Annotated in this window: 157 protein-coding genes; 91 read left to right on the forward strand and 66 right to left on the reverse strand. The window is 47.1% G+C overall.

Annotated features, from left to right (window positions below; genetic code table 11):
• Positions 1–100 precede the first annotated feature (100 nt).
• The gene (locus ACM64D_RS10815; RefSeq protein ID WP_415063230.1) at positions 101–1,405 is read left to right on the forward strand and encodes a class I SAM-dependent rRNA methyltransferase; all 1,305 of its coding nucleotides are present in this window, start codon (positions 101–103) and stop codon (positions 1,403–1,405) included.
• 8 nt (positions 1,406–1,413) lie between these two features.
• On the opposite strand, the gene ACM64D_RS10820 is transcribed toward ACM64D_RS10815, so the two are convergent.
• On the reverse strand, positions 1,414–2,703 hold the full coding sequence (locus ACM64D_RS10820) for an Hsp70 family protein (RefSeq protein ID WP_415063231.1): 1,290 nt from the start codon (positions 2,701–2,703) through the stop codon (positions 1,414–1,416).
• A gap of 169 nt (positions 2,704–2,872) precedes the next feature.
• Here ACM64D_RS10820 and ACM64D_RS10825 point away from each other — a divergent pair, with 169 nt between their 5' ends.
• The gene (locus ACM64D_RS10825; RefSeq protein ID WP_415063232.1) at positions 2,873–3,781 is read left to right on the forward strand and encodes a hypothetical protein; all 909 of its coding nucleotides are present in this window, start codon (positions 2,873–2,875) and stop codon (positions 3,779–3,781) included.
• A 55-nt stretch (positions 3,782–3,836) separates the two neighbouring features.
• Here the strand turns inward: ACM64D_RS10825 and ACM64D_RS10830 are convergent, their stop codons facing one another.
• Positions 3,837–4,841, reverse strand: coding sequence for a hypothetical protein (locus tag ACM64D_RS10830; protein WP_415063233.1), 1,005 nt, complete (start codon positions 4,839–4,841; stop codon positions 3,837–3,839).
• 110 nt (positions 4,842–4,951) lie between these two features.
• On the opposite strand from ACM64D_RS10830, the gene ACM64D_RS10835 reads away from it, so the two are divergent.
• The 7 genes from ACM64D_RS10835 (at position 4,952) to ACM64D_RS10865 (ending at position 12,011) form a co-directional block, all read left to right on the forward strand.
• On the forward strand, positions 4,952–5,503 hold the full coding sequence (locus ACM64D_RS10835) for an SLBB domain-containing protein (protein WP_415063234.1): 552 nt from the start codon (positions 4,952–4,954) through the stop codon (positions 5,501–5,503).
• Positions 5,503–6,783: an O-antigen ligase family protein gene (locus ACM64D_RS10840; protein ID WP_415063235.1), complete on the forward strand. Its 1,281-nt coding sequence runs from the start codon at positions 5,503–5,505 to the stop codon at positions 6,781–6,783. The genes ACM64D_RS10835 and ACM64D_RS10840 overlap by 1 nt, the downstream gene beginning before the upstream one ends.
• Before the next feature lie 271 nt (positions 6,784–7,054).
• Positions 7,055–8,473, forward strand: coding sequence for a hypothetical protein (locus ACM64D_RS10845; RefSeq protein WP_415063236.1), 1,419 nt, complete (start codon positions 7,055–7,057; stop codon positions 8,471–8,473).
• Between the two features lie 6 nt (positions 8,474–8,479).
• Positions 8,480–9,616 carry a polysaccharide deacetylase family protein gene (locus ACM64D_RS10850; protein WP_415063237.1) on the forward strand — a complete coding sequence of 379 codons (1,137 nt, stop codon included), beginning with the start codon at positions 8,480–8,482 and terminating at the stop codon, positions 9,614–9,616.
• Positions 9,617–9,628: 12 nt separating this feature from the next.
• Positions 9,629–10,006, forward strand: coding sequence for a YkgJ family cysteine cluster protein (locus ACM64D_RS10855; protein ID WP_415063238.1), 378 nt, complete (start codon positions 9,629–9,631; stop codon positions 10,004–10,006).
• A gap of 145 nt (positions 10,007–10,151) precedes the next feature.
• Positions 10,152–11,207, forward strand: coding sequence for a hypothetical protein (locus tag ACM64D_RS10860; RefSeq protein ID WP_415063239.1), 1,056 nt, complete (start codon positions 10,152–10,154; stop codon positions 11,205–11,207).
• Positions 11,208–11,276: 69 nt separating this feature from the next.
• Positions 11,277–12,011, forward strand: coding sequence for a hypothetical protein (locus ACM64D_RS10865; protein WP_415063240.1), 735 nt, complete (start codon positions 11,277–11,279; stop codon positions 12,009–12,011).
• Here ACM64D_RS10865 and rfaE2 read toward each other — a convergent pair whose 3' ends face one another.
• From rfaE2 to ACM64D_RS10900, 7 genes are all read right to left on the reverse strand, one after another.
• The gene (gene rfaE2 / locus ACM64D_RS10870; protein ID WP_415063241.1) at positions 12,012–12,479 is read right to left on the reverse strand and encodes a D-glycero-beta-D-manno-heptose 1-phosphate adenylyltransferase; all 468 of its coding nucleotides are present in this window, start codon (positions 12,477–12,479) and stop codon (positions 12,012–12,014) included.
• 5 nt (positions 12,480–12,484) lie between these two features.
• Positions 12,485–13,261 (reverse strand): RDD family protein, encoded by a 777-nt coding sequence (locus ACM64D_RS10875; protein WP_415063242.1) that lies wholly within the window; start codon positions 13,259–13,261, stop codon positions 12,485–12,487.
• An 11-nt stretch (positions 13,262–13,272) separates the two neighbouring features.
• Positions 13,273–14,034 carry an RsmE family RNA methyltransferase gene (locus tag ACM64D_RS10880; RefSeq protein WP_415063243.1) on the reverse strand — a complete coding sequence of 254 codons (762 nt, stop codon included), beginning with the start codon at positions 14,032–14,034 and terminating at the stop codon, positions 13,273–13,275.
• Positions 14,031–14,927 (reverse strand): 50S ribosomal protein L11 methyltransferase, encoded by an 897-nt coding sequence (locus ACM64D_RS10885; RefSeq protein ID WP_415063244.1) that lies wholly within the window; start codon positions 14,925–14,927, stop codon positions 14,031–14,033. The genes ACM64D_RS10880 and ACM64D_RS10885 overlap by 4 nt, the downstream gene beginning before the upstream one ends.
• Positions 14,920–15,624: a hypothetical protein gene (locus tag ACM64D_RS10890; RefSeq protein WP_415063245.1), complete on the reverse strand. Its 705-nt coding sequence runs from the start codon at positions 15,622–15,624 to the stop codon at positions 14,920–14,922. The genes ACM64D_RS10885 and ACM64D_RS10890 overlap by 8 nt, the downstream gene beginning before the upstream one ends.
• A 109-nt stretch (positions 15,625–15,733) precedes the next feature.
• A complete protein-coding gene (locus ACM64D_RS10895) occupies positions 15,734–16,021 on the reverse strand; it encodes a hypothetical protein (protein ID WP_415063246.1) in 288 nt (95 codons plus the stop codon).
• Positions 16,022–16,073: 52 nt separating this feature from the next.
• Entirely contained in the window at positions 16,074–20,297 is a 4,224-nt protein-coding gene (locus ACM64D_RS10900; protein ID WP_415063247.1) for a CHASE domain-containing protein, read from the reverse strand.
• 221 nt (positions 20,298–20,518) lie between these two features.
• On the opposite strand from ACM64D_RS10900, the gene ACM64D_RS10905 reads away from it, so the two are divergent.
• The 4 genes from ACM64D_RS10905 to ACM64D_RS10920 all read left to right on the forward strand — a co-directional run bounded on the left by ACM64D_RS10905 (position 20,519) and on the right by ACM64D_RS10920 (position 25,787).
• Entirely contained in the window at positions 20,519–21,331 is an 813-nt protein-coding gene (locus ACM64D_RS10905) for a motility protein A (protein WP_415063248.1), read from the forward strand.
• Positions 21,321–22,328 (forward strand): flagellar motor protein MotB, encoded by a 1,008-nt coding sequence (locus tag ACM64D_RS10910; protein ID WP_415063249.1) that lies wholly within the window; start codon positions 21,321–21,323, stop codon positions 22,326–22,328. The genes ACM64D_RS10905 and ACM64D_RS10910 overlap by 11 nt, the downstream gene beginning before the upstream one ends.
• A 1-nt stretch (position 22,329) precedes the next feature.
• Positions 22,330–23,586 carry a hypothetical protein gene (locus ACM64D_RS10915; RefSeq protein ID WP_415063250.1) on the forward strand — a complete coding sequence of 419 codons (1,257 nt, stop codon included), beginning with the start codon at positions 22,330–22,332 and terminating at the stop codon, positions 23,584–23,586.
• Positions 23,587–23,690: 104 nt separating this feature from the next.
• Complete coding sequence (locus ACM64D_RS10920; protein ID WP_415063251.1) at positions 23,691–25,787, forward strand: hypothetical protein; 2,097 nt, start codon at positions 23,691–23,693, stop codon at positions 25,785–25,787.
• A 2-nt stretch (positions 25,788–25,789) separates the two neighbouring features.
• Here the strand turns inward: ACM64D_RS10920 and ACM64D_RS10925 are convergent, their stop codons facing one another.
• The 5 genes from ACM64D_RS10925 to ACM64D_RS10945 form a co-directional block, all read right to left on the reverse strand.
• Positions 25,790–25,936 carry a hypothetical protein gene (locus ACM64D_RS10925; RefSeq protein WP_415063252.1) on the reverse strand — a complete coding sequence of 49 codons (147 nt, stop codon included), beginning with the start codon at positions 25,934–25,936 and terminating at the stop codon, positions 25,790–25,792.
• A 166-nt stretch (positions 25,937–26,102) separates the two neighbouring features.
• Positions 26,103–28,619, reverse strand: a complete 2,517-nt coding sequence (locus ACM64D_RS10930; protein WP_415063253.1) for a hypothetical protein — start codon at positions 28,617–28,619, stop codon at positions 26,103–26,105.
• Positions 28,616–28,867: a hypothetical protein gene (locus tag ACM64D_RS10935; RefSeq protein WP_415063254.1), complete on the reverse strand. Its 252-nt coding sequence runs from the start codon at positions 28,865–28,867 to the stop codon at positions 28,616–28,618. Before ACM64D_RS10935 ends, ACM64D_RS10930 begins: the two co-directional genes overlap by 4 nt.
• A gap of 235 nt (positions 28,868–29,102) precedes the next feature.
• Positions 29,103–31,136 carry an SUMF1/EgtB/PvdO family nonheme iron enzyme gene (locus ACM64D_RS10940; RefSeq protein ID WP_415063255.1) on the reverse strand — a complete coding sequence of 678 codons (2,034 nt, stop codon included), beginning with the start codon at positions 31,134–31,136 and terminating at the stop codon, positions 29,103–29,105.
• A 245-nt stretch (positions 31,137–31,381) separates the two neighbouring features.
• On the reverse strand, positions 31,382–32,623 hold the full coding sequence (locus tag ACM64D_RS10945) for a type IV pilus modification PilV family protein (RefSeq protein ID WP_415063256.1): 1,242 nt from the start codon (positions 32,621–32,623) through the stop codon (positions 31,382–31,384).
• 378 nt (positions 32,624–33,001) lie between these two features.
• Here ACM64D_RS10945 and ACM64D_RS10950 point away from each other — a divergent pair, with 378 nt between their 5' ends.
• Together ACM64D_RS10950 and ACM64D_RS10955 are read left to right on the forward strand one after the other, a co-directional pair.
• The gene (locus ACM64D_RS10950; protein ID WP_415063257.1) at positions 33,002–33,814 is read left to right on the forward strand and encodes a TIGR02147 family protein; all 813 of its coding nucleotides are present in this window, start codon (positions 33,002–33,004) and stop codon (positions 33,812–33,814) included.
• The gene (locus tag ACM64D_RS10955; protein ID WP_415063258.1) at positions 33,814–34,512 is read left to right on the forward strand and encodes a hypothetical protein; all 699 of its coding nucleotides are present in this window, start codon (positions 33,814–33,816) and stop codon (positions 34,510–34,512) included. Before ACM64D_RS10950 ends, ACM64D_RS10955 begins: the two co-directional genes overlap by 1 nt.
• An 8-nt stretch (positions 34,513–34,520) precedes the next feature.
• Here ACM64D_RS10955 and ACM64D_RS10960 read toward each other — a convergent pair whose 3' ends face one another.
• Positions 34,521–36,764, reverse strand: a complete 2,244-nt coding sequence (locus ACM64D_RS10960) for a tail fiber domain-containing protein (protein ID WP_415063259.1) — start codon at positions 36,762–36,764, stop codon at positions 34,521–34,523.
• A gap of 220 nt (positions 36,765–36,984) precedes the next feature.
• Between ACM64D_RS10960 and ACM64D_RS10965 the strand changes: the two genes are divergently transcribed.
• Both ACM64D_RS10965 and ACM64D_RS10970 read left to right on the forward strand, forming a co-directional pair.
• Positions 36,985–37,356 (forward strand): KH domain-containing protein, encoded by a 372-nt coding sequence (locus ACM64D_RS10965; protein ID WP_415063260.1) that lies wholly within the window; start codon positions 36,985–36,987, stop codon positions 37,354–37,356.
• A gap of 168 nt (positions 37,357–37,524) precedes the next feature.
• Positions 37,525–38,109 carry a hypothetical protein gene (locus ACM64D_RS10970; protein WP_415063261.1) on the forward strand — a complete coding sequence of 195 codons (585 nt, stop codon included), beginning with the start codon at positions 37,525–37,527 and terminating at the stop codon, positions 38,107–38,109.
• A gap of 10 nt (positions 38,110–38,119) precedes the next feature.
• Here ACM64D_RS10970 and ACM64D_RS10975 read toward each other — a convergent pair whose 3' ends face one another.
• From ACM64D_RS10975 to ACM64D_RS10985, 3 genes are read right to left on the reverse strand one after another with little or no spacing between them, the layout of a single operon-like run.
• Positions 38,120–39,001, reverse strand: coding sequence for an EamA family transporter (locus ACM64D_RS10975; RefSeq protein ID WP_415063262.1), 882 nt, complete (start codon positions 38,999–39,001; stop codon positions 38,120–38,122).
• 6 nt (positions 39,002–39,007) lie between these two features.
• On the reverse strand, positions 39,008–39,868 hold the full coding sequence (locus tag ACM64D_RS10980) for a pseudouridine synthase (protein WP_415063263.1): 861 nt from the start codon (positions 39,866–39,868) through the stop codon (positions 39,008–39,010).
• On the reverse strand, positions 39,823–40,872 hold the full coding sequence (locus tag ACM64D_RS10985; RefSeq protein WP_415063264.1) for a hypothetical protein: 1,050 nt from the start codon (positions 40,870–40,872) through the stop codon (positions 39,823–39,825). The genes ACM64D_RS10980 and ACM64D_RS10985 overlap by 46 nt, the downstream gene beginning before the upstream one ends.
• Positions 40,873–41,072: 200 nt before the next feature.
• On the opposite strand from ACM64D_RS10985, the gene ACM64D_RS10990 reads away from it, so the two are divergent.
• Positions 41,073–41,576 (forward strand): hypothetical protein, encoded by a 504-nt coding sequence (locus tag ACM64D_RS10990; protein WP_415063265.1) that lies wholly within the window; start codon positions 41,073–41,075, stop codon positions 41,574–41,576.
• A 59-nt stretch (positions 41,577–41,635) separates the two neighbouring features.
• Here ACM64D_RS10990 and ACM64D_RS10995 read toward each other — a convergent pair whose 3' ends face one another.
• Both ACM64D_RS10995 and ACM64D_RS11000 read right to left on the reverse strand, forming a co-directional pair.
• Complete coding sequence (locus tag ACM64D_RS10995) at positions 41,636–41,848, reverse strand: DUF2892 domain-containing protein (protein ID WP_415063266.1); 213 nt, start codon at positions 41,846–41,848, stop codon at positions 41,636–41,638.
• 98 nt (positions 41,849–41,946) lie between these two features.
• Positions 41,947–43,752 (reverse strand): protein-disulfide reductase DsbD family protein, encoded by a 1,806-nt coding sequence (locus tag ACM64D_RS11000; protein ID WP_415063267.1) that lies wholly within the window; start codon positions 43,750–43,752, stop codon positions 41,947–41,949.
• Positions 43,753–43,855: 103 nt separating this feature from the next.
• On the opposite strand from ACM64D_RS11000, the gene motA reads away from it, so the two are divergent.
• Together motA and ACM64D_RS11010 are read left to right on the forward strand one after the other, a co-directional pair.
• A complete protein-coding gene (gene motA / locus ACM64D_RS11005; RefSeq protein ID WP_415063268.1) occupies positions 43,856–44,722 on the forward strand; it encodes a flagellar motor stator protein MotA in 867 nt (288 codons plus the stop codon).
• Positions 44,723–44,748: 26 nt separating this feature from the next.
• Entirely contained in the window at positions 44,749–45,723 is a 975-nt protein-coding gene (locus ACM64D_RS11010) for a flagellar motor protein MotB (protein ID WP_415063269.1), read from the forward strand.
• Here the strand turns inward: ACM64D_RS11010 and ACM64D_RS11015 are convergent.
• Complete coding sequence (locus ACM64D_RS11015) at positions 45,695–46,378, reverse strand: TorF family putative porin (protein WP_415063270.1); 684 nt, start codon at positions 46,376–46,378, stop codon at positions 45,695–45,697. The genes ACM64D_RS11010 and ACM64D_RS11015 overlap by 29 nt on opposite strands.
• A 107-nt stretch (positions 46,379–46,485) precedes the next feature.
• Here ACM64D_RS11015 and ACM64D_RS11020 point away from each other — a divergent pair, with 107 nt between their 5' ends.
• The 3 genes from ACM64D_RS11020 (at position 46,486) to ACM64D_RS11030 (ending at position 49,834) form a co-directional block, all read left to right on the forward strand.
• Positions 46,486–47,313, forward strand: coding sequence for an exonuclease domain-containing protein (locus ACM64D_RS11020; protein ID WP_415063271.1), 828 nt, complete (start codon positions 46,486–46,488; stop codon positions 47,311–47,313).
• A gap of 150 nt (positions 47,314–47,463) precedes the next feature.
• A complete protein-coding gene (locus ACM64D_RS11025) occupies positions 47,464–49,032 on the forward strand; it encodes a hypothetical protein (RefSeq protein WP_415063272.1) in 1,569 nt (522 codons plus the stop codon).
• Positions 49,022–49,834, forward strand: coding sequence for a S1 family peptidase (locus ACM64D_RS11030; protein ID WP_415063273.1), 813 nt, complete (start codon positions 49,022–49,024; stop codon positions 49,832–49,834). Before ACM64D_RS11025 ends, ACM64D_RS11030 begins: the two co-directional genes overlap by 11 nt.
• Here the strand turns inward: ACM64D_RS11030 and ACM64D_RS11035 are convergent.
• The gene (locus tag ACM64D_RS11035; protein WP_415063274.1) at positions 49,800–50,732 is read right to left on the reverse strand and encodes a signal peptidase II; all 933 of its coding nucleotides are present in this window, start codon (positions 50,730–50,732) and stop codon (positions 49,800–49,802) included. The genes ACM64D_RS11030 and ACM64D_RS11035 overlap by 35 nt on opposite strands.
• Positions 50,733–50,849: 117 nt before the next feature.
• Here ACM64D_RS11035 and dacB point away from each other — a divergent pair, with 117 nt between their 5' ends.
• Together dacB and ACM64D_RS11045 are read left to right on the forward strand one after the other, a co-directional pair.
• Complete coding sequence (gene dacB, locus ACM64D_RS11040) at positions 50,850–52,268, forward strand: D-alanyl-D-alanine carboxypeptidase/D-alanyl-D-alanine-endopeptidase (RefSeq protein WP_415063275.1); 1,419 nt, start codon at positions 50,850–50,852, stop codon at positions 52,266–52,268.
• 31 nt (positions 52,269–52,299) lie between these two features.
• Positions 52,300–53,493 carry a lytic transglycosylase domain-containing protein gene (locus ACM64D_RS11045; RefSeq protein WP_415063276.1) on the forward strand — a complete coding sequence of 398 codons (1,194 nt, stop codon included), beginning with the start codon at positions 52,300–52,302 and terminating at the stop codon, positions 53,491–53,493.
• Between the two features lie 51 nt (positions 53,494–53,544).
• Here ACM64D_RS11045 and ACM64D_RS11050 read toward each other — a convergent pair whose 3' ends face one another.
• The 9 genes from ACM64D_RS11050 to ACM64D_RS11090 form a co-directional block, all read right to left on the reverse strand.
• Positions 53,545–54,225 carry a TetR/AcrR family transcriptional regulator gene (locus ACM64D_RS11050; protein ID WP_415063277.1) on the reverse strand — a complete coding sequence of 227 codons (681 nt, stop codon included), beginning with the start codon at positions 54,223–54,225 and terminating at the stop codon, positions 53,545–53,547.
• Positions 54,226–54,364: 139 nt separating this feature from the next.
• Positions 54,365–54,829 carry a hypothetical protein gene (locus ACM64D_RS11055; protein ID WP_415063278.1) on the reverse strand — a complete coding sequence of 155 codons (465 nt, stop codon included), beginning with the start codon at positions 54,827–54,829 and terminating at the stop codon, positions 54,365–54,367.
• Positions 54,830–54,932: 103 nt separating this feature from the next.
• Positions 54,933–56,894 carry a hypothetical protein gene (locus tag ACM64D_RS11060; RefSeq protein ID WP_415063279.1) on the reverse strand — a complete coding sequence of 654 codons (1,962 nt, stop codon included), beginning with the start codon at positions 56,892–56,894 and terminating at the stop codon, positions 54,933–54,935.
• Positions 56,895–57,102: 208 nt separating this feature from the next.
• Complete coding sequence (locus ACM64D_RS11065) at positions 57,103–58,341, reverse strand: M14 family metallopeptidase (RefSeq protein WP_415063280.1); 1,239 nt, start codon at positions 58,339–58,341, stop codon at positions 57,103–57,105.
• Positions 58,342–58,447: 106 nt separating this feature from the next.
• Positions 58,448–59,461: a UDP-N-acetylmuramate dehydrogenase gene (murB, locus tag ACM64D_RS11070; RefSeq protein ID WP_415063281.1), complete on the reverse strand. Its 1,014-nt coding sequence runs from the start codon at positions 59,459–59,461 to the stop codon at positions 58,448–58,450.
• Between the two features lie 16 nt (positions 59,462–59,477).
• Complete coding sequence (locus ACM64D_RS11075) at positions 59,478–59,786, reverse strand: PilZ domain-containing protein (protein WP_415063282.1); 309 nt, start codon at positions 59,784–59,786, stop codon at positions 59,478–59,480.
• Between the two features lie 100 nt (positions 59,787–59,886).
• A complete protein-coding gene (locus ACM64D_RS11080) occupies positions 59,887–60,396 on the reverse strand; it encodes a dihydrofolate reductase (RefSeq protein ID WP_415063283.1) in 510 nt (169 codons plus the stop codon).
• The gene (locus ACM64D_RS11085; RefSeq protein ID WP_415063284.1) at positions 60,393–61,187 is read right to left on the reverse strand and encodes a thymidylate synthase; all 795 of its coding nucleotides are present in this window, start codon (positions 61,185–61,187) and stop codon (positions 60,393–60,395) included. The genes ACM64D_RS11080 and ACM64D_RS11085 overlap by 4 nt, the downstream gene beginning before the upstream one ends.
• A 71-nt stretch (positions 61,188–61,258) precedes the next feature.
• Entirely contained in the window at positions 61,259–62,134 is an 876-nt protein-coding gene (locus ACM64D_RS11090) for a LysR family transcriptional regulator (RefSeq protein WP_415063285.1), read from the reverse strand.
• 114 nt (positions 62,135–62,248) lie between these two features.
• Here ACM64D_RS11090 and ACM64D_RS11095 point away from each other — a divergent pair, with 114 nt between their 5' ends.
• Positions 62,249–62,629, forward strand: coding sequence for a DoxX family membrane protein (locus tag ACM64D_RS11095; RefSeq protein ID WP_415063286.1), 381 nt, complete (start codon positions 62,249–62,251; stop codon positions 62,627–62,629).
• A gap of 17 nt (positions 62,630–62,646) precedes the next feature.
• Complete coding sequence (locus ACM64D_RS11100; RefSeq protein WP_415063287.1) at positions 62,647–63,348, forward strand: pirin family protein; 702 nt, start codon at positions 62,647–62,649, stop codon at positions 63,346–63,348.
• Between the two features lie 51 nt (positions 63,349–63,399).
• Here ACM64D_RS11100 and hpt read toward each other — a convergent pair whose 3' ends face one another.
• The 3 genes from hpt to ACM64D_RS11115 are packed head-to-tail and all read right to left on the reverse strand — an operon-like array spanning position 63,400 to position 65,803.
• Positions 63,400–63,930 (reverse strand): hypoxanthine phosphoribosyltransferase, encoded by a 531-nt coding sequence (gene hpt / locus ACM64D_RS11105; protein WP_415063288.1) that lies wholly within the window; start codon positions 63,928–63,930, stop codon positions 63,400–63,402.
• A 19-nt stretch (positions 63,931–63,949) separates the two neighbouring features.
• Complete coding sequence (locus ACM64D_RS11110) at positions 63,950–64,738, reverse strand: uracil phosphoribosyltransferase (protein WP_415063289.1); 789 nt, start codon at positions 64,736–64,738, stop codon at positions 63,950–63,952.
• Between the two features lie 21 nt (positions 64,739–64,759).
• Complete coding sequence (locus ACM64D_RS11115; RefSeq protein ID WP_415063290.1) at positions 64,760–65,803, reverse strand: hypothetical protein; 1,044 nt, start codon at positions 65,801–65,803, stop codon at positions 64,760–64,762.
• Between the two features lie 162 nt (positions 65,804–65,965).
• Between ACM64D_RS11115 and rsmH the strand changes: the two genes are divergently transcribed.
• The 6 genes from rsmH to ACM64D_RS11145 all read left to right on the forward strand — a co-directional run bounded on the left by rsmH (position 65,966) and on the right by ACM64D_RS11145 (position 72,642).
• Positions 65,966–66,952 (forward strand): 16S rRNA (cytosine(1402)-N(4))-methyltransferase RsmH, encoded by a 987-nt coding sequence (rsmH, locus tag ACM64D_RS11120; RefSeq protein WP_415063291.1) that lies wholly within the window; start codon positions 65,966–65,968, stop codon positions 66,950–66,952.
• The gene (locus tag ACM64D_RS11125; protein WP_415063292.1) at positions 66,933–67,268 is read left to right on the forward strand and encodes a histidine kinase; all 336 of its coding nucleotides are present in this window, start codon (positions 66,933–66,935) and stop codon (positions 67,266–67,268) included. The genes rsmH and ACM64D_RS11125 overlap by 20 nt, the downstream gene beginning before the upstream one ends.
• A complete protein-coding gene (locus ACM64D_RS11130; protein ID WP_415063293.1) occupies positions 67,269–69,251 on the forward strand; it encodes a penicillin-binding protein in 1,983 nt (660 codons plus the stop codon). It abuts the gene before it with no gap.
• 105 nt (positions 69,252–69,356) lie between these two features.
• The gene (locus ACM64D_RS11135) at positions 69,357–70,934 is read left to right on the forward strand and encodes a RecQ family ATP-dependent DNA helicase (RefSeq protein ID WP_415063294.1); all 1,578 of its coding nucleotides are present in this window, start codon (positions 69,357–69,359) and stop codon (positions 70,932–70,934) included.
• 74 nt (positions 70,935–71,008) lie between these two features.
• The gene (locus tag ACM64D_RS11140; RefSeq protein ID WP_415063295.1) at positions 71,009–71,773 is read left to right on the forward strand and encodes a nucleotidyltransferase domain-containing protein; all 765 of its coding nucleotides are present in this window, start codon (positions 71,009–71,011) and stop codon (positions 71,771–71,773) included.
• Entirely contained in the window at positions 71,770–72,642 is an 873-nt protein-coding gene (locus tag ACM64D_RS11145; protein ID WP_415063296.1) for an NAD-dependent epimerase/dehydratase family protein, read from the forward strand. Before ACM64D_RS11140 ends, ACM64D_RS11145 begins: the two co-directional genes overlap by 4 nt.
• On the opposite strand, the gene ACM64D_RS11150 is transcribed toward ACM64D_RS11145, so the two are convergent.
• Positions 72,628–73,305 carry an alpha/beta hydrolase gene (locus ACM64D_RS11150; RefSeq protein WP_415063297.1) on the reverse strand — a complete coding sequence of 226 codons (678 nt, stop codon included), beginning with the start codon at positions 73,303–73,305 and terminating at the stop codon, positions 72,628–72,630. The genes ACM64D_RS11145 and ACM64D_RS11150 overlap by 15 nt on opposite strands.
• Before the next feature lie 69 nt (positions 73,306–73,374).
• Here ACM64D_RS11150 and ACM64D_RS11155 point away from each other — a divergent pair, with 69 nt between their 5' ends.
• Together ACM64D_RS11155 and ACM64D_RS11160 are read left to right on the forward strand one after the other, a co-directional pair.
• Positions 73,375–74,868 carry a UDP-N-acetylmuramoyl-L-alanyl-D-glutamate--2,6-diaminopimelate ligase gene (locus ACM64D_RS11155; RefSeq protein WP_415063298.1) on the forward strand — a complete coding sequence of 498 codons (1,494 nt, stop codon included), beginning with the start codon at positions 73,375–73,377 and terminating at the stop codon, positions 74,866–74,868.
• A 4-nt stretch (positions 74,869–74,872) separates the two neighbouring features.
• On the forward strand, positions 74,873–76,282 hold the full coding sequence (locus tag ACM64D_RS11160; RefSeq protein WP_415063299.1) for a UDP-N-acetylmuramoyl-tripeptide--D-alanyl-D-alanine ligase: 1,410 nt from the start codon (positions 74,873–74,875) through the stop codon (positions 76,280–76,282).
• On the opposite strand, the gene ACM64D_RS11165 is transcribed toward ACM64D_RS11160, so the two are convergent.
• On the reverse strand, positions 76,279–76,743 hold the full coding sequence (locus ACM64D_RS11165) for an HPP family protein (RefSeq protein WP_415063300.1): 465 nt from the start codon (positions 76,741–76,743) through the stop codon (positions 76,279–76,281). The two genes, ACM64D_RS11160 and ACM64D_RS11165, sit on opposite strands and share 4 nt — an antisense overlap.
• 204 nt (positions 76,744–76,947) lie before the next feature.
• Between ACM64D_RS11165 and mraY the strand changes: the two genes are divergently transcribed.
• From mraY to murC, 6 genes are all read left to right on the forward strand, one after another.
• Positions 76,948–78,024, forward strand: coding sequence for a phospho-N-acetylmuramoyl-pentapeptide-transferase (gene mraY, locus ACM64D_RS11170; protein ID WP_415063301.1), 1,077 nt, complete (start codon positions 76,948–76,950; stop codon positions 78,022–78,024).
• A 4-nt stretch (positions 78,025–78,028) separates the two neighbouring features.
• Positions 78,029–79,417, forward strand: coding sequence for a UDP-N-acetylmuramoyl-L-alanine--D-glutamate ligase (gene murD / locus ACM64D_RS11175; RefSeq protein WP_415063302.1), 1,389 nt, complete (start codon positions 78,029–78,031; stop codon positions 79,415–79,417).
• A 93-nt stretch (positions 79,418–79,510) separates the two neighbouring features.
• The gene (locus ACM64D_RS11180) at positions 79,511–79,894 is read left to right on the forward strand and encodes a hypothetical protein (RefSeq protein ID WP_415063303.1); all 384 of its coding nucleotides are present in this window, start codon (positions 79,511–79,513) and stop codon (positions 79,892–79,894) included.
• An 86-nt stretch (positions 79,895–79,980) separates the two neighbouring features.
• Complete coding sequence (ftsW, locus tag ACM64D_RS11185; protein WP_415063304.1) at positions 79,981–81,126, forward strand: putative lipid II flippase FtsW; 1,146 nt, start codon at positions 79,981–79,983, stop codon at positions 81,124–81,126.
• A complete protein-coding gene (gene murG / locus ACM64D_RS11190; RefSeq protein WP_415063305.1) occupies positions 81,123–82,193 on the forward strand; it encodes an undecaprenyldiphospho-muramoylpentapeptide beta-N-acetylglucosaminyltransferase in 1,071 nt (356 codons plus the stop codon). Before ftsW ends, murG begins: the two co-directional genes overlap by 4 nt.
• Entirely contained in the window at positions 82,190–83,551 is a 1,362-nt protein-coding gene (gene murC / locus ACM64D_RS11195; protein ID WP_415063306.1) for a UDP-N-acetylmuramate--L-alanine ligase, read from the forward strand. Before murG ends, murC begins: the two co-directional genes overlap by 4 nt.
• A gap of 33 nt (positions 83,552–83,584) precedes the next feature.
• Here the strand turns inward: murC and ACM64D_RS11200 are convergent, their stop codons facing one another.
• Positions 83,585–85,120, reverse strand: a complete 1,536-nt coding sequence (locus tag ACM64D_RS11200; protein ID WP_415063307.1) for a methyl-accepting chemotaxis protein — start codon at positions 85,118–85,120, stop codon at positions 83,585–83,587.
• A 202-nt stretch (positions 85,121–85,322) separates the two neighbouring features.
• Between ACM64D_RS11200 and ACM64D_RS11205 the strand changes: the two genes are divergently transcribed.
• The 4 genes from ACM64D_RS11205 to ACM64D_RS11220 all read left to right on the forward strand — a co-directional run bounded on the left by ACM64D_RS11205 (position 85,323) and on the right by ACM64D_RS11220 (position 89,864).
• Positions 85,323–86,069 carry a cell division protein FtsQ/DivIB gene (locus ACM64D_RS11205; RefSeq protein ID WP_415063308.1) on the forward strand — a complete coding sequence of 249 codons (747 nt, stop codon included), beginning with the start codon at positions 85,323–85,325 and terminating at the stop codon, positions 86,067–86,069.
• Positions 86,070–86,182: 113 nt separating this feature from the next.
• Positions 86,183–87,433, forward strand: a complete 1,251-nt coding sequence (ftsA, locus tag ACM64D_RS11210) for a cell division protein FtsA (protein ID WP_415063309.1) — start codon at positions 86,183–86,185, stop codon at positions 87,431–87,433.
• Between the two features lie 35 nt (positions 87,434–87,468).
• Positions 87,469–89,115, forward strand: a complete 1,647-nt coding sequence (gene ftsZ / locus ACM64D_RS11215) for a cell division protein FtsZ (protein WP_415063310.1) — start codon at positions 87,469–87,471, stop codon at positions 89,113–89,115.
• Complete coding sequence (locus ACM64D_RS11220) at positions 89,115–89,864, forward strand: UDP-2,3-diacylglucosamine diphosphatase (protein WP_415063311.1); 750 nt, start codon at positions 89,115–89,117, stop codon at positions 89,862–89,864. Before ftsZ ends, ACM64D_RS11220 begins: the two co-directional genes overlap by 1 nt.
• A 54-nt stretch (positions 89,865–89,918) precedes the next feature.
• Here the strand turns inward: ACM64D_RS11220 and ACM64D_RS11225 are convergent, their stop codons facing one another.
• On the reverse strand, positions 89,919–90,668 hold the full coding sequence (locus ACM64D_RS11225) for a hypothetical protein (RefSeq protein ID WP_415063312.1): 750 nt from the start codon (positions 90,666–90,668) through the stop codon (positions 89,919–89,921).
• Positions 90,669–90,831: 163 nt separating this feature from the next.
• On the opposite strand from ACM64D_RS11225, the gene ACM64D_RS11230 reads away from it, so the two are divergent.
• The 3 genes from ACM64D_RS11230 to ACM64D_RS11240 all read left to right on the forward strand — a co-directional run bounded on the left by ACM64D_RS11230 (position 90,832) and on the right by ACM64D_RS11240 (position 95,054).
• The gene (locus ACM64D_RS11230) at positions 90,832–91,380 is read left to right on the forward strand and encodes an NUDIX domain-containing protein (protein WP_415063313.1); all 549 of its coding nucleotides are present in this window, start codon (positions 90,832–90,834) and stop codon (positions 91,378–91,380) included.
• A 16-nt stretch (positions 91,381–91,396) separates the two neighbouring features.
• Positions 91,397–94,084, forward strand: coding sequence for an aconitate hydratase AcnA (gene acnA / locus ACM64D_RS11235; protein WP_415063314.1), 2,688 nt, complete (start codon positions 91,397–91,399; stop codon positions 94,082–94,084).
• Between the two features lie 172 nt (positions 94,085–94,256).
• The gene (locus ACM64D_RS11240) at positions 94,257–95,054 is read left to right on the forward strand and encodes a L,D-transpeptidase (RefSeq protein ID WP_415063315.1); all 798 of its coding nucleotides are present in this window, start codon (positions 94,257–94,259) and stop codon (positions 95,052–95,054) included.
• Between the two features lie 56 nt (positions 95,055–95,110).
• Here ACM64D_RS11240 and ACM64D_RS11245 read toward each other — a convergent pair whose 3' ends face one another.
• The 6 genes from ACM64D_RS11245 to ACM64D_RS11270 all read right to left on the reverse strand — a co-directional run bounded on the left by ACM64D_RS11245 (position 95,111) and on the right by ACM64D_RS11270 (position 103,693).
• On the reverse strand, positions 95,111–97,198 hold the full coding sequence (locus ACM64D_RS11245) for a S9 family peptidase (RefSeq protein WP_415063316.1): 2,088 nt from the start codon (positions 97,196–97,198) through the stop codon (positions 95,111–95,113).
• Between the two features lie 87 nt (positions 97,199–97,285).
• A complete protein-coding gene (locus ACM64D_RS11250) occupies positions 97,286–98,230 on the reverse strand; it encodes an NmrA family NAD(P)-binding protein (RefSeq protein ID WP_415063317.1) in 945 nt (314 codons plus the stop codon).
• A gap of 74 nt (positions 98,231–98,304) precedes the next feature.
• Positions 98,305–100,002, reverse strand: coding sequence for a DNA repair protein RecN (recN, locus tag ACM64D_RS11255; protein ID WP_415063318.1), 1,698 nt, complete (start codon positions 100,000–100,002; stop codon positions 98,305–98,307).
• 26 nt (positions 100,003–100,028) lie between these two features.
• A complete protein-coding gene (locus ACM64D_RS11260) occupies positions 100,029–100,931 on the reverse strand; it encodes an NAD(+)/NADH kinase (RefSeq protein WP_415063319.1) in 903 nt (300 codons plus the stop codon).
• Positions 100,931–102,970, reverse strand: coding sequence for a M3 family metallopeptidase (locus tag ACM64D_RS11265; protein ID WP_415063320.1), 2,040 nt, complete (start codon positions 102,968–102,970; stop codon positions 100,931–100,933). The genes ACM64D_RS11260 and ACM64D_RS11265 overlap by 1 nt, the downstream gene beginning before the upstream one ends.
• Before the next feature lie 174 nt (positions 102,971–103,144).
• Positions 103,145–103,693 carry a hypothetical protein gene (locus ACM64D_RS11270; RefSeq protein ID WP_415063321.1) on the reverse strand — a complete coding sequence of 183 codons (549 nt, stop codon included), beginning with the start codon at positions 103,691–103,693 and terminating at the stop codon, positions 103,145–103,147.
• A gap of 245 nt (positions 103,694–103,938) precedes the next feature.
• Here ACM64D_RS11270 and ACM64D_RS11275 point away from each other — a divergent pair, with 245 nt between their 5' ends.
• The 15 genes from ACM64D_RS11275 to ACM64D_RS11345 all read left to right on the forward strand — a co-directional run bounded on the left by ACM64D_RS11275 (position 103,939) and on the right by ACM64D_RS11345 (position 121,493).
• Positions 103,939–104,451 carry a hypothetical protein gene (locus ACM64D_RS11275; protein WP_415063322.1) on the forward strand — a complete coding sequence of 171 codons (513 nt, stop codon included), beginning with the start codon at positions 103,939–103,941 and terminating at the stop codon, positions 104,449–104,451.
• A gap of 5 nt (positions 104,452–104,456) precedes the next feature.
• On the forward strand, positions 104,457–105,203 hold the full coding sequence (locus tag ACM64D_RS11280) for a hypothetical protein (RefSeq protein WP_415063323.1): 747 nt from the start codon (positions 104,457–104,459) through the stop codon (positions 105,201–105,203).
• 12 nt (positions 105,204–105,215) lie between these two features.
• Positions 105,216–105,896 carry an ABC transporter ATP-binding protein gene (locus tag ACM64D_RS11285; RefSeq protein WP_415063324.1) on the forward strand — a complete coding sequence of 227 codons (681 nt, stop codon included), beginning with the start codon at positions 105,216–105,218 and terminating at the stop codon, positions 105,894–105,896.
• Between the two features lie 2 nt (positions 105,897–105,898).
• Positions 105,899–107,107, forward strand: coding sequence for an ABC transporter permease (locus ACM64D_RS11290; RefSeq protein ID WP_415063325.1), 1,209 nt, complete (start codon positions 105,899–105,901; stop codon positions 107,105–107,107).
• A 181-nt stretch (positions 107,108–107,288) separates the two neighbouring features.
• Positions 107,289–108,287, forward strand: coding sequence for a diacylglycerol/lipid kinase family protein (locus ACM64D_RS11295; protein ID WP_415063326.1), 999 nt, complete (start codon positions 107,289–107,291; stop codon positions 108,285–108,287).
• A gap of 20 nt (positions 108,288–108,307) precedes the next feature.
• Positions 108,308–109,327: an SDR family oxidoreductase gene (locus tag ACM64D_RS11300; RefSeq protein WP_415063327.1), complete on the forward strand. Its 1,020-nt coding sequence runs from the start codon at positions 108,308–108,310 to the stop codon at positions 109,325–109,327.
• The gene (locus ACM64D_RS11305) at positions 109,302–111,431 is read left to right on the forward strand and encodes a dehydrogenase (protein ID WP_415063328.1); all 2,130 of its coding nucleotides are present in this window, start codon (positions 109,302–109,304) and stop codon (positions 111,429–111,431) included. Before ACM64D_RS11300 ends, ACM64D_RS11305 begins: the two co-directional genes overlap by 26 nt.
• A gap of 8 nt (positions 111,432–111,439) precedes the next feature.
• The gene (locus ACM64D_RS11310) at positions 111,440–112,138 is read left to right on the forward strand and encodes an outer membrane lipoprotein-sorting protein (protein ID WP_415063329.1); all 699 of its coding nucleotides are present in this window, start codon (positions 111,440–111,442) and stop codon (positions 112,136–112,138) included.
• A gap of 31 nt (positions 112,139–112,169) precedes the next feature.
• Positions 112,170–113,204 (forward strand): hypothetical protein, encoded by a 1,035-nt coding sequence (locus tag ACM64D_RS11315; RefSeq protein ID WP_415063330.1) that lies wholly within the window; start codon positions 112,170–112,172, stop codon positions 113,202–113,204.
• A 9-nt stretch (positions 113,205–113,213) separates the two neighbouring features.
• Positions 113,214–114,311, forward strand: coding sequence for a DUF3419 family protein (locus ACM64D_RS11320; RefSeq protein WP_415063331.1), 1,098 nt, complete (start codon positions 113,214–113,216; stop codon positions 114,309–114,311).
• A 92-nt stretch (positions 114,312–114,403) separates the two neighbouring features.
• A complete protein-coding gene (locus ACM64D_RS11325; RefSeq protein WP_415063332.1) occupies positions 114,404–114,832 on the forward strand; it encodes a hypothetical protein in 429 nt (142 codons plus the stop codon).
• A 106-nt stretch (positions 114,833–114,938) separates the two neighbouring features.
• Entirely contained in the window at positions 114,939–116,927 is a 1,989-nt protein-coding gene (locus tag ACM64D_RS11330; RefSeq protein ID WP_415063333.1) for a hypothetical protein, read from the forward strand.
• Positions 116,928–117,007: 80 nt separating this feature from the next.
• Positions 117,008–117,574: a hypothetical protein gene (locus ACM64D_RS11335; protein ID WP_415063334.1), complete on the forward strand. Its 567-nt coding sequence runs from the start codon at positions 117,008–117,010 to the stop codon at positions 117,572–117,574.
• Entirely contained in the window at positions 117,571–120,180 is a 2,610-nt protein-coding gene (locus tag ACM64D_RS11340) for a tail fiber domain-containing protein (protein WP_415063335.1), read from the forward strand. The genes ACM64D_RS11335 and ACM64D_RS11340 overlap by 4 nt, the downstream gene beginning before the upstream one ends.
• A gap of 116 nt (positions 120,181–120,296) precedes the next feature.
• Positions 120,297–121,493, forward strand: coding sequence for a PA14 domain-containing protein (locus ACM64D_RS11345; protein WP_415063336.1), 1,197 nt, complete (start codon positions 120,297–120,299; stop codon positions 121,491–121,493).
• A gap of 84 nt (positions 121,494–121,577) precedes the next feature.
• Here the strand turns inward: ACM64D_RS11345 and ACM64D_RS11350 are convergent, their stop codons facing one another.
• The 6 genes from ACM64D_RS11350 to ACM64D_RS11375 are packed head-to-tail and all read right to left on the reverse strand — an operon-like array spanning position 121,578 to position 132,041.
• A complete protein-coding gene (locus ACM64D_RS11350; protein ID WP_415063337.1) occupies positions 121,578–124,259 on the reverse strand; it encodes a phosphoenolpyruvate synthase in 2,682 nt (893 codons plus the stop codon).
• Positions 124,260–124,262: 3 nt separating this feature from the next.
• Positions 124,263–125,126, reverse strand: coding sequence for a UbiA family prenyltransferase (locus ACM64D_RS11355; RefSeq protein WP_415063338.1), 864 nt, complete (start codon positions 125,124–125,126; stop codon positions 124,263–124,265).
• Complete coding sequence (locus ACM64D_RS11360) at positions 125,119–127,527, reverse strand: alpha/beta fold hydrolase (RefSeq protein ID WP_415063339.1); 2,409 nt, start codon at positions 127,525–127,527, stop codon at positions 125,119–125,121. Before ACM64D_RS11360 ends, ACM64D_RS11355 begins: the two co-directional genes overlap by 8 nt.
• Complete coding sequence (locus tag ACM64D_RS11365; RefSeq protein ID WP_415063340.1) at positions 127,524–128,264, reverse strand: formyltransferase family protein; 741 nt, start codon at positions 128,262–128,264, stop codon at positions 127,524–127,526. The genes ACM64D_RS11360 and ACM64D_RS11365 overlap by 4 nt, the downstream gene beginning before the upstream one ends.
• On the reverse strand, positions 128,261–130,042 hold the full coding sequence (locus ACM64D_RS11370) for an AMP-dependent synthetase/ligase (RefSeq protein WP_415063341.1): 1,782 nt from the start codon (positions 130,040–130,042) through the stop codon (positions 128,261–128,263). The genes ACM64D_RS11365 and ACM64D_RS11370 overlap by 4 nt, the downstream gene beginning before the upstream one ends.
• A gap of 40 nt (positions 130,043–130,082) precedes the next feature.
• Positions 130,083–132,041, reverse strand: a complete 1,959-nt coding sequence (locus tag ACM64D_RS11375; RefSeq protein ID WP_415063342.1) for a protein kinase domain-containing protein — start codon at positions 132,039–132,041, stop codon at positions 130,083–130,085.
• 65 nt (positions 132,042–132,106) lie between these two features.
• Between ACM64D_RS11375 and coaE the strand changes: the two genes are divergently transcribed.
• Positions 132,107–132,712: a dephospho-CoA kinase gene (gene coaE / locus ACM64D_RS11380; protein ID WP_415063343.1), complete on the forward strand. Its 606-nt coding sequence runs from the start codon at positions 132,107–132,109 to the stop codon at positions 132,710–132,712.
• Here coaE and ACM64D_RS11385 read toward each other — a convergent pair.
• On the reverse strand, positions 132,709–133,275 hold the full coding sequence (locus tag ACM64D_RS11385; RefSeq protein ID WP_415063344.1) for a hypothetical protein: 567 nt from the start codon (positions 133,273–133,275) through the stop codon (positions 132,709–132,711). The genes coaE and ACM64D_RS11385 overlap by 4 nt on opposite strands.
• A gap of 89 nt (positions 133,276–133,364) precedes the next feature.
• Here ACM64D_RS11385 and ACM64D_RS11390 point away from each other — a divergent pair, with 89 nt between their 5' ends.
• Complete coding sequence (locus ACM64D_RS11390; protein WP_415063345.1) at positions 133,365–134,546, forward strand: hypothetical protein; 1,182 nt, start codon at positions 133,365–133,367, stop codon at positions 134,544–134,546.
• Between the two features lie 66 nt (positions 134,547–134,612).
• On the opposite strand, the gene ACM64D_RS11395 is transcribed toward ACM64D_RS11390, so the two are convergent.
• Complete coding sequence (locus ACM64D_RS11395) at positions 134,613–135,359, reverse strand: hypothetical protein (RefSeq protein ID WP_415063346.1); 747 nt, start codon at positions 135,357–135,359, stop codon at positions 134,613–134,615.
• A gap of 113 nt (positions 135,360–135,472) precedes the next feature.
• Entirely contained in the window at positions 135,473–136,657 is a 1,185-nt protein-coding gene (locus ACM64D_RS11400; RefSeq protein WP_415063347.1) for a DUF2252 family protein, read from the reverse strand.
• A gap of 166 nt (positions 136,658–136,823) precedes the next feature.
• On the opposite strand from ACM64D_RS11400, the gene ACM64D_RS11405 reads away from it, so the two are divergent.
• The 6 genes from ACM64D_RS11405 to ACM64D_RS11430 are packed head-to-tail and all read left to right on the forward strand — an operon-like array spanning position 136,824 to position 146,704.
• Complete coding sequence (locus ACM64D_RS11405; RefSeq protein ID WP_415063348.1) at positions 136,824–137,909, forward strand: hypothetical protein; 1,086 nt, start codon at positions 136,824–136,826, stop codon at positions 137,907–137,909.
• 9 nt (positions 137,910–137,918) lie between these two features.
• Positions 137,919–138,983 (forward strand): hypothetical protein, encoded by a 1,065-nt coding sequence (locus tag ACM64D_RS11410; RefSeq protein WP_415063349.1) that lies wholly within the window; start codon positions 137,919–137,921, stop codon positions 138,981–138,983.
• Positions 138,980–140,098 (forward strand): hypothetical protein, encoded by a 1,119-nt coding sequence (locus ACM64D_RS11415; RefSeq protein ID WP_415063350.1) that lies wholly within the window; start codon positions 138,980–138,982, stop codon positions 140,096–140,098. The genes ACM64D_RS11410 and ACM64D_RS11415 overlap by 4 nt, the downstream gene beginning before the upstream one ends.
• Before the next feature lie 7 nt (positions 140,099–140,105).
• Positions 140,106–142,829: a PD-(D/E)XK nuclease family protein gene (locus tag ACM64D_RS11420; protein WP_415063351.1), complete on the forward strand. Its 2,724-nt coding sequence runs from the start codon at positions 140,106–140,108 to the stop codon at positions 142,827–142,829.
• Positions 142,805–145,882, forward strand: a complete 3,078-nt coding sequence (locus ACM64D_RS11425; protein ID WP_415063352.1) for a UvrD-helicase domain-containing protein — start codon at positions 142,805–142,807, stop codon at positions 145,880–145,882. The genes ACM64D_RS11420 and ACM64D_RS11425 overlap by 25 nt, the downstream gene beginning before the upstream one ends.
• Positions 145,883–145,909: 27 nt before the next feature.
• Positions 145,910–146,704 (forward strand): PilZ domain-containing protein, encoded by a 795-nt coding sequence (locus tag ACM64D_RS11430; protein WP_415063353.1) that lies wholly within the window; start codon positions 145,910–145,912, stop codon positions 146,702–146,704.
• Between the two features lie 30 nt (positions 146,705–146,734).
• On the opposite strand, the gene ACM64D_RS11435 is transcribed toward ACM64D_RS11430, so the two are convergent.
• Positions 146,735–147,262 carry a YceI family protein gene (locus ACM64D_RS11435; protein ID WP_415063354.1) on the reverse strand — a complete coding sequence of 176 codons (528 nt, stop codon included), beginning with the start codon at positions 147,260–147,262 and terminating at the stop codon, positions 146,735–146,737.
• Positions 147,263–147,421: 159 nt separating this feature from the next.
• Positions 147,422–152,329 (reverse strand): hypothetical protein, encoded by a 4,908-nt coding sequence (locus ACM64D_RS11440; protein ID WP_415063355.1) that lies wholly within the window; start codon positions 152,327–152,329, stop codon positions 147,422–147,424.
• Positions 152,330–152,660: 331 nt separating this feature from the next.
• Here ACM64D_RS11440 and ACM64D_RS11445 point away from each other — a divergent pair, with 331 nt between their 5' ends.
• Positions 152,661–153,392 carry a DUF5602 domain-containing protein gene (locus ACM64D_RS11445; RefSeq protein ID WP_415063356.1) on the forward strand — a complete coding sequence of 244 codons (732 nt, stop codon included), beginning with the start codon at positions 152,661–152,663 and terminating at the stop codon, positions 153,390–153,392.
• Here the strand turns inward: ACM64D_RS11445 and ACM64D_RS11450 are convergent.
• Together ACM64D_RS11450 and ACM64D_RS11455 are read right to left on the reverse strand one after the other, a co-directional pair.
• Positions 153,389–154,126, reverse strand: a complete 738-nt coding sequence (locus tag ACM64D_RS11450) for a hypothetical protein (protein WP_415063357.1) — start codon at positions 154,124–154,126, stop codon at positions 153,389–153,391. The two genes, ACM64D_RS11445 and ACM64D_RS11450, sit on opposite strands and share 4 nt — an antisense overlap.
• Positions 154,127–154,134: 8 nt before the next feature.
• Positions 154,135–154,989, reverse strand: coding sequence for a hypothetical protein (locus tag ACM64D_RS11455; protein WP_415063358.1), 855 nt, complete (start codon positions 154,987–154,989; stop codon positions 154,135–154,137).
• 159 nt (positions 154,990–155,148) lie between these two features.
• Between ACM64D_RS11455 and rnhA the strand changes: the two genes are divergently transcribed.
• The 3 genes from rnhA (at position 155,149) to ACM64D_RS11470 (ending at position 157,593) form a co-directional block, all read left to right on the forward strand.
• Positions 155,149–155,901, forward strand: a complete 753-nt coding sequence (gene rnhA / locus ACM64D_RS11460; RefSeq protein ID WP_415063359.1) for a ribonuclease HI — start codon at positions 155,149–155,151, stop codon at positions 155,899–155,901.
• Positions 155,902–155,907: 6 nt separating this feature from the next.
• The gene (locus tag ACM64D_RS11465) at positions 155,908–156,684 is read left to right on the forward strand and encodes an SDR family NAD(P)-dependent oxidoreductase (protein ID WP_415063360.1); all 777 of its coding nucleotides are present in this window, start codon (positions 155,908–155,910) and stop codon (positions 156,682–156,684) included.
• A gap of 93 nt (positions 156,685–156,777) precedes the next feature.
• Positions 156,778–157,593 carry a substrate-binding periplasmic protein gene (locus ACM64D_RS11470; RefSeq protein WP_415063361.1) on the forward strand — a complete coding sequence of 272 codons (816 nt, stop codon included), beginning with the start codon at positions 156,778–156,780 and terminating at the stop codon, positions 157,591–157,593.
• On the opposite strand, the gene ACM64D_RS11475 is transcribed toward ACM64D_RS11470, so the two are convergent.
• From ACM64D_RS11475 to nadB, 3 genes are read right to left on the reverse strand one after another with little or no spacing between them, the layout of a single operon-like run.
• A complete protein-coding gene (locus ACM64D_RS11475; RefSeq protein ID WP_415063362.1) occupies positions 157,590–158,171 on the reverse strand; it encodes a hypothetical protein in 582 nt (193 codons plus the stop codon). The two genes, ACM64D_RS11470 and ACM64D_RS11475, sit on opposite strands and share 4 nt — an antisense overlap.
• Positions 158,171–159,022 carry a lysophospholipase gene (locus ACM64D_RS11480; RefSeq protein WP_415063363.1) on the reverse strand — a complete coding sequence of 284 codons (852 nt, stop codon included), beginning with the start codon at positions 159,020–159,022 and terminating at the stop codon, positions 158,171–158,173. Before ACM64D_RS11480 ends, ACM64D_RS11475 begins: the two co-directional genes overlap by 1 nt.
• A 38-nt stretch (positions 159,023–159,060) precedes the next feature.
• On the reverse strand, positions 159,061–160,674 hold the full coding sequence (gene nadB, locus ACM64D_RS11485; RefSeq protein ID WP_415063364.1) for an L-aspartate oxidase: 1,614 nt from the start codon (positions 160,672–160,674) through the stop codon (positions 159,061–159,063).
• Positions 160,675–160,847: 173 nt separating this feature from the next.
• Between nadB and ACM64D_RS11490 the strand changes: the two genes are divergently transcribed.
• From ACM64D_RS11490 to ACM64D_RS11545, 12 genes are all read left to right on the forward strand, one after another.
• Complete coding sequence (locus ACM64D_RS11490; RefSeq protein WP_415063365.1) at positions 160,848–162,956, forward strand: sensor histidine kinase; 2,109 nt, start codon at positions 160,848–160,850, stop codon at positions 162,954–162,956.
• Positions 162,957–164,447 carry a GGDEF domain-containing protein gene (locus ACM64D_RS11495; RefSeq protein WP_415063366.1) on the forward strand — a complete coding sequence of 497 codons (1,491 nt, stop codon included), beginning with the start codon at positions 162,957–162,959 and terminating at the stop codon, positions 164,445–164,447. It abuts the gene before it with no gap.
• 15 nt (positions 164,448–164,462) lie between these two features.
• The gene (alr, locus tag ACM64D_RS11500; protein WP_415063386.1) at positions 164,463–165,665 is read left to right on the forward strand and encodes an alanine racemase; all 1,203 of its coding nucleotides are present in this window, start codon (positions 164,463–164,465) and stop codon (positions 165,663–165,665) included.
• Positions 165,665–166,492: an MlaE family ABC transporter permease gene (locus ACM64D_RS11505; RefSeq protein WP_415063367.1), complete on the forward strand. Its 828-nt coding sequence runs from the start codon at positions 165,665–165,667 to the stop codon at positions 166,490–166,492. The genes alr and ACM64D_RS11505 overlap by 1 nt, the downstream gene beginning before the upstream one ends.
• Positions 166,492–167,256 (forward strand): ABC transporter ATP-binding protein, encoded by a 765-nt coding sequence (locus tag ACM64D_RS11510; RefSeq protein WP_415063368.1) that lies wholly within the window; start codon positions 166,492–166,494, stop codon positions 167,254–167,256. Before ACM64D_RS11505 ends, ACM64D_RS11510 begins: the two co-directional genes overlap by 1 nt.
• Positions 167,253–168,623, forward strand: coding sequence for an MlaD family protein (locus tag ACM64D_RS11515; protein ID WP_415063369.1), 1,371 nt, complete (start codon positions 167,253–167,255; stop codon positions 168,621–168,623). The genes ACM64D_RS11510 and ACM64D_RS11515 overlap by 4 nt, the downstream gene beginning before the upstream one ends.
• 93 nt (positions 168,624–168,716) lie before the next feature.
• Positions 168,717–170,405: a hypothetical protein gene (locus ACM64D_RS11520; RefSeq protein ID WP_415063370.1), complete on the forward strand. Its 1,689-nt coding sequence runs from the start codon at positions 168,717–168,719 to the stop codon at positions 170,403–170,405.
• Positions 170,405–171,058, forward strand: a complete 654-nt coding sequence (locus ACM64D_RS11525; protein WP_415063371.1) for a hypothetical protein — start codon at positions 170,405–170,407, stop codon at positions 171,056–171,058. The genes ACM64D_RS11520 and ACM64D_RS11525 overlap by 1 nt, the downstream gene beginning before the upstream one ends.
• Complete coding sequence (locus ACM64D_RS11530) at positions 171,058–172,020, forward strand: 3'-5' exoribonuclease YhaM family protein (RefSeq protein WP_415063372.1); 963 nt, start codon at positions 171,058–171,060, stop codon at positions 172,018–172,020. Before ACM64D_RS11525 ends, ACM64D_RS11530 begins: the two co-directional genes overlap by 1 nt.
• Positions 172,020–172,526: a serine O-acetyltransferase gene (gene cysE, locus ACM64D_RS11535; RefSeq protein ID WP_415063373.1), complete on the forward strand. Its 507-nt coding sequence runs from the start codon at positions 172,020–172,022 to the stop codon at positions 172,524–172,526. The genes ACM64D_RS11530 and cysE overlap by 1 nt, the downstream gene beginning before the upstream one ends.
• Positions 172,527–172,989: 463 nt before the next feature.
• Entirely contained in the window at positions 172,990–173,616 is a 627-nt protein-coding gene (gene rpsD, locus ACM64D_RS11540) for a 30S ribosomal protein S4 (RefSeq protein WP_415063374.1), read from the forward strand.
• Positions 173,616–173,816, forward strand: coding sequence for a hypothetical protein (locus ACM64D_RS11545; protein WP_415063375.1), 201 nt, complete (start codon positions 173,616–173,618; stop codon positions 173,814–173,816). Before rpsD ends, ACM64D_RS11545 begins: the two co-directional genes overlap by 1 nt.
• Here the strand turns inward: ACM64D_RS11545 and hrpB are convergent.
• The 3 genes from hrpB to ACM64D_RS11560 are packed head-to-tail and all read right to left on the reverse strand — an operon-like array spanning position 173,813 to position 177,752.
• A complete protein-coding gene (gene hrpB / locus ACM64D_RS11550; protein ID WP_415063376.1) occupies positions 173,813–176,347 on the reverse strand; it encodes an ATP-dependent helicase HrpB in 2,535 nt (844 codons plus the stop codon). The genes ACM64D_RS11545 and hrpB overlap by 4 nt on opposite strands.
• Before the next feature lie 2 nt (positions 176,348–176,349).
• A complete protein-coding gene (locus ACM64D_RS11555) occupies positions 176,350–177,006 on the reverse strand; it encodes an SAM-dependent methyltransferase (RefSeq protein WP_415063377.1) in 657 nt (218 codons plus the stop codon).
• Positions 177,006–177,752, reverse strand: a complete 747-nt coding sequence (locus ACM64D_RS11560; RefSeq protein ID WP_415063378.1) for an HAD family hydrolase — start codon at positions 177,750–177,752, stop codon at positions 177,006–177,008. The genes ACM64D_RS11555 and ACM64D_RS11560 overlap by 1 nt, the downstream gene beginning before the upstream one ends.
• 77 nt (positions 177,753–177,829) lie before the next feature.
• Here ACM64D_RS11560 and ACM64D_RS11565 point away from each other — a divergent pair, with 77 nt between their 5' ends.
• Both ACM64D_RS11565 and ACM64D_RS11570 read left to right on the forward strand, forming a co-directional pair.
• Positions 177,830–178,717 carry a phosphate/phosphite/phosphonate ABC transporter substrate-binding protein gene (locus ACM64D_RS11565; RefSeq protein ID WP_415063379.1) on the forward strand — a complete coding sequence of 296 codons (888 nt, stop codon included), beginning with the start codon at positions 177,830–177,832 and terminating at the stop codon, positions 178,715–178,717.
• Between the two features lie 8 nt (positions 178,718–178,725).
• Positions 178,726–179,130 carry an acyl-CoA thioesterase gene (locus ACM64D_RS11570; protein WP_415063380.1) on the forward strand — a complete coding sequence of 135 codons (405 nt, stop codon included), beginning with the start codon at positions 178,726–178,728 and terminating at the stop codon, positions 179,128–179,130.
• A gap of 5 nt (positions 179,131–179,135) precedes the next feature.
• Here the strand turns inward: ACM64D_RS11570 and ACM64D_RS11575 are convergent, their stop codons facing one another.
• The gene (locus ACM64D_RS11575) at positions 179,136–180,047 is read right to left on the reverse strand and encodes a chemotaxis protein CheX (RefSeq protein WP_415063381.1); all 912 of its coding nucleotides are present in this window, start codon (positions 180,045–180,047) and stop codon (positions 179,136–179,138) included.
• Between the two features lie 214 nt (positions 180,048–180,261).
• Between ACM64D_RS11575 and ACM64D_RS11580 the strand changes: the two genes are divergently transcribed.
• Positions 180,262–181,053 (forward strand): GYF domain-containing protein, encoded by a 792-nt coding sequence (locus tag ACM64D_RS11580; RefSeq protein ID WP_415063382.1) that lies wholly within the window; start codon positions 180,262–180,264, stop codon positions 181,051–181,053.
• Positions 181,054–181,088: 35 nt separating this feature from the next.
• A complete protein-coding gene (locus tag ACM64D_RS11585; RefSeq protein WP_415063383.1) occupies positions 181,089–182,069 on the forward strand; it encodes a hypothetical protein in 981 nt (326 codons plus the stop codon).
• On the opposite strand, the gene ACM64D_RS11590 is transcribed toward ACM64D_RS11585, so the two are convergent.
• Positions 182,000–183,811, reverse strand: coding sequence for an ABC transporter ATP-binding protein (locus tag ACM64D_RS11590; protein ID WP_415063384.1), 1,812 nt, complete (start codon positions 183,809–183,811; stop codon positions 182,000–182,002). The genes ACM64D_RS11585 and ACM64D_RS11590 overlap by 70 nt on opposite strands.
• Positions 183,804–184,513 (reverse strand): ATP-binding cassette domain-containing protein (locus tag ACM64D_RS11595; RefSeq protein ID WP_415063385.1); only part of this gene is annotated, 710 nt, incomplete at its 5' end. The genes ACM64D_RS11590 and ACM64D_RS11595, both read right to left, overlap by 8 nt.

Below are 184,513 nucleotides of genomic sequence, written 5' to 3' on the forward strand. Positions count from 1 at the left end.
TGGCGGATGGACGTCGCAGTCTTCTTGTCATGGGCGATAATAATTTTTCTAAGAATGAAATTACTGAACTGATTGTGTTTGCTGTTGAAGGTGAATAGGTATGATGACTGTATGGAGACTCCGTCCTGGAGCTGATAAACGAATTCGCAGTGGACACCCGTGGGTTTTTTCCAATGAACTTTCTGTCAGTCCCAAAGGGCATGTGCCGGGAGCTCCCGTGGAGCTGCAGGATGCAAAAGGGCAATTTCTGGCGCGTGGTTATGGTAATCCTCACTCGTTGATCGCCTTTAGGGCTTTGAGTTTCAATAATCAAGATGAAGCGCCAACGGGTTTTGATTTTCTACAGAACAAAGTTTTGAACTCTTGGCAGGTGCGCAAAGCCGCCGGATTTCGAGGGAGCTTCCGTCTGGCTTTTGGCGAATCCGATTATATTCCGGGCTTGGTTTTGGATTATTATCTAGTGGAGCAAAATGGCAAAAGAGCCCAAGTATTTGCCGCCCAGCTTGTCACCGCAGGTATGAACGAAGCCCTTAAAAATGCAGAAGATTTTTTTAAAGGTTTGGTGGATCAGGCTCAAGAGCGGGGATTGTCTTTGTTTTCTTGGGAACAGACGGCCGTGGTTCTTCGTAACGACGTGAACATTCGTAAACTTGAGGGACTTCAGGTTGAGGCTCCAAAAGTGATAAAAGATCTTCCCGGATTTAATCTGACGGATGTTGAGATCCTTTTGAATGGGGCCGGTGACGAAGGATTGGTTTCCATGAGTTGCGATTTGGCGGAAGGACAAAAAACAGGTTTCTTCCTGGATCAAACTCATAACATCTATCTTGCCGTGAATCTTTTTAAGAATTGGGCGAAGACCCAAGAGAAGCGGAAGATTCGAGTTTTAGATCTTTGCTGTTATGTGGGGCATTGGTCGACACAAATTACTCGGGCCTTGAAATCCCTGGGATTTGAAGTGGAGATCTCTTTGGTGGACATCTCAAAGAGTGCGTTAGCTTACGCTAAAAAGAATGCCGAACGGGAAGGGGCTGAGGTCCTTGTTCATGAGTTGGACGTTTCTGAGGGGTTAACGCAGTTGCCAAGTGCACATTACGACATTGTGATTGCGGATCCTCCGGCCTTTATCAAATCAAAAAAAGATATTCCGATTGGCAAACACGCTTATCTTAAAATGAATACCCATGCTTTTCGTATGGTGAAGAAGAATGGCTTTGTCGCCTCTTGTTCCTGTTCTGGTCTTTTGGAAGAAGAAGAGTTTCGAGATGCGATTCGCAAGGCTTCTCTTAGAAACTTCTCTGAAGTGCGCAGTGTTTTGCGCGGAGGGCATGCGGCGGATCACCCGACGTTGATGCAGTTTCCAGAGGGATTCTATCTTAAGATGTATGTTCATTACATTTTATAGCCGAGAACTTATACAACCGTCTGCCCTTGAGACCAAAAGCCTGCGGATTCCGTGAGTCCTGAGAGGACAGAGTGGAAATGGGACTGTGTTTGGAGACGTTCTTGTCCGAAACGTTTTTCGAACTCTTTCTGAATGAAGGGCACTTTGGCTGTTCCTCCGGTGAGGCAAACGAGGTCTACTTCCTCGGGTGTAATACCCGCACTCTTCAAACACGCGTCTAAGGCGGCAAATATTTTTTGGCGGTTTTCTTCGGCCCATTCGATGAATTGTAATGTTGAGAAAGTTTCTGAAATCTCCAATCCTGGATAATCGAAAATGAACTGCGTCTCATCCACGTTAGACAGGGCTCTTTTTGTTTTTTCAATATTTTCAAAGAACGGGAAGATCTGTTGGTCTTCAATGAGAATAAAAAGCTTTTCGACGGCGTCAGCGTCCTTTTTGGTCAGAGAACATTTTTTTACTTCACGGATGAACTCATAGGTTTCTTTTTCTTTAAGGTGAACAATGTGCGCGGGATGGTTCAGTCGTTGAGTGACTCCTACTGGCATGGTGAGGACATTGCTTCCCATTGGCAATCGATAGCGCGATTTGGCTCCGAAGTATTCATTCAGGCGATGGCTCATAAACACGCTATCTAGAGAGTCTCCGGCCAGGGGGCAACCATCAATGGCCAGAACATCTTTTTTGGAAAAACTTTCGGGGCGAAGTTTGATCAGCGTGAAGTCGGAAGTTCCTCCGCCGAAGTCGCCAATGAGAACTATTTTTTCCGAGGTGAGTTGGCGACGGTAATCAAACGCCGCCGCTAAGGGTTCGGGAACAAACTGCACGTCTTTAAAACCTGCAAACTTCGCCGCCTTTTGCATGCGATGAAGAGCAAAGCCGTCACTGACTTCATCCATCGAGTAACGAGCAGGTCGTCCAATAACGGCTCGTTCGACGGACGTGTTCAATGTTTTCTCTGCTCTTTTTTTAAGTTCAAGAAGAAACACGCCAATCAGATTTTCCAAAGTTAAAATGCGATTATCTAAGATCGTTCCGAGATAGTTTTGATTCGGAAGATGTGACTTGAAAGAGCGAAACAGGCGTCCTTCCATGTCTTGTTCGATGTATTGCTCAATCGCCTCTGATCCGTAATAACAAAGGTCGGGATTGGGGAAATATAGAAGAGTTCGCATCAGAGTGGGATCAGAAGCCCGAGCATCAATGGCCAGAGCTTCGTGTCTTTGTCCATTGTGGAAAGCGCCTACCAGCGAATTACTTGTGCCGAAATCAATCGAGAGAATAGTGTCTGAACTCATTTAGAAAAAGTACCAAAATTCAGACATTTCCACAATATGGTCGACTTGTCAGGTCTGGGAGAGCCGTTCTTTGTCACAGCGATTTTCTTCTTTTCAGAGAGTTTAAATAAAGCCCAACAATAAAAGTGAACTTGGTATGCTGCCCAAGATTTCTACAGAAGGGATTTGTATGAATCTAAAGAATGTACATGTTCAAATTCTTGTTCTTCTGGGCTGCTTGGTCGGAGTTGTTTCCTGTGGGAAATTGCACTCGAATATTCGGCAGCCCGCGAGTTCTCTAGAGGAAGCCTCTTTGGAATTGCCAACGACCTATGAACCTCAACCGTTTGCAGAAGTTGAGGCGGTTGAGTCCGCGGAGGTTGTTGTTGGTTCAGAGACACCATCAGAGTCAGAAGTCGTTCCGAAACCTGAAGTTACAAATCCTGAGGTAGATTCGAAAAATGATATGGTGGGGCCCGGGACCCTCAAACCCACAGTCTACTATTTCGTTATTATCGATGAAGATAAAAATACTTGCCCCTCAGAAAGCAAACAAACTCTTCATGGCGCCGGGGGAAAGTCTCTTCTGAGTGTATGCCCTAAGACAGCTCAGGCCTGTGGGCTTCAGGGATCTTGTGGGGTGATTCAAAAAGGTGTGACTCATACTTTCAACATCATTGGACGTTTTGAAGGGCAAGATCGCTACTTTGAAATTGAAGAGGACGGCTGCCGATTTGGATATGGAGTTCGTAGTTCCTGCCTTGATCCATTTTATACGTTGGCTGCGGATCTAGAGATCTACAAGCCGGGAGAGGTGATTTTCGTACCTGCCGTCGTTGGATTGCAGTTGCCCGATGGCTCAAAACACAATGGATACTTTGTCATTCGCGATAAAGGCCGTGGAGTGAAGGGCCTAGGGCGGTTCGACTTTTTCTCGGGCTTCTATAGTTGGTACGATCCAAAGAATCCGTTTAAAAAATTGGGTTTGGGAGACATCAAGACGAACATTCCTTATTTCCGTGTCGGCGGAGAGACGGCCAAGAAAGTCCTTCTCAATCGGGCCTTCCCTCAGCTTCCGCCCTCTCTGAGTTCTAAATAAAAAAAGGTCGGCAAGGATGCCGACCTTTTTTCTAGAAACGAACATTTTAAATTCACTATGAAACGGTATTCTTTGGCGCTGGTGTTGCTTGAACTTGCGCCGCCGCCACCTGAGCCATTTGTGCCACAGCCATCTGCGCGTGTTGCGCTTGTTGGTGGTAGTAGTTTAATTTGGCCACATATTCTTTGAGCGCCGCATTTTCTTGCTTCAGAACGCCAAGTTGTGTGAGAGCCTGTTGAAGATGACTGTAGTAGTCCTGAGCTTCCAAAGCCTTCTTATCCAAAGCTAGCTTCATTTCGATGATTTTGGATTCTGCAACGGACATCAAATTCTTAAGAACGTCATTTTGTTTTTGTGCTGACATTTCAACATCGTTAAAAGAAGCAGAGATCTTTTCGATTTCGTCATTCAAAGAAGAAACTGTTTCGTCTCTTTCCGCGACGGTCGCTTTTAGCTCCTCAACAGTTTGTTCCAATTCGTACTTTTCGGTTTTGAGGCCTTGAATCTGCCCTTCCAACTGCTCCCGTTGCTCCTCCCACAGATTTTGTTCTTTGGAGAACGCATTTTTGGCTTTCGCCAACTCCATCGCTGTTTCTTCTTTGAGAGCCTGATTAAGGTCTAAGTCCCTTTGCAGGATTTTATTCTTCTCAAAAAGAGCCTGACTGTACTTCTTTTCCTCGCTCTGCATTTGCAGCGCGCGGGCTTTAAGGCCTTGGATCTCGAGCTGAAGATGAAGGCTCAGTTCCAGAGATTTTGCGAGGTCGGAGCTGAGCTTTGTATTGTTGGCTCTTTCGGCAGAAAGCTGGTCAGCCAGTTGTTTAAGCTGGGCGTCCAACGTTTCAGGTCCGTAAGAAACATTCTCAAGGCTCTTGATCTTTTCAAGAAGAACCTCTTGAGAGCCTTGAAGCTCTGAATGGAATTTTTTCATCTGAACTTGCATCTGCTCGTACTTTGGTTGGGGAGGCAAAGGCTCTCCTTCCTGGTTCTGAGTGCTTAACTCATTCAGTTTGTTACAGATTTCATCAAAAAGTTTTTCGTGATCAGGAGAAGAACTCGTCATAGACTTCATTGTGAGGCACAGACTGAAGTCAAGTCATCGAAATTTATTGACAAGAGTCGAGGCTCTCGATTTAGGTCCAGGGACAGGGTCCCGTTGTAGGAGGAGAAATCATGGTCGCGTTTAAACCCCTTCGTCTTTTCATGGCGGTTGTTTTTTGGGTAACTTGTTCCAGTACAGTCCACGCTCAGGAGGTGGGGTTGTTAAGTGACATTAAGCCTCCACAACAGTCCTCCGAGTATATCTTCCGCTCTTCGCCCAAGGAGTCGCTGATCACTGTTCAGCTTTTAGGGGCTGTGAACAAACCGGGGATTTATTATGTCCCGGCGAACACCGATCTTTTGAAGTTGATCACTTTGGCGGGGGGGACCACCAATGGGGGAGATCTTTCCGAGATCTTAGTGCGAAAAATGGAACCCAAGACATGGGCAGAGATCAAATCCAAGGCGATCAATGAATATCAAGGAGCCTATGAGGTGGATGCCGAAAAGTTGATAAAATATGGGGGCGCAAAAAACCTGAAGCTGCAACAAGATGACTTTGTCTATGTTCCTCCTCGCACCCCGTGGGTCAGCAACGAAGCGGCCCGCGGTATTACCGTTGTTTCAGTAATTTTGGGTATTGCTCTTACGGCGATTCTCATTGATAAAAACTCAGGGAAATAATGATACAGGCTCGCGACGGACGCATTTTATTTCTGATAAAAGCCCTTGTGGCGATGCTTTTCATTTCTAAAATCTCTTTCGGCAGTGTTCTGCCTGTGCCACAAAGTTTCTCGTTCCTGATATATCAGCAAGGCCTTCATCCCTTCTTGAACGTGTTCTTGTGCGCCCTTTTTGGAGTGCCTTTGGCATTCCTTTCATTGAAGGTGCGCTCCCGGAATCATCTCAGCGGATTTTATAAGCTCTTTGTTTTTCTCTTGATGCTGACATTGACAGTTCAAACCTTGTTGCAGGCACATTACGTGAATCCCGATGAGTCGGCGGTGATGCAAGTGGGGGCTTTGGGTGTCGCTCTGTTTATGATCGCTGTCTATGGTCTTTTGATTCCCAGTTTGTGGAATGTCGAAGAGTTTCTAAGCTATATTCAGCGTTGGGCGGGAGCTTTGGTGCTGCTCTCGTTGATTCTTCTGGTTGTTGCCGGGGGAGGTGTTTTTAAAGGGGGGCGTTTTGTGGGCGTCTTTAAGCACATCCCCCATATGGTGACCTGTGCGACGGTGGCGTTTATTTTTTCTCTAGGCACGTTTCTTAAAGAGGAAAAATTGAAACATAAGATTTGGAGTGGGCTCGTTCTTGCGGCAAGTTTTTTTGCAATCATTTTAACAGGAACCCGTTCGTCAGCGGCGGCGGCTTTGATGGCCTTTGTTGTGACCTTGATCTTGCATAAGACTGAAACAAATCAGGGACGTGTTTTTAAATTTGCCTTTGTTTCTTTTGTGCTGACCTTTTCACTTTTCTTCGGTGTGCAGGTGTATGATTTTGCACGGGGGATCGCGACCGGAGAGGCCTCTTTGGGGACTCGAGAAGCTCAAGATGGAGTGGCCTCGCGTTGGGAAGAGGTTGAGCGGGGCAGTCAGATCTTTTTGCAGGAGCCGTGGCTGGGACATGGACTTCTTTCCAAGTTTGCGGCTGGCAACGAGGTGGATGTTTCAAACTACAATGCGATGAAAGATCCCCATAATATTTTTGTTTCGGCCGGAGTTGTGGGAGGTTGGCCCTTGTTGGTCTTAAGTGGAATCGCGTTGATTCTGATGCTGATCGGTTCTTTAAAGTCTTTGACGACGGTGGACTTCGCGAAGAGACAGGTCGCTATTTATTTGCTTTCGCATATTCCTATTCTTGTCATTTACCATATCCATTTATCGATCGGTGGCATGGCGGATCGTTTGTATTGGATGGTTTTTGGTTTTGTGGCGGCCTCCATGGCAAAAACAGGGAAATCATAGAGCCAGAGCTGGCTGCTACAGGGCAGGTTTTGGCGTGGGCCCATGTCAGTTTCCCATTGGGTCCAATTTCCGTTTAAGTCTCGCATTTGACCCTCGGATAGAGGGCTTCTTTATTCTGGTGGTTGTGATCCTATGGATGCTGTCAAATGAGCGCTCACACCTGAACTAATTTCAAAGTCTTAATCCTCATTGCAGATTAAACACAGGCCAAGCACCAAAAACAGTGGCACAACCAATGCTTGCAGGGGTGTGTCACCAAAGGTGGATAGTTATGAGTGATCAACATATTGAGCCTGAATTAACCGTAGGCGAAATCATTAAGCTGTATATGTCACATTGGCGTATGTTTGCGATTTTTGCCGCAGGTCTTTTTGCGGTCAGTATTTTAGTTTATGTCGTGAAAATCCCCTTTGTGGCATCGTCGACGATCGTCATTAATGACTCTCAAAACTCGTCGTTGCAAGCTTTCTCAAACCAGTTCTTTGGACTTTCGAAATCGGTTCAAGAGTCCAAAAAAGGCAGCAGCTTGCTGTCCAAGCATATTGAGTATCTTAAAACACGAGAGTTTTACGAGACCCTTCTTCAGCGTATCGAAGAAAAGGGCCAGAGTCCTTTGATCACGATGGAAGAACGTGAAGGGTATGAGCTCCTGAAGAAAAGCTACCTCAAAGACCTCGATAAGGATGAAAACAAGATCGCTTTCTTGCAGCGTCTGGATAAGTGGACGCGCATTCAGCTAGATTCAGATTTTGAAATCAAGGTGTCTGCGGTGACTCCCGTCAAATCGATGTCTTTGTTTATTTCCAATGCGGCGTCGGAGCTGGCGGCGGAGACTTTGAAGAAGCGGGAGCTTGATGAGATCGCCCGTGTTGAAGACTTCATGGAAAAACAAAAAAATGAGGCTGATCAAAAGCTGGTTCTTTTAGGGAAACAGTTGGCAGATATGCAGAACAAAGATGAAAACATTCTGCCTTTGGCTTCAAAAGAAAAAATGGGCGATTACGTCTCGGATCTTCTAGTTCGTTCCAATGAGATCAAGTTGAAGATGGCCGAAAATAAAAAGATGATTCAGTACCTCGAAAGAGGTCGCACCGGACAAAGAGAAAGTGCTTTGTACGGAGTCGGTGGTAAAATTGAATCTTTGAAAATCGAAAACAGTCTTTTGGCCGAAAAGCTGGGGCAAGTGCAGGCGTCTATTGATCGTCTGAAAAAAGAATCGAAGTCTCTTCCTTTTGCAGCCCAAATGGTCGAGGACTTGAAGAAGAAGTCCGAGCTGGAGTTCAATCGCTACAAAGAATTGAGCACCGCTTTGGCGAAGATTGAAGCACAAAAAATTTCTATCGATACGCGATTTGAAGTCTTAGAGAAGGCTCGTTGGGAAACGACGCTTCCTCAAATTGGACTTTTCAGTTTGGGGCTTCTATCTTTGCTGCTGAGCCAGTTTGCGGGCTCTTTGGTAATTTACTTTAAATACTTGTGGAATCCTCATGTGGTGACGGCTCAAGCCTCTCGCAACCTTGTGATTTTCGACAATCACTCGGTGGATCCACGAGTGATCATCGAGAATTCTAAAATTAAATTTAGCTTAAAGAAGCCAGAGCAAAAAAAGGAAACCGAACAGGGGGACGAGCAAAAAAATATTGCTTGGAATGTTCTTAACGTTGGGCAGGGAACAGACGTATCTCAGTAGGTGAAAATGAAAAACTTGTTAGTCAGTGGAATTGTCGTATTGGTCGCGGGATCTCTTGTCGGGTGCGGAAACTCGATTGCCCGAAGTGTCCAACAAGCAGTGAGTGATAACCAAAATGCACAGTCCCTACTTGAATGGGAAAAATCTGAATCCAATCCTGAAGTCTTGTTCTCAAAGTGGCAACAAGATTTTATGGAGGATTCGTCGCAAAGAGAAAATCTAAAAAAAGATCTCTGTGGCGAGTTAACCGTCTTGGATGGTCAATCCTTGACGATTTTTGAAAATGAGATCCGTCACGAAAACAATCGGGCTCTTTTGAGTTCGTGTAAAGAAGAGTTGTTAGGTAAAATTGAGACTCATTATGCACTTGAACGCAAACAACTGTCCGTTCCTGTCGATGCCCTTAAGGCCTCGGCATCAGGGAATAACTTCCAATTTCAACCGAATGTTCAAAAGAGAGACACCTCCAATGGATACTTCGCCGTGTTCGGAGATGTGGCTCGCAAAGAAGTCATACTTACTTTTGACGATGGGCCTAGTGGCGAATACACCGCTTCGATCTTGCGCTCTCTAAAGGAAGTGAATGCAAAAGCCATCTTCTTTCATATGGCAAAAAATGTTCGATTGAATCCCGACGCGGTCAAACAGGTCGCCGCCGACGGTCACGCGATTGGAAGTCATTCGATAAGTCATGCCTGCCTGGGAACAAGCAATGCTTGTCGTCGGAATAATGGACGCGTTCTGACTTTTGATGAAGCGGTTGCGGAAATCAAGGGAGGACATCAGGCGATTCATGATATTCTTGGTTGGGTGGACCCCTTCTTCCGGTTCCCATATGGGGAAGCTTCTGTTGAGCTCAAGAACTATCTAAAAATGAATTCGACTGGCGAGTTCTTTTGGTCCATCGATAGTGAAGACTGGAAGGCTCAGCCGAATGAGACTTTGCTTCGTAATACATTGGCGCGTTTAGATGAAAAAGGCCGAGGCATTGTTCTTTTTCATGATATCCAAAGAAGAACGGCGGAAATCATGCCGCAGTTTCTTCGTGAGCTTTACACACGAGGTTATAGTGTTGTATTACTTCAATCCGCGGACCCAATGGCAAGATATAACAGCAAACTTGTGAAGAAAAGAATTCCTTAAGACTTGTATTCTATGAAACGACCTGACGTTGATCGTCCCTCTACTTGGAAAACCTATCGAACAGACATGTGCAAAGGCTGCTGGGGCGGCTGCTGCACTATGCCTGTGGAGGTTAAACTTTCTGATCTTATTCGCCTGGAGCTAGTGACTGAAGATGAGGCTGTGGGCTCTATTAAGAAAATGGCAAAGCGTTTAATCAAAGAGGGCTACGTCGTATCTTACCGTCAGGGGACGGAGTTCTTTATGCTGACTCAAAAAGCCAATCGTGACTGTCTGTTTTTAGATTCCAAAACACGTTTATGTACGGTCTATGAGAAGCGACCGGATACATGTCGCCAGTTTCCCTCCATAGGGCCTCGCCCTGGGTTTTGTCCAGGGGCCTCTCAATAGAATCTCATTTTGAGATTGTTTGTTTTTTTGACAGCCGGGAACGCAAGTTTGTCTCTGTCTCAGAGTGAATAAGACCAAATCCAATAGGACCCTTCTGGAGTGGCACAAGCCCTGCTCTTACATAAGTTAAGAACAGGAGGCTACAATGAGCTTCACAGATAGAAAACTCGAAACTGCGATTCTTGGATTTGCCATCGTCATGGTGGGCGGTATGGGTTATTTGCTTAAAGCACCTGTTCAGGCGGCTCTTGGTGGGCAGGATGTGGTTTACGAAATGCCCCGCCCTAAAACATCTTTTTTAGCATCGCTTTTTGATTTGGGCGGACGTGAAGTGTCCCGTAATTACGTCAATCCGTTTTCTAAAAAGAAGGAAGATGGCAAAAAAGCCGTTCAGGCCACTAAACCCGCGCAAGCCCCTGCTAAACCTGCGGTCGCTCAAAAGAAGAAAGAGGCGCCAAAGAAATCAGAAGATCCTCGTAAAGGAAAAGTCGACGTACAAGTTGTCGCAGCCGAGAGCGCGAAAGGTCTTGGTGACGATGGTTTTATGGCTGATTCAGGTTCTGCTCCTCAACGCGTTGAAAATTCGGGAAAAAACCAAAACGTAGCTGAACAACAACAGACTAAGAATACGTTAAGTGGCGACCAATGGAGAGCCCTTATGATGGCTCAGCCAAGCAAAGAGAATATGGCGAAACTTCTTGAGGCATATTCAAAAAAAGAAGTTGATGACCAGACTTTCTATACGATTGTGACGGATCTTTTCCGTAGTAATAAGGTTGAAACTCAAGCCTTGGCTTTGATGGCTGTGAAATCAAATTATTCTTTGAAGAGCTTCTCCGTTACGTCACAGTATTACGATCAGTTGACTCCGGAGCTTCAACAGCAAGCCCATGCTTATCTTTTGAATTACGCCGTTAGCGCCCGCCTTGCGATCCTAATGACGGCTTTGCAAAGTTCTGATGTGGAAGTGGTCGGTACGGCGGCTCAAGTTGTTTTGGCCGGTTATCAAAATGCCAAAGGTGGTGTGGTTTCTTCAGGAGATCCTCGTAACTCTCGGGGAGATATCACCATCAACTCGATTTCTGGATATTCTAAGTTTATCCCTATCTTCCAACAGCTTGCACAAAGTCATGATTCGGCGATCGTCACCTTGGCCAATACAGCTTTGAGTCAGATTCAGAGCGCCGTGGCTTCTCTTTAGAACTAGACAGTCGGACCTCTTGTCGAACACAATAGTCCTTGGAATCGAATATTTGATTCTAAGGATTATATGATTTTTGTTCGCGCCCTTTTTTTTATTGTTGCCAGTCTGATGATGTCCTGGACATGGGCAGAAACTCGTTTGCCCAAAAATTTGAACGAACAAGATCGGATTCGGGCGCTTCAGGTTTTGGGGTTCGGTTCGGCGTCAAAAGTTTTGGACAATCCCTATCCTTTGGGGGGATACACCGGTGTTGAGATAGGGGTGACCTCTGAATTTATTCCTATCGAAGATCTTGCCAGTCTCGGCAATAAGACCACCAAAAAAGGTGAGTTTAATATTTACACTCTGACTTTTGGAAAAGGCCTTTTTTATAACATTGATACTCATGTCTATTTTACGCCTTTTATGCAAGGTGAGGAAATTCAAAGTTATGGGGGGCAAGTTCGCTGGGGATTTTACGAAGCGGGATTTTTTCCTCTGACTTTGACAGCTCTTCTTCATGGTGGCGGTGCTAATTTTTCTAATCTGATCAATGTTTCGACTTTGGGTTTGGACCTCGTTGCAACGGTGGCTATGGACAATGTTGCGATTTATTTTGGTGGCGGGCGTGTGCGGGCCATAGGTAAGTTTATCGGAGGACCTAACGGAATCACGGATACCCAAGAAACGATCGAGCAGGATCTGGTAGAAAATCACACCATTTTTGGGATCAATGTGGATATCGCCAAGATGTTCATTGCTTTGGAAATCGATCGCTATGTGGATTCAACTTATAGCGGAAAAATCGGTTTTCGATTCTGATTATTTTTGAGCTTTTTCGATCAGCTTGGTTGTAGATTTGCCGTCCACAAACTGTAATGACATCACCTGTCCCCCGTAAGACATGACAAACGGAGCTCCGACGATTTGGTCTATTTTCCAATCGCCGCCCTTAACAAGGATATCGGGACGAACTTTTTGAATCAGATTTTCTGGGGTGTCTTCAGTGAAAATCACAGTAAAGTCCACGGCTCCAAGGGCAGCCAGGATTTCCGCGCGATCAGCTTCAACTTGTACGGGACGACTTGGACCTTTGAGGCTCTTGACGCTGGTGTCGGAGTTTACTCCCACGACCAGAAGATCTCCAAGGGCGCGGGCCTCTTGCAAATAGCGAACATGGCCAACATGCAGAAGATCAAAGCAGCCATTGGTGAAAACAATCTTTTTCCCTTGCTTGCGGAACGGGGCCAAACTCGCTTCGATAGTCTCAAAATTTCGAACTTGGCCCATGAAAGTTATGCCTTTTTATAGAGATTCGCGCCGCTCAGGGAGCCCGCGAGGTCTTTTCCAGTCAGAAGGGAAAGAAGAGGAAGAACGACAAATCCTGTCGCGATTACCAGTAAAGAGCGAGCCACGACTTTCAAAGAATAAGTCGCTTTGTTCAGTTCTTCTGGTTTTCCGATTCTTTGGTCGAAAGCCCATTCACCGGGAGTGCATCCTAGATAGATACGATTGAGTGTCAGGTAGATAAAGGAAACGCCCGCAAACAAAGATAGCGTCGCAAGATAGATCATGCCTTGCGCATCGGGGTTGGTCAGATTTCCAATCAAATCTACCTTGGTGATGACCAAAAGGATGATCATGCAAAGAAGACTGGAAGCAACGACAAGCATCCCATCCAAGAAAGCGGCTGAGAAACTCCAGGTTGCTTTCTTGTATTCTTGCTTGGTATTTGTCTGAGTCATCTTCTGTTTTGAGTTTTCAAAATCAAGACGACGATTTTTTTGAAGAGTTTTAAGAATCTCATCCACAGCCGCAGAGCCATCTCCGCCCACTTCAGTCAATGAGCCTGGGGCCTGAGGGATTGGAGCTGAACGACTCTTGCGAGGAAGGGGAGGACGCAATGGATCTGTCGAAGTTTCTTCGATCAATTCAAGTCCCTGGTCTTTCAAGAGATTCTTAGAGAAAGTATCCGCCTTCGTGTTTTCTTTTGCAGGTGCTGCCGATTTCTTTTTATGGAAACCTAGACCATCCGTGAGCGGCTTAAATTCAAATTCCTCAAAGGGATCCATTCCCTCTCCTTTCAACACATCAGATCAAAGTCATACTTTAGGACTGATACCAGGGCCATGCAAGCCGTTTCAACTCGCAAAACCTGGGGTCCGAGGGTCACTGGATGAAGGCCTAGTTTTTGGAATTCTTCGACCTCGCGATGGGAAAAACCACCTTCACTGCCAACGATAATCCAGATCTCTTTGATCCCTTGAGGGTGCTCTGATTTTACTTTAGAGACATAATCCTTGATGCTAAGAGTCGACGGACCCTCATAAGCAAATAGACCCACGGAGCCGGCACTGGGGTTAATCAAATTCGATATTTTCTCGCAGGGGATTGGGGGAAGAACCTTCATAAGGTCGCCCCGGCCTGACTGCTGAGTGGCAGATTTTATGATTTTGTCCCAACGCTCAATCTTATTGTCAGAAAGTTTTTCTCCCTTACGAAGAAAGCTGAATTCTGAAAAAAAAGGTTGAATGCTAGCGACCCCCATCTCAACGGCCTTTTCCATGATGGCGTCCATGACGGGGAAGCGAGAAATCGAAAGGGCGAGATGGACATGGGGCTCCTTAAGAGGAGGAATGCTTCGCTCTTCCAGAATGCGAGCCAACGCGGTCTTCTTGGTCACCTGAAGAACTTCGACGAAATAGGCCTTCGAGTCCTCAGTGAGAACTTCGAACTTAGAGCCGACTTCTTGGCGGCAGACATCGAAAATATGATGAAAGACATCCCCAGAAAAATTCACCTGATCTTGGAAGAGGTCCTTTTTTTCGATCCAGTAACGTCTCATGATTGAACCCAGTAACCAACCCACTCGTCTTTTTCAAGGCGACGGATCACGGTGAGGCCTGATTTTTCCATGAATTTTTCGAAGAAGTGATTGTCACGCTCTTCAAGAATTCCAGTGAGCAGCATATGCCCGCCGGGTTTGAGTACGCGCAATAAGTCTTTTTTGATATTGATGAGAACTCCGTCGATGATGTTGGCGACCACGACATCGTATTGTTCGCGAATGTCTTCAATCTGAGTTTCGGGAATATCGATTTGTTCAAGCTTATTGAGTTTGATGTTTTCTCGGGCCACACGACGGGCCTCGGGATCGATTTCAATACCAGTGACAAGGCCCATTCCGCTCATCTGAGCCAGCATGGCAAGAATCGCTGTTCCGGTGCCCACGTCTAACATGGCCCAATCGGCGATTTCAGATTTGTATTTTTCAGCCAATTTATGGATGAAGAAGGCCATCATTTGAGTTGTCGCATGAGTCCCAGTGCCAAAAGCCATTCCAGGATCAATATAAATCGCATGTTTACATTCTGGAGGTGGTTGCAGCCACGAGGGGACTACCCAGAAATCGCCGACAAGTTTGAAAGGTTTAAAGCCTTTTTTCCATTCCTCTAGCCAGTCTTTGGTTTCTTCTTCGAAGATGTGCCACTTGATGTTTTGACTGTGTTCGAGGAGTCCATCAAAGAAATTGCAGCCCGGTCTTTCTTGAAAGAACACATCCATTTCGTGAGCACGAACGTGAAGAACCTGAGGGTCGTAAGTAAGATCCGGCTGAGTAAAAGCCAAAGCCTCTGTGACTCCAGAGGCTCCGCATTCAAAACAGTGGGTGGTGATGATGTCTTCAAGTTCCGCAGGAACTTGGCTTAAACGAATACGAAAATAAGAATTGTCACTCATGAAGAGTGTTGTTACCAGAATCCGCCGTTTTTTCAAGGGTTTCCACTTTAGCCGCTGTTGGGGAAACCGGGTTATTTCCTGTATTCGATTTAATTGCAGTTACCACGTTGGTGCCCCCGTTAGGTGGGGCTGTGGGTGCTGCACTAATGAGCTTTTCGGCCACGGCGTTTGCAGAAACTACAGGGTTTGCCCCGGGGGGGGCAGTTGGTGCGGGGGCCGCGGGGACCGCTGTCGTAATGGCCACCATGGCTGTTGTATTTGTGGCCTGGTCTTCCTCAGCTACTTTGCGTTTAGGTTTTGGTTTTGAATTGTCAATGAAGGAGCCTTGAAGATCAATACGGTCGCCACTCATGATACCGGTTTGTTCCAGCATGGGCAGTTCGTCACGGGAAAGCAACGTGTACTCGCGGGCCACGGCCACTTTGTCAAATATAGCGATCACTTTGAGCTGACCCACAGGAACTAAAATTTCCCCCACTGCGTTGGCGCCACTGGCATCACGAACATTGATTTTTCTAACAGCGGTGATCACGAGATTCTTTTTAAGTCCCGATCCGGGGCCAGCATTGATGTAGAAATCTTTGTAGACGGGATCGTCTTCAGAAAGAGTGATGTTACGTCGAACATCGACGACCGAAATCTCACCGGCTTTGGATTCCTGCGTGAATCCGAAAAGAAGCATAAAGATAAACATCATAAGAAAACCTTTCCATGGTTTGTCTTTTCCTTTATCGGCTGTCTTATTTTGAAACTTGAGGACCTAGAAGAAGCCCCTCGGGCTTACGGGATCTAGGTCCAGTGAGGGATTAGTTGGAGACGATAGCGCCTTGAACAGAGCTGTAGACTTTATAGGTGTTGTCGGTGGTGGTTTGTTCAATTCCCGACATGTAGTTTCCGACGGTGCTTTGGACGTGATAGGTGACTCCGCCACCGGAGGCTGTTCCCGTTTGAGTGGAACCGGAAACGAGTCCCGTTGCCTTGGCAGGATCTTGAAATTTAGTCGCCACGGCCGAACTAAGTTGCTGCAGAGAAGCTTCCATGGAACAACCTGTTGCAAGAAGAAGCGTGATTGAAAGAATCATAAGCTTTTTCACAGAGAACCTCCGAGACTTCTTATCGGTGGAAAACGAAATTTTTTTAAATGTCTCAAAGTGGAGCGTTTTGTGACCCTGTGTTGGAGTCCAGAGCGAGCCAAAGCTTGAGCTTATCTGCGAGAACACTTTTACGAACAGGTTTCGACAAATAATCATTCATTCCTGCGGCCAGGCACTTCGCTTCGTCGCCAGGCATGGCATAGGCCGTGAGGGCGATGATAGGAACCCGGTGGAGAGCCTGATTGTCCATGGCGCGTATTCGTCGAGTGACTTCATATCCATCCATCACCGGCATTTGTACGTCCATCAGAATTAAATCAAAAGGCATGATCTCCACAGCCTGAAGAGCCTCTTCCCCTGTGGAGACCGCAAAGCTGAGATAGCCGATTTTCTCCAAGAGCTGTACGATCACCAAGCGATTTGTCGACGAGTCATCAACGACCAGAATTCTTTTTTTTGAAATTTTTTGCGAGAGCGCGTTTTCGAACTGAGTAAGTGATGTCGACGTCCTGGGCTCCAACGCCGTTAGGACTGGAGCCTCCGAAGAGACGATTTTGAGGAGCTCACCTTGCTTAAGGGGTTTTCTTAGGGCGGCCGCGAAACCATGACTTCGTGCTTGCTCCAATGACAAGGGGCTCTCAAAGTCCGTCATTACGATCATGGGGATCTCAAGACCCAGCACTGTCTGGAGCTCCACTTTAAAGGTTTTCAAACGATCGTATTGTGAGTCGCAAGCCGCGAGGATCATCGACCACGGAGGGACTCCTTTGGTAGAGTCTTTCGCTGCGATGATACACTCATCAAAGGAGGCGCGGCTTTCATACGGGAATCCCCAGGAGGAAAGATAAGCCGTTGTCACCTCCCGCGAAAATGCTTCGTGGTCGATAAGCAGAATAGGCTTCCAATGTTTATTAAAAAGAAAAGGAGATCTGCGTTGCGCAGAGGGAGAAACCTTGAAAGGAATATCAAAGTAGAATTTGGAACCGACGCCTTTTTGGCTTTCAACGCCAATTCTGCCGCCCATCATCTCTACAAGATTTTTTGAGATAGAAAGACCCAACCCTGTTCCGCCAAATTGCCGCGAGGTGGATTCGTCAATTTGTGTAAAAGACTGAAAAAGTTTGGAGAGACCTTCTGGCGCTATTCCAACGCCGGTGTCAGTGACCTCGAAATGAAGCCAAAGAAGTTCTTCGGAGGCGCGGCGGTCGGCAGGAGCATTCACGACGATCTTCACTCCGCCTAGTTGGGTGAATTTGATGGCGTTGGAAATAAGATTTCCTATTATTTGCCCTAAACGAGAGGGGTCTCCAATAAATTCCGTCGGAAGAAGAGGATCTATGTAGCAGGCCAGAGCAAGCTTTCGGCTGCGAGCCTTCGCCATCATCAAATCAGCTTGCAACTCGACCAGATCGACGAGATTGAAAGAAATATTCTCGAGTTGCAGTTTGCCGGCTTCGATTTTTGAGAAGTCCAAAATGTCATTAATGATTCTAAGAAGATTATTGCCTGAATTAAGAATGATCTCGGCATAGCGGCGCTGCTCGGAAGTGAGATTGGTTTCGAACATCAGATCTGCGACGCCGAGAATTCCGTTCAAAGGAGTGCGAATCTCATGACTCATGTTTGCGAGGAAAGCGGCTTTGATCTTCACCCCCTCCAGGGCCTCTTCCTTTGCACGGATAAGATCTTGCTCTGACTTCTTTCTTTCGGAGATATCGCGAAGGATGGCGCTGTAGTATTTTTCTCCTTCAATCTGCCAGGAACTCATGGTGAGTTCGATGGGGATTCTTTTATTGCTTTTTGTTTTAGCCTGCACTTCGATGGATTTTCCTAGCAGGGGAGAGATATTAATCGCATGATCTTTGCCGGCGAATTCGATGAGATTGAATATCGAAGTGTTAAAAACTTCTTCCTTGGTGAAGTCAAAAATCTTTCGTGCGCCGTCGTTCCATGATGTAATAGAGCCTTGTTCGTTGAAGATCACAATGCCGTCCACGGCAGATTTCGTTACGGATCTGAATTTAAGTTCTGAGTTCATCAAATCACGCTGAGTTTTCTTCATCTCAGTCAGATCGATGACGTACGTGATGGTGCTAAAGCCTGGACCTAGGAGCGGAGCTGATCCCACGAGAACTGGAAGAGTGGTTCCGTCTCTTCTTGTTAGAGAGAGCTCTCCATAGAAGTGTCGCTCGCCAGAGAGGCCCGTTCTTTTAAATGAGTCTAAGAATGTTTGATTGTCGGTGAGTTCGGACCACTTAAGCGTGTCTGAGGGGCTAGCTTTTTCATATTTTAGCATTCTTGAGAAAGGCATGTTGCTATCAATGATGTCGGCTTCTTGATTGCTAATCACGGTTCCAATCATCGAAGATTCGACGATGGCACGAAATCTTTGTTCGGACTCACTGAGTTTAAATGTTTTTTCGTCGGCAATAGACTGGGCGCGAAGTCCGATGGACTGGAGCGTGGAAACTATCAAGGTCAACAAAAGAGAAATCAAAGAACAAATTAGAATTACCCAGCCGATCAGTGTGCTGCGCACGGACCGGAATTCGACGGTACGGTTCCAGCCGAGAGTGATTTGCAGGCCAGCAAGATTGACGGTGTTAATCCTTTCAAAGTTGAGACTCTGAAGGGGGATCGATGAGAAAAGAAGATTTTCCATTTTCGGCTGTGTTCCTTCGAAAACATGCATAGATATTTCTTTGAGTTCGGGAGGAGAAATGCCTTCAAAAAAGACTTCTGTGACAAAGGGGGCGTAAATCCAGCCGCGGTGATTTTCTCTTCTTTTTTCTGGAGTGCTGAGGTCTGCTTTAAATTTGTAAAAGGGCACGAAAAGTAGGAAGCCGGGACGGGGCTTGAGATCTTGAACAAGGGCGATCTTGGGCGTGATGTAGGGATTTCCGGTATCTCGTGATGATTCTGCGGCAAAACGACGATGAGGCTCGGTGCCGACATCAAGTCCCAGGGCGCGAAAGTTCCTCTCTAGAGGCTCAATATATGTGATGATATAGTGATTGCCATGTTCTTTTCCGCTTTGACGGTAGTCGTAGTCAGCGACGGACTTGATCTTAAGTTGGGGATTCCGTGTTTTTTGTTTTTCGAGGAAGCTCGCAAGTTGCTTTTCTTGTATCGGCCAGATTACTCCAATTCCATTTATTCCGGGATACTTCTGATCGACTTTCGAGCTGATATAGAATGTTTTCCACATGTCGGGACTGACATCCTTCACGCTGGCAAATAGGCTTGCGCCGCCATTCAGTGCATCAATGTATGAATTCATGCGTACCTGAATGGACTTTTGTAAATTCATCGTGAGAACTTCGAAGTGTGAGCGATCTTTTTTAAGCTCCGCATTTTGAAAGTAAGCAAATAGAAATCCGGCCACAATCCAAGATGAGAGCAGCACCAAGACGGGTAAGCGGCTCCATACCTTGCTTAGACTATCCAGCACTAAAGATGTGAGGGCGAGGGAGCACAGAAATAGCTGGAGGTTTAGAAGATTGTCATTTGTCGTTCCCCCCAGAAATGGCCCATAGCCTTGGGTTGTTAAAAGAACGGCAAAGACGCTGACGGCAAGACTACCGAGGTACAGACCCACACGGCCCAGGGACGCCTGGAGTAAAAGGAGCACGGGGAAAATGATGAAGATTCCACCCAAGGCGATGGGATATCTGAACGAGAGCCATAATGCGATTGTTAGAAGGAGAAAGAGTGCGAGACTTTTTAAAAGAAATAAGGGACGGTGCAAGTGAGGAGACCACTTGATATGAGGGATGACAAGGATCAGGGGAGTCAAGGTTAAGCTTCCAATGAAGTCCCCCGTCCACCAGGTTATCCACACGTTGGTAAGTTCTATCGGAGCACCACGATTTTGCATGGCGACTCCGAGCGCGCCAAAAGAGGCGCTGAGAAATGGTGAAGAAATGGAAGCCGCCACCATCGCAATCAGTTCATTTAAGTATTCAAATTCTGACTTTCGAGCAAGGATGCTGCGTAGAATGAAGGCTCCGAAGAGAGCCTCCAGCGAATTTCCGGTGGCCATTAGAACACAGGGAAGAAGTCCGGTCCCGACTGAAATATTAACGGCAAAAGCGCCGACGAACACCGCGATGACATAGCGAGACCCTAGAAGATATACGCACGCAATAGCCAATCCTGTTGCGGGCCAAAAAGGGGACGTGTTGTTGTTGAGTGTCGCGATGCTAAGTCCAAGCTTCGCGATGAAGAAGTAAATCAGGGTAAGAGCAAGCGCCGTCAATGTGGCTTTCTTGAACACAGCATCGTCTCCTTTCCGCCGCTGCAGTTTAAAACCAGATGCATTGGGCATCCAGGAGTGAAGCCGGGAACTGAGAAAAAGCAGAGTATGTTGACTAAAACGGGACCGAGGTGATGTTCCCGAATTTTTTGGGGACATTATTGTTTTAGATCAATTAAGTCCTTCTTCTGCGCTTCCGATCTTGAGACTGGAGTCAATTTAAAGTGAGTGAGGTGGCTTTTATGAAGTCGACATGGACTGGCATTTTCGCATGTATGATCGTCATATATTATGGAATTGTTCATTCGGCCAGCAATCCTTGGATATTGCTTAATCCTCATGCTGTAATTTTGGTAGTGGGCGGAACTTTAGCCATCGGTCTTCTCACTTATCCTGTGTCCCGCCTTAAGGGAACATTGAACTTTATCATCTTTGGTTTCATGTTTCGGGTGAAAAAAGAAGAAGAAAAGATGGCCCGAGATATTATTTCCTATATCGACTATTACTACCACAAAACAGATGGTTTTATGGCGGATGGCAGAGCTCACCCGTTTCTAGCGGAAGCTTACAATATGGTTTTAAATCCTCGCTTGAGTCTCCAGCAGATGGAGGCGGCTTTGCAGGACCGTCGAAATGCTATTAAAAGACACTATATGGATGACGCAAAGATTCTGAACAATCTTGCGAAGTATCCACCGCATTTGGGCCTGTTGGGAGCAGCTTCTGGAATGATAGAGATGATGTCGGCACTGGGAAAAGCGGGTGTGGATACCATTGGCGGTTCGATGGCGGTGGCACTCAGTGCGACGCTATGGGGGGTGGGGATGAATAACTTCGTATTTCTTCCCCTTGCGGATAATTCAATGAAGGCCGCCGAAGATGAAATTTATCTCCGAGACATCATTATTGAATGTTGCTTGCTGATGAAGAGTAACAGATCGCACGGGGAAGTTCTTAATACCTGTCTGAATCGTCTTTCTTTGGTAGATCGCAATAAGCTCGCTTGGGAATACAGAAAGATTGAAGATAAGCGGAGTAATACAGATGCAGCCTAAAGGTGAGGGCGAAAACACTCAATTTCAAGCTCGTCGGGAGCCTCTGCATGAGGAGTCCCACGGGGCCGCCCACGGGGGAACGGAGATGGGCTGGCTGGTAAGCTATGCGGATATGATGACACTGTTGTTCGGTCTGTTCGTTATCTTATTCAGTCTGACAACCGATCCTGCCAAGTCCGATAATGTCGATGACATCATGAAGGAAGTGTCCAAAAAATACTTTAGCGATCAGGCGGGAAATCAGCCGACACCATCCGCGCAGAATCCCGATTCATCCACACCGCCACCTCCAAATGTCGAGACCGTCATGGAACAAATGGCAGAGATGCAGGCGCTTTATGAATCAGAAAAGCAGCAGTTCGTCGCGAAGATCGACGAACTTAAAGCAGAAGTGGCGCAGTTAGAGCAAGAGAAAACAGAAGAGCAGAACAAGACCAAAGCCACTCAAAGAAAAGTTTCTTCAATCCAGGATCCGACGACGGATTTGAAAAAGGAAATTCAGTCCCTTCAGGATAAAATGCAGGAGAAAAAGAAGGATTTTGAAAAGCTTCACGAAGAGCTGGAAAAGAAAAAGGCGGAAAACGAATTTCTTCATAAAGAATTGAATAAGCAGCCGTCACAGAACTACATGATGGTCCTTTTAACCTGGGAAACGGAAAAGCACGATCTGGATTTACAGGTTACAACGCCTAAAAAAGCGAATTTTAACTTCAAGAAAAGGAAGTGGGACGGTCAGGCCGGAGCTTTCGAGTTGGACAGCCGCTTTGGACCGGGCATCGAGATGTGGAAAGCAGAAAACTTTGAGCCGGGGGAATATAAGGTGAAATCTTTGCTCTATAATAAAAATGGAAATGAGGCATCGGCCAAAGCCCAAGTGACGGTTGTCACGAATCTTCGCACCTACAAATCAGAGCTTTTTGAAATGGCTTCGCGCAACTCAGAATTCGACCTTTCATTTGTCATTGATGCGCAAGGTGCCGTGAGATTTGGAAAGTAATATGCGCGCCATCGGATTTTTCTTAATATTGTTTTTGCTTTCATGGAAGGTTCACGCACAAGCTCAAAGAGAGTGGATTGTGAACTGGAAAAGTTCACAGGGGGAATCGGGAAGTGTCCCGGTGCGGATGATCACAAATCAAGACGGGGCTCGTTCCTTGATGGTTTTGGCAATGCCTTCGCCGATTTCAAACCTATCGACCGCAGTTGAAGAAGAGTCTGGCGAAAGGACTCCTGTTGCCGTAAGAAGCAAAGAAGGAACTTCCTATCTGCTTTTAACGCGAGCACATGGCGTGTTGACGATGACGGATTCCCAAGAAAAAAGTGTGCAGATCCAATATGAACTTACCGCCGCTCCGGAGGTTTTGCGAGTGACGTCGAGTTGCCAGCGTTGGGGTGTTCGTATTGACGAACTTCAGAAAAAGAATCCTCTTTTTCCCGCGCTTGTAACCTGTCAGGGAAACGGCTCAGAGTTAACAGAAGTGGTGTTTTCCACGCTGACGGATGCGGAGTGGTTTGGATCGGATCTGTTTGAGACTGAAGGTAAGGGCGAACGTTGGAAGGTTTTTGCCGCCAAAGAGGCTTTATCGGCAGGTAGCTGGGAAATGATTTGGGGGGATGCCACTGCGAAGAATGTTGTGCGTCTGGCAATTGCAAAACCAGTCAAGAACAATCCCACGAAACCCCAGCCCTCGCTACGGACTCAGGTGGGACTTCAATATGTTAATGGCACTGTTAAAAAAAGAGAAGCCGAAGCACCTGTTGGAGGATTGCAGATACCAGTTTCCGTTCTGTATCAATCGGAGGGAAGTTGGTGGTCGGTGGGGGGGCAATACAACTTCTTTCTTCACTCCCTAGAAAAAGGGAATGACGATAAAGATAACACGACATCAGATCTCAGGTTGTGGGGGGGGGCGGATTATAATGGAGGTTCCTGGTTGGCTCGCCTGACCTTAGGTTATCTCAGTCGAAGAATTGATGCTCCATCTATTGGCATCCGGTCGACTTTTGAAGCTCCTCAGGCAGGTGCCGAAATTCACTATGGAATCCAGGACATTTATGGATTTTTTTTCAATCAGGCTCAGATTGATTCAGAAGGGGAGTTTACAGAAAAGGCGCTGGGGCTCTTCTACCAAGGAAAGCTGCTGATGGGGCGTGAGGCGCGATTGTGGGTCATGGCCACCCAGGTGCAAGCCGTGCAGCAGCACGTGGAGTTGCAGGGGAATTGGTTGCACTTGGGACTTAGTATTCAGTTTTAGTATCTCGAAATAGGATGTTACCAAATCTGCTGGGAACACTTTGGTCTTGAGGTTCTTGTAGATCACCTATTGAACTGCCGATAGGTTTGAGTGAGGGGGAGTCTATGGGCGTTCGTCGTATTCTATACGTTACGGGCTGTGTCTTTTTTCTTAATGTGATTTTATTCTTCACCCAGAATTGCGGTCGAGTCGACTTGCATGATTCCAGTATGACATTGCCCCCCTCGTTGGTTTTTCAGGTTCCCGCATATCAAAGCAAAACCTTTTCTGTCATTGAAAACGTTCGGAATGTTACTTTTGAGAAAATGTCTTTTCTGCCCAACTCAGAGCTTTTGCGCACTGAAACCGACATGGGAAATAGCGTGGAAATCGCAGAAGGTTCAATAAAATTTGAACCGCAACCGGGATTTCAAGGGGCGGATCACGTCATAGCCTATATCTCGATCAAGGAGGATTCTGAACCTTCTGTGATAGATATAACCTTTCTGGTTGAAGAGTCGCGTTTGCAGACGACTCCTGTCATTGAAGTCGAAGTTGCGGCCAGGGGAAGTAAAGTTGTTCAAATAAATGACTACATCGACAATCTTACGGTGGAAAGCCTGTTGTTACCGCAGGTGAAGGGCGCTGTTCAGACAAAAACTGTAAATGGAAATAAAATCACCATCCAGGACGGTCCCGCCATTTTTTTTAAAGCAGAGGGGGACTTCCAAGGGGTAGATCATGCGAAGGTCATAGCCTACACCTCAAAAGAGGCCTTGCCACAGGAAGTTGAGCTGATCTTTGTTGTGAAAGAATTTAAGGTGAATTTGCCGCCGAACCTGACCGTTTATGTTGATAGACCTAAGGACACTACTAAAACATTTGAAGTGAAAGGACTTGAGGGATCTCTTCCTATCAGTGGCTTGTCGTTTTCGGCATCAAGCTCGCTATTGACCAAGAAGACACAAAAGCAAAATGATGTGTCTATTAGTGGAAAAAATGTCTCATTCACGGTGGTGAATAACTTTATCGGAACGGATACGATTGAGGTGTATGCCTTTGGCGAGGCCGGCATTGCCAACAAAGTACAAATCACCTTTATCGTCAGAAATCCATCGGCCATCTTGCCGGATACCAGTGCTCTTGTTTACGATTCCTCAAAGCTGGAGGATAGAACTTCGATGATGTCGAAGGTCACCAAGAATGCCTTTCAAGTCCCGGCGTTAGCAGACCTGAGTGCTTCGGGATGGAAGAATCTCTATTTTAAACCCGAAGAAGCCAATAGTTGGACCGTTGTGGGGGATAAAATAAAAAGCAACGTAAACTCGGCGGAGCTTATCGGCTATCATTCTCCGGTGGCATTTTCCTCTTATGTCCATGAGGCGATTTTGGCTTCAGAATCTAATGATGATGATTCTATATATTTAATTGCCTCAGCGGTTATAGAGAATGATTTAAAGAACAAGAAGCTCTTCTATTTGCACCTTTTATTGGTATCGCGGACGGTGGGAGGAAACAATCCCCGACTGGGATTCGGTTTTGCTTATCATAGATATACCTTTGAAGGAAACCCAGCCAGTGGAGGAGTTTATAATGGGTCGAAAAAAGTCATTCTCTTAGCTCAAGCGGACGTGGGGGGGTACACTCCGGCATCCAACACAAAAGGGCATGGATGGAATACTTACGGTCTTAGCCGGGTGCGAGTTCAGCGCGAGGGCAAAGTTTTTGAGGCGAAGGCCAGCAAGTGGTCTAATCGCCCTGGCGGTAGTGTTCTTACTCCCTTAGAAGATGAAAGTTTGATTCGTTTGGACCTGAATATCGGAAAGATTTATGTAAACAATGTCGAAGTGGCGCTGAACTCTGGTTTTCCCGTCGATATTTTCAAGTTAGATGGAGCTGTCGGTTATGCAGCCCTTAGCCAGGCCGATGCGACTTTCTCGGGTATCAACTTCAGCCCCAACCTGGGACTGAATGCTGATTTTCTGTATGATATTTATACCAACAATGTTTATGAAAGGATCAACCCGGAAAGTTCCGATATTAGCGTCAAGTTTGATTCCGCAGGAGTTTTGATCCATTCAAATTATAAACTACGAACTGATGTCGATGTTTATACCCATCTGGGAGTGACTGGAACCAAGAAAATCAAGAATCCAGATACAGGAAGAACCTTTCAACTTAATGAGAGCACCCGAAGCTTCAGTTGTGTCTCTGGATGTTAAGATTAAAGAACAGGACGAGTTGTTGAAGTGAGAAGCCTTTGGAGTTTAGCCATTTTCTCTTGAACCTCTTCGAACTTCAGTTCACACAAATAGACGGCTTCTGAGGAGGCTCGATTTTTTCGTTTATCAATACGTCTGAGTTCGTTCAACTCAGTCCCTCGTCTCCCAAAGAAGAACCCGGTATAAGAAATCCTTTACGTGTCGATTTTGAGGGGAATCGCTTATGGTTTTATTTAAGTGCGTGTTTTTTTCTGAACTTAATGTTGATGGCGAAAGAACTAGGTCTTTGCCATCAACATTAAATGGGGACTATTTCTAATTCTTTACGCAGGTGAGCTGCCAGACGATCATGTCTGAGCCTAAGACGGTGATCGGGAGTCTTTTGCCCGAATATCCTGTGGGGCAGGTGGGCAGTGTTGCATTCGTTGTACTACATGTTGTTGTAAGAGTTATTCCATTACAGGGTGCGGAGTCAGATACCACATATGCACTTAAATTCCAGGAGCCTTCATAGTAGACCCTGTCGTAATACCTGTTGTTATACCCGCAACTAACCATTCGTGTTCCACAGAGCGTTCCTGGTGGCACGGCAGACGGAGGCTCTTGCCAGCTAGCCACACCCGAAGAATTCGAGGTAAGGACCTTCCCTGCTCCGGGAGTGCCCCCTATTATCGTGACTTGACCGTTCACAACCAGATTACCGGTGATTGTCCCTCCGGCTGCAGGCAGTTTGCTATTCAACTGAGTTTGCACAGAGGAAGTGACTCCATCCAAATATCCAAGCTCGGTCGATGTCACTGATGAGTGAGTAGGAATTCCGCTGGCGTTGGAAATCAAAGCGCGTGATGCCGCAATAGCGGGGGCCTCTACGATGGCGCCGCCACTGGAGGCCATGATGCGATTGTTAACCAAGGCAGTGGAAGAGTTCGTTCCTCCACGTGCGATCGGAAGAGTTCCCGTCGTGATCTTGCTCGCATCCTGATTGGGAATATCCGCAGCGCTGAGTGCGGAATTGACCCAGGCCGTCCCGTTGTATTTTAAAAATTGTCCTGAAGTCGATGAAGTCAGAGTGACAGCTTGGCCTTTAATCTTATTGACGGTGACGGCATTGTAAGTACCGCTGACATCACCTCCCAACGCGGTCGTTGTTCCCAATTTACCAGTGAAAGTATCATATTGGCTTTTACTGATTAGCCCCGCCGTAACTCCCGTAGCACTGGCCATAGGAATATTCAAAGTATGAACTCCCGAACTTGAACTCCATGCGGGAGTGGTGCCGGCTGTTCCAATTCCAAAACTTTGAGATGAGACGGTGCTTCCATTGAGACTGCTAATTCCGCCTCCAGATGCGCCGACTTGGTCCGGAACGCAGATAAATTCTGTTCCGTCGAAAGTGAGTACATTTCCCGGATCACAAGCTACTGGAGGGGCCGATGCAAGAGTGGTCCATGACAAGTTTCCGGCACCATCGTTTTTCAAGGTTTGATTTGCGGCTCCAGGAACTTCTGGAAAAGTGAGAGTGTAGGTATTGCTGATGTTAGAAGACTGAAGAGTGACTTCCCCGCTGCTATTTCCCGTGAGTGTAAGACCCTGGACAGAGCTAACTCCGCCGCTACCGCCCGATGAGGGAGCGCAGACGAGTTTGTCACCGTCAAAAGTCACGGTTTCAGTGGGGAGACAGGCTGAAGCAGGCGCTAGAGCCGCCGTCGCCCAGGTTAAACTACCAAATCCATCATTAACCAAAGTTTGGTTGGGAGCGCCTTGACCGGGAGGTAAGGTCAGAGCATAGGTGTCACTTATTGCTGAAGCTCGCAGAGTCAGGTTGCCGCCAATGGAGTCACTAAGGCCAACTCCATAAAAAGAACTGACACCGCTGCCGTCTCTTTGTACCAGCGAATCGCTGCCAGCAAAAGGCGATGCGTTGGTTGTGGAGTAGCTGCCCTCTGAATTTCTGCGAATATAGCCATTGGTGCCCAAGGCGCTAAGTCCTAAAAGTTCATCATTGAGACTTCCCCCTGATGTTATGGGGCCCCAAGTTCCGTCACCTTTGAGCATGACGGAACTATTCAAAGGGTCGGGGAGATTCACTGTGGCTAATGTGCCGATGCCTAGATTGTCTCTGGCCTCAACAGCGGAATTGGCGCCGGTTCCTCCGTTAGTAATAGCAACAACACCACTGACATTGTTGGCATTGCCGGTCACATTTGAAGCGATCGAGCCACCGGCAAAAGAGTTTAAGAGCGCGTCGAGTTGTGTGTAGCGATTCAGAAGAGATTCCAGATTGCTTTGAGTTGTGTTTTCGGCGTCATTCACCTGTAGAAACTGACTGTCCGTTTTTCCGTTGAGAGTTTCAGAGTTGATGGCAAATGGTACGGCCAGTAAAGGGAAGTCGGCGACGATATTCTCTGTGCCGATCCAAGTGGAGATACGTAGAACTCGCGTGTCTCCAGGGTTGGGTGTATATGAAGTCAGAGCTTTGTCAGAAGTTCCATCCGTTTTAAAGCAGGTAAGTCCTGAAAGAGAGACCGGACTGCTGTTAAATATTTCTTGCACACTGAGGCCAGGGTCAACCCCACCAGGAGCTCCTTTTGTAATGGGCAGTGCGAGATACCCATTTTCGATCTTAATTTTTTCAAAAATTTCCTCGCGTAGAACACATCCGTTGGGACTGAAGATTTTGGCATTGATTGTTAAATCCGTCGCATTGACGGGAGCTCCCGCAGGGTTTTTGATATTTGCCTGAAACGAGAAGCCTTTATTCTGCGCGAGGGATAGATCGATGCTCAGAAAAGAAGCGACAAAATATAATGAGATGATTGATGTGAGCTTCATTGGAATACTCCTTCAATTGCATAGCCATTTGATTTTTGCTGACTTCCGGATTCAAAGAAGACCCCTTGAATTTGATAACCAGGGGTGCCGTAACTTGTAGTTACTTTCTTTCCGTAGGACATTGCTTGCGGTGGATGAAAATCGATGGAAGATCTTTCGCTGAAAATACTTGCGTCGAGTTGACAACCGCAGAGAGCAAAGGCCCACAAAATAACGAGATATTTCAGTGATTGCGATTTGACATTCATAGAAAAGACCTCGTTTAAATAGTTTTTACCACTCAATAAGAACGACGCCGTCTTCCTGTGCCTGAACAAGGCGCATGTCGGACTGAGACGGAATGGTAATTGAATACTTCTGCATAACTTTTTGTCGGTTCGAAAAGCGAATGTCGAGAGAGTGAAAGTGGACAAATCGTTCCAAACCTCAAAATGGAACGCTTTTGAACACCATACGAACGATAGCCGAACACCTGGGGTGGCATCATGGAACAAACACACAACGGAATCCGATGGTGATGAGCGAGCTCGACGGCGCAGAACCGAGACTGACTGCAAACACGCCCGCCTGGGCGCCGCGGTTCCAGTTCCCACCACGAAGGACGCCCCCGGCTGACGATCCATAGGCCTGACCTAAACCTTGTGTGGAGCTCCATGTATCTGTTGCTGACGAGAATAACGCTATATTTGTTGCCGAAAGCGTATTCAGCTCCTGCGAGGCTGCGCTGATCTCCGGATCCACACCAAGATCCTCGTAATTGTCGCGAGTCCACTCCCACACGTTACCACTGAAGTCCCAAAGGACTTTGCCGTTTGTAAGAGTGTGCGTTCTGCGATACAGATGTGATCCCGTCGAAGCGCAGGTACCAGCACCTGTGTTATAAAGACAGTTTGCATCCGTAGACGGGGCGACGTTAGGGTTTGTCCAAGTATCGCCATAAAGTGTATTTGCCGCCCACCCGCGAGCAAGAGTGCCTGTTCCGACGATGCCACTAGACCAGTTGGAAGGGACAGTTTCGATGTTTCTTGCAATCGTCTGCCATTGGGCGTTTGAGATAAGATCATACGTACCACCAAGATTTGTACACTGTGTTCTTGATGTATCCCGGTTAATACTGACCCATGGATTTCCCGTGGCTTGAGAAGTTGCTACACCGCCGACGTTTTTCATTTCATATCTCGCCACACAAAAGTCTTGAGTGGTATAGCCCGCCAAAGCCGGAACCAAGATATAGTTTGTGGGACAAGGATCCGTGGTCCATGCTGCTATAGCAGATTCTCCACTCAGGTTCCCCGCATTATCAGAAGCTCTGACTTTAAAATAGTAACTGGTATTTCGAGATAGAGATAACCCGGTCAACGTTCCGCCATTGGCAAGAACTGTCCAGCCTTTGATCAACGCATCGTCAGCGGATCTCTGCACCTTCACTTCATAATAGGTCACGCCAGATCCACCAACATCAGTGGAGGCTGTCCAAGAAAGAGGCGGACTGTCAGTGAAATTATTAGGAACAGATCCGGTGGCCAATCCCGTGGGATTTGTCGGTGGTGTCGTATCGGCAAGCCAGCCGTCACTTGCTGTGACCAAGGATTCTTGGTTAAGGTTGTCGAGGGTCTTTACTTCAACTTTATAGTAAGTATTCGTTGCTAGAGTAAGTCCTGTGACTTCACTTTCATTTGAAAAATCATGCCAGTCTTTTATAACAAAATTATCAGCGACCCTGAGGACGCGCAGTTGATGTTTTTGCACACCACTATGTGCATCTGTACCATCGGTAAAAGTAATTGAGGGACTTTGGGTAAGAGAATTAATTGTTATCGTATCGTTTAAATCGGTCGGTGCTGTCGGTTTCGTATTATCCAAAAGAGCTGACACATGCGTGATTGACGTATTACCAGCCTGATCCTGTGCTTGAACATGCAGATAATAGGTTCCAGACTCTGAGGTTTGCGAAGATGTCGTTGAAGATCCATACTCACCACTTGGGGCTGTTCCCGCATTTGTATCTACCACAGAACGATAGGTGCAGATTTCACTACAGCCCCAATTCCAAGTCTTAGACGTTTTCCAGGTGGGATCATCACTTAGTCCTGTGATCGTGGGCGGTGTGATGTCTTTCTCCACAACCCAAGTTTCAGGTTCTCCCACATCGGGTCTTAAAATAAAGCTATACTTGCCCTCCGGCAATGCAGATAGATCCAAGCTACTGCTAAACTGTCCATTTACGCAGGAAAGTGTCGTGGTCACTTGAGCTTCAAGAACGACTTCTTTAGCTTCTTGAGGGCAGTGGCCAGCAATAGGAAAATGGCTCTGATTGGAATTATTGATATAGGTGGGTGTCGTCTCAGAATCTATACTGGTTGCGTATTTGGAGTTAACACTTAGAAGCGAGGCCGAGAAATCACAGGCTGACAGAATTAAGGCTAGGCCTGCGACCATGCCAAGTTGAAGCCATTTCGATATTTCAACGAGATTCAATTGAGATTTAGATTGAATGTGAGTTAGCCATTTTTTCATAATTTACTTGTCGGCGAGAGGCATGTACATTGCGAGACTGGATGAGGGGAAAGTGTTCCAATCAAAGAAGGGGACATGTTCAGCGAGAAGCTCGATCGCGAGCTAGAGCTTCTTTTCAACGGACTCGATCGCAGAAGCTCCCTGGATGAGGCGGGCATCACAAAGTGCCAAGACCCACAGAACAAGGAGATATTTTTGAGATGATGATTTGGTATTCATAAAAAAAAATCTCTACAAAGATATTTTTACCACTCGATAAGAACGACGCCATCCTGAGCAAAGAGCTCCTTTGCTTTCACAATCCGAGTGGGATTCAAACCTATCAGGATATTCCCGTCACCATAGGCAGAAGGGGTGGTATAATTGCCTCCACGTCCTACCACGATTTTTATTTGTGAGCCTGGTGTGACCTCACAGACGCCGACAGCGGCGCCTCCTCCACCTCCCGAGAGCCACATGGAACCCCTTACTGATCCCCCTGCGCCATAGGACCCTCCTACATAAGGAAAATTATGACCTCCGCTAGCGCCGCCGGGAATTATGACACAAGAATTATTTGCGCTTTCATTCTGATCATCGCAATTACCACCGTAGCTTCCTGAACCACCCGAGCTGTGTATCATCCCACCGCTACCTTTGCCCCCTTTGACACCGTTAGGACCCACGTGATTTATGTAGCCACCTTTATCGCCACCATGACCGCGAACATCACACCCCTCTATATAGGAGTCTTCTCCCTCTTGGAAAAGCGCTTGGTGCGATCCTATACTATAGTTAACCCCGCCGCCGCCGCCAACGACGGTAACCCTGATTTGAGTGACGCCTTCGGGAACTTTCCAAGAACCGGAAGAAGTGAATCTCTTCATTTGCCCCTGAAGTCCGTCCATGCTGGCAGGCTCTCGGGTGGAATTCCCGCACCCGACAATTTGTTTCAGATGGGATTTTGGAACATCTTCCGTGGTTAATAACAACGTCGTTTTTGCGGATTTGATTGGACGAATAAGACGGGAGTTTTGAAATTGAACCTCCAGGGTGGCTTTGTATAAATCATTCCCAGCGGGTTCTAAGTCGTCAATATGAATGCTTTGAACCACCAGGCTTGGAATATCCGGCGAGGGAGCTGCCCCCACTTTGAAAAGAGCGGCTGTGCTTGACGAACTCGCGACCAGTTTATTACCGGGAAGTTTAATAACGGGAGGTTTTTCTGTATCGATCAATTTTGGATCAAAAGTTTGCGGGTTGGTAGAGGAGTAGTCTTTATCGACGAGCATGCGATGACAAAGAGAACTGCTGGTCATCGTTTGAATTAACAGTTTCTCCGCATCCAGAGCCGCAATTTTTTCTGAGAGGGATCGCGTCTCTCGTTGTTGATTGGCGTTTATGGTAATCATTCCCGCCATAACGATGGATAAGATGCTCAATGCCACGAGTGTCTCAACGAGACTCATTCCGGATTTGGACTGAATTTGATTTAGACATTTTTTCATAATTTACTTTTCGGAGAGAGATATGTACATCGCGAGAGTGGATAAGAGGAAAGCGTTCCACACCAAAAAGGGAACACTTTCAACGAAAGGCTCGATCGCGAGTAAGACCTCTTGGGAGCCCATCATGTTGAGGGGGCATCCTTATAGAGCACCCACTTTCTGGGGAGTGGGCCTAAAAATTCGGACGGCGGTACAAGGTCATGCCGAGAGACCGAAAAGGAGAACAAGCTTCTTAAACCCTAGGTGCAGGGGATATTTCATTGCAATTCGTAGATACATTGCCTCCTATATAATTGCGCGATTCTCGCTGTAAAATCTGTCTAAAGATCCAGGAAAAGGGCGAAAAACGTTCCAAAAATCGATGGGGACAATCTAACTATGCGACAGATCAAATATAAAAAAATAGAATTAGATGTGGTGCAAAATGAATCTTCAATTTCAGTATTTTTATTGGACGTTTTAGAACAACGTCGTGAACGGAATCCTCGCTATTCTATGAGGGCCTTTGCACGAGATTTGGGATTGTCTCCTGGGCGTTTGTCAGATTTTCTTTCAGGGCGTAGGGTGCCGGGAAAACAGCTGACATTAAGAATTATTTCTTCATTGGATTTGAAGCACGAAGAAGCGCAAAAATTGATGCACTTGATTGAAAGGCATAAGATGCTGCACGCTGAGAGTGGCGGTGCCTATCAATTGAATGAAGACCAGTTTTCGATGATCGCTGACCGGGAGCACTTTGCAATTTTGAATTTGATGAAAACGGACAACTATGTTCCGAAAATATCCTGGATCGCAAAGCGCTTGGGTTTTTCGGAAGTGATGGTTGCCGGGGCCTTGCATCGTCTTGAGCGTTTGGGGCTTGTCGCTAAAGAGCAGGGACTTTATCAGCCCGTCCATAAAGCGGTGACCACAACGCATGATATTCCCTCTGCGGGAATTCGTGAACATCATCGACAAATCTTAACTCACACAATGAACTCTCTTTTCCATGACGATACCAAATTGCGAGACATTACTTCCATGGGGATCCCGGTTAATCCGGAAAAGCTGGAGGAAGCAAAAAAAATTATCCGAGATTTCAGAAGAAAAATCGCAAACCTTCTTGAAGATGGAAAGAAGACGGAAGTATATTATTTGAATGTTCAGCTTGTGCCAGCGACGCGTGAGGCGAAGGATAAGGACGGGAAGTAGTGCAGAAACGGTTTTTAAGTACGTTTGTTGTTCTTTTGACGCTTATTGGGTCAGTGAGTCGTGGCAGTGATTGGACTGAAGTCGGTAATGGAGGCGATGTCATCGTCTGTCGCCGAGGTCCTCAGACGTATACCATGTATGATGCCTATGAATCGGAACATAGATATAGCCTAAGTCCAAAATATCCTCCCTATCAGGATATTGATCGAACTGAGCATCCTCATAACAGCAAAGAGTACTTTTATGTCGCCGCTCAGATCGCGCAATCTATGGTTGAGCGATTGAGACATTTGGATCCTGTACGCTATAGAAAGTATTCCGACTGGATTTCGCAGTATGAGTCCGAGGCGCAGTTCCTGGATAACGCAACACTCACTGACATTCCCGATACTGGAATTGGGACGTTGCCAGCGGGGTGTTATTTGGAGCAATTGATAATCCAACGACCTCCACTTTTTCCTGGTCAGCCTCGGTACATGATTGCCCATGATTTTTGGCGTTACATGTCTTTCGAGGATCAGGTGGTGGCGATTCTTCATGAAGTGATTTATCGAGATGCCAGGGACTCAGATCCCAAGGTGCGATCCTCGGAAAGAGTTCGCTATTTTAATGCGTTGATTATTTCAGACAAAATTAGCCGGATGTCTTTGGAAGAGTACCGCAAGAGTGTCGACGTTGTCTTCCGCCCCACTCCTTGATGAAGTATCTACTCAGAAGATGGAAGTCGTAGATTCGTAAGGCAGAAATCCGCTGTGGGGTCCTTTTCACAAATCCATTTTTTCAGGGCATTGTTTTCTGCCTTGATGATTTTCAGTTCCTCATCTTGGCTAGACCACTTCAAGTAAAGCTCCCTGACGGCATTGATCAGCGGAGCCACCAGAGAGGAATAGTTCACAGATTTATAGCCGTCAGGACCTGTCAGAACGGCTTCAGGGAATTGTTTTTCGACCTCCTGGGCAATGACTCCCATTTGGTGTCTGTCGTTGAACTGACGCTCTGGGAATTCCTCGCGCCGCCAATCATAAGTGACCCCTTGCAAAGACAAGATTTTATCCAAGGAGTTTGTGACGGATGTGATATTTTTTTTGAAACGAATATCTGAAGTTAAAGTCGTGCTTCCAGCGATCACATTACCTGAAGCATGAATATCCCCCACGACATCAAGCTTGTAAGAAGGGGATGTAGTCCCTATGCCCACTCTGCCCGCAGAAGTGATTCGCATTCTTTCCGTAGGAGGTGAAATTGATGTTCGGGTGTGTAAGATTAAAGAGCCGGCATGGTCGTTGTCGGTAGCATTCTCTTTCACCGAGCTGATTCCAGCCCAGTAGGTCATAGTGCCGTCAGATCTGTAAGTCCCTCCGAATGTGATTCCTCCGCCAATACCTGCAGCCAAGGGGGATCGGTCTCGCACAGTCAAGTTACTGCGAGCATCTCCGTATGTTACGGGAAGGCCTCTTATACCTACTTGGTTATCTGTGCCACCAGCGACTACAAATACTGGATCTCCATTATTATTAACGCTAACAAGAGTTCCACTGCTGCCCGCACCATTGATATTCAAAACAGGCGACGCAGAAATGTCGCTGGACTGGATGTCAAGAGTCCCGCCCGGAGTGGTGGCCCCAATCCCCACTTTTCCGCCAGCATAGTTGATCCCGCCCGTTGCGGTTTCCCAGTATTTTGCTGAAGCTGGAAGTCTGTCGTTGTGAATCACCCCGCTTGTGATTCTTGAAGCATCCAACGTGATATTGGCGCAGGAAAATCCATCCACAACTGAAATATAGGTCAGTGTTTGATTGGCCGAACAAGATAGCAAGGCGCTGTAAGGAACTTTGCCGCTAAGATTCGTAGTCAGTCCTGTGATATCACTGGCGCTTAATTGTTTGTTAATCCACTGGCTGCCGTCATAAGACAGCACATCTTTGTCCGCCAAAGAGGACAGAGTGACATTTTTCCCTTGTAACTTCGCGATAGAAGGATTTGGCAAAGTTCCGCTTAAATCCCCACCAGCCGTGGAAAGACCCAGATTGGTTCTTGCTGTTGCGGCATTAGTCAACTCACTTAAGTTGTTGGCGGGACTCAATGGTGTAAATCCTAAAGAGTTCTGCTTGCCGGAAAAGGCGACATAATCAGAGTTGCTGAGAAGTCCCGCGCTGACTCCGCCCGTGGATGCCAAAGGAATTTTCAATGTATGAATATTACTCGCGCTGGACCATTCCAGAAGGGATCCCGTGGCGCTGACGGCCAGTCCTTGGGTGGACCCCTCTTCGCCATTGAAATTCATGATGCCGCCGCCGGAGGCTCCCAGTTGGTCTAATACACAACTAAAAGCGCCGTTAACAAAAGTTAGCACCTCATTAGAAGAACAGTTGGTGTTGGGAAGATCACTTTTCTTGGCGACATTCGCGGCAGGGATGTTCCCGATCTTTTCGGCATTCGTTGCCTGAGACGCATAAGGCACGGCACGTATTTCAATGTCAGGTGAGATCGTTTGCCATCCGCTTCCGTCCCAAAAACTTACCCGCAACTTTCGGCCTTCACCCACGCTTGCGCCATAAGTGGAACCGGTATCCGCATTGGCAGTATCCCCACAGTTATAAGTTTTGGTGTTGTCAAAATAGTCTGTGACTTGAGAACTGCCGCTGGAAGGATACTGACGAACGCCGCTGCCGATCGCGACGTCGAAAACACCACCACTATTTGTCATGTTGTAACTATTTTTTTCTTCACGATAAATAACACAATTTCCGTTGGGAGATGTGATTTCGAATATAAAAGAAACATTGTTGAACTCTAAAGGTCTACCGTCGGACTTCAGGATTCGTCCCTGATAGTTGAGGCTATTGGTGGAAGGAAGGGTCGAGTTCGCCCAGGCCCCAGGAGCTAACATAGCTGTGAGGTAAAACATTGTTCTGCACGTGCCTAATAGGGGAGCGAAGATGTTTTTCATAGAATTTTTATCGGTAACAGAAGTTTGTTTCATAAATTATCTGGCATTTAACTGTTCCCAATTTAAGTTGGAACATTATTTGGTCATGGCATTTTTAATTCTCCTAAAGCCCGGTTCCCGTCTTGTAATGGAACATTTTTTCGAGAAGAACTCTGCTTTAGGGTGTAATGGGTGTCCTGAAAAATTAGGATGAAGGGAGTGATATAGTTGTGGAGGAATAATGAGTAAAGCGGATGTTCAAGTTGTTCTTGTAAGATCTCAGGGACGGAATGAAGACGGGGTGTATTCTCAGGATGACAAAAATGATGGCGTGCGTGAGCAGATTGCTGAAGTGATCAGAGAAATTCTAAGTATTGCCTGCGGAAGTGATGTCAATCTGTTGGTTGATTGGATGAAGGGGGATCGCACCACCGTTTATAAGATCACAATTGAACAGAAAGCGTTAGGACGACTTTTAGGAGCTAAGGGAAGTCATATCAATGGGCTGCGATCCATTATAAATGCCATGTCGGGTAATCATGGGTTTCGTGCGATCATCGAATCGCCCCACACATTTGAATATGGAGCGCTGACACCAAAGAGTCGCGATTAAAAAGCCATGTGTTCCCGTTTGTCGCTGGGAACAGCCGGAATATGTCATCCTCAAAAACAATAGACAAACCCTCTCTCTTTTTAAGCGAGTGAAGCTGAGTTCAGCGATTTTTTTGTGGGCAGAGATCTTGCTTAATTCAGTTCTAACTTTTGAATTGAGGTGAAAGCGATGAGCCGTCTAAAAAAAATATCGGTAATCTTTGTGCTTATTTCTGTTCCCATTTTGGGATGGGGACAAGTGCAAACATTGAGTATTAGTGTTTTCTCTCCAGAAGTTCGGGCAATCATCGATGAAGAAGCTCGACGCATGGAAAGTGAAGAACGGCAGCGGGAAGAAAAAACGGGAAAGAAGTATTTAGTTATCGCACCCAAGACGTCAGAGTTCTCGTCACCTCTATCGGTCTTTGGATTTACCGAGCAGCAGGTTTTAGAAATGGACGGGGATCCAAACGGTAGAGCCTGTTCGGGAAGGCATATTCAGGGTGATATGTCCAATCGTTGGTGTCATGCCCAAGTTGTTAAATTTGCAGATAACTATTTTAAGTACCTTGGCTTTAGCCAGCCATTAGCATCTATGATGGCGGCCTTCATTTTTGTACCCAAAGAGTACTTAATTGATCTAAAACCTTCGAAGTCTGATCTGGTTATTTCAGAGTACGAGCTATATCGCACAGAGGATCAGAAACGCGTTCGCATCACGGCAACAGTTTTTGGCGACAAGGCAATATTTTTTACTTTTGAAAAGAAATTCTAAGTTCTGGCTCTTAAGTTTGTTTATTTGCCGCTGTCTTAGTATTCATGACCAGTGCTCCGGCGATAACCAGAGCTCCGAAAATTTGTCGAAGGCTCAGGCTTTCGTGAAAGATCAAAGCCCCCATAAGAGCAGCGGTCAGGGGCTCAATCATCATCAGCAGAGCCACCTCTGTGCTTTTTAATTTTTGCAAAGCTGCAAGCTCAAAGGTCAAAGGCATGATTGTACAAATGACTGCGATGCCAAAAATGCAGGAGGCCTGGAAGCTTGTCAGGCTTTGCACGGCCTCAAAATGCGGACGATGGAATAAAGATAAGGCGATGGCTCCAAAAGTGATAACGTACAAAGAAGAAGAAATGGGGCGCACGTTCTTTTGCAGCCGCCCAGAGAGCAGAACATAGATTGCGTAACTGATGGCGGAACCCAGACCCGCGGCGACGGCCCAAATGTTTTTAACCTCAATATGCCCCCAGAGCAGCAGGACCAGCCCCGCAGAGGCGGCGATCAAACAGAGAGCTTCTTTTTTTGAAATCTTATCGTGAGTAAAAAAGTGCGAAAAAACATTCACCCAAAAAGGATAAGTATAAAGCAGAAGAGCCGCGAGAGTGACACTCAGCCCTTCGATCGCTTTGAAATAGAGAGTTGAAAAAAAAGCGTAACCGAAAATTCCCAGCAAAGCGGCGATAATGGTTTGCCGGGCCGACAGTCGAACCCATTGAGGTTTAAAAAGCAGAAGAAAGATCCAAAGAAGTAATGCGGCTAGGGTGAATCGGTAAGAAAGAAATTCCCCGACGGAAAGGCCCGAGCTGAAGGCCCATTTTCCAAAGATTCCTAAAAAGCCAAAACCCGCGCTGGCGATGGAAATTTCGATGGTTCCTCGAAGGCGCGGGTTCATGGGGGATTACTCTTTGGTCTTCTTGACGCGAAGACGGGAGGCGGGTTTCGCCGTTTTCTTCACGGACTTGGTGCGTCCCTTGTAGGTGCGTTTGGTTTTGATTTCTTCAGGATTGTCCGGCAAGAAGACGCGCTCAATAGCCGCTTCGTTTAAGAAAATAAGTTCTCCGGTTTTTAAGGCCCCTAAGCGCAAACGGCCGATGGCCACACGTTGCAGTTTCAAAACATCAAAACCGACCTTCGCAAACATCTGGCGAATCTGACGATTTTTACCTTCGGTGATGATGATTTTGTACCACTCGTATTTATCGGATTTATTATCACCAGCTTTTTTAATTCTTTCGATGTGGCGCGCGGACACTTTGCCGCCGACGATAGATACGCCCCTTTTAAGCTTTTCAATGTGATGAGGTTGTGGTTGTCCATCCAACTTCACCAAATAGGTTTTCGTCACCTCTGCTTTAGGGTGCATGACCTTGTTGGCGAAATCACCATCGTTGGTCAAAAGAAGCATCCCTTCAGAATCCCAGTCCAGACGACCCACAGGGAAAACGCGGGAAGGAACGCCGCTGAGGTACTCTGCAATCGTCGGACGCTCATGGGGATCATCCATAGTCGTGAGAACGCCTTTGGGTTTGTTCATCACAAGGTAAAGCTTTTGAGTGAGGGGCTTGCGAAGAGGTTTGCCATCAACCATGATACGATCACTTTGCGGGTCTACTTTGACACCCAATTCGTAAACACGTTTGCCGTTAACGGTAACTTGGCCTTCTTCGATCATGCGATCAGCATGACGGCGCGAAGCCAACCCACTATCCGCGATTAATTTGTTAAGTCGAACCCTTTGAGTGGAGTTATTTTCAGACATTCTTCATCAGCCTCAGGTAATTGTTGAGTGGTCAATATATCACCAGTGAGAGAAGAAGAGGAGAGATTCTTACGGCTGTACTCACCAATGGCGTGGCGAAGGTCTCGCACCAGCAAAGTCATGAGCTTGTCTCCCAAAAAGACATTGTCGACGGCAGTTTCCGCCTTGCTAAGAACCACCGAGGACCATTTCAAAGCCTCAGAGTCTCCTTGCTGGATAAGAGCACAGGTTCTTTCAAGTTGGCTGACTAGATCCTGGTAATAGGGATCGGAGCGGCGATCGACAAAGAACTGCTCTAAACGCTTGATCGGGAAGAGAAGGCGAGTCTGTTCTTGAAGTGGCTCGTTTTTCATCTCTTGCAGTTTTTGGAAGACATAACCTCTCAAAAGGGTGCCCGTCACTTTGTCTCCCAGGACACGGAACTGGGCCGTGATATAGGGGGCCACTTCAATTTTATGAGTGTGTTGAGAGCTAAGTTCCAACTCTGGAGAATAGTAAAGAACTAGATCGTTGCGAAGAGGCTCCAAAAGACCTTCGCGAATTGTGAACTTGCGATCAAAGCTGCGCACCTCTAAGGATTTATCGGCCCGCAGAACGATGGCAATGGCTCGCTTGTTTTGATCGGGAAGAACACGAAACTTGTCATTTTCGCCGCAAAGAGTCTTAACATAAGAACTCACTGCGTCAATCAGATCAGAAAAATGCTCAATTTCGATCAGCTGCATTTTTTGTGGAAAGCGAATGGGACTGAGATCGAACTTCTGCTGGTAGAAGCTATTGAAATTCTCCAACAAAAACTGAACTTCGTGACCCAATTGCTGTTTGTTGGACGCCCAATGAGGGTAATCCATACAGTAATTAAAGAACATTTCGATCAATTCGGGGGTCAAAACGTCCTCGGGATGAGGGAATCCCCTCAGAAAATTGAAAAAAGACAGGCGTGTCGGCGTATTTTGCGGATTTAAATCAGAAACAAATTTTAAAAGCTGTCCAACCTTAAGCACCGTTTTTTTCTCCCTCGGGCATAAAGTATGAACATTTGAAATTTTAGTCCAGAGAAAATATGATTGAATTAACGAGGCAAGGTTCGAAGGTACGGCCTTACTTTGGGTAGCAGCAGCGCATCCAGGCTGTGAAGCGCTGCTGCTACCCAAAGTAAGGCTCTTTCGCCTCAGCCTTTTGGGCACCATGGGAGGGGCTTGATATGCATAAAGAATTGAATCCGGAATTGTTTGGGGAAAAGAAGGTTGTAAAGAACCCTGTTATGGACGCCCCCGTAAATCTGGGCCCAGCGGGAAATAGCTATTTAAATACGGATCGTCAGATCTTTGAGCTCAAGGCGCAAAACCAGGCTTTGGCGGATCAGCTGAACAAGGTGGTGGGGACAGTTAACGAGTTGATAAAAACCTCGAATGTGAAGTTTGAAAAGCAAAGCCATCTTTTAAGTCGGTTAGAGCAAAGTCACAACGGTCTTGCCACCGAGGCGGGGCAGAAGATCACCCAGCTTGCACAAAAAGTGAACGAACGTAAAAGCCTTGATCTGAAGGTGCAAGAGATGGTCGATCGTCACAACAACGTGATTAAAAGTTTTGAAGTTCGTATGAATCATCTGCAAAAACTTTTGGCGGAAAAAGAAGCTCAGATGATTTCGGCACAGGCGGCTTTGAATGAAGCAAAGATGGAAATCGCACGCCTGAAACGCCTTTAAACGCTCATGTTGCTGGCAAAAGAGCAAAGTCTTTGCCAGCAACACGTATGGGGACCGGTTTACATTTTCATAATCTGTTTGTGTTTGCGGGTGCTGAAACCAAAAAGCTGGTACAGTGGACACCACGAGACAAGCCCTGTCATCACGGGGATGAGTCCCAAAAAGAACCATGGATTTGCAGGTCCCCAAAAAGCCAAGCTTGTGATCAGCAAACCACCCACTATACGAATAATTCTTTCGGTAGTGCCGATGTTATTTGAAAAGATTTGCATAAAAGCCTCCTGAATTACAAAAACAGTATATCACTTTCAGGAGCGAAAAAATTATGTCCTTCATCATAGTGAAGGACATAACTCAAGTTTACTCAGTTTTATTGGACGCCCTTTTCCATTCTCTTTAAGAAGGCCTCTGGCTTTTCGAATTGTGTGAGCGTCAAGGCATCAATCCAAACACCGTGCAGATTAATAAAGACCACCGTCGGCAGACCTTGGATGTTGTACTTCTTTTTAAGGGCACGAAGTTGTTCAGAGTCCTTTGTCGCATCAAACTTGAGCAGGACATAGTTCCCCGCCATGGCGCGAATGCGGGCGTCGGAAAACGTATGCTCTTCAAGCTCATGACAAGCAGCGCACCAATCGGCCCAGAAGTCGATGATCACCGGTTTTTGATCTTTGGTGGCTTGAGCTAAAAGCTCTTCCGAGTAAGGTTGCCAGTTGAGCTTTTGAATTTTATTGAGGCTGTCCGAGGCGGAAATGCGCCCACGAATATAAGGGCGAAGATCAAACGCCGCAAGTGCGACATGGCCAATCCCCACGATCAGCAAAGCCTGCATCAACCCTTTACGGATATGATTGAGAGTCGATCCCTTCGAGGAAAGGAAGGCTCCGTAGACGCTGGCGATGGTGATTAAACCAATGCCGAGGGCCAAGTCATACCAACGATCGGGTAATAAAAGATCCAAGTAATAGTAGAAAGCACTCAACATCAAACTTCCCAGGATGAATTTAAATCCATTCATCCAAGATCCTGAGCGGGGGAGGCTTTTCACTAGTTGATTGGAAAGTCCCAGAGCAATAAAGATAAGTCCCAAGCCCAGGGCATACGTGAACAGATACAAAAAGCCCATCATCTTATTTTGCGTTGAGGCGACATAAGTGAGAATGGCGACCAGCACAGGGCCCACGCAAGGACTGGCGACGATTCCGGCAAACAGCCCTGTTAAGTAGGCTCCTCCAAGGCTCTGCTTTTGTTTTCCTCGGCCCAGGCGATTGCGAAGAAACGCAGGGACCTGAATTTCAAACAAACCATACATGCTGAGAGCCATGGTTAAGAAAATCAAACAGATGACAGACAATACATAGGGATTCCCCAAAGTCGCCCCGAAGACGCCTCCCGTGGAGGCGGCCAGAAGTCCCAAGATAGAGTAGGTGGTGGCAATTCCCAACACATAGACGCAACTGGTGACAAAGTTCTGCAGACGGGTTCTTTCATTGGAGTGATTTCCCAAAACCGCCAACGTGATGGGAATCATAGGAAAGATGCAAGGAGTGAAGCTTGTGAAGATGCCCGCCAGAAAAACGAAAAGAAGACCAGCGATCATGCTTGTGCCTAAATACTTCTGAAAGTTTCCGGTGTCGAAGAATGCGGTCGGAGCAACTGAAGGGGTGATGGCGCCCTCTTCCATGATTTGTGGCTCACCTTCAACCATGGTGACGGTAATGGGGACTTCAATCAGCTTGGTTGTGGGGAAAAGACAGAATTGATCTGAACAAGCTTGATAGGTTAGTTCTAACTTCATTTTATTGAAGCGTTTTAAAAAACGGACGGGGGCCTCGATGTGCGCGGTGAGAGTGGCTTCTTTCTCTACTCCAGTGCGCTCTTTTTTGGAAAACTTGTCATACCATTTTTTGATCGGTTCAATTTTGAACGGGGCGACTTGGAATCCATCGGGTTCAAGAATGACTACGTTAAATTTGTCTTCGTAGGCGTGATACCCTTCAGGCAACTTCATTTTGATTTCGATGTTGCCGCCCTGACCGGGATTCCATTCATAGGGGAACACTTTGGTTTCGGCCAAAAGGGGATCCGTGTCATCCATTGTGGATTGAGCCCAAGACCTTGGGCTGGTGCAAACAAAGAAGGCGAGTATTAAAACGTACTTCAAGCTGAGTCTCATGCTTTTCCTCTTAGTCCTCCTCAGGACCATGGGCAAGTTTATTCGGCGATGACTCAATGTTAACACAACTTGATCCGATAGAGAAACTGAGAGGTCATACCATATGGGATTTGTAGGTATCATAGTAGTATTCGTGATGGTGTTCGGCGGCTTCCTTTTAGCCGGTGGTCACATGTCCGTAATTCTCAAAGCAGCTCCACTGGAGTTGATGATTATCGGGGGCGCGGCACTCGGAGCTTATATTATTGCCAATCCCATGAAGATCATCAAAGCGGGTTTTAAACTCAGCATCAAAGCGATGACGGCCAAAGGCCCTCAGAAGCAAGACTATGTCGAGCTTTTGCAGATGATGTTTCAGCTTTTCCAAGCGTTCCGAAAAGAAGGACCGCAGGGAATCGAGAAACACATCGAGGAGCCAGACAAGAGTGACATCTTTAAGGCGTATCCCAGCTTTATGCATAATCATCATGCGGTTCACTTCCTTTGTGACACGATGAAGATCACGCTTTCGGCAGAGATGTCACCTTATGATGTCGACGATCTGTTGGATGCCGACATTAAAGCGATTCACTCGGAAGAACACATGGCAGCGCATGCCGTGCAAACTGTTGCGGATGGTTTCCCAGGTCTGGGGATCGTTGCCGCGGTTTTGGGTATCGTAAAAACGATGGGACACTTGACCGAAGGGGTTGAAAAGATCGGTGCGTTGGTTGCCGGCGCCCTTGTAGGAACGATGTTAGGGGTATTTGGCGCCTACGGTTTGATTGGTCCGACAGCCACGAAAATGGGTGCGGATATCGAGGCGGAAGGTCGTTATTTAGCTTGTATTAAAGCAGCGATGATCGCGCTGCAAAGAGGAGCTCCTCCGATTGTGTGTGTAGAGTACGCTCGTCGTACGATCATGCCTGAAGAGCGTCCTTCATTTGAAGAAATCGATAAGGCTACTAAGGAAATCAAGAAGGCGGCCTAAGCGGTCGCCAGAATTGGTAAAGAGAAATGGCAGAGAAGAAACAGACAATCGTCATCAAGAAAATCATCGTTTCTGGCGGTGGACACCACGGGGGTTCCTGGAAGGTGGCGTTGGCGGACTTTATGACTGCCTTGATGGCTTTCTTCCTTGTGATGTGGCTGGTGGGTCAGTCTGAAGAGACGAAAAAAGCCGTGTCTGACTATTTCTCGACGCCCTCGGTGATCGAATACAACTTCCAAAACTTCGGTGCGGAACTGACGTTGGAAAAATTGTTTTTGGATATTTTGAACGAACCGTTAAAGGCTTTCCAAAGTTTTATGGAGCCGACGGATAAGTCTCCAAATCTGTTGGAGATGGGCTCTGCCAAAGTGGTTGCGGCTTATTTGGCGGATCAAATGCGTGATGTGGCTAAGAATGTCGTCGTGACTCCTGAAGGATATGATTTCGATATTCCAGACTATGTTCTTTTTGAAAGAGGATCGGCTCAACCCAATGCCAGCTTTGTAAAAGTCATGGATAAGATCAAAGGTGTCACATCTGGTCTTAAAGATGCGGATATCAAGATTACGTCGGGTCTTTTTGTTCAAGCAGTTCCTGATGCCAGCGTGATGTCGGCCAATAAAGTGGCGTCCGAGCGATTCGATATTATCCGTAATAAGATTTTGGCTTCTTTGGACAGCAATACGGTGACGGTTGCTGGAGGTATTAACGTCAAAGAAAAGCGCGGTGAAATTGATCCTGCAAAATTGGTGGGTTTCATCCGTGTGAAAATCACACAAAAAGAACTGACTTCCGATGGACGTAAGCCACGCAAGCTCGAAACATTGTTCGGCCCTTCACGTGTGGATATGTCGGTGTATGATAACTTTGTAAATCAAATCAGCAACGGTAAAAAGGCGTCGGCTCCAGCAAAGGATCTGAAGCAGCAAGTGGATCAGGATTTACAAGAAGAAGTCCAGAAGGACACCGAAGTTACAGTTCCGTCTTCGCAGACAGAATAAAGAAGTAATCACCTGCACCGTTAAATTGAGAGCTTTCGCTGGTCCCGGTGAGAGCTCCTTCAAAAAAGATCACTCCCCATTTTGTTCCAAGTCCCGTTCGTGCGTCGAAGTAAGGATTGATGTTACTGACATCGGGGGTGTTATAGCCCAATTCATTATCCCATTTCCAAGAACCGAAAACGTTAAAGACTTTTCCAAATGCAAAACGTGTGGATCGTTGTTCGGTTCCTTCCCAATTGCTAAAGCCGTCATATAAAATGCGGTAGTCCCAAAAGTGAAGATGAAGATTGAGGATGTTGCCGTTGCGATCGCCCCCGTTGTAGTACTGGCTTTGACTGTAGGCAATCACCAGTTTGGCGTTCGGGGAAAAGTCCACTTTCACGTCCGCGTTCAGGCGCATATTGAAGTGATCGTCGCTATTTTCAAAATTAGTATTTGATCCCCAGACTCCCAGTCGGAATTGAGGGCCGAAGTTAAACCAAAAAGACCCCTGTAAGGCGGGAGACTTGTCCGATTGAGACAACCCATTTTCGACATAGTGGGAAAGAAGACTCACGTCCCCGGAAAGTTGAAAGGTGGGGGATGTGTTGCCCTCGGCGGCAAAAGCCACTTTGGCGCTCATAAAAATAATGATAAAAGCAATGTATCTTCGCATAGATAGTTCGACTCATTGTGAACTATTCGCTTTAGAAAAACAAAGAATTCGCAGTTGGCCGGTGCTCTGAACTAGACCAACAGCGAAGATCAGGATAAGAGCATACTATGAATTTAGATCTTCCTCTTCATGAATATACCTTTGTGGCATTTGATACCGAAACCAGTGGGGCCTACCCGGTGGGATATGATGTGGTCGAGTTCGGGGCCGTGAAATGGTATCAGGGGCAAGAGGTCGATCGTCTGCAGTTTTTATTGAAACCCCGCGAAGCGATGAGCGACTTTATTATCGGCATTCATGGCATCACCAACGAAATGGTCAAGGATGCGCCGTTGATGTCTGAGCGAATTCAGCAAATCCATGACTTTTTTAAAGGAGCGGTCGTGATGGCGCATCATGCTCCGTTTGATATGGGCTTTTTGGCGGCGGACTTTGAAAAAGCCCAGTTGCCGCTGCCGACTGAGCCTGCGTTATGCACAAGTCTTCTTTCTCGAAAATGGATTCATGGTGTCGATAACCACAAATTGCAGACCCTGGTGAAACATCTGAAGATTGATGGGGGCCAAGCTCATCGTGCTTATGATGATGCCAATGCCTGTTTGCAAGTAGGTTTAGCCTGTTTTCAAAAAATGGGCGAACAAGCGACTCTGGCTCAGGCGATTAAGAGCCAAGGCAAGAATCTTTGGTGGAAAGATTATTCCCTGCAGGCGCTTCGCGATGAAAAGGTCAGAACTTTGATTGAGGCGATTAAGTCAAAAAAAGATGTTGATATGATCTATCAGGGCGGATCTGCCAAAGGGGAAACCCGTCGCCTGACTCCGATCGGAATCGTGCGCAATCCTGATGGAGACTATTTGCAGGCGTTTTGTCATAAAGATCAAAATGCGAAAAGATATTATCTAAATCGTGTCGGCGATGTGGCGTTGGTTTTCTAGATTCCAACGGAAGCTCACATAGTCTCACTCTGAGACAGGTGCTCTGGCATAGATCCTGATTAGTAGAAAAGTGAAAGACGACATACTCCCGCTCCTTCGAGAAGAGATGTCTAATTTTTTTACAGTGACGACGATAGTCAGGAGATCGCTATGAAGAAACTTGTGCACCCCATTTTATCCGGTACCCTAGCATTTTCGATGGCTCTAAGTTCCACCGCATTTGCTCAGGCTCAAAAGGTAGAGCGTCCTCCTCAGTTTGTCTTACTGGCCTTTGACGGTTCTTACGAAAATAGTTTCTGGGAAGAATCCCGTGAATTTGCGAAAACCATGAAATCCCAAGGTAAGAACGTGAAGTTCACGTACTTTGTTTCGGGTGTTTATTGGGTGCATGAAGGAAACTATGCTCTTTATATGCCTCCTCACAAAGAAGCTCAGTTTTCTTCAGCTCGTGAAAAACAGGCTGAAGTAGATCGTCGCCTTCGTGAGGCGACGGATGCCTCAATCTCCAAAGCACAAAAAAAACGCATTCGTGGGCAATATTCAGATATCGGCTTTGGTGATAGTCCCCAGGATATCGAAGAGCGCGTAAATCAGGTGAATCTGGCTTATGAAGAAGGACATGAAATTGCGTCCCATGGGAATGGTCATTATAAAGGTGGAAACCGGGATGGTGAAAGCCGCAACTGGAATTTGAAACAGTGGCGCTCTGAATTCCAGCAGTTTATTGATCTGATCTTTAACGTCTTTGAGAACAACAATATCCAGAATAGAACCAAGTATGCTTCAGGATATGCTTTTGCCCCTGAAGAGATCACAGGCTACCGAGCTCCAACGTTGGACACGAATCCCGAGATGTTCCAAGCATTGTCGGATTTTCGCTTTAAATATGATACGTCAGGCGCTAGATCGGGTCCTGAAGAAGCTATTTGGCCGAAGAAAAATAAACACGGTACTTGGATGTTCCCTCTGGGTTACATCAATATCGCAGGAACCAATAAAAAAACGGCGTCCATGGACTATAACTTCTTTGCGAATCAGTCCCGCGGGATTGACGATAAGGCCAATAAGGAAGTTTATCGCGATCAGATGACGAAGTCTTATATGAAGTACTTTAATGACAATTACTATGGAAATCGTGCGCCGGTTCACATTGGGCATCACTTTTCTAAATGGAATGGTGGCGCTTACTGGGAATCCATGAAAGAAGTGACTTCCGAAATTTGTGGCAAACCCGAAGTCCGCTGTGTGACTTATATTGATTACGTGAAGTGGTTGGAATCCCAAGGCGAAAGCAAATTGGCTTCGTTCAAGACGGGATCCTTTTCAAGGGTTTCTCGACCTGCAGATTTGAAATCTGAAGTTGTTGTGGGTAAGACAGAGTCTCGTTTGCAGCGTGACGGAGATCTTCTTAAAGGCTCCTTTAAGATGGATCGTTTAGCGAAGATGTTAAATTATAAGTCCGCGATCAAGATCAATAACGAGGTTCAAGCAGGGGAAGAAGTGGATCTGATGAAGCTTCGTGAGTCTGCATTGAAAGGATCTGATGTGGTGGTGAGTGCCGTTGTTCTTAATAAGCAGGGCATGGAAGTGGATTCCTATTCTTTGAAAATTGAAAATTTAGGCACAGCTTCTGAGTCAATTGCCAATAAGTCGATTGAAGAAAGAGCGCTTCTTGGAGATCTGCCTGAGGCGCATGAACACCATGAGCATGAGGAATAGATTTCTTCTAATTCTTTTATTTTCACTTCTGAGCAGTCTGGTCGGCTGCTCAGAAAATTCATTTTCGGGAGCCCCCGAAGATATTTCCCGTTCTTACGGTATTTTGGGTGGACAGGACGTGGCCGAGTCTGATCCGGTGGCTCGTTCGACAGTCATGCTTTTAAATCTTGAATCCAATGAAATTTGCACAGGCACGGCGGTGTCAGAGCAAGCCCTGGTGACGGCGGCGCACTGTGTTCCTCAAGAAAAAGAAAACCTTCAAGTGTTTTTCGCTGTGAATCCGCTGGATGAGAACGCAGATCCAAAGGCGGCCTCTGTTGCAAAAATCATTGTGCATCCAGATTATAATTCGATAGAAACGATGAAGTCTGTGGATCTCGCTATGGTGCTTTTGCAGGAAAAATTGCCCGTCAGTTATCAGTCAGTCTCGGTGGCAAGGGGCGATCGCCTTAAGGTGGGACAAGGGGTTCTTCTTGCAGGATTTGGCAACAGCTCTGCCAAAGAAGCGGAAGGATTTGGAAAGCTTCGTCAGGTTCTGGTGTCGGTTTCGGAGATTACCGGGACTTTCTTTGAGGTGGAGCAAAACCTTGGAAAAGGGATCTGCGATGGTGACTCCGGTGGCCCTGTTTTCGTTGTTGAGGGAAAGACTTTGGCCTTGTTGGGGGTCTCAAAGCTTGTCTATGATAAAAAGCACACCGGGGCGGACAACTGCCTGACCACTGCTCAGTTTGTTTCTGTAGCTCAAAAGCCAATCCAGGAGTGGATTCTTAAGTCTCTTCTTCAGAGTACTCCACAACATTAACCGTGCGTTCTTTTTTAATCTGCTGAAGACGTTCGTGGACTTGTTCCGCCAGTTCTTCCAGATGTTTGAACTCATCTCCCGAGCGCAGCTTCAAAGGAGACGGATTTCCGTCCAGGGATTCTTTGAGGAAGCGTTCAAAGGCATAAAGGGGGCCGGCAATACGGTGAGAAATCACTCTGCCCACGGCAAAAAGAATGGCGCAAAAGGCGACACAGATAATGACAAACGTGATCACATAGGGAACTAAGAATTTGTTAAGAAGAAAAGCGTTATTTCCCACCAGTTCCTGAATTGTGACCCGCATGTAGGTGTAGGAAAATACCAGACAGATCAAAGTGAGGCTCAGTCCCACTCCCATCAGAACGAAACAGTACTTAAGCTGAAAAGGCATGTTGACCCAGTACTGCTTACGGACGTTGTTTTCGGGCCAAAGAAGTTCGCCTTCACGAATGATGGCATAGACAATCAGGGCATAACCCAGCCATTGAAGGGCATCCGCTAAATTGAACGCGGGGCTCGAAAGAGACGGCGTCCCGAGGACGATAAAGTCCACGACGTAACCCCACACGATTCGATCCGTCACATTGCCGATGATGCCACCGATGAGAATCGAAAGGCCTGAACGCAAAGTGAGGGATTTGATTGGTAAAAGATACTGGATAAGAGCGTAGGTACAAAGAAGAAACGCGCCTCCTGTCGATAGAGAGACGATACGAAGAACGGAAGGGAGGTCAGAAAAAAGACCCAGCATGGCGCCATGATTATGGTGCAGGACGAAGTGCAGCGGACCGAAAGATTGTAGTTCAGTGATTCCCGTCGCCCAGATCTTGGTGATGCGGTCGATGGACCAAGTTGCTAAAAGAGGAAGAATCACGATGAGCCATTCACGTTTTTTCATGCACTTCAGTCTAACAATTCACTCTGCTTCTTGCGAAGGAAAACGACACCCATTACCATAGCCTAGTCGTCTGAAGTTTGGACCAGTCTTTGGATTTAGTTACTAGGAGTACAACCCGTGAAGCTATTAGCTGTTTTTTTATTGTTTTTCTCATTGTCGACGCAGGCTCAAGAGCGTTTCAAAGCTCTTGATAAAGAGTTCCAGGCCTTAGCCAAAAAGTACGGCGTACAAACCAAGGATCTTGGAATTTATGCAACTGTCGGGGAAGGCCACGACATGCAGGTCTTGTTAGACGTGAATGGGAATAAGGTGATGATCCCAGCCTCGATCACTAAAATTGCCACGGCATCCGCTGTTTTATCCCAGTTTCCTCCCGGTTATAAATTCAAGACACAGCTTCTTGCGGAGGCGTCTGCAAAGAATGAAGTTTTGAAAGGACATCTTTATCTCAAAGGTGGCGGAGACCCTTCTTTTGTCTCTGAAAATCTATGGTTTTTAGTGAATGCTTTCACGCGCAATAAAATTAAGAAAATCGAAGGTGATATTATCGTCGACGACTCGTTGTTCGATAAGGTTCGCTATGACATGAGTCGCCAGAAAGAGCGAGTGGATCGCGCCTATGATGCTCCTGTGGGTGCGATGAGCTTTAACTGGAACTCGGTGAATATCTTTGTGCGCCCCAATGGTGTGGGAAATGGTGCAGAAGTCTTTATCGATCCTGAAAACGAATACATCCGCCTGAACAACAAGGCAAAAACAGTTTCAGGGTCTGGCAATGGTCTTTTGGCGGATCGCCAAGAAGACAATAAGTTTGCGGGGGATGTAATTCATGTCGGTGGATCCATCGGGCAGGGCCTGAAAGAGGTTGTTGTTTTTAAGAACATCACGCAGCCGGACCTTTGGGCAGGTTACAATTTGAAGGCTTTTTTGGCGCAAAGAGGAATTCAACTCACCGGCTCGGTCAAAAACGGTGTCACACCTGAGAAGGCGGAGGTGTTGGCCGAGTCGGAAAGCAAAGCCATTGAACAAGTGGTTGCGGATATGAATAAGTTCTCCAACAACTATGTGGCCGAGATGCTGACGAAAAATTTAGGACTCGCGAAGAAACCCAAGGGCGCCAGCTTGAGTGATGGCGTGAAAGTCATCAATGAACACATGCAAAGTTTAGGTGTGCCTGAGGATCAGTATCGATTGGAATCTCCCTCAGGTTTGACGCGCGAAAATAAGATGTCTTCTTTTGCGATGTGGAAGGTCCTGCAGCATTTAAGAAACGATTTCCGAGTCCAGCCCGAGTTTCTCACGTCCTTGCCGATTGCAGGTGTTGATGGCACTCTGAAAAAGCGCATGAAGAACTCCTCTGCGGAGCGCTGGGTGCGTGCAAAAACGGGATTTTTAACCAATGTTGTTTCATTGGCTGGATATGCCGGAGTGGAAGATGGACACGTGATCACATTTTCATTTGTTTACAACGGGTCTACAGATGAAACGAAGATTCGCGCGTTTTTTGATAATTTGCTTATCTATCTTGTAAAATAAGCCGAATGAGAACCAGGAAGGTGGACGTTCGATGAAGAAGCTGAGTGTCTCAATATTATACACAGTCCTCTTAGGAGTTCCGACGGTCGGGTTGGCGCAAGACGATATTGCCGCTAAGGTCGTTCCTCAAATTTTGGGGCGCAGTCCTGAAGAAGTCCGTCCGTGGAGAGCGCCTGCTTTTTCGGAACAGTCTTCCGCCTTGGGATATTCCTCTGGAAGTGCTTTTTCTATTCCTAAGGGAATGGAAAAACAGGTTCAATTTTGGGTGGATATCTATACAAAATACAGCTCTGAAGAAGGTGTCATTCACGATTCTGAAAAAGTGGAAGTGGTCTATGAGGTCGTTGATCTCAAAGGTCTAAAAACAGAGCGTGAAAAACAGAAGAAAATTGATGAGGTCAAAAAGACGATAGCCGAAAAGCTTTCGACCCCCGAAGAAAAAGAACGTCTGCGTTTTCAGTTAGGTCAAAAAGACAAGATGCAAGACGCGATTTTCTATTCGGGTCGTTATCTTGAGGATATGGAGAAGATTTTCCGCGAGGCGAATCTTCCGATTGAGTTGACTCGCTTGGCGTTTGTGGAAAGTTCATTCAACATCATGGCTCGCTCAAAAGTAGGGGCGAGTGGAATTTGGCAAATCATGCCTTATACGGCTCGTCCTTATAAGATGATTTCGCCTGTCGTAGATAAACGGAACCATCCTATCGAGGCGACCAAGTTAGCCGCTCGTCTTTTGCGTAACAACTATTCAATGTTGGAATCCTGGCCTTTGGCGGTCACAGGATACAATCATGGTCCCACGGGAGTTTTGAAAATGACCCGTGACTATGAAACTCGGGAGCTGGGTGAATTGATCCAAAATGTTCGCTCTCGCAAAAGTTTTGGTTTTGCTTCGAGAAACTTTTATGCCAGTTTCTTAGCGGCCATCGAGGTTGAAAAGAATGCCGGTAAATATTTTGAATCTGTGGTGTGGTCAAAACCTTTGAACTCTCAAGATTTGAAATTGCCGGTCGCAATCAAATACAAAGATATCGTAAGCTGGTTTGATGGAGATGACCGTAAAGCTCAGATTTTTAACCCACATCTGACTCTAAAAGCCCGTCAAGGCCATTTGATTCCGGCAAAAACGATTATTGCCGTGCCTAAGGACAAATACAATGTGGCGTTGATATCGCTGGCCCGGAAAGATCGAACGGTGGCCATGGAAGATAAAAAAGGAAGATAAAAAAAGGGAGCTGAAGATGAAGCTCCCTTTTTTTATTCTATTTTTTTAGGTTTAGATGAAGTCACCTTTATTACGGGAGGGGGCGGTTGTGCCTTCCACCGTGGAGCTGTCGAGATCTAAGAACTTGAAGAACAGTTGGTGCATTTCACGGACAATCGCAGGGTCATGGATTGCATCGGGTTTATCGATCAGCATGGTGTTTACCAAGCCGATAAATGTATTGACCACCATATAAGAAACCTTGTCCATATCGCGTCCCGGGATTTGTGGAAGATTGTAACGGACGACGTCTTGGAAGAAGCGAAGAGATTCTGAAATGTAAGAAGCTTCCGCCACGTAATACTGAATGGTCGTAAGCTTTGAACGCAAAGCTGAATTTCGACGGACAGTTTCGATGGCCAGTTCAATCATGGATTTCATTCTTTGCTCAGGGGGAAGAGGAGAAATGGGGCGCATTTTTTCGCTGAGTATGCGCTTATCTTCCTCAATGAGATTTTTAACCACGGCTTGAACAACGGATTCTTTATTCCCGAAGAACTGATAAAGAGAACCGATACTCACGCCCGCTTCTTTAGCAATTTTATCGGTGGTGATGGCGTAGAATCCTTCAGAGATCAGCAAGCGAGAGCAAGCGTCTAAGATGGTCGCCACAGTTTGACGAGAGCGTTCCTGTGTTGGGGCTTTAACGATAATCTTTGTTTTTTTGGCTTTTTCTTCCATAGACTGTGTCATGATTGGGTATTTAAGACCTTTCTTCGGATTACAAGTCGTGCGGACAGAATATGCGTCCTTGGCCTCAGGAGCAAGTCTGGTTTTTTGCAAAGTTGTAATGTTTCGTAATGTTCAGGACGCGAGGTCTTCCTCGAATGTGTTATTGGAGTTCTTGGGCGCAGTAGATCTCAGCCCGCTGGGTGTTGGCAGGATAGCTCATGTCTTTAGTGATCCGTTCACATTGTTTGAGTGTGATCGACTTATTAAACCGACGTAAGCACTCCCAACGAACTTCGTCGCCGGAGTCAGCGTATTCCATGCTCTTGGAAATGGCAAAGCACTCTTTCAAGGTGGGCTGCTGACCGAGCTCATATAAGCACAGAAGACGCGCGTCCTCTGCGTTAGTTGAATACTCCATAGATTTTGCGATTTTAAGGCACTGCGGAACAGAGATTAGTGCCTTCTTTTGTTTGAGGCAATTCATTCTGGCTTCGTCTCTTTGGTCTCTCGCCAAACGCGAAGACTTATTGGAGACCTGGCAAAGCTCCTGAGGGGCCCCCGCCAAAGCGTTCATCGAAAAGAGAACTACGAAAATAAACATGAACTTGTGCATACGTGTCTTCATCCTCACCTGCTTGATGCAAAAGGAAGGCTGTCTGAAAGTCAAATTAACAGGTTTTTAGAAAAGCCTCCCTGTTGAACTTCCAGACAGAGCCCGCAAAGGGGCTCTACTTCACTTTGAATTCACCTTTTTCATCTGTGTAAAGACGCAAATCGAAAGAGCGGTTGTTGATCACGTTTTGGATGTACATCAAAGAGTTATAGAGCTCTTCTTGCGCGAAGTTTCCAAATTTCAATGAGATCGTATCGACTCCTTTGGCCGAGAACGTCATTTCGTAAGACATCAACTCGCCCAGTTGTTCTGGAGGCAGAAGATAGATCAGAAATCCCGCCGCAGTTTCTTGCCACAAGGTGAAGTCTTTGAGCAGTTTAAAGGCCTCATAGCGCTGAGAAGCTGTGTAGTTCGGGTTAAAGGCCACAGACAAATTGGTGGCGATATAGTTCAAGTCGGACTCATACTGATCTATCCAGTGACGGTAATTTTGTCCTTCTGGATCATAACCGCTCTGTTGCGGTGGGGTTTGCGGACGTCCCATCTTGAGGATAAAGGCAGAGTAAAGATCATACGCTTTTTGTTTGCTTAAGAACGGCATCAGGTTGATGGCTTTGGGATGAAAGAAGAGCTGGTTTCGGAAGGCGCCATTCACGCGACTGCCTTTTGAGAAATCCCACTTCTTCCAATCAATTTTTGCGTATTCTTTGGCCGGGATGATCTTGCGAACATGCTCTTGCACCTTGCGATAGTCGCGAGCCGAGACGTCTTTCATCTTAATATCTCGGGCCAAACTAAGGGCAATAAACCTTTCAGGTCTCCATTGATCGTCTGCTGAAAAAAGCATGTTGGTGCTGATCGTCGTCGTATCCCCGAAGAGTCCGAAAATAAGTTTCACATTTTTCGAAGTGGAGAACGTATCGAGAAGATATTTTTTGTCGTTTTCCTCGCGATCCACGTGGGCAATCTTGTTTTGCGCATAGGCCGAGCCGGTTTCCAGGCGGAGTAGATTCAGGCCGATCTTGAAAGATCCAGATTTTCCATGAGAGGAGTTTGAACCTTTGAAGACGCGGTCAATACGGCGCTCCTGAGGAGTTAAGCCTCGATCCTCGTAAGAGATCTTTTCAACCTCGGAGATGTCGGTGAGCAATTTGTCTCTCATTTCGTCGCGAGACTCGAAGGGGCTGATCATGTTGAGATCTTTAAAGCGAGTCTTCTTAACAAGGAGCTGATCGTAGGCGGCGATCGCTTGAGCGTTATTCAGGTCAAACACATAGTCCAGCATAAAGAGATCGCTGTTGCTTTCATTAAGACTCAAAGCCAACGGCGTGAGGTTCACAAAGTTCTTAATTTTATTATCAACAAAACTAAAGCCGATCACTTTAAAATCTTGGCCGAAACTCACTTGAGCGCCCGCTCCTTGTCCTCGGCCTCTGATGCCAATCAACTTCACGCGCATTCTATTGTCAGGCATACGGAAGAGGTGAATCATGAACTCACCCGAAATATAGGCGTGGGTAGATCCGCTTACGCTGGCGAGAGGCGAAAGGGGGGAGCTGGCTCCTAAGGAGACGGCCAAGTTCAGACGGCCCTGCATGGCGACGAAGTCACCAACATTCAAACGGGTCAGGGCCCTGTGAGCGGTGAGAGGTAGATTCTGAACAGAGTAGGGAATTGCCGTAAGGGACTCTGTTTGAGATTTGAACTGACGAGCAAAGACGATCTCAACCCCTTTGTTGATGCTAAAGCCAATGGGAGTGTCGAGGTCCTCAATAAGATCGCCAGGATTGATATTGACCCCAAGAGTATAACGATCCAGTCGAGTGTAGTAACCATCGACATAAGAGGGTTCAGATTGAATTCGATATTTGAGTGAAGCTGAAATCCCTTCGAAGATCTCGGCATTAACCAAGTTGAGGTTGGCCCCGATGGATTGTTTTGCGACCTCTTTTTTGACCCTTTCGGCGATGGCAGCGGGTTCAAGGAAATCAAAGTCTGCATGGGCTGTAGAGGTGACGAAGCCAACGGCAACCCCTGTGATCAGGGTGAGTTTAAGGAATGTCTTTGTGAACGCCATAGGATTGCCTCCATTTGTCTTCTCCATTTTGAGCAAAACAGATGCCCAATCCGAGAGGGATTCAGTTAAAATATAGGCAATATACAGGCCCCCAAAGGAAGTCGCCTGTCGAGAGTTTCGACGGGGGTGACTTTAATTGTCTAAAAAAGAAAAAGGCGATCTCGGGGGAGATCGCCTTTTTCTGGGAAAATCATATTGGAGAAATCAACTAAGGTTTGAAGATCGGGCCGTTATTTTGCTCAAGGACACGGTAAGGATTGTCGGCGTGATCAATCAAATATAGGACGGGTTCTAAGTTCTTTCTTTGAACTTCGGGAATAACCTGGGCCCCAGGATAGAAGCCGCCGGAACCCCAACCGCTGTTGCCGGGATCAAGTTCAAAGGTGAAAGAGATGATTTTGTGCTCGCCGTAGGACCAATCTGTGGTGTCTCCGCTGGCGATGTAAAGTTCAGAGGACTGCTGAGGTTTGTAGCCATTCCATTCGGCCATCTTTTTTGCCATGACTTCGTGAACTTGTTTGTCGCGGGTATTGGCGATGCTTTCATAGACGTGACCCCAAGGATAAAGAATCAATTGAGAGTACGTGTGGAACGAAAGCAGAATTGTAATATTTTGATGGGCTTCGACGAAACTTTTAATTGCGACAGACTCTGGCTCGCTGAAAGCTTTGGGGCCGCGATAAGTTTCACTGTTAGGACTGGTGCTGGCACCGCCGCCGCCCCAGCCAAAACCGTAGTTTCTATTTAAGTCGACGCCATAAGTTCCGTTGTTATTTGAGGCTCTGTTTTTTCTCCAGGATTTGTAGCTTCCTGTTGAGATGTCATATTCAGCGCCATCGGGATTTACCATGGGGATGATATGGATATCGCGGCTATTGACCAATCGTTGAACGCGAGGATTGCCTTTCCCGTACTCGGTCAGAAGATATTCGATGTAATAAATTGGTAATTCGATGGAAAGATGTTCGCGGGCGTGGTGTCCCCCCATGAAAACCGCTGCCGCCAAAGAATCAGCTTGTTGAAGATTTCCCGAGATACGAACCGCCCAAATGTCACGACCTTCAACAGATTTTCCAATCGAAGACAGTTGCGAGATGTTGGGGTATTGAGATGTGAGACTGCGAAGCTTATCGGTCATCTCTGTGTAGTTATGAAAAGCGGCGTCCTTCGTGGGGAAATCCATCTCTTCCGTGAGAGGAAAGCTCACTTCAAGAAGGCCCAATTTTTCCATGGATTTTTTTTCTTCCAGGCTTCCGATACCCACGACAAAATCTTCGCGCGTGGTTTCAATAGAAACGCCCGAGTTGGCGATCAGCGTTCTTTCGTATTTGTCCTTGGCGCGGATCTTCATCCAATACTGAGTCGTATCCACTGTGTGAGCATTCTCGATAGGCAGAAATGTCAGAGCCATAAAGCCCGCAACCGCCAAGATCTTGGTGATTCTCATAAACCCCTCCTTGGGTTCTGACTAATGTCAGAAGACACTCCATTTTGGGTTTATTTATTGTTGCGGTACAGTCTTTCGTCGGTACGTTAGGTCTAAGGTCTAGTGATTACCAGCGAATGGGTTCAGGTTCTATTTCGACGCCGAAATTGTTTTTTACATCCAAAGAGACTTGGTGGGCCAACTTCCAGACATCGTCAGAGGAGGCACCTCCATGATTCACCAGAACGAGAGCTTGTTTTTCATACATGCCCACGGGCCCCAATTTTTTGCCTTTCCAACCTGCGCGATCAATCAACCAGCCGGCCGCCAATTTGAATTGATTGTTTTGATAGGGAAAGCTCACAAGATCGGGATGTTTTAATTGCAGCGAATCGCGAAGCTCTTTTGAGACAATCGGATTTTTAAAGAAGCTTCCGGCGTTGCCAATGACTTGGGGATCGGGAAGTTTGGTCTGGCGAATATGAATCACCGCGCGCGAGATGGTGCGGGGGTCGGCTTCCACTTGTTGGCGATCCAGCTCTTTGCGGATGTCTCCGTACTCGAGGTGCAGCGAGTTTTTCTTGGGCAAACGGAAGGTCACGTCCCACACCAAGTACCGTCCAGCTCCCTCTTGTTTGAAGAAGCTATCTCGGTATGAAAAGCGACATTCTTTGTTAGAAAATGTTTTGAGATTTCCCGTCTGCAAATCAAAGCACGTGACTTCCCATAGGAAGTCTTTGACCTCAACGCCATAGGCACCGATGTTTTGAATCGGAGCGGCTCCCACCGTGCCTGGAATCAGGGAGAGATTTTCAAGCCCCCAGTAACCTTGTTGTAAGGTCCACTGGACAAACTCGTTCCAGATTTCTCCGGCTTGGGCTTTGACGAACCAATATTCATGATCTTCCTGAATCAACTCGCGGCCCTGATTGGCGACTTTAAGAACCAAACCTCTGACGATGGAGGGAAGAACCAGATTGCTTCCTCCTCCAAGAATGTGCCATGAAACTTTTGAGAGTTGAGAGTCGCCAAGAACGGCCAAGAGATCGTGAGGGGAATGCAGTTCGACGAAGTGCTCTGCCTGAGAGCGCAACTGAAGAGTGTTCAAGGTGCTAAGGTCTTTATGTGTGTGAATCTGCATTCAAGCAAAGATTTTATTAGAAGGAGCTGCCTTTGGCCATCATTCTTTCAAGAACTTCGTCTTTGTTAATAAAGCAAATGCCAAGTCCCAAGCCTTTGCTCCAGATGACTTCGGCGGTCACGTTGTGGGTGCGTTGAAGAGAGCCCAATTGAACTGTCATATTCAAAAGATCCCCTTTTTGGGGAACGTAATCTCCTAAAGAGACTTCCAAAAAGGCGCCGGTTTGGGAAAGATTTTTGAGACTGGCGACAAGAATGCCAATATGGCCGTAGACTTCGATCTGAGCTGTTTCTTTGGTTTTAAATCTCTTGGCAGTGCCGCCCATAAGAACTCCGAGAATCTGGTCTTAACTTATTCTCGGAGGAAAAGATCGGCTCGTAGAGTCTATTTTTCAGTGTTCTCAAAATGAGACTGAATTCTAGACCCTATTTTCGTAAGTAAGTAAGAAATGAAAAAGGAATGGGCGACTCGACATCACGACGATCTGTCAGTGTGAAAATGTTTTTGTCAATTTCAGGGTAATAGGTGTCCCCCGGAAACTCGCGGTGGATCAGCGTTAGATAGATCTTGTTGGTGACTTCCATGGCTTGTTTGTAGATCTCGCCGCCACCGATAATAAACACCTCTTCACCCCATTTTGCAGTGAGTGGTTCGGCGTGTTTGATGGCCTCTTCGAGAGAAGACACGAAAACCACGGGGCTGCTTTCCGTTGAAGGGAACGAATGTTTTGAGGGGTCTCTGGTGATGACAATGTGATAGCGATTGGGGAGGGCACGGCCATTGAAAGACTCAAAAGTTTTGCGCCCCATGATCATGATATGGCCTTTGGTGGTTTCGCGGAAAAACTTCATGTCTTCAGGAAGGTTCCATGGGAGTCCGCCTTGAACACCAATGACGTGATTCTGCGAGCAGGCCACAACATGAGTCAAAATCATACCGCCACCTCGGCTTTGATGGCGGGGTGAGGGTCGTAGCCCACAATCTCAATATCCTCATAAGTGAATGCAAAAAGATCTTTGATATTGGGATTGAGTTTCAGTTGCGGCAGAGGACGGAAGTCTCTGGTCAGTTGCAGTTTGGCTTGCTCCAAGTGATTCAAGTACAAGTGGGCATCACCCAAGGTATGAACAAAGTCACCCACTTCGAGATTGCAAACTTGCGCAATCATGTGAGTCAAAAGAGCATAGCTGGCGATATTGAAGGGCACACCCAAGAAAATATCCGCACTTCGTTGATAAAGTTGGCAAGAAAGTTTTCCGTTCGCCACATAGAACTGGAAGAACGCATGACAAGGAGGCAAAGCCATTTTGTCTACGTCGCCGGGATTAAATGCCACAACCAACAAACGGCGAGAGTCAGGATTCTTTTTGATCTGTTCGACCACATTGGAAATCTGATCAATGGTGCGACCATCGGCCGTCTGCCAAGAGCGCCATTGTTTTCCATACACAGGTCCCAAATCGCCGTTTTCATCGGCCCATTCATCCCAAATGGTCACTTTGTTATCGTGAAGATATTTAATATTTGTTTCGCCCTTCAGGAACCACAAAAGTTCGTGAAAAATAGAACGTGTATGAAGCTTCTTCGTTGTGAGAAGAGGGAATCCTTCCTGCAGATTGTAGCGCATCTGATAACCGAACATGGAAATAGTTCCAGTCCCCGTGCGATCTTCTTTCTTGGTCCCATTTTCCAAAACTGTCTTAATTAAATCATGATATTGCTTCATCAAGCCTCCCGCGGAGGTACGCCGTACCTTTTTGAATTGCACCGTGCCATGGGCTCGGGCTGGTCAACATTCTATTTAAGCTTCTTTTTTTGTCTATTTGAAAAGTAGTCCCAGAGGAATTTACCGCAGGGGCCCAACTCCTTCTGAGAGTGATGCGCGATATAGAGCTGCGCGACCTGAGGTTTTGGGAGGAGTGTCACAAGGGATTTATCCTTGATTTCCTCCTTAATCACATGTTCGGGCATGCGGCCCCAGCCTAAGCCATCCACAAGGAATGCCTTTTTGGTGAGATAATCTTGAACGCTGATGACGTGATCAGGATTAATAATTCCTGCGGAGCGATTGGAGCTTTTGACTGTGGTCGACATAATGATCTGTGGGTACTTGGCTAACTCTGAGTTGGGAGCCTTTCCTTTGAATTTGGCCAGAGGGTGTTTGGCGGAACAAACAGCCACCATATTCACAGGAAAAAGCTCTTCAGTGACGAGAAGGCTGCGATCATTGAAGATGACAGCCAAAGCAAGGTCCGCCTGATCCTCCAAGAGTTGTTCGTCGGCACTGAGGACGTCATGAATGATCTTAATTTCCGTCTGAGGGAAGCGGGAAGTGAAGTCCTTCAGCGCCGTGACTAATAACGGGAGGGGCCACATGGCGCTGACGGCCAAACGGATGATAGGTTCATGTCCTCTTTTTAGAAACTCGGCCGTTTCCTCCAGTTCATCAAACTGAAAGATAAGGTCGTCTGCTTTTTTGAGAAAGGCGCGACCTTGAGGGGTGAGTTGAGGGCGATATTGATCGCGGCTGAATAGTTTAAAGCCCAACTCATTTTCAAGGGAACGAATGGAATAGCTAACCGCACTTTGAGCGCGATGCAGTTCGAGGGAGGCGGCGCGGAAGCTTCCTGATTTAACGATAGTCTGAAGAACTTGCAATTGATCCAGTGTCATCGCCCCAAACTATATCATTAATTTAGATCATGTTAATAGAAAAATTATAATTTTTTTAGATCGTCTAGTTTGTTAATATTTATCTTGTAAACGGCATGTAAAAGGAGCCTTTAAATGAACAAAGCTAAGTTGGCAGTAAGAGTGATTTTCGGTTTGATGTGGGTGATCTTTGGACTCAATTTCTTTTTCCAATTTTTACCCCCACAGCCACCGCCACCAGAGGACGCGATGAAATTCTTGGGGGGCTTGATGACGAACCCCTATATGATGCCTCTGATTAAAGTCATAGAGGTCACCGTGGGTGTGCTGTTGTTAGCCAACATCGCGGTGCCTTTGGCATTGGTGATTATCGCCCCGATTACTGTGAATATCTTTCTGTTTCACACAGTCTTAGCCCCTGCAGGGGGCGGACTTGCAATTCTTATGTTTGCACTTAATGTGATCTTAGGACTTGCTTACATTAATAGTTACAAGCCTCTTTTCAAAAGAGGCTGAGAAAAAAGGAGTTAGTTATGCTGTATCTTCGTAAATCTGATGAACGAGGTTATGCTGAATTTGGTGGTTGGTTAAAGTCTCGCCATACGTTCTCTTTCAGTGAGTACTATGATCCCCAATTTATGGGCTTTCGTGATCTTCGTGTGATCAATCAGGATTGGATTGCGAAGGATTCAGGATTTCCAACCCATCCTCATCGAGACATGGAAATTATCACCTATGTCTTGAAAGGAACGGTGGAGCATAAAGACAGCCTGGGCAATGTGGGGCAAATTCAAGCTGGGGAAATTCAGACGATGCATGCTGGAACAGGCATTCGTCACAGTGAATACAACCCCTCCAAAGCGGAAGAGCTTCAACTTTTTCAAATTTGGATTATGCCGGATGTGGCTGGGGCACAGCCGGGATACACGCAGCAGTCTTTTAATCGGGAGCAAAAGCTAAATCAGTTGAAGCTCTTGGTCTCTAAAGACGGGCGTTTGGGCAGTCAGAAAATCAATCAGGACGTGGATCTGTATGCCTCGGTCCTCGAGGGCGGTATAGAGCAAGAGTTTGCGATCCGTGGGGGGCGAGGAGCCTGGGTGCAGTTGGCGGAAGGAGAGCTTGAGGTGAATGGAAAAGTTCTCAAATCTGGCGACGGTCTGGCGGTGCAGGACGAGAGCCTTTTGAAGATAAAAGCTCTTAAAGAGACTGAGTTTTTATTATTCGATCTTCGTTAAAGCAAAAGGGAGCTCTGAGAGCTCCCTTTTGCTTTTTGAATCTTTAAACCACTATTGGAAGTTCTGAACTTGCGCAATGTAGGGAAGGTTGCGGTAGTAACCTTGGTAATCAAGGCCGTAGCCAACAACGAAGTCATTGGGAATTTTAAAGCCGACGTGATCGATATCGCACTTCACTTTCAGAGCATCTGGTTTTTCAAGAAGAGCGATGGTGGTCAGGCTTTTGGGTTTGCGCGATAAGATAGAATTTTTTAAGTAATTCATCGTCAAACCTGTGTCGATGATATCTTCCACCAAAATCACATGGCAGTTTTCAACGGGGCTTGCGAGATCCAAAGTGACTTTCACTTCTCCAGAGGACGATGTGCCGCCATGATAAGATGAAACACCGAAGAACTCGCATGTGATGTCTGCGTTGATGTTGCGGATAAGGTCAGAGTAGAACATGAAGGAGCCCTTCAATACGCAAACCGCAACAACTTTTTCGTTTTTAAACTTTTTAGAAAGAGTTTCGCCCAGCTCTTTTACTTTGTTCTGAATTTGTTCTTCAGTGAGGTAGGTTTTAAGTGAAAGATTTGTCATAGTGATGTTTCTCCGTCTCTTACACAAAAGAATTGTTCATAATTTCGCCGAAACCGCCGCCGCCCGGAACGATGTATTGTTTGTCGTTGAGGCCGCGTTCCTGGTCCCAAAATTGGCCGGGAGTCGCCTCTAAAACTGCCTGAGGAGATAGTCCTCGGTCAAGCCTTAAGGCATAGATCACGACGTCCGGGTGCGCCTTGAGTAGATTCTTCAAATACTCTGGCGTCACAATCAGATTCAGGGCGATAAACTTTTTGGCGGGGCCGGGGATATGGGTCTTGTAGTGGTCGATGGCAGTGACCATTGTATTCCCGGTGGCCCCCATGGGGTCGGGGAAGATGACGTGGGCATCTTGCACATCGCCCCCGATTTTCATTCCACCGAACTCAGCCCCCGTGACGGCTTCTTTGCTGTTTGTCACTCGGGCCGCAAAGATATGATCCTGGCGGACGCTGGGGGCAGGGAGGGAGTAGTGCAAAAAATTATAACAGATATGGCTGGGGTAAGTCCCGGCGCGAGCAAGATTGACACTGACCGCTTTCTGGCTTGCGGCGATCCTTGTGCCTTGCAGCTTTTTGCCGGGATGAAGGGCGGTCATTCGTGTCGGCTCTTCAAATTTTTCAATCGTAAACTCGTTATTCACTGTGATGGAGATCAAATGAGTGTAAAGAACTTCCACGATGCGGTTGATCTCGGGTTGAAAGCTTTCTGGAGAGCAAAGTCTTGCTAAAAGACCGTTGAGAAAAGGGCTATCGATGATGTGCACCTGGGGCCCATAATGATGGGTCAACTCTTGTTGGAATGGCATGGTGGAACCTTTTTATTTAAGTTAGTTGCCTTTTTCGAACTCAATAAAGATCACAAAATCACTGTCTCCAGCTCGGAATTGAGGGGAGCGTAAGATTTTGTAGATGTCGTACGAAACGAGTTCGTCTTCATTTTCTAAATTAGACTGTGCCGGCATGACGCCCGCCATGAAAAAGCCCGTGTCACCACCAATTTCGAAAATGGCCGGGAAAGACTTTCTTTGAATTTCAAACGTTCCTGCGGAGGTGGGCTCGCGCCAAGAGCGAAGAACCTCAAAATTTCCCCGCAGATTATTGGCATCCATTTCATTCACTTCAAATACCGACGTGTGTCCGATTTCTCGGGACGGATCGCGAGAATCTTTGATGCCGTAAAACCATTGCGCGGCGGCTTTGGCATCGGTGAGGGAATGTTCTTCTTTGTGAAGGATCTTAACTTGGGGGGCGCTCAGGGCTTTGTTGATGCCGGGAAGAATGCCCGCTGAGTAATCGTTAAAGCTCATAAATTGACCCGTGTTGCGACTGGCGGAAATAAAAGAGTTGAGGCTGCCGCGTCCGACTTCGGCATAGTAGAACACCAAATGGGGGGTGCCTGCTTTAGTCAAATTTTTGGTGTCTTTGGTTTTGTCGCCGACGGGAGTGGCTGTCGGGGAGGGCGCTGCTGCGGCTGTTGGGGGAGTCACTTTGTAGGCAGTGACGACGCCATCAGCAGCGTCGGCATCAGCAGGAGGAGCGACTTGTGAGGCTTGATCGGTCGTAGGCTCCTCGTGGGTGGCTGAGGCCTCTGCGAAATTAGCGGCAGGATTGCCGGTTGAGGCATTGATTTGAACTGTGGATTTAAGATAGCTCACGCGGCGCTCAAGATTTTGTTGGCCCTTTTGATAAAGAGTGATGCCAGCGCCGCTTGCGATAATAACCAAAAGAGAAAGTTGAATCAGCGGGTTGCCAAAAAATTTTTTCCATGCGGGAGGAGTGGCCGGTTTGAAGTTTTCAATGTCAACGCCACACTGAGCACAGTATTTGTCTTTAGGTTGTTGGAAACCACAACGTGGGCAGTTAATGAGCATCGAAATTCAAGTCCTTTTAAATATTCGAAAAATCCTTAAAAATAGACTAAGGCAAAGCGACTTGACCCACAATAAAATTATTCATACCTTTTGAGAGCGGGATCCTCGCGTTCTTACAGGAGAACGTGCTGGGGTGACTGAAATTATTGCGAAGAGTGGTGGATGAAAAAGTACAAACCAAAATCCGGCGAAAAAGTGGAAGTGATTGAAGAAATTATCCCGCCGAAGGTCGAGCTTCCCTTTGAGTTTTCACCAGAGCATTATCCAGTTCTTCTGCAGGAGGTCTTGGCGGCTTTCTATCCCTATCGCCAAAAGCCGGATGCAACCTATTTTGATGGCACCTTCGGAAGGGGAGGACACTACTCTGCAATGAGGTATGTGATTCCCCAGATGAAAGCCACGGTTATGGACCAAGATCTAGCTGCCGTGGAGTTCGCGAAAACCCGTTTCCAGACTGAAGTCGAGAAGGGCCAGTTAAAGGTAATTCATGGAAACTTCTCACAGTTTTCAGAACAAAATATAAAAAATTTTGATATGATGCTCTTAGATCTAGGTGTGAGCTCTCCGCAGTTGGACCAGGCCGAACGAGGCTTTAGTTTTTACCACGATGGCCCCCTGGATATGCGAATGAATCAGCAGCAAGGATTGACGGCTGAGGTGCTTGTGAATACGGCAACAGAAGAGGATCTCATTCGAATCTTCAAAGAGTATGGCGAGGTTTATCGTCCGGCTCGTGTCGTGCGTGCGATCGTTCAGGATCGCAAAGAAAAAGCATTTCAATCGACCAAACAACTTGCGGGACTTATTGAGCGCGTGGATGGATGGCAAATCAAAGGTCATCATCCAGCGACGAAGTATTTCATGGCTTTGCGTTTGGCGGTGAATTCCGAGCTGGAAGTCATAGGGGAAGCTCTTCCTGCGATGATGAAGGCTTTGAATCCCGGAGGACGTCTTGCCGTGATCAGCTTCCATTCGTTGGAAGATCGTATTGTGAAGAATATTTTCCGTAATGCGGAAAATTTAGGAAGATCGGTTTATAAAAAAGTGATTGTTCCCACTCAGGAAGAGTGTGACAAAAACTCTCGCTCGCGGTCCGCGAAGTTGAGAGTCTTCGAGAGGAGTGCTCAGGATGAGCTCGGAAAACTTTAGGCAGTTAAAGCCGTTCTTTAGTATTTTACTAATCATAGCAACCTTGTTTTCGATCGTCTTCTTGCAGATGGAAGAGCGTCGTATGGGTTACAGTGTTCTCAAATTAACTCGTGAACATAAAAAAGTTTGGGAAGAAAAACGTGTCAAAGAGATCGCTTTAGCGAAGATCACACGTCCGCAATTATTGGACACCGTCGCCCAACAGAAATTCACACTTAAAAAAGTTCAAGCAAATCAGATCATCCATCTCAGTGGACCTATTTCCGAGAGTGTGGATAAAGTCGTGAATAAAGGCCTGGCAAAAAAGGATCTGTAGTTGAAAACACGTATTGTAATTATCTTCGTTGGTATTTTGGCGTTATGGTCGATGCTGATCTTGCGTGCGGGCTATTTGCAGTTCCTGCCGAATGATCGATTGAACTCTTTGCAGAACAGACAGTTTCAAACAAAGGTCACCTTGCAGGCTCGTCGCGGCGCTATTGTCGACAGCAATGGGCGTGATCTGGCAATGTCGGCCACGGCGTATTCCTTATATGCGGATCCCAAAATTTTGGAAAACAGAAAAATGGTGGCAAAAAAGCTGGCCAAGGTTCTGAATCAGAATCCGGAAGCGATTTTTGCCAAGATCAAAGATGGCAACCGTCGTTTCGTTTGGATTCAGCGCATGTTAGAGCAAGATAAAGCGGATGAAATCAAATCTTGGAATTTGCGAGGTCTTTCCTTCGTGGAAGAGTGGCGCCGCGTTTATCCCAACGAGACCCTGTTAGCGCAAACCTTGGGATTTCTGGGGATCGAAGGGCAAGGTCTTGAGGGGTTGGAGCTGGGCTACAATCAACTTCTGACGGGCAATCAAAAAAAGGTCATGGTTAAGAGAGACGCCCGCGGCCGTCCTTTGATTAACGATGGACTGATGTTCACGGAAAATCCAGAAGGTAGCGAGTTGCGTTTGACCGTCGATGCCGATCTTCAATATCGTTTGGAGTCTGAATTGGTGAATGCCGTGTCAACTTTTGAAGCAGACCACGCCGTGGGTGTGATTTTAGATGCGAAAACGTCGGCTGTCTTGGCGCTGGCTTCGGCGCCTTCTTTTGACGTGAATAAAGCGATGAAGTCTTCGGCAGAGCATCGCAGAAATAAGATCGTCACGGATGCATTTGAGCCAGGCTCTACGATGAAGACTTTTGTAATTGCGGCCGCTTTGCGTGATAGTTTGATTCAGCCAAACACAAAGTTCTATTGTGAAAAAGGCAGCTTCAAAGTGGGTGATCGAATTATTCGTGAGGCCGAGTCCAAAGAAAAATTTGAGGATCTGACGGTGGCGGAAATTCTGGCGGTGTCTTCGAATGTGGGCACCACCAAGATTGCTTTTAAGATGGGCCCCGATCGCTTGCGCCAAGGACTTCTTGATTTCGGTTTTGGTCAAAAGCTGGGGGTGGATTTGCCTGGTGAGGCTCGAGGAATGGTTCAAGCTCTTCCTTGGCGTCAACATCTTCTCAGTAATATTTCTTTTGGCCATGGAATTTCCGCGACGCCGTTGCAGGTGGCGAATGCTTTTGCGGCGATTGCCAACGGGGGAGTTCTCAACACTCCTTACATCGTTCAATCTGTTCGCGATGTCGAAACAGGAGAATTCACAGAGACTAAAGTAAAACCTATCCGCCGGGTTCTTTCTGCAGAACAAGCTGCACAGATGCGCGCTATGTTGTTGGGTGTGACCACTAAAGGCGGTACTGGTGGAAATGCGCGTGTTGAAGGATTCATGGTGGGAGGGAAGACCGGAACGGCTCAAAAGGTCAACCCCAATGGGCGTGGTTACTTAAAAGGCGCTTACATCTCAAGTTTTGGTGGTTTTATTCCGGCCAACGATCCTAAGTTTGTGATCTATGTGGCGGTGGATTCACCTCGGAAAGCCTATTATGGGGCGACTGTGGCGGCACCGTTGTTTTCGCGTGTAGCCTCTTATGCCGTTCGTAAAGAAGGCATCGCACCTCTGCAAATGGCCGAGGAGTCGACGAATCAGCCTAAAGCCAGAAAAGCACTTGTTGCAGAGGCGAAACCCGCTCCTAAAATGGCCATCGACACCGCCTTGACAGCAAGTGATCTTGAAAAGGCGACTGAAGTTGCAACGGGGGAAACAGTCCCGAATCTGCTAAACATGACCACTCGCGAGGTTTTACGAAGAGTGAGCGGTCAACAATTAAAAGTAAAATTTGTGGGGCAGGGGACGGTCAGTGAAGTTTCTCCTAGTGTGGGTTCCTTAGTTCCGGAAAATAAAGAAATCACCGTCATTATGAAATAAAACGGGTTTCGGACAGGTTTTGAAAGAATACGAGATGGCTTTTCACCATCTTGTTTTTATTTTGGTCGACTCTTTGCTTTCTTGTTGCTCCAAAGGGGGCTTTACATGAAAGTGTCGGTTATGGAAATCACAGTGACTCCGCAAGAGAGTCTTTTAAAAAAACATTTCAATCTTTCTCAGTTTCGTCGCGGTCAAAGAGAGATCATCGAGGCGGTGTTGGAAAGAAAAGATGTCCTTGCGGTTTTGCCAACAGGGGGAGGTAAATCTTTATGTTATCAATACCCCGCTATTCATTTTCAAAAATTAGTTATTGTGATTTCGCCGTTGATCGCCTTGATGAAGGATCAGGTCACGGCTCTAAAAAAACTAGGTATTCCCGCCGGATGTTTGCACTCAGGGCAGTCCGATGATGAAAAAAGAGAAGTCTTTGCGGAACTCAATAAAGGGGGCGCTTTCGTTTTATACCTGTCCCCGGAGAGAGCGCAAAAAGAAGGATTCCAAAAGTGGATTCAACAAAGAGCCATTGCCCTCTTTGCGGTGGATGAGGCGCACTGTGTTTCTCAGTGGGGGCATGATTTTCGGGAAGAGTATGCGCAACTCAGTATTTTAAAAAAGCTCTGTCCTCAGGTGCCAATTTTGGCGCTCACAGCTTCGGCGACCCCGACAGTTTTAGATGATATTTCCAAACATCTTAACTTAAAAAAGCCCGAACGAATGGTTCACGGTTTTTACCGTTCGAATCTTTATTATCAAGTGGAGTTGTGTGAAAACGAAGAGGCCAAACTGGAGCTTCTACTACAAAGTATCAAACAAACTCCGACGGGAAGAATTATTGTCTATTGTGGGACCCGGAAGATCACCGAGACGACGGCGGCTTTGTTAGAAAAGAAATTCGCTCAAGTGGGATTTTATCACGCGGGCCTTTCCGCTGAAGTCCGGGCGCAAACTCAAGATGCCTATACATGTGGAGATCTGCGTATTTTGGTAGCCACCAACGCTTTTGGAATGGGCATTGATCAGCCGGATGTGCGTTTGGTCGTTCATTATCAGATTCCCGCGAATATCGATGCTCTCTATCAGGAAATGGGTCGAGCGGGGCGCGACGGTCAGGAGTCAACTTGTCTTGCTTTGTACTCAAAAAAAGACAAGGGTTTGCAAGGATATTTCATCATCAACTCGGAGGCTCCAGAAGAAATCAAAAACGCCCGTTGGCGAAATTTGGATGCTCTGGTGAATTACTCCGAGGGCAGTGAGTGTCGTCACGCTGAAATTTTGACCTATTATAAAGACTCTCAGCGCATTGAGCGTTGTGGGCACTGTGATAATTGCGATTCCCGATCCTCTCGCCGAGTTGTAAAACCGCTCACCCCGTTTGTGAAGTTGGATTTGGCTTTGGATAAAGTGAAGACGACCCTAAAAAAAGCCAAAAAGCCCAAGGCATCGCCTCTTGATTTTGCCATGGATGAAGTCCAAGAAAAACGTTACGAAATCCTTAAAAAATGGCGCAAAGAAAAAGCCAAAGAGTTGGATGCGCCGGCGTTTGTGGTGTTTAGCGATCAGACACTGAAACATTTGGCTGTCAAAAATCCGCAAAGTCTTGACGAGATGAAGTCCATTTACGGAATTGGCGAAGCCAAGTTGGAAAAATTTGGATGGGATGTTTTGGCGGAACTCACACGCTAGAACGTAAGTCTTATAAATTAATACTTAAAAAAACGACCCTGGAGGCTGCCTTCGGGGAATGTCATACTCGATGTATGAAGCAGATCTTCTCTAAGAAACTAATTGTTGAAAGAATGAATGAGGCTTTGGCCGCCACACCCCAGGTTTTTGCCGCTTGGTTGGGTGGATCAACGGCGACAGGCTTTGAAGATGAATTATCCGACACGGATATCGTGGTCATTTGCGAAGATCCTCAAATAGTTTTTTCTGTCTTGGAAAAAACGTTGGCCTCTTTGGCGACTCTTTCTTTTGTCTGGAAGGTCGAAGAGTCTTTCTGGAAAGGATTTTCTCAAAAGTTCTATGTCCTTGCCGAGACTCCCGAAACCTACTATTTGGATGTGGGTGTTTTCCAAAGCATCAACCCTCAGGACTATCAGGAATTCTTTAATATTGAAAGGCATGGGAGGCCGATCATTCTTTTTGATAAAAAAGGAATTTTACAAACAGCCTCCTTGGCTCCTCGCTATGAGGCACCCAAACTGTTCGATTTAGCCCAGTGGCAGGCGCGTTTTGAGATCCTGTATCGGACCTTCTTAAAAGAATCTTTGCGCGGAAAATATATCGATAGTTTTTTGTTCTACCAAAGATTGGTTGTCTTGTGGGTGCAGTTATTAAGGCACCACCAGACACCGCAAAAGCATGATTTTGGTCTTCGCTATATATATCGGGATTTTTCTCCAGAAAGAGCTCAAGAGGTGGAAGCTTTGCTTAAGGCTAACACTCTTGAGGATTTGCAAAAACAGGCGGCAAGCCTTCGGCAAAAGGCGATCGCCTTCATCAAAGACGGAGAGAACATATGAAGATACTCGTTATTGGAGGAACCCGATATTTTGGCAAACGTCTGGTCCATCTTTTACTCAAGCAGGGGCATGAGTTGTGGGTGCTGTCTCGGGGGCAAGTTGAAGATGACTTCGGGGCGCGTGTTCATCGATTGAAAGCAGATCGATCTCATAAAGAAGCCCTTTTGCAGGCCACTTCGGGTCTTGAGTTTGACGTGGTGATGGATCAAGTTTGTATGAATGCCAGCCAGGCGGCTCTTGCCTGTGAGGTTTTTGCACAAAAAACAAAACACTATGTGATGACCTCCACATTGTCTGTTTATCCTTTGGGGGCCGACCTCAAAGAAGCAGAAGTGGATCCATTGCAATATCAAGCCAAGCCCGCCACGAACGCGGCCGAAGAGTACGCCGAAGGGAAAAGAGCAGCCGAAAATTATTTCGCAACAAAAGCTCCTTTCACCTGGGCTTTTGCCCGCTTCCCGGTTGTTGTGGGTGAAGACGATTACACTTTACGTCTTCACCATCAAGTGAAGCGCGTTCTCGAAGGGAAAGGGATCTATTATCCGAACCTGAATGCTAAGTTTTCTTTTATCACCTCTGAGGATGCCGCGAAGGCCCTGTTCTGGCTGATTGAAAATAGAAAGCAGGGTTCTTACAACTTTGCCTCCGAAGACGCCATTTCGTTAAGGAGGTTGATTGAAGAAGTAGAGCTGGTCACGGGAAAGAAAGCCTCTCTTTTGGAAAGGCCTGATCAGGAGGCTTGGTCTCCGTTTGGAATTCCTGAAGACTGGTATATGAATACGGAGAAAGCGCAATCCGAAGGCTTCACCTGTCAGCCTCTCCGTAAGTGGCTTCGACCACTGTTAAAAAAGATTTTAGATGGTATTTAAATACTCGCCGATCTTGGTAAGCACTTGAGGGGGAATTTCGTGTCCTCCGCGGAAGGAAAGTAAAGAGCCTTTCATTCCATTTTGCGTAAGAAGTGTTTCCAGCTTTTGTGCCTGCTTGAATCCAAGGATGGGATCCATTTCTCCGTGACTTTGGAAGAAGCGCTGTCCCGCTCTCGCTGGGATGTGTTTTTTCCATTCTTCTTGGTGAAGCAGAGTTCCTGACATAATGACAAGTCCTGCCGGCGTTTCCGGCGCGCGCAGGTAAAGTTCCGTGGCGAGCATGGCTCCTTGGCTGAATCCGCCCAGGACGATTTTGTTCCAGGGAACTTTCATCTGGCGAATCACTTCCATGGCCATGTCGTAGGCTTTGCTTAGACCTTTGGGGGTTTCACCCGAGAGATCTCGATGTTCGCCGCGTTCAGCGGCTCTTTGGATTTCCATCATGTCGATGGTCCACCAGGCCCGTCCCATCCAAGCTGGACCTATGGGAACTTCGAGGATTCCGTTGGGGAACAGCCAGTTGTAGGTTTTCTTGGTTGAAATCATGTCTCCCAAAGGGAAGAGGTCATTACAGTCGGCACCGAAGCCGTGAAAGAAGATCACCCAGGGGGCGTTGTCGTCTTTATTTATTTCTTGGCAATGTATTTTTCCGAGTTGTCTCATGACTTAGTCATACGCTAGTCTTAAAACTTAGTCTACGCGCCCTGCGCAGAATAGAATGGATTTCGCCTGATGACACTAAACCATCTATTTTCAGTGATACCCGGTTTATCCGACAATCCTCTTTCACATGAAGTGGAGGTGTCTGGAATCTTTAATGATGCGCGATTGGTTGTCCCCGGCTCGGTCTTTGTGGCAATTCGAGGAAGTCAATTGGACGGACATACTTTTGTGAGGGATGCGATTCACAAAGGGGCCGTTGCATTGGTTGTTGAAGATCGGACGGTCGTGCCAATAGAGTACGCGGGATTTGTTTTGCAAGTTCCCAATTCTCGGGAGGCCTTGGATCTTTTAGCCAGCCGTTTTTATTGGGAGCCAGGGCAAGAACTTTTTTGTGTCGGTGTTACCGGGACCAATGGCAAAACTTCCGTCACGTACATGACGGAAGCCATCTTCAATGCGGGAAAAATTCCGACCGGTGTTATTGGGACCGTCAATCATCATCTCGGCGAAAAAGTGTGGCCCTCCGAAATGACAACTCCCGACCCCATATTTTTGCAAAAACGATTGCGGGAGTTTCGCTCTGAGGGAGCGATGGCGGTTGCGATTGAGGTGTCGTCTCATGCGTTGGATCAAAAGCGTGTGGATAGTGTGCCCTTTAATACCGTGATTTTTACAAACCTGACCCGCGATCACTTGGACTATCACCAAACGATGGATCAATATTTCGAAGCCAAACAAAGACTTTTCACCGATCTTCTTTGGAAGACCGAGAAACGCCCTTGTTTTGCGATCATTAACACGGCCGATAAGTATGGGCGTCGTTTGCGTGTGGCGGACCCGGCCATCTTATGGACTTACGGAGCAAAAGATTCTGACATTCGTTTTGAAATTTTAAAGATGGATTTTGCCTTAACCCAATTTAAAGTTCAAACCCCTATGGGCGACGGGGAAGTTCATCTTCCAATGTCGGGAACTCACAATGTGATGAATGCTTTGGCGGCGTTGGGGGCGGGATTGTCCGCGGGGCTGCCTTTGTCATTATGCATATCCGCACTCAATCAATTTACGGGGGTCCCAGGGCGTCTGCAGTCAGTGCCAGGTCCTCACGATCTGTCCGTTTTCGTCGACTATGCCCATTCCCCAGATGCTTTAGAAAATGTCTTAAGTGCTTTAAGGAAGGTTCGCGAGAACTTGGGTTCCTCCGCGCGTATTTGGACGCTTTTTGGTTGTGGTGGAGACCGCGATAAAGGCAAGCGCCCCTTGATGGCGCAAATGGCCCTTAAATATTCTGACGAGGTTGTCATTACTTCCGACAATCCTCGCACGGAAGATCCCGAAGTCATTATCAATGATATTCTGGCAGGGGTCGCCGCCAATGAGAAATCAAAAGCCACTGTGATCGTGGATCGTAAAGAAGCCATTTTGCAAACAATTCGAAAAGCTCAACCCGGCGATGTGATCCTTATCGCGGGGAAGGGGCATGAAGATTATCAAATTATCGGTAAAGAAAAGTTTCCTTTTAGTGATGTCAAAATTGCCGAAGAAGCCTTGCGAGGGAGATAACACAATGAGAGCCATGGATGTTCAAACTATTGTGAAAGTTACAGGGGCTCAGTCCTTAAGTGTGAAAGAAAAGAATTTTGCGGGAATCGGCACGGACACGCGTCTGGATTTGTCGGGTCAATTGTTCATCGCTCTTAAGGGGGAAGCGTTTGACGCTCATGCCTTTTTAGAAAAAGCCGTGCAGCAAGGTGCCGCAGGGCTTTTGGTTCATGAAGAAAATGAGCAAGTTCAAAAGCTCAAAGGTCAGGTCACAATTTTAAAAGTTCCTGACACCCTCAAAGCGTTGCAAAGATTGGGGACGTGGGCTCGCCGAGAATCGAAAGCCAAAGTGTTGGCAATCACCGGCTCTAACGGAAAGACGACGACCAAAGAATTCACGGCGGCTCTTATCGGGACGGCGAAAGATGTTCACTACAATAAGGGAAGCTTCAACAATCATTGGGGTGTTCCCTTCACACTTTTGCAGCTTCCTCCCACAAAAGATATCGCCGTTGTCGAGATGGGCATGAATCACGCGGGGGAACTGACAGAGCTTGTGCATATTGCCGAGCCTGACGTGGTGGTCTGCACGATGGTAGGGCGTGCCCATATGGAGTTCTTTGGAACTATCGAAAAGGTGGCAGAAGCCAAAGAAGAAATTTATGAGGCGGCAGGGTCCGACACCGTCCGCATTTACAATCTTGATAATCCGCAGACCCATAACATGTATGTGAAAGCGTGTGAAAAGTATCCTCACAATAAGTTGATGACATTTTCTTCGGAGGACCCTCGCGCCAATGTTCATCTGATGATCAGCGCTATGAGTATGACCGAGCTTTCGATCAAGGGAACAATCGGAGGCACAGAAGGCAGCGCGCGTGTGCAGGTGTTTGGTTCGCAGAATCTGACGAATTTGATGGCGGCGGCCTCTTTGGGGTTGGCCGCAGGCCTGTCTGCGGAGCAAGTGTGGAAAGGGCTCTCTCAGTGCAAAACCAATTGGGGACGCAATCAACTGGTGCACTTGAAGTCGGGAGCTCAAATGATTTTTGATGCTTACAATGCAAATCCAGATAGCATGAAGGCCTTGATCGACAACATGAAACTTTTGTCTGTGCCCGGCCGTAAAGTCGGCGTTTTCGGTCAGATGAGAGAGTTGGGAAGTGCCTCAGCTTCGTTGCATGAAGAGTTAGGTTCGTGGGTAGGGCAGGCTGGCTTTGATAAAGTTTATTTTATTGGTGATGACTTTGAAGCTTTTAGCAAAGGTTTGAGCAAGGCGGGTTATCACAACCCATCCCTCATTGAAAAAGATTTTAAAGAATCTTCCGGGCTAGATCTTGCTCAGTATTTGAAGTCAGGTGATATCGCGGTGGTGAAAGCTTCAAGGGGCACAAAACTAGAACGTTTTGTCGCCCCCTGTGAGCCCCTTGATTTTTAGATACCAGCTTGGCCCATCATGTAGGCGGCTCTTTGCAGTGCGGGATTGATGAGTATTTCATTCAGCACCCAAGTCGGGCCGCTTTCTTGTTTAAGAAGTTGATCCAAAAGAACCAACATATCTTCAGAAGTGACAATGCCGACCACTTCGTCTTCTTTAGTGATTAGGAAAGCGGAAATCTTTTCTTCAATCATCGCATCGACCACAGCTTTTAGTGGAGTGTCGACACTGAAGGTTTTAAGCGGAGAACTCATCAGAGTTCCAACCCGAGTTTCTGGAGATGGAGATCTTAAAAGATCGCGCTCAGAAATCATTCCCACAATGTATTCTTCGGCTTCATCCATCACAGGGAGATGACGGATCCAGTAGTTCGACATGAGTCGATAGGCTTCGGCGGCAGTGGCCTCTTTTCCGATAGTAACCAGTTTGCGAGTCATGTGATCTTTCAATGCCATTTTCATGAGGTCCCCCTTTTTTCGCTTTTTATTCTAGTCAGTTTAGTCTTGAATGAGTATGACCCCTGTCATATGTCAGGTGATTTGAAAAACATAAGTAAAAACAAATAGTTATTAACTTTCCCTTGCTTTTAAGAAGTTATATATGCTAAATCCTTTAAGTTCTTAGCGTATTTTAATTCTTCAGTCGCAACAGGGGATCAGCGCAGCATGCTTTATCAATGGCTTTACTCGATGGCGGATCAGTTTTCGCCACTGAATGTTTTCCGGTATATCACCGTTCGTACTTTCATCTCATTTTTCACGGCTTTTTTGTTGTGCTGGATGTGGGGACCTTACTTCATCAAGCGTTTGCAGATGAAGCACTTTGGTCAGAGTATTCGCGATGATGGTCCTCAGACGCACAAGAAAAAAGCAGGAACTCCGACAATGGGCGGAGGTTTGATTCTTCTGTCGACTCTCATTCCGTGTTTGTTATGGGTCGATATGATGAATCCTTTGGTATGGGCTGTGCTCATTATTACCTGGGGTTTTGGATTTATCGGTTACATGGATGATTGGCTCAAGGTCAGCAAGAAAAATTCAAAAGGACTTTCGGGAAAAATTCGTTTGGCTGGAGAATTTCTTATCAGCGGAGCTGTGATTGCGGCCTTAGTTCACTTTCATGGGCTTAGTACGGCCGTTACCGTGCCTTTCGTGAAATCAGTGTCTTTGGATTTGGGATATTTCTATGTCGTATTCGGCTCTCTGGTCATCGTCGGAACAGCCAACGCCGTGAATTTGACGGATGGTTTGGATGGATTGGCGATTGTGCCCGTGATGATTTCGGCAGCGACTTTGGGACTTTTTGCTTACGTGACTGGTCACTACTCTATTGCGTCGTATTTGCAGATTCCTCACGTTGTCGGGGCGGGCGAGTTGACTCCGGTGGCTGCGACGATTGTGGCGGCTGGTATGGGATTCTTGTGGTTTAATGCGTATCCCGCACAAGTATTCATGGGGGATGTGGGTTCTCTTTCTTTAGGTGGTTTCTTGGGCTCGATGGCTGTCATCACTCAAAATGAGCTCTTGATGCTTGTCTTGGGTGGCGTTTTTGTGGTCGAAGCTCTTTCGGTTATCACGCAGGTGGTTTCGTTCAAAACGACGGGAAAGAGAGTCTTTAAAATGGCTCCTCTTCATCATCACTTTGAATTGGGCGGTCTGACAGAAACGAAGATCATTGTTCGTTTCTGGATTATTTCTATTTTATTAGCGGTATTAAGTCTGGCGACTCTGAAATTGAGGTAAGAAAATGTATAAAGAGTTTAGTGAATTAAAAGATAAAAGAATTTTAGTTGTGGGACTGGGTAAGACCGGTGCGGCGTTAGCTCACTTCTTGACCAAACACGGCGCTCAAGTGACGGTGACAGACCACAAGTCAAAGCCTGAGTTGTCGACACAGTTAGAACAATTGGGTGATTTGCCAATTAAGTTTGAGTTGGGTGGGCACAGTCCTAAGACGTTCATCGCTCAAGATTTGGTGATTTTGTCACCGGGGGTTCCCAGCAACCTTAAGATCTTTGATTATGCCCGTTCTCAAGGAATCAAAATCACGGGAGAATTCGAGTTCTCGGCGGGATTCATTAAAGAGCCCATCATTGGTTTGACGGGAACCAACGGTAAAACCACCGTGGCCAAAATCACTGAAGCTATTTTGAAAGAGTCCGGCATCAAAACATGGGTGGGCGGAGCGAACGAAAAGCCTCTTGTCGACTATCTTCGTGCCGATGAGCGTGCCCAAGTTGTGATCGCAGAAGTTTCAAGCTTTATGCTTGAGCATTGCGACACGTTCAACCCCATGAACATCGTATTTACGAACTTGGCGGAAAATCACTTGGATCGTTATCGTTCCATGGAAGAATATGTGAATGCGAAAAGACGCATTTTCAAAAACACCAATCAAGCAACCACCAGCATCTTGAATGCTGATGATAATGCAGTTGTGGAATTGGCCCGCGATCCCGCAGTTCAGCGCGGACGTATTTTCTATTTCTCTCGCAAACCCGCTCTAGAGCCGCAAATCATGAACATCGGTGGTGCCGTGAATATCGGTGATGAAATCCGTGTACGCACGGGTCCTGAAATCGAGAGTTTCACGATCAAAAATATGAAAATGCGCGGGAAACATTCTATCGAAAACGTGATGGCTGCGATCTTGGCTTCGCGTGAGCATGGGGCTACTCGCGAGGCCGTTCAAAAAGTGATCGACACTTTCACGGGTCTTCCTCATCGTATCGAGTACGTTCGCAAAGTCGGCGGAGTGTTGTTCTACAATGACTCTAAAGCGACTAACGTTCATGCTGTTTTGCGTGCGTTGGATACTTTTGATGAAAACGTCATTTTGATTGCGGGTGGAAAAGACACCAACTTGAATTACGAACCTTTGCGAACCGCCGTGAAGAGAAAGGTGAAAACCTTGATCTTGGTCGGGGAAGCGAAAGAAAGAATCAATCGCGACCTTGGGGACTTCTCAGAGACCTTCTTGATCGGTACTTTTGAGGAGGCGGTTTTGATCGCTTACCAAAAGTCGAGAATCGGGGATACGGTCCTTCTTTCTCCAGGCTGTTCTAGCTTCGACATGTTTGACAGTTTCGAAGAACGCGGAGATTATTTTAAGGAAATCGTGAGAAAGTTTCATTGAGCGATCAACGCTCATCTGTACGGGGCGCCTTCGTGGTGCCTCCATAGAGGGACTTCCAAGAGGGAGGTCCTTTTTTTTAGCTAGGAGGGCTGTGTGTTCCAACGTCTTTTTATTCCGTTAACTTTGTCGGCTTTATTCCTTTCGGGTTGTGCTTCTGGCACCTTTAAGGCCCGCCAAGAGCAACGCGAAAAGCTGGCCGCGAGCACAGGAATGTACTGTGAGTTTGTCAGCGGTGATCTTTTTCCAGATGTCGATGTTGAGCTGAGTATGAAAATGGCCAGTCGCTGTGATTCCAGCAAAAGCTTTTCAATCACCAATTATAAGAATTCTTCTGATCAGGCGGGTGTAATTTACTGCTGTTCCATGGCAGGCAAAGGTGAACGCCGTGCGGCTGTTTCCTCTTCCTCAGAAAAGAAGGCAACTCCGGCAAAAGGGAACTCCGCACAAGATCCAAATGCCGACGTGATCGCCGAGTAGCTGGGTCCAGCTTTTTTACTCGTGCTTTGAGAGTCATAGACGATAAAATGGACTTCTGATTAAACTAAAGGTCGGGAGTCCTTTTTATGTTGAGATATTTGTCCAGCAGCTTGTTTTTAGCCATCATCACTCTTTTGGGAATCGGCCTCGTTCAAGTTTACTCATCCAGTTTTATCTTTGCTATTGAGTCTTATGGCGACGGTCTTTTCTTTTTTAAAAGGCAGTTGATTTTTGCCTTCATCGCTTTCGCGGTGTTGATCGGAACAATTCACGTCCCTTTTCGTTATATTCAAAAGTATGGTTGGGCTTTGTGGTTTATTGCAACTCTTGGGGTGATGGCCACTTTTGTTCCGGGCATTGGGATCCGCGTGGGCGGAGCCATTCGTTGGCTTCAGTTGCCGCTGGGAGTTCGCTTTGAACCCGGAGAGCTTTTGAAAATCGCTTTCAGTGTGTGGTTTGCCAGTTTGTTGGTGCGCCAGGAAAACATTCTTGCCAAGGTGAAGTGGTACTGGTTGCTTCTGGCCATGATCGTGCCTTTGGCCTTCTTGCTGAAGCAGCCTGATTTTGGAACTTTCGCTATTATCATGATGGTGGGTGTGACGCTGCTGTTTGCTTTCGGTCTGCAGTGGAAGTACATCATCGCGGCCATGTGTGCCTTGGTGCCGGCGTTCTATTTCTTGGTGATGTCCGTGCCTTATCGTCGGGCCCGTGTTCTGGCATTTTTAGATCCCTGGTCGGATCCCGCGCAAAAAGGATTTCAAGTCATTCAAAGTATGTTGAGTTTTCACTCTGGGGGATTGACCGGTGTCGGATTGGGTCAAGGCCAAGGAAAACTCTTCTTCTTACCTGAGGCTCACACGGATTTTACTTTGGCCGTCTTTGGTGAAGAGATGGGATTCATCGGATTTTTAATGATCTTAGCTTTGTATGGATTTGTGGTGTTCCGCGGAATTCAGATTGCGGTCAAAGCAGAGGATACCTTTAAAAAATCTTTAGCTTTGGGATTGTCAGTGACTTTTGCACTCAGTGTCTTTATCAATGCAGGGGTGGTGATGGGGCTTTTGCCAACCAAAGGTTTAACTCTGCCGTTTTTAAGTTATGGTGGCAGTTCCTTGGTTTCTTTGTGTTTTATGTTCGGCTTAATCCTCAATATTGAAAACTCTTTTGAAGAAGACAAGTTTTCACGCCGCTTTGGATCTCGATGGACGACATCAAAGGTGAAGAATTCATGAGTAAAAGAACCATTGTGATCGCCGGTGGAGGCACAGGAGGTCACATTTATCCTGGGATCGCTATTGCTCGGGCGATTCAAAAGTTAGACCCCAGTGTGGAAGTCCACTTCGTTGGAACTTCGACGGGCCTGGAATCAAAAATTGTTCCTCGCGAAGGATTCCCCCTTCATCTGATTGAATCTGGAAAGTTGAATGTAAAGAGTCCGTGGCAGAGATTGAAAACTCTCTTCAGAATTCCTTTAGGCGTTTGGCAATCCGTTCGTTTGTTAGGGCAGTTGAAACCGCTTTATGTTATTGGAGTCGGGGGTTATGCCTCGGGGCCGTTCGTTTTAGCGGCCAGTATTATCGGCTTTAACACGGCGATCTGGGAACCCAACGCAATGCCCGGAATGGCCAATCGTTTATTATCAAGATTTGTCGATAAATGTTTTGTAGTTTTCGCGGAAGCGCAAAAGCACCTCAAGAACGAACAGATTATTCAAGCCGGGATGCCGGTGCGCGAAGAAATCGAAAATGCGATTCATGAATCGCACACCGATGACAAGTTCCACTTGTTGGCCTTTGGCGGCAGTCAAGGGGCTCGTGCGATCAATAATTGTTTGAGTGACGCCGTGATGTCGGGCGGGGACTGGGTTCGGGATCTTTCTGTTGTGCATCAGTTGGGTGCTTTGGATTTCGCCAATATATCTGCCAAATATCAAGGGGCCCCGTGTGAGGTGCAGCCTTTTGAGTTTATTTATGACATGCCAAAGTATTATCAATGGGCGGATATCATTGTGAGTCGTGGGGGCGCAAGCTCGATTGCCGAGGCCGCGGCCTTTGGCATTATTCCGATCATTATTCCACTCCCGTTGGCTGACAACCATCAGCAAAAAAATGCGGAGAGTCTGGTGGAAAAGAGGGCCGGACGCATGATTTTGCAGAAAGATTTAACTCCAGCAAGGTTGATTTCAGAAGTCCAATCTTTGAGGCAAGATAAAGCTTTGCGTGATGAAATGGTTCGGAATATAAAGAGCTTCTATATCCCTCAAGCTGCGACCACGATCGCGAAGGAAATCTTACAATGAAATTAGAGCACGCTAAATTTCATTTTGTCGGAATCGGTGGAATTGGTATGTGCGGTCTCGCCGAGCTTCTGCACAATATCGGTGCGAAGGTCACGGGGAGTGACCTGGCCGATAACGCCAACACGGAACGCCTGAAAGAATTGGGAGTCAAAGTTTTTAAGGGCCACGCGGCCTCCAACGTTGGCGATGCCGACGTGGTTGTATACTCGAGTGCCATTCAATATGGAAATCCCGAGATATCAGAGGCGCGGGCGCGACAGATTCCGTTAATTCCCCGAGCTGAAGCTTTGGCAGAAATCATGCGTTTAAAGCGTGGCATCGCCGTCGCGGGAACTCACGGAAAGACAACCACCACGTCGATGACATCAGCGATTTTTTTAGAAGCCAATTTGAGTCCGACCATCGTTGTCGGGGGTCGCTTTGAATTGATTAAGTCCACGGCGATGCTAGGCTCCGGGGAATGGTTGGTGGCTGAGGCGGATGAGTCTGATGGAAGTTTCCACAAGTTGTCACCTGAGATTGCGATCATCACCAATATCGATTCAGATCATTTGGAGTATTTTAAGACCTTTGAGAACTTACAAAAAAACTTTTACGATTTTGCACTTAAGGTTCCCTTCTATGGCAAGATGATTGCCTGTGGGGATGATCCCATCGTGCGCCAGATTTTTGAGAATTTCCCCAAGCGTATTTTATTTTACGGATTTGACGAGAAAAATGATCTCGTCTTGAGTGGGGAACAAGGACATTATTCTTTGTATCGCAGCGATCGTCTTCTTGGGACGAGACATCTTGTGGGGGAGTTCAACCTCAAGGTGCCGGGACGTCACAATGCTTTGAATGCTGTGGCCGCTATTTGTGCGGGGGTTGCTGCGGGAATCCCTTTTGCGACATGTGCGAAGGGACTGCAACGTTTTGAAGGTGTCGATCGTCGTTTTCACTTTAAAGGTGAAAAAAGAGGTATCAAAGTTTATGACGATTACGGGCATCATCCGACAGAGGTGCGTGCCGTTTTGCAGGCCTTCCGAGAAAAGTATCCGGCCCAACGATTGGTGGTTTTCTTTCAACCACATCGTTTTTCGCGGACGCAACATTGCTGGCACGATTTTACGACCGCTTTTAAAGAGGCGGATGAGGTTTTGCTTGCGGATATCTATCCTGCGGGAGAAGCCCCGATTCCAGGGGTGAGCAGTGAAAAGCTGGCTCAGGAAATGAAGCACGAACATGCTCATTATTTCTTGCGCGATGAAAAAGCTACGCAAAAGGTTCTGGGTCTTCTTAAAGAGGGTGATGTTTTTGTGACCCTCGGAGCTGGGGACGGTTGGAAGCTGGGACTGGATGTTCTGAATCACCTGTAAAATACAAGGGGCCCGCAAAGGCCCCTTTTGTTTTTAGGAAGCTTTTGAATTTTCCCCTCTGAGAATGTTATTGAGTTGCACGACGGCATCACTCATGACGGTGGACTGAGTTGTGAGCTCCTCGGAGGCGGCGGCACACTGTTCAGCGGCTGCCGCATTGGCTTGAGTGAGCTTGTCCATATCGCTCAAGGCTTTATTGATTTGGCTGATGCCAAGTTCTTGTTCTCCGCTGGCGCTGGAAATTTCAGAGTTTAACGTTGAAAGTTGTTCAATGGTTTTGACGATCGCCTTGAGTGAGGCCTCGCTGGAAGTCACAACGGAGTGCCCCTGTTCGATCTTCTCGACGCTTTCAATAATCAAAGTAGAGATTTCCTTGGCCGAGGTGGCGCTTCGCTGAGCAAGATTACGAACGGCCTCGGCGACGACGGCAAAACCTTTTCCGTGTTCACCCGCACGCGCAGCCTCGACGGAGGCATTGAGCGCCAGCAAGTTTGTTTGAAAGGCGATATCGTCGATCACGGTAATGATCTCTTCAATCTTTTTTGAGCTGGCCGAGATGCCATCCATGGAGACCGTGAGCTTGCGAACCTCCGCTTCCCCGAGGCGAGCTTTCTCTTGGGCTTGTTGTGCTAAATCGCGCGCTTGACCCGCATGTTCTGTATTCATTTTGACCATACTGGAAACTTCCTCTGTCGAAGCAGAAGTTTCTTCTAAGGACGCGGATGCTTTGACGGCGGAGGTGTTGAGGTTTTGACTGGCCACAAGAATTTCTGACCCCGTTGAAGAGACTTGGGCGCCGGCTTTGTTAAGAATATTGATGGACTTCACGAGAGCGATCAGAGGCTGCCGAACAAAGAAATAGGAAATCGCGAGAATAACGATGGTAATTAAGAGGGCCCAAAGAAGAATAGAATATGTGGTGTTCGTCGCGGCTTGCGCCACGCGATCTGTTGAGGAGGCGACGGCGAAGACTCCGTGAAGTTTTCCGTCCTTCCAGTTTTCCATGGGGTAACCTAAAATGTCTTTGCCGTTTTTCCAGGGGCTGTTGGCAGGATTTCCGTGGCAGAGTAAACAGCCTTGGCTTTCGGAAAGGCGAACGGGGCGATAGACGAGCACCTCTTTGTCATTCCCCTCGACTATCTCTTTCAATTCAGGATTGGCATCGAACTGTTTTAAGATCTCGCTTTCTTTTTGCGTGGCCCTGTTTTTTTCTCTACGAGGCTCATCAGAGAAAACGCGAAATTTATATCCATCACTTTCGGCATTTTCAAAGCCGACAACGATCGACGCGAAGATGGGAACTTTGCGTAGCAGTCGTTTGTGTTCTTCTTCGGGGAGTTGGCCATCTGGATATTTTGAAACCGCCAAGGCGAAATCTTGTTCTAATCCTCCTTGGGTGGCGACATAGGCACGAATGGATTCGAGACGAGACAAGATAGCTCTGGATTTATCCACGAGTTGATCTCGTCCTTGTTGATGAACTTTGGAAGAAGAGATTGCCACGGCGGCAAGGGTACACACGACACAGGACAACGCGACATTAAGAACAACTTTGCTGCTGAATTTCATTGTGATCTCCTTGAATGCCCCCCTATCGGGTGGAAGTTTGAAATACAACATGGATAGAGATTCGCGTTCCCAACAAATGTTAGTGAATACGACAGCTATTCATGGTGGACCTAGGTCTTGTTTTGCCTTCAAGGTTTCATTGTTGGAGGGGATCTTGATATTCTAAAAATCACGACAGCAGAGGATTTGCGGAGACATTTCAGTGAAGAAGCTCGCGGTACAACTTATCTTTGGATTTATCGTTCTTCCTCTTTCTTTAGCGGGCTCACTTTATTATCTAAATCAGCGCGGATTTTTTAATGTGGCAAATATTGAGGTTGTTCTGGAAAGACACAAGCCCGGACAAGAGCAATTTCTAAGGCCTCACATAGATAATCTCGAGGCAGCCCTCGGAAAATACAAAGGACTCTCGCTTTGGAGTATTAAGCTGAGTTCGATTTCTCGTGAAGTTTCTTCTTTGAATTGGGTTGATAGTTTGAATATCAAGCGCAGTTGGCCTGCGACCTTGTCTGTGCGGGTGCAGCCTCATGAAGTTAAACTTCTGTATATTTCGAAGCAAGGCAAGTTGGTCCCGATCATTCAAGACGGTCGATTCTTGGATCCTGTTGAAACGCGTGAAGCTCCTGATGTGGCCATTTTGGAAGGAGAGGTTTTTTTAAAAAAAACAGATCTTCGAAAAAAAGCGGTCGACGTCATCGAACAGATTCCTGCTGAAGGATCGTTCAGCAAAAAAACAATTTCTGAAATTCGCTATGACTCTAAAGAAGGTTTTTGGATGACGATGATCAAGACCGGAATTCAAGTCAAGATGGGCGAAGATCAGGTGGCATTGAAGGCCGCAAGAGTGAGCCAAGTTGTTGATTATCTCGATTCCCGCCAGTTTGACGCGCGCGTCATAGACGCGAATCTGTCAAAGAAAGTCCTTGTCAGGTTGCGTAAGGATCCCTAAGCTTAAGTCTGGAGGACCGATCAAAGTCCGGTTTGGCCGCTTTGAAAACCCTTTAAAATGATTTTAATCGGTGGTTCTACAACATTAGTTTAAGCATCCGTGAGGACTTAAGGATGAGTACATCAAAACCGAAAGCATCGGTGTTGGCTGGTTTGGACATTGGTTCTACCAAGGTCTCTTTTGTAATCGGAACAGTCAATCCCGACGGAAAAATAGAAGTGGCCGGAGTCGGCACCGCTCCTAATACAGGCATTCGCCAGGGTGTCGTGGTTAATATTGAAGCCACCACCGAATCCATTAAGAAAGCTAAAGAAGAAGCAGAACTCATGTCAGGCTACTCCGTCTCCGAAGTGTGGGTGGGAGTCGCGGGAACGCATATTTCTTCTTTTGATTCTAAAGGAATGGTGGCCATTAAAAATCGTGAGGTCACGGCTTCTGAAATTGATCGTGTCATCGAGGCGGCGAAAGCTGTTGCTGTTCCTGCAGATCGCACCGTTCTGCATGTTTTGCCTCGCGAGTTTAAGGTCGATGGGCAAGACGGGATCACAGATCCTATTGGTATGTCGGGCATCCGCTTGGAAGCCAACGTGCATATCGTGACCGGCGGGCAAAGCGCTATTAATAACACCGTGAAGTGTGTTGAAAAAGCGGGTCTTAAGATTGCGGGCCTTGTCCTAACACAGTTGGCGTCGGCCACAGCTGTTATTTCAAATGATGAAAAGAACTTGGGCGTGTGTGTAGTCGACATGGGCGGCGGCGCATGTAACGCTTTGTACTTTGTGAATGGAAGTGTGGCGCATTCATCGACAATTCCGGTGGGCGGTCAGCACTTTACTCACGACGTGGCGGTGGGGCTTCGTACTCCGCAGTTCTCCGCTGAAGATCTTAAAAAGAAGTATGGCTGTGCCATGGCTTCTATGGTGAATGAAAACGAAACTATCGAAGTCGAAGGTGTGGGCGGAAGAAAATCCCGTGTCATTCCTCGCAAAGACCTGGCGGATGTTATCGAAGCTCGGGCAGAGGAAACTCTGAACTTGATCGCGAACGACATTCGTATGAGTGGTTTGATGCCGATGTTGGGATCGGGAATCGTTCTTACGGGGGGCGCAAGTCAACTGGACGGACTGGTTGAGATGGGTGAGTTTATTTTTGATATTCCCGTTCGTCGAGGGGCGCCTCGCGAAATTGGCGGGTTGACTGATGTTGTGAAGGCTGGAGAATTCGCAGCGGCAGTAGGACTTTTGTTGCATGCCTTGGGACAGCGTAAAGACCTGCTCAATAATCAGCAGCAAGAGGTCAACCTTGGTGAGTCGTTGGATGGCCTCACGAAGAAGATCAAAGATTTTTTTGGACAGATTTTTTAATTTTATCGGGTGAGTAGATCGTAGGGGAGGATCAAATGTTTGAGTTGGAAGAGAATATCAATATCGGAGCAAATATTAAAGTAGTTGGTGTCGGCGGAGGCGGTAGTAACGCGGTTTCCACGATGATTGAATCCAACATGAGTGGTGTTGAGTTCATCGTTGCTAATACAGATATTCAAGCTTTGAATGCCAACAAAGCTCCCAATAAAATTCAGTTGGGTCTTGATCTAACAAAAGGTTTGGGCGCTGGTGCGAACCCAGATGTGGGTCGTAGAGCGGCGATTGAATCGTATAATGAAATTGTTGAGAAATTGGAAGGCTCGGACATGGTTTTCGTCACTGCGGGTATGGGTGGTGGAACCGGGACTGGTGGCGCTCCGATTGTTGCGAAGATTGCGCGCGAACTTGGCGCTTTGACAATCGGTGTAGTCACTAAGCCCTTCCTGTTCGAAGGTAAAAAACGCGGCAAACATGCAGAAGCGGGTTTGCAAGATCTTAAAGAGAACGTCGATACTTTGATCGTGATCCCGAATCAAAAGTTGCTTTCTATCGCGGCTGAAAAAACTCCTCTTCTTGAGACTTTCAAGAAAGCCGACGAAGTTCTTTTGCAGGCGGTAAAAGGTATCTCTGACCTTATCAATATTCGCGGTTTGATCAACTTGGACTTCGCGGATATCCGCACTGTCATGTCTTCTAAAGGCATTGCGATCATGGGAACAGGAGCTGCCAAAGGTGAAAACCGTGCGGTGGAAGCGGCGACGGCGGCGATTTCTTCTCCTCTTCTTGAAAATGTAAAGATTGATGGTGCAACAGGTATCATCATCAATGTAACGGGTGGTTCAGATCTATCTTTGTATGAAGTGAACGAAGCTTCAACATTGATCACAGAAGCGGCTCACGAAGATGCCGAGATCATTTTCGGTGCGGTTATTGATGACAGCATGGGTGACGAAGTTCGTGTGACAGTGATTGCAACAGGTTTTGATTCTCATGATGTGAAACTTGTGAACGACATGGCTCAAGTTAATCAAATGCAGAATTTCTTGAACCAACAAACAGCACAGTTTGCGAACATGAACAACATGGGCATGAATAATATGAACATGGGTATGCAAATGCCACAAATGCCGGTGATGCCGACTATGCCGCAGATGCCGCAAATGCCTCAGTTCCCACAGATGCCTGTGATGCCGACAATGCCACAGATGCCACAAATGGCGCCTGTAGAGTTGCCTCCTATCGCGGCGGTGCAATCTCAAGTTATGAACTTTACAACTCAACCTCAGCAAACCGAGGTTTCCATGGTGACTGAAACTGTGGTTGTTCCTCCGGTAGCTCCAGTGACGCCACAGATGGCGCAACAGGCGGCACAAAATGTGATGCCTCAAGCACCGCAACAGACTCAAGAGGTTGCGACTCCGATTCAACCACAAGTTGAGACAACGGTGTCTCCTCGCGATATGTTGTTGGCAAAAGCTCGTGCTTTCAAAGAAAGCCAAGATCTTAAAGCTCGCCACAACAATCCAGAGCAGTTGTCTATGAACGTAGATCATGAACAACAGTCTTTGGAAGAGGCTCGTCGTATGGCTCGCGAGGTTTTGAGCTCTCCATTCTCTAGCCAAAATCTTGAAGTTCCTGCTTTCATCCGCAAGAAACAAGGTTTTGATTTGAACAAAGAATAGTGGAAGCCTGGTTTTTATCTGACATTCACTTAAAGTCCGCTGAAGAGCGCAATGGGAAGATCCTGTTGCGCTTTTTGCGTTCTTTGCTAGAGAGAAATCCAAAGGAAATTCATCTCTTCATGCTGGGGGATATCTTCGATCTTTGGGTCGGTGGGCATTCTTATTTTGCCAATAAGTTTAAGGCCCACATCGAGGCCTTGCAGGCGCTCAAAGCAGCCGGGGCGCGTATTACTTATATTGAGGGCAATCATGACGTGCATATCGAAAGCTTTTTTCAAAAAAGACTGGGTGTCGAAGTTTTTGTAGAGGCTCAGTATTACGAGATTGATGGTCTTCGCATTCGCTGTGAGCACGGTGATTTGATTAACTTGGAAGACACCAAATATCTTAAGTATCGCAGTATTATTCGTCATCCCTATGTCAAACCCTTGGGAAATCTTCTTCCAGGTCGTTTTTGGGATCATATCGGCAATAAAGCCAGTGCAAAGAGCCGTCAATACAGCGGACGCCATGTTTCAGGGAAAGAGACTCAACTTATTCAGATGATTCGGGCCCATGTTCAAAGAGCCTATCAAGAAAAGCCTTTTGATCTTATTATCTCAGGCCACATGCACGTCTTTGATGATCATATTGTGGATGTGGACGGGCGGAAGGTTCGCTCGGTCAATCTGGGTTCTTGGTTTGAAGAGCGTGTGAAGGTTTTCTGCGTTCGTCAGGGTCAGGGTGAGTGGGTTTATCTTCCGTCTTGAAGAAAAAAAAGGCCTTCTCGAAGAAGGCCTTTTTTAACTACCGCAAAAGAAATATTAGAAATTCATCGTGTAACCAATAAGGCCTTGAACGCCCGACATGGTGGTTTTTAAGTCCGAGCCGTTTCTTTCCACTTCGCTCGAGCCTCCGCATTGACTGATGCCTGAGATATCACCCGAAGAACAGTTGCCACCCGTGGTCAGATTTCTTTCGATCGGCATATAGCGAAGGTTTCCTTCGACAGTCAGGCAGTGTGAGTCTGTAAAACAGAAATCAACTCCGATACCACCCATGGCGCCAAAGGCACTCCCTTTGAAATCAAGATTTTTTGCTCCTGCAGAGATAGAACCACTTAAGCTTCCATATCCTAGGCCCGTTTGCATATAAAATTTGATGAAAGAGTTTTCCAAGGGGTAGAGGCGGAAGATGGGGAAGACCGTGTAGCCCGTGAGTTTGTAATCGTAACTGCCGGCAGCGCCGCCAGAGCCATCCGTGCTTTGCATAAAGTAAGAAGGACGGAAAACAAAGGCATACATCGTACCACTAAAACGATAACTCCAGTTGGCGTAGAACTCCCAAGCACTGCCCAGAGTTTTGATATTGGCGCCGGTGTTGATCGCATCGTCGATCGCACCATTTAGATCGTCTTGTCCTGCGGAAACTGTTGAAATCCCCAGGCCGATCGCCATGTCACCAGACAGGCTACGTCCACCTCCGCGTCTTTGTGCGTTCGCATCTTGTGCTGTGAAAACAGAAACAATAAGAACTGTCGATAAGAATAGACCCACTTTATTCAAAGTTCTCATAGAAGATCCTCCTGATCTGAGAGAGAGTTAGACTCTATTAGAATCTTTTAATAAAGACTCTCGAGCAACCATCATTATACACCTTTTAGACAAAGGACGGGGCGATCTTTCGTCCAGGGATTAAAACTGAGACAAAGCAATCCCCATATGAGATTCTGAGTTTATGAAACATTTAGAAGAAAAAACGCTCTCCTCAAAGCAGATATTTCGTGGTCGTTATTTGAAGATTGAGCAAGATGAGGTGCAGGCTCCTGACGGAAAAACCTATGTGCGAGAATACATTCTTCATCCAGGGGCGGCGATGATGATTCCTCTTTTGCCGAATGGGAATGTGGTGATGATTCATCAATATCGTCATGCTGTTAAGCAGGTGTTCTTGGAGTTTCCCGCAGGAAAAAGGGATCACGGCGAAGAGACCATTTTGACCGCTCAGAGAGAGCTTAAAGAAGAGACTGGCTATGAAGCCAAAGAGTGGAAGTTCTTAACAACAATTCATCCGGTCATTGGGTATTCCAACGAGCACATTGATCTGTATCTGGCGCAAGATTTAACAGTTTCTGCTCAGCAGTTGGATCATGGCGAATTTATTGAGGTCATCGAAGTAAAGCCAGACGACCTCATGCGACTTATTCGCGAAGGAAAAGTCAGCGATGTGAAGACTCAAATCGGCGCCTTTTGGCTTGATAAAATATTGCGCGGGGATTGGAATTGAGAGGGGGGACCCTCTCATGCATATTCATTCTAAAGACAGTTTTAAAACAAAAGAAAAGCTTCAAGTCGGAGCGAAGACTTACACGATCTTCAACGCGCAGAAGATCTCTCACGCAAATATAAAAAAACTTCCAGTCTCTTTGAAGGTGTTGCTGGAAAATTTGCTTCGCCATGAAGATGGTCTTCATGTCAGTCATGAAGATATCGAATCTCTTTTAAGTTTGGATAAAAAATCCCTGACTCGGGAAATTTCATTTTTTCCCGCCCGAGTTTTAATGCAAGACTTTACCGGAGTTCCGGCCGTCGTCGATCTGGCGGCCATGCGAGATGCGATGAAGACTCTAGGGGGGGATCCCAAAAAAATCAATCCACTTGTGCCTGTTGACTTGGTGATTGATCACTCAGTGATGGTGGATTCGTTTGCGACGTCGAATTCTTTTGAAGAAAACGTGAAGATGGAGTTTGAAAGAAATCATGAACGTTATGTCTTTCTGAAATGGGGGCAAAAAGCTTTTCATAATTTCAGAGTTGTCCCTCCGGGTACGGGCATTTGTCATCAAGTGAACCTGGAGTATCTTGCTAAGACAATTTGGCAATCCAAAGTCGGTCATGGTGAATATGCTTTTCCCGATACATTAGTTGGAACCGACAGTCACACCACAATGATTAACGGCCTTTCTGTCCTAGGTTGGGGTGTCGGGGGAATCGAAGCTGAAGCGGTGATGTTAGGACAGCCACTGAGTATGCTGATTCCCGAAGTCGTGGGCTTTCGTTTGGAAGGGAAGCTGCCGGAAGGGGCGACGGCGACGGATCTGGTTTTGACGATCACTCAGATGCTCAGAAAAAAAGGAGTGGTTGGGAAGTTTGTCGAATTCTACGGACCGGGATTGGCATCGATGTCTTTGGCGGATCGAGCCACCATTGCCAATATGGCTCCCGAGTATGGTGCCACCTGTGGATTTTTTCCCATCGATGATGAAACTCTGAAGTATCTTCGTTTATCGGGGCGCGATGCCGATACCATCTCTTTGGTGGAAGTTTATGCCAAAGAAACGGGTCTTTGGCGCTCGGAAGAGGATGAGAAGAATTACGTCTTTCACGAGACTCTTCACTTGAATCTTTCCAGCGTAGAGCCTTCGCTGGCGGGCCCCAAGCGCCCCCAAGACCGAGTTCTTTTGACAAATGCGAAGAACGATTTTCATCAACAACTGATATCGGGCTTTCAGATTCCCGAAAAATTGGCTTCGAAAGATGAGTCGGCGGTGCCCGTTGAAGGTGCTTCCTATGACTTGGGACACGGAGACGTGGTGATTGCAGCGATCACCAGTTGTACTAACACCTCGAATCCCTCTGTCATGATTGGGGCAGGGCTTGTGGCGAAGAAAGCTGTGGAGAAAGGCTTGCAGGTGAAGCCGTGGGTGAAAACCTCCTTAGCTCCGGGCTCTCAGGTGGTGACGGACTATCTGGAAAAGGCGGGATTGCAAAAGTATTTAGATCAATTGGGATTCAATCTTGTCGGTTACGGGTGCACAACTTGTATTGGAAACTCAGGACCTTTGCCAGCTCCGATTGCTGCGGCGGTGGAGCAGGGGAATCTCGTGGTGGCATCGGTGCTTTCGGGAAATCGTAATTTCGAGGGACGCATTAATCCCCATGTGAAGGCGAACTATTTGGCTTCGCCCATGCTGGTCGTGGCTCATGCCTTGGCGGGAAGTATGCATGTTGATATCACGAAGGAGCCGTTAGGGGAAGATTCCCACGGGAAACCTGTTTATCTCAAGGACATCTGGCCCAGCTCCAAAGAAATTCAGGATCTAGTCAATCACACGGTTCAAACAAAGATGTTTGATCATCGTTATGGGAATGTTTTTGCTGGAACAGAGGATTGGAAGAAAATTGAAACCACCTCTTCGCAGACTTACTCCTGGGATGAGAGCACTTACATTAAGAATCCTCCCTATTTTGTGGGCATGAAGGTCACTCCTGAAAAACTTCACGACGTGAAGGGGGCAAGAGTTCTGGCTATTCTTGGAGACTCCATTACGACGGACCATATTTCTCCGGCTGGAAGTATTAAAAAAGATTCACCGGCGGGGAAGTATTTGATCGGCAAAGGGGTTCCGTCTAAAGACTTCAACTCGTATGGCTCTCGTCGTGGCAATGATGATGTGATGGTGCGTGGGACATTTGCCAATATTCGTATAAAAAATGAAATGCTTCATGGCGTGGAAGGGGGGATCACGAAACATGTTCCTTCCGGAGAGGTTCTTCCCATCTATGATGCCGCCATGAAGTATCAAGAGACGAAAATTCCACTGGTGGTGATCGCTGGGAAGGAGTATGGGACGGGATCTTCTCGTGACTGGGCGGCGAAGGGAACGCGTCTTTTGGGAGTGAATGCTGTCATCGCGGAAAGCTTTGAGCGGATTCATCGTTCTAATCTTATTGGAATGGGGGTTATACCCTTGCAATTCCATCAAGGTATGGATCGTAAAACGTTAAATTTGGATGGCACAGAGACCGTGGATATCCTGGGGGTCGGAACGGGAATGAAGCCCCAGGAAGACCTTAAGGTCATCATTACTCGAGCGAGTGGCGAAAAACAGGAAATCCAAGTGCGCTCGAGAATCGATACGGCGGTGGAGCTAGAATACTACAAAAATGGAGGTATTCTTCACTATGTGCTACGCAAGCTGATCGAATGAGTTCTGCCAAGGTGCTGTCTAACTTTTTGTCAAAAAGCCCGGTCCCTATGTCTTTATTATAAAGCCGACACGCAGAGGGGCTTTTCCTTAAGACTGGAGGCCCCTTTTGTTGGCAACATAATTGCTTAGTACCTGTCGACTATTAAATATCGTGCTCGATATGGGAGTAATTATGAACCTGATTAAGTATGGGACCCTGGCGACTGTGATGATCCTCAGTCAAAATGCTTCGGCGTCCTTCTGGGGCAAGGTGAAGAACGCTTTTAATGACTGTAAGTATTCCGAGCAGGAATACCAAGAGACATTGCAGTTTGAGTCGTTAATGACTCCTAAACTTCCCGAGCATTTTTCCGGTCGCTTTTCTGAACGGGACTTTATGAATAAACCCTGGATGCGGGGTTTTCGGTATGTGATTGTGATCAACAAATCAGAATACGGTTCTTTGGCGCAAACCATGCGTGTCTATGACAATGGCTATTTGATTCATCAGACAAAGGTTTCAACAGGTCGCGAAGGTTTTGAGCTTCGTCGCAAGAGCAAAGAGTGCACGGGGGCTCCGGCGAAATCTTATTGGTCGCAAACGCCCACAGGATTTTATACTCCCAAATATCTTTCTAAAGATCACACCTCGAGCTCTTGGGATTCGGATATGCCCTTTGCGATCTTCTTTGATATCGACAATGGTTTGGCTCTTCACCAGGTTCATTCCAAGTACAAAGACTATTTAGGAAATCGCGCCTCAGGGGGCTGTATTCGCCAGGATAAAGAGACCGCTGAAAATCTCTTTAACCTTGTCAAAGAAACGGAAGGGGCCGTTGTCCCGGAAGTGAATGTTGATGGAACCCCGGTTTTGGATGAACAAGGGAACGTGAAGTACAGCAATCAGCAGTTTTGGACAAATTCACGCACAGGTGAGTTGGTGAAATTTAATACCTTCAGTGCCTTGATTATCGTTGAAAACGCGCCCTAGCGTTTTTACCAGAGCGTTTAGTTTTTAAGACCCCTCTTCGAGCGAAGAGGGGTTTTTTATTTTTCATTGATCATTAGAATAAACGCATAGTCCGTCGCTGTATCTTTAAGCTGATCAAAACGTCCCGAAGCGCCACCGTGTCCGGCCTTCATGTCTGTTTTTAAAAGAATGACGGAGTCCCCTTTGTTGTGGTCGCGAAGTTTGGCGACCCATTTGGCAGGTTCCCAATATTGAACTTGAGAATCATGAAGTCCCGTCGTCACGAAGGTGTTGGGATACTTTTTGTCTTCGACATTGTCATAGGGTGAGTAAGACTTGATATAGGCATAAGCCTTGGGATCATTGGGATTGCCCCACTCGTCATATTCAAAGGTTGTTAGAGGAATACTGTCATCAAGCATGGTGGTGATGACATCCACAAATGGAACCTGAGCGACGATTCCCGTGTAAAGATCCGGGCGAAGATTCATGATAGCGCCCATCAAAAGTCCCCCAGCGCTGCCACCCATGGCATAAACCTTTTTGCTATCGACATATTTGTTCTTCACCAAAGCTTCCGTGCAATCAATAAAATCGAAAAAGGTATTCATTTTGTGGAAGGTTCTTCCATTGTCGTACCACGCGCGACCCATTTCTGAGCCTCCACGAATATGGGCTTTGGCGAAAACAAAACCTCGGTCAATCAGACTGAAAGTGTCGCTATTGAACCAAGGATCCATATTGGCTCCATAAGAGCCATAACCATAAATCAAGAGAGGAGCTGTGCCATCCAGCTTATGTTCCTTCTTCATGATTAAGGAGACCGGAACTTTGGTTCCATCGCGAACCGTGAAGAACACTCGCTCTGTCTTGTACAGTTCCGCGTTGAAGTTAGGAACTTCATGTCTTTTAATCAGTTCCTGGTGATGGGTATTCAGGTTGATATCATAGACGGACGGTGGCAGGCGCATGGATTCGTAGTCAAAGCGCAAAAGATCCGTGTCGAATTCACGATTGTCGCCGACGGAGGCCAGATAACTTTCGTCTGCAAAAGGAATGGTGAAGGCATTTTTTGCCTGGCGATCGGTGATTTGAATTTGTGTTAATCCATTTTTTCGTTCATCCAAAGCCAAATGGTTTTTAAAGACGGTCACGTCTTGAAGATAGGTATCCTCGCGATGGGGAATAAGCTCTTTCCATTCTTTGAGATCGGTGTGATTCAGATCCGCCGTCATCAGTTTGTAGTTCTTGGCGTTTTTGTTGGTGAGGATGTAAAAGAGATCGCCGCCATCGGTGACGGAATATTCATGCTCTCGCTCTCGGGGCGTAAAGACCTTAAAAATATCTTTGGGTGTATTCGCATCAAGATACTGAACTTCGGTGGTCAAGGTGCTTTGAGAGTTGATATAGATAAACTTTTTTGAGAGAGACTTGGAGGCAAAGCAGGAAAAGGTCTCGTCCTTCTCGAAGTAGACGAGATCTTTTTGGTGGCTCTTGATGTTGTAGCGATAGATCTTTTCGGCGCGCAAGGTCTCTGGGTGTTGCTGAGCATAGAACACTGTCTCATTGTCATTCGCCCAAACGAGGTTGCCAGTCACATTTTCAATTTTATCAGGAAGAACTTTTCCCGTGGTAAGATCTTTGAAGTAGATCGTGAAGAAGCGACGTCCCACCGTATCCACCGCATAGGCCATCATTTGGTGGTTGGGACTCATCTTAGGGCCTGTGGTTTGATAGAAGTCATGACCCTGAGCCATTTCAGGAACATTGAGCAAGATTTCCTCTTTGCCCTGTAAAGAGCCTTCACGGCGAACAAAGAGAGGGTATTGTTTTCCTGTCTCGTAACGGGCAGAATAATAGTAGTTGCCGTCTTTGGCGGGCGCAGAGGACTCATCTTCTTTCACGCGAGATTTCAGTTCCTGAAAAATCTTTTCTTCCAACGATTTTACGGGCTTCATAACTTCATCGGCATATTTATTTTCTTGATTCAGGTGTTCGATGACTTGAGGGTTTTCCCGGTCACGAAGCCAGAAGTAGTCGTCAACACGAGTGTCTTGGTGTTTGACTAAGGACACAGGTTTTTTTTCGGTTTGTGGAAAAGGAAGAGGATTTTTGTGCATACAGGACGCTCCCAACAATAAGAAGACATAAGAAAGTCTTTTCATAGGCGAAAGACTATCATGAACTCATTGTGAGGGGATATCCCAAAAAAAGAAAAAGGTGCCTGCTTTCTCTGCAGACACCTTCGCATTCTAAGGTCGAGCTTCGCCTCGTGATTCCGAGGGGCGGGTTTTGGGAGCGCTCTCCGCCAGCAAAGCTTTATTATAGGCTTCAAGGAAGGTTGTTCTTGCAAATTCCTCGATGGAGGTTGCTGTCGTATTCATCTTATCTCGTGTTATGGTGCCGGTGATGGTCCCGTTGGTGAAACTATCGGCAAGCTCCAAGAATGAATCAGCCCAGTCTTCTCCTATTCCGGCTCCAATGAGATAGTTCTTCATTTCTTTGGAGGGAATCTCCACGTATTCCAAATCCGGCTTTTTGATGGCTTGGCCCAAGACGCGAATAATCTCTTCGTGAGAGAGGTCTCTTTCGCCTAAGAGGTATTCGATATTGTTGGATTTGAAATCTGGATTCATCAGCAAAAATGCGGCGCGAGCGGCAATGTCACGGGAAGCAATCATGCTCATGGGAATGTCGCCGGGGATAGTTCCAAAATAGCGATTCATCGAAATGATGGTGGAGAGTCCCCCTAAAAGATTTTCCATAAAGTAGGTGGGGCGTAAATGCATGATGTCGGCATGAGTGATTTCGTTGAGTCGTTGCTCCTGGTCGTGGAGTCCAAGGACAGGGCCCGTTCCACTTTCCAGATCAGCGCCGACGCTGCTGAGGTTGACGACCTTTTTGATTCCCGCCTCTTCAATCGCCTCCGCGATCACTTCACCAAATTTGTTTTGATAAAAGCGAACCTCGGGGGCGCTGAAGTTGGGAGGAATGAGCGTGAACACGGCGGAACATCCACGCATGGCATCGGTAAGAAAGGACACATTGTTGGCATCCCCTTGAGCGAGTTCGGCTCCCTGAAATGCAGATTTATCGGGGAAGTGTCGAGCTACGCAACGAACTCTTTGGCCATTGGCGAGAAGATGTGTGGTGATCTTAGAGCCAATATGTCCGGTCGCTCCCATTACGAGAATCATAAAAAAACCTCCTTGTTATGTTCCCATGCTACTAGGAATAACAAAGAGGTCCGTACTTACATTTCTTTAATTTACTAACCTTTGGCTTCCGCCAAAAGCTGTTCGGCGTGGGCGAGCGAGGTCTTGGAAATCTTTTCGCCACTGATTAGGCGAGCGATCTCTTGAACACGTTCTTTGGTTTTGAGTTCTGACACAAGCATGGCCACAGAATCCTTCTGCGGCGACTTTTGAATAAAGAAATGAATATGTCCAAAAGCGGCCACCTGGGGAAGGTGAGTCACGCAGATGACCTGTTGTCCTTTAGCAATGGTTTTAAGTTTGCGTCCTACTTTCTCAGCGGTTTCCCCTGAAACACCTGTATCGACTTCGTCAAATAAGTAAGTGCGTGGTTGGCTGTGCGAGCCCACCACACGCTTCAAGGACAGAAGGATACGGCTGAGTTCCCCGCCTGAAGCAAACTTGGCCAAAGGACGTTTTGCGTCTTTAGAAGAGGTCTGACTTAAGAACTCGACGTCGCTCAATCCCGTGGAAGAAAGCTGTTCTAACTTTTCCACCATCACGTGGAAAGTGACACCTTTCATGTTCAGATCCAAAAGTTCGGCATTCACGCTGTCAGCCAAAAGGTCCGCACCTTTTTGGCGACGCTTATGAAGGTCTGCACCCAGCACTTCAAGCTCTTTAAGTAAAATCGCGGCTTCTTTTTTTAAAGACTCGATTTTTGTTTCAGAGTTTTGCAGATTCGAGATCTCAATCTCCATGTCCATCAAGGCTTTGAGAATATCATCGACGCTGGAGCCGTACTTCTTTTGAAGTTTGCGAAGATCGCTTAAACGCTCTTCAACCTCTTCAAGGCGCTGTGGATCGGCATCAATTTTAGAAGCATATTGACGGAGTTCATAAACGCTTTCGTCGATAAGGGCTTTGGCCTGCTCTAGATTTTCAAGTTTGGCTGCGATCTGAGGATCAACATGGGATAACTCCATGCCTTTTTTTAGAATGGCATTGAGGCGACTGATCGCAGAGTCATCATCTGTGTAAAGAGTCGCTTCCGCTTGGTCCACGAACGAACCAATACGGGACGAATTCTTGAGCTTCTTAACTTCCACTTCCAATTCTAAATCTTCACCGGGGGATAGATCTAAATTGGCAATTTCATCGCGTTGATAAACCAAGAAATCCAAACGCTGCGCTTTTTGTTTGGCATCGTTTTCAAGTTTTTTGATTTCCTCAAAGATGCCGTGGTAGCGATTGTACTTTTCTGTGAATAAAAGGCGCTTATCCCAAGTTCCGGCGTATTGATCTAAAAGATCCAAGTGATAGGCCTTGGACATGAGGTTGCGGTTTTCATGCTGTCCCGTCATTTCGATCAACGGCGCGGAGTGCCCTGCCAACTCCACCAGAGGAGCCACGATATCACGAAGACTGTTTAAAGTACTGAGGCTGCCGTTCAAATAGACTTTGGATTTGTCTCCAGAACTCAAAACGCGGCGAACGATCAAGATGTCTTCGTCGACTTCGATTCCCATGTCTTTGAGTCCTTGAGAGATATCAGGGCGTTTGCTGATATCAAACGACCCTTCGATCGTAGCCTGGGAGGCTCCCGTGCGGATCGTGTCGCTAGAGCCTTTTCCTCCCATCAATAAAGAAAGACTTTTAAGGAGGACGGATTTTCCCGCACCGGTTTCACCGCTCAGGATATTCAGACCTTCTTTGAAAGTGATATGAAGATTTTCGATGATGGCGAAATTAGAAACTTTCAGCTCTAGTAACATAATATCTCCTGTCGATTTTAACTCGACTAGTTTCGATCTCCAAATTTAAGTTTTTCACGAAGCAAGTGGAAGTAGTTGTGATTGTGTTCACGCACCATCCAGTGATCATAACAAGAACGAGTCAGAATCACCTCGTCTTCAGCGGTGATTTCCGTCATTTTTTGTCCATCCACGATGAAGTGGGCTTTTTGTGTTTTACCTTCGAGTTTAAAGGAAAGCTCACGGTCATCGGGGAAGATCAGCGGACGAGACGTCAGGCTGTGCGGAGCCACGGGAGTCACCACAAAAACCGGAGACTCGGGATGCAGAATAGGACCGCCGGCAGCCAAGTTGTAGGCTGTCGAGCCCGAGGGGCTGGCGACGATAAAACCGTCGGCTTTCACCTTGCTGACTAAAAACTTTTCAGAATAAATGGCGGTGTTGATCAGTTGACTCATCGAGCCTCTTTCGATCACCACGTCGTTCAGCGCATGAAATTCTCCGCGAGATTTTCCTTTGCGCAAAATTTTTGCCACCAGCATGGAGCGGGGGCGAAGAACCATTTTGCCCGCGATAGTTTGGTCGATGATATCAAAAACGGAATCCGCGTTGTGGGCCGTGAGGAAACCCAAGGAGCCCATGTTAAAACCTAAGATGGGCACGCTGCGCCCTTCAAGCAAGCGAACGGCGCGCAGGTAGGTGCCGTCTCCACCAAGGACGATTACCAGCTTGAGATCGTCCATTTGTTTTTTGGTTTTTGCCGGCTTCGTTCCTGGAACCACCTTTTGTTCGGGAGCCGTCAAAACCTGAAAGCCACGCTCGCTGAGATAGTCGGCCACCTTTTTGGCTAAAGAGACCGCCTGGGTTGTTTCCAAACGGTAGACCAAAGCGATGCTGCCGCCTTCGCTCAAGGTGAGTTTGTTGTTTTTGTTCATCGAACTTTTGCTCATTAAATCAATCCATCACGTCTTAAAAGTGCGTTGGGATCTGGCTCACGACCACGGAACTTCTTGTAAAGATCCATGGGATGTTCTGTGCCGCCGCGACTAAGGACATTGTCCTTAAACTTCTTAGCGACCTCTTCATTGAAGAGACCTTTTTCTTTGAAGTATTCAAAAGCATCGGCATCCAAAACCTCTGCCCATTTGTATGAGTAATATCCTGCAGAATATCCGCCTGCAAAGATGTGACTGAAGCTGCAAGAAGAATTCGCACCTTCCACTTTGGGGAACAGACGGGTCTCGGCCGTGGCTTTTTCTTCGAAAGCATCAACATCGGTGATTTTTGAAGGATCTGTCGAGTACCATGCCTGATCCATCATTCCAAATTGGAGCTGACGACAAGACATGTAGCCCGCCTGGAACTTCTGAGAGGCCTTGAGCTTCTCAATCAATTCAGCCGGCATGGGCGCATTGGTTTCATAGTGACGAGCGAAAAGATCCAAACCTTCTTTTTCTCCCACCCAGTTTTCCATAATCTGAGACGGAAGTTCCACGAAATCCCAATAAACATTCGTGCCACTCAACGAAGAGTAGGTACACTCAGAAAGCATACCGTGCAAAGCATGACCGAATTCATGGAACAAGGTACGAACTTCATCGTAAGTCAGAAGTGACGGCTTGGTCGGAGTGGGTTTTGTGAAGTTGCAGACGATGCTGACGTGAGGGCGCTTCATTTCGCCTTCGATCAAGCCCTGGCCGCGGAACTGAGTCATCCAGGCACCGCCTTTTTTGGTTTCACGAGGGAAGTAATCGGTATAGAAAAGGCCCATGTACTTGCCCGAAGCTTCTTCGTAGATTTCATAGGCTTTGACTTCAGGGTGATAGACGGGAATGTCTTTGTTTTCTTTGAAGGTCAGGCCATAAAGTTTTTTGGCGTGAGCAAAAACACCTTCCACGACATTTTCAAGTTTGAAGTAAGGGCGAAGGTCCTCTTCATTAAACGCATACTTTTCTTCTTTGAGTTTTTCAGAATAATAACCAAAGTCCCAAGGCATGATGTCCGTTACGCCATCAATCTTTTTGGCGAACTCAGTGACTTCGGCAAGGTCTCTTTTGCCAGCGTCCTTTGAGGCTTTTAAAAGTTTTGACAAGAATTCACTCACGGTTTGTGGATTTTTGGCCATGCGTTCTGCCAGAACAAAGTCCGCGTGAGTCGCGAATCCTAAAAGCTTTGCGCGTTTGTCACGAAGGTGAACGATTTTAAGAACGGTTTCTTGGTTGTCGAACTCACCTTTGAAGGCGCGAGAAGAAAAAGCTCTCCACATTTTCTCACGAAGTTGACGGTTCTTGGCGTAGGTCATGAAAGGCAGGTAGCTGGGGATCTGCAGGTTGAAAAGCCATTTGCCTTTTTGCCCTTTGGCTTCGGCCATCGCGGCCGCCCCTTCAAGGATGCCCTCGGGAAGACCTTCTACGTCTTCTTTTTTATCCAAGATCATTTCAAAAGAATTGGTCGCCTTGAGAACATTCTCAGAAAACTTCGGAGCTAGAACGGAAAGCTCTTGGTCGATCTGGCGAAGAGTCTCTTTGTCGGCGGCCGACAAGAGGGCGCCGTTGCGAGTGAAAGACAAATAAGTTTTTTCTAATAAACGCAGTTGTTCTTTGTTGAGGTTCAAAGAATCGCGTTTGTCATAGACGGCCTTCACGCGTTTAAAGATTTCGTCGTCCAAAGAAACGTCAGAGGCGAGGGCGGTGACTTTAGGGTAGATCTCTTTGGCGAGGGCTTGGAGAGCGTCATCGGCGTTGGCCACTTCCATATTGCCATAGATACCAGCGATTTTATCAGCCAGCTCGGAGGCGGACTCCAGGGCCACGATCGTATTTTCGAAATCAGGTGTCGCGGAGTTGGCCTTCAATTTAGCCAGGTTGTCTTTGGCGATTTTAATCGCCTCATCCAGCGCAGGCAGATAGTGCTCCACTTTGATCAAATCAAAAGGGGCGGCTTGGTCCTTGTTTGTGAAGGGTTTTAAGAGAGGATTTGTCGTGTTCATGAAGACCTCCAGAAGTGTGGTAGAACCCTTCTTTTCTTTCATGAAGACGCCCAAAAATCAAAAGGTACCTGACAGGTACCAATGGAAAGGCCCCTTGGTGGTTTTATCCTTCCAAGGGGCCATGATAATGCGGCATATTATCCGTAAAAACGGTCGAGGAGTGCCGCACTCACTCTAGTAATTCATGCAAACCCCGAGGTTTGATCCTTGGAGAACCTGACGGCACGTCGCCCCTGTGCCGCAGGTGTCTCCTTGATCCAAGAGGCAGCTCTGAGTGAGGGTTCTCGAGCATTGCCCACTGTTGCTTCCGCCGGGAATGTTTGAAAATTGAGGAAAGTTGATCGTGGTTTGTGGTGCGGGGCTTGAAGAATATCCCCACTGCCAATAAAGGAAGTAACCAGCGTACGGTTGAAGAAGTTGTGAATTTACACAGCCGAGTCCATAAGTCCCATTGTACGTCGGCATATAACCGCCCGGGCAATTACAGAAACCATATTGATTAAAGTAAGCCGTGTAGTCATAGGCAGAGTTGTTAAGACCTGGGTAGGCCATCCAACCTGAATATTGAGAGTAAATCGTGTTGTTGCAGTAAGCCGTTCCGTTCAAACAATTGGCGTTGAGCGGAGTCGATACTTGAGTCGTTGTCACGCCACCATTGCCATTGTCGTTACCTTGGCAGGCAGCGAGGAAAAGCGCGAAAACAAAAAATACCAACCTTTTCATAAAGGGGCTCCTTCAAAAAGAGATTCAACAATAGGGAAAGTTCCAAGTTTCGTGCCTTCGATGGTTTCCTTCAAATCCGCTTATATTTGATCTGAAGGGCAATATTTCCAAATGAGGTGCCCTTTTTGGGCATCCTGCGCCGCAAAAGAGAAGTTCCCTTAAAAGCACTCTCGGGGGGTTTTAGGGGTTGGCAGGGAACTTCTTCTTATTTACCCTTAAGGGATATGATTCGAAGGGAGTCGATCATGAAATACATCGGATGTTTGATGGCCTTTCTTTTGGCCGTGCCTGCGTCAGCCGCGATTTCAACACAAAAAGCAAAACCGACCGTGTCCAAAGTTCTTTCTGGTGAAGGAGTGAGTTTCGGAGGTCTTGCCGGGACTGGATTTACTTTGCTGGATGTGCGTCGTACGACGGATATCAAAAAGGGTCTTGAGCGCATTGTGATTGACGTGGGTGATATGAGTGGAGCCCCTTTGCGCGGTTGGCCTGGATATTATTATGCGGAACTTAAAAAAAATCCTTCTCGCCTGGTCATTGATTTTGCGCAAATGCCGAATGCCAATTTGGATCAAACCCAGATCTCGTCGCGTTTGAAAAGTTCTTTGGCGGTGACAAAGAGTACGATGAGTTTGGATCCCGTGGACAGCTCTTTGAATTTAACGTTGGATCTAAAAAAGAACACCAAGGTGCGTGTTTATCAGGTGGCAGGTAAAAAGACGACCAGCAAAGTTGTCATCGACCTTGTGGCGGAGTAGAAGCGATGTTTCGCTTTTTGCTCCCTCTTTTTGTTCTTTTTTCCGTCTCAGCTCAGGCTCGGGTATTTAATATCAACAATGAAAATTTCGCAGCCTACTTCCTGGCGACAGGGGGCGGCTCGCAATTAGGAACTCACGCCGTGGCTGGAGAAGCCGGGACAGGCGTTAACTATAATGGCAGCGTGAATTATAATTACACTGGAGAGTTTGGTTTTCTTTACTCCAAACCTCGTGCCAGTTTACGTTTTGGTTTTGAAATTTTGAAACCCTCGGTTCTGGAATCCACGGCCAACAATGGCACTTCAGATCTATATTCTGCGAAGAGTGATGTCTTGGGATATGTTCCAAAACTTTCTTTTGAGCTGAATGTGCATGGCGACAACAGTTCTCGCTCGTTTGTCTCTGTCACAGTGGGGACCGCCAGTGTGACACTCAAAAATGATTATGCGCTGACGGCGGCGGGACAGACGGCTTATCCGGGTGTCGTTGACCACAGTATCGAAGCCAAAGGTTCGAGCACCTTGCTTTCAGCTTCTTTAGGATATGAAGGAATTATGACTGACACCACAACCGTGGTGGTCGAGTTCGGCTATCGACAACTTAAGGTTGATAACTTGAAGTATTCCAAAGACGTGACGACATTTTCTGGAGCAAAAACCAGTGGTGATGATCTTATGACTTCTTCGGGAGTCAAACGAGAGCTGGATTTTTCTGGCGGTTTTATTTCAATTGGATTTCGCTTTTACATGTAAGGGATGAGCCACATGAGTGCATTGTATCGTCTGAAGGCGCTGGAGTATTCTTACTTATGGAACAAACAACAAGTTCCCGTTCTTAAGGGGATTGACCTGGAATTGGAAAAGGGCTGTTTTACCTGTATCGTCGGTCCCAGTGGGACGGGGAAGACGACGTTGTTAAATCTTCTAGGACTGATTGATACGCCCTCCAATGGTCATATCGAATTTAGTGGCGAAGACGTGACTCATCTTAAAGAGAAAGAAAAAGAGCAGGTTCGTTTGCACAAAGTGGGTTTTATATTTCAAGCCTTCTACCTTATTCCGACTTTGACGGTCTTAGAAAACACTTCTTACTTTTTACCTTCTTTGGGTTATTCTCATGTGGCTTCGCAAAAAACCGCGATGGAAACGTTGGATCTTTTAGGTCTGGCGGATCACGCAAAGAAAAGACCTTTGGAGCTTTCGGGAGGTCAACGCCAGCGTGTGGCCATTGCGCGGGCTATTGCTAAAAAGCCCATGGTTGTTTTGGCCGATGAACCTACGGCCAATCTGGATTCTGTGACGGCGGAGATGACCATCAATGCTTTCAAAGAGCTCCAGAAAACTGAGAACACCAGTTTTATTTTTTCTACGCACGACTCTCATCTGGTGAGTTTTGCAAAATCAGTCTATCGCATGAAAGACGGGCAAATTGAGGGGAGAGCATAATCATGTTGGAACTTCTCAAAATCGCTTGGCGCAATCTATTTAGAAATCCTCGTCGAACTTGGGCCAGTCTTTGTACGGTGGCTTTGGGCTCCGCCGGATTACTTATTTATCAGGGATTTAATACAGGGGTTATGAATCAATATCGTGAAAATGTGATTCACGGATATTATGGTTATGGTCAGGTTTTTCCTGAAAACTACTTTGGCAAAGTTCATGAACAACCTTGGAAGTTGTGGTTTGAAGATGGTGAAAAAATCGAGGCGCAACTGCGCTCGTCTTCTGCCGTGACCCAAGTGTTCCCGCGGGTTTCTTTTTACGCGTTCATCGTCAAAGGTGGCATCACGCTGGGTGGAAAGGGCGAAGGAGTCATTCCGGAACGAGAAAACACGTTCTTTACCGAGATGAACTTTATCGCGGGTCACGATCTTCAGCATCCAGATCAAATCATTCTTGGCAAAGGTTTAGCGGAAAGCTTGGATGCCAAAGAGGGGGATACGGTCACCTTGCTGACTCAGACCGTAAATGGACAATTGAACGGGGCCGATCTGACCGTGGCGGGGATCTTCTATACGGGCAAAAAGGTCATCGATGATTCGTTCTATCGTGTCGACTTAAAACAAGCGCAACAGCTTCTAGATACCCAGCGTATTGAGATGTTTTCGCTGGCGACTCAGGGGGTGGAGGCGTGGCCTCAAGTTGAAAAAGACATCCGCAAGGCCAACCCTTCGCTTGAAGCCGTGCCTTTTGAAATTTTGGATAAAAACTATTACCAAAACTCAGTGGATTTTTTAAATGCGCAGTTTTCTTTCATTCGCTCAATTATTCTGGTCATTGTGGCCATGGGGATTTTCAATGTGATCTCAGTGGGACTTTTGGAGAGAGCGGGCGAAATGGGGGCTTTGCGGGCCAACGGTGAAAAGCGCAGTCGTCTTTTCAAAATTCTTCTTTTAGAAAATAGCCTTTTGGGAATTCTTGGTGGCTTCGTGGGGATTTGTCTGGCTGTTTTGATTGATAAGACTTTGCTGGTCAAGGGAATCCCGATGCCGCCGGCTCCGGGAATCACACGTCAGTTCTTTGTATTCTTGGATATTATGCCAAGTCATTACATCCAAGCTTTGTTGTTGCCGATGATTGCGACCGTCGTCGCCAGCTTGTGGCCGACGATTAAACTTTTGAAAAAATCTATTCCAGAACTTTTGCGTTCAACGTAATTTTGGAAATGTGAGAGACCTCGCTTTCGAGGTCTCTGTGAATTGTCCACACATTAGACACGGTGGCAAAATTTGCGGTTTCGGCAGCTTTCTAGAGCGTCAATTCTAATTCAAAGTACTTCACGACCCTGAAAAAACGGTATAAGACTTGCTCCTTGGGTTTTTTGGAGTCAAAAAATTTATGAGAGTGTCCGTTTTGGTTAATTCTAAAGCCGGTTCCGTGAATGCGGAACTGATTGAGGCGAAGGTGCGCGAAGCTTTGTTTCGTTGCGACCTGCGTTTCTGCCGTCCACAGACGTTGACGGAGATGTGCGATTTCCTCAGTGAGGAGAGAGCGCAAAAAACGGACTATATCATTATCTGTGGCGGTGATGGCACAATCAATGTGGCTCTGCAATGCCTGATGAAGTGTCAGGAACATCTGCCCATTCCTCCGATTGTGGTTGTTCGTTCGGGAACGGCCAATGACTTAGCCCATGAAATTGGAATTTCAAATCGTATCGACCACGCTGTTCGTAATATCTTCGAAGGTGTCGTGAAGAACATTGATGTGATCGAAATTAGCTCCGGCGAGAAAAAAACTTATATGCTGACCAATGGCGGTTTGGGAATGCCCGCTGTGGCCGCGGAACTTGCGAATAAATTCAGAAGTCATTTGCAGACCTTGGCGAATTGCCCGAAGTCAGCGGCGGCCTATAAATATCTGGCGCAAAAAAGTTATTATGCTGTTAAAAAGATGGGCCCCACGGTTTATTCCATGATGACGGCGGAGGCGATTCGCACTTGGAATCCCGATGGCTGGGAACTTGAAATTGAGATTCCGGGCAAAGTGAACATCGAGACCAGTTCGCCGATTGTTTTGATTAATAATCAGCAAAGTATCGGGGCCAGTTTCTTGCCGGCCCCTTACACCTCAAATACAGACGGCACCGTCAATCTGCTGTTGTCGGAAACGAAGAACATTCCGGAACACACACGAGCGGCCTTGCACATTCGTCGTGGTAGTATTGATAAATCATCTGCTTTCAAATCATTTGAGCTCAAAGAGTTCAGACTAAAGAGCCAGAATCCCCGTCGCGCTTTGACTTTTTTTGGAGATGGCGAGATCCTTCTCAAAGATGTTCAGGAGCTTTCCGTTCGCTGTATACACCGCGGACTTCCTGTTATGGTCAGACAATAGGTGCAATCTGGAGGTCTTCCTTGACCAAACCCCGAATCCTCGTCACAGGGGGAACTGGTTTTCTTGGCAAAAAAGTCGTTCCTCTGCTTCGTGAAAAATTCGAAGTGGATGTGTTGTCTCGTTCGGGTAAGACCGAAGTCCAGGGGGATCTGACCCAGTGGAATGCCGGACTGGACCTTGAGGCCCTAAAGGATAAAAACTATTCTCTTTTTCTTCATATGGCGGGTCTTTATGACCTGACGGCCTCCAAAGTCGATTGTTACCAACACAATATTTCCTCTATGGGAATTGCACTGAAGGTGGCGGACGCCCTGAAGATTCCTTATTTTGTAAATACCAGCACGGTGGCGGCGGGAATCAACTCCAGCCTGGGTTCGGTGAAACCCTATGATCTTAATTTTTCCAAATCTTTCCCCGATGCCTATTCCGAGTCCAAAGCGTTAGGGGAACAGCTCTTACAAAATTGGGCCGCGCAACTTATCCGGGGCCGAGTGAACTTAAGATTGGGCGTGTTGGTCGGGGACTCCAAAAAGGGAACCATCGAGCGCATTGATGGGCCTTACCATTCGGCTGAAGCTTTTAATAAAATCCGCGCGATGATTGAATCCTTTCCCACATCGTTGCCTCTGCCAGGGAATGCGCAGACTCGCCTTCCTTTGGTGCCAGTGGATAAGGCGGCCGAAGCGATTGTGAAATTTTGTGACTGGGCTTTGTCCAGTCAACCTCAGGGATATCAAAGCTATCACCTGACGCCCACTTATGGTTTGGGGGTCAAAGAGCTGTATGTTTCGGCATTGAAGTACCAGGCGATTCCTCACCGAGGGATTACTTTGTTTGATCAGATTTCTGAATCCGTGATTCTAAAGGTTTCAAAATTTTTGGCGAAGTTCCCGGAAGAGGAGCTTCATTATCTGATGAACTTCCCAATTTACGATACAACAGCGACTCGCGAGGTGTTGGGGGAAAACTGGTGCCCTGAATTTAAAGAATACGAACAAGTTTTTTGGAGCGGCTATGAAGAATTCGTATCGCATCGCTGAGATCAGCTTCGGTCGTCCACACTGGGACACCGCCTACGAATTTGAGTTCGAAGGAAAACAGTTTGAAGTGCAAAGATTCAGCGCGAACTTTTCAGTCGAGACCGTTCGTCGTTTGATCGAGAGTCTTCGCAATCAGGTCGATGCATTTGCTTTAACCAGCCTGCCACCGGTTATTAAATTGGATCAGAAAAGCTATGTTCATCGCCAGTATCTGGAGATCATGGGCATTCCTTCGCCCGTGCCTTTGTGTGATGGAACGGGATTACGAGAGATCGCCAATATTAACTCATTAGTGAAACACATCGAGGCAGGCAGTATTCAGCCGGATCGCGGTGTGTTTTTTCCTTCAGCGGTGTTTTCGACGGAGTTGGAAGAGTACATTCGGGATCGCTATCGGAAGTCGGTCTATATCGGGGATGCTTACTCGCTGTTAGGTGTGCCCTGGTTGATTCAGCCTTTTCCAGGTTTAATGACTTTGTCGAAGCTGGTCTTGAATGTCGCCAATTTTAAAGATCTGCGCAAGAACACTCCCTTAGCAGAAACGAAATTGCAAAAAATGAGTCGCTCTTCGTTAGCGGCGCAGGTAGAAAACATTCAATACGTGTTTTGCGATCTGCCTTTTCTACTTCTTTTTGATACCGCCACGGAATTTGTTCGCGGGAAGGATCTGGTCATCTGGTCTTCGCACCCCTTGATGGAGGCGGAGGCTAAGAAGTTTTCTCCACGCAGTATTATCAATTTATTTCCAGAGAACTACCGCATTCATCCCTACATGAATTATTCGGTCTTGGACGCGACTTTACGTCTATCACATGGACGTACGGCTCCTTTGACGCTGGAAGAGTGGGAGCAGATTCTGACCGAGGACACCGAGGTTCGCCAGGTGGCTCGCAAATACGTCATGACTCGAAATGTTTCGACGCAAGCCAAGATCTCGTCTGGGATGAACGCAGTTAAGAATAAGATCTTAGGACAGCCAGAACCTGATTTTGCTTTTGTGATCCATGCCTTGTCCCATCAAGATTTTATGCGCTTGCCGATTTTGTCGGCCTTAAAACATATGCCCAAAGAGTGGAACGATCCCTTTGATCGAATGGCCGCCAAAGCGCCGCCGTTTGTGCATGGACATATTAAACATATTATCAGCTCAGAGACAGGCGAAGAAATTAACGGCATTCTCTATGCGTTGCCAGCAACTCCCAAGGTGCTTAAAGAGACAGATCCTGAAGTGATCTATCGAAAAATCGAAAGTCTTTGTTACGATGCTGCCAATCGCGGCGCGAAGATGATTGGATTGGGCGCTTACACAAAGATTGTGGGAGACCAGGGCATCACCATCAACCAGAACAGCCCTATTCCCGTGACGACGGGGAACAGTTTGAGCGCTTCGGCCACCTTATGGGCCTTGAACGATGTCGTTCAGAAAATGCGCCTTTTAAATATGGACCCTCAAAATGGGTTGGTCGATGGAATGGCGATGGTCATTGGGGCCACGGGTTCTATCGGACAGGTTTCGGCTAAGCTTTTGGCGTTGGTCTTTAAGAAGCTTTGTTTGGTGGCTCCACGGATGAATCGTCTGCAAGAACTAAAATATGAAATTCAAAAAATGTCGCCGCATTGTGAAGTCATCGTGGCAACAGATGCCAATGAGCTTGCCGGCGAAGCGGATGTTCTGGTGACAGCCACGTCGGCCTTAGATCACAAGATTGTTGATGTTATGAAGTTAAAACCAGGAGCCGTCGTCTGTGACTGCTCTCGGCCTTTGGATTTTGATATTGAAGACGCGAAGAAGCGTCCTGATGTGTTGATTATCGAATCAGGAGAAGTGGTTTTGCCAGGGCCGGTGGACCTTGATTGCGATATTGGTCTTCCAGGCAACACCGTCTATGCGTGTTTGGCCGAGACCGCCTTACTGACTTTGGAAAAGAGATACGAAGCCTTTACCATGGGACGAGATATCGAATGGGACAAGGTGAAGCAGATTTATAAAATGGCCCGCCGTCACGGAGTTCAGTTGGCGGCGATTCAAGGTCACACCGGGATTATCACGGATAAAGAGATTGAACTCACAAGACAACTGGCATTATCAAAACGGAAGAAATAGGAGATGTCATGAAGACACTTTTGGCTGTAGGCGTTTTAGCGTTTTCGCTCCAAGCGGGAGCGGCCGAGGATCCGGCCGAGTGGGTGAAAAAAGCCGACAATATTCGAAATCCTGCAGAGTCCTATGAAATGAAGATCAAAGTGGAGACCTCAGAAAATACATCGGTCTTTCAAGTCTACCTCAAAGGGCAGGATAAAACTTTGATTGTGACCAAAGAGCCTGCACGGGACAAAGGACGCAACATGCTGATGTTGGATCGTGACTTTCATGCTTACGTTCCCAATTTAAAGCGCTCCATGCGTTTGTCTTTGGCGCAAAAGCTCTCCGGACAGGTCGCTAACGGAGACATTTCCCGTACTCGCTGGTATGGCGATTATTCAGTGACAAAAGAAGCCGAAGCCAATGGCGAGGTTCAGCTTCTTCTCAAAGGGAACAAAGACAATCTGACCTATGCATGGATTCGCCTGTGGCTGAAAAAAGGAAGTTTTGAACCTTTGCGTGCTGAGTATCTGGGACTCAACGGAAAGACCGTGCTAAAAAAAGCCAGCTTCGAGGACTATAAGAGCATTGCAGGGGCGGTTCGTCCGACCACTTTAAAAATTGAAGATACGAACAAACAGATCAGCCATATTCGTATTTTAGAGATGGGCAAAAAAGATTTTTCCGACTCTTTCTTCTCAGTCCGTAACATGGAAAGCATGAAGTAGAGTGAGGACGGGCCTTTTTCTATTTTTTCTGATGACGTCGATAGCCGCCAGAGCCGACCTGACCGGAGCCTCTCGCTATGAATATATTCGTGGAAAAGAAGAAGAGTTGGCTCATCGACTTATTATTAAATCCAAATTGAATTCCAATCTGGGACCCTTCGGGATTTTTGTGGAAGGTTTCGGAGAATTTGAAACGAATGAAGATCAAGCCTTTATTCGTCGCTCTCCTTCACGAGGGTATTTGCAAGAGGCTTACCTCGAGTTTAAAAAAGACTCATTTTATGTGCGTGTGGGACGACAGGCTCTACGTTGGAGCGAAAGTTGGAGTTTGCCGTCCTTGGACGTGTGGACGGGGCGACGTTGGAACCGTCTCTTTTTTGATCCGCTGGCGGATCAACTGACTCACTCGACGGGTGTTTCTTTTTCTTACACCACGGAAAACACCTCCTTGGATCTTGTCGGCATCGGAGATCTTGCCGAAACCTTCTATCCTGTTCCAATTCCCGAGGTAGAGAACGAAAAGAATACAAGTTTTGGGGGGCGTTTTAAATGGAATGTCGCGGGATTTGGATTTTCTGCGATGAGTGCGCAGGTTCTTCGCAAGAACCTCTATGGAGTGAGTGGGAACTATGCTTTTGACTCGGCTGTTCCCAAAATAGAAATTGGTTATGTCGACGACACAACTCCAGGACTGACGGTGAAACGCGATCAGATGTTTTCAACGCTAGGATGTGATTTGTTTTTAGGAAACTGGGTGTTTCTTCCCCAGGTCACATATTTCGAAGTGAATACGGCCCAGGGAACTGATCATCAGACTTCGTTTTACGCCTCGGCACAGTGGAACCCAGATCGTCATGACGTGCAGGTTCTTTTTTTCCAAAACCCTCAAAGCAAAGATGCCTTCATGAGTGCAAGTTATGGATATAATGTGACGGACTATTTTACGGCCTCGGGGTTTGTGCAAAACTATGCAGGACAAGAGGGCCTTTACAAATTTTATGAAGAAATCACGGGGGGACTCGTGGTGGGCTTGCGTTTGGAACTGACTGGAAATTTAGCCTTTTAAGGAGAGCTTGTGGCAAAAGAATACTTTTCAGACTTGAATTACACCTTGGCGAATGAAGACACCCGTATTGAGTTTGAGTTACTTCCTGAAGGGGTCGAACGAGTTTTCAGTATCGCCGGATCGGGTGCGCGTTGTTTGCCTTTGATTGCCAAGAATCCGAAGTATTTAGACGTGATCGACATGTCGGTGAGTCAACTTTATCTATGTGAACTTCGCTTGCAGGCGATGAAGACATTGCCGTACGAAGAGTACCTCTTTCTGATGGGATATCGGGGGGCTTTGCAAGGCGGAGACGATGGGGGAGACGATCGCGAGAAGATTTTTAAGAAGCTGACGTTGTCTTCGGAGGCTTCCCGCTATTGGATGGACCGGGTGCAAGGCTGGAAGCCCAAAGGGTTTATTCTATTGGGACGTTGGGAATCGCATTTTCAGAAATTGGGTTATCTTTTTCGAGATGTTTTGAAGTGCGATTTCAGTAAGTTTTTTGCCGCACAAACATTGCAGGAGCAGGTGGAAGTCTACGAGAGAGAATGGCCGAAGGTTCGCTGGAACAGCTTTATTCGTCTTGCGGCCAGTGAGTATGTCTTTAATAAGTTTTTGTACAAGGGCCACTTTAGTGGCAAGTCTGAGCATAAGACGGAACAGAGAGCTCCGTCGCAATTTATTATGGAAGAGTTCGATCGCATCTTTAGAACTCAGCTGGTACGAAAAAACTATTTTATGCAGATTCTTTTTTTGGGGCGTATCGCCTATGAAGAGGGGCTTCCTTTGGAGGCTCATCAGCATATCGTGGAGGCCGTAAAAAAATCGAAAACGGAGATTCGTTATCTGCATGGGAATCTGCTGGAACATTTACCTCGTTATCCCTATAACTTTGTATCGTTGTCCGACACCATTTCTTATCTTGAGCAACAAGATGCCAATCAAATCTTGCAAAAGCTTTCCCAGGAAACTCCTTCGGGAAGTCAGATCGTGATTCGATCCTTTATGCGGGCTCCAACTGAGATTGATTTGCAAAGCTGGCAGGAACTGGGTGATCTGAATCAGTGGGCGCAAAAGAAAGATGGAACGGGTGTGTATCAGTTCCATATTTTCAAAAAAACTTGATTCTTATTGATTCGGTTTCTTAAAGATTTCGTAAGGAAATAGAAAGTAAATAAATATTTATGTATCCTATTCTGCAAGTGGGGGAATAGGGTATGTATCGGTCAAAGGGCTGCTTGTCCTTGTTTTTATCGCAACGAGATTTCGTTGTGGATCCGACGGCTATTAAACTACTCAATGATAAACAACTTGTACGCCTTTGGAACTCGCGTGGGGATCTCATTTATTATAATGAGCTACTGCGTAAAGCAACTTCCTATTCTCCTTTGGATTTGTGTTATTACGATCTGAAGACCTTGTGGTCCTTTGAGGACGACGGATACGAGCGATTTAAGTCCATTGTTTTGAAAACGATGATGGGGCAAGAGCTTGGAAAAAACTGTGACTATATTGTGCGAGAAAATCGCGGAGAGAGGTTCTTTGGCCATCATAACATCGATATTGCCACTCCCGTCTGGAGTGACGGCAAGATCGAAGGAATTTTGATTGCCGGAACTTGCGATGTGTATAAAAAAGCCGGATGAACGAGAGGGCATTTAGCCCCAGGGACGTGGTGGACATCCTAAGGAAATGAAGCAAATATTGAAATAGTACTCATAACCTGCCGACCAGTTGAAGACGGGAGAGTTTATGAGAGTCACCAAATATCTTTTACTCTTTTTCTTTCAGATGTTCCTTTCTGCGTTTGCGCAAAGCAAAGGGATTACATTTCAAGCCTATATTAAATCTCCTGCCGGAGAGTCGGTAAATGCCACGGGCTTATCCGTGAATGTCAAAGTCTTAAGTGCCAATGGATGCATCCTTCGCGAAGAGACTTTTTCCAATATTTCCATCGTCAATGGCTTTATGAATTTAGTTGTCACAAAAGGTGTGGCCGGTGGTGCAGACAAAGGACTCACAGTACAAAAGATTTTTGATAACTCGTCCGCTGAGATCACGGGTCTAACGTGTATAGGGACAGATGGTTCTGTGAATGCGGCGATCACCAGCTATACTCCGGCGGCTCATCATACACGAAAGATTCGAATTACAACAACGCTGGGGTCTGACAATATCGTCGCTGATTTTAACTTGAGATCTGTGCCTTTTGCCTCCAACTCCGACGCGCTCAACGGAAGAACCGAGGCGGACTTTGTAAATATCAATCCCTCGCAAAATCTGACTCAGTCCAATGTCGAAAGTATCTTTAGTCGTTTGCCGAAGTTGGATGCCATTTTGAATGGTTTTGGATCTTCGGGAACAAATCTGGGAGTCGCTAATGGAGGAACCGGGGCTACGTCAGCGAGTGCGGCGCGAACAAATTTGGGATTGGGCACGATCTCGACAGTTCACCTTCCGGCGCCCTTAGATTCTCACAAAGTTTTAAAAGGAGATGGGACCTGGGGAATTGTTCCCGGCACAGGAACGGTGACCGGAGTCACGGCAGCGCCGACAGCTGGGAACCCTGTTGTCATCGGCGGGGATGCGGCCGTTCCCACAGTGGATCTTCCGTCGTCTTCGGCCTCCTCTAATGGATATCTGAAGGCGTCTGATTGGACGGCCTTTCAAGGGAAACAAGATGGGTCCACAGAACTGACCGCCCTTGCGGGACTTCCGCTTACGGGAATAGTTCAAAGAACGGGAAGTGGAACTTATACAGCTCTAGGCACAACGGCGCCATTAAATGTGACGGCAGGAAATATCGGAGTCAACGTTGGAACAGGTCTGACAACTTCAGCGGGAGCTTTGACTGCTGACTTTGCAACAACCTCTACGGCTGGAAAAATTGTTGAAGCCAACGATGCTCGCCTTCCCAGTTCTACCTGCGGAACGGGTAATAAAATGCGTTGGGACGGAAGCGCTTGGGTTTGTGAAGCGGAAGCTGGAACAAATGCCTTGATGAAAGACGGCAGTGTGGCCGCGACCGGAAATTTGAATATGGGTTCTCAGAAAATAGTAAGTCTGGCGACGCCGACAGCGGCGGGCGATGCCGCGACGAAAGCTTATGTTGATGCGGCCTCATCGGGCGGCGGTGGAACTGTTCGCTATAAGATTTGGACGGGCGTCGGCAGTTATACATGGACCAAGCCTCCCAATGTGACAAAGGTCAATGTTCTTGTCGTCGCCGGTGGTGGTGGCGGCGGCGGAGGGGGCGGAGGCTACTACTGTTCGCTGGGAGATTATAGTGGAAGAAATGGCGGTGGTGGTGGTGCAGGTCAAGCCATTGAAGAACTTGGATATGATGTTTCTGCGGTGAGCACTCTTTCCGTCACGGTGGGAGGGGCCGGCACCTTTGGAACGGGTGGAAATGGAGGAAACTCTATAGCTTACTCGGGACTTGGTGGAACGGCTGGGACCAGTGGGCAATCCTCCTCATTTGGAACACTTGTGGCCAGCGGTGGAACTGCCGGAACAGCAGGAGCCGGGAGTGGATGTTCGACCGGGGGGCCTTGTGGCAGCATGACCGCGGGGACCATGGATATTCCTCTTTTTGTTGGAATTAATATTCCTGCCGGTGCGGGAAATGGCGGAGCCGGTGGTAACGGTGGTTGGGGTGGGCCGTCTTGTCAACCGGGGTATTCTGGAGGAAGTGGCACGGGGGGCACTGCTGGATTTGTTTTAGTCTATTACAGTCAGTAGAGGCGGTTTTGTCTCAACATGAGACGTGATCGGATCGCTTCCTCAAGAAACGCTGAAAAATTGCCGATATTTTAGAGGTCATGCTTAAGCAGTCTATTTGGAAAATCAATATTTTAGCGTTATTTGCCAGCGCCATGGTGGGGTGTTCGGATACCAGTCCAACTGTCAGTATCTTGCGTTCTATCGAAGGGTTTGATTTTTCAAGTTCCAACATTGTGACCGCCAGTCTCAACTCCGTCCCTTTACAAGCCAATTGTTCGGCCTTTGTCGGCGGAGTGGAGATGAGTTTTGATGGAGGAACAACCTGGATCACACCGACGTCGTATGATCCCTCAGCAAAATCAGTTTGTGAGAACGGTTTGTTCTCTGTGACTTTGTCGGACTCTAAAGCACCGCTCAATGGAATGGCTATTTCCAAGGGGCAGATTTTCACTGTTAAGTTTAGAGCATTACCGCGAATAGGAAATTGGATCTATCGCGACGTGAGTGTGAAGTATGCTCCGTCGTCGCCTCTTTCTGAAGAGATCTTAGTGGGTTCTCAAATACAAACGGGCAGCGGACTGGTTTTGCACAGTCGACTGCGCGGACAAACTCAGCAAGCTTCTCAAGGCGGCGCATTTAAAATTCGAGGAAGGATTACACAGTGAAGTTCATTCTTTCTTTGATTTTTACATTCATCGCTTCTTATGCTCAGGCTGTTTCGCCGGGGCCTTTGTTCACTTATGAAGGTGTGTTGACGGATTCTGCGGGAACACCGATCACGACGGCGCAGACGGTGACCTTTCAAGTTCTTTATTCTTCTTGTATTGTTTATGAAGAAACGCAATCTATTTCTCCGGGCTCGCAAGGAGAATTTAGCGTTATCATCGGAGCAGGGGCTCGAACGGATTCAACCTCGAATACGGCAGATCGCATTTTTGCCTCTTCAGGCTCAGTGAACTGTCAGGGAGGAAGTCCCGTGACCGTCACTGGTTTTGCGACCAGATCTTTGCATATTCGTGTGGGCTCGACGGATCTTTCGCCGGATGTGACCATCAATAATGTTCCTTTTGCTATCAACTCACAGAAGTTGGCAGATAAAGGACCTAGCGACTTTGTGCAGGTCAGTGCGGCGATTTCTCAGGCGAATGTTGAAAGTATTTTTAATCGATACACCAAGTTGGATGCGATCTTGAATAATTTCAATTCCGCAGGAACAACTCTTGGTGCCAATATCACAGGAAATGCGGCGACGGCCACTACGGCCACGTCGGCGACCAATGTCACCGGTGTGGTAGCGGTTGCTAACGGAGGAACGGGAGCGACGACGGCCTCTGCCGCCAGAACAAATCTTGGACTCGGAACTTTGTCCCTCCTCTCGCCGACAGGTACAGCGGATAACACCACTTATCTTCGGGGCGATGGGACATGGGCGACGGTTTCAGGCGGTGGTGGGAGTGGAACCATCACGGGAGTGAGTGCTGGCTCAGGACTGACCGGTGGGGGAGCCTCGGGGTCTGTGACCCTTTCTTTGTCGAATGTGGGAACCTCAGGAACTTACACCAAAGTGACAGTTGACTCTCAAGGGCGAGTCACGAATGGTCTTGCGACTTTGGCCGACGCCGACATTCCAAGTCTGGATTGGTCTAAAATCACAACAGGAAAACCCACGACTCTCGCGGGCTATGCCATCACGGATGCCGTGAAGAATGTCGCCTCTGCTCCCGGAATTCAAGCGGGTCTTGAAGCTGGAAAACCTACAGCGACTAATTCAGGACTTCTTTATATTGCGACCGACAGCCAAAAGATCTATCGCGATAGTGGAACATGGGCGCTTTTGAGTTCTGGGACTGCGGGTACTGGAACGGTGACCAACGTTGCAACGGGAACAGGATTGACAGGTGGTCCGATTTCAAATGCAGGTACGATCTCTTTGGCCAATACCAGTGTCACGGCGGGGAGCTACGGTTCTGCGACGCAAATTCCTACTTTCTCAGTGGATGCTCAAGGACGTTTGACGGCGGCCTCGCAGGTGGCGATCACGGGTGTTCTTCCAGGGGGAGCTGCCGGCGGGGATTTGAGTGGTACCTATCCAAATCCAACGGTGACGAGTATTCAGAATAGGCCCGTCAATGCCACAACACCTGGGATCGGACAAGTTTTGCAATTTAGTGGATCCAGTTGGATGCCGACGAACTTGAGTGTGACTCCGGCACAGATCACGGGAACTTTGCCTGTCTCTCAAGGGGGAACGGGAGCAACTGCATTTATCGCCAACCGCATGATTGCATCAGATGCCACTGGAAATTCTTTAGTGCCGTTTACATGTGGAAATGGCAATTTAGTGACATTTGATACTTTCGGCGTCATGGGCTGTCAGCCCTACTCACAATCCGGTCTTATCGCTAACGGAGGAAACAGCTACGCTGTCGACGCCTTCCTGGGAACGAACGATGCCTTTGCGTTGAGATTTAAAACCAGCAACGCCGAACGAATGGTGATTGATTCCACTGGGAAAGTGGGAATTGGGACGATCAGTCCTGTTTATCCACTTATGGTCTCGAGTGGGGATGCCATTCCCGTCGGCATCATGGGCGGAAATAGCAGTCATACCGGAATCAGTATTTTAAATAATAATGGGGCATTGGGGAGCTACTCATTGCGGGTGACTAGTTCGTCGAATTTGAATCCCCGAGCTTTTCAAATTGTTGACAACTCAGCGTCCTCGACGCCACGCCTTTCAGTTTATAATGATGGAACTGTGGGTATTAACACAACGTCAGTTCCCTCCTTTACTTTCTATGTGAATGGCACTGCAGGAGGAAGTTCGGTGTGGACGGCGTCTTCCGATCGCCGCTACAAAGATAATATTACCGAGTTGCCCGATGCTTTAGGAAAGCTTCTTAAGCTGCGAGGAGTGTCGTTCAGTTGGAAGACGGAAGAGTTTCCGGAAAAGAAGTTCACTCCGGGGCCTGATATTGGGGTGATTGCTCAAGAGGTGGAAGAGGTCTATCCAGAAGCAGTAGTCACCGACAATAAAGGTTTCAAGGCTGTGGCCTATAGCAAGCTGGTCGCTCCTCTGATTGAATCCACCAAAGAACTCTATGGGATGTGCAAAGCCACGGAAGATCAGTTGCATTCGTTAGAAAGAAAAGTCGCCTCTTTAGAAGAGGACAGTCAGAAAAAAGAGCAACGCATCCAAAAACTTGAGACCGAGAATGCGGAACTTAGAAATGATCTCAAGTTGATAAAACAGAAGTTGGGCTTGGAATAAAGTCTCAATTTAAGTCTTTGAAAATCTCATCTTCGTCCTCGAGCCGTCACAACCTTTCCCCATTCTTACAATTCTGTTAATCTTAAAGACAGGTTTATCTTGATAAAGGATGTTGCATGTACAAGATAGAAGCCCTTATTGCCACCGTTCTTCTATTCTCATTTGCTGAAGCGAAGTCGCCAACGAAAGACATTCGCTTTGAGAAGGGGAATTTAAAGAAGATCTCGTGCTCATTTAAGATTAAAAGAGGACTTCAAAAAACGCCGACAGGGCCCTCTTTAGGGACGGTGGATTTTCCTGCCGCGGATCCAGATCAAACAGTCTGTGATCCTCTTTCGAATAATGCCAGTGATTCTCCGGACAGTGGTTTGGTGGCGAAGTTGATTCTTAAGACCCCCGAGATGGGAACCAAAGTGTCCAGTGTGATGGACTATTACAATAAGGGACTCCGACTGGAACAAAATATTTATTTTGCGGATGTCAATGTGCCGACTCGTGCTTTCACGGAAGGATTTTCCACAGTTGGGGGATCTGCCTTGGTGGATGCGCAAGGCAATAAAGTCATCGAGAATTTTGCCATTGAATATGATTCGGTATTGAAATTGTCAGAAGGTGATAAGGAAGGCGACTATGAGATCGCGATCCTTTCAGATGATGGGGCTCGTGTTTTTGTGAAGGAAAACCAGACCTGGAATGAACTTATCAATAACGATGGCAATCATGCCACTCGTTTAGGGTGTCCTTATCGAACCGTTCATTTGACAAAGGAATCTGAAGTCCCCGTGAAGATCTTGTACTATCAGGGACCTCGCTATCATATTGCCAATGTTCTGGTGTGGAAGCTGCATAAAAAAGCTCAGACTTGGAGCAACCCTTCTCGGCATGACCTTTGTGGGATCGCCAGCAATGACTTCTTCTTCAAAAAGAATCAAGGCAAGAAATTCGTCGCCGCCAATATTCTAGAAAAAACCGGCTGGAAAACGGTCGCTCCAGCAAATTTTAAAATGCCAGAGAAAAAACAGAATCCTTGCACCGTGGAAGAGTTGAGTTTGAGCGAATTCCAGGTGGTGTCAGCGCAGGCCCCGAATGCCACTCTTTCATGGAAGACAAATTTACCGTCTTCAAGTCAGCTAAGAATACTCAATATCTTCACTGGCGAAGAGATTCTGACGGAAGTCGATGCTAATCTTGCCACCGACCACTCCGTGCAACTCAGCGGACTGATTCGCGGAATCTATTACCAAGTGCAGGCGATCTCAGTCGATGCCCAGGGCCGTGAGATCCGTAGTGAACTGATCAATCTTCTTCCATAAAAGGTATCTTACAGAGATCCAGAATTAAGTTGTGAAGAGGCCGATCATAGTGATCGGCCTTTTTGTTTGAGTCTTGCGGGATCTTCAATCGAGAATCTTAATAGTTCCCGCTTTAGCATCAATACGCACGCGCATTCCGGTTTTAAGCTTTTTCGTTAAACCCGGGATGCTGACGATGGCGGGGATGCCCATTTCTCGAGCGACAATGGCCGAGTGAGACAGCAAACTGCCTCGTTCGACCAGAAGCCCAGAAATAGCAGGATAAAGGGGAACCCAGCCCGGATCGGTTCTGGCGGTCACAAGAATCTCTCCGTTGAGATCCAGATTGTCGGTGGGGTTTAAGATCACCTTCACGGTGCCCTCTAAGACGCCTGGACAGCAGGGGAGTCCTTTGAGATCCCACTCTCCGGTTTCGCTGGAAATCTGCGACAGATCTTCCTCATTTACAAAGCTGTTGTTCCAATAAACAGCTCCTCGGGTCATCACGCGAGGATCGGTGTCCTCTTGAAAGTGGTCGTATTCTTTTTTGCGCAGATCCACAAAGGATTTGAGATTATAAGCTGGCAACGTCCCGTTATAGATTCCGAAGATTTCTTCAATGGTCAGCCAAAAGATATCCCGAGGATTATCCAGGGCTCCTAAGGATGCCAGATCTTCCCCCATCGTTTGGAAGATTGTTCGGGCAATTCCGTAAATTCGTGTTCGGGCAAAACGGGTATTTTCTCGGTTTTTGACGGCCTTCCGCGCGTGTTTTAAAACCCAGAAATAGAAGTTCTTTTTGAAGCCCGTTAAGTGAGAAGCCACTTTTTCTTCCGCCTGACGACGAAGAGACTTCTCATGAGAGTCATCATGAATTTCGGTTTGTCCTGACTTCAGATAGTTTTTTAAGCAGACAAAGAGATAGCTTGGGTCCGTCAGAAGATCAATTTCTTCAAGCTTCATCTCGCTCATGCAGCGGAAGCCAAAACGATCGAGGTAATCCAACACGGACTTATAGAACTCTTGATAAGGGGATTGGTTGAGAGCCTCGAGTCCTTCTTTGGGATCTGTGGTTTCTAACAGCTTGCGAAGTCCTTCATTCTGAGCGGCTTTATTCGCAAGTCTTAAAAGGGCTTTTGTCGGTTCCGCACTTTCAAGTCCACCTTCTCCCGCCAAAAGATCATTTTGAATGGTCGAGTCCAACTCTTTAAGCCAAGTGGTCGTCAGTTTGCGCAGAAGACCAAAATGAACCATACAAAGGAAGTCATTGATGATGGGAGCTTTCCAGCGCCCCAGCATGTTGCGTTCCATGTCCAAATAGATTTGCACAAGTTGGTCACCGCGCATTCTTTTAAGGGGCATGGCGCGAAAGCGGTCATAGTCTTTGTGGAACGTGTGAAGGAAATCATCGACAACACTTTGAATCGTGAAATGGTATTTGATGAAATTAAAGCCGGTCACCATTTTGCGAAGACGCCCGGCGAAGGTGTCCCACGAAGGGTGAGGTTTGATGCGATTGGCGATTTCGTCACTGAGAGCTTCCGAGACGCCCATCATGGTTTCCATGAACTCGCGATTTTGTTTAAAACCTGGCAGAACACCGACGAGCTTGTACCAGTTAAAGAGATTGTAGTAGACCCGTCCATTCAAAGACCCCAGCATATTTCCTAAATAGGAATCCATGTCTTTGATGATTTCATTGGGAACGCCGAGAACCTCGCAGAATTGAACGTAAACGGCTTTGTAATTTCTCAAGGCAAAACTGAAGCTTAAAGGAGAAGTGAGGCCTCCATAGGATTCGATGATGTTGGAGTTGTCCCAGAGATTGGGATAACCGATAAGATCTTTGTCCAAACTGGTCACGGGACGAGTTTGCAGAAGATAGATCTTTCCATTTTCAATCGCCCACTCGATGTCTTGGGGACGATGATATTGCTCTTGTATAGTGCTTCCCAGTCTGTAAAGGCCACGAAGTTCCTCGGGGCTCAGAGAGGCTTTGTTGATAAGACTTTCCGTCACGCTCTTCATGTCGCAATGACCTGAGGAGGATTTCTTCATCATCTCTTTTTTTTCAACGATCTCTTCTTTGAGAAGCTTTCCATTTTTAGCATCGAGCCAAAAGGAATCCGCATCCAGGGCTCCCGAAACCAACCCTTCGCCGACGCCATAGACGGAAGAAATCACAAAGGTGTCGGTTTTTTTCGCGACGGGATCACAGGTAAAAAGAACGCCGGATTTTTCTGGATCAATCATACGTTGCAGCACGACCGAGACGGAGATCTTCTTTAAATGAATACGGTTTTCTATGCGATAGACCAATCCGCGCTCTGAAAACGCCGAAGCCCAGCACTGGCGAATGTATTTCAGAATGTCCTCTTTGCCGGTGACGTAAAGAAAGCTTGAAAGCTGTCCCGCAAAAGAATGCGCCAGACTGTCTTCATCAGCGGCAGAGGAGCGCACCGAAAATACATTTTGAGCACCAAGAGATTTAAAAGCTTCTTCCAGCGATGAAGAGACACTGGGGGGCAAAGTGGTTCTTTCGAAGAGCTCCGCGATCTCTTTTTCTGCCTGAGCGGCGGTGATTTCTTGGGTTAACAGTCTTTCTAGAGTCAGGTCCAAAGAGTTTTGCACCCCGGGGGAGCGTAAGAACTCGTGGAAATATCTTTTGCCAAAAACCACCCACTCAGGAACGGGAAGTCCTGCTTGTGACATAAGGTAAAGATTAAAACCTTTTCCTCCGGCTTCATTCTTGGCAAAAAAGAGCGTGGACTTTGGTGTGACTAGCATAGGTTAGACTCCCAGGACATAGATAAGAAGGATGTAGTGTAGAAGTAGATAAACACCAGAAAGGCCTCGAAAAAAGCGTGCGGTCTTTTCGGTGCGTAGGAGGGCATAGGAAAGGCTTGCGATCATATAGAGGACCATCGCAGATAAGAGAAGATGGTTTGAATCATACGAGTAGATCAGTAATACACCCGCCAAAGCCTGACTTAGCGAAAGCAGCAAGGCTCCGGTGCAGCCAAAAATATTGGAATAGCTAGGGACATGATTTCGCTCTTCCGAAGGGGCAAAGGTCTTTCGTGCAAATTCGAAAAGATTAAAGAAGGCCCAGTTCATCAGAAAAAACAAAAGCGCTGAGGAGGGAAGTTTTGTCAGTTCCAGACCTGTCATTGCCACGGCACTCGAGAGTCCCAGAAGTGTGCTCACGAAGGTGTGAGTCACGGCATAAGTCGTCAGACGGGGGCGCAGCCAATCGCCGATAAAGAATTCTTCGTACATCAGAAGACTGTAGCCGATGGCGAGGGCATGAATAAGAAAAGGATTGAGCCCGAGGCTTCCCGCGACAACCAGCTCAAAGAGGATTAATATAAAAAGAGCCTTTTTTACTTGAGAGACGGAAAGAATTCCTCGCGCCAAGGGGCGTGTCGGATTTACCTTGAGATCCACCTCATAGTCTTTGATTTCATCAAAAAGACGCATACGGAAGAAGAACGAAAGAAGCAGCACGAAGACAATCGCAAAGCGAGGCCAATTCCAGGGGCTTCCGGTGGAGGTTGTTAGATAAAGTCCATTGGCCCACGTAAATAGAAATATCATGGGCACGTAAGACAGGGGACTGAATCTCTCTTGGATGAGAATCCACCACTTAGCCAATAATCACCCCGGGGTCCTTCAGTTGATCGCGCAAAACCTTGTACTCCACTTTCGAGTGGTGACGAGGGTCCATGGGGATTTTTTGGACAAATTTAATCTCATCGACGGGAATTTTGTTCTTTTCAAAGACGCGATGAATTTCTTTTTTCGCCTTATCGAAGTCAAACGTACCCCGTTCAATCTCCGCTTTGAGTTCGACGACAGCATAAGTGGCTTGACCAAGTTTTGCGTCCTCGACTCCTAAGAACGCGCATCGATAGGTGAAGTCCATGCGTTTAAGCAGGACTTCGGCGCGAACCGGGAAGTAGTACTTGCCAGCTCGTTCAATGGCATTGTTGACGCGACCGACGATCCATAGGTTTTTCTCTGGGTCGATATAAGCGAGGTCGCCGGTTCGGTGCCAGACACGGTTTTTTTCATCCAGAATTTTAGTGGTCTTAAAGGCCTCAGGATTATTGTAGTAATCACGGCAGACGTGATCTCCGGTACAAATAAACTCTCCAACGTCCCCCGGGGAAACTTCAATTTGACTCCATGGAGTTGAAGACAGTTCAATGGGGCCGTCTTTAATGCGAATAAAACGATAGTCGATATCTTCACTGATGTGACCGACGTTTACGCCCTCTTCAATGATCTCAGGATCTGAGATCTGACTTTCTTTGAGCATGTCCCGACCTTCAATGTGCGCCATGGGCTCGGCCTCTGTGGATCCATAGAGAATCCACAGCTCGGTTTGGGGAGCGATATCGTAGAAGGCTTTCACGTCATCTTTAGAGATGGGAGCACCACCAGTGACCACACGACGAAGACCTGTCAACTGCAGTCCCTTTTCTTTGCAATAGCGGGCCAGACCGACCAACATGCTCGGGGAGAGTGTCGTGCAGTTGATATTCTCATTCAAAATCTGACAAGCCAGAATCGCAGAATCTCTTTCTGAGGGCGCTGCGAGATCTAAAGCCGGAAGAATCGTTGTCACTCCGGAAGCGAGATTGTTTAAGCTAAAAATGGGGAAGGCCGGCATGTCCTTGTCTTTTTCAGTGTAGGGAATGACATGCGACAGGGCATGGTGTTGGGCCGAAAGAAAACGATGAGTGCGATTGGCGCCCTTGGGTTTTCCGGTAGAACCCGTGGTAAAAGTAATCAATGCGGTGAATTCACTTTCGACAGGGGCGATCGGTGATGGCTCCGCTTTGAGGAGTTCTTCAAATTTGTGTGTGAACTTATCGCCAGGCCCATAGAGAATACGAAGAGGCATGGACTTAAATTCTGGAACTTGATCAACCAAATCAAAGGCCATCTTAAAGCTGATCATGGCTTTGGGGCCGACACATTCTGCCGAGGCTCCTAAATGATGACTGCGCGCCCAGGAATCCAGAAAGACGGCAATCGCACCGATTCTTTGTACGGCAAACATGGCCGTGTACATATCAAGACTCATGGGAAGGAAGATGATAACTCGATCTCCCTTTTGAATGCCGATGTCTAGAAGACCGCGAGCAAAGGAATTGATTCTCGCCGCGAAGTGTTTATAGGTAATGCGATCGTGGGCGATCGGTGTATGTGGGTTGCCATCCCACTTTTGTAAAGCGTCACGTTGCGCCCAACTTAAAGCCACGCGATCTGGGAATTCGCGCAGATGTTTTTCCATGTAGCTGATCACGTTGTTGCGCTCATCACTGCCGGGATAGTAGCCGATTTTAGAAGATGGCGAGGATGACATTTTTTCCTCCAAGGTTTGTAAAATCTCTGAGGCGTGAGACCATAAAAGACCGTGTCCAGCCCCTTTTAAGTGAACGATCTTGTGGTGAGGATATTGTTTTACAATAACATTCTGCTGGGATTCTTGACTGATTTTGTCTTCGTTTCCATAGACCGCCGTGATGGGGATATTGCAGATATCTTGAGGTACCCACGGAGACTCTTGCATCTTAATTTTGTTAAAAGCAGTTTTCTGCCAAAGTCTCCAGTCTTGGAGCCGCTCATGAACCGTTTTTAGATACCCATGACTTTCAAGAGTCAGAGGATGAATGAGATCGACGAAGAAGCTGTCTTTGGTTTTGGCATGACTGGATTTAATCAAAGAATCCCCTAGGACAGGAAGCCTCAAAAGAGCTTTGGCCAGGGACGGCAGTTCTCGCTCAGGTTTAATATAGGGTGTGATCAATACGACTTGATCTATGTAGTCCTGATACAGAGGAAGAACTTTTAAGATCTTATAACAGCCCCAGGAATGCCCTAGAAGAATTTTTTTGGTCTTATCTTGGGTAAGAATTTTCAACCAATCCGTGTTCTCCAAATTGACTGGAATCAAGTTGTACTTGTCTGGAGGGAGAGTCTTTTGCAGAACACCCCAGTCTTCGGGATGTCCTGGATTGCCGTGCAAAGCAAGGATGGTTTTCATATTCTGACACCTCTTAGACGCAGTCGATAGAAGTCTCTCAATCGTGGATTTGTTCTATATACTGTTGCATCTGTTTTTAAATTCTCTGTGCCTTGGATTTTCCCCAGAGTGGCTACCTGTGAAAGGACTTCAGCAGCCGCGTTGGCTTCAAGAGACGCTCCGGTTTCCAAGGATTTTAGATACTCTTTTTTATCGGAGGGAACTTCTACGACCTTTAGCAAGGCGCCATCATCAAGTTTGGAGGTCATTTCATGAAGAGTGAAGCCCGCCGGAGTGTCTAAAAGATGAGCCCAAAAGTCACACATAAGGCCCCGCTGATTGGGGAGCAGGCCATGGTGGATGTTGATGCATCCCATTTTGGGAATGGCTAAGAGCCTCTTCTTAAAAAAGGAACGCGTTCTTGCATTTAAGATAAGATCGGGCTGTAGGGAAGCGATCAGCTCCAGACTTTCGGGTGAATTGATGTCATGAACAATCCAGACCTTTTTTCCCTCTTTGGTGAAGGCCTCATTTCTTCTTTTTATCGAGTCGTCAAATTGATTTCTGAGAAGCTGCCACCCCATTCTGGGGGCAGCGCCACTTAAAATAAGAAGAAGAGCCGTGGCGACGATCGTCCAACTGCGATTGTCGATAACAATGAGCCCTTCGATATGAGGATTTTGCGCTAGCGGCAGCACCAACCCGTCATAGTTTTTAGGAACAAAGGTCACTGCGGACGTGACTAACAAAGTTCTCATAGATAGAGCTCGTCAATTTGATCCTTAAATCTTTGATCTAATACTTTGCGTTTTACTTTCAAGGAGGGCGTCAGCTCGCCGGTCTCGACTGAAAACTCATTAGGCAGTACGAGGTACTTCTTAATACTTTCATAACTTGCCAAATTCGAATTGGTGTCTGCGACGGCCTTGCGCACGAGATCTTGCACGAAAGGTGAGGCGACCAATGAATTCCAATCGGTATATGCAAAGTTCTTTTCTTTAGCCAACTTTTCGACGGCCAAACGATCCAACGTCAAAAGAGCGACGATGTATTTCTTTTGATCCCCATGAATATGCACATGGGCGATATAGGGCGACAACTTCAAGAACCCTTCAAGTCTTTGCGGAGCCACGTACTTTCCACCGGCTGTTTTGATAAGATCTTTTTTTCGGTCGGTGATGCGAAGATCACCTCCAGGCAGAATTTCTCCAATATCTCCGGTATGAAACCATCCGTCTGTGAAGACCAGTTTGGTTTCTTCGGGGTTGTTGTAGTATTCTTTCATAACTTTATCGCTTTTAATCAGGATCTCGCCATCTTCGGCAATTTTAATTTTAGCTTCACCAATAGGGCGTCCCACGCTGCCAAAACGATAGTTGAAGGGAGTGTTGACCGTGATCGCGGCCGTGGTTTCTGTAAGCCCATACCCTTCTAAAATGAGAATGCCCGCCGCATGAAAGAACAGCGCGATATCTTTGGAAATGGGAGCGCCTCCGCTGATAGCAAAACGAAGTCGTCCCCCGAAAGCATCCGTAATCTTTCCCAAAACCAGCTTGCGGGCCAATTCATACTGCAGCAGCAGATCTAATGGCAAGATCTGGCCACTCATCTTATATTCCCCCACTTTTTTGCCGATCTCCAAAGCCCAATTGAAGACTTTGAGTTTGAGAGGCTGAGTTTGCACCTGGGCCCAAATGGCTCCATAGATTTTTTCAAAAATACGAGGGACTGACATGATGAAGGTGGGACGGATTTCTGTCAGGTTGTTGCGGATTTTTTCAAGGCTTTCTGCGTAAGCCATCGTGGAGCCGATATACAAATGTCCCCAGTGTTCAATACGCCCCAGAATATGCGCATAGGGTAGGAAACTCAAAGAAGTGTCGTTTTCAGTAGCTCCGCACAAAGGAAAGGCTTCGGAAACTTCACTGAACGCTTGAAGGTGAGTCAAAACGACTCCTTTGGGTCTTCCCGTCGTTCCGGAGGTGTATAAGATGGTGGCGGTGTCTTCGGGCGTAAGGGTTTCGCAGAGTTCGCGATAGCGACGAGGATGATTTTTCAAATAGCTGTGGCCCATCTCATGGAAAGCCTTCCATGTGATAATATCAGGATTAGGGCAGGTGTCCTCAAAGACGATGACTTTTTCAATCGTCGGACACTGAGCCTTTACGGATTCGAAAATTTTTAACGGGCCTCGACTTTCGCAGATAAGAACACGAGCTGCACTGTTGTTGAGAATATATTCGACATCTTCAGGAGTGTTATTTTGATAGACCGGGACTGTGATGGCCTTGATGCCGAAGATGGCTAAATCTGCGACGGACCACTCATAGCGTGTATTGGCCATGATGGCGACGCGATCACCGGGGGCAATTCCCAAAGAGAGAAGTGCAGAACCGATCTGCTCAATGTCCTTGTAGTATTCGTTCCAGTTTTTTGATTGCCAAGATCCATTCGTCTTGAACTTGACCGCAACGCTTTGAGGATTCCGGTTGCGCATAGCCAAAATTGATTGTCCCAAGGTGGTGGGCTTCATCATGATGAAATACTCCTCAGTAGCTTGCTATAACGAAGGGGGATTACTTCAAATACAAGTCTAAAATTTTTCTTTGATCAGTGGGAACTGTGACAGTGGTTTCTGCCGAAAGTCCGGTCGTTTTATTGCGAGCTTGTATTTTAACACCGACTTCAGCTTGGATGACGTAGGCATCTCCTGAAGGCTTGATGGAGACGGGGACTCCCGCGATGCGAAGTTCGGGGTTGGCTCCACCGTTGACAATGTTAATGATAACCGAAGCGACACGGGGAAGTCTTTGCAAGGTCCCTGTGAATGTATAGGCTTCATAGGTTGGCGTGATAGTTGTCACGAGATCCGTATATCCCTCTTTAACCAAACGAAGATTGACGGGACTGTTGGCTTTTACCGTTTTTCGTGTCGGAGTAAACTCACCAGTATCGACACCGTCAATGATGACCCGAGCCCGATCGGGACTGCTATAAAGGGTGACGGTGTATTGAGGAGCCGTCGCAGACATATCTGTCTGCTGAGTGTCTCCGCTGGTTTCAGCCGGATCACTAGCTCCTGTCGGAGTGGAGGGAGCCAGGCCTGCGGTGGGAGTTCTCGTCGGTCCCTTTTTGGCAATAAGATTGTTATAAGCCCACCAGCCGCCGACAATGAGAACAAGTCCGATCACGGCTTTCATCGCCAGACCTGTGATGTCCTCCATCGACGAAGTGTTGGTATTTCTTGGCATCCCCGCGTAAGGCCCCTGACTGACAGTTCCCGAGGGAGTGCGTGTCATGGTGCCAGTGGCTTGAGTTCGAGTATGTGTATGAGTGATGTTTGTGTTTGTCTGAGTGTTCGACTTGGCACTGGCAGCGGCAGTAGCTACGGCCGGCTTGGGAGGAGTTTTTAAGTTGTCCAGATTGACACGAATGTCTGTCGAAGTATCAATATCTAATTTTTCGCCTTCGCCAGCGTCTACAGCGGGTGCCGCGACAGGGCGCGAAGAGGCGCGAAGATCGGTTTGTGTGACGATGGTTTTGTCTTCGGCATTTGAGCCTTGAACTTTCGCAAATTCCACGAGCTTACGACGTTGCTCCAAGAACGCCGCTGAAAAAGCGTTCTTCATGAAGACACTGAAGTCATGAGGAGAGAACTCGGGATATTGAGTATTGAGAAAGCGATTTAAATCACGGTGAAGGGCCGCCGCCGTTTGATAGCGAAGACTTTTATCTTTAGCCAAGGCCTTATTCACAATTCTTTCAAGTTCGGGAGGAACGGAAGGATTGATTTTACGAATAGAGGGAACCTGACACTCACGAATTTTGCGTAAAATGGCGGCTTCACTGTTGGACGTGAAGAGGCGATCGTTGGCTAAGAGCTCCCACAGTACAATCCCCATAGAGAAAATATCTGTGCGGGGATCAATGGATTGTCCATCAGCCTGTTCGGGGCTCATATAGCCATATTTCCCTTTGAGGGTCCCGGCCTTAGTTGCTTCTAGCTGGGTTTCCGCTTTCGCGATACCGAAGTCGATGATCTTTACTTCACCTTCGAAGCTGACCATGATGTTTTGAGGACTCATGTCACGATGAACGATATTGAGAGGTTTACCAGTGGTTCCATCAATACAGCGATGGGCGTGATCAAGTCCCGCAGCGACCTCTTTCAGCATGTAGGCAATTTGCTCAATGGTGAATTGAGTATTGGATTTCTTTAGTTCGTTTAGAATTTGGCGAAGATTTCGTCCCTCGACATACTCCATGACAAGGAAGAACTGACCACGCTCGACACCGAAATCATAAATTGAGACAACGTTTCCGTGATTGAGATTCACGGCGATTTTCGCCTCTTCTTTAAACATCTCAATAAATTCTTGATGGTCGGAATATTGGGGAAGAATGCGCTTAATAGCGACGAACTTATTGACGCCAACAGCTCCCGTTGACTTAGATAGGTACACTTCCGCCATGCCACCTGCGGCGAGGCGCTCTAGAAGAATGTACTTACCAAATTGTTCAACGGCTGATGACATGAAAATCTATTCCCCTTTGAGAGGTCTATCGGTAAAATAAAAACAATCCTTAAGGAGAATTGTCTATGAAATGGATAGGACTGACCGGAGGTATAGCTTGTGGCAAGAGCACCGTCAGCCGTTTGCTCTCTGAACGCGCTATTCCCGTCATAGATGCCGATGAAATTGCCAAAGAGGTGGTGAAGCCGGGGTCTCCTGGACTTAAGTCGGTTGTGCAAGAGTTTGGGCAGGACGTGCTATTACCCGACGGCTCCTTGGATCGCCGTCGCTTGGGGCAACAAGTCTTTGGCCACCCCGAACTTCTGCATCGCCTGGAAGGGATTTTACATCCTCTGATTCGTGAAGAGACTCGCCAGCGCCGTCAAGTTTTGGAAGAAATGAATGAGCCTCTGGCGATTTATGACGTCCCCCTTTTGTTTGAAACGAAATCCCAAGGCCAGTTTGATGGCATCATCGTCGTCAGTTGCACCAAGGAACAACAAAAGGAAAGATTGCGTCGCCGCCACTCCTGGAGCGAAGAAGAAATTGAAATGCGAATTGCCTCTCAGATTCCCATGCAATTCAAAGAGCAACGAGCTGATTTTGTTTTACAGAATAATCGCGATGAACAGCATCTCCTCAAGGAAGTCGAGAGGCTTCTGGTGTGGCTGGAAGAAAAGAAAATCTCTTAGAAGGCGAAGTTGTAGCCAAACTGGGCAAATAGATCCGGCCCATTGACGGCCGTACCCACGCCAAATTCAGAGGTGAGACGTTCACCAACTCCCACCGAAGCACGAGCTCGCCAGCGGCGGGTCTCAAACAAGCCTGCAAGTTCCCCCGACCCTTCAAGGAAAGTGGCCCCCGAAAGTCTGACATAGGGAAGAAAGGCATCGTCGGGACAGCAATACCAACGTCGCCCGATGGACAAGCCAATAATATTGTCTTTATTGACCTCAGCTTGATAGTCCCATGTGGGGAGTTCTTCCCATTTGAAGGGGACATAACGAAGAGCGAGATAGGGGCCTTGTTGGTACTCATCTCTTTCTAAATAGTTTCCTCCCGAGAATCCTACCGCGAGATGGAGGAACAAAGAGGGGGCCGCGCGGCGTGATAGCGGACCGTTTTTCTTTAGCAGAGGGTCCTCATCCTCATTCAGAGGCAAGGCCTTTATAGTGGTTGCTGTTTGAGGAGCTGCCCAAGAGGGAGTTTCCATCAAGACCAAGGTCAAAAAAAGAAGCGGAAGAAAAAGTCGCATACGATAAAGTATAAATTATGTCTACAATCATTGTCGAGGGCTCCTTGCCCAGACTCATTTCTTGTTACTGCAATTTGGAGGCACTTATTATGTCAAGACGGGGAAGTTTAATTCTCACCGGCCTTTTCGTTCTTTCTGCGGGATCCCTGGCTCAGGCAGCAAGCATCAGCACGACAATTCATCATCAATATCAAGCCCCGCGAGCGTTGGGGATGGGGGATGCTTTTGTCGCGGTGGCGAATGATTACTCGGCGATCTTCTATAATCCGGCGGGTCTGGCTCGTCGTGAAGATGGGCAGATCAATCTTTCACTCGGTGTGGCGGGAACTCCGGGGGCGATGGATTTCTATAATGAGTACAGTGATATTGAAAAATCTGGAAAGTCAGAGTCCGACAAACAAACGGCTTATCTTGAGTTGATTCAGAAGCACTATGGCGATGTCTACTCGATGCGTCTGTCACCACTCGAGGGAGTGTGGGTTCGTCCTAACTGGGGTATGGCTTTAATCCCTGTGGATGTGAGTGTCGAAATGGCCATGCACCAACAGGTCGGGCCGACGATCAACGCGACTGTTTACGCGGACACCACCTTGGGGCTCGCTTATGCAGATGATTTAAAAGGGGTGGATCACGGTCGTCTTTCTTGGGGAGTGACCGGAAAATTTGTTAATCGTGGATTTTTTAGTAAATCCATCAGCGCGGCAGATCTCGCCAATAGCAGTGAGATCGTGAGTAAGAGTGATCTATTAGAAGGATATACGGTTGATGCGGATCTGGGTCTTTTGTGGACGCCGGAGCTTCCTGATGAAGGAATTTGGTCGGTGATGCGTTTGGCGCGTCCTACTTTTGGCGCTGTAGTTCGGAACGTGGCCGAGATGGGTTTTGGACAATCCATGAAGCTTTTAAATAAAGAGGCGCAAAACGGAACTCCAGAGAAACTTTATCGCGTTGTCGATCTGGGAACTCGCTGGGAATATCCTTCGATGTGGATTTTCGGGGGACGGGGAGTTTTGGATGTGCGTGATTTGGGTCATCCTGATTTTAACTGGAGAAAAGGTCTTCACCTGGGCTTCGAGTTTGATTGGACTGTGACGACTTGGTGGAAGGGGCATTATCGCGTCGGACTTAGCCAAGGGTTTTGGACAGCCGGTCTGTCGGCAGAGTTAGGTGTTTTCAATCTGGACGTGGTCAGTTATGCGGACGATGTCGGCACCAAGAACACCCCTGTGGAAAGCCGTGTTTATGCGACAAGATTGAATTTGGATTTCTAAAAATTAAAAGAATTTAGAAATAAAAAAGGCTTCCTCTCTGGGAAGCCTTTTTTGTTTGGGCTCTTCTTAGTGAGTCTTCCACCATGCAATCAATGCATGACCAATGTCCTCTGATGAACTGGTTGAAAGATCAATGGCAGGAACGCCGGGAGGTGGGTTCTGGATTGCCGAGCTGATGGAGTTGCAGATATCCTCATTCGCGGCAGCATTCCCACCGCAAGTCGACTGATAAACGGTTTGAATCGAAGAACCAACGGCTTCGACCGTCGCAAGGGTCTCTGTTGTCGGCGTTCCATTGAGATCATTTAACAAGTTAGTGATCGCTCCCTGAATCGCCGCCGCGTCACAGGTCTCAACTCCACCAGAGCAAGAGCCCAAACTTGAAGCGGCGTTGCTCAGAGCCGTCGCACTTTTTGCCATGGCTCCTAAAAGAGACAAACCTGTTTGGCCGGAGAGAGCGCAGGAACTCGCGGTGCTTGATGCCAGCGTCAAATCACCAAAATTGAGAGTTCCCAAAAGTGCCGTCGTACCGTCCCCTTTACTAATCGCATTCAGGGCGGTAGAGAGCTTCTCAGGGCTTGTGACTTCAGCGGCAATAAAGCCCGCAGCACAACGAAGAGAGTAGGCCTGAGGTGACGTCAATCCACTGATTTTGCTCATACAGGCATTTGCCGAGGCGGCATCTCGGGCATCATCGAGGCAAAACTGGGCTTCGGCGATCATATCTTTTTCGGTCTGTTCCGCTTCACATCCTGTGAGTAAAGCGCTCAAACTTAATGCGAAAACAATGGCTGCTGATTTGTTGAACTGCATTTAAAAATCTCCTTCGTCAGAGTCTGGGATGACATAGATACTTATCGGAATCAGGAGGAAGGTCTTAACTCATAAATATGACTGTCTTGGCCTGAGACACGAGAACCTTCCTTCTAGGGTTTTAAACTTTTAAAGGTATTTGCGTAGCGGCTTTTCACAAGCGCAATGTTTTGTTCCAGCCACTGTCCTAAATTGGGAATTTCACCCTTTACAAAGGTGCGATGATAAGACGCGATCCACCCGCTCTGGGCAAGAAGGTAGGCTTTGAGCTCAGAGCTGGAAAGTTTTGATAGAGAAACAGAGTCCTTAGTGCGACTTCGAATGAGGAAATCGCGATTCTGAATTTGGATCGCGTGATAGAAAATCGGACTGTCATTCCAAGTATATTTTTTTACCTTTTCTAGACGCTGACTTTGAGTCCATGAAGGCTGTTGCCAAGATCCATAGCTGACTCCAGGGCGACTCAGCTCCTTGAGCTCCAGAATATCTTGACCCTCTGGCGCTTGAACCAAAAGCCAGTAGCGTCTGAGGCCACCACTGCCTCCGGTCTCTCTGGGGACTTCGGCAATGTCGAGGATTTCGTAAGCTCCCAGAACTCCTGTTTTGGAGATTTCAAGAATGAAGCCTTTTTTTAGTTGCGGCGAAAGTGGGATCAGTTCGTCGGAGGGCAGGAAGTTTTTGCCATTGGTGTTCTTTTCCAGATTTTTCTTTCTTTTCTTCTCGAGATTTGGAAAGTGGGATTTTGCAACCGGAAGGGGGTCTTTTTGTCCATTCACGACCTGAAGATACTCTTTACTGAGATCCTCCAGAAGTTTTTTGTCATTGAACGCCAAAGCGACGGCCGTAAAGTACCGAAGAATGTCGTATTCGATGGGGCAGACGCCGCTATCATCGAGATCATTAAAGACAAAACGAGTTTCTCCCTTAAAATCAATGAATCCGAAATTTTCCGGGTGCGCGTCCCCTAAGCAGAGAATGAGATTGGGGGAGTCGTTAGTCTTCGCAAGATCAGAGTAATAGGTATTTACAAAGGAGCGAAAGAACATCAAGGGCCCTTCCGCCAGAGCCCCCTTCATCTTCTGTTCGAAAGCCGAGGGCGAGAGGTGTTTGTAAGTGTCACTAAAAAGAGTGGGAGGGACGCTCGTGTCTTTAAAGGCGATATTCACTAAGCTGGTCTCAGTGGATTGAACCTTTCTTGTTGAAGGAGCTGGTGGCGTGAATTCCGACTTTGTGACTTGGGCAAAGAGGGGCGGACTGACCAGAAAGAATATCAAAAGGCTTAAAGTGAGTTTTTTCATACAAATAGTATCGGCTTCTTCGGACAGGGCTTAAGGCCTTGGATCTTCGTCGAGGTCAAAGCATGCACCAAGTTCAAAAGCAGGACTCTCGACTGTATTTTCCTTCGGGTCTCAAATTGAGCCTCTTCAGTGCCGATAAGAATCTGTAAACCCACGCGAGGTATCTATGAAAAGGATTTTGTGGATCGCGCTCATGCAGATGATTTTCTTACTGACATTCGCTTTAGAGGTGAATGCGCAAGAGCGACGAAGTTTTTATAGCGGTGCACGTTGCCAAGCCATGGGCGGCGCTTGTATTGCCGTGACCAATGATGAGACCGCACTTTTAGTGAATCCCGCCGCTTTAGGGAAGCTTCGTGACTTTTATGGAACCGTCTTCGACCCGGAGTTTGAGTTCGGTTATCACACGCAAGGATTTTATACAGATAAAAGTTTTTCTAATCCCTATTCTTTAGAAGATATCGCGGCGTCTTTGAATCAAAAACGAGAAGCCCACTACCATTCCAAACTGCAAATTTTCCCCTCGTTCGTCGGGCGCAACTTTGGTATCGGTCTTTATGGTAATTATCTTTTGGATGCGGAGATGTCAGCCGACGGTTCTACCATCAATACTTACTACCGCAACGACATTGCTTTTGTTTTGGGATTCAATTTCCGTCTTTTCGACGGTCGTATGAAGTTGGGATTTAATACGAAACTCATTAGTCGCATAGAGGTGGATAATCCAACGCTGAGTGCGGCGGGGCCTTTGAACTATGAAGCCATTGCCAGTGAAGGTGTGGGCTTGTCTACGGATATGGGACTTATCTTGGCGGCGCCCTGGCAATATATTCCCACTCTGAGTGCCGTCGTCCGAGATGTTGGAGGCACCAGTTTTGATCAGAGTAGTGGTGTCCGAATGAGCACAGCGACTCGTCCCAATTTGATAAAACAAGATATTGATGTTGCCGCTGCAATCTTTCCGATACACACCAACTCTGTGAGATCCGCATGGACCATCGAGTACCGTGGCTTATTAACATCACAAGATGAACCTGATAAAGCCAAACTTCTTCATGGCGGTCTCGAATTGAACTTCGGGGATGTGTTCTTTTTACGTGGCGGGTATAATCAGAGATATTGGACAGCAGGGATGGAACTCGCTTCAGAGCACTTTCAGTGGCAATTTGCAACGTACGGTGAAGAAATCGGCACCGTGGATAAACCAACAGAAGATCGACGTTATACCTTTAAGTTTGCGTACCGATTTTAAGGATGAAGCATGAGATGTCTTAAAAAGTTTTTAGTCGTTTTCATGAGTTTAGTGCTGACCACCTCTTGTGGACAGCCGAATGTGTTGACGGAATTCTCGCAGACTGATTCCGATGAGGCTCTTTTCATCGAGGCTCAGAAGAAGATTGATAATTTGGAATGGCAGGCCGCCATTGACATCATTGAAAATGATATCAGTGAGGGGTATCGGGTTCGCTCGGATGTTGTTGAAGCGTTGGCCGGGGCTTATGTAGGCAAATGTGGTTTGACCTTCTTGGATCTTGTTTCTGGAATGACGAATTCGCCGTCTTCAAACATATTTCCGTACTTTATGGGAATTTTTAAGAACATGACTTTGCTGCCGGACTCTTGTGAAACTGCTATTGGATTGATTGAAGGATTGGGAACGGTTTCTCAAAGAACTCAGGATCAGAATTTGTTTTTGGCTATTTTGGGTATTGCGCGCGTGGGCGTCACGTTGAGCTATAAGTTGGATCAGGTGGATCATGACGGACTCCCAGACGCCTCCTACAGTGTTTGCGAAGATTATACGGACAATGGGGATGTTGATGCCCTGGACAACAATCCAAGTTCCCCGTGGGTGATGGCGCCTTTGAATATTTATAAAGTGATGCCTCGTCCTTTGCCGGCACCGACACATTTTTTAAGTGATGCGGACATGCGAAAAGTGGTCGCGGGATTAGGGCTGGTCTTAGAAAATATGACGGCCTTGGGTGCGGCCATTGGCGGAGATAACTCAGTGATCACGTCTTTGGAAAGTTTCAAAACTCAGTGTCAGACACAGGCGGGAGTGTCCTGTGAAATTACCAAACCTGCCGATGTAAATAGTGATTTAATGAAGTATGCGTTTCGACTATTTTTGGACACCTCTGATGTGGGCTTTGGCTCTTGTTCTTTGAGCACTCCACTTCCGGACGGAGCGACCATTGCCGCTGCGGTGGCGGCAGATGTAGATGATGACGACGATGCGATCACGAAATTTGATGGTGACACCGATATTAACGTGGCGGGAATTTGTTGCCCGGCGCGAATGCCTCCGGGATATACGCCATGATGAAATGGATCTTCGGACTTTGCGCAGTTTTAATGTCTCAGAAGGTTCTCGCTGCAGAACTTTATGAGCCCTTTCGTTCCTTGAGATCTCTTGGAATGGGTGGGGTTGTGATTACAACTGTGGACAATTCGGCGGCGCTGTTTAATAACCCCGCAGCTTTGGGGCGGGTCGAGGGTTTGGACATTCATTTGATGAGTTTGAATTTCGGTGGGAGAGCGATCACCACGGAAGATATTACAGCAATTGAAAATATCGATCCGAATGATCCGTCAACCTATAATGGATTGTTTGGAAAACGATTTAACATCAAGGCGAACGGTGATATCGCCGTGGCGGTGCCTTATTTTGGGGCCGGATATTACACAGACTATGAGCTGTCTTTGGAATTGCATAATCCAGGTTATCCCGAATTTACGACCTACTTTAAAAATGACTCGGCTTTTGTCATTGGGGGAGCTTACCCCGTAGGACCGCAAAGTTATTTAGGAATGACTTTCAAGAGAATGAATAGATGGGGAGGCAATGTTCAGGAATTGGGCCTGACAACGATCGCCAATGCCAATGATATTCAAGCGGTGATGGATCAGTTCCAGAACAAGGGGCAAGGGTATGGAGTTGATCTGGCTTTTTTGACTCAAGTTTCTGCCCCCTTAAATCCAACTTTGACCGTGGTATGGCAAGACGTGGGCGATACGGCTTTCACGAAAACAGGCGGAGCCGATGCTCCTCCTCATATTCCTCAAAATCTTTCGGCGGGGGCAAGTCTGGGAATTGATTTGCCAGGTTTGGACTGGGTGATCGCCTTGGAAGGGCGTCATCTTTTGGAGCCGGATGTGCAAATTGGTAAAAAGCTGCACATTGGAACTGAGCTTTCGTTGCCTTTTTTAGATCTGCGCGCGGGTTACAATCAAGGATATCTCGCTTATGGGGTGGGACTTGATTTCTTTATTTTCCGTCTTGATGCTGCAAGTTACACCGAAGAGTTAGGGGTTTACCCCGGTCAAACTGCCGACAATCGCGTCATGATAGGACTCAGTATTGATTTAAGCTTTGATGCTAACTTCAAATTCACCGATAATAGCGGCAAGAAACGAAAACTAAAACAACGCCGGTAATTCAAAAATGTTGCAAGTGATTCCGATTGAAAGTCGATCTCAGATTTCTGAGATCTTCGCTAACTATAATCCACGAAGCCAATCCTGGTTGGTCTCGGACTTGCGCACGAAATTTGAACTTCAACAAAAAATTCTAGGCCGCGAAGGTCAGTATGTGGACGAATCCGTATTGCGCGCCAGTGATCTTTGGAAAATTCTTTTAAAGCGTCTTGATCCAGGGCTGCGACTGGTCAGCGACCCCTTTGCTCGGTCGTTGTTAAGGGCCATCATGGACGAGAATGCGGAAGTCCTGGGTGTCAACTCGTCGGCGGAAGATACGGTTTTTTCATATATCGATCAAATGGTGGCGGTGATTTTCCATCCCGAGGGCACTTCGCGCCTCGAAGAATGGTTTGAAAATCATCCCGAAGCGATGAATCGTTGGAAGGATTGGTATTTGCGTGCGCGCTTCTGTGCGCTGAAACTTTTGCACGAACACCGCGTGATCACGGCGGATTGGATCACCTCCTATTTGCAGAATTTCAATGAACTTGAAAGAGTCTGGGACATTCCCCTGATTGTTGATTTAAGTGGGGAGATTTCCAGAGTTGAAGCCGAGATTTTGCGCGTTCTTTCCCGGACTGTGGACGTGATCGTCCTTGAGCCAAGTCCGACTTGGAAAAAGGACTTTCACTTTCTTCTAAAACCTTATGAGGACTTGCGAGCGCAAAGTCAGAAGGTGATTTCTTTGCCATCACCTCAGCGGCAGGAAAAACAAAGGGACGTTCTGCGTTTTTCGGGGATGCTGGCGGAAATCAAACACAGCGTAGGACAGATTCGCCAGTGGTTGGATCAAGGTCATTTAGCCGAGAACATCGCTGTCATTGCTCCGGATATTGAAATCTATTGGCCCGTCTTGCAAGCCTATTTGCAAGAAGAAGGAATTCCAGTTCAGAAGGATGTCACCCATAAAGCGCAAAGTCTTCCTTCTGTGACCCGATGGTTGGCGCTTTTAAGATCCAAGAGTGGGCGCCTTTCAAGTTCAGATCTTGAAATATCTTTTTTTGAAAAAGAAGAATCTCAACAACTTCGTTACGAGGAATTTCGATCTTTATTTAAAAGTCTTTATGTCAATGAGGACCTGGCTCGGAACGATTTGGTTTATAAAGTTTTCCACGAACAGTTGGATTTAACAGGTTTATTAAGTCGAGACGAATTCGTCGCCAAGGCCCTGACCTATTGGAATTCGGATGAGACTGAAATTGTCCAGATTGTTTTGCGAGAACTTTTGCAGAATGCGACCAACGCAACGAAGCTCGTCTGGAAAGAGTGGTTGAGCTATCTGGAAACGATCGTCGCCGCCAAAGAGTACACTCTGGAAAAAGGCAACCCCCGGGGCGTGATGGTGACTAAGCTGATGTCGGCGCATAGTGAAAAGGCTCAATATCGTCTTTTCTTGGGGTTGACCGACGAATCTTTGCGCAGTCGAAATAAGACACAACTGTCGGGTCAGGACTATTTTGAGTTGGCTAAAGACATCGGCTTTTATTTGGATAATCCGGACCAGAGTGATCTTGAGTTTGAGCTGCGATTGTTGGCGGAAGCCGACAGTATTCAAGATATCTATTGTTTTGGCGCCACCGATTTAGGTGGCACGTTATGTTCGCCGTCCACTTTTTGGATGAGTCTTCAGGGGGATCACGAAAAGTTAACTTTGCCTTATGAGACTCGCTGGGATGAGCTTCAGCACTCTGAAGTTCGGGGGCAAAGGGACTGGCTGGTCTCGCGGAAAGAGCAAATCGAAAAACGCATTGAGCAGGATTTGGGGAAAGCGGACTTTGATACTATACAGGCATCTGAATTGCCGCGTATTTCGGCCTCTTCGATAGAAAGCTTTTTGGAGTGTCCTTTTATTTTTGCCTCACAAAGATATTTTAAACTAAAGGATCTTCCTGATATTGATTTGGACGTGGATCACCGGACTCGTGGTCAACTGGCTCATGCTCTTTTTGAAAAACTGACTGTGGAGCCGATGCGTTTTGATTGGTCCGTCGAGGAATTAGAACAGACCTTAGACGTCATTCGCCAGGAAAAGAAGCTTCTTTTTGCCGATGAACGTTTGTGGATTCCATTAAAAAAGAAGCATGTGCAATTAGGTCTAAGATTTTTAGACGTTGAAAAGCGTTGGCGTGAAGAGTTCAAAAAAACCCGCACGTTGGCCAGAGAAAAACGCTTTGAGTTTTATCTGGACCCACAAACAGAAGAGATCTTCACGGAAGCTAAGGAGAATTGTTTCCGTATCTCTGGGCAGATAGATCGAATTGATGGGGATGGCGCCGAACATTTGGTGGTTCTTGATTATAAAAGTTCGTCGGGAGGGATTTCAGCCCATGCCTCCTGGTTTAAAAATCGTGAGCTTCAGCTTCTGTTTTATATGTGGGTCATCGAAAAGGGCCTCCTGGACGAGGTCGGCGGCGAAGTGATCGGACTTTTTTACTACGTTTTTAGAACCTTCGAACGCAAAGGTTTTAAGATTGAAGATCAGGCGGGCCTTTTGTATCCCGCATCCAAACGTAAGGATAAAAATGCAACCTTGGAAGCGAAAGAGCGATATCTATCCGAATTCAGTCAGGTCTTAATGGGCACATTAGATCGTATTAAAAATGGCGAAAGTCAGGCGCGTCCGGCTGATTTTAAAACATGCACAACTTGTGAGTGGAGACGACAATGTCGAGCACCCCATCTCAATTAAAAAATACGATTTTAAGAGCTGGCGCAGGAGCGGGGAAGACGACAACCCTGACTCAGACTTTCTTGAAGTTTGCGAGTGATTTTAAAGAGTCGCATCAGAAGTTTCCGCGCATTGTGGTTACGACATTTACCCGTAAAGCCACGCAAGAATTGAAAGAAAGACTTCTTGGGAAAGCCTTGGAAGAAGGGCGGGAAGATCTTTTTCACTATGTGAGTTCAAAGTCTCAGGTTCAGATTTCGACGATTCACGGGGTTTTAAGCTTATTTTTGTCTCGTTATGGCTCTGCGGTGGGATTAACTCCCGACTATAAGATCATGAGTGAGTCGGAGATCCGCAAAGGGGCGCGTAAGATCATGCGCAAGTATCTTTTGGAGAATTCTCAGCTTCAAGAGTTGCTCGAAGAGTATGATTTTCAAACCTTGGAAGGGGCACTCTTAAAATATTTTTCCGAGAGCGTGATCTTTCCAGAGATGAAGTTTATCGGGCAAGAACAACTTCAAGATGAAACGGCAAAAGTTCTAAAGGATCTTGGTGGGAAGATTCACCGGATCTGTACCGAGATCTCACACGAAAATTCCAACGACAAGTGGGAAGAATATGTCCGCGGCTTAATGGGATTTTCTTGGCAGGTGGTCCATCAGGATTGGGAAGCCTTTTTCGCGCGTTTAGAAAGTTTTTGGGAGTTCACCAGCAAACCCGTTTTTCGTAAAGCGACGCCGCCCTTTTCCTTGAGTCTTCATGAAGAGCTGGAAGAACTGCGTGAACGGGTTGATAAGTTTTTAGAAGAGCCTCGCTATCGTCCGGCCTTTTGGCAAAAGCATCAAAAGAACTGCGAGCTTTTTGAAGAGCTGGCAATAAATTTCTGCCGCGATTTCATGGCGACCAAGCTTGAAAACGGACTGTTGTCGATGAGCGATCTTGAAACTTTGGCATATAAGATTATTCAAGACGCCCCCGAGGCTGCCGCCAAGTTTTCCTTGGAATGGGATTTTTGGATGGTCGACGAGTATCAAGATACCAGTCCCGTGCAAGTGGAACTATTGCGCCATTTAATTGGGGAAAGACCTCTTTTTGTGGTCGGAGACCCACAGCAAAGCATCTATCTTTTTCGAGGGGCCCGTTCTGAGGTCTTTCAAGAGAAAGTGGCCGAGATCCAGGGGCAAAACGGGGATGTGCAGGTGAAGCTCGTGAATTATCGCTCGTCCCCCGAGGTTTTGGAGTTCTTCAATCACTACTTTACGAAGTTAGGTTCTCAGTTTGCTGCCATGACTCCGGCTCCTGATAAAGTGCGAGTCGGCAATAGCAACCCTGTGGTGCATGTACAGCTCACTGAAACCGGAGCTGAGGACGAGGTGTCCGCAGAAGCGCTCAGCGTTGTGGCTCGTATTCAAGAGTTTTTGAACGAAGGGGTGAGCCCAGAACAAATTTGTGTTCTCGGTCGTACGCACAAAACTCTCGAAGACATCGCGAAGTTAGCCCAAGATTATGGGGTTCCACTGCAACTGCACAGTGGCAGTGGATTTTATGAACGACGAGAAGTGCTGGATGCCTTGGCGCTGCTTAAGTTTTTGGTGAATCCTCATGATAATGCTAATTTTGTGGCCCTTTTGCGAACGCCGTGGGTGATTCTTTCGGATAGTGAAATCGCCAGCTATTGCCATAGTTACAAGCACTCGTTCTGGAAAGAAGCTTTGAAGACTTTGGAACAAAAAGACGAGACCCATCCTCTGAAGATTTTAAAAAGTCTTCTGCAAATGAGTGAAACTAAGGGATTGTCATGGACTCTCAAAAAAGCTCTGATTGAGTTAGGTCTATTTGACTACTCGGCCAAGATTGATTCGACCGGACGGCGTGAGGCCAACTTGTGGAAAGTGGTTTCCTTATTAAACCAGGAAGAGCGTCGCCCTGGTTTTAACTTTCTTGATTTTTTAGATGCAAGTCTTGAGACCCTTTCAGCGGATGAAGGGGGCGAGGATGCCGATGCCACTCCGGTGATTGAGCCCAAAAGAGTGAACTTTATGACAGTGCATGCTTCGAAGGGTTTGCAATTTGAACAAGTCATTGTGCCTGGGATGGGACAGGATCCTCGCAGTAGTCATGCGCCGGTTTTGAGTATTCGAGAGACTGACGGAACCTGGTCTTTGAAGATTCGTAACGAAGAAACACAAAGTATGGCAGGCAGTGTTTTAGCGGATCAAATTACCGAAGAATTAAGACGCCGGGAAGCGGAAGAGTTTAATCGTGTTCTTTATGTCGCCCTGACTCGGGCTAAATCAGGTGTCACTTTATTGTGGGATAAAAAGGTCGGGAAAAAATCATGGGCGGCTCGCTGCCCTTTGAATCTGGAAGAAGGACTGCACCAGGAAAAGGATTTTTCTTATCTGGTCCGAGTTGAAAACTCTGTTCCACACAAGATGGCGGAACAAGATTTAGTTCAGAAAGATCTTCGAGCTTTATGGAAGGCCCCTGAAGTTGAAGAGCGACGGAAGTATATTTCTGTGACGGAGTTGGTCGCCCCGGACTCTGTGACTTCGCCAGGGCCCGTGCGGGCGGCCCCTTTGGGGGCGGGACTTGCTCGCGCTCAACAGGGGACCAATGCCCATCGACTTTTTGAAGCTCTCAAGTTCACACCTTATGAAGCGCTGATTAAGATTTCGGAGGAGGAACTTCGTCTGCCCCTTGAGTTTATCGCTAACACGAAGGAATTGCCCCTTCTGGAGATCATCGACAAAGGTCATGTCGAATGGGGTTTTGCTTTGAACTATCGAAACTCCCTGATGCAGGGACAGATTGATCTTTGGGGAGTTCTTGGTGAGACGCTTTGGATGGTGGACTACAAAACGGGATCCCAACGGTATTCAGAGACCGCCTTCAAACAGCTCGAAGCCTATGCTTGGGCCTTGTATCGCATGAAGTATCTGGAGGGCGTTCGCGAAATCAAGTTGGCGGTGGTTTACCCCATGGATGAGATCGTGAAGATTGAAACTGTCCGCAGTTTGGCAGAGCTGAACTCCAGGATGGAGAAACTCCTGGACGATTATTCCCTTGTCTAGGTAATTGAGGTTCCTTATCATTTTCATATGAAAAGAAAACCTTGGTCCTTGATAACTATCGCGCTTCTTCATGTGTTGGCTCCTTTTGGAAATCTTGTGCTCAATGCTTTGCGTTCGGGAAGAACTCTGCAAGGGCAGTGGCATTATTGGTTTGAAGTGGTGCCCAAGCCTTTATTGTTTATTTACGTCGCGGTTCCGATGCTGGCCGGTCTTTTTATCTATATCTGTCGTCGTTGGAGTTATTGGGCTTACCTGGCGTGTCTGAGTCTTATCTTTCTTTCCAATCTTTATAGCTATTGGACAAGCATGAACTGGAACACCTTTCCGGTTTTGATGCTTGTGGTGATTGTCGATCTTATTGTGGTCGCCTACTTTGTGGTTCCTTCGGTTCAAAAAGTTTATTTTGATCCTCGCATGAGATGGTGGGAGGCGGCTCCTCGCTATAACTTTAATCACGAGGGTTTCGCGAACGGAACCAAAGCCTTTATTAAGAACCTGGGCCAAGGTGGCCTTTTCATGACCTCGGGTCCGTCATTGAGCGAGGGAGACAACGTGGACATGACGTGGTCTTATCAAGGCCAAGATGTCAGTGTGTCGGGAGTCGTTGTTTATAAGAGCCCTCGTGTGGAATCGCCAGGGTATGGGGTGAAGTTTAATCACACCCACGAAACTCAGAATCAGGTGAAGTCGGTGGTTGATCATCTTCATAAGCAAGGGTTGATTGTCGTAGAGCGTTTGCCGGGACCTGAAGACAGCTTTGCGGTCTGGATCAAGAAGCTGATGACTCGCGGAGAGGGACTGTTTCCGAAGTTTAAGTCATGAAAAAGGGAGCTTGAAAGCTCCCTTTTTCATTTACACCTTTTTCGCGAACTGAATATCTAGAGAAATAGCGACGTCGTCGCCAACGAGAACTCCTCCAGCTTCCAGCGCGGCATTCCACGTTAGACCGAAATCTTTGCGTTTAATTTTTGTGGTGGCGGAGATTCCGATCTTGATGTTTCCGTAGGGGTCTTTCATTTCCGCAGTGGGTCCCTCGACGGCCAGCACCACTTCTTTGGTGACACCGTGAATGGTGAGATCTCCGGTGACTTTCAGGTCCTCTCCGTCTTTTTCCACCTTTTTCGATTTAAAGTTGAGCGTCGGATATTTTTCCACATCGAAAAAATCAGCACTTTTTAAGTGTCCATCGCGCTGCGCTTCGCGGGTGTTGATACTTGTGGCATCAATGCTGGCTTCGATAGAGGCCTTGGTGATATCCGAGGGATCGTATTGAAGAGTTCCAGAGACTTTTTCAAAGCCACCGTGCACTTTGGCGATCATCATATGTTTCACTGAAAAGTTAGCGCTGGAATGGGCGGGGTCGATTTGCCATGTAGACATAAATTCCTCCTGGGAATGGTTGCTTTATGTCCTAAGAATGTCATGGTTTTGATTGTTTCAGAAGGGAGCAAAGTTAGAAAACATTGTTGCGATTTTGTATCCCCTGAAAAAAGAGCGCGGGTCCGGAGAGAGAGAAGGACCCGCGCTGGAGAGACTTAATTAACGATTGTACTCAGGATTTGTCATCAGAGTCAGTTTATTCAAGAACTCCACGTTCTTCATGATGATTCCGTAAGAAACCTCAAGTTCCGTACCATCCACCAACTGACCGGCAGCACTGCCAAGTTCTTGAAGAGCCTCAAGGCCTTCTTGTTTGCTGAGGGCTTTGCCAACCTTATCCAGGCCGGACTTCAAAGCTTTTTGATCAAGGGCAAACAAAGGAAGTGCTTCAGCCAACTGATTGGACTGTTGCGCTACCTGTTGGGCAACCTGGTCCGCCCCTTCTTGTTGTGTCAAAAGAGCGATAGCTACGGACATCACTTGTTTGTTGAAAGCCACCATATTTTCAACTTGTCCATCGATGGACAACTCAGGGTTTGCTTTCAAAAGTTCTTCAGAAACAATTTCGCCCTTCTTATTCAACGCTTTCAACTTCGCAACAAGCTCGGTTTTAGCTTTAGTAACCGCTTCTGCATTCTTGCCTTGGCTCAACAAGTCTTGGAATTGAGCGATGGCCATTTTTTCCATCAAAGGCTCAATCTCGCCGGCTTTTTGTAAGAAGAAGTTCTTCTCTGCCGCGATCTGAAGAATCTGATTTGAAGCAATAGCGTTGTCCAAAGCCCAGAAGCTGAGGCGTGTCTTACTTTGATCAGAAACTCCCAACTGACTTAGAACAACACGGTCATTGGGTGCTTTACCAACGCTGCTTCCTACTTTGAAGAAGTTTGCAAAGTTGTCCTTGTCTCTCAAAGTGGAAGCTTCAAGATTCAAGATTCCATAGATGCCAGCGTAAGCTCTCATTGCCGCAGTGACTGTCGCCTTTTCTCCACGAAGAGGAGACAAGATCGCCTTGTCATTTGTGAATGTTGGTTGCAACTGATCTAACATCATACCAGTCAAAGTGTTCACGAAGAAGCTGCTCTCAGGAGTCATGCCCAAGATGTACTTTTCGAAATCCAGGAATGAGAACTGGATGCTTTGAGCGTAGTACTTATAGTCAGGGAACCCTTTCATCGTTAAGAAGTTCATAGCCATAATTTTGTCGTATTCGATACCGATAGTGTCGATACGATATTCTGTTGTTGCCAAGTCCTGAATCGCACGTTTCTCTACGATTTCAACATCTGTGACAACTTTGCCAGTCTCTTTGCCTTGCGCATCAGTTTCTTTGTACTGATAAGGAACCGCGATGAAACGATCTGCGCTTTGGAATGCCGAGTGAGCATCCGGAGTTTTGATAATCTGGTTGTAGAAAATGTAGGCCTTCAAGGAAGCTTGAACATAGTCCGCGGTTTCTTCTTGGGTGCCATTTCTCAAAACCAACTTATAGAACAACTCGTCCATGAACTGACGCATTTGAAACATGTTAGAGATCGTTCTGCCGATCACCCGACCTGCGGTGCCGACGCCAAAGTCATTACGGCCCCAGCCATGGTAGCTAGTCACGTATGTATCTTCATAATCCTGAACCATGTTTGCAACGATCTCTTCTGCAGAAGTACCATAGTCAAAGCGTTGGCATGTTGGTTCGTAGCCGACATGGATGTCCGTGCAATACTTATAAGGCTTCAAGATGCCTTGGATCTGATGTTTAGAGAAGTTATTCCATCCTTCTTTGGCAAAGCTGACTTGGATGGTGTTAACACTCAAGAACTTGTCGTTCACTAAAAGTTTAGACAAACCTTTTTGCTCAAGATCTTCCTTAAACTGTGGAGTTACTTCCAAAAGTCCCAAGTGTGAAGCTCTCAACGCGTGAACGTCGTAAGAACCAATGCCATCCCAACGGAACTTGCCTGGCTCGATGTAGTCCATGATCGAAGAGTAGTTACGTTTAGAATCAGAACCGTCTTCATTGTTGAAGTTTGCCTTATCGAAGGAGCCGATAAAGTTGTGAGTCAAACCTTGAGAGTGACCCATTTCATGGCCCAAGTCGAAGAACAACTCTTCACGAAGAGCTTCTTTGAAAGAACGATTGGCGAAGTCACGGGCGATGGACTCACGCTCGGTCAACATACAGCCTGGAGCATTTTTGAATTTTTCATTCATCTTCGCGCGGATAACACCACGACGAGACATTCTTTCCAGTTCAAACTTGTCACTCTCGGACATCTTCGCGCCTTTGGAAGCCAACATTTCTTTGGCAACAAGGCCTTCCAGCTCAACAGGATCCATAGAGCGATTTTCAGAAAGCTTACGTAGAACGCGATCCAACCAGGCGCTTTCCATCTGTGGAGCGGCGTAATTGAACTTTCCTGCGCCCAATGATTTCATTTGAGCAGCCGCTTTCTTAATATCACCAGATGTTAAGTTCATGCTTCTAGCCTTCAAGAAGGCTTTGCCATCTGTCTGTTGACCTTGGGTCATCTTCACAAGTTGTTTTGTGAATTGAGCTGCAGCTTGAGCTTTTTCTTCTGTCGTCGCTGTAGGTTTAGCAGCTTCCGCAGCTTGTTTTTGGGCTTCGGCCTCTTCTTTTTGTTGTTTAGCCAATTCGTCCAAAGCCTGGGCTTTGAACTTCTTCTTCATGTCAGCCCAGTTCTGAGAGATCTTCAAGTTACGCTGAGAGCCGGCAACAAACTGTTGCAAGTTACCTGCGTAGACAATCAAAGAGTCCGCCACAACGATACCTGAGCGAGGGTTGAAGCCCACTTGGGAAACCCCGAGGATGCCGTGGTTGTCGTTAAATTTATTTTCGAAGTGAACGATGTTCTTATCCAAATCACCGACCGTCGCGTTCACGCCATCGTCGCCAGAGAATTGAATCTCAACATAGCGACCCGCACGCTCAAGAGCCGTTCCTTTGAAAGCCTGGCGATAAGCCAAGTCCCAAGCATTCACAACATCTTTAGCCGTGTCTCTGTAAAGTTGACGGATCTCAGGATCAAGTTTAACAGAAGACTCAAGACCGGTAACAGTATAAACCAGAGTTCTTCCGTTACGGAAGTCATGCACCACAGGGAAGTTGATTTCTTGACCTTCACGGCCGTGCAAACCTTCTTTCGTAGGATTGATTTTACCGATAGTCCATACACCGTAACCGAGTTCGTTTTGGGCACGGAATGGGACTTTAGCCACAAACGACTTATCTGTGCTGCCGTCATTGGCTTTGAAGGAAATACGCTCTCTCAGGCGAGCGGTCGTTTGATAACCAGCAGTTCCATTGTAATCATTAGCGATTTTGTAGTCGACCAAGCAAAAAGCTGAAAGACCTGCCGTGTAGTTAAACGTGAAGTTTAAGACACCCTTATCCAACTTCATGTCGACATCGGAAATTTTCATGTCTGCAATGGATTTGAAGCATTGCTCTTGAAGTGTCTCATAAGGAGAGTAATCGGAAGAGATTGTGTTTCTTGTCCAATCAACTTCAATGAACTCAGCCTCTGCGCGATTTGCAGGGACCAAGCGCTCCATGGCGTAAGAAGCGCCGGACGCATCTTTTGTGTCGTGTTTAAGATATTTCACAGGAAGAGACATCAACTCTTCATAGTCAGTTTCGTTGGATCCAGTTTTAAAGTCGATAAGTTTGTCAGCCTTTCGGACAACAAGACGACTTTCTTCCATTTCGAATTTTACAATCGTCAATTGCCCAGCCATGCCGGCAGGGAATACTGTCGTTTCTGGGGCGTCCTGCAAAGTTCTTTTGAAGAAGAACTCTTTTCCTTTGATGTCTGAAACTCGGATCGTCGAACGAGGATCCATTTCATTATTGCTTTCGATCTTTTTCGGCTGAACGTTTTGTTCAATCTGGACAAGGCCGACATTATCTCCGGCGCGAACAGGCTTAAACTGGATTGTCGCATTTTGGTTGCCGTCGTAGTCCACCACAGGGAGCTCAGGGCGAACATAAGACACGGGGACGTCAAAGCGCAAGATCATCACGCAGTCTTTTTGAGCTTCAGCGGGAAGGGCCTTAACAACGTCTGCAGAACATTGACGAACATTGGATTTATTAGAACCCATTTTAAGTTGTTGCAATTGAGAATCAGAAAGATTCAAAGAGCTCAAAGAACCGATTTCAAAGACATGCAAGGCGTCCACGTCCAGAAGAGTCAGGACGCGAGCATCGTCTTTTGTATTTACAGTGATTTGAAATTCACTCTTTAAAGTCTTGGCTGTCATGATCTTATTATTGATGCGATCCATGACAAAAGTTCTATCCAAGTCACCGCGAGAAGCGGCATCAACACCGACAGGCAAACGATCTGAAGGATTGATAGAGATTTGGATATGAGTGGCGTCAGACCAGTCAGTGGTCTTCATGCGCAAAGTGGAGGTTTCTTCTTTAAGTTCGTTCTTTGATCTTTGTAAAACTCCGTAGCTGCTGACTTTGAATTTAAAAAGAGGAACCAAAAGAGAACTGTTCTTTTTAGAAAGAGCGGCTGCTTTTTGAGCCCGCGCCTCTTTCAAGCTAGCCATCAATGATTTTACTTTCGTATTGTCTTTAGTTTTTTGAAGTTGTTTTTGCAAAAGAACTTCGTCTTTAACTTGAACGAGTTGTTTTTCAAGAAGAGAGAGTTCGGAAGCATCGTTGACGATCTTATAAGCGGTGACAAACTGTTTATCAACAGAGAGAGTGATCGGGTAGGAGCGACCCGCTTGTCCTGTCATCTCAAGACCTTTAAACATGAACTTCAGGCGGTTCGGCACCTGAACATCCGTAACGGCGACAACACCTTTTTCGGCAGTGGCTTTGGAGGATTCACCCAGACTCAAGGTCGAAAGATGCTCATCTGTAGAAACCTTCATTTGGCTGTTTTCGGTTTGTAAGTCACCGAAATCAGAAATCGCAAAGATGGATTCTTGTGCGTCTTCCGGCAGCGAAGCATCTCTTTTCTTTGTACAACCCGTTACAAAGAGGGCTAAGGCGACAAGTGCAGTCAGGGCCTTTGCGTATTGAGATCTGTGAGTCATAGTTCTCTCCATTCCTAAATTGTCACTGCCCCAACCCCATATCGAATATAGAGGGTTATAGGCAAAGACACTCTCCTAAGAGAAGATAAATGCATCGACGATGCCACGGTCAGGGTGGAGCAGCCCCCTTCCAATCGCATTTCAGGCGTGCAAGGCGTTTAAAGTTTTAACAGGGGACAATTCCTGCAAATCTCAAAATGAGACGATTCTTTTGTTGGCTCTCAGGGATCAAGATAAGACGAACTGTTTTAAGGCAGGAGACCTCTCTCGGGACTTGTCCTTGAAGGCGATCTTCGTTTTATCCTGTGGTCTCAAAACCAAGGAGGGTTGAATGAAAGAGCTTATTTTATTTTGTTGTTTGTTATTTGCGGGACTCGATGCTCATGCGTTCGTGGTCTATGGACAATCAGTGGCGGTGGGGCAAGGAACGGTGCGGGCTTTTGCTGATATTGATGAAAATGGGAATCCCCTGAAGGTGGGGTTGGCTCTTTCCAAAGGAGCTCTCGAAGGATTGCCTCAGGACAATCCAGAATCCTATACGGTCACGTTGCCTTCGGTGCTGGACATTCCTCCCTACAATCACATGATGGTGGATTGGAATCCTCATGGACATGAGCCCGACAATATTTACGGCCTGCCTCATTTTGATTTTCATTTTTACTTCATTTCCAACGAACAGCGACAAGCGATCAGTTGTATGGGCGATGATCGGGATGTTTGTCTCATGCAACCAGACGCCGACGAGATTCCTTCTTATTACGTGCCCACTCCTGAGGGGGTTCCGCAAATGGGTTGGCATTGGGTGGATCCTCGTTCACCCGAGTATAACGGACAAACTTTTACGTCGACTTTGATTTATGGGTTCTACAATGCGAAAATGATTTTCTTGGAGCCGATGGTGACAAGAGATTTTCTTTTAACGAATACAAAGTTCGAGCAGACCGTCCCATCACCTTTGGTCTTTCCAATGGAGGGGTATTATCCACAGTCTTATACCGTCGAGTATGATGCGAACTCGTGTCAGTATTTAGTGACTCTCAAAGATCTGGTTCATCAAGATTAGAATGCGAAGATTTGCTGGCAGGTGCGGCTGCGATAATTTTTCCAGGTGGTCTCGGTAACATCGGAAAAGTCTTTCCCGGACCTGTCAGCTTCTTGCAAAGAAGCTTCGATCATACGGAGCCAGAGCAAAGCTTTCTTTCTTTCGATGTGCCATTCGCCTTCTGACGGCGGGAAGTATTTTTGTTCAACGAGAGCGGGATCAAACCCTTTTAAAAAATTGAAGAGTCCCAAAGAAGCGACGGCCTTCAAAGGGGGGCGGGCGAACTCGGGCTGGTCATCAATCAAGATTGTGCGTCGCGGATTCCAGTCGGGAATATGGGCATCCAGCACCTTCTTATTGCGTTTAGAAAAATGGAGAGTCTCATCTTGAGATAAGACGGTGAGATGTTCTTTCGAGAGGATTTTGTAGGCGATATCCTTCAGACTGCGACCATCGGGTAAAAAAACCTGTTTGAGCAAGGTCTCATTGCGCGAGCGTTCGCCGCCACTAAAAAAGCTCACTCTTATTTCAGGATGTCTTTGCAGAAGGGTTTGTATCACTTCTCCTAAATGATCTGTTGGTCGGTAGAGCTTCCCCTCAACCAGAAGAGTTTTGTCGTCTTTCTGAGAAGCCTCCACGGAATAGAAGGTTGTCCAGTCAATATCAAAGACAATGTCAATCGGCGCGAGCTTTTGTGCAAAAGCCAGGGGCTGGAAACATAAAGAGAAGAATATTAACGCCAGCCAGCCGCGCATACGATCCTTTAGAAAATTGCGGTGACAGACCCATAGATCAGGGAGTTGTTGTCATCCACGAATTGAACGTTGGAGTCGGAGCCGTTGGGTTTTAATGTCGAACCACTATTGCTGTGTCCTACTGCTATCGCCCAGGTGGGATTGAGTTGATAGCCCAACTCTTGAGACATTTCAAAAGAGTCCCTCATCACGTTTTGATATGACCAGGTGTTTTTGTGCAGGAATTCCGCCGAAAGAGAAATCCCCGAGGTGAAGTTATAGCTAAGCGAGAGTGTCTGACTGGAGGAGTATTGAGTATTCACGCGTCCATCCAAGGCGGTTTCGTATTGATGAAAATTGCGCCCCACGGAAAGGCCGCCGGCAACCTCAAAGCCCGTCATCAGACGGTCGGGATTGACAACGATATTAAGGCCGGTGGACAGGGAGCCCAGAAGATTCTGGCGTGTGTGTGAGTCTTTAGAGGTGGGAATGCCAGTACCCACGCGGTAGCCGATTAAAAGATATCTTCCGGCTTCCTTGGGGACGCGTTGCAGATTGAGGGACGTGTCTGAAAAGTCATTGGACTCGGGATAGTTCAAATCTTGAGAATAGCCGCCTTGCACGCGCAAGGAATAGCTGTCACTGAGCTTCAAATTGAGACGAGTCATATAGTCGACGCCATCTTTACGGGAGCTGTCCTGAAAATCATAAAGGCTGGTGGAGCGGCTGACATTCACAAAGCCGCTCCAGATGCGCCCTTCTTTTTTGGCGGGCTGTACGACCATGGTCGAGGAGGTGACAGAGGCGTTGTTATTGGCGAAAGCGGAGCTTGCCAACAAAATCGTTGCAACAATACCGAGCATAGGACGAATAGCAATAGACATAGGACACTCTCCTAAAGGTCAAAGATTGCAGGGACAATGCCATGGTGACCTGGGCCAGATTGCAGACAAATGCAAAACAGGTGTCTAAGCTTTGGTCAGGAGACGGTCTCTGGCATCCAGCGCATTGACACTCTGACGAGGGCTCGCCAATATTGATCCGTGCAAAATAACATTCGCGATTATATTTTGATTTTTTCTGATGGGGCGTGCTCTGGAAATCCGGGGCCTGGCGGCTGGGGGAGTGTTGTGCTTTTCCCAGAGGATCAGGTGCAAGAACTTGGTGACGGGGAAAAGTCCACCACCAACAACCGCATGGAAATGACGGCGGCGCTTGAGGCGCTCAAATATATCTCTTCGCGTTCGGGGGCTGTGCATTTTTACACGGACTCTACCTATCTTATTCGCGGAATTACACAATGGATTTGGGGATGGCGTAATCGGGGTTGGAAGACCGCCAACGGTGAGGATGTTTCCAATCGGGATTTGTGGGAAGAAATAGCCCAAGTGATTCAGGCGCGAGGCACTCAAGGTAAGATCGAATGGAAGTACTCTCGAGGACACGTGGGGACTCCCGGCAATGAACGATGTGATCGCATTGCCGTGGCGTTCTCAAAGAGTGAGTTCGTGTCGCTGTATTCGGGCTCTCTGAAAAACTACTCTGTCAACTTGTTGGAAGTTCCTGCCGACACAAGCTTACCTGAAATGCGTAAGCCCGGTGAAAAGAAAGAGGCCTTCAGCTATTTGAGTAACTTGGGGGGGCTTGTCTATCGCCATCGCAACTGGCCTTCTTGTCAAAAAAGAGTCAGTGGTCAAAGTGGCGCGAAGTTTAAGAAAGCGATGTCTGCCTCGGAAGAAGTTGAGATCTTGAAGAGCTGGGGTTTAAGTCCTCACACAGAAATCAAGGAAGGATAAATTGTCATGGAGATTGCAAATCGTCATGTGCTGGTGACCGGTGCGAGTCGGGGGATTGGAAAAGCCTTTGCAAAAATGTGTGCCGAAGATAAAGCACACCTCCATCTTGTCTTGAGAAAAACCGATCCAGAGGCCGTCAAATCTCTCGAAGCGGCGGGAGCTAAGTCTGTCACTGTGTGGGAGGCGGATCTTTCGACTCGTCAGGGCGTCGAAGATCTTTTGCAACGTCTTAAGGACATCCCCGTTGATATTTTATTTAATAATGCTGGGACCTTGACTGGGGGTTTGCTGGAAGAGCAACCCTTGGACGATATTTACAGAATGTTTCAAGTCAATCTGAATGCCTTAGTGCATCTGACTCATGGTTTGTTGCCGGGCATGTTGTCGCGAAAACGGGGAAAGATCATTAATAACTCAAGTGTATCAGCTTATATGCACTTTCCTTGTGCCTCGACTTACGCGGCCTCCAAGGCGGCTGTGGCGGCCTTTACCGACTGTATCCGTATGGAGCTCAAAGAGACAGGGGTTACGACTCTCTTGTTGATCACTCCGGGCATCAAAACGCGGATGTTCGATGAAATTGAAACGTTGTACTCCAAGAATTTTCAGATCCCGAATGATTCAATTTCTCCCAGCAAATATGCGGAAATGATTCGCGAAGCCGTATTGCATGATTTGGATGTGATGGAACCTTCGGGTTTAACGGGAGTGGGTTTGAAGGTCGCTAAATTTATCAAGCCTCTTTTTGAGATTGAGGTCTCTCGTCGTTTTAAACGCTCATAATATAACGGGCATAAAAAATGTGAATCTTACTTTCCAGTAAGAAAGCATTCCAGGGCTGAGCTTTTCAGCGAAAACATCCGAAAATAGACGGGTATGAAAAGGCTCGGCTTTACTATTTTTTGTTTATTTGTGTTGTTCTCTTTGCGGAAGGTGCCGGCGCGCCACCCGGCGGGGGAATCAACAGGCAGTTGCAACAGAAGAATTTTAGTGGGGCTGAATAACTATGAGCCCTTCGCATACAGAGAAAACGGACAACTCAAAGGGTTGGCTCATGATATCGTCCTGGCTTTGAAGGACAAGGTCGGATGTGAATACTTTGAGACCGAGTTGTCGGCACGTTCCGAAGCAGAGCACATTAACAACGATCGAATCGACATGCTGGTTCTTATGGTTAAAACCACAGAATATGAAAAGGGAGGAGTTTTTATTCCTTTCTATGAAACCTATCGCCAGCTCACGGTCGCGAAGAAGGTTTTTGGTAAAAATAGAAAGATCGAAGACTATATCAACGACGATAAGGTCAAATTTGCATATATGATCGGCAATCGGACCGTGCTGTCTAAAGATGAAGAGGATCGATTACTGAAATCCTCTCGTTTGCTAGGAACGCCGGATCCAGAGGGGGCCTTCCGTCTATTGAAAGAAGGGCGAGTGCAGGCCGTGTTATTTTCGGCTCTCTTGTCGTCTCATTATATCGATAAAATGAAGATGGCGGATAAGGTTGAGAAGATTCGTGATGAGACTCAAAAAATTCCCGTGGGGATTTATTTGTCGAAGCGACGTGTCTCGCCAGTTGAAAGAGAAATGTTTGCGCGGGCCTTTGAGGAAATAAAAAAGGATGGAAGTTTCGTTCGCATCCTTTCTAAATACATGAGCCTGGATCAGGCGCTGTACCGTTTGAATCACTAAGGATTAAAATTAAGGACTCCAGAGCCCACGGCCCCCGTCAGGGTCATCTTCAGGACTTTTCCTTCAATGGACTTCATCGGAACCGGGAAGGTCACAGAGTAAGGAGTGTAGAAGCGGTTGTGATAGGGATAAAGGCCTTCGATCTCCACCAGTTGCAGTTTGATTTTTTTGGCTTTTCCCTCAAAACGTTTGCCATCCACATCCAAGAAGATTTTCCAAATGGTGTTTTCTTTGAACAGATCGTCGTTCTTTTTCTCTGGCGTGAAAAAGCTAAGAAAGATTTCGGATTCTTTATTCAGACGGGCTTCATATTTTACTTTTTCTTCCGCGAACTTCTTTTCATCCCATTGATAAAGCATGGAACTTTGTCCCAGTTGCGCTTCGGCGACAGCAGAATTAATCACCGTCGCTTCCATATCAATGGTGTTGTAAAACCCCGAGTAGCGGCGGGTTTTATCCGTGTATTTTTCAATCACATCCATGTAGTTGCCCGTAGTTCGCAGAGTATTGCCAGAGGGAGTGACTTCATAGGAGGCGCAGGCGGAAAGAAAAAGGAAAAGACCTAAAAGATATTTCATTATTGAGACTCCAAAATTCCGTCTAAAAACTTTTTGATATCAGCATAGACGGTCTGACGGATGATATCATTGATCAGTTCGTGTTTGGCATCGGGATACACGTAGAGTTCTTTTTTAGTGCTTCCCAGTTTTTCATAAAAGGCTTTCGCTTCGGGCGTGCTGACGACGGGATCGCTTTCGGCAAGAATGAAAAGAGCCGGAGTCTTGATTTGATTTGCGCGGGGGCGCACGTATTCGAAGGATTCTAAAAATCCCAAAAATGCCCCCGGAGAAATGCGCGTATGGCGAAGGGCATCTTGTTCGAACTCTCGAATCACCTCGGGATCTCGAGTCAGCATGTCATTGGTGAGTTCATTTCCCATCGTGATTTGCGGCAATATTACATTCAACACCGACGCCCCTTTGGATTTATAAAGAGGCACAGGTACGGACACTCCTAAAAGGGGGGAACTTACGACGATCGCAGAACAAGGAATGTCTGGATTGCGCAGAAGAGTTTTTAGTTCAATCAAAGCGCCCATCGAGTGACAAAGCAGAACAAGAGGACCTTGGCGGACTTTTTCATTTTTTAGAACCATATCTAAAAAGATTTTGTAGTCCTGGCAGTAGTCATCAAACTGAGCCACATACCCACGACGTCCATCGGAGCGACCATGGCCTCGCAAATCCCAGCCGTAAAAACTCCACTTGTCGTTTTCGAATTCTTTAATGAGGCGATGATAGGATTCCGAATGCTCACCGTGACCATGAGTGATGATCACAGTTCCTCGTGCTTCGGGATTGTCCCAGATTTGGAAGAAAAGACGTGCGTCTTGATATCCTGTAAAGAAACCTTCAGATCTTTTATACATACCCTTTTAGATTGCCGCGAGAGTCTAAAGGGGGCAAGTCAAATCAGGCCCCGGACCACGATTGTATCATGAGGTTGAGGGCTCTTTTCGGGATAGTCGATATTGTAATGGATGCCGCGAGATTCATGACGACGTCGCGCGCACTCAACAGAGAGGTCCGCCACAATGGCGATATTGCGGAGCTCTAAGATGTCCGAGTGGATCTTCATGTTTGAATAGTATTCTTTTGTTTCAGACAAAATATTTTGCAAACGATGATGAGCCCGTTCCAGACGTTTGTTAGAGCGAAGAATCCCCATGTAGTTCCACATCAGACGGCGAATCTCGTCCCACATGTGGTTGATCACAATCATTTCATCGTCATTGGATTCTTGAGGGTGAGTCCAGGGTTTGGGTTCCAGAGGGAAGAGTTGGTAACTGTCCCAATGGGCTTTGATCTCGTTTGCGCAGTTGTGAGCCGTCGTCAGACACTCTAGCAAAGAGTTGGAGGCCAAACGATTGGCGCCATGTAAACCTGTGCAGGCTGTTTCGCCTATAGCCCACAGTCCAGGAATATCCGTGCGACCGTTTTGATCGGTGAGGACTCCTCCGCAAAGATAGTGCGCGGCAGGTACGACCGGAATAGGTTGTTGGCTCATATCGATGCCATACTCAAGGCACTTATTGAAGATGTTCGGAAAACGGTTTTTTAAAAACTCACGATCCAACTTGGTCATGTCCAAGTAGACACACTCGGCCCCGGTCTTTTTCATCTCGTTATCGATGGAACGTGCGACCACATCTCGGGGGGCTAACGAACCGAGCTTATGGTACTTATGCATGAACGCCTGGCCCTGGCTGTCGATGAGTTCTCCACCTTCGCCGCGCAAAGCTTCCGAGATCAGAAAATTTCTGGATTCACGATGGAAAAGACAAGTGGGGTGGAACTGCATGAACTCGAGGTTGGCAATGCGAGCGCCCACGCGGTAAGCCATGGCAATGCCGTCGCCCGTCGCGCCACTCCAGTTGGAGGTGTAAAGATAGACTTTCCCAGCCCCGCCGGTGGCAAGAGCGGTGTTTTTCGCTAAAAATGTATGCACCTCGCCATTATTTTTATTGAGGGCGTAAGCGCCGATGCAGTGAACGGGATCCATGTCCGTGGGGTCGACTTCTTTGTTGACGATAAGATCAATGGCGTAAAATCGCTCCATCAGCGTGATGTTGGGATTTTCAAGAACTCGCGCCAAAAGAGTGCGATGGATTTCTAAGCCGGTTTGATCTTCGAAGTGCAAAATGCGACGGAAGCTGTGCCCGCCCTCGCGCGTCAAGTCAATCTCGTTGGTTTCTTCAGAGCCTCGTTTGCGAACATCAAAATGAACGCCCCAGTTTATTAAATCCTGAATGCGATCAGGGGCTTGTTCTACGTAATTGCGGACGACAGTTTCTTTGCAAAGGCCGGCCCCTGCGGTGAGGGTGTCCTGAATGTGAGACTCAAAACTGTCTTCTTCCGACATCACCGCCGAGATGCCCCCCTGAGCCATGGCCGAGTTGGTTCCTCCGGCAGACTCTTTAGCAAGAATGATCACTTTTCCTTGAGAGGAAAGTTTAAGGGCCAGAGCAAGGCCGGCAGAGCCGGAGCCAATAATCAAAACATCGCAGTGATGAGTACTCATAGTGCAGATCTTCTACTCCTTTTGTTGGCATTTGCAAAGCACTCTTGCTTGATTCTTACCAGTTTCTAAAACTACAATGAAATCAAAGACTCACGTCGGCCGGACGCTGACGCTGCCGATAGCCCTCGGGCCGTCGGATGGGCATGGCAAAGTTTAAGGAAGGAATCCTCTCAATGAAAGTAAAACTCATCGCCGTCCTCGTTGCTGTAGCAGCGATCTTTATTGGAGCTGTTTTATGGCGGACCGATAGCTTTGTTTATGGGGACCGTATGAGCTGGGTGGAAGCACAGACTCGCACGCAACTCGGCGCCATGAATCACTCGCTGGCAACGGAACTCAAATCCTTGCAACGTGTGGTCGCCACTTTTAACGCTGAGAATTTTCAAAAAGGAAAATTAAATTGGAGTTCTTTAGCTCCCTACTATGCGGCGGCTTCTTTTGTCGTCAGCGGAGACAACTTAGATCCTCAAGTTTTGTTAGTAAAAGAGAATTCAAAAGCCGAAAGTTGGAATAAAGATTTTGTAAAGTCTGCTTTGGGGCCGATATCAAACAGAACTTCGGAGCTGCGCTTTTATGTGAAACCGTTTCAGGATTCTCAGCGCGGTCGCTATGTCGCCTTGGTTTTTTTGGAGGGGGCGAAAGCTTACGCTCTTATTGGTTCCGGCGAGATCTTTCAATCTTTGATTGATTCTCAGCGAGGGGCTTTGAGTTCATTCTCCATCGTCACCTCGGGAGGGCTGACGGTGGGCCACTCAGTGCCAGAGTATCTGGGAACGGTGATGCGGGATGATCCCGTTTTTCGTGAAGCTCAGCAAAGTGGTTCTTCTCATGGCAGCAGTGTTTTCAAATTAAAATCCGGTGAACTTTATGGAATGTATGAGTCGGTTCCGCAAAGTAATTTGCTAGTGTTAAGCTCCGCTCCTTTGGCGGAGGCCATGAAGGGCCGCACGGGATTGTGGTGGCAGTTTTTGTTGATGGGATGTGGACTGCTGGCCGTCGGAGTTGCCGCGATCTTGTGGGTGGTCATGCCTGCAGAAAAAGAAATCGAAAATCTGGAAGGACAGTTGCAAGAGGCCAAGGCCAAGTCTTTGATGGTTCCGGCGCCGGTGAAAGTGGCCACGGTGGATCCAGAGATGATGCAAAAAGAAAAAGTCGAAGCTTCTATGCGAGTCGCCTCGGCTTTGGCGCATGAAATGCGCGGCCCCTTGGCGGCGATCTTGGGATATTCGCAAATGATTTTAGCGAAAAGCCCTGAAGCCGATGTGGTGCAAAGTACAGAGTCCATTCTCAGAGAAACTCGTTCCGCTCGCGGAGTCTTGGATAAACTTTTGGGTTATGCCGGCGAGGAAGTGAAAGAGAAAAACTCCATGAAAGTGGAGGGACCTTTGGTGAAGGCGCTGAAAGGGCTAGAGCCTCTGTTTACACAAAAAGGTGTGAAGATCACAAAGAACATTCAAGAGACCTCGCTGCTGGACCTGCATGTCGACGCTGTGATCAGAGCTTTGACGAATATTCTGCAAAACTCTGTTGAAGCGATGGAAAGAATGCCGAAAAAAGAAATCAAAATTGATCTCTTTGAAGACGCAGCGGGCACCCATCTTGTGATCGAAGATTCTGGAGAAGGGATTGAGCCTGCGAATGTTGAAAAGATCTTTGATCCTTTCTTCACCACACGTTCTTTTCACAACCACATGGGGCTAGGTCTTCCTGTGGCTTTTGGTATTTTGAAAGAACACAATGCCGATGTGCGCGCTGAGTCCCAGCGGGGGCAAGGCACGAAGGTCATGATTTTATTTAAAAAGAAAGAAAGTGAAATAGCACTGAAAGCTCCTGTCGCGAAGGAAGAGGACGTGATGATCTCCGCAGAATTGCCACAGCTTAAAGAAGAATCCATCCATCGTCCTGAAGCGGAGGCCGCTTTTACCGAAGAGCAAGCTGCGTCCACGCCGACATCACCTTTGGATGTGAACATCGAAAATCTTTTGGAGCTTCCCGAAGTGACAGCGACCTCCACGGCCCCTAAAGGATCTGACGAATTCAGCTTCATTGATGGATTTCTAGGTGAGGAGGAGAATAAAGTGGCGACGTCCGCGCCGGCTCCTGCTGCGGTGATGGCAGTCCCTGAGGACGTGGTCTCTGCCGTTGAAAACTCAGAAGCTGTTTTGGATGATGAATTGACTCCGGTGAACTTGATTGCTCCCCCCAAAACACCGGCTCAGCAAAAAAGTTCCCGATTGGATTCCTATCACGTTGAAATTCGTAGACCTGGAAAGAGGCTTTAATTGAATATTCGTGATTACAGTTCTCAGTTTACCGTTTTTGTTTTTACCACAGATGTGGATCTGGGGGCGTCGGCAAAGGTGTATCTTTCGCAAGCCGGATATGATGCCTATTATTTCCAAGACCTGGAAACTCTGGAACAAAGAGTGCGCGACAATGCTCCTCATTTGTTGGTTTTTTCCACGTCGTCCCTGTCGGGCGCCTTAAGTGATTTTGTCAGCAAGGTGCAAGAGATTAATGATGAGATTCGTTTCATCGCTGTTTCATCCATTGCCCAGTTTGATATTTTGGCTCAATACAACAGCCATGGTTTTGTTGATGTGATCTCCGATGATCCGGCGGCTTTAGAGTCTCGGGTGGTCTGGGCCGTGGACCGGGCTTGTGAGAAAATCTATCTCGCCTACCAGAACGAACAACTGTTTGATGATCTTCAGGCCAGCAAAGAAAAAGTCGAAGAAGTTCATGCGGCCGCAGTGACCAGCATGAAACAAGCAGAGCCCGAGCGAAGTTCTATGCCGTCAGTATCCATGCGGATTGCTGACTATCGCACGGCTCAAAGCAAAGAAGATTTGATTCAGAAGTATTTGCATCATTTGCCCGAAACGTTATGCATTTTCTTTAAATTTCTTCCCTCCGTCCGCTCTTTTGTCGCCACGCACGCGCACGGAATTCCAACTTCGGATATCCAGGGCGTCGGTGTGCAACTGGAGGCCGGCGATCTGAAGGATCTGGGGTCTCAGATGGCGATGGGTCTTTTGCCAACGCGTTTTTCAGAAATGCTGGTGGAAGCGTTTCATTTGAATCCGCCCAAGGCCTTGCCTCTCTATGCTCACAACGCTTTGGAAGGTGTTTTTGTCTACTCGGGCGCTTTAAGTGCGACGGAATCCGCGACGCTGAGTGAAGAGTTTTCGTTGATGTCTTTGTGTTACTCCAATTTTGCTCTTGAGAAGAAAGTGGACTCTTTGGAAGTGCAAGATTTTGTCACCGAACTCTTCAATCGCAATTACTATCAGAAAGTTCTTGCCGACGAGGTGTCGCGGGCGCGTCGCTTGAAGCAGCCTATTTCCGTGGTGAAGATCGCCCTCGACGATATTTATGAAATTGAGTCATCTTTAGGGGAAGTCTTCAAAGATGAGTTGTTAAAATCGGTGGCGACGATCATCACGAAGACCAGTCGGACCAATGATGTGACGTGCAGAACGGCGGCCAATGAGATCGCGATGATCCTGCCTCATTGCCCTAAAAAAGGGGCTGCTTTGAGGGCCGAACGATTGCGTCGAATCATTGAAAGTTCTTCGTTCATGGAAAATGGGATGAAGGTCTCTATCAGTTTGGGAATTAGTGAGTATCCCTCACTGTGTGATTCAGCCAAGACTTTAGATGAATCTGCATCAAAAGCGTTGCTTCATATTACCGATAAGGGTGGAAATAAGATTTGTCTGTATAAGGCTCCAGAAACTCATCGTCCCGAGTTTGATGTGATGGAGAATTGAGAATAGAGAATTGTGATGGAGATGTATCGCCGTACTTTTGCGGAAATTAATTTAGACCATTTGGCGCACAATATTCGTGTGTTGCAAAAGTCTTTTCCGCAGGCGCCTTTTTTGTGCCCGATGGTCAAAGCCAATGCATACGGGCATGGGGACGTTCAGTTAGCGCGTTTTTTAGAGACCTTGGGAGTTGAACACCTCGGTGTGTGTTTGATCGAAGAGGGTCTTTTACTTCGTAATTTTGGTGTGAAGGCCGAGATCCTGGTCTTTCGAGGTTTTGATCGCGAAGGGGCTGAAAAAATCATTCAATATCATATGACTCCGGTTGTGAGTTCCTGGGAGCAGATTGAGCATCTAGAAGCAGCGGCTTCGTCTCCGGTGGGAATTCATCTGAAGTTTGATACGGGAATGAATCGTCTGGGGTTCCGCCCGGAAGAAGCGCAGAAACTTTTTGAACGTTTGTGGCAAAATAAGAAGATTCGACTTAATGCTTTGGTGACTCATTTGTTCAATGGCGAAGACGCTCTGGATCCCCAGGGGCAAAGTGCCGCACAATTACGGGCTTTGCACGGAGTCAGTCAGGTCTTTAAGCCGTTCAATATTTTTTGCCACGCTTTAAACAGCGCGGGCATTGTCAGTTTGTTGTCTTTGCAAAAACAGGGGGCGACGCCCTCTCATCCACTGCATCTGCAAAATTGGGGTTTGCGCCCCGGGCTCATGATTTACGGATACAATCCTCTTGGCGATAAAAGTCTTGTGGATTTGAAACCCGTGATGAGTCTGAAGTCTCAGGTCGGCACTTACCGCGTTCTTAAGACCGGCGAGACGGTCTCCTACGGAGGCACTTGGCGCGCGACGAAAGAGTCCGTGATTGCGGTTGTGCCCATCGGATACGCCGATGGTTATCATCGCATTTTGTCCAATCAGGCTTTTGTCGTTTTTGCCGGCAAAAGAGTTCCGGTGGTGGGAAGCATTTGCATGGACTATCTGATGTTGGATGTGACGGAGGTCGTGCAGGGGCGCGACCTTAAAGAGTTCAAAGATCAAGAAGTGACTTTATTTGGATATGGATCTGATGGAAGTTTTCTTTCCCCCGAAGAACTGGCAAGGCAAGCCCAAAGTATTACTTGGGAAATGCTGACAAGCGTAGGAGAAAGAGTCCCGCGAATTTATACGGGCCAGGATGCGGGCTTTATCAGCGAAGAAATCGGAGGAGAGTAATGGCGTTGTCAGAGACTCTTTATAAATGGATTTATAAGTTAGGCAACCTCGTGTTGCGTTCGATTCGGGGTGGAATTTCCGAAACGGGAAAAATCGTGTTATTCTTCAACGAAAGTGTGCGATTGATTTTCGCAAAGCCATCGCGCTTTCCCGAAATCATTCGGCACATGGAGTTTATCGGCAATCAGTCTGTCGGCATTATTTGTTTGACCGGGATGTTCACAGGTTTGGCCCTGTCTTTTCAGTTGTACTTGGGCTTTAAACTTTTCAACGCCGTGAACATGGTGGGCCCGACGGTGGCTCTGGGAATCACGCGGGAATTAGGCCCGGTGTTGACAGGGCTGATCGTGGCCGCTCGTGCCGGTGGTGCGATGGCCGCTCGCTTGGGGACCATGAGGGTGAACGAGCAGATTGATGCGCTGGATGTGATGGGGGTCAATACCAAACAGTACTTGATCTCTCCGCGAATCGTGGCGGCGTTGATTTGTATGCCGTTGTTGGTGGCGGTGTTTGATTTTGTTGCGATGTTGGGAAGTTATTTCCTTTGTGTGAAGTTGGTGGCGATTGACGAGGCCGTGTTTTGGCAAAAGATCGCGGACTTTATCGAAGTCAAACACATCAATGAAGGCCTTGTGAAGGGAATGATTTTTGGCGTCTATTTTGCGGTGATTTGCACGTACCGAGGTTTTAATACCACGGGAGGAGCCAAAGGGGTCGGAGATGCCACGAATCAAGGAGTCGTTCAAAGTATGGTGGGAATCATTATTTTGGATTACTTCGCGACCAATCTGATTCGTTTCTACTATAATGTGATGGGAATTTCGTGATGAAAATAGAATCCGCGGTATCCATAAAAGACCTCAAAAAATCCTTCGATGGAGGAAAAGAGTTTGTCTTAAAGGGGATCAATCTGGAGATTCCCAAAGGAAGCTTAACAGCGATTATCGGATTTTCGGGGACGGGTAAGAGCGTGATGCTCAAACATCTTCTGGGACTTTTTAAGCCCACCGCAGGATCGATTGAAGTTTTGGGCACGGACCTTAGCAAACTCTCAGATGATGAATTGACCAAGTTTCGCTGCAAATTCGGAGTGCTCTTTCAGTCGGCGGCCTTATTCGATGATATGACTGTGATGGAAAATGTGTGCTTTCCTTTATTTGAGCATCGCCGTGATCTCAAAGAGTCGCAGGTCTTTCGTATAGCTGAAGACAAACTTCATCAAGTCGGTTTGGAGTCCAAACATTTCGGGAAGCTTCCCAGTCAGATCAGTGGAGGAATGCAGAAAAGAACCGGTCTAGCTCGGGCTCTCGCCCTAGATCCAGAAATCTTGATCTATGACGAGCCGACCACGGGTTTAGATCCCATTCTGACTGAAATGGTGGATAATTTGATTCTGAGCACCCATAAGTTAAGAGAGGGCGTGACTTCTATCATGGTGTCCCATGATTTGTCCGCTGCATTTAGGATTGCCGACCATATTGCGATGTTGGATAGTGGCCGGGTTCTACTTTATGGGACTCCAGAGGACTTTTTCAATACCGATATTGAATTGGTGAAAAGGTTCGTGACTAAAGGGATGAAACATCAATGAATTGGCTTCGCGCTGCAGAGTTTAAAGTTGGTTTGTTAGTGATCGTGGTGGGATCTTTGATCGCCGTCATGTCTATGCAGGTGAGTGATGATCCGTCCTATCTGGGGCGCTCAAAAAAAGCCTGGTTCCTCTTACCGAACGCCGGGGGGCTGATTAAAAATTCAGCGGTTCGTTCTGCCGGGATTCCTGTTGGTGTTATTAAAAATATCACCCTGCAAGACGGCAAGGCGCGCATTGATATCACCGTAAAATCAGATGTTCCCTTAACAACCTCGGCCTCAGTGGAAGTCAAATCTCAGGGTATTCTGGGGGATAAGCATGTGGAGATTTATCCAGGATCTCCGACGGACCCTCCCTTGGAAGACAACGCGCAAATTCTGACGATCCGTGATGGAAGCTCCATTGAGAATTTGATGACTTCAGTTTCTGAAGTGACGTCGTCCTTAAAGGAAGTGGCAAAAAATCTTCAAGAGGCAACCTCTGAAGACGGGACTCGTCGTCATGTCTTAGGGCGCATCGTAAAGAACATTGAGACTTTGACGGGTGATTTGGCCCAGATGACGACCGAAAATAAAGAAAAAATTGGCGACATCGTGGATGATGTTCATGCGGTCACTTCGTCTTTGAAAGACATCATGAATGACAAAAGCGACAAGGGTCTTAAAGAGACTTGGGCTCGCCTGTCAAACTCAGTTAAAAACCTCGATGAAATCACCTCGAAGATCAATCGCGGTGAAGGTGCGATCGGAAAACTTGTCAGTGACGAGTCTACGGCAGAAAATGTCAGCTCTGCGATTGACGGCCTCAGTGGAATGTTGGATACCGCCAGCCGTATTCAAACGGCTTTCGATTTCCGTGCGGAATACTTGGGTGATGTTGCCGCGACGAAGTCTTATATCGGAGTGCAAATTCAACCGGGCTTAGATCGTTATTATTATATCGCCGTCGTCGATGATCCGGCGGGCGTTGTGGAAACGACCCGAACCCAAGTGACGGGATCGGGCAATGGGGCTCCTGCGGATTATACAGAAACTAAAACCTACCAAAATAAAATCAAATTCACGGTTCTTTTTGCCAAGAACTTCTGGGACCTGACCTTAAAGGGCGGTTTGATTGAGAACTCGGGTGGTTTTGGCGTCGATTATCACTTCTTCCGCCGCAAGTTGAAGTTCTCGTTGGAAGCATTCGACTTTAGCAAAACAAATGTTCGCAGTTCTTTGTCGTACACTTTATATCGCGGAATCTATATTACCGGTGGAGTGAACGACGCCCTGGATAAGGCCGGCGCAAGATCGGGATATTTAGGGGCTGGACTTTTCTTGACCAACGACGATCTTAAATTGCTCTTAACCAAAGCGCCTTTTTAACGCCGTATGAATGATGAAAACCTTCCAAGCACAGAGAAAAACTGGTTAGTCAAATCCTCCACGAGGATCTTGGGACCGTTTACTTTGGAGGAAGTGACTGAACAATTGAAATCAAAACAGATTTCAATCATCGATGAAGTCCGTCTGCCAGAAGGCCGTTGGAGTTATATACGCGAAAACCAACTGTTCATGGATATTGTTCGCAATATTCGTGAAGAGCAAGATGCTCATTCCGAGCAGACCATGACCCAGTCGATTGCTCATCATACGATGACAAAAACAGACGTCTTGTCAGTGACGGATGATCTCACGCCGACTCCAGCGCCGATGAATTCTGATTTAACTCCGCCGCCTCTTCGTCAAAGAGACATTAAAGATGTCACGCCGATTATCGAAACTCCCAGTGCGCGTTCCATTGCGACCGGCACCTCCAAAAGTTATGGAGTTTCTGGCGATGCGCGAGTCCAGGGAAGACTTCGTCAGAAGTCCAATGCTTTACGCTGGAGCTTGATGGCGGCGGCCGTGGTTGTGGCGGGAATCGTGGTTTTTGGACTATCACAAAAAGATAAAAAGAAGACCATCGGTTATGAAGAACTCATGGGCCAGGCGATCCGCTACAAAAGCTTGGGTCTTTACGAAAAGTCACTTCAAGCTTATCAGAAAGCCAGTGCTTTGAAAGAACCGGATGCGGATTCGGCTTTGCAGATGGCTCCGGTTTTGATTTCCGAAGATCGGCAAAGTTTGGTGGGACGACGAATCTTAGAAAGAGCTTTGGGGCAAGAAGGACGCAGTCGCGCTGAAGTTGTCGACGCTTATTTGGGGATTGCCGTTTCTTATATGATGGACGGGGATTTAAAACAGGCCGAAGACACTCTTCAAAAAGCCATTGGTCACGAACCTTTTAATGTCTCCGCTCTTTTGAATTTGGCGATCATTCAGCAGAAAAAAGGAAACTACTGGGATGCGATGCGAGAGTTCGACGGAATTTATCGTAAGAACGCTCAGTCCGTGTTGGCCTTGTTTGGGCGCTCGTTATCAACCGTCGAATACGCCAAAGCTCATTCGGATACGGGGGCTTTGCAGGTTCTGATTCGGGATATTAAAGAGAATGTTCAGAAGACGGGATATTTGCGACAAGAACTTCTCTTGTTTGAGGTCTATGCCTACACTCTTTTAGGGGATGTGGATGGCGTGAACCAATCGGTTGTGCAATTTCTAAATCAAATGCCTGGCCAAGCAAGAAACTATTCTCATCCCTTGCACGTGGACTGGCGGTTTACTCAGTGGGACTATCTGGAAAAGTATTGCTCTGAGATCTACCAAAAACAGCCCCCCAATCCTCAATTAAAAGCTCTGCGCGCGGTGTGTTTGATGGAAGTAAATAGAGACTCTGATGCGACAAAACTTTTGCAAGAGGCGATGGCAGAGTCTCCGAAAGATCCTTATGTGATGGCAACACAGGCCAGTTATTTGGCAAAGATTGGTCGTCTGCCTGAAGCGATGGCTATTTTAAAGATGCCGGAGCTGGGCCCTTTGGCGATCAAAAATCTTTTGGTCGGAGACATTTGCGTCAATACTCAAGACACATCGTGCGCGAAAGCAGCCTACACGCAGGCACATAACCAGGACAACACTAACGGATCTGCTCTTTATGGTTTGGCGTGGGTGGCGATGCACTCCAATGATCGTCAATCGGCTTACAACTATGTTCGTTCTGGCTTGCAGGCGGAACCGAATTTTCTTCCTTTATTAGAGTTGAGGGATCAACTGGAGTACGAGTGATGAAGAAGATCGTCCAGGCCCTTATTATCTGGATGCCTCTTGTGTTGGGAGCCTGCAAAAAGGACCCTGGCTATCACGTCGAAGAATATCAAGAAGTGAAAGTCGATGACCTGCCGGATGATGTGAAGATTCCTAGCAAGGCCTGGGGTCTGCTCGAGTTTAAAACGGCAGGTGAAGAACCTTTAGGCTCTGCAAAAAATATTATCTTTTCGGAAGTGAATGTCTTTTTGGTCGAGAAAAATCCGGGTGTGATTCAAGGTGAGGCTGTGAAAATTTCTCTGCCCAAGGGCGGCGGCACGATTGATTTATCTCGTTTTGTGAATGAACAGCGCGGCTCTTTCTATGTGGGCATGGAGTTCCCGGAGTTTCAAGAGGCGACGGGTAAGAAGGTGTTGTTTATCAGCGGTGCTCGCAAAAGAAAAATTGGAGCTCAAGTTTTCGGAGCCGGTTGCAATCAGTTTTTCGATATCACGGACCGTTTCTTTAAAGAAATGGCCATTGAAGGAATTCGCGTTAATACGACCAAAGATCGTCATTTGAGTGTGCTGGGGGGGACATTCCTCTTTGCTGCTCAGAAGAACAACGAAGTGCATGTGGCGCAAGTGACGTTCACGAGCTCTCAACAAACCGCTCTTTTTTGCGAGGGACACTGATGGAAAGACAAACAATTCAAAGTCTTCAAGATAAAGCCAGTGTGGATTCTCTTTTCCTTGTAAAAGAAAAACATGTTGCCGTGGGAAAAAATGGCCGCCCCTTTATGGGTTTGCAACTGGGCGATGCTACGGGAACCATCGACGCTCGCCTGTGGGACCGCGTGGATGAATTGGCCAGAGAGTTCGAAGTCGGCGATATTCTGCGCATCAAAGGTCTTGTTCAGTTGTTTCAAAACCGCAAGCAATTGATCGTACACAAGCTCGAAAGAATCGATTCCTCGACGGTGAATTTTGAGGAGTTCATTCCCCAGGCCTCGAAGAATGTGGATGATATGTTGGTCGAACTTCTGCAAATGGTGCGCACCATGAAAAACGATCATCTTCGTCAATTGGTGTTGGACACGTTGGAAGACCCCGAGATTCGACCGATGCTTTTAAAAGCACCGGCCGCCAAGTCCATCCATCATGCGTGGCTGGGTGGTTTGTTGGAACATATTCTTTCAATCTGTAAAATCATGGACTTTATGGGGACGCACTATCCGTTTTTAAATCGCGACTTGCTGCTGTTTGGTGGCATTTTTCACGATATCGGAAAGCTGTGGGAGTTGTCTTATGACAATGGGATCTCGTACACCGATCGAGGACGTTTGGTCGGGCATATGCAGATTGCCTGTGAGTTGATAGATAAAAAGGCTTCTCGCATTCTGGGATTTAACGAGGAGCTGCGTGACATCTGTAAGCATATTATCTTAAGTCATCATGGAAAGTTGGAATATGGATCTCCGAAAAGACCCAAGTTCCTGGAGGCCATGGTCGTGGCCATGGTGGATGATTTTGACAGCAAGGTCAGCACCTTAAAAACGGTGATTGATTCTGAACGTGGTTCTGGCGAGAAATGGTCGCGGTACAGCGATCTTTTTGATCGCTACTTCTTGCTCGAAGATTTGAATGAGAAATTTTAATGTTAAATCGTATTTTGGAACTTCTTCGCACTTATAAGAACTATGATCCTGCAGCCAAGTCTTTGTGGGAGATCGGGCTTTTGTATCCGGGCCCAAAGGCATTGTTTTTTCATCGTGTGGCTCATGCTCTTTATCAGATGCAGTTGTTTTTCTTGGCTCGCTTGATGGCCGAGATTTCTCGTTTACTGACGGGAATTGAGATTCATCCGGGAGCGACCATTGGACGTCGATTGGTGATCGATCACGGCATGGGCGTGGTGATTGGTGAGACGGCAGTGATCGGGGATGATTGTATCATTTTTCATGGCGTGACTTTGGGCGGACTAAAGTTTGATCCCGTCAAACGCCACCCCACAGTGGGTAACAAAGTGATGATTGGAACCGGAGCCAAAGTTCTGGGGCCCATCACTGTTGGCGACGGCGCCCTGATTGCGGCCAATGCGGTGGTCACCAAAGATGTTCCCGCTGGAACCACCATGGTCGGCCCCCTCGCTCACCCCAAATAACCTAACGCGTCGCGCTGCAAAAAAGGTACGGTACAAAAAGGTACGGCGTACCTCCGTGTTCTCAATCGGCTTTCATGATTGAAAACTAATATAAAAATCGTCGCATGCTGCCATGCATCTCTGAGATACTAATGGAGTTCTTAATCTAGCACGAAAGGAGTTCGGCTATGAAGCAGACAGAGACAATCCAGACGGCGCCAACTTCGAACACACATCAAGGTGAGAGCAACGGAACAACTGCTCCCGTTCGCAAAAGAAACCGCCGTCGTCGCTTATCAGGTTGGTAAGCTTAAAGGCCCTCCGCGAAATGGAGGGCCTTTTTATTTTAAGACCCTCTCATTCTCAACGCTCTTTCATTCCACTTTCTTCCGGTTTTCATCCAAGCCCTAATTTCAAGAATTTCTGTTCTTTCCTCCTAGAGCCCTTTAAATCCTGAGACGACGTTGGAAGGAATCAAAGAGTTATGAATAGAAAAGGAAAAATACCTCGCTATAAAAGACAAAGAAGACTGCTCACGGAGCTTCCCGGAATGGGCAAGGCCGGAGCCCTTGAGCGCCGCCCTTATCCACCGGGGCAGCATGGTTTGCAGCGCCGAAAATATTCCGAGTTTGCTTTGCAGCTTGAAGAAAAGCAGAAGCTCCGATTTCACTATGGTCTTCGCGAAGAACAGTTTCGTCGTTTGATTAATAAAGCAAAAAAATCTCAGGCGACGAACTGGGTTGAAGCATTGGTGAATCTGCTAGAAAAGCGCTTGGACAACGTGGTCTTCCGCTTAGGTTTTGCTCCCAGCATTCCGGCCGCTCGCCAGCTGGTTTCTCACGGCAAAGTTCTTGTGAATGGAAAAAAGGTGAATATTGGGTCGCAAGTGATTCGTGTGGGCGACAAGATTCGTTTGAAGGCGGAGGCTTATGACAATCAAGTCTATCTTCAAGCAAAACAAGGCCCTCGGTTGCCGTTGCCTTCGCATCTGAATAAAGAAGACGGGGCGGGTAAAGAAGAGGGGCGTTTGAGCGATGAACCAAAACTTGAAGCGGTGCCCTTCGCTTTTGAGCCCGGACTGGTCATTGGCTATTACTCAATGAGGGGCTAATGAAAAAGGCACAATTTGTCGAAGCAAATCAGATCGGTTTTGAAGAACTGACCGAAAACTTGGTCGTTCTTAACCTGAATGGCGAAAAGTTTGTGATGGATACGGATACGATGATTGATCTCACTTTTCGCTGTGCCGCTTTTCTGACCTACCTTGAAGGAAAAGAAAAGCGCGAAGTCAGTGAACATTGCTTTCATTAGAAGCGACGGCGACCTTTGGCTTCGGGGGTTCCATCGGCGGGATCCTCGGGCCATTGGTGTTTCGGATACTTAATGCGCAACTCTTTGCGAACCTCGGGATAGCCATTTTTCCAGAAGCTTTCCAGGCTGGAAGTGACTTGGACGGGGCGGAAGTTGGGCGCCAACAAATGCAAGGTGACGGGGATTTTTCCAAAATAGACTTTGGGTGTTTCCATCAACCCAAAGACCTCTTGAATTCTGACCTCGAGATAGGGGCCCTTGTCGACGGGGTAGATCACCTGAATCTTGCTTCCGCTCGGGACCTCCAGACGGTCGGGAACTTCTTTTCGCAAAAGCCCAGCGACATTTGCCGGAAGGACTGACTCAAAGAAAAAGACCAGATCTTTTTCCATCACCGCTTGCATCTTTGTTTCACTCAAGCAGGCTTGAGACAGGGCTTCGTGAATCAGCTTTGTGACGTCGATATTTTGTGGCTCTTGCCTTTGCAAAAACTCCCAACGACTCCACCAATGGCTCAGTTTTTCATTGTTCTTAAGAACCAATTCAAATTTCTCTGAAAGAATTTGCGGCAGTTTTTCAGCGATATCTTCCGCTGAGGCGGGGCTCAAAGAGGGTTCGTCCAAAGGTAAATCAAAAAGACTGCGATATTCCCGAGTGAAAAACTGTCCCTTGTCTTCAACAAAAGTCACATCGCGAGTTTTGACGATGAGGTCTTTAAAGGTCTGCAAAATAAAATCTTTGTCAAAACCACAGGCCAAGCTGACCACGGTTTCCGCGTCAGAGCTTCCTTCAACACCATTGAGCGCGATAAAAAACTCGGAATTTTTCACAAGGCTTTCCGATTGAAGTTTGACACCACGACCCCCGACCATCAGAGCCCGTTCTGATTTTCCACGACGTCGACAAAGACGATCGGTATAGGCTTTCAGTAAAATCTCTTTAAGAAGTGACGAAGACTCTTTCGTGTCGATTTTTTGGGGTGTGGCGGCTGTCTTTAAGCGCATCGCCAGGTCTTCAATTTGTCGAGCGGCCTGATCGACGGTTTGCAAAGCGAAAAAAGGAGCCCCGGCAGAAGCTTTTTTGGTTTTTCGATAGTGTTTTAAAACCTCAAGTCGTGCCGAGAGGTCACATTCAAGATTGTCACCCAGAAAGGAGGCGAAGGAATCTTTTTTTAAAATATCGCGTTCTTGCAGAAGGGCGGCCAATTCTGAAGCAAGCTCCGGAACTCCAAGCTCTTGTCCCACCAGCATCAGCTTTGCCAGACGCACGGGAAGAGGAAAGTGCAGCATACGCCGCCCCAGTTCCGTGATCTTTTGATTCTGATCCAAAGCGCCCGAGATCTTCAAAAAGCGAATGGCATTATTGAGAGCCACAGCGGGTGGTTTTTCAAACCAACTGAAGGAATCAAAGTCGGTGACCCCTTGGGCACTTAAAAAAAGCAGACTCTCGGTTAAATCAATTCTTTGAATCTCGGCGATCTCGCTTTTACTGAAAGAGAGTTCATCCATTTTATTCCACAGACGATAGCACACGCCGGGGAACTGACGGGCCGCTCGTCCCGACCTCTGAATAGCGCTGGATAGGCTGATGCGACCCAGTTCAAGACGAGAGAACCCCGTGCGATGATCTTGCCGCATGTTTTTTGCCAGGCCCGAGTCAATCACGGTGTTAACGCCATCCAACGTGACCGAGGACTCGGCGATATTGGTGGAAAGAACAATACGTTGTCGCAAGGACTTCTGCAAAGCCCGTCGTTGATCTTCGATATTTAAAGTGCCGTGCAGGGGAATCAATTCCAAATTCTTACTGTCGGCCCAGGCTTGCAAGGCATTTTGCGCACGATCAATTTCCCCAACGCCAGGAAGAAAAACCAGAATGTCTTTGTCTGTTTGGGATTGGGCCTCTTTAACGGTTTGAACTAGATTGTCATAGAAGGCCGGGGACGTTTGCAGAAGTTGAGACCCTTTTTGATAACGAACGTCCAATTCAAAAAGTTTTCCTGGGACGCTGACAATGGGGCAGTGGCCAAGATATTGAGAAATTTTTTCCGCCTCGAGGGTTGCGGACATCACCAGAATTTTGATATCACGGCCCAGCTCCTGCAGTTCGCGCAAAAGTCCCAGAGCCAAGTCGACATGCATGGATCTTTCATGAAACTCATCTAAAATGACCAGATCGACATCGCTAAGTTCAGGATCTTCAATCATTTGTCGAGCCAGCAACGCCTCGGTCATAAAAATTAGTTTGGTTTGTGTCGATGTCTTGTTGGCAAAACGAACTTGATAGCCGATTTCGCGGCCCACTTGCCAGCCTTGTTCTTCCGCAATGCGATGAGCGGCGGCAATAGCGGCCATGCGACGGGGCTCCAGAACCAAGACTTTCTTATTAACGATTTTTGCAAGAGCGGGGGGAAGACGTGTGGTTTTGCCGGCGCCGGGGGCTGCGGTGATGACCAGATTATTCCCACTTTTGAGTTGCTCCTCAATGGCGGGAATAAAACTGTCTATGGGAAGCGACACCAATGATTCCATTTTTAAGTCGGATAAATAAGCAGCATAAACTCCGCCTTTTCATAGGGGAGTCCAGAAATGAGTTTGTCGATGTTTCCATCCAACACACACTCATCGTCCTGAGAAAGATTGAGAGTCAGTAAGAACTTTCTATTTGAGAAATGTTCTTTCATGTCGTTCAAGGTTTTTTTCAGGCGATAGGGCGTATCCATCACAATGATGGCGCGTTTTTCTTTGGTGAGTTCTCTTAAGGCTTTCCCTCGAGATTCGGTTTCCGCCGGTAAGAAGCCACGAAAAACAAATTCGTCCAGCCGCTGACCACTTAAAGAAAGAAGTCCCATCAGGGCCGAGGCCCCCAGGGCGGACTTCACCGGAACATTCTTTTGCCGACAAAGGCGCACCAGATCGGCTCCGGGATCACAAAAGCCAGGTGTCCCACAATCGGTTACCAGCGCCACGGATTTTTCCGCACACAGCGGAACTAAAGCCGCCTTATCTTCTGGGGTCGAATGTTCATCCAGAACTTCATAGGTTTTTCCCGTGATGCCATGAGAGCGTAAAAGTTTTGAGGCTTCCTTGGTGCTTTCACAAATGACGACGTCACAAGATTTGAGGATCTCCAACGCTCGCAGAGTGATTTCTGTCGTATCGCCAATGGGTGTGGCTACAAGGTAAAGCATCAGGATTCCTTTTGATTCAGCAGAAAGTTCATAATGCGTGGCAGGGCTTCCGGAGGCTCGGCTTTTCCGGCGTGAGTGCTTTCGAAGAAAATCATTTCAACGTGCGGGCAGAACTGAGCCAAATGATGAAGATTTACGGGTTCATTCTCAAAGAAGTAAATTTTGGAATAACCTTTTTTATCAGCCTCAATAAACCAATCGGTTTTGAATTGCGCATCGTCCATGCTGCGGTGAGGTTTTAAAACCAGCAGCGCCTTCTCATTTAAAGGAAATCCCCAGCGGCGCATGATCTCTTCAGAGCCGACACCCATTCTTTCCACATCGCGACCGGTGAGATACGCAATCTCAGCTCCCACGCTTTCCACCGAAGCCACGAACTCAAGAGCCCCTTCATAGGGGCTATCAAACTGCAGATAGTGATTCGAGAAAAAACTCTTTTGCCAATAATCTTTGATGGCCTCTTGAAAATCCGCATGGTGCCCATCAAGACCCGCGCGTTCTAAAGCACCCTTGATGCCCCAGTCGCTGCGCAGAGTTTTTATGTTCTTAAGTAAGGCCACCTGTTCTGGAAAAAGTTTTTGATTTAAGGGAGCGGCGGCAAAATCAAGCAGGATGCGTTCTAGACGTGGGCTCACGTCGAAAAGTGTGGAGTCCAAATCAAACACCACGAGACTCTTTTGTCCCTTGCGGGTGAGGTCCTGAATGTTAACAAGAATCTGCTCTAACATATGGGGCCATCTAGCCATACAAGTCTAGTGAAATCAAAGACTTTTCTTGCCCGAAGACGGTGATTTTCTATAATGAGGACGGAGGCAAATAGCACATGATGAGACTCTTTACTACGATAGTCCTGATGGTCTCTTTGACGGCGTGCCAGTCCAAGAAAGATGTCTTAGGAACCGAGAAAAATCCTATTAAATTTCAATTAGTCCCCTCTGTAGATGCCAAGGTCTTGGCGGACAATGCGGAAGTACTCAAGCAGTATCTGGAAAAAAATACGCCCTACAAATATCAAATTACGATTCCTCAGTCCTTTGTCGCCGTGGTCGAAGCGTTTGGCACCAAGAGAGCCGACGTCGCGGCGATAAATACTTATGGTTATTATATGGCCCACGAGAAATATGGTGTCGAAGCACGTCTGACCGTGATTCGTTTTGGACTGGCAACTTACCAGTCTCAGTTTTTAGCTCGTGCGGACAGTAAGATCAAAACTTTGAAAGATCTGACGGGAAAGAAGATGGCGTTTGTCGATCCCGCTTCGACGTCAGGATATCTATTGCCGATGAAAACACTGAAAGATCGCCATATCGAACCCAAACAAACGGTTTTTGCGATGAAACACGACTCGGTGATATCTATGATTTATCAACGCCAGGTCGATGCGGGGGCGACATATTATAGTCCGCCTCGCAATGGGCACATCGAGGACGCGCGCCGTCTTGTGAAAATCCAGTATCCCGATGTGGAAGAAAAGATTAAAATTATAGAGCTGTCCGAGCCCATTCCCAACGATCCGATCGTCTTTCGCAAAGACATGCCGGAAGAGATGAAGGATGTCATTATCAATGCGCTCTTAAAGTTTGTGGCCACACCGGACGGGCAGAAGGCAGTGGATCTTATGTTGGGAGCCACGAATTTTAAAAAGTCTTCAGATGGGGATTACGATTCCGTGCGCGAGATGCTGAAGACCTTGGCGCAAGAAGTGAAGTGAAGGTGCCTATGGCAGAACCAAGTCAGTACACCCTTGTTATTAAAGAACAGCACGTAGATTCCTATGGACATGTGAACAATGCCACTTACCTGACCTTGTATGAAGAGGCTCGTTGGGAGTCCATCACCCCGCGAGGTTATGGCTTTAATGAGATTCATCAAAGACAGCAGGGGCCGGTGATTCTTGAGGTGAATGTAAAGTTCATTAAAGAGATTCGACTTCGCGAAAGCATCACGATCACCACTCAACTTCTTAAATACGAAGGGAAAGTGGGTCAGATGGTGCAGCAGATGATCAAAGAGGACGGCACTGTGGCCAGTGAAGCTGTTTTAACATTTGGTCTTTTTGATATGAAAGCACGAAAGCTCATCTTACCCACGCCCGAGTGGAAGAAGGCCTTGGCAATGGAATAAAGCGCTTACTCTTTTAAAGGAAGCGCGACCACCGTGAGATAAAATTTCCCTTTGCTTGTTGAAAAGGGGATCATCATTCCGGCGGACCCTTGTGCGCAGGGAATCGTTTGATTGGCACCTAAGAGCACTCGAGGAACGGTCATCTGCACGCCAAAACTGGTGATTTCAGATTTTGCATTACCGAAGATAATATTGTTGATCTCGCCCACGGCATCTTGATTTTCTTGGGTGAGTTCCGTTTGCTCCTCCATCAACATAAGGGAGACAACCTCAAGGAAACTTCCTTTGTCGAAGGAAATACTGAGAAAACCCTGGAAGGACTGACTTTTAATATCAATCGCCGAAGAAACTTCGCCCATCAAGGGATCGTGGGGTGATTTTGGACCGGCTTTTTCCATATTAATGCCGGTGACGCCAAACTGAGTGAATACATTTAAGGTGGCCTTGATCATGGCATTGATCACGCGAACATCCACGGCATATTTCGAAGCGGCAGCCGCTGTGGCATGAGGATCTTTGCTTTGTCCGTGATGTTGGGTGTTCAAAAGATTGATGAGAGCATTGATCAACTCATCAGGACTGACAGGTTTTTTGAAAAACTTGGAGCCTTTCAAAGAATCGGGAAGATCCGTCAGTTCTTTTTGCGAGATTACCACAATGTCTGCATTTTGGGTGTTCTTGTAAGTATGAATGCCATACACAAACCCCCCATCCATCAAACGGGGGACTTCGGTATCAATCAGAACGACGTCAAACTTTTGATTTTCAGACTTGATAGCCGCTTCCGCACCGTCTTTGGCGCGCACGACAATAGGAGACACGCCGGAGTTCTCCAATTGCTTCAACAAGGGCTCTTTCACCAAGTGTTCGAGTTCACTGTTGTTGTCCACGATGAGGATGTTTTTTCTTAGTTTCATGTCTTTTTTCTGTATAAACACCATAAACTCACATTGGTTTAAGTGGCAATTTGAATATCTCTTAGCTTTTCGGTTCTTATGGGGAACCCTTGAGCTTTATTTTTGCCTAAAAGTTCGACGAAAATCGGCAATCAATTCTTCATAAAATGTCTAATTTCCTACAGTTAAGTCGGGTCCTGTTTGCGCCGATAGGCTTCTTAAGGAGTATCGGACAATGGCAAAACAGTACTATCTTTCAAACAATGGGACTCATGTTGGTCCGTACACACATGAGACAGTCTTAAATAAGATCGAATCCCAGGAGCATCAATGGACTGACTACGTCTATGACGAAACGATCGGTGAGTGGTTGATGTTGGTGGAACACCCCGAGTTTGCAGCTAAGCTCGCGCAAAGGCCCTCCGTTCGTCCAGGAGCCCCGTTGGCTTCGACTCCCAAGAACACTCTAAAAGAAAAAGAGTGGTTCCTGCTAAAGGACGGCAACAACTATGGCCCCTTTTGCCAGTTGGAACTGATTCAGATGCTGCAAGAAAAAGCTCTTTTTGAATACGACTATGTTTGGCACTCCAAACTTCCAAATTGGAAACGGGTGGCAGAGTTGGAAGAGTTTTCACCCAAAAGCATTCGTTCGATGAAAGAGTCCAATGATGCCGATGTCGCAGAAATCTTTTTCCGTCGTCGTCATGCACGGGCTTCTTATGGAGCTTCGTTGATTGTTCATAATAATAAGACGGTCTTCCGTGGTCAGGCTTTGGAGATCAGTGCGGGAGGAGCGGGTGTTTTGATCGACACGCCAAATCTTCAGCCGGGTCAATCCTTGTTTCTTCATTTTCAGCCCGGCAATGGAGTTCCTCCTTTCAATGTCGTTTGCCAAATCGTCAGCAAACAATTTGTCAAAGAGGCCTCTTCTCACGATGCCGAGGCTGTGAAGTACGGAGTGAAGTTCACGACGTTAAGTCAATCCGTGCGTGAATCCATAAAGAACTTCACAACCAAAGCTGCCTAGGTATTAGAGTTCGGACCGCCGGAAAAAGAGGACTTATGAAAAAGGAATTTTCAGTATTGGGGATGGTCGCAACGGTCTTCGTATTGGCGGCTTGTGCGCAGGACGTAAAGTTCGATCTTCCTGCCGCCTCCGATAACTTTGGTCAAAGTATTACTTATAATAACAAGGTCGACATTCTTTGGATCGTCGATAACTCTTCTTCGATGTTGAAACACCAGCAAAGTCTCAGTGCACAGGTTCCTGATCTTGTGGGGAAACTCAACTCACTGAAGATGGACTATCATATGGCCGTGGTCACGACCAGCATGGGGGGCACGAATCCCGATGGAGGGCGTTTTATCGGAAGTCCGAAGTATGTTACGTCGTCAACGCCGGATCTCATCAATAGTCTGAAAGACCGAATGATCGTCGGCGAGGCGGGGAGTAATAACGAGCGTGGCCTTGAATCCATGGAGAGAGCTCTATCCGCAAGTTATCTGGCGAATGAGGGAAAAGGATTTTTCCGTGAGGATGCTCTTTTGGTGATCATTGCTTTGTCAGATGAAAATGATAAGAGTGCGGTTTCTAGTCCCGTATCTCACTATGTAAATTTCCTGGATGGTTTAAAGCGTCCGTGGGTTGATGGCTCGCGTTCGTGGGTCTTTAACTTTATTGGCGTCTTGCCGACCAGTGTGAACTGCAAAACCTTCAACGACTATTCTGAGTCAGGCCTGACGTTCATTGATATCGTGCGAGAATCCGCAGGGGTGCAAGAATCTATCTGCAGCACGAATCTTTCTTCAGCGGTGTCAAACATTCGGGCTCGGATCTATCAGATCCTCACAGATTTCAAGTTATCCAAATTGCCTTTGGTAGAGACCATTACCGTCAGTATTAATGGGCAATCCGTTCCACGCAGTAACGTGAACGGATGGGATTATATCGAGTCTTTGAATGTGATTCGCTTTTATGGTTCTGCAGTACCGTCGGCGGACGCATCCATCAAAGTTGATTTTAAGCCTAAAGAAGCAAACTGATAATACAGTCCCTGGGCTTTCATGAGTTCCGCATGAGAGCCCACTTCCACGATCTCTCCCTGATTTAAAACCACAATACGATCACACTGTTCAATCGTCGATAGACGATGGGCGATGATGATGCTTGTGCGCCCCTTGGTGACTTCTTTGGTCGCTTCCTGAATGACATGTTCGCTTTCAGAATCAATATTCGCCGTGGCCTCATCCAGGATCAGGATGTCGGGGTTGAATGCCAAGATGCGGGCAAAGGCGATGAGCTGGCGTTCCCCGACAGAGAGGTTGGCGCCCCGTTCATCGACCGGGCTGGCAAGACTTCTTCCGGTGCGCTTTAGCATGGCCAGGTAGCCCGTTTTCTCGCAGGCTTTTTCAATCTGCTCGTCACCAATGCGCGGGTCTCCCAGGCCGATATTTTCTCTGATCGTGCCTCTGAAAATAAAGTTGTCTTGTTGAACGACTCCGACGTGATGACGAATCTCAGTTCTGGGGATGCGCTCTAAAGGCAGGCCATCGACGAAGATCGACTTTGCGGGGGCATCATAAAATCGTTGTAAAAGAGATATAAACGTCGACTTTCCGCTGCCGGTGCGTCCCACCAAAGCGATGGACTCACCCGCCTTGATTTGCAAGGATACGTTTTTAAGAACCAGAGGAAGATGACTTTCGTATTGGAAGTTCAGATTGCGAATCTCAATATCACCGCGAATCACCTCGGGGGCTTGAAGAAGTTCCGACTCCGCCTCTTTGGCTTCATCCATCAAGGTGAAGATCCGTTCCGCACTGGTTAAAGAGTTTTGAAACTGTTGGTATTTTTCCAGGATCTCGCGAAGGGGAGGGATGAAATCTTGAATGTTCATGAGGAAAGCCACCAAAGAACCAATCGCAATGGAATTCTGAGCACTCAGCAATCCACCGAAATAAAGGGCCGAGGTGATTGTCGCGGCATTAAAAAGATTCATGATGGGTTGCATAAGCGCGTAGGAGCGGATCGAGCGCATGTTGGTGTCACGATAGTCCGTGGAAAGGCTGGAGAACAGCTCTCGGTTCCGAGTCACTCGATTGTAAAGCTGCACCACCTTGATGCCGTTCAGATTTTCCGCCAAAAAGGCATTGATTAAAGACAGCTTCTTTTTCTGTTCACGAAGAATGTCGCGGATGCGGTTGCTTAAATAGAAAGAGGCGGCAATAAAGAAGGGCGCTAAAATCAAAGAAACCAAAGTCAGCTTCCAAGAAATGAAGGCCAAGGCGATCACGACGGAAATAATAATAACGATGTGAGTGAAGACGGAGATGACGCCATCAGTGAAAAGTTCCCCTAAAGACATCACGTCGTTAGTCAAACGAGTGACGATGCGGCCTGTGGGGGTTTTATTGAAAAACTGCATAGGCAGTCTTTGCACATGGGACATCAGGTCTTCGCGCAAATGAAAAAGCATTCTGTTTCCGAAAATCTGGAAAAGATAAACATTGGCGAATGAAAAGCAGGACCTAAAAATCTCTAGAACAAGATAGACGTAGGCTACTTGGGTGAAGATGGAATAGTCTTTTTCTTTCACGCCGTGATCAATCGCATAGCCAATCAAAGCGGGAATCAGACGCGCGGCAATCGCGCCACCAGCAACGGCGAAGATGGCCGAAAATAAAAGGACCTTTTCTTTGCGAGCGTAGGGCCAAAGTCGTTTGAATAAAATCGGATAGGTGATTTTGGTTTTCACCAAATCTTCATGCATGAAGTTTTCACTCATGGTGATCCCCTTGACCTTGAATTTGCACGATTTTTTGGAACGTGGGGCTGACCTTCAGGACCTCAGCGTAGGACCCCCAAGCCTCCACGCAGCCATCCTTAAGAATTAAGAGCTTGTTGACGCCCTTCAGGGAAGAGAGGCGGTGAGCCACGATAATGCGACTCATCGTGGAATGGCTTTTTGCCAGCTCTTCTTCGATGGCCTTTTCTGTTTTCGTATCCACGGCGCTAAGTGAGTCATCCAAGACAAGGACGGGAGTTTTCATAATCAGGCCGCGCGCAATCGTCAGGCGCTGCTTTTGGCCTCCGGAAAGATTGACGCCTCTTTCTCCCAACTGTGAGTCGTACTTGTGGGGTAAAGAGTCGATCTCTTTGCTGAGATCCACGATCTCCGTCATGCGCAGAATTTCTTCTTCCGAAGCTTTTTCGCGCAGACCAAAGCTGACATTGTCAGAGATACTTTCGCTGAACAAAAAGGCCTCTTGGGGAACCAAAAGGAACGTCTTGCGAAGAGACTCTTGCTGGATGTCTTCAAGGGGAATCCCGTTGATCAGGATTTGCCCTTCTTCGAGAGGGTACATTCGCGACAGAAGATGCAGCAAAGTCGTTTTGCCGGCGCCCACGGGTCCCATGATTCCTAAACTCTCTCCGGCTTTCAGGGAAAAGGAGATATCCTTGAGTACATAGACAGAACTGCCCTTGT

The organism is Bdellovibrio sp., from assembly GCF_047637665.1.
Taxonomy (GTDB): Bacteria; Bdellovibrionota; Bdellovibrionia; order Bdellovibrionales; family Bdellovibrionaceae; genus Bdellovibrio.

Bases quoted from the DNA above. Each gene is read 5' to 3' on its own strand.
- ACM64D_RS10960 (WP_415063259.1), bottom strand. From the start codon at position 36,764: ATGAAAAACATCTTCGCTCCCCTATTAGGCACGTGCAGAACAATGTTT.
- ACM64D_RS11510 (WP_415063368.1), top strand. From the start codon at position 166,492: ATGAAAATAGAATCCGCGGTATCCATAAAAGACCTCAAAAAATCCTTC.
- ACM64D_RS10830 (WP_415063233.1), bottom strand. From the start codon at position 4,841: ATGACGAGTTCTTCTCCTGATCACGAAAAACTTTTTGATGAAATCTGT.
- ACM64D_RS11030 (WP_415063273.1), top strand. From the start codon at position 49,022: ATGAGGAATAGATTTCTTCTAATTCTTTTATTTTCACTTCTGAGCAGT.
- ACM64D_RS10890 (WP_415063245.1), bottom strand. From the start codon at position 15,624: ATGATGTTTATCTTTATGCTTCTTTTCGGATTCACGCAGGAATCCAAA.
- ACM64D_RS11575 (WP_415063381.1), bottom strand. From the start codon at position 180,047: ATGAAACTAAGAAAAAACATCCTCATCGTGGACAACAACAGTGAACTC.
- ACM64D_RS11025 (WP_415063272.1), top strand. From the start codon at position 47,464: ATGAAGAAACTTGTGCACCCCATTTTATCCGGTACCCTAGCATTTTCG.
- ACM64D_RS11290 (WP_415063325.1), top strand. From the start codon at position 105,899: ATGTTGGAACTTCTCAAAATCGCTTGGCGCAATCTATTTAGAAATCCT.
- ACM64D_RS11055 (WP_415063278.1), bottom strand. From the start codon at position 54,829: ATGAAGACACGTATGCACAAGTTCATGTTTATTTTCGTAGTTCTCTTT.
- ACM64D_RS10975 (WP_415063262.1), bottom strand. From the start codon at position 39,001: ATGAACCCGCGCCTTCGAGGAACCATCGAAATTTCCATCGCCAGCGCG.
- hrpB (WP_415063376.1), bottom strand. From the start codon at position 176,347: ATGGAATCATTGGTGTCGCTTCCCATAGACAGTTTTATTCCCGCCATT.
- ACM64D_RS11285 (WP_415063324.1), top strand. From the start codon at position 105,216: ATGAGTGCATTGTATCGTCTGAAGGCGCTGGAGTATTCTTACTTATGG.
- ACM64D_RS11385 (WP_415063344.1), bottom strand. From the start codon at position 133,275: ATGCGACTTTTTCTTCCGCTTCTTTTTTTGACCTTGGTCTTGATGGAA.
- ACM64D_RS10820 (WP_415063231.1), bottom strand. From the start codon at position 2,703: ATGAGTTCAGACACTATTCTCTCGATTGATTTCGGCACAAGTAATTCG.
- ACM64D_RS11095 (WP_415063286.1), top strand. From the start codon at position 62,249: ATGAACAAAGCTAAGTTGGCAGTAAGAGTGATTTTCGGTTTGATGTGG.
- ACM64D_RS11155 (WP_415063298.1), top strand. From the start codon at position 73,375: ATGACACTAAACCATCTATTTTCAGTGATACCCGGTTTATCCGACAAT.
- ACM64D_RS11435 (WP_415063354.1), bottom strand. From the start codon at position 147,262: ATGTCTACATGGCAAATCGACCCCGCCCATTCCAGCGCTAACTTTTCA.
- ACM64D_RS11260 (WP_415063319.1), bottom strand. From the start codon at position 100,931: ATGAGCAAAAGTTCGATGAACAAAAACAACAAACTCACCTTGAGCGAA.
- ACM64D_RS11580 (WP_415063382.1), top strand. From the start codon at position 180,262: ATGGCAAAACAGTACTATCTTTCAAACAATGGGACTCATGTTGGTCCG.
- ACM64D_RS11525 (WP_415063371.1), top strand. From the start codon at position 170,405: ATGAAGAAGATCGTCCAGGCCCTTATTATCTGGATGCCTCTTGTGTTG.
- ACM64D_RS11405 (WP_415063348.1), top strand. From the start codon at position 136,824: ATGAAAAGGATTTTGTGGATCGCGCTCATGCAGATGATTTTCTTACTG.
- ACM64D_RS11335 (WP_415063334.1), top strand. From the start codon at position 117,008: ATGCTTAAGCAGTCTATTTGGAAAATCAATATTTTAGCGTTATTTGCC.
- ftsA (WP_415063309.1), top strand. From the start codon at position 86,183: ATGAGTACATCAAAACCGAAAGCATCGGTGTTGGCTGGTTTGGACATT.
- ACM64D_RS11090 (WP_415063285.1), bottom strand. From the start codon at position 62,134: ATGACACTGGATCAATTGCAAGTTCTTCAGACTATCGTTAAATCAGGA.
- ftsZ (WP_415063310.1), top strand. From the start codon at position 87,469: ATGTTTGAGTTGGAAGAGAATATCAATATCGGAGCAAATATTAAAGTA.
- ACM64D_RS11570 (WP_415063380.1), top strand. From the start codon at position 178,726: ATGGCAGAACCAAGTCAGTACACCCTTGTTATTAAAGAACAGCACGTA.
- rfaE2 (WP_415063241.1), bottom strand. From the start codon at position 12,479: ATGGGCCAAGTTCGAAATTTTGAGACTATCGAAGCGAGTTTGGCCCCG.
- ACM64D_RS11010 (WP_415063269.1), top strand. From the start codon at position 44,749: ATGGCAGAGAAGAAACAGACAATCGTCATCAAGAAAATCATCGTTTCT.
- rpsD (WP_415063374.1), top strand. From the start codon at position 172,990: ATGAATAGAAAAGGAAAAATACCTCGCTATAAAAGACAAAGAAGACTG.
- ACM64D_RS11565 (WP_415063379.1), top strand. From the start codon at position 177,830: ATGATGAGACTCTTTACTACGATAGTCCTGATGGTCTCTTTGACGGCG.
- ACM64D_RS10920 (WP_415063251.1), top strand. From the start codon at position 23,691: ATGGGCGTTCGTCGTATTCTATACGTTACGGGCTGTGTCTTTTTTCTT.
- ACM64D_RS11000 (WP_415063267.1), bottom strand. From the start codon at position 43,752: ATGAGACTCAGCTTGAAGTACGTTTTAATACTCGCCTTCTTTGTTTGC.
- ACM64D_RS11530 (WP_415063372.1), top strand. From the start codon at position 171,058: ATGGAAAGACAAACAATTCAAAGTCTTCAAGATAAAGCCAGTGTGGAT.
- ACM64D_RS11590 (WP_415063384.1), bottom strand. From the start codon at position 183,811: ATGAGTGAAAACTTCATGCATGAAGATTTGGTGAAAACCAAAATCACC.
- ACM64D_RS11080 (WP_415063283.1), bottom strand. From the start codon at position 60,396: ATGATTTTGACTCATGTTGTGGCCTGCTCGCAGAATCACGTCATTGGT.
- ACM64D_RS11275 (WP_415063322.1), top strand. From the start codon at position 103,939: ATGAAATACATCGGATGTTTGATGGCCTTTCTTTTGGCCGTGCCTGCG.
- ACM64D_RS11490 (WP_415063365.1), top strand. From the start codon at position 160,848: ATGAAAGTAAAACTCATCGCCGTCCTCGTTGCTGTAGCAGCGATCTTT.
- ACM64D_RS11065 (WP_415063280.1), bottom strand. From the start codon at position 58,341: ATGAGAATCACCAAGATCTTGGCGGTTGCGGGCTTTATGGCTCTGACA.
- ACM64D_RS10850 (WP_415063237.1), top strand. From the start codon at position 8,480: ATGAAAAACTTGTTAGTCAGTGGAATTGTCGTATTGGTCGCGGGATCT.
- ACM64D_RS11455 (WP_415063358.1), bottom strand. From the start codon at position 154,989: ATGTCTATTGCTATTCGTCCTATGCTCGGTATTGTTGCAACGATTTTG.
- ftsW (WP_415063304.1), top strand. From the start codon at position 79,981: ATGTTGAGATATTTGTCCAGCAGCTTGTTTTTAGCCATCATCACTCTT.
- ACM64D_RS11295 (WP_415063326.1), top strand. From the start codon at position 107,289: ATGAGAGTGTCCGTTTTGGTTAATTCTAAAGCCGGTTCCGTGAATGCG.
- ACM64D_RS10815 (WP_415063230.1), top strand. From the start codon at position 101: ATGATGACTGTATGGAGACTCCGTCCTGGAGCTGATAAACGAATTCGC.
- ACM64D_RS11410 (WP_415063349.1), top strand. From the start codon at position 137,919: ATGAGATGTCTTAAAAAGTTTTTAGTCGTTTTCATGAGTTTAGTGCTG.
- ACM64D_RS10980 (WP_415063263.1), bottom strand. From the start codon at position 39,868: ATGTCTGAAAATAACTCCACTCAAAGGGTTCGACTTAACAAATTAATC.
- ACM64D_RS10845 (WP_415063236.1), top strand. From the start codon at position 7,055: ATGAGTGATCAACATATTGAGCCTGAATTAACCGTAGGCGAAATCATT.
- ACM64D_RS11045 (WP_415063276.1), top strand. From the start codon at position 52,300: ATGAAGAAGCTGAGTGTCTCAATATTATACACAGTCCTCTTAGGAGTT.
- ACM64D_RS11245 (WP_415063316.1), bottom strand. From the start codon at position 97,198: ATGAAAAGACTTTCTTATGTCTTCTTATTGTTGGGAGCGTCCTGTATG.
- ACM64D_RS11140 (WP_415063295.1), top strand. From the start codon at position 71,009: ATGAAGCAGATCTTCTCTAAGAAACTAATTGTTGAAAGAATGAATGAG.
- ACM64D_RS10905 (WP_415063248.1), top strand. From the start codon at position 20,519: ATGAAGTCGACATGGACTGGCATTTTCGCATGTATGATCGTCATATAT.
- ACM64D_RS11225 (WP_415063312.1), bottom strand. From the start codon at position 90,668: ATGAGAACTTTGAATAAAGTGGGTCTATTCTTATCGACAGTTCTTATT.
- ACM64D_RS10970 (WP_415063261.1), top strand. From the start codon at position 37,525: ATGAGCCGTCTAAAAAAAATATCGGTAATCTTTGTGCTTATTTCTGTT.
- ACM64D_RS10915 (WP_415063250.1), top strand. From the start codon at position 22,330: ATGCGCGCCATCGGATTTTTCTTAATATTGTTTTTGCTTTCATGGAAG.
- ACM64D_RS11440 (WP_415063355.1), bottom strand. From the start codon at position 152,329: ATGACTCACAGATCTCAATACGCAAAGGCCCTGACTGCACTTGTCGCC.
- ACM64D_RS11370 (WP_415063341.1), bottom strand. From the start codon at position 130,042: ATGATGAAGCCCACCACCTTGGGACAATCAATTTTGGCTATGCGCAAC.
- ACM64D_RS11020 (WP_415063271.1), top strand. From the start codon at position 46,486: ATGAATTTAGATCTTCCTCTTCATGAATATACCTTTGTGGCATTTGAT.
- ACM64D_RS10885 (WP_415063244.1), bottom strand. From the start codon at position 14,927: ATGAGTGACAATTCTTATTTTCGTATTCGTTTAAGCCAAGTTCCTGCG.
- ACM64D_RS11200 (WP_415063307.1), bottom strand. From the start codon at position 85,120: ATGAAATTCAGCAGCAAAGTTGTTCTTAATGTCGCGTTGTCCTGTGTC.
- ACM64D_RS11280 (WP_415063323.1), top strand. From the start codon at position 104,457: ATGTTTCGCTTTTTGCTCCCTCTTTTTGTTCTTTTTTCCGTCTCAGCT.
- alr (WP_415063386.1), top strand. From the start codon at position 164,463: ATGGAGATGTATCGCCGTACTTTTGCGGAAATTAATTTAGACCATTTG.
- ACM64D_RS11585 (WP_415063383.1), top strand. From the start codon at position 181,089: ATGAAAAAGGAATTTTCAGTATTGGGGATGGTCGCAACGGTCTTCGTA.
- nadB (WP_415063364.1), bottom strand. From the start codon at position 160,674: ATGAGTACTCATCACTGCGATGTTTTGATTATTGGCTCCGGCTCTGCC.
- ACM64D_RS11240 (WP_415063315.1), top strand. From the start codon at position 94,257: ATGAACCTGATTAAGTATGGGACCCTGGCGACTGTGATGATCCTCAGT.
- ACM64D_RS10910 (WP_415063249.1), top strand. From the start codon at position 21,321: ATGCAGCCTAAAGGTGAGGGCGAAAACACTCAATTTCAAGCTCGTCGG.
- ACM64D_RS11270 (WP_415063321.1), bottom strand. From the start codon at position 103,693: ATGAAAAGGTTGGTATTTTTTGTTTTCGCGCTTTTCCTCGCTGCCTGC.
- ACM64D_RS11395 (WP_415063346.1), bottom strand. From the start codon at position 135,359: ATGCAGTTCAACAAATCAGCAGCCATTGTTTTCGCATTAAGTTTGAGC.
- ACM64D_RS11150 (WP_415063297.1), bottom strand. From the start codon at position 73,305: ATGAGACAACTCGGAAAAATACATTGCCAAGAAATAAATAAAGACGAC.
- ACM64D_RS11560 (WP_415063378.1), bottom strand. From the start codon at position 177,752: ATGGCTAGATGGCCCCATATGTTAGAGCAGATTCTTGTTAACATTCAG.
- ACM64D_RS10930 (WP_415063253.1), bottom strand. From the start codon at position 28,619: ATGAAGCTCACATCAATCATCTCATTATATTTTGTCGCTTCTTTTCTG.
- ACM64D_RS11075 (WP_415063282.1), bottom strand. From the start codon at position 59,786: ATGGGCGGCACTGCCAAGAGATTTAAAACCAAAGAAACAGCTCAGATC.
- ACM64D_RS11505 (WP_415063367.1), top strand. From the start codon at position 165,665: ATGGCGTTGTCAGAGACTCTTTATAAATGGATTTATAAGTTAGGCAAC.
- recN (WP_415063318.1), bottom strand. From the start codon at position 100,002: ATGTTACTAGAGCTGAAAGTTTCTAATTTCGCCATCATCGAAAATCTT.
- ACM64D_RS11555 (WP_415063377.1), bottom strand. From the start codon at position 177,006: ATGCTTTACCTTGTAGCCACACCCATTGGCGATACGACAGAAATCACT.
- ACM64D_RS11135 (WP_415063294.1), top strand. From the start codon at position 69,357: ATGAAAGTGTCGGTTATGGAAATCACAGTGACTCCGCAAGAGAGTCTT.
- ACM64D_RS11475 (WP_415063362.1), bottom strand. From the start codon at position 158,171: ATGAAATATCTTTTAGGTCTTTTCCTTTTTCTTTCCGCCTGCGCCTCC.
- ACM64D_RS11230 (WP_415063313.1), top strand. From the start codon at position 90,832: ATGAAACATTTAGAAGAAAAAACGCTCTCCTCAAAGCAGATATTTCGT.
- ACM64D_RS11400 (WP_415063347.1), bottom strand. From the start codon at position 136,657: ATGAAAAAACTCACTTTAAGCCTTTTGATATTCTTTCTGGTCAGTCCG.
- ACM64D_RS10945 (WP_415063256.1), bottom strand. From the start codon at position 32,623: ATGAAAAAATGTCTAAATCAAATTCAGTCCAAATCCGGAATGAGTCTC.
- ACM64D_RS11390 (WP_415063345.1), top strand. From the start codon at position 133,365: ATGTCAAGACGGGGAAGTTTAATTCTCACCGGCCTTTTCGTTCTTTCT.
- ACM64D_RS11375 (WP_415063342.1), bottom strand. From the start codon at position 132,041: ATGTCATCAGCCGTTGAACAATTTGGTAAGTACATTCTTCTAGAGCGC.
- ACM64D_RS11310 (WP_415063329.1), top strand. From the start codon at position 111,440: ATGAAGACACTTTTGGCTGTAGGCGTTTTAGCGTTTTCGCTCCAAGCG.
- ACM64D_RS11350 (WP_415063337.1), bottom strand. From the start codon at position 124,259: ATGCTAGTCACACCAAAGTCCACGCTCTTTTTTGCCAAGAATGAAGCC.
- ACM64D_RS11145 (WP_415063296.1), top strand. From the start codon at position 71,770: ATGAAGATACTCGTTATTGGAGGAACCCGATATTTTGGCAAACGTCTG.
- ACM64D_RS11160 (WP_415063299.1), top strand. From the start codon at position 74,873: ATGAGAGCCATGGATGTTCAAACTATTGTGAAAGTTACAGGGGCTCAG.
- murD (WP_415063302.1), top strand. From the start codon at position 78,029: ATGTATAAAGAGTTTAGTGAATTAAAAGATAAAAGAATTTTAGTTGTG.
- ACM64D_RS11425 (WP_415063352.1), top strand. From the start codon at position 142,805: ATGTCGAGCACCCCATCTCAATTAAAAAATACGATTTTAAGAGCTGGC.
- ACM64D_RS11305 (WP_415063328.1), top strand. From the start codon at position 109,302: ATGAAGAATTCGTATCGCATCGCTGAGATCAGCTTCGGTCGTCCACAC.
- murB (WP_415063281.1), bottom strand. From the start codon at position 59,461: ATGCAGATTCACACACATAAAGACCTTAGCACCTTGAACACTCTTCAG.
- ACM64D_RS11115 (WP_415063290.1), bottom strand. From the start codon at position 65,803: ATGCTCATTAACTGCCCACGTTGTGGTTTCCAACAACCTAAAGACAAA.
- ACM64D_RS11165 (WP_415063300.1), bottom strand. From the start codon at position 76,743: ATGAAAATGGCATTGAAAGATCACATGACTCGCAAACTGGTTACTATC.
- ACM64D_RS11060 (WP_415063279.1), bottom strand. From the start codon at position 56,894: ATGGCGTTCACAAAGACATTCCTTAAACTCACCCTGATCACAGGGGTT.
- acnA (WP_415063314.1), top strand. From the start codon at position 91,397: ATGCATATTCATTCTAAAGACAGTTTTAAAACAAAAGAAAAGCTTCAA.
- ACM64D_RS11100 (WP_415063287.1), top strand. From the start codon at position 62,647: ATGCTGTATCTTCGTAAATCTGATGAACGAGGTTATGCTGAATTTGGT.
- ACM64D_RS10855 (WP_415063238.1), top strand. From the start codon at position 9,629: ATGAAACGACCTGACGTTGATCGTCCCTCTACTTGGAAAACCTATCGA.
- ACM64D_RS11450 (WP_415063357.1), bottom strand. From the start codon at position 154,126: ATGCGCGGCTGGCTGGCGTTAATATTCTTCTCTTTATGTTTCCAGCCC.
- ACM64D_RS11315 (WP_415063330.1), top strand. From the start codon at position 112,170: ATGACGTCGATAGCCGCCAGAGCCGACCTGACCGGAGCCTCTCGCTAT.
- murC (WP_415063306.1), top strand. From the start codon at position 82,190: ATGAAATTAGAGCACGCTAAATTTCATTTTGTCGGAATCGGTGGAATT.
- ACM64D_RS11420 (WP_415063351.1), top strand. From the start codon at position 140,106: ATGTTGCAAGTGATTCCGATTGAAAGTCGATCTCAGATTTCTGAGATC.
- ACM64D_RS10865 (WP_415063240.1), top strand. From the start codon at position 11,277: ATGATTTTTGTTCGCGCCCTTTTTTTTATTGTTGCCAGTCTGATGATG.
- ACM64D_RS11360 (WP_415063339.1), bottom strand. From the start codon at position 127,527: ATGAAAACCATCCTTGCTTTGCACGGCAATCCAGGACATCCCGAAGAC.
- motA (WP_415063268.1), top strand. From the start codon at position 43,856: ATGGGATTTGTAGGTATCATAGTAGTATTCGTGATGGTGTTCGGCGGC.
- coaE (WP_415063343.1), top strand. From the start codon at position 132,107: ATGAAATGGATAGGACTGACCGGAGGTATAGCTTGTGGCAAGAGCACC.
- ACM64D_RS11470 (WP_415063361.1), top strand. From the start codon at position 156,778: ATGAAAAGGCTCGGCTTTACTATTTTTTGTTTATTTGTGTTGTTCTCT.
- ACM64D_RS11250 (WP_415063317.1), bottom strand. From the start codon at position 98,230: ATGATTCTCGTAATGGGAGCGACCGGACATATTGGCTCTAAGATCACC.
- ACM64D_RS11430 (WP_415063353.1), top strand. From the start codon at position 145,910: ATGAAAAGAAAACCTTGGTCCTTGATAACTATCGCGCTTCTTCATGTG.
- ACM64D_RS11330 (WP_415063333.1), top strand. From the start codon at position 114,939: ATGAGAGTCACCAAATATCTTTTACTCTTTTTCTTTCAGATGTTCCTT.
- ACM64D_RS11545 (WP_415063375.1), top strand. From the start codon at position 173,616: ATGAAAAAGGCACAATTTGTCGAAGCAAATCAGATCGGTTTTGAAGAA.
- ACM64D_RS11265 (WP_415063320.1), bottom strand. From the start codon at position 102,970: ATGAACACGACAAATCCTCTCTTAAAACCCTTCACAAACAAGGACCAA.
- ACM64D_RS10835 (WP_415063234.1), top strand. From the start codon at position 4,952: ATGGTCGCGTTTAAACCCCTTCGTCTTTTCATGGCGGTTGTTTTTTGG.
- ACM64D_RS11085 (WP_415063284.1), bottom strand. From the start codon at position 61,187: ATGAAGCAATATCATGATTTAATTAAGACAGTTTTGGAAAATGGGACC.
- cysE (WP_415063373.1), top strand. From the start codon at position 172,020: ATGTTAAATCGTATTTTGGAACTTCTTCGCACTTATAAGAACTATGAT.
- ACM64D_RS10990 (WP_415063265.1), top strand. From the start codon at position 41,073: ATGCATAAAGAATTGAATCCGGAATTGTTTGGGGAAAAGAAGGTTGTA.
- ACM64D_RS11415 (WP_415063350.1), top strand. From the start codon at position 138,980: ATGATGAAATGGATCTTCGGACTTTGCGCAGTTTTAATGTCTCAGAAG.
- hpt (WP_415063288.1), bottom strand. From the start codon at position 63,930: ATGACAAATCTTTCACTTAAAACCTACCTCACTGAAGAACAAATTCAG.
- ACM64D_RS11110 (WP_415063289.1), bottom strand. From the start codon at position 64,738: ATGCCATTCCAACAAGAGTTGACCCATCATTATGGGCCCCAGGTGCAC.
- ACM64D_RS10950 (WP_415063257.1), top strand. From the start codon at position 33,002: ATGCGACAGATCAAATATAAAAAAATAGAATTAGATGTGGTGCAAAAT.
- ACM64D_RS10995 (WP_415063266.1), bottom strand. From the start codon at position 41,848: ATGCAAATCTTTTCAAATAACATCGGCACTACCGAAAGAATTATTCGT.
- ACM64D_RS10880 (WP_415063243.1), bottom strand. From the start codon at position 14,034: ATGAGACGTTACTGGATCGAAAAAAAGGACCTCTTCCAAGATCAGGTG.
- ACM64D_RS11480 (WP_415063363.1), bottom strand. From the start codon at position 159,022: ATGTATAAAAGATCTGAAGGTTTCTTTACAGGATATCAAGACGCACGT.
- ACM64D_RS10840 (WP_415063235.1), top strand. From the start codon at position 5,503: ATGATACAGGCTCGCGACGGACGCATTTTATTTCTGATAAAAGCCCTT.
- ACM64D_RS10860 (WP_415063239.1), top strand. From the start codon at position 10,152: ATGAGCTTCACAGATAGAAAACTCGAAACTGCGATTCTTGGATTTGCC.
- ACM64D_RS11035 (WP_415063274.1), bottom strand. From the start codon at position 50,732: ATGAAAAAACGTGAATGGCTCATCGTGATTCTTCCTCTTTTAGCAACT.
- ACM64D_RS11365 (WP_415063340.1), bottom strand. From the start codon at position 128,264: ATGAGAACTTTGTTAGTCACGTCCGCAGTGACCTTTGTTCCTAAAAAC.
- ACM64D_RS10875 (WP_415063242.1), bottom strand. From the start codon at position 13,261: ATGGATCCCTTTGAGGAATTTGAATTTAAGCCGCTCACGGATGGTCTA.
- ACM64D_RS10825 (WP_415063232.1), top strand. From the start codon at position 2,873: ATGAATCTAAAGAATGTACATGTTCAAATTCTTGTTCTTCTGGGCTGC.
- murG (WP_415063305.1), top strand. From the start codon at position 81,123: ATGAGTAAAAGAACCATTGTGATCGCCGGTGGAGGCACAGGAGGTCAC.
- ACM64D_RS10965 (WP_415063260.1), top strand. From the start codon at position 36,985: ATGAGTAAAGCGGATGTTCAAGTTGTTCTTGTAAGATCTCAGGGACGG.
- ACM64D_RS11050 (WP_415063277.1), bottom strand. From the start codon at position 54,225: ATGACACAGTCTATGGAAGAAAAAGCCAAAAAAACAAAGATTATCGTT.
- ACM64D_RS11465 (WP_415063360.1), top strand. From the start codon at position 155,908: ATGGAGATTGCAAATCGTCATGTGCTGGTGACCGGTGCGAGTCGGGGG.
- mraY (WP_415063301.1), top strand. From the start codon at position 76,948: ATGCTTTATCAATGGCTTTACTCGATGGCGGATCAGTTTTCGCCACTG.
- ACM64D_RS11325 (WP_415063332.1), top strand. From the start codon at position 114,404: ATGTATCGGTCAAAGGGCTGCTTGTCCTTGTTTTTATCGCAACGAGAT.
- ACM64D_RS11015 (WP_415063270.1), bottom strand. From the start codon at position 46,378: ATGCGAAGATACATTGCTTTTATCATTATTTTTATGAGCGCCAAAGTG.
- rsmH (WP_415063291.1), top strand. From the start codon at position 65,966: ATGAAAAAGTACAAACCAAAATCCGGCGAAAAAGTGGAAGTGATTGAA.
- ACM64D_RS11345 (WP_415063336.1), top strand. From the start codon at position 120,297: ATGTACAAGATAGAAGCCCTTATTGCCACCGTTCTTCTATTCTCATTT.
- ACM64D_RS11125 (WP_415063292.1), top strand. From the start codon at position 66,933: ATGAGCTCGGAAAACTTTAGGCAGTTAAAGCCGTTCTTTAGTATTTTA.
- ACM64D_RS11445 (WP_415063356.1), top strand. From the start codon at position 152,661: ATGAAAGAGCTTATTTTATTTTGTTGTTTGTTATTTGCGGGACTCGAT.
- ACM64D_RS10935 (WP_415063254.1), bottom strand. From the start codon at position 28,867: ATGAATGTCAAATCGCAATCACTGAAATATCTCGTTATTTTGTGGGCC.
- ACM64D_RS10940 (WP_415063255.1), bottom strand. From the start codon at position 31,136: ATGAAAAAATGGCTAACTCACATTCAATCTAAATCTCAATTGAATCTC.
- ACM64D_RS11515 (WP_415063369.1), top strand. From the start codon at position 167,253: ATGAATTGGCTTCGCGCTGCAGAGTTTAAAGTTGGTTTGTTAGTGATC.